The organism is Fictibacillus sp. KU28468 (genome assembly GCF_026153615.1).
GTDB classification, from domain to species: domain Bacteria; phylum Bacillota; class Bacilli; order Bacillales; family Fictibacillaceae; genus Fictibacillus_C; species Fictibacillus_C marinisediminis.
This window is the reverse complement of sequence record NZ_CP110666.1, coordinates 3997656-4228341: the sequence shown is the minus strand read 5'-3', so window position 1 is coordinate 4228341 and position 230686 is coordinate 3997656. Positions and strand designations below refer to the sequence as shown.

Here is a 230686-nt window from a genome sequence, read left to right as displayed (position 1 = left end):
TAACTTTAGAGATGTTCCAGGCGGGCCTCAGCTGGAGGACGATCCTGCACAAACGTGAGAATTTCAGAGAAGCATTCTGTCAGTTTGATATCAAAGAGGTAATGAATTTCACCGAGGATGATATTGTACGGCTGTTAAGTAATGAAGGTATTGTCAGGCACCGAAGAAAGATTGAAGCAGCCATTGAGAATGCGAGAAGATGTGATGTGCTGATTAAAGAGCACGGGGGCCTTATTACTTTTTTTGAGCAGCTGCCAGCGGATCATCTGGAGAAGCAAAAGGCCATCAAGCAGACATTCAGACATATCGGACTGACAACTGCGGAAAGCTTTTTAATGGCAACGGGAATGATGCAGCCGCAGCATGAGGAAGGCTGCCATCTCCATTCACAGGCGATAAAGGAAAAGGCCAGATAACAGAACCACCTCCATTTACATACTGTAAGAGTGGAGGTGGCTCAATTGGCGTATGAAATTTCAATATCGGTTGGCCGCAAGAGACTTGCTTTATTGCAAAACGGAAGGACAATCAAGCGATATCCTATAGCAGTGGGTAAAATGCTGAGCCCGACCCCAGTGGGTACGTATCGAATTATTAATAAACAGCCTAATCCAGGCGGCCCGTTTGGAGCCATGTGGATGGGCCTCTCAGCGCCCCACTATGGGATTCATGGAACCAACAACCCGTCATCCATCGGAAAAAATGTATCAAAAGGATGCATCAGAATGTTTAACAGAGATGTGCTCGAATTGTCCAGAATTGTTCCAGTTGGTACGAATGTATATATTGGGAGATGAAAAAAGAGCCTAAGCGGCTCAAAATATATACTCAGCAACTGCTAGCGCCCAAGTCAGGTAACTCATCAAAAGCTACAAGTTTAGGGCTTGTTTTAGGAAGTTCATCAAAGGCAGTAAGCTTCACGATTGTTTTAGGAAGCTCATCAAATGCGCTGTTTTTAAAAATAGGGAAAGCTAAAGCCAACATAAATGTTAGTATCAAAAAACCAGTAATAACTCTTTTCATGAAAAATTCCTCCATTAAAATATCTTTTTTCTACTATTATTTGATATTCTATAGAACAAACTTGCCTTTTTATATTGGCTTTGATCAAAATATGAATCAGCAAGCAGTTCAGAATAAAGCGAAACATATTCCCACATATTTCTTTTTTCAAAATGAGGTATAGCTTCTTTACTAACAAATGTTTCAAACTCTGACCAGGTATATTCCGAACCTTCAACTCTATAATTTAATATTTGCAAATGGTAATAAAAATCACTAGTCGTATTATTACCCAAGTTATCAAAGCTTTTTTTTATCCACTGTCGGGCCTGTTCAAAATCCTGAAGTTCAAAAAATTCTTGAGCCAGCATATAACTGGTTCCAGCTATACGTTCAGGGTCCCCATCTTTCTCTTTATAAAAAAGACTTTTTTTAAAAAATTCTACAGCTTTAAGATGTTCTTTTTTACAAGAAAAAACATAGCCGAGGTTATGATAAATAACACCTGAGGTGAAATTATCATGAAACGATCTAGAATATTTTAAAGCTTGATTAAGGTGATATTCTGCTTGATCGTAATTTTGAACTCTTCTGTAGCTAATAGCTAGCAATATTTGACAATCCGCACTTCTACTATAATTATATTCTTTATCAAAAATTCCTATCGCTTTAAAGGCATAAGAATTGACTGCGCTTATACGCATCAAGTAACCATAGGCAAGGGCGGTTAAATAGTACAATACTGCAACATCACTCTCGTTAATATTACTGTTTGTTGTATTGTAAATGTCTTCAGCTTTTTTGAAAAATTGTATTGAAAGTTTATGATTATTTTGATTAATATTAAGGCTGCCCGAAACAATATTAAAATAGAATAAAAGTTCAGGCGTAAGTTGCTCTTTTAGATTATTAACTTTTAATAAAAGATTGCTGGCTGCATTTATGTTTGGGTTTGCCGTAACAATATAATACCTCGCCAAAAACAACTCATACCTCAAAATAAGCTCAGGCTCATTTACGATTTGCATTTTTTCCTGAACTTTCTCAAAAAAATCATCCGCTTCCTCAAACCGACGATTCACCATCATCATATTCCACTCATTGAGCAGTTCGAGGATCTCGTTGCTGTCGACTTCCTCGGGCGAAATACCTAAACGTTCACATAGGAGATTAATGACTTCCTCGCTGGACTTCGCATCCCCTTTCTCAATCTTACTCAAGTAGGAAACAGAACAGATTCCCTGAGCCAGTTCTTCCTGGGTTAGGCCTTTGGTTTTTCTATAATATCTTATTCTCTGACCGACCATAAAATCCCCCTTTCCGAACTTGGGAAAATTGTCATGCTAACCCCCTACTCATCACGTACCAATACTACTACTTTTCCCAATACATACCTACAGAATAGTCTGTTAAGATAAATATAACAGAAAATAATCAGTTTTTGCTAGAATTACACAATTAAAATAATTTCAAAGACTTGTCCGGATGGTAAGAAAGTTATAACCGGCCATAAAGAAATGGAGGAGAACATAATGGCGAAAATGTATACATTATCAGCGCAAGAATCGGACATCCAGGAGCTGCTATATGTCTCAAATGATCCAGGTTCAGCCGGAAAGCCTTCAGCCAGCGAACTTGATGACTCTACTCCATATACTGATGTGTTCATGGATAATAAAAAAAATTACTGGTTTGCCAAAGCCCAGGATACAAAAAACAAACGGCACACCATCTATATCTTTGACCATGAAAATGGCAGGCTCATCTCACATAAAGTCAACGGCCGACCGAATTTTTATGAGTTTGATGACAGTGTTGTCATCGCTTGTGAAGGTGATGGGTCTAAAGGCTCGCTTCTTATTTTCTCAAAGGAACAGCCGAAGCTTATAAAAGAATGGAAAGTGAACGGTTACCTGTGGGAAGTCGAGAAGAACCAAGGAGCCATTTATGTTTCCTGTTATATTGTAGAGGAAGATCAAGCTGTCCTCTACGTCATTAAAGACAATAAGAAAAAAAGGGTGAACCTGGGAAAGAATATGGCACCTACCGATATCCTTTGCATTAAGGATGAGGTTTACATTTCAGCGGCTCCCATTCTAAACGGCGATCCAAAGAAAATCATTGTCTTGAACAGTAATGAGAAAGTGGTAAGAGAATATCCGCTGAGTATATCGCCGAGAACACTCTATCATGTAGAGGATGAGATCATGGTGTATGAATTGGATCTTGCCACAGGGAAAACGGAAAAGATTGTGTATGTTAATCTGCATACCGGTGAACAGTTCACACATGCAATTCCAAACTCGCAAGTGGTGGAATGTACGAGCCGCTCGCTTTCTCTCTTGCAGCAAGACAGCAAAACCTTGTTTACTTGGGACCATACGAATCGTAAAATCGTTGAAAGCCGAAAGATTTCTTAAATCAAATACACATAATGTTCAATCCTGCGGTGGTGATACTGCAGGATTTTTTCTTATTCGGAAGAAGAGGTTATCTAATGAATGAACATGCTTTGGAAAGGAGGGAGATACGTGAAAGAAAGAGAATGGATCCCTGGAATCAACCATATTGAATTCTGGGTGAACTCGATGGAAGAATCTCTGAAATTTTATGAAACGCTGTTTGCTTTGATTGGGTGGAAAGAGATCGGGAAAGGCATGTTCAGCTCTGGACATATCGAGATCTATTTAAAGGAGGCCGACGTTCCGCGTACTGATTCTGCAGGGCCAAGGCACATTTGCTTTCAGGCAGTCTCACGCGATGTGGTTGATCGTGTCGGCAGCTATCTGCAGGAAGCCGGTGCAGAGATGATCAGGGGCCCTGTTGAAGTACCCCGCTATTCAAAGGGATATTATACGGTAGACTTCAGAGATCCTGACGGATATGTGCTGGAAGTTGCACATACTCCTCACATGAAGCTCTAATAAAGGAGAAATGATAAAGGATGGACGCAGTCTGGTATGGAGCGGCGGGAATTTGCAGAAACGAAGAAAACAAAATCGTCATGGTGCTGCAAAGGTCAGATTGGGGAAGAAAAGGGATGGAGCGTTCCATCGGGCAGGTTGAACCCGGGGAAACGTTTCAAGAATGCTGTGCCCGGGAATTTTGGGAGGAAACAGGTTATCGGGTAAAAGTGGGCAGCCGTCTTTTCATTAAAAAGTGTATAACATATGGCATTGAAGTTGAGGTACATTACTTTGAGGCAACTATTCTTTCGGGTGTTCCGGCTATACAGGACCCCGACCAGCTGATCCATGAAATCTCCTGGAAAACGGCAGAAGAAATTGGCCGGTTAATTCTCTCTTTTCCGGAAGACCGGCCTGTTTTAATTGAAATGGCTGAACCGGTCTCTTTTTAGAAAAAATGTTAGGGGAGGAGAAAAATGAGCAGATCTATTCGAAAGGGCACGGCTGCTGATTTTCAAAATATGAAGGAATTAGTAGGAAATCCGGATAATTTAATGGATGAATGGTCAAAAGAACAATGGGTCTCCGCGTTGGAACGTGAAGATGTCGGGGTGTTTGCTGCGGAAGAAGAGGGAGTTCTTCATGGTTATGCGGTTGTCCGGCTCAACAAGAAAGATCCCGTTTCCTTAACTGAAAAGCCGAGGGCTCTCATCACCCATTTATGTACCATGTCCGGGGAGGGCCAGTTGCGCCAAATGCTTGTGCAGCACTGTTTGGCCTGGGCGAGGAAAAAAGGAGCCGGAGATTTTGAGATGTAGCAGCGGTCAGGAAAGGAAGAGATCTTGTGAACCATCAATTTTTAGCGAAGTGGAAATGGTATGAAATAGAGTCAGCTGGACAAAAGGCGCAATACCTCAAGAACATGGTTCACGAGCTGCCGGATAGTTCTCACTGGATCAACAATATAAAAGAAGAAACAAGCAATTATTTAAGAATAGAGCACGACGGCAATCCTGTCCTGAACGGCTGCCTTATCTATGAAAAAGATGATCTGGGAGAAGATGAATATAACAATGATTTCTTTCATTTCTACGTAACAAAAAATTATTTTGTTACAGTAGGGCTGGATGTTACGAAGCTGATCCGGACAGAGAAAAAAGGCATGCTTGAACAGATGCATCGATGCGAAACAGCGGCAGAAGGCTTTTTTATCCTGCTTGGCGAAGTGCTGAACAACTATCTCGACGGAATCGATGAGTTCGAGCACAGGCTGAAAACCCTTCAGCATGATATGAAGAAAAATAATAATCAAAATCTGCTGGAACGCATTTATGATCTGCGCCAGGAATTATTAATTTGGACAGACCTGACCATACCAGTTGAGGAAATTAAGCTGGCAGCGGAAGAAGCATTTTTAGATGACATTACAGAAACGAGAGAATACAGGAGGACGTGCGTCAGGATCGAACGTACACTGAATCTGATCAGCCATTACAAACAAGATATAGATACAATGATCAACCTTGAAGAAGTTCTTTCTTCACATCGAGGAAACGAAATTATGAAGACACTCACGGTTATGACCGTTATCTTCACTCCGGGTATGATGCTCGGCTCAATCTGGGGTATGAATTTCAAGAACATGCCCGAGCTCGATTGGAAAACGGGTTATGCTTGGGCACTCGGTCTCATCGGTTTATCTATCATCAGTATCTACATATGGCTCAGGATGAAAGGGTGGACAGGAGACCTTTTAAAAAGCCGCAGAAAAAAACACCCGTTTAAATAAATACACACTCCCATAAAAAATAAATATAAACAATTGCCGCAAAAATCCGATAGAAAAAAAGATTTGACTACTTTTGTCGAATCCAAAACTATTGGAAAAAAATTTTTAATTAAAAACCAACCAACTTACCATTAATAGTAGGATATTTCGTTCGAAATGTTATAGGGAGTATGTAGACGGGAGTTGTCAGCGGCGAATGAAGAAAATTTTTCAAACCATCATGTCCTTATGTTTATTATCTGGAATTCTGGCACCAACGGTACCGGCGCACGCCAGCACAAGCGAAGCACCGAAAGTAAAAAGCCAGAGTGCCATCCTGATTGATCAGAAAACCGGGAACGTTCTTTATAATAAAAAGGACAGCAAGAAGATGTATCCTGCAAGTATCACTAAAATTGTAACGGCAATCCTTGCCATCGAGTCCGGTAAAATGGATGAAATGGTAACCATTAGTAAAAATGCGACCCTGACAGATGGAACAAGGGTCTATTTATCTGAGGGAGAACAGCTTCCTTTAAAAAAGCTTGTTGAGGGAATGATCGTGAACTCCGGAAATGACGCAGCTGTAGCAATTGCGGAATATCTTGCAGGAGATGTGCCTTCATTTGCCGATAAAATGAATGAATTTGCGAAAAAGGCAGGAGCCACGCATACCCATTTTGAGACGCCGAACGGATTATTTAATCCTGATCATTATACAACAGCAGAAGATATGGCCAAGATCACTCAAGTCGCCATGAAAAATAAGGAATTCCAAAGAATTGTGAGTATAAAAGATCTCCCTTGGCACGTAAAGGGCTGGAATACAACCCTTGTGAATCATCATCGTCTGCTATGGGACTACCCGGGCACGACAGGGGTCAAAAACGGCTATGTCAGTCAGGCGAAACACACGCTTGTCACCTCGGTGTCCAGAAATGGAATGGATTTTATTGCGGTGGTCTTAAAAGCTCCGACGGCTAAGGCGTCTTACAGAGATACCATTTCACTTTTCGAATACGGGTTTAACCATTTTCAGAGGCAGAAAATTTCCAAAGGAACCATGATTGAGGATTCTGCCGGAAAAGAACATGCCTTGAAAAGGGACCTTGAATTTACACTCCCTATGGGGGAGAATTATACAAAGAATGTTTCTTCAAACGGGGAATTAACGGTGCAGAACAGCAAAGGAAATGAGCTGGCCGCAGTTCAGCTGTTTCATCCAAGCCCCAAAAAAGCAGCCAGCAAAGTGGCTTCAAGCACGGTAGAAAAGGTAAAAGAAATAACGCCGCTGCAGTTAACCACAAGGACGGCAGTCTTCTTCTACAGCCTGTTTCTACTGCTTGTCTCCTGCATGGTGATCGTCCGCATGAAAAAGAAAAAGAGAAAAGAACAGCGGATGAAAAGGCTGGAGAAGAACTATACGTTTATTAAATAACACCTTCTTTGGAGGGTGTTTTCTTCTGAAATCATCATAAATTCGGCAGTTGAATCGAAAGAAATATAGTAGAAGTATAAATAAGGGTGCTGATAGGTGGGTTTTTATGGATATTAATACGAAAATCAGGATACTTGTAGTGACGGTGTTTATTTTAATGATGATGACCGCGATCATGTCGCTGACCAATTAAAAAAGTGTATGTATACGTAAAGAGAGGATCTCCTCTCTTTTTTTATGCCGCAGTACTCACATAGTTCCCCTTTAATATCCTTCTAATGGAAATCCCTAGATGAAGCTGCAGTGTTTTGTTATACTTCAGGAGCTTGCAGCAATCGTTCCTACTGTCAGACGAATACGCTGAAAAGCGCGTATAAGCATGACCTGGACACGATGCTGTTCGATTTTACCGGTGCAGGCTCTATTACACGTGAAGGGCTGCAGCAGATGGAAAGCTTGTTCACTGCCTTATCCTATATGGGCGGGATTGAAGCAGTCATTGTCGGAGTAAAGCCTGAACATGCGAAACAAATAAAAGAGCTGAATGCAGATGGCAGATGAGGAATTCTACTTTTTATCGATGCTGCAGGAGGCCATGAAAAAGCACCTATAAAAAGGGGCTGTCCAGAAAGTCGAAAATTGACCTTCAGGCAGCCCCTTTTTGGCTTGAAAAATCTTCAATGAAAAGTTAATTGAAGTGGAAGATGCGAGACTCCTCGAAAATGAACTTCACATTTTCTTTGTGTGATATAACGCTGCCGAAGCTTTCCTTGTCCTGCGGGACTAGCGTGACAGGTGAGACTCCCGCCGGTGCTTGCGCCAAAAAGTAGGCGTTCACGCCGGTAAGGCTCACCGCACGCCCCGCGAAAGTAGGAGCTCGCGCCGGTAAAAGCGAGCAGCCTGGAACGAAAATCAACAGCTTACAGACTTCTTGGACAGCCCCTTTTCGCTGTTTTACCGGAATTTTTGCCTTGGCACAAATGCCATTAAGACGGGTGCCAGGGCAGCGCCGGCAATGAGGCCGAATAAATGGCCGTAAATATTAATTCCTTCGCTGGTAAACGTGGTGATTAAGCTGAAGACCAGAACGACAAGCAATATCTGTTTGTTGGCTGCCCCTACTAAATATTCTTTCCGTGCATACATCAAATAAAGATAGATGCCGAACAGCCCAAAAATAGCACCTGATGCTCCGATATGGGCAAAGTTAAGGGGGAGAATAAAATAGGTTGCGATATCTGCAATAATGCCGGCGCCAAAATATCCGATCAGAAATTTGCCTTTGCCAAGAATTCTCTCAAGGGCAGGCCCGAAAATAACGAGTGAAAATGAATTGAAGAGCACGTGCGTAAGGCTGGAGTGTGTAATGATCGGTGTAGCGAGCCTCCAATATTCTCCCTGGGAGATGTAATAGTTAGAGCCGGCAAAATAATAATAAAGAAAGTCCGCCTGCGGTCCAATATTAAGCAGGAGAAAAACGATCAAATGAAGAGCTGTCAGGATTGAAATGACAGGATAAAGCCTGATAAAAGTCTTGAAATTTTCCTCCCTTACAAACAACCAGCATCACCACCTGTATGTAGTATATTTATCTTAGCACAACGGCAATACAAATAAGAAATACGAAAGCCGTAGAAAGGAAGCAATGATGATTATTGGCACAGGAATTGACATTGTGGAGATTGCAAGGATAGAAGAGGTCTGCCAGAAGCAAGTTCGTTTTCCCAATCGGATCCTCACTAAAAAAGAGCTTGAGGCGTATGGCGTTTTAAAGGGAAGAAGGCAGGCTGAATTTCTGGCGGGGCGTTTTGCTGCCAAGGAAGCCTATGCAAAGGCAATGGGAACGGGAATCGGGAAGCATCTGTCGTGGCAGGATATCGAGATTGCGAAAAATGATAACGGGAAGCCTGTCATATTCGGCGGAACGGATAGGATCGCCCATCTTTCCATTTCACATTCCAAAGAATTTGCTGTGGCACAAGTCGTGCTGGAAACTGCTCCGGAATAAGCTTCGATTTTCAGAGCTCGTCATGCTAGTCTGCATATTGTCCCATTTGCCCACATATATTGTAATGCGGTCAGGAAGGACATCCTGTTTGCGTGGTTGAGAGCGTAAATACAGGGTGCCCTTCCTTTGTAAAATAAAGGGCAAAGGGGATAAGAACATGAAGAAGACACTGTCAATAACCTTGATGGCGTTTCTATTCATATTCGGATTGGCGGGCTGCGGAGCGAAAAGCCAGGAAGATGTAGTAACGTCGCTGGATAAGAAGATGGAGGAAATGACGGGATACAAAGCAGATGCCGTCATGACACTGAATACGGGCGAGAAACCAATTCAGTATCAGCTGGAAGTGTGGCATAAGAAACCAAACTTCTATCGTGTGAATCTAAAAAACGCCAAGAAGGATCAAAGCCAGATGATCCTAAGGAATAAAGAAGGTGTTTTTGTTTTAACGCCTGCTCTGAATAAAAGCTTCAGATTCCAAAGCGACTGGCCGGAAAATAACAGTCAGGTCTATTTGTTCGAGTCTCTGGCAGCAGACATACTGAATGATACGGATCGAGGATTTAAAGCGATGGAGAATTCGTATGTTTTCCATACGAAAACCAACTATCAAAATAAAAACCTGTATCAGCAGGAGATAACGCTGAATAAAGATCTGGCTCCGAAAACAGTAAGAGTTATGGATAAGGATGCAAAGGAACTGGTGAAGCTGCAATTCTCCAATGTGAAGTTCGATGCTAAATTTGATAAGGGCGCTTTTGACATGGAGACTAACATGACAGGAGCACAGCTGGAACTGCCGGCGATGAGCCAGAAAAGTGACCAAAAGGCGATGGAAGTATTGTATCCGAAGTACAGCGGCCCTGGGAATATCGAATTGACCAATGAAAAGGAAGTTAGCGTGCATGACGGCAAACAAGTTGTTCTCAGTTTCTCGGATGAAAATAATAAAAAAACATTTACATTGATTGAAAGAAAAAATGAAGCCGTTCAGACAACTGCCGGAAAACCAGAAAGGCTGACCATGCCTGGCGGAGAACCCGTTGATCTGGGCTACACCGTTGGAGCGATGAATGATAAGTCGATATCATGGACGTATAAGGGAGTGGATTTTTTCCTTGCATCCAATTCGCTTGATCAGGAAGAACTGATGGCCATTGCGCGTTCGGTTTCCGCTCAAGGCTCAAAATAATAAAGTTAAAAGGATTTGGCTGATTTCGCATTTTGTGAATCAGCCTTTTTTATTCTGTATTTGCCCTTACGGAAATAGGATGAATGTTGTAGAATAACGAATAGACGAATTAATATAAGAAGAAGATATAGATAGATGGGACGGATAAGTTTGGATACTCGGGAGTTTTACAGAGACACTTGGGCAGAGGTTGATTTGTCCAGCATCAAAGAGAATATTCGCTCATTCCGCGGCCTGCTTCCAGACCGAACGGAAATTATGGCCGTAGTGAAAGCGGATGGATACGGACACGGAGCGCTGCCTGTCGCAAAAACGGCACTTGAAGCAGGGGCAACCTATCTTGCAGTTGCATTATTGGATGAAGCACTGTCTCTTCGAAAACAAGGCATACAGGCACCAATTCTTGTACTGGGCCGGACCAGGCCGGTAGATGCGGCACTTGCAGCGGAAAATGATATTTCACTTACCGTTTTTCAAGCGGACTGGGTCGATGAGGCTTCAGTTTATCTTCAAGGAGAGAAGAAGGTCAACCTCCACCTTAAAATTGACACGGGTATGGGACGGATTGGAACGAGAGAACCAGAGGAAACGAAGAATCTGGCCTTGAAAATAGAGGAAGTTCCCCAATTTTGCCTGGAGGGCGTGTTTACCCACTTTGCCACGGCGGATGAACTGGAATCTGATCTGGTGGACAAACAATTTGAAAGGTTTGCGCGAAGCTTGGAATGGATCGGTGAAACGGGTGCAGCACCGCTCTTTATCCATTGCGGAAACAGTGCGGCCTCTCTAAGGTTCCCTGACAGAGTCTTTAATATTGCAAGAATCGGAATCTCGATGTATGGACTCGCTCCTTCAGAGGAAGTGAAAAGCGTACTTCCTATTCCGTTAAAGGAAGCCTTTTCCCTGCATACCCGGCTTGTTCATGTAAAAAAAGTTCAACGGGGAGATACGGTAAGCTATGGCGCCACCTATACCGCCAAGGAGGAAGAGTGGATTGGCACGCTTCCGATCGGCTATGCCGACGGCTGGATGAGACGCTATGCTGAAAAAGGTCATGCACTGGCTGGGGGCAGGAAAGTTCCGTTCGCAGGAAGGATCTGCATGGACCAATGCATGATCCGCCTTCCCCATGAGATGAAGGTCGGTGATCTTGTTACGTTAATCGGCTGCCAGGGGGACGAAAAGATTTCTATTGATGATCTTGCCGCTCAAATCGGTACGATAAACTACGAAATTCCGTGTTTAATTACATCTCGTGTCCCCCGTGTTTACAAAAAGTAAGGTCGAATTTTAGAAAAAATGAATGTAATTTTAAATTTTTAGCAGAATATTAGCAGGACTATTAAAAATCTTGAAGAATATTTACTTTGAAATCGTTTTGCAAACCCTTATCTTAAGTGATAAGATTATATTTGGTTAAGAATGATCGTAGCAAATCGTAGATAAGCTTTGCTCTGGAGGTGTAGGTGTGTCCGAATTGGCTAACACAAAGAGGATCGTAATTAGTCTTCCTCAACAGATTATCAATGAGGTAGACCGGATGATTAAGAATGAGAATTTGGACCGCAGCGAATTTATACATCAGGCGACTAAGATGTATATCCGCGAGAAGAAGAAACGTCACATTCGTGAATCTATGAGACAGGGTTATATGGAAATGGCAAAAATCAATTTGAACATTGCATCAGAAGCCTTTCTTTTAGAGGAGGAAGCTGAAATTACCTTAGACCGCTTAGTTAGCGGGGTGTAGCCCTTTGATCGTAAAACGCGGAGACGTTTACTTTGCAGACCTTTCCCCTGTAGTTGGATCGGAACAAGGGGGAATCAGACCGGTTTTGATTATTCAAAATGATATCGGTAACCGATTTAGTCCTACTGTTATTGTCGCAGCCATAACCGCTCAAATCCAAAAGGCAAAACTGCCGACGCATGTTGAGATCAATGCGAAGAAATATGGATTCGAACGGGATTCTGTTATCTTGCTGGAGCAAATACGTACGATTGATAAACAAAGGCTGACCGACAAAATCACGCATCTTGATGATGAGATGATGCGTCGCGTTGATGAAGCGTTACAAATCAGTCTCGGTCTTATAGACTTTTAAACAAACTGCCGTTTCTCCCTGGGAATTGGCAGTTTTTTTAATTGGAAACCCTTTACTAATGTAAATAAGCACAGCTTTTGGGAATTGCCGGCGAACTATATAGCAAAAGATTGCAAGAATGAGTGAGAAATGGAATAATAAATATAGTGTACCGATCGTAAGGGGGTATAGAATGAACGCGGCCATCATCAATATTATCTTAAGTAAGCGCAACGAAATAGATGAGCTTTGGTCCAGGGAGCTTAATGCTTTCAAAAGTGAGACAAGCGTAATGACACCCCACATGTACAATCAGCTGAACAAGGAATTTTTATCATTGCTGATTCATCATATCAGCCAGGGCGATATTTCAACTGATGGAACATTGGGACGTTTTTTCGATAAAGTATTGCGGACGAACATGCCGCTTGAATATTTAACACAAGGTCTTCAGACGTTTCGAAGGATTGTTCTGGAGATTATTATTGAGGAAGATATTCAAAAGGATACAGCAATAGATATATACAGGGAAGTAGACCGCTGGATGGATCCTATTTTAAATTCAGTAGTTCAAAATTCTTCTCAGATATGGGAACGTACCGTTTCTATTCAAAAGTCAGCGTTGCTTGAATTATCAGCACCGCTTATTCCGGTATTTCAGCATATTAGTGTTATGCCGCTGATTGGAACCATCGATACAGAACGCGCAAAGCTGATTATGGAGAACCTGCTCGAGGGAGTGATTCAATACCGTTCTCAAGTCGTTCTTATTGATATTACAGGTGTTCCCGTTGTCGATACAATGGTTGCTCACCATATTATCCAGGCCGCTGATGCAGTCAGGCTGCTGGGCTCCACTTGTATTCTGGTCGGAATCAGACCGGAAATCGCCCAGACCATTGTTAGTCTTGGCATTGATTTAAGCCTTTTTCCTACGAAAAGCACACTGCAAAAAGGGATGGAAAGAGCTCTGGAAATTACAAACCAACAAATCGTTAAGGATAAATAGGGAGTGGGGAAAATGAGGATTCCTATTTTGAAACTGCATGAGTATCTTCTTATTACGATTCAAGTAGAGCTCGACGATCAGACAGCTCTGCAGTTTCAAGAAGATCTGCTTAATAAGATTCATGACACCGGAGCCAAAGGTGTAGTAATTGACCTGACATCCGTAGATATGATCGACTCCTTTATTGCCAAAGTATTAGGAGATGTCGTCCGTATGTCAAAACTGATGGGAGCACAAGTGGTTTTGACTGGTATTCAGCCTGCAGTTGCAATTACACTGATTGATTTAGGGATTTCAATGAGAGAGGTTCCGACGGCGCTTGATCTTGAACAAGGGCTTGATAAATTGCGACTGGAACTGGAGGGATGAGTATGGACATCCAATCCTGTGTAGAAGTTTGCAATGAATGGGATATCGTCAGTGCCCGGCAGTTAGGCAGAAACATGGCAAAAGAACTGGGATTCGGCAATGTGGATCAGGCGCGGATTACAACCGCCATTTCTGAGTTGGCACGTAACATCTACTTGTATGCCGGCAACGGAAAAATTTGTCTGGAGCCGGTTGAACAAATGGGCAGGAAAGGACTCCGGATCATCGCCGTTGATAACGGTCCTGGGATTCGGGATATCCGAAAGGTTATGCAAGATGGATACACGACTTCTGGGGGACTAGGGGCAGGGTTGCCTGGGGTCAAGCGTTTAATGGACGAGTTTTCCATTGATTCAACGCTGGACAGCGGGACAGAGATCCTTGCTACGAAGTGGCTTCGTTAGGAGGCGTTCAATGAACGAAAGAGAAATGATTATAGATCGATATAAAGACTTGCTGACTACCTATCTTAAAGGCAAAAGCGAGACCGCCCTATATAAAGGGCAGCAATTCAGCAGGAAGCTGATCGAGCAGCAGATCTCTCCCGAAGATGTGATCAGCCATCACGTTAACGTGATGAATGAGCTTTTTCCCGACATGACGGATGGAATGAAGGACTCTTTTGATTTTCTTCTGGAAGTCATGATCGGGTATGGGTTTGCTTACCGTGAGCATCAGAGCTTAAGGACACGGCAGCGCCAGCTTGAATCTGAAATTGAAGTCGCTGCGAGCATGCAGCAGACACTTCTGATCAGTGATGTGCCAGAGGTGGATTCTCTGGATATTGGAGTGATCAGTGTTCCGGCCAAGAAGATGAACGGAGATTACTTTAATTTTGTAAAAGACGATAAATCAATCAGCGTAGCAGTAGCTGATATCATCGGCAAGGGAATACCGGCAGCGCTATGTATGTCCATGATTAAATATGCCATGGACAGCTTGCCTGAACAGCGTATGCAGCCTAATCTCCTGCTTGAAAATTTAAATAGAGTCGTTGAACAGAATGTGCACCCGAACATGTTTATTACTATGCTTTATGGGCTGTATGACACAGATGTCCATAAGTTTCATTTTGCCGGTGCAGGACATGAGCCCGGTTTTTTTTATAAAGCGGAAGGCGACGAGTTTGAAGACATGTTTGCCAAGGGTCTCGTTTTGGGTGTTTCCCGAACGACCAAATATATGGAATATGAAAAACAGCTCGATCCGGGTGATATGATTATTCTTCTTTCCGATGGCGTGACAGAGTGCCGGACTAGCAAAGGGTTCATCGAAAGAGATGAGATTGTTTCTCTGATCCGTGAGAATATGCATAAACCGGCTCAGGAAATTGTCGATTGTGTGTTTACAGAGCTGGAGAGACTTCAGGAATTTGAACTAAGAGATGACTTTACACTTATTATTCTAAAAAGAATGGTTTAACCGTTTTTGAAAAAGGGTAAATCATTTTATGGGTTTATGATAACATCCTGGGGGGAAAAAAATGAATCTGCAAATTAAACATGAAGAAACTAATGGAGTTCACTATTTAATATTAGCTGGAGAAGTAGACGCATACACTGCACCAAAACTTAAGGAAGTGCTGGTTCCTCTTACAGAGGAGAAAAATGTACAAATCATGATTGATCTTCAGCACATTGATTATATGGACAGTACAGGCCTTGGAATTTTTGTCGGAGCATTGAAATCAACCAAGAAGAATGACAGTTCGCTGAAGCTTCGAGGAATGACCGAAAGAGTTAAACGATTGTTTGAAATTACCGGCCTGACTGAGGTAATGGATATAGACAATGAGGTAAAGGGGGAGGCCAGATGAATAAAGCCTCTGATTTTATCGAAATGACAGTACCCGCCAAACCCGACTATGTCGGTGTGGTGCGTCTGACGATATCTGGTATCGCCAACCGGATGGGTTTTGTTTTTGACGAAATTGAAGATATCAAAATTGCCGTTTCGGAAGCCTGTACGAATGCAGTTAATCATGCGTACACAGAAACGGAAAAAGGACAAATCCGGATTGGCTGTGGCGTATATGAAGACCGGCTCGAAATTATGGTTGTAGACCATGGCAAGAGCTTTGATTATGATGATATGAACGAATCACTCGGACCTGTAGAAGGGAAATCCGTGGAACAATTGAATGAAGGAGGCCTGGGCCTCTTCCTAATTGAATCATTGATGGATAAAGTGGAAATCAGCGGTGAAGCGGGTGTGATCGTAATGATGACGAAGTATCTTCACAGAGATGAGGTGGAGGAAAATGTCGACAGGACCTCACCAGCACCTACGCAATAAGGAAGAAGTATATAAGTGGATCGATGAGCTTCAGAACGATCCGCAAAATGAAATTCTTCAAACCAAGCTTGTACATCAATACCAAGACCTTGTCCATTCACTCGCCCGAAAGTTTTCAAAGGGCAAAAGCATTCATGATGATTTAGTACAGGTAGGGATGATTGGACTGCTGGCTGCACTCCGCAGGTATGATCCTGAATTTGGCCGTTCATTCGAATCGTTTGCGGTTCCTACCATCATTGGTGAAATTAAACGCTTTATCCGGGATAAGACCTGGAGTGTCCACGTACCGAGACGGATTAAGGAACTTGGACCGCGTATTAAAAAAGCCGTAGAAGAACTGACGAACCAGCTTCAGCGTTCTCCGAAAATCCAGGAAATTGCCGACTTCTTGGAGGTCACGGAGGAAGAAGTACTGGAGACGATGGAGATGGGCAAAAGTTATCAAGCTCTTTCTGTCGACAGTTCAATTGAAGCAGATCAAGAAGGTAGCACAGTAACATTGCTGGATCTTGTCGGATCTCAGGATGCCGGCTTTGACCAGATCGATAAAAGAATGCTGCTGCAGAAGGCGTTCGCTGTTCTTTCTGAAAGAGAACAAGAAATTTTGAAATGTACGTATTTTGAAAATCTAAGCCAGAAAGAAACAGGAGAACGGCTTGAAATTTCTCAAATGCATGTTTCTCGCCTTCAAAGGAGAGCACTTGAAAAACTTCGGGAAGCAATTCGCGTTGAACCATCGGAGGCTTTAAAATGATCCAGGACTATTCCTATGACAAAATAACTGTCTCTTCCTTTCAAAAGCCTAAGAATGGTAATGATCTATGCGGAGATAGTTTTTATGTCACGGAAACCCGTGATTATTTTATTTGTGCAGTAGCAGATGGGCTAGGGAGCGGGAGTTTGGCAAGAACTGCTTCTCAGGCAGCTGTTAATGCAGTTGAGCAGAATCATCAATTAGATGTTGAGGAACTCATGAGGGTGTGTAATGAGGAGCTGAAAGGGACTCGCGGAGCGGTTCTTTCCATCTTTAAGATTGATTTCCGGCAGGAGGCAGTGATTTATGCTGGTGTTGGAAACATCCGCTTTATGATGGCCGGAAAAGACCGTAAGTTAATTTATCCCCTTCCGACTGTGGGATTTCTCTCTGGAAACCCCCGAAAATTTCAGATTCAGCAATTTCCTTTTGATAATCAGACTGCTTTTATAATTTATTCTGACGGAATGGAAATTCATACGCAAAGCCGCAGCATCTTGACAAATATGGTTTCGCCAAAGGAGTCTGCGGCTTACCTTGGAAACCTTTCTCAAAAATTAATTGATGATGCTACCTGTCTCGTAGGAAAAGTGTCGCATGCCTAATATAAGCCGGGCCGATGGAGCCCCGGCTTTTTTTTGTGGTAATTATGAATGATCTCCATATACTAATTGAAAAGGGGTGATGCGTTTTGAATCCTGGTTTTTGGATTTGGATTACCCTGGGTTTTATCGCTTTTTACTATATTGTGCGTTACGTCAGCCTTGCCAAAAGGACAGAAATTTTTTTGGAAAGCCCGTCTGTTACTAAACATTATGCTTCCATTCACGGTTCCTGCATCCAGGAGGAGGAGGAGTGGCGGTATTGAGCATCCGAACGTGGATGCTTTTTTTATTGCGCCCGGCTCATGTTTTCTTAAAAGGTGTGGAAAGTGTTAAACTAGAAGAGTATATGATGTCATTTTTACAGTAATGAAAGGGGTACTTCTATTGGAAGGAACAATCGAAAAAACGGATAATGGCTATTTGGACATTGCCAAAGAATTGGGTGTTAAACAAAAACAAGTAGTAAACGTTATCGATTTATTAAAAAACGGCAACACGGTCCCCTTTATTGCCAGGTACCGGAAAGAGCTGACAGGTGGTCTGGATGAAGTTCAAATTAAAGAAATCATGGATAGATGGCATTATTCCGAAAACCTTAAAGAGCGTAAAGAGGAAGTTCTCAGGCTGATCGGGGAACAGGGGAAACTGACGGATGAGCTGGCTGTTGCCATTTCAAAGGCTAAAAAATTGCAAGTGATAGAAGATTTATACCGTCCCTACAAGCAAAAGCGAAGAACCAGGGCGACTGCAGCCAAGGAAAAAGGGCTTGAACCGTTCGCGGACTGGATGATGAGCCAGCCTGCACAAGGAGATGTCCTGCAAAAAGCTTCGGAATTTCTTTCTGAGGAAAAAGAAGTACATACAGTGGAAGATGCTGTTGCGGGCGCTCAAGACATCATTGCCGAACAGCTGTCAGATGATGCTTCCATCAGAACGTGGATCAGAGACCTGACGTATAAAGAAGGAAAGCTGCAAACGTCATTGAAGAAAAATGGAGAGGACGAGAAAAAGGTATATGAAATGTACTATGAGTACACTGAGCCTGTTCAGAAAATCGTTCCTCACCGTATTCTTGCTGTAAACCGGGGTGAAAAGGAAGACGTTCTAAAAGTGGATATTGAGGCTCCTTCAGAGAAAATCATTGAAAGACTCAATCGCACTGTAATTAAAAATCCCTCTTCACCGGTGGTATCATTCCTAAAAGAGACCATTGAAGACAGCTATAGAAGGCTGATTGCTTCTTCTATTGAACGCGATATCCGGAATGAACTAACGGATAAGGGTGAAGAGCAGGCAATCCACATTTTCTCTGAGAACTTGAGGAACCTTCTTCTTCAGTCTCCATTAAAGGGAAGAATGGTACTCGGTGTGGATCCTGCTTACCGGACAGGCTGCAAACTTGGTGTGGTGGACGAGACCGGAAAGATGCTCCATATCCAGACGATTTATCCTACACCGCCGAGGTCGGAAGTGCAAAAATCCGAAGCAGTGGTCAAAGAACTGATCGCAAAGTATGGCATACATGTCATTGCAATCGGAAACGGAACAGCCTCAAGAGAAACGGAACAGTTCATTGTCAATACGATTAAAAGCATTGAGGAATCTGTTTCTTATATCATCGTAAACGAGGCGGGCGCCAGTGTTTATTCAGCTTCTGCTATCGCAAGGGAAGAGTTTCCCGAACTGCAGGTCGAGGAACGCAGTGCGATATCCATCGCTCGGAGACTGCAGGATCCGCTCGCTGAACTGGTGAAAATTGATCCAAAGTCTGTCGGTGTGGGGCAGTATCAGCATGATGTCTCACAAAAACGTCTGAACGAATCTTTAACCTTTGTCGTGGAAACAGCCGTGAACCAGGTGGGTGTTAATGTGAATACCGCTTCCTCGTCCCTTCTTCAATATGTAGCAGGCTTGTCAAAGACCGTGGCACAGAACATTGTAAAGGTAAGAGAGGAAAAGGGGAAATTCGTGAAGCGGGAAGAATTGAAAAAAATTCCGAGGCTCGGTGCGAAAACCTATGAGCAATGTATCGGCTTCTTAAGGATTCCTGACGGGAAAAACCCGCTTGACCAAACAGCCATTCACCCGGAGAGCTATAAAGAAACACTCCAGCTTTTAAAGGAAATAGGCAGTGAACTGCAGGAGATTGGCTCAGACGATTTAAAATCCAAGCTGAAAACCATTGATATAAAATCAATGGCAGCCAAATTAACGATTGGGGAACCGACTCTTCAGGATATCATTGACGGCTTATTGCGGCCCAACCGGGATGTCCGGGAAGAATTATCAAAGCCGCTGCTGAAAACGGATGTGCTAAAGCTTGAAGATCTGGAAAAAGGGATGGAACTTGAAGGAACCGTCCGGAACGTCGTTGATTTTGGGGCCTTTGTAGATATTGGCGTGAAACAGGATGGCCTTGTTCATATTTCTAAACTGGCCAAACGCTTTGTGAAGCATCCGATGGATGTCGTGAGTGTCGGCCAGGTTGTCACCGTATGGGTAGACAGTGTCGATCTGTCGAAAGGGAGAGTGGCGTTAACTATGCTGCCGCCAGATGCCCAGTAATCCTCGCTGAATTTATGGCAGAGTGTTGCTTTCAGTCGTGCAGTTCTTTTGATTATAAAAAAACCAGCATTGATTTAAAAGACGGATCTGATAACGGTCTTTTTGATAGTAGGCTTTTCTAAGTTGCTTCTTAAACCATGTAGGCATAGACAAAACCTCCACTTATTCAAGCGTGATTTAGTCTATGTCTCATGGCTTGTTGATGTGACCAACTTTTTGTTTTTAGAAGGAGAAAGGAAAAGAAATGGAACAAAAGGATCTACAACATCTTGTTGAACATCTTTCACAGGATTTTTTCCAAAAGCGCTTTCGGCATACCGCCCGCTTTAATGCCCGGCTGAGAACTACTGGAGGGCGATATTTGCTGAGGTCCCATGATATAGAGATCAATCCGAGGCAGCTGACTGAGTTCGGCTATGAAGCGCTCGTAGGCATCATTAAACATGAATTGTGCCATTACCATCTCCACATGGAAGGCAGGGGCTATAAACATCGGGACCCGGAATTTAAGCAGCTTCTGAAGAAGGTTGGCGGGCTGCGCTATTGCGAAGCATTGCCTGGAGCCAGGAAAACACAGCCGTATAAATATCTTTATATATGTTCAAACTGCAAGCAGCAATATAAGCGTAAGCGCAGGGTCAATACGGCTAAATATGTATGCGGAAAATGCAGAGGGAAATTGATTTTAACTTAAAGCTAAAAAAGTGTTGACTAGAAAGTCTGATCTGTGTTAGATTAATAAAGTCGCTGAAAGACATCTTGTCCATACATAGACAAAATAAATTCCAAAAAAACATATTGACATTTGAGGCTGAACAAAGTATGATATTAAATGTCTCAAAAACACATTCCACAGTAGCTCAGTGGTAGAGCTATCGGCTGTTAACCGATCGGTCGTAGGTTCGAGTCCTACCTGTGGAGCCAATTACAGAGAAGTACCCAAGTGGCTCAAGGGGCGCCCCTGCTAAGGGTGTAGGTCGCTAACGCGGCGCGAGGGTTCGAATCCCTTCTTCTCTGCCAGTTGTGGCCCGTTGGTCAAGCGGTTAAGACACCGCCCTTTCACGGCGGTAACACGGGTTCGAATCCCGTACGGGTCACCAAGTTGTTTTCGTTAGAAAAAAACCAAACAAACGATTTTCTTACAAACATAAATATGGACTCGTGGTGTAGTGGTTAACATGCCTGCCTGTCACGCAGGAGATCGCCGGTTCGACCCCGGTCGGGTCCGCCATTTTTTCTCAAACAGTATACATCAACACATGAAATTATTGGGCTATAGCCAAGTGGTAAGGCAACGGACTTTGACTCCGTCACTCGTAGGTTCGAATCCTGCTAGCCCAGCCATCTTTCATGAGCCATTAGCTCAGTTGGTAGAGCATCTGACTTTTAATCAGAGGGTCGAAGGTTCGAGTCCTTCATGGCTCACCATCTTAATAATAGCAACACAAACACACATGCGGGTGTGGCGGAATTGGCAGACGCGCTAGACTTAGGATCTAGTGTCTTATGACGTGGGGGTTCGAGTCCCTTCACCCGCACCATTTTTTAAAACTTTAATTGCTTTGCGGTCGTGGCGGAATGGCAGACGCGCTAGCTTGAGGGGCTAGTGGGGGCAACCCCGTGGAGGTTCGAGTCCTCTCGACCGCACCAAAGCTTCTCATATAATATTTAAATAAAGAAATAAAATAATATGCGCCCTTAGCTCAGCTGGATAGAGTGTTTGACTACGAATCAAAAGGTCGGGAGTTCGAATCTCTCAGGGCGCGCCATAACGGGAAGTGGCTCAGCTTGGTAGAGCACCTGGTTTGGGACCAGGGGGTCGCAGGTTCAAATCCTGTCTTCCCGACCATCTTTTTCGCGGGTGTAGTTTAGTGGTAAAACAAGAGCCTTCCAAGCTCTGGTCGTGAGTTCGATTCTCATCACCCGCTCCATTTAATTTTTGGGCCTATAGCTCAGCTGGTTAGAGCGCACGCCTGATAAGCGTGAGGTCGATGGTTCGAGTCCATTTAGGCCCACCATTTTTTAAGGGCAATGTACTTGACATCCGCTCTTCTAATGGGTATAATAGCTAAGCTACACTAACTAGTAGCAAATGTTCTTTGAAAACCAAACAAAAGCCAGGTAAGTCAGGGATTTTACAATCCCATCAATTTTTAAACTTTAAGAGCTATATCAAACACTTTATTGGAGAGTTTGATCCTGGCTCAGGATGAACGCTGGCGGCGTGCCTAATACATGCAAGTCGAGCGGACCAAAGAGAGCTTGCTCTCTGAGGTTAGCGGCGGACGGGTGAGTAACACGTGGGTAACCTGCCTGTAAGACGGGGATAACTTCGGGAAACCGAAGCTAATACCGGATGATAAAGAGAAACGCCTGTTTCTTTTTTGAAAGTCGGCCTTGTGCTGACGCTTACAGATGGGCCCGCGGCGCATTAGCTAGTTGGTGAGGTAACGGCTCACCAAGGCGACGATGCGTAGCCGACCTGAGAGGGTGATCGGCCACACTGGGACTGAGACACGGCCCAGACTCCTACGGGAGGCAGCAGTAGGGAATCTTCGGCAATGGACGAAAGTCTGACCGAGCAACGCCGCGTGAGCGATGAAGGCCTTCGGGTCGTAAAGCTCTGTTGTCAGAGAAGAACAAGTACCGGAGTAACTGCCGGTACCTTGACGGTACCTGACCAGAAAGCCACGGCTAACTACGTGCCAGCAGCCGCGGTAATACGTAGGTGGCAAGCGTTATCCGGAATTATTGGGCGTAAAGCGCGCGCAGGCGGTTCTTTAAGTCTGATGTGAAAGCCCACGGCTCAACCGTGGAGGGTCATTGGAAACTGGGGAACTTGAGTGCAGGAGAGAAAAGTGGAATTCCACGTGTAGCGGTGAAATGCGTAGAGATGTGGAGGAACACCAGTGGCGAAGGCGGCTTTTTGGCCTGTAACTGACGCTGAGGCGCGAAAGCGTGGGGAGCAAACAGGATTAGATACCCTGGTAGTCCACGCCGTAAACGATGAGTGCTAGGTGTTGGGGGGTTCCACCCTCAGTGCTGACGTTAACACATTAAGCACTCCGCCTGGGGAGTACGACCGCAAGGTTGAAACTCAAAGGAATTGACGGGGGCCCGCACAAGCAGTGGAGCATGTGGTTTAATTCGAAGCAACGCGAAGAACCTTACCAGGTCTTGACATCCTCTGACCATCCTAGAGATAGGACTTTCCCCTTCGGGGGACAGAGTGACAGGTGGTGCATGGTTGTCGTCAGCTCGTGTCGTGAGATGTTGGGTTAAGTCCCGCAACGAGCGCAACCCTTGACCTTAGTTGCCAGCATTCAGTTGGGCACTCTAAGGTGACTGCCGGTGACAAACCGGAGGAAGGTGGGGATGACGTCAAATCATCATGCCCCTTATGACCTGGGCTACACACGTGCTACAATGGGTGGTACAAAGGGTTGCAAAGCCGCGAGGCCGAGCCAATCCCAAAAAGCCACTCTCAGTTCGGATTGTAGGCTGCAACTCGCCTACATGAAGCCGGAATTGCTAGTAATCGCGGATCAGCATGCCGCGGTGAATACGTTCCCGGGCCTTGTACACACCGCCCGTCACACCACGAGAGTTTGTAACACCCGAAGTCGGTGGGGTAACCTTTTAGGAGCCAGCCGCCGAAGGTGGGACAGATGATTGGGGTGAAGTCGTAACAAGGTAGCCGTATCGGAAGGTGCGGCTGGATCACCTCCTTTCTATGGAGACATGAGTGCACTTAGTAGCCTCATGAACTTACCTGAGCTTTTGTTTGGTTTTGAAAGAACATCGTTTCTTTCAAACAATAGAGGTTATGTGACGCATTTTTTTGTGCGCACGGACCATGTTCCTTGAAAACTAGATAACGAAACATCCAAACAAAGCCAACTAATTCATTAGTTGTGCGCTGATTATGCAAGACCCATGATCTAACGATCATGTGAAACGATTCAGCTGAAAAGCTGATTCGGTTAAAGGTTAAGCTAGAAAGGGCGCACGGTGGATGCCTTGGCACTAGGAGCCGAAGAAGGACGGGACGAACACCGATATGCCTCGGGGAGCTGTAAGTAAGCATTGATCCGGGGATTTCCGAATGGGGGAACCCACCATCCGTAATGGGATGGTATCCATATCTGAATACATAGGATATGAGAAGGCAGACCCGGGGAACTGAAACATCTAAGTACCCGGAGGAAGAGAAAGCAAATGCGATTTCCTGAGTAGCGGCGAGCGAAACGGAATCAGCCCAAACCAGAGGGCTTGCCCTCTGGGGTTGTAGGACACTCAACATGGAGTTACAAAGGAACGGGGTAGATGAAGCGGTCTGGAAAGGCCAGCCAAAGAAGGTAACAGCCCTGTAGTTGAAACTTCGTTCCCTCCTGAGTGGATCCTGAGTACGGCGGGACACGTGAAACCCCGTCGGAATCCGGGAGGACCATCTCCCAAGGCTAAATACTCCCTAGTGACCGATAGTGAACCAGTACCGTGAGGGAAAGGTGAAAAGCACCCCGGAAGGGGAGTGAAAGAGATCCTGAAACCGTGTGCCTACAAGTAGTTGGAGCCCATTAACGGGTGACAGCGTGCCTTTTGTAGAATGAACCGGCGAGTTACGATAACGTGCAAGGTTAAGCTGATAAGGCGGAGCCGCAGCGAAAGCGAGTCTGAACAGGGCGCCATAGTACGTTGTCGTAGACCCGAAACCGTGTGATCTACCCATGTCCAGGGTGAAGTTCAGGTAACACTGAATGGAGGCCCGAACCCACGCACGTTGAAAAGTGCGGGGATGAGGTGTGGGTAGGGGTGAAATGCCAATCGAACACGGAGATAGCTGGTTCTCCCCGAAATAGCTTTAGGGCTAGCCTCGCGGCTAGAGTCCTGGAGGTAGAGCACTGATTGGACTAGGGGCCCCCACAGGGTTACCGAATTCAGTCAAACTCCGAATGCCAGAGACTTATCCGCGGGAGTCAGACTGCGAGTGATAAGATCCGTAGTCAAGAGGGAAACAGCCCAGACCATCAGCTAAGGTCCCAAAGTATACGTTAAGTGGGAAAGGATGTGGAGTTGCCCAGACAACCAGGATGTTGGCTTAGAAGCAGCCACCATTTAAAGAGTGCGTAATAGCTCACTGGTCGAGTGACTCTGCGCCGAAAATGTACCGGGGCTAAACGTATCACCGAAGCTATGGATTGTACCTTAGGGTACAGTGGTAGGGGAGCGTTCGAAGTGCGGTGAAGTCAGACCGGAAGGACTGGTGGAGCGCTTTGAAGTGAGAATGCCGGTATGAGTAGCGAAAGACAAGTGAGAATCTTGTCCATCGAAAGCCTAAGGTTTCCTGAGGAAGGCTCGTCCGCTCAGGGTTAGTCGGGACCTAAGCCGAGGCCGAAAGGCGTAGGCGATGGCCAACAGGTTGAAATTCCTGTACCACCTCCTTTCCGTTTGAACGACGGGGGGACGCAGGAAGGTAGGGAGAGCGCGCGATTGGAAATGCGCGTCTAAGCAGTTAGGCTGATTGTGAGGCAAATCCCGCAATCGTGAAGGCTGAGCTGTGACGGCGAGGGAAATTACAGTACCGAAGTCCCTGATCCTACACTGCCAAGAAAAGCCTCTAGTGAGGAAAGAGGTGCCCGTACCGCAAACCGACACAGGTAGGCGAGGAGAGAATCCTAAGATGATCGGGAGAACTCTCGTTAAGGAACTCGGCAAAATGACCCCGTAACTTCGGGAGAAGGGGTGCTCTGATAGGGTTAACGCCCGAGAGAGCCGCAGTGAATAGATCCAAGCGACTGTTTAGCAAAAACACAGGTCTCTGCGAAGCCGCAAGGCGAAGTATAGGGGCTGACACCTGCCCGGTGCTGGAAGGTTAAGAGGAGGGGTTATCCCTTACGGGAGAAGCTCTGAATTGAAGCCCCAGTAAACGGCGGCCGTAACTATAACGGTCCTAAGGTAGCGAAATTCCTTGTCGGGTAAGTTCCGACCCGCACGAAAGGTGTAACGACTTGGATACTGTCTCAACGAGAGACCCGGTGAAATTATAGTACCTGTGAAGATGCAGGTTACCCGCGACAGGACGGAAAGACCCCATGGAGCTTTACTGCAGCTTGATATTGGATTTTGGTACAGTTTGTACAGGATAGGTAGGAGCCTGGGAAGTCGGAGCGCCAGCTTCGATGGAGGCGTCGGTGGGATACTACCCTGACTGTATTGAAATTCTAACCTGGAACCGTGATCCGGTTCGGAGACAGTGTCAGGTGGGCAGTTTGACTGGGGCGGTCGCCTCCTAAATTGTAACGGAGGCGCCCAAAGGTTCCCTCAGAATGGTTGGAAATCATTCGCAGAGTGTAAAGGCACAAGGGAGCTTGACTGCGAGACCTACAAGTCGAGCAGGGACGAAAGTCGGGCTTAGTGATCCGGTGGTTCCGCATGGAAGGGCCATCGCTCAACGGATAAAAGCTACCCTGGGGATAACAGGCTTATCTCCCCCAAGAGTCCACATCGACGGGGAGGTTTGGCACCTCGATGTCGGCTCATCGCATCCTGGGGCTGAAGTAGGTCCCAAGGGTTGGGCTGTTCGCCCATTAAAGCGGTACGCGAGCTGGGTTCAGAACGTCGTGAGACAGTTCGGTCCCTATCCGTCGCGGGCGCAGGAAATTTGAGAGGAGCTGTCCTTAGTACGAGAGGACCGGGATGGACACACCGCTGGTGTACCAGTTGTTCCGCCAGGGGCATAGCTGGGTAGCTACGTGTGGACGGGATAAGTGCTGAAAGCATCTAAGCATGAAGCCCCCCTCAAGATGAGATTTCCCATCACGTCAAGTGAGTAAGACCCCTTAGAGATGATGAGGTTGATAGGTCTGGTGTGGAAGCGTGGTGACACGTGGAGCTGACAGATACTAATCGGTCGAGGGCTTATCCTTAAAATAATCAGAAGTTTGGATGAAAAGTTATCTAGTTTTGAGGGAATATACCTCAAACTAGGTTGAAAAACCTACATATGTCTGGTGGCGATAGCGAAGAGGTCACACCCGTTCCCATACCGAACACGGAAGTTAAGCTCTTCAGCGCCGATGGTAGTTGGGGGCTTCCCCCTGTAAGAGTAGGACGTTGCCGGGCATGCACGAAGCACTGTTGGATTGATTCCAGCGGTGCTTTTTTGTATGTTCTATTATGAAAATGATGGGTTTGGCATGTAAAGGGTGAAAAGTCGCACGTAAAGTCTCCATTCCCGCATGTAAATCCTTCAAAGTCGCACGTAAAAGGGCCGAAGCCGCATGTAAACCGTACAAACCCGCAAGTAACGATCCCGAATCAACAAAGTAGAACCTTCAAATTCTTATCCCTTAGCCACAAAAAAAGGATTTTTAAAGAGAACACGAAAGGGTAAAGTCAATACAAACTAAAACCATCGAGGGATCAACCAAATAAGTATGAAAATGACGTGATAGGCAAGTAAACCTTGTCGAACCGCAAGTAACGGGTGTAAAATCGCAAGTAAACGCTGTCGAACCGCAAGTAAACGAGCCAAAGCCGCAAGTAAACCCACCAAATCCGCAAGTAACGCTCCAAATCGCCCAGGGAAAGATCGCCTAAATTACCCTCATCTGACCTCGAACCCTCCTCGAACCCTCATATATACATTAAAAAGAAGCCACCCCATAGGAGGAACTCCAGAAAATCTATAAAAACAAACCCTAATTAGTTCTTTTTCTTCAATAAACCCCTTTCCGCACACCAGCCAAGAGCATCTCTGCAATTTATTATAAACACACATAACTCTTCTACAGCTGATATGGTATGATAGGTGAAATTATGGCTGAAGAGGTGTTAGCATGAAGGATAAAAAGTTTGATACAAAAGCTGTTCATTTTAGTACAATCCGGGAGTCGGAAGTGGCAAGCAAGGTACAGCCTATTTACCAAACCACTGCCTATTCATTTAAAGACCTGGATGACATTGAAGATTATTTCAGAGGAAACAAGCCGTACTTGTATTCACGGGTGGATAATCCAAACAATGATGATTTAGCTACGGGAGTGGCACGGCTGGAGGGAGCACCATCAGGAGCAGCGACGTCTTCTGGACTCTCAGCGACTTTATGTGCGGTGCTTGCAGTTGCGCAAAGCGGAGATCATATTGTTGCCTGTGATGATCTATATGGCGGTACATACCATCTGTTTGCTTCAGAATTGAAGACGTTTGGCATGAAGTCACGTTTGTCCCGTTTGCGGATCAGCAATCCATTCAAGAAGCCATACAGCCCAATACAAAAATCTTATACTCTGAATCCATAACTAATCCATTGCTTAGAGTAGAGGACATTCACGGGATAGCAGAGCTGGCCAAGAAAAATAAAGTCATCTCGATGATTGATAATACATTTGCTACTCCATACCTTCTTCAGCCGTATGTGCAGGGTGTGAACGTAGTCATACATAGTGCGACAAAATATATTTCAGGACATAGTGATGTAACAGCGGGAATCATTACAGGGGATCAGGACATTGTTCAAAAAGCCAAAGAAAAGATGGCGAACCTTGGATGTAATCTCGGCCCTTTTGATGCGTGGCTGGCGGCCAGAGGATTAAAGACTTTGAGCGTAAGAATGGAACGGCAAGTGAAGAACGCAGCTTGGTTAGCAGAGGTTTTGAAGGAACATCCAGCCATTAAAAAGGTATATTATCCTGAGTCGGCCAGCATGCAAGGCAACGGAGCAATTGTTACTGCTGAGCTGAGTGATGATGCCGATATTGAAGGGTTTTTCCGCCACTTATCATGGGTTAAAATCGTTGCAACGCTGGCAGGTGTGGAGACGAGTGTATCCTATCCGCTAGGGACTTCTCATCGAGCCATGCCGGACGAGCTTATAAAAAGACTGGGGATTACGAAACATGTAGTAAGGATTTCGGTTGGCATTGAAGATAAGGGGGACATTACCGAAGTCTTCCAAAACGCCCTTAATCATGCGTTGTAAGGGAATTTATGGTAAATTATCAGATTTGTCGAATTTGTGAGAATGTGCTAGAATAGCTATGAAAGCGCTTTACAAAGACAACAAGGAGGACAACAAGATATATGAAGCAACAAGAAGAATTACACCGTGGATTGGAATCAAGACATATCACATTAATGTCACTTGGTGCCGCAATTGGTGTTGGGTTATTTTTGGGTTCTGCTAATGCTATAAAGCTTGCTGGTCCTGCTATACTCGTTGCCTATACGATTGCGGGCGCCGTCATGTTTTTGATTATGAGAGCCCTTGGAGAAATGGCGATTCATAATCCGGTAGCCGGCTCATTCAGCCGGTATGCAAAAGACAACCTTGGTCCGATTTCCGGTTATATCACAGGCTGGAACTACTGGTTTTTATGGGTGGTTACCTGTATGGCCGAAATTACAGCTGTCGGAATCTATATGGAAAAATGGTTTCCAGATGTACCGACATGGATATGGGCACTAGCTGCATTGGTTATTATGGCTTCTGTCAACTTAATCACCGCAAAAGCCTATGGAGAATTTGAATTTTGGTTTGCTTTAATTAAGATTGTCGCTATTATCGTTTTGATTGTTACAGGTCTAGGCATTATTATATTCGGTTTTGGGAATCACGGAATTGCTACAGGGATCAGCAACCTCTGGAATCATGGAGGATTTGCTCCTCATGGAGTTAAAGGTATTTTAATGTCCATGCAAATGGTCATGTTCGCCTTCTTGGGCATTGAGATGATTGGTGTCACGGCTGGAGAAGTTAAAAACCCGAAAAAGGTACTTGCCCGTGCAATTGACACTGTGTTTTGGAGAATTTTACTATTCTACGTGGGTGCACTTTTTGTTATCATGTCCATCTACCCGTGGAATGAAATTGGTACTACTGGAAGCCCATTTGTTTTGACCTTTGATAAAATCGGTATTGCCCAAGCCGCTGGAATCATCAACTTTGTTGTTTTGACAGCAGCCCTTTCCAGCTGTAACAGCGGTATTTTCAGCACAGGACGCATGCTGTTCAATCTGGCTGAGCAGGAGCAGGCGCCGGCCGGCATGAAAAAAATCAGCCGCACCGGTGTTCCGTCAAAGGCAATCCTTGTATCTTCAGGAGTCCTATTGATCGGGGTTATTCTGAATTATCTCTTCCCGGGATCTAAAGTATTTGTATGGATTACAAGTATCTCTACATTCGGAGCAATATGGACTTGGGGAACCATTCTCTTGTCCCAGATAAAGTTCAGAAAGTCGTTATCACCGCAAGAACTTAAAGAATTGAAGTACAAAACACCACTGTGGCCTTATGGATCTTATATTGCTTTAGCCTTTTTGCTGATGGTGGTAGGAATCATGGGGTACTTTAAAGAAACACGAATCGCTCTTATCGTTGGACCGATCTGGATTTTAGGACTTGTTGCTTTTTATTATGGAAAAGGTCTTAATAAAAAGGATAATAAAGACGAGAAAGTGGCATAATAATTTTAAGTTGCACGTCAGTAAAAATTTACTGGCGTGCAATTATACAAAAAGAGTTGCGTGATTTCAAAATTCATGATATATTAATTATTGTCGACTCAGACATAAATAAGTTCGGATGAAAAAGTCAGCCGAATACATCATATGACAGTCGATACTCGGACACATCGTCCGTGCACATTCATATCATCGCGGGGTGGAGCAGTCTGGTAGCTCGTTGGGCTCATAACCCAAAGGTCGCAGGTTCAAATCCTGTCCCCGCAACCAATTTAATTTATCTACTCCATGAGTAAATGATAAATGGACCCGTGGTGTAGTGGTTAACATGCCTGCCTGTCACGCAGGAGATCGCCGGTTCGACCCCGGTCGGGTCCGCCATTACTTTTAAAACGTAAACGAAACAATTTGTTTCGTGTTTTTTTATGTAAAAATAGGTTTTTTCCATAAAATAAGATAAACTAATAAAAGACACATAACCCTTAGGATCATTCGATGCCTAGGGATTTTTTATAGAATGAAAAATCAAAAGGCTTTTTTGTAAAAAAAGCACAGGGATTTTAAATAGGATAGGGTATAAAATCAAAAGGCTTTTTTGTTAAAAACGACCGTGAAAGTGGAAGGGTACATACGATGAAAGATGAATTTGAGTGGATTAAAACGATTAGTCCGGCCGGCCATAAACAGTCTTCGCTTATACAAGGAATTGGGGATGACGCGGCTCTCATAAAAGGTTCAGAGCTTGATCAGATTGTATGCCTTGATACGATGGTGGAGGACGTTCATTTCACGCAAAGCACATTGACTCCGTTTCATGTCGGCCATAAAGCGCTTGCCGCCAACATTAGCGATATTGCTGCAATGGGTGGTATACCTCTTTTTTACTTGGTTTCTATTTCTATTCCGCCTTCATGGGAGGAAGGGAAGCTGTCCCAGATCTACAAGGGAATGGCTGCACTTGCTGAAGAATATGATATGGATCTGATCGGCGGCGATACCGTTTCTACGAAAGGTCCTCTTGTTTTATCTGTGACCGTATTGGGCCAGGTAGAGCAAGGAAGGAAGCTTTTGAGAAGCAACGCTGAACCTGATGATGTTGTTTTTGTATCAGGCCCGGTCGGAGATTCTGCGGGTGGATTGTCCCTGCTTTTAGAACGATCCCACCAAGGTGAATTCAGCACAGAGGAAGCTCTCCTTGTCAAAGAGCATCAGCTTCCTTTGCCACATGTGGGGGCAGGGAGGATCTTGGCGAAGTCCAATAGACGAGTGGCGCTGAACGATATCAGTGATGGCGTGGCCAGCGAAGCAAATGAGATCGCAGAAGCGAGCGGTGTTTCGATCACACTTTTTCATGATAAACTTCCAAAAAGTGCAGCCATCCAGTACTATCCCAGCAAGATGCAGGACGAATGGATGCTGTTTGGCGGAGAAGATTACAAACTGATCGGGACGATGTCTCCGGATGCCTTTCCTGAAGTGCAGGCGGCTTGCGAAAAAGCCGGGATTTGTTTAATGGTGATCGGACGGGTAACAAAAGGGTCGCCCGGTGTGCTGCTGAACAGAGGAACTTCGGTTGAAAAACTGTCGAAAGCGGGATATAACCATTTTTCTGATTGAGGTGCAAGTATGGAACAACTTTTAATAACAACAGCTTCTCCTGAAGAAACGAGTGAGCTTGCTGAGAAGCTTGGAACCTTGCTTGGGCCGGGGGATGTGCTTACTCTTGAAGGAGATCTTGGTGCAGGTAAAACGACATTCACAAAAGGTCTTGCCAAGGGTCTGGGTGTAAAGCGGGTGGTCAATTCACCGACATTTACCATCATTAAAGAATATAAGGGGCGTCTGCCTTTTTATCATATGGATGTATATCGTTTGGAAGACAGCGATGAGGATTTGGGATTTGAGGAATATTTTGAAGGTGAAGGAGTAACGGTGGTGGAATGGGCACAGTTCATTGCTGACCGGCTTCCGGAAGACCGGCTGAATATTGAGATCCGCCGCACGGGAGACGAAAAAAGGGAATTGAAATTTCACCCTGCAGGCGAACGATTTATTACGATATGTAAGGAGTTAGGAAAATGAAGGCCTTAGCCATAGATACATCGAACCTCGTCATGGGTATTGCTGTGGTTGATGGAGAGAAAGTCATTGGGGATTATACGACGAACTTGAAAAAGAATCACTCCATCCGGGTTATGCCGGCGATTCATGATTTATTGAAAGAAATGAATATGAAGCCAGCCGATCTGGACCGGATCATTACGGCGAAAGGGCCGGGATCGTATACAGGAGTAAGAATCGGGGTAACAATCGCGAAAACGCTGGCCTGGGCGCTGAAAAAGGAGCTCGCAGGTGTTTCCAGTCTTGAGGTCTTGGCTCAGAACGGAAAATACTTCAATGGCTATGTCTGCCCGTTGTTTGACGCCAGGAGGACCCAGCTATATACAGGCTTGTATGGCTGTGATGAAGGCAGCTTTCAAGCGGTAAAAGAGGACCGGCTTGCATTGAGGACCAATTGGCTTGAAGAATTGAAACGCCTGGAGAAACCGGTTCTGTTTTTGGGAAACGATTTAGAGCTGCATAAAGAAAGTATTCTAGAAGAGCTCGGTGATCAAGCGGTGTTCGGTACGTCAGCTGATCATAACCCGCGCCCGTCTGAACTGGCACGAATCGGCATGGGGAAGGAACCAGAATCTGTCCATCATTTTGTTCCCAGCTATCTTCAGCTTGCAGAAGCAGAAGTGAATTGGCTGGCGGCACAGAAGGAGTAGGTGCAGACCATGGAGGAGACATACACATACAGGTTGGCGACGGTCAATGACCTGCAGGATATCATTGAAATCGAACACGCTTCCTTTACCCTGCCTTGGACACAGGAAGCTTTTTATAATGAGATTGTCCATAATCAGTTTGCCTACTACCTTTTACTAGAGACGGATGGGAAAATTGTTGGGTACTGCGGTGTTTGGGTCATTATAGATGATGCCCATATTACAAATGTGGCGATCCGCCCTGAATACAGAGGCAAGAAGCTTGGGGAAGCAATTATGAAGCAGGCGATGATACTGGCGAAGCGTTATGGTTCAGCAAGGCTCAGCCTTGAAGTCAGGGTCAGCAACTATGTAGCACAAAATTTATACCGCAAGCTTGGTTTTCAGAATGGCGGTATCAGAAAAAATTATTACAGCGATAATGGTGAAGACGCTTTAGTGATGTGGGTGATGCTTTGATGAAACAGGATGAAATTATACTGGCGATTGAAACGAGCTGTGATGAAACAGCGGTCGCGCTCGTAAAAAATGGAACAGAAATTATGGCAAATGTAGTCGCTTCGCAAATTGAAAGCCATAAGCGCTTTGGCGGAGTCGTGCCTGAAGTGGCATCACGCCATCATGTTGAACAGATTACGGTTGTGATGGAAGAAGCGCTTCAGAATGCGGGAATTACGATGGAAGATGTGACGGCGGTTGCCGTTACAGAAGGACCAGGACTCGTAGGGGCGCTTTTGATCGGTGTGAATGCGGCGAAAGCCTTGGCATTTGCCCATGGTCTTCCGCTCGTACCGGTTCATCATATCGCCGGGCATATCTATGCCAACCGGCTGATCACTGAGATGGAGTTCCCGCTGCTTGCTCTTGTTGTTTCCGGGGGCCATACTGAGCTTGTTCTGATGAAGGAGCATGGCTCGTTTGAAGTGATCGGTGAGACGAGAGATGACGCAGCTGGAGAGGCCTATGACAAAGTAGCGCGTACCTTGAACCTTCCCTATCCGGGAGGACCGCACATTGATCGGCTTGCGCAGGATGGAGAACCCGTCCTTAACCTTCCCCGTGCCTGGCTGGAAGCAGACTCTTATGATTTTAGCTTCAGCGGCTTAAAGTCAGCTGTTATCAATACCGTCCACAATGCGGCGCAGCGCGGAGAGATTATTAAGCCTGAAGATCTGGCGGCGAGCTTTCAGGCATCGGTCATTGATGTGCTTGTAGAAAAAACCGCACGTGCTGCGCGTGAGCATCATGTGAAACAGGTGCTCTTAGCAGGCGGTGTAGCAGCGAATAAAGGATTAAGAGCGGCGCTGGAAGCTAAGTTCAGCGATCTTCCCTATGAGCTCATTATTCCTCCGCTCAACTTATGCACAGATAATGCTGCTATGATCGGAGCAGCCGGCAGTATTGCCTATCAAAAAGGAAAAAGAGCAGACTGGGCACTCAATGGTGTACCAGGTCTCGATTTAGAGGCACAATAACGTAAGAATCCCTTCTACATGTGAGAAGGGATTTTTTTGTTGAGGCATTTTAGTGCTTTAGTGAGATGTGGACAAAGTTATCCACAGGGCAGGGGATAATGTGAATAAATTAAAAAAAAGCAATAAAACTGCTTTCTATGTCTGTGCATAAAATAATGTGGATAACATTTTATGCAACTGTGGATAATGTGCATAACTATGTTGATGAAAGAGTTATTATCTATAAAAGCTGTGCATAACCTTGTGGATACTGTGAATTATCGCAAAATAAAAACAACGGTGCCTGGCACCGCTGTTGTGTGTATCATTATTCTTCTTCGAGCTGGAGCAGTTCCCATTCTTCCATAAGATGCTCAGTTTCTGCTTTGATCTGTTCGATCTTTTCATTATGTTCCTGCGTTTTCTCATAATCCTGGTAAACGGCGGGATCACATAACGCTTCTTCATGAACAGCCTGCTCGGTTTCAAGCTTCTCCAAGAGGGTCTCTATTTCTTCAATTCTCCTCTGCCGCTTTCGGTCCTCGCGTTTAGCCGCCTTGTCCTGTTTATACGCTCCGGCTGAGGCGGGTTCATCCGCTTGCGGGGAGGAAGGGAGACTTTTGTTTTTTAATTCTTCACGTTCTCGCGTCTCGGTTTTTTTCGCAATATAATAATCATAGTCACCGAGATAATTTGTAATTTTCGTCCGTGAAAGCTCAGCGACCTTGGTGGCAATCCGATTGATGAAATAACGGTCATGAGAAACGAAAACTATAGTACCGGGAAAATTGATGAGTGCCTGTTCAAGAACCTCTTTGCTGTCGATATCCAGATGGTTTGTCGGTTCGTCCAATAACAGCAGGTTGGCTTTTTGCATCATCAGTTTAGCCAGAGCAAGCCGGGCTTTCTGGCCGCCGCTCAGTTCATTGACATACTTGAGTACGTCATCCCCGCTGAACAGAAAGTTGCCTAGAACGGTTCGGATTTCTTTTTCCGTTTTGTCAGGATACTCGTCCCAGAGTTCGTTCAGCAAAGTTTTATTGGAACTGAGGTTCGCCTGCTCCTGTTCATAATGGCCGATCTTCACATTGGCGCCGTAAGCGATGTTTCCTTCCAATAAAGGCAGCTGTTTTAAGATGGCCTTTAAAAGAGTGGACTTTCCGATGCCGTTTGGCCCGACAAGCGCGACGCTGTCCTGGCGGGAAACATGATAGTCAATGTTAGTGATGAGCGGCACACCGTCCTCATAACCGGTAGCGACCTGTTCAAGCTTTAATACGTCATTGCCGCTTTGGCGTTCTATATCGAACAAGAAGGAAGCGGACTTTTCATCACCAAGCGGCTTGTCCCTGACTTCCATTTTCTCAAGCTGCTTTCTGCGGCTCTGTGCACGTTTAGTGGTAGAGGCCCGGACGAGGTTTTTTTGAACAAAATCCTGAAGCTTGGCGATCTCATCCTGTTGCTTCTCATAGGCTTTCATATCCAGTGCAAGGCGTTCTGCTTTTTGTTCCAGATACTGCGTGTAGTTGCCTTTAAACTTGGAAGAGCGATGGCGGGAGATCTCATAGACCGTCGTCACGATTTTATCCAGGAAGTAGCGGTCATGCGAGACGAGCAGGATCGCGCCGGGATAGGACTGCAAATATTGCTCAAGCCATGAGAGTGTTTCAATGTCCAGGTGGTTGGTCGGCTCGTCCAATATTAAAAGGTCTGGCTTTGTAAGGAGCAGTTTAGCCAGCGCAAGGCGTGTTTTCTGCCCTCCGCTTAATGTCTGCACGGGAGTTGACGGGTCAAACCCGCTGAATTGAAAGCCGTGAAGTACCGTGCGGATGTCCGATTCGTATTGATAGCCGCCCGCTTCCTTGAACTGAATCTGCAGTTCATCATACTCTTTTAGCAGTTTATTGTAGGCTGCTTCATCTGCGGTCAGCGCAGGTTCACCCATTCGGCTCTCCATGCTGCGCAGCTGCTTTTCCATCTTCCGAAGCGGCTCGAACACGCTGATCATCTCATCCCAGATGGACAGTTCGGATTCAAGGCCAGTGTCCTGGGCTAGATAACCGGCTCGGACGCCTTTTGGCATGATCAGCTGTCCTGAATCGTAGGACATGTCACCGGTAATGATTTTTAAAAGCGTGGATTTGCCTGCTCCATTTCTTCCGACAAGCGCGATTCTGTCGCGGGTTTGGACTTCCAGCTTAATATTCGATAAAATAGGGTCAACCCCAAATGATTTTGTTAAGTCATTCACTTGCAAAATAATCAATGTATAGTCACCTCAAATTCCTATCGACGAATAACAAGGTTCACAGACTGAATGCGAAATGAGATTGAGATGCTGCTCGATTAGCCTGTATTGCTGAATTCTGTCTACTCTTAGTGTAGCTTACATAAGCAAAGCGGAGCAACTAATCAATGTTCAACATTTCGTTAGAATTAACGTGCAAATCATCCGCCGTAGATTTCAAAGATAGTGTATATTCTAGGAAGAAGGAGAAGGTTATGGAATCTTTTACGCATTTTAACGAACAAGGAAGAGCGAAAATGGTAGACATCTCCGAAAAGGATGCGACGGTCCGTACAGCTGCAGCCAGAAGCTCAATCGCTGTTAACAAGGAAATCTACACAAAAATATCAGAAGGCTCGTTTCGTAAAGGCGATGTCCTTGCCGTTGCGCAGGTCGCAGGCATTATGGCAGCGAAAAAAACATCCGACTGGATTCCAATGTGCCATCCTCTGTCCCTGACGGGTGTAGATATTACGTTTCAATGGGAAGAAGAAAATAAAGAACAGTACAGGCTGCATATTGAAGCAGCCGTGAAAACAAAAGGCAATACCGGTGTTGAAATGGAAGCTTTGACTGCAGCGAGTGCCGCAGCGTTAACCGTTTATGACATGTGCAAGGCCGTGGATAAGGGAATGATCATTGGACCAACCTTTTTGCAGAGCAAAACCGGCGGAAAAAACGGGGATTTTCAACGTACCACTTAAAAAATATGGTAAACTGTAGATAAGCTTTCTGATAGTGGAGGGCTCTAATATGAATCAGGAACAGATAAAAATACCGCAGGCAACTGCCAAGAGGCTTCCGCTTTATTACCGTTTTCTAAAAAACCTTTCCATTTCAGGAAAGCAGCGGGTATCTTCTGCAGAGCTTAGCGAAGCAGTAAAAGTAGACTCAGCAACGATCAGAAGGGATTTTTCCTACTTCGGTGCTCTCGGGAAAAAGGGTTACGGCTACAACGTAAACTATCTTTTATCTTTTTTCCGGAAAACGCTTAACCAGGATGAAGTAACAAAGGTTGCTTTGATTGGCGTTGGAAATTTAGGGACCGCTTTCCTGCACTATAACTTTATAAAAAACAATAATACAGTCATCCAGGTCGCTTTTGACGTGGATCCGGCCAAGGTAGGAAAAGAAGTAGCTGGAGTTCCGATCCATTCTATCGACAACATAGTAGCGGAGCTTCAGGAAAGTGATGTAGAAGTCGCCATCCTGACGGTTCCAGTGGGCTCTGCCCAGTTTATTGCCGACCAGCTCGTTCGGGCTGGGATCAAAGGCATCTTGAACTTTACACCTGCGCGCCTGACACTGCCAGCCGAGATCAGGGTGCATCATATTGATTTAGCAGTGGAATTGCAGTCTTTGATTTATTTTATGAAACATTACCCATCAGTTGATTTATAGATTTTCCATTTTGCAGTAAAGGAGGTGTCTGGAATGATTGGAGCAGGTAGTGCAGTGTTTATCGCCGCGGCCGCATTAGTCGTATTTGGACCGAAAAAGCTTCCGGAACTTGGACGGGCAGCAGGAAAAACGTTAAGAGAATTTAAAAATGCGACACAGGGACTCATGGATGATCATGATAACGACAAAAAAGAAAAAGAGTCTCTCCAAAACGAACAGAAGTAGCAGTTAGGATGAACAAAATGACAGATAAAAACATGCCGGTCTACGACCATTTGGGTGAATTGAGAAACCGTATCGTCATTACGGCCGTTTTCTTTTTTCTCTTTATGGTTGTGGGTCTCTTTTTTGCCAAGCCCGTCATTGTTTATTTGCAAAGTGACAATGTAGCAAAAGACATCCAGATGAACGCGTTTAATCTTACCGATCCTCTGAAGGTATATATAGATTTTGCTTTTATTATTGCGCTTTTGCTTTCCCTGCCGGTAGCGCTCTATCAAATATGGGCTTTTATCAGCCCCGGTCTTTTTGAAAATGAAAGAAAAGTAACGCTCTCTTACATTCCGGTTTCCTTTCTGCTGTTTGCAGCCGGACTGAGCTTCGGCTACTTCATTCTGTTTCCGCTCGTCGTTCATTTCATGTCGAACATTGCGAATTCGCTGAATGTCGAAGGGGAATATGGGATTAACGAGTATTTTTCATTTTTGTTCAGTTTAATACTGCCGTTTGGTTTGTTGTTTCAGTTTCCGGTCCTTGTCATGTTCTTAACAAGGCTTGGGCTTGTTACTCCTCATTTTTTACGAAAGATCAGGAGATTCGCTTATTTTGGAATTATCGTTGTGGCGGGTCTGATCAGTCCTCCAGAGCTGATTTCACACTTGACCATCACCGTTCCGCTCATCATTCTGTATGAGATCAGTATTTTAATTTCGGCCAATGCCTATAAAAAGCGGCTGAAAGCAGAAGAAGAAGCTATGCTTGATCTAGAATTGGAAAAGACACATCTCGATTAGCGGGGTGTGTTTTTTTACTTGAAAGCTTTGCATAGATGTAATGTCTAGCTCCAGCGCTTGTCGGACTTTAGCAGGGCGCTTGCGCTTTTCTATATGGAGGTAATAAATCATGCACTATGATGTTATTGTCATTGGAGCCGGTTCTATGGGAATGGCGGCAGGATCATTTTTATCGAAGAGCGGAAAAAGGACCTTATTGTTAGATTCATATGATCCACCGCATAATAAAGGCAGCCACCACGGGGATACAAGAATGATAAGGTATGCGTACGCTGAGGGAGAAGAGTATGTTCCGTTCGTTCTGAAAGCACGGGAGTTGTGGAGAGACCTGGAGAAAGAGACAGGCAGAGAGCTGTTTCTTCAAACAGGCGTCTTGAATGCCGGGGATCATCAATCCAAATTCGTTCAGAACATTATCTCCAGTTCAAAGACCTATTCTCTGCCCCTTGAAGTGTTGTTATCGCATGAAGTGAACAAGCGGTGGCCGGGAATGACATTGCCTGAAAACTACATAGGATGCTATGAGCCAACGTCCGGAGTGCTAAAATGCGAGGAATGTATCGAAGCTTATCGAGAGCTTGCAGAAAAGTACGGAGCAGAGGTTCTGACCAATCATAAGGTTAAAGAACTGTATATCCAAGGCAAGAAAGTAACCGTTAGGACGGAGGAACAGACATTTTCTTCAGATGCCCTGGTAGTTTCGGCAGGAGCGTGGTCTGGGCCTCTCCTTGCCAAGCTAAAGCTGAATCTTCCTCTTAAACCGGTGAGAAAAACATTTGCCTGGTTCGATGCCCATGAAGAACTTTATAAATCTCAATCCTTTCCAGCATTTGCTGTAGATACACTTCAAGGTCTTTATTACGGCTTCCCAAGCATCAACGGTTCGGGGCTAAAGACGGGGCGGCATGATGGAGGCGATCGAATCAATCCGGATGAGCCATTAGCTCTTTTTGGTGAACAAGAGGAAGATGAATCCGATCTTGCTGGTTTTTTGAACCGCTATATGCCAAAAGGCGGGCCGTTGAAATTCGGTAAAACCTGTATGTACACTATGACGCCAGATGAAAAATTCATCATCGATTTGCATCCGAACCATTCTAACGTGGCCATTGCCTCAGGCTTTTCAGGACATGGTTTTAAATTCAGCTCTGCAGTAGGCCAGGTTTTAAGCGAATTAATCATAGCGGGAAAGAGTGAACAAGATATTTCTTCATTCTCCATCCGCCGATTTGAAAAGAAGTAAAAAAACCGGTTCCTTTAAAAGAGGACCGGCTTTTGTGTTACTTCTTATATTTTTTTATGTGGCGGTGCAGCCTGTAGTACTTGATCGCATTGGCAAAATCAAAGGTCGCCACAAGCATGGTGATCAGGGTCCAGATCCCGGTGACGCCGTATTCATTGGAATAATGAATGGCGAGCCAGGTGAAAAGGATGCCCATGACAGTATATAAACCGCTCATAAAAAATGGTGATGTTCTCATTAGAAAAGTCCCCCAATAATCATTTGCATTTTCTCCGCTTTATCCTGCAAGTCATTGATCTTATCAGCAAAAACCACCTGTACGAGCATGACGAGGGTATTCATGGAGACATGGGCGACAATGGGAACGAGCAAGCGTTTTGTCCGTACATACAGGAATGCAAATACAAATCCCATGGCTGTATAAACGAGCAGATGGGTGAAATCAAAGTGTACCGCTGCGAAAATCAGTGAGCTGATAAGCGCTGCGATCACAAAGTTAAACCGTTTATACAGGCTCCCGAAAATAATTTTTCGGAAAATGATCTCTTCCAGGATCGGACCGGCAATGGAGGTCACGACCATAAAGTAAGGAGTGAGTTTCGCAATCTTAACGAGCATTTGAGTATTTTCAGAGCCTGGCTTAATGCCAAGCAGTTTTATTTCAATAAGTCCGGCAATTATCTGCGCCCCATAAGCCATGAAGATTCCGAGAATGGCCCAGCCGACAGCGGATGAACGGGATACGCGCCCTCCTCGTAAAGACGGGTCTTTCATATCGGGAATGAGGAGAAGAAGAACGATCACAAGAGCAGCGAGAAAGCTGATGGTTCCCCAAAGTCCGGCCCAGTGATCCCTTGGAATGCCAAGAGAATTCAAGAGGGGGTAACCGACATAGCCTGACAGCTGCATCAGTACATAAGTGAGTACAATCCATAAGTAACGCTTCGTCAATGTATATTACTCCTTTAGTTAGGTTCGGTATGGTCATGTCTTCAGCATTCCCATGTATCTCCCTATTCTAACATAGATTGCTTGAAAACATGGCATGGGACCCCCTTCATAAATTTTTCTTAAAACCATCAGGTCTATACTTGCAAAGTGGAAAAAAATTATTTATTATAGGAAATGGAGTTAGCACTCGTTTAATCAGAGTGCTAATAAATTTAAACTTTCTATTATTTTGAGGAGGGTGTTTCACTTGTTAAAGCCACTAGGTGATCGTATTGTGATTGAGCTTGTAGAAGGTGAAGAAAAGACTGCAAGCGGAATCGTTTTACCAGACTCTGCAAAGGAAAAGCCGCAAGAAGGCAAAGTTGTTGCAGTAGGTACAGGCCGCGTAACTGAGCAAGGAGAACGCGTAGCGCTAGAAGTCTCTGAGGGAGATTCTATCATCTTTTCAAAATACGCAGGAACAGAAGTGAAGTATCAAGGTAAAGAGTACCTTATTCTTCGTGAAACAGACGTATTGGCTGTCATCGGCTAATCGCAAACCTACAAATTGAATAGCTACTACATAACAGCTTTTTTTAAAAAGCTGATCAACCGCTTTAAAAAAAGCTGAATCAGTAGCTTTAACGTAATTAACCAAAAAATTTAATCTTTATAGGAGGGTTTTACACATGGCTAAAGACATTAAGTTCAGTGAAGACGCTCGTCGCGCAATGCTTCGCGGTGTAGATGCACTTGCAAATGCAGTAAAAGTAACGCTTGGACCAAAAGGACGCAACGTCGTTCTTGAAAAGAAATTTGGTTCACCTCTTATCACGAATGATGGTGTAACAATCGCGAAAGAAATCGAGCTTGAAGATGCTTTCGAAAACATGGGTGCAAAATTGGTTGCTGAAGTAGCAAGCAAAACAAACGATGTTGCCGGTGACGGAACTACAACAGCGACTGTTCTTGCTCAAGCCATGATCCGTGAAGGATTGAAAAACGTAACTTCCGGCGCTAACCCAATGGTTCTTCGCAAAGGAATTGAAAAAGCTACAGCAGTAGCCGTTCAAGAACTTCAAAAGATCTCCAAGCCGATCGAAGGCAAAGAGTCTATCGCTCAAGTTGCTGCCATCTCAGCAGCTGACGATGAAGTAGGCCAATTGATCGCTGAAGCTATGGAGCGCGTTGGAAACGACGGCGTTATCACAATTGAAGAATCTAAAGGATTCACTACTGAGCTTGAAGTGGTTGAAGGTATGCAGTTCGACCGTGGATACGCATCTCCATACATGGTAACCAACTCTGACAAAATGGAAGCGGTTCTTGAGAATCCTTACATCTTGATCACAGACAAAAAGATCACAAACATTCAGGAAATTCTTCCTGTATTAGAGCAAGTGGTTCAACAAGGCAAGCCATTGTTGCTTGTTGCTGAGGATGTTGAAGGTGAAGCTCTTGCTACATTAGTAGTAAACAAACTTCGCGGAACATTCAACGCAGTTGCTGTTAAAGCTCCTGGGTTCGGAGACCGCCGTAAAGCTATGCTTGAAGACATCGCAATCCTGACTGGCGGTGAAGTGATCACTGAAGAGCTAGGACTTGACCTTAAGTCTGCGAACATCAGCCAACTAGGAACAGCTTCTAAAGTTGTTGTAACGAAAGAAAACACAACAATCGTTGAAGGTGCTGGCGAGTCTGACAAAATTGCAGGCCGCGTAACACAAATCCGTTCTCAATTAGAAGAAACTACTTCTGAGTTCGATAAAGAAAAACTTCAAGAGCGTTTGGCTAAATTAGCTGGCGGAGTAGCCGTTATCAAAGTTGGTGCAGCTACAGAAACTGAGTTGAAAGAGCGCAAGCTTCGCATTGAAGATGCCCTAAACTCTACTCGTGCAGCAGTAGAAGAAGGAATCGTATCCGGTGGTGGTACAGCACTAGTGAACGTTGTTCGTGCACTTGCAGCTTTTGAAACTTCCGGTGACGAAGCAACTGGTGTGAAAATCGTTCTTCGCGCATTGGAAGAGCCAGTTCGCCAAATCGCACACAACGCTGGTCTTGAAGGATCTGTAGTTGTTGAGCGCTTGAAAAACGAAGAAATCGGAATCGGATTCAACGCTGCTACTGGCGAATGGGTAAACATGTTCGAATCCGGCATCGTTGACCCAACGAAAGTTACTCGTTCTGCACTTCAAAACGCTGCATCTGTATCAGCTATGTTCCTAACAACAGAAGCTGTTATCGCAGATAAGCCTGAAGAAAATGCTGGCGGCGGCGGAATGCCTGACATGGGCGGAATGGGCATGGGCGGAATGGGCGGCATGATGTAAGGCTTTTAAGCCAAGCATTGGAGGGATAGCTAAGGCTATTTCTCCGCCCTTTTCTACTCATTTTCACGTTCTTCTTATGAAGTAGTCATGGAAATAACTTATATCAATAGCAATAACCACTTCCTATAAAAATAAGGGAGTGGTTTTTTGTGTTGTTAAAATTTGCGTATCAGGACTTTTTGGATGACAGGCGATTTAAAAATACGACAAAGACGAATATTAAAAACTATCAAATGCTTTTAGGCAAGTTTGTGGATTATTGTATCGAACAACAGATTGTAAATGCCGAAGAAATTACCTATAGCCACGTTCGTCAGTATCTTTTAAAATGCCAAGAAAAAGGGGACAAGGCGGGAACCATTAACACCAAGCTATTGAGGATTAGGGCATTTTTAAATTACCTAGTTGAATGTGAGGTCATTAAGACAAATCCCGCTAAGAAAATTAAGCAACAAAAAGATGATGTAAAGATTGAGGTCTTTAGTGATGAGCAGATACGTCAAATATTGAACTTTTACAGGCGTATTAAGCAAAGGGACAAGAGTTACGTTGCATATCGTGACTACGTCATCATTATTACCATATTAGGAACAGGAATAAGACGAGGAGAAATCGTAAACCTTCAATGGTCTGACGTAGATTTAATCAATAAGACGGTTTCTGTATTCGGAAAAAATAGGAGAAAAGAAACTATACCAATCACAGATAAATTAGCGAAGGAATTAGCTGCTTACTTTGTTTTTTGTAAACAATATTGGGATGATGTAAGCGAATATGTATTTGTTAAAAGAAGTAATACCCAAATGACCGATAATTCCTTGATGTTAGTGTTTAGATACCTTGGGCAAAAAATGAATTTTAAAGGAATAAGGGTTTCTGCCCATACGTTTCGTCATACATTTTGCCATCGACTTGCAATGTCAGGTATGAGTGCATTTGCCATCCAGAGACTTATGAGACATCAAAATATAGCTGTAACGATGAAGTATGTAGCCATGTGGGGAAATGAATTAAGGGAGCAAAACGATAGATATAATCCTTTAAACAATTTGAATATTTGACTATCAGCTTTCACAACAGATTATCGTACAGCTTGCAATGCTAAGAAAAATAGGACATCAGTAACTTTGATAAAATCAGGATTTTATCAAAAGGTAACTAAATGAATATTTCAGTCTAAATACCCTCTTTCTTAAGATTGAGGGTATTTCTTCTTATGCTAAAAACGCGGTATTCAAATATGACTGCACTCTTTTATTTAAAGTTTAGCACCTATCGATTGTAAGTAATTTGTGTAAAAAATTGACACTAATTAGAATATTTTGTATTATTAGTATATAAAATATAGTAAAAAAGTAGGTGAAGAAAATGGCGAGAATTATAGAAGCTATTTATAAAGATGAAAATCGAGACCAACTCATAAGTATTAGCGATATAACCTCAGGTGATTACAGCGAAAAATTTAAAGGGAAGCTATTTTGTACTACACCCAATTGTTCAGCACAACTATCTTTTGTAGCTCTCCCTGGAAATAGAAGCCATTTTCGTACATGGAGAGAAAGCCCACATACTGAACAATGCCTTTACTACTTTGTAAAAACAAGAGAACGGGCAACAAATGGTCGAAATGGTTACGAAGATGGTACTGTTTCACAAGAGCAAATTACAAGGTCTTTAAGAGAAGCGTTTGAACTTGAAAATATGAGTGATATCGAAAGAAATAAAAAGCAAGAAAAGGAAAGAAACGCAAGGAAACCCAAAAATCGTGCTAAAACAACAAAAGGAGGCAATGATAGTCCAGCGCAAAGAATCGTATCAGACCCAAATAAAATTAACGAAAATATGAAAAATACAGGTACAAGGCTATATAAACGAGATGTGGATGCTTTAAAAGATACTGATATAGGGCAAACCAGAACAGTTACTGGAAAAGCGAAGGATATTGAATTTAAAGATTCTTATGCTGCAGTAATAGTCGAAAAAAATGGAGTTACTGTTCCAGTAAAATTTGAAGAAGCATTTTTCTCATTAAATCCACAATATCAAGGATTGTTCCATAATATAGAACGCTTCATGAAGGAAAATGATGAAGTGATTTTAAATGCAACAGGAGAAGTTCGCAAAAATAAAAAAAGTGAAGAATTTGAGGTAATCGTTTTTAATGGATTAGGATTTTTAATTCATAATCGAACCTTACAGACTTTAGCTGCAGAATTTGCTATTAGAGATAGTCGGAACAATAGATAAACGCCGATACAGTGGACAATATAACACAAAAATAATGAAAGCACTCCTAAAAAGGGGTGCTTTATCTTGTTGTTAAGAAGGACCTTAGACCTGCATTGTCGAATTATGTAAAAAATCAAAGGGTAGGTGTCTGTGTGAATCTTGATTATTATAAGGAAAATATTAATGAAATGACAGATATGGAAATCAAAACTGTTCTAATGAGGTTTTTACAGAACCATAATAAAGTGAATTGCATGGAATGCACCCTTGAGGATTACTATAACGAAAACTAAAACATATATTTTTCTGTGGTACATACAAAGAAACGGAAGTCTTTAAGGCTGCTCTTTGGTGGATTATAAACACAAAAGGCTAATGCATTCTCACATCAACCAAATCATCAAGTACAAGCCTATGTAGTTCATTGTGGTAGTCGAATATTCTTAGCTCCCGCTTTTAAGCATCTATAAAGTGGACTTTCCCAATAAGTACATGAAAATCATCATGCTTAAAGTATGTAAAGCTCAAATAAGAATCTCCAGCCATTGCTTCGCAAATTGTTTTTTCAAATAACTCAAGTTGTTGTTCATCGAGTTCGGGTTTTACTTTCTTGCTTTGGTCCAAGTCATACTCTCTTAGTAGCTTAACATGCTCTGGCAACATCATGGCAGTCATTTTATTGACCCGCGGTCTCGAATCATAATGTACACCTCCTTTTAGCATATAGCATAATAGAACATACGTATCTTATAACCACTTTGTTGTCTTTTATTGGCTAGAGAACTGTTAAATAGGCTTAAGGTCTGATTACTTGTCATTCATAAGAGTAAAATTTAAGATTTGGTTTTTTTGCAGGATAGATAAATATAATCTCATAAATCCTTAAAAAAACCTTCCTGGTCGAAAAGTGGAATCTAAGAAAATTCCCAATAAAAAAACACTATCTCCAAAACAGGGATAGTGTTTTTAAGCGTGTATGTAAGACAACTTATTGACAAATAAACACAAATAGAAGCCAATACAAAGCTTTAAAACAGTGTTTACGGGAAGGGGATTTACTTTATATTAAATCAATTGACAGATTCGGCAGAAATGCAAAAGAGGTAAAGAAGGAATGGGAAGAAATTACACAAAATATTAAAGCTAGTACAAAGACCAATTAGGAACTTTTGTATCTGATCTGGTATTACAAGTGTTAGCCTTTGTAAGTGAGCGCGAGCGAGATAATATTCTTCAAAGACAAGCTGAAGGGATAAAAATCGCAAAGGCACAAGGAAAACATTTAGGTAGACCACAATTGAATCTTAATACATTAAAGAAGGACCAAAGAAAAACATTGGAGAGTAACTATTCTAAATGGAAGGGGAGAGAGATAACAGGGGTAGAATTTATGGACTTATTAGATTTGAAAAAAAACTCATTTTATAAAGTCATACGAGAATATGAGCATTCAATAAGTAATTGAAATATAAGCTGATATGTTTTAAGCAGCCGCTTGGACATTTATATAGAAGCAACCATAAAGGCTATTGCATTTATGGTTCCTTTTAATACCAATAAAAGGGGAAGCATCCTTATAGCTATGAGTCAAAGCTACTGTACTCTTCCTATTTCACACAGGAATTTAAAGTTCTTTGTCGAAAATAACAAACTATCGTAATAGAACGGGATAGTTTTATTACTGCCTTATTTGAGACAATTATAAACAACAGGAGCTGAGTCGAATGGCAAGAAGTCAAATATTAAAGGACTTAGTTAGTGGAAGCGGCACTCTTGAAAGTGTGCTAATAAGATTAAAAGTCATACTTTCAGATTTGGAAAATTACGAAATAAATAAGTGGATTGAAAGTGAAATTCAGGGATATGACAATTCAATAGAATTACCTAATTATAGGATTCTTCAAGGACAAGCAATTGGTATGTATACATTAGGCAATCCTTTTTATCGAATAGAACATACTAATTCACCTGTCCCACTGGCTCACCTAAGTAAGCTTGATATAAAAACTATACTAACTTTATATTTAAAAGATGGTGTATCAGCTGTCTTAAGCTTAATCAAAAAAGAGGGACCAAAACAAATAAAAGTACCCAGTGAAACTTGTCAGGTAGTTTCTCAAGAAAATTTACAAGTATATAGGATGACCTTGAATTTTAGCGATAATCAATTTCAAGGTGTAATTTCAAGCGTGAAGACTAGACTTACTAGTATTATCTTAAAACTTGAAAAGGAATTTGGAAACTTAGATTCTTTGGATGTTTTTTCCAATGAAGATGATAAACAGAAATTGGAGCGAATTGAGCAATACATAATTAATGTTATATATGATAAGTCAATAACGATTGGAGATAACAATAAAATCAAATCAAGTATTATTGGACATGGTGGAGAACGGCATGAGTAATATTAAAATTGGCGACGGAAATAAAATTAAAAGCTCAATTATTGGTCATAACCACAATAACAATAGTAACTCATCGCCAAGCAAACCAAATTTTTTAACCAATCATCCTGTATTAACAGGTATTTTTGCTTCTGTTATTGCGAGCATAATAATGCTTTTCTCGTTTTGGAAAGACCTTGTTTACTGGATTGAGAATTTATTCAAATAAAATAAATCCGACCGTTCCAATTAAGAAGGGTCTCTTTCTTTATATTCATCAGTCTGACTAATACTTTTCCTTTTTGGTTTATCCTCTTTTTCATTTATAGGTCCTTCTTCTCCAGCTAATAATTCTAGCTCTATTCTCGCTTGATTCATTTCTTGGGGTAGGATATACACATATTCTAATATCTTATTTGTGAATCTAAACATACCATCGATTAATGATTTATCAAAAATAACATCGTCCCCATGAGCTGCCATATTTCCAAAATCCTTTATTACTTTAAATAAGTCCCCCATTAATGGAGGTAATATTCCTTTTTGTTGTAATTGATTGAGCTTTTGATGAAGTTTACCATTGACAACACCATTATCTTTACAAACTCTTTCGAGTGTTCTTCGGAGTGCAATTGCGCAAATGGCATTATCAATATTCCTTACTTTTAATGCTGATTCATAAGCGTCTTTTATAATTTTTGGTAACTTGTAAAGATTCACCACTTCAAAGGAAGGAAAAAGAATCTCACCGTTTTCATAAAGATTTGTATCCTCATAAAAACCTTCTTCGGAGTTCCAGTGTGTATAAACTAGTTGGTACCCATCACAAACTGGACATCCAAATACCTGGAATATATCAACAAATTGAGCCTCTTCATCGAATGTAATAGGTACATATGTGTCTTTTTGATAGTTATTCAGCAATTTCATAGGAGCCGTGTTTCCACAATAAGGACATAACAAAATAACCTTTTCTTCCTTCAACTCATACACCTCATTACTTTTTTTCATATTATACCCTGTGTATAATTTTATAAGTAATTTAGTAGTTTTATTGAGATAATGTAATATTTTATCGCACGGTAAAAACAGCTTTAATAGCATTATTTATATATGAATAAATTAAATATTACGTATGAAAATAAGTCAGTGTGTGGGGACAGAAGAGCATATAAGTAAACCCGCATAGTGTAATAATGTTTTGGTGAAAAGTACCCCCTGTGTATTGTCAGATAGATAGTACACTTACTGGACCGTTATGTTAAATTTAATGGAGGTAATATAAGGGAGAGAAAGTTGTGAGATTAAAAGACTTTTCTAAAGAAGACTATTGGCGAACAATAATCCTTTATGGTTTGAACCAGGCAACATATAAAATTGCTCTAGGTCAACCAATAATACACGATGATAAGGTATATGTTTCTTGTACGGATGGGTATGTTTATGCATTAAAATTTTTTTAATATTTAAGTCATGTTTATTATATTAAAACAGGGTAGGGATATAGCTTACGATATAGGGAAGCGTGCTGCTGTTTTTTTGGAACATAGGAAGATGCTGCATGAACATTAAATTATTCATGTGACATATTCCTACACAATTCTTAGAAAAGATAAAATTATAAACATAGGGATTCAGACTTTATTGAAATTGTATAGGCTTTAACATAGGAACAACAAAAATCTTTCGTTTCACGTGTACTATCTTCATCTTCTATTAATTTGGCTGTCTCTTCACAAATTAGAATCCCTCCACCAGATTTACTTACTTCCTCACAAAGGTGTGCTGCTGAGTTGACAGCTGAGCCAACAAGCTTTCTCCTTTTTTCATCGGGATGTCCAACTAATCCAACGTGTATTAATCCAGTAGCTATTCCGACTGCGGACAATTGAATGAATTAAAAGAATGTTACCGGTGTGACACTGAAAATGAGTTGGTTTAAATACGGTTATGTGCTTTTTAGTTTATCTATAGTATTGGATTAATAAGCTATTACTCTTGAGAATACTTTTACCGTAAATTAGCTGAATGTTCTCAGTAATCTCAAGTTATTTAAAAATGTTTTATAAAATTAAGGAATATCATTTGCTTACTTCATCATTTATAAAAATTCTACCCCGTTCAGGTAAACAATCTATAGTTTAATACAAGTTTATTTTTAGAAAGTGGTGGTATAGTGCATTTGTTTTGTGGACAAGTTAAATCACTTTATGGTCTAAGCCCAGAAGAAATTAATTGCCTAATGATTGAAGGTGTAAATCAAAATAAACTTAATCTTGAGGAGTTTAATAAACAAGAGAAAAAATCTTGGGGAATTTCGATTCATAAGTTAGTCCAACAAATTAAGGAGGCTAATTTAGATGAAATTTCAATAATATTGGAGTATTTTGTTCCAGGAAATATGCTTAGACTGGATGTGGTTCTAGTCGGATATACACATAAAAGTCAAATGAGAATTATGATTGTGGAGTTAAAAGAGTGGGGAAGTATTAAGGATTCACCCGATGCTCATCATGTTGATATAGGTGTTAAAGACCAACCAATTCGTCAACATCCAGCAGCTCAAGTACATCAATATTTAAAATCATTAAAATGTTATCATAGTGTACTTCAAAATAACCCTGCACTTATTAAATTAAATTCAATGAGTTATCTTCCGAACTTTGTACTTAAAAATAAATTGTTTGAAGCTCCACACGAAATATACAAGAGGAATTATATGAAGTCTTGTTTTACTAAAGAAGATACACAAGCACTCCAATTGTTTTTAAGTCAATCATTTGTAAACCAAGCTGTTACTAGTGATAATCTCCAATTATTTACTCAAGGAACTTACTCGTTGAGTAAAGCAAGTCTTGCAGGAATAACAAAAGCAATGAAAGGTGAACAGTTTGTTGCATTATTAAAAGAGCAGCGAGACGTGAAACTTGATGCGACTAGATTAATCGATCAAGCCTTTTCACATAACAAGAAGTTGGTACTTGTAATTCATGGAGACGCAGGCACAGGTAAAACAATTTTAGGATTGGATATAATTCGTCACTATATAGAAGAATACCCCAAATCGTTTTTTGGGACAATCCCACAAACTCTTAGAGCCATTATTGATGGTGTTAATAAGGATTATGCAGCAGAACACGGATTAGCTGAACCAGCCCAATTACCGACTGTAAATGCAATTTTAAAATTTAAGGAAACTGGACAAATTGTTGTTATTGATGAAGCTCATAGATTAACAGATCCAAAACATGCTTTAGCAAATCTATATACTAGATTTCAAATAATAATATTGTTACAAGATGATAACCAGCGAATCAAAATAACAGAACAAGGCACACTAGATAATATTACCAAATGTTTAGGCTGCAATCCACCAACGTTGACACTTCAAACACAACAGCGGGCAAAAAATAGTGGGACATTTATGAAAAACCTTGATTTATTTTTAAAAGGTACAAATCCTGGCAAAGTAGATTTAAAGAATTATGAATTACGTATATTGGACTCTTTAGATGATATTCACCATTTGCTAAAGAAAAAAATATCTTCTGATTTTAAGGCTAAATGGCTTGCCCCGTTCTGTTGGAAGTGGAATGGAAAAGTAAATGATATTAGTATTACTGATAAAGATGGTCAGGTATTTGAAAAAGCATGGAATCCAAATGTTAATAAGCAATATGAATGGTATATGCAAAAATATGCTGGTCATTTAGAACAAGTAGGATGTATCTATACAGCTCAAGGACTAGAATTTGATTATGTTGGCTTAATATTCTGGGATGATTTATATTATGACACTCAGAATAAACAGTGGAAAGTTACTATGAAAGATAATTACGATAATACTTTTGTTGGTAAAGTTGTGGAGACATTTGGAGGTTCATTTATTAGCAAGAATAAAAAGGTATTCTACAATGGGCAACCGTACAGCATCGATGAATTTTTAACTGAGATAAATGCTACAGAATTAGTTTTAGAATTAATAAGAAATATTTATAGAGTATTACTTTCCAGAGCTAAAAAAGGGATGTATATTTGGTTTAAACATGAGGAAACCGAAAAGTATTTTCGGAAGCATTTTGGATTATAAAATACATGAAAAAAGTGTACCAATGGATTGGATAAATCAATTGACCAGTAAAGTGTTAGCTTTTATAAATAAACAGAATTGGAGTTAATTTCATAAACCAAAGGATTTAGCAATTTCATTATTATAGTATATGAATGAAAAGATAGTGATGAAGCTATTTCTAAAAATATAGAAAAGTAGAAGAAGAACTTGCTGCTTATTGGAAAAGCTTGCGTTGTCTAAACAAAATATAAAGATTTATTGGATGGAGTGTGAGGAATGAGTAGAGTAATACTTCAGCCTACGGGAAATAAAGATGCCAGAGAACACTATGTTGATACATTGGTAAGACCTGTAGATATATTAAGGATAAAACCTTTTGTTTCTTCTGAAGAGTACAATTATTTGAAGGATATGTACCCAGACGGATTAGTTCCGACGTGGGGAGTCACTCCGGGTGTAAATAACGTCAATGCTAATAAATGGAGTAAAATACAACCAGCTGATGTAACGTTCTTTTCCGCCAATAAAATCTTGTACTCATATGGATTTGTAACTTTTAAAATACAAAATAAGCAATTGGCGCAAAATCTTTGGGGTTTTAACATCAAAGGAGAAACATGGGAATACATATATTTTTTAGATGAAATAAGAGAACATGATATACAAATCTCCCTATTTAACAAAGTTGTAGATTATGCAGAAAATTATAAGGTACAAGGGTTTGCAGTTCTTGATGAAGATAAGAGTGAATCCGTACTAAGCTATTTTGGTCTTCATAGTGAAACTGTAATACAGCCAGTTAGTGAAGTTGAATATCAGAATATTATTGAAAACTTCGATTGGAAGGACTTAGATACTGAAGGGAAATCAAAGAGTAGAGCTGAACAAGGTTTTTTAAGAACTACATTATTTCGCAATAAAACAACATCGAATTGTGGAATTTGCGGAAAAGAGTATCCGATTTCATTTTTAGTGGCAGCACATATTAAAAAAAGATCCCTTTGTTCCAAAGAAGAAAAGCTGGATTTTAAAAATATAATTATGCCGATGTGTAAATTTGGTTGTGATGATTTATTTGAGAAAGGATACATTACAATTTTGAATGGAACTGTAAAATCAAATGGTAAAACAAGTACCGAAGCTTTAGAGAATTATCTAAACAGTATAGTAGGAAAGAAATGTGACTATTGGAACGAAAGTACTGTTAATTACTTTGAATGGCATCGTCACCATCATTCTTTATCAAAAGTTAGATAAGAAATCTAAGATCAATAGTGTATCCCGCAAGTTAATAACCATTTATTTGAGCCGTTAATATGGAAAAATTTAGATGGTCAAAAGGAAATAACTCCCTTCGGGTCGAAAGTAGTAGGTAGAAGGGAGGAGAACTGTATGGAAAAGGAATTAGAACAACGCCTTGATTTTATTGAATTTAGACAAAGATTATTGTTTACTAATTCAGAAGTCGATAGAGTCCTTTTTGATCATGATGTAACCAGAGAACAATACAGTAGGATTTTAGATTTGTTTGATACTTTAAGATCATCATGTGATATAGGTGAAAAAATAAGCAGTGTTCATTATGAATCTGAAATTTATAAAATTGTCCCACATCGAAATCATAATTACCACTTTGCAGAAGAAGTTGCTCAATCCTTACATGAAGAAGGACGATACGAAGAAGTTTTTGAAGCATTGTATGGTCATGCTCCAAAATTTCAGTCTTATTTAGACAAACATAATGCGTAAGAAAAAAGCACTCCAAAGAGGGTGCTTTTTTGTTTCTTAAGGAGGTCTTTTCACACCAAAAAGCGTAAATCCTTAAGAATGCTTCTGTATATATATTAAAGGTTAATGAAATTTCACATCCACCAAATCATCAAGATTAATTTTATGTAGTTCATTGTGGTAGTCCACAATCCTCCACTCACGTTTAGAGTCATCAAGATAGTGTACTTTTCCAATAAGTAAGTGAAAATCATGGTACTTAAAGTATGTAATACATAAGAATAAGTCTTCAGCCATTGCTTCACATATTGTTTCTTCAATTAACTCCAATTGTTGTTCATCAAGTTCAGGTTTCACTTTTTCATTTTGTTCTAAATCAAACTCCCTTAGTTGCTTTACATGTTCGGGCAGCATCATAGCAGTCCATTTAATTGCGCCACGATCTCTAATCATAATACCCACCTCCTTTAGAATATAATACAACCGAACAAGTGTTCTTGTAAACGGGTGGGTTTTAACCTTTATTGTAAAATCTTGTTTTCTAAAAGAAGGTCAGTGGAACACCTCTGTTAAAGGAGGTATTAAAGTGTATGTCTAAAAACAGTAAAAAGAGAAGAATAAAAAGAAAAAACAGCCAGACAAAAACAAATGATATAGGCTTTTTGAAAGATTATATACCATTTGCAAATGAGAAAATTGATTCAACACTCTCCATCGTAATCTTTACAGCTTTCTGCTATATTTGAGCATCCATATATGAAGCAATAAAAAGGCATGTTCTTGAGATTCCCCCAGAATAAGCAGACGGAATAGACCTAAAATACTATATCCCATTAGTTTCTTATTAAATTAATTAGCATGTTTTTTAGCGCACGAAAGAAATACCTCAATAGACAGTATTTGGACAACAAAAATTAACTTTTATACGCAATAAAATAAACCGACTTGTGGGAGTGAAGCAGCATATTGTAATGTCAACAAACACTATTATTATTTTAGTGGAAAGCACCCCCTTTCAGATAGGTATTAGTACAATAACTAGACCATTATGTTAAATCTATAGGAGGTAATATAAGGGATAGGGAAATATGAGATAAAAGATTCTAAAGAAGACTATTGGAGAACAATAATCCCAGACAACATATAAAATTGTTCTAGGTCAGTCATTAATCCGCTAAGCAAATTTTTATATTCTATTTGTGATTTATTGGTTTTGTATGGGATAATATTACTAGATTTATTTCATGTTGACATTATATACCCTGTATTAATATATTTAAATGCTGTAGTAGTTAGGAAAGTGTGATTAATTTGGATTATATGTACATAAACAGATTTTTTAGCAAAAAATTTTTAATGGATAAATTGTTTACAGACGTATTTGATTCAAAGGTTTTTAATGAGGAACTTAAGAAAAATTATAATTTTTTAAAGAATGGTTATAGAAATGAATTTTTCTTTAAAAACACTTTATTTAATAAGTTAGTATTGGGTAAGTACAGTTTAACAACAACCGCTGCATTTGCTGAAGTTATTGTTAAAAAATCAAAAGCAGATTTTGTTTTAATTAATCGTAATAAAGGGATGGTTTATGAAATAAAAACTGATTTAGATAACCTTGATAGATTAGTGTACCAATTAGACGATTATTCAAGTGCGTTTAACTTAGTGTACGTAGTTACATCTGAAAAGAATTATTATCCAGTTTACAAAGTAGTTAAAGAATTAAACCCCTCAGTAGGTATTATTGTACTGACTGAGAATGTTAATTTGAGTCTTAGAAGAAAGGCTATTGAAAATGATAGCAATTTAAATCACGAGGTATTATTTAAGTTATTACGTAAAAAAGAATATGAACAAATTCTGTTAATGAAATACGGCACTTTACCCAAAGTAACACCAGTATTATATTTTAAAACTTCTTTACATTGGTTTAAAGAGATTAATATTAAAGAAGCGCAAAGTTTAGTATTCTATATGTTAAGACAAAGAAATGACATAGAGGGTAAGAGCTTATTAAAAGCCTTACCTATGGAAATAAGATGGTTAGTATATACTAGTAAGTTTAAATATTCAGATTTACTTCAAATATATGACAAACTAAATTTAAGCTAGGGGGAGAGGAAATGTACTTTCCAATTATAAGAGGAAGACAATATGATTTACTAGCTCTTAGAGAATTACAGTCTAAGGAACTTTTAAGTGAGAAAATAATACCAATTATTGAGCCAATTAAATTGAGTTCTACATTAGTTTCTACGGTAAAAGCATTTGAAGAGAATCATCGGAAATTAATATTAGTATCAAATCCAAGGGTGGGTTCATTCACAGGTGAATTAAAATTACCTACTGTATCTAACCACTTTAAAGTATTAATGCAGAGTAATTCTATTATAATAGGACATCATTTGAATAAAAATTCTGGTAATGAAATACATAGATTGCAAGATGAATATAACGCCAACCTAGAGGGATTAGCAATTATTCACTCTGAGAGAAGCCTTGTACCTTTATATAAGGGAATTTTTGCAGATAAGAATCCTTGGCTTAGTGTTATTCCGTCTGATAATTCTTTTAGAAGACAATTAATTGGTCAAAGATTAGCGGGAGTAGATGATAAATTCAATAAACTTCCTAGAAACGTAGACTACTTGGAACAAGAGAGAGAATTTTTTTCAGAGGAACATCTTTTTTTCAGTAATGAAGGATATTTTGGGTTTTCAGACTATTCTGTTGTAGGAAAAGAATATAATGACGGTGGTTTTGCCCCGTATGCAGTAGCGATACATATTATTTATCCAAACGATGAGAGCGCTTTAGAGATAATGCATTTTGTATCAGACTCTAATAGTGATATTAGTGACCCGGCAGGTAAATTTTCTGAGTCTCTAGATAAACTAGTAAGATGGTATCAGGAATATAGCTCAGATAAAAGAATGAAAACTTTTGCTATGGAGTGTTTTTTAAGACATTATAAGGAAGGAACATACCCTGGTTTAGCAACTTTGAAGAAATTATCTATTATGCACCATTTAGAACTAATGGGCAGTCTGTTAGACTAGGAGGTAAATAAATGAATTGTTGTGTCAAATGTTTTACTTCGTCTGAGATTAAAAGCATGATAAAAAGTCTAGATAACCTAGGAGACTGCGATTACTGTGGATGCCGAAATGTTTATGTATATAATCTTCAACACGATAATAAGGGCTTAGATGAACAGTTTAATAACCTTTTAAATATATTTCATTTGGGTGAGGAATTAAGAATCGACGGTTTTTCTGAATATAAACTAATAAGTATTAAGGATGAGTTCGAAAAAAATTGGAAAATATTTAATAATTTCAATGGTGGCAAAATCCATAGGTTTTTAAATACGCTTTTGGAACAAAGATACCCAGAAAAGATTGAATTTTTAAATAATCAAGTAGGAATTATAGAATGGATGAATAAGGATTATCTAGAAGAAAATTCCGTTTTGAAAGGACATTCTTGGGAAGAGTTTGTTACATACATTAAGCATAATAATAGATTTCATTCAAAACATGTGAATTATAAGGTATTGAATGATTATATAGATACAATCACAATTACAGTAGATGAAGATGATTTTTACAGGGCAAGGATTTCAAACAATGCGGAGTTAGGACTAGAAGACATGGGCGCACCGCCTCCATCACTTGCAACTGCTGGTAGAGCTAATTCGGAAGGAATTAGCCATTTATATTTAGCTAGTGAAAAAGAAACTGTAATAAGTGAAATTCGTCCTAGTATAGGTGATACAGTGTATATAGGAAAATTTCCAATAAGACAAAAACTAAAAGTAGTTGATTTTAGATTGTTAAAATCATTGGATGTTTTTAGTTCTGATGACCCCACCAGATATGCAATAAATTTGGAGATTTTTCATGAAATGACTAAAGCTATATCTAAACCTGTTCGTAGCGGCGATAGTAAATTGGAATATTTACCCACTCAATTTTTTGTGGATTATATAAAAGGTCTTAATGAAACTGAATCAGCCGGGTATAATGGCATAATCTTTGAAAGCACATTGAGTACAAATGGATATAACTTAATGATATTTGACCCTGACCTTTTAAGTTGTACAAGAGTAGAAAGGAGAATAATCAAAACTTTAAACTACACTCACATTGAATATGCCATAGATTAAAACCAGTTACCGAAAACAGGTAATAAAAATTTAACCACTTTACAGTTTACTGACACCATTTTATAATTGTTTCTAAAGCTTTATCATTAGAAGTGGTTATTGCTAAGCAAATATAAGTAAAACATGATTATATCAGTGTTTCGCTGCATCTGTATCAGCTATGTTCCTAACAACAGAGGCTGTTATCGCAGATAAGCCAGAAGAAAACGGCGGCGGTGCTGGAATGCCTGACATGGGCGGCATGGGCAGCATGATGTAACAAACATCATAAAGCTTTGATATATAGGGGTTTTTAAGTGGAATAAAGATAAATGCTCATACTTTTGCTCATAGTAAGCAAAAAATGCTCACTTTTTTCACAAAAACCATCTTAATTAGAGAAGGTCTTTCATCAGTTTACTGAACTGGTGGGAGGCCTTTTCTTCCATATTAGCGGTCATATGAGCATAAATATTCATGGTTGTATTAATGTCTGTATGTCCTATACGCTGCTGAATCTCCTTTACTCCTACACCCGCTTCAATCAATAGAGAAGTATGTGTATGTCTGAATTAATGAGGGGTACTATTTTTATCAATATCTGCCTTTTTTAATAAACGATTTAGCCTAGTTTCAACCACTTTTCTTAATTGTGGATGGCCATCATCTCGTGCAAAAATAAACTGGTTATCTATATAGAAGGATCCTTTTTGTAATTTTATCTCTTTTTGTTTGATTTCATGTCGCTTTAACATTTTAACAAGTCTTTCATCAATTCAAATGGTTCGTATGGAGCCTGCTGTTTTAGGTGAAAGTAACTTATATTCCTTAAAATTATTGTTGGGATTGTATAAGGTTTTAGTAACACGCAATGATCCCTTTTCTTCATCAAAATCAGACCATTTAAGAGCAAGTAACTCCCCAATACGTAAACCTGTATAGGATAATGTAGTAAAAATTAAGGAATCCATTTCTAAACCATCTGAATCAGTAGTACGTAAAAATAATGCAAGCTCTTCTTTTTCTAAAAACTTTATTTCCTCCTGTTGGCTTTCAATCTCCTCAACCCTTACTTGATATTTTGGTAATTGGGTATTTTCCGTGGGATTAATTTTAATAAGTCCTAGCTCAACTGCATGATTAAAAATCATTCGGCCACAAGCATGAATACCACTTACATAATTACGGCTATATTTTTCAGATAGTTCTACTATTCGTCTTTGGTAAATTTGTTTGCTAATCTTTTTTAGTGGATAGGGACCCCATACTTTTATAAAGTGTTTCATTTCTTTACTACGTGCTCTAACGCTGCTTATTTTTGCATTTTGGGCATATACCTTTATCCAGTCTTGTGCAAACGAGTCAAACGTCATTTTAGTTTCTTTAATAAATCCAATAATAAACTTCTCCTTTATATGTTTTTTCCAAAAATCAGGACTTTGACTAGGAAATGAAATAGCCAAATTAGAGGTCTTTGATTTCGAATCACTATTAAGATTTTCATTTATTTATTGTTGTGTTTTTTTACTTAAACAAATTACTCAAATATATTAAAAATGTATAATACAAAATGTAATTATAGTAATTTAATTAAATTTTACAATTGATTATATATTTGATTGTTGTTAGGATAATAAGAGTGTGATAACTAACTATATTTATAGTATGTTAACTAGGAGTGTCTATAATATGACGGAAAATAAAAAGCGGGAGAAGTTTGAAGAGCTTGCTGAAAAGAGGGTTACCGAAATAATAAAGAAAATACGATTAATTGGTAACCTAGCGAATCGTAACAATTATGACTTTACCGATGAACATGTAAAGCAAATATTATCTAAGTTAGATGAAGAGTTACGTTTATTAAAAACTAAATTTAATGATGGAGAAAAAGAAAAAGCTACGGTATTTAAGTTTCATAAATAATTAAAGAGGTGTATGAAATGGTAGAAAATAAAATTGGATGGAGTTCTGCTGAAAATACAGATAATTCACGTAGTGGGTTGAATCATGCAGGAATTGAAAATTTTAAAGACAACCCTTTATATCATGTTCCGCGAGAATTGACGCAGGATGCGCTTGATGCTAAAGATCCTAAAAAAGATGGACCGGTTCTATTAGAATTTAAAACATTTACAGTGAAAAAAGACGAATCTTTGTTTAAATTAGATGAATTAACTGGAATTATTGAATCAATTCGAGGCTCATGGGAAAATGACCCGAAAACTTATAAACACTTCGATAAAATGTATAATACGATGAAAGTTGAAGAGGAAATAGTAATTTTAGCCGTTCGGGATTCTAATACAATTGGCTTAAGTGATGTTACTAGTGACGACGAAGGTACATGGAATTCCTTAGTGAAAAGTAGCGGACATTCTGATAAACCAGCCGGTTCTAATGGATCACGTGGGTTAGGTAAACACGCCCCCTTCTTAGCCTCTAGATACAGCGCGGTTTTGTATGGAACACTTAACAAACAAGGCGAAATGGGCTTTCAAGGAGTAGCAAAACTTGCCACTTATAAAAAGGATGGAATAAAATATCGCGAAAATATTTACTATGGGATAAAAAATGGATATAAACCAATTACTGATTTATCTTTTTTACCGGATGATTTTAAACGGAAAGAAGTCGGTACAGATAAGTTTATTTTTGGATTCAAATTTGATGAAAACTGGAAAGATCATTTTGTTAAAGTTATTTCTGAAAACTTTCTTTTAGCATTTTATGAAGAAAAACTAATAGTCAATGTAGATGGCAAAGAGATTTCTAAAGATACTCTGCCTGACATTATTGAAGAAATTTGTCAGTCTGAGCCTTCTGGACACCATATTATTAAAGAGTTTTACACCGCATTAACTGAGGGACAGCCGTTTAGTCTTGTTATAAATATTAAAGATGTAGTTGAGCAACAGCCAGTGCTTCTTTATTTAGCTAAAGGCGACGAGTTTAGTAACACTATTTCAATGAATCGATCTTCGGGTATGAAGATTTTCAACAAAGATAACTTTAGAAAACCACCTGTGCGCTTTGTGGGTTTCTTAACTATCAAAGGGCCTGACTTAAATAAAATATTATCTGAGACTGAAACAGCTACACATAAAGGTTGGCATGTGAATATAAATGAAAACTCAGAGGATGAAGAAGTACAAAAAAATAAGGAAATCAAAAGGGTTATTGAAAAAATTGACAAATGGATTTCCGGAAATGTTCATGGACTAGCTCCTAAAATTAAAAAGGAGTCAATTGATTTAATAGGCTTAGAACAAATCTTACCTAAAAAGAGTGACAAATCGGAACCTTTAGCTGAGATTAGCGAAGAAGCTTTAAAAGAGAAAATTAAGTCTATTAAAATCGTACCTCTTTCATTTTCTCAACGTGAACTAATAAAAACTAAGAAAAAGAAACGCAAGAATAACCCAAATCCAACCCCAAAACCACCAAATCCAAATCCAAAACCGCCTAGAGAGAAAAAAGGTAATGTTTCAAAGGTACGCTCAATTTATGATGAGATTAATGAATTTTATAAAGTAGTAATTACACCAAAGGTCACTGGCAATGTAAAGTTACAAATTCAAGCGATGGGTGAAAATGGGAGATTTGTAGATATTTCATTGAATGATGTAAAGCTGAGAAAAGGTAATCAACTAACGACAGTTTCATTGACAGATAATGTAGTTGGTCCATTAGGGCTTGTAAAAGATGAACGTTGTGAATTACAAATAACATTGAATGAATTAACACCTTATTCCTTGGAGGTTCATACAGTATGAAAATAAAGAAGACAGCTTATCCTCATCCTGTATTAGCAGAATTTAATGACGATTATACAAATAGCTCTTTTGAAGCCACGCTTATTGAAGTAACTCCACAAAATGAAGGAATTGTTGAGTTCAAAGTAAAATTTGAACTCAATAATACTCGCTTACAGGAGCTAATTAATAATCATGAAGCGATATTTGTTACACATATAGAATGTGCAGCTAGTATGTATCGTGACGCATTCACAACAACAAATAGAGAAATAATTTTCTGCATTCCTCAAAAGAAACTAACTAAACAAGTAGATGTTAGTTTTATGGTAGTTGCTAATACAACTATCATTGATTATGAAAATGAGTTGTTACATGAAGATTATAACGGGGTAGCACTAACTTTCAAAAAAGGTACGTACTTGGCAGTAGACCCAGGTGTATCCTTACCAATAGAAAAAGATCCAATTGTACCTGCAAAATCAATTTTTAACTTACGTGCTTCAGAAGAAGAGAATCCAGAACCATATGAATTATCTTTTGGTAACGGAATCATTGATATCTATTTACCACCAAATGTGTATGACCAAATATCAGATATTCAGCGCTATGAGCAAGTTAATCCATTATTAATAACGATGTATTATTTACCGGCGTTAATAGATGCTTTAACTTATATATGCGAAGTTGAACAAGGGAATAGTGAAGATCCAGTGCAAGACAGTGAATGGTATAACTCGATCTTATATCAACTAGATCAACTTCAAATTGAGCCAAAAAAGATCAATGAAACTGGCGCATCTGTAATTGCTCATAAAATTTTGAAAGATGTTGTAAATGAGGCTCTTAATTCGTTAAGTGATTTACTTGTTAGCGAATAAAATATCTTGAATCGAATGGAGGATAGGAATGAAAAAATTATACTTAGAACATACCAAACTAATAGAGTTAAAAGGCTATATTCAAACAAATTTGGAACTGTATAAATCGGATGAATCTTGGTTAGGACAGGAATTAAGTGTCCCATCTTCTAATTCTGCTCAATTAAAAGTTACAGATTTAAAAAAACGTAGTGCGGATGACTTAGATAATGCTATTCGAATATACACATATTATAAAGATTTACCATATACTTTAGCCTCAGATCAAAACTATTGGACTTTGTTAACACATACAGAATATTGGCAGTTTATGCGAGAACGTTGGCCTATTGAAGAAGCTCAAGGAGATCCAGTAGAATTCATAAAAACACGATATTTCTTTGGACAAAAAGGAATGTATCGTAATGGTTTATCACGACTATGGTGGTATGTAGAGCTAACTTATGATGAAGCATTGGCTGACCCTTATGAATATACAAAACTATTGTTGGAAGATCAGGATTTAGCAGGACAAACAATAGAAAACAAATATTTATCTCGTAACAAAGTGGCAATGAGAGCTCTATTTGAAATGCTAGATTACGTTGGTAAACAGCAAGAAGCTGGGACAATTCAAATGTTAACTGGAAAAGAGCGGCGTAATCTTGTTCGAGATACCGCTCAATACTTTAATTTATCAGGAGCTGTTGAAATTTGGGATATATTATCACCAAAAGAGGCAAAAGAGAAATTGACTTTGTGGGTAAATGCTTACCTTAAAGATATTGGTGTCTATATTCCTCAAAAAGCTTTTTAAAGGACATCCCCCTACTATGCTGAGAATTGCCAATTGCTATGCATAGAAGATAATAGGAGAAAATCAGGAAAATAAAAAATGCCTATGGACATTCTTGTGCTTTAGCTAAACAGACGGTCAAGATATGTAGGATTAATTAAAAAATGACCACTCCTCTATAACAAGGAAGTGGTCATTATTTTTTTCAAACAAAAATATAGACTTTTTGCTCAAAAGGAACAATGTTCTTTAGTAATGTACGGTGAACCGTAATCATTTCATCGATTTCGTCTGGTGTCATTTCCCGAGGTACAACGGCATCGTCCCGTTCCGCTGCAATCGCACTCGGAGCAACTGGTTGACGATCGAGCAATTCTTCAGGCGGGCACATTCTGCCACCGTGAAAAATTTGTAAAATCGCCTTTGAACCTTTTTCCTGTATAGCTGTCGCCACACGTATTATACTAGGGATTAGGGAATCGGAATCTGCACCAAATTCACCCGGGAATCCTTTTCCATTCCTGGGGACGTATGTGCATGCAGTGATTACCGCTCCTACACCACCGGCACGTTCTTGATAATAAGCAACTTCTTCGTCTGATACTTCACCATTTTCATGTGCCGCCGTATTAGTCATGGGTGCCATTGTAATACGGTTCTTTATTTCAACTCCAGAACGGAAGGTAAATGGTTTAAAAGCAGCTTCCTATTTTGGGTTCATCTTTTTTTCTCCTTTTGTTTACATCAAGTTGGTTAAAGGGTTTTGCTATTTAGCAAATGGATAACATAGACTGAAAAAATTTATTGAGATACATTAATATCTTGCCATAAGGATCGGCCAGTTTTGAGCTATTTTAGCCGAGTAATTTCTGCCAATATTTCATAGGAATGGAGGCGTGCCTTATGATCGTAAACTTGGGCGATTGCCATGATTTCATCGGCTTGACTTTCATCCAGAAACTTTTCCAGCTTTTCTTTTACGGTTTGAGGACTGCCGACAATCGAAGTTCCTAATTGATTCTCAAGGGCAGCTATTTCATAGTCGCTCGCTATATCATTAATGTTATCCACTGGCGGCGGCAATGGGACTTCCTTTCCGCGCATCAAATTCAAGAACTGCTGCTGCAATGTTGTAGCGAGCCGCTCAGCTTCTTGATCTGTGTCGGCCGCAATGATGTTTAGGCCTACCATTGCATGCGGCTTGTCCAGAACTTTAGAAGGCTTAAACGAACGGCGGTACAGCTGGATAGCCGGGAGTGTGTTATGCGGCGAGAAATGGCTCGCAAATGCAAACGGCAGTCCAAGCTCTCCTGCCAGCTGGGCACTGTATCCGCTTGAACCTAATAGCCAAATAGGTATGTTTAATCCCTCACCCGGAATTGCTTTAACATGACTGTCTCTTTGTGCAAGGGAAGGGTCAAAATAATTCCGGAGCTCAGCCAGCTGCTCAGGGAAATCTTCTCCTGAACTTCTCAAGTCACGTCTTAATGCATGTGCGGTAAGCTGATCAGTGCCTGGTGCACGGCCCAAGCCAAGATCAATACGTCCTGGATATAATGATTCCAGAGTACCAAATTGCTCAGCAATAACAAGAGGTGCATGATTCGGCAGCATAATGCCGCCTGAACCTACCCGGATTTTTGATGTACCTGCTGCAACATGGGAAATCACTACCGATGTTGCAGAGCTGGCGATAAATGGCATATTATGATGCTCAGCGAGCCAATATCGGTTATACCCCAGCTTCTCAGCGAGCTGGGCCAGCTCCAAAGTATTGCGAAAAGAATCAGCCGGTGTACTTCCATCTGTAATTGGAGAGAGATCCAGGACCGAGAATGGAATATCCGTAATTTGTTTTATATCATTTTCAGGCATATGCTCATCTTCTTTCTTTAAAAATTTCGGTTCAAACCTATAAAAGAATTTACAGTTACTGTTTCAATCTAAATCACATTAATTTAACTGATTTAATATCTGCAGAAAATACATCCTTTATTAGACAAGACACTGTTTAATTTACTGCAGCTGAGCCAAAATTTCATAAGAGCGCAACCGTGCCTTATGATCAAAAATCTCTGTATGAGCCATGATTTCATCAGCATCAGTCTTTTCTATTAACTCATGGAGCTGCTGCTTCACATCTGCAGGGTCCCCGATGATGGAAGTGAAAAGCTGTTCTTCAACCGCCACGCGTTCATTATCGTTCCAAAGCTCGTCCATATTATCAACAGGAGGCAAAATGGGCGAAGGCTGTCCGCGGGTTAACAAAAGGAATTTTTGATACATCGAAGTGGCAAGCCTTTGTGCCTCCTGTTTCTCATCAGCAGCCACCACTTGAACGGCTAACAGTACATAAGGCTCCTCCAAAAATTGAGACGGACGAAAATGATCCCGGTACAGTTTTATGGCCTCCAGCATGTTACCTGGAGCAAAATGTCCCGCGAAAGAGAATGGTAACCCAAGTATTCCAGCCAATTGTGCACTGTATAACCCTGAGCCTAACAGCCAAATTGGAACATTTGTTTTTTCGCCGGGAATGGCGTGAAAGCGAAATGAACCATTATTAGTGGTTGTTCCTGTACCATAAAGGTATGCGATAAGCTCCTCAAGCCGGGCATCAAATTCAGGTTCACCGGCAACACGCTGCCGCAATACATTCGCTGTATATTGGTCGGTGCCAGGTGCCCGGCCCAATCCAAGGTCGATCCGGCCAGGGAAGAAGGTTTCTAATGTACCAAATTGCTCAGCCACGGAAAGAGGAGAGTAATGGGAAAGAAGCATTGCGCCTGATCCAATACGCATTTTTTCCGTGACAGAGGCTACTCTTCCAATTACGATCGGGGATGCTGAACTCGCCATTCCTGCCCAATTATGATGTTCAGCAAGCCAAAACCGTTTATATCCCCATTGCTCTGTTCTCTTTGCTAGATCAAGCGTGTTGTGAAGGGCTAGTTCGGCTGATCCTTCCTCGACAATTGGGGAGGGATCCAGTACTGAAAGTTCTATTTTCTTTGTCATCATTCTTCCTCCTTTATATACAATTTATTTTTTATAGCGTGGCTTCTTTGTGGGTTGGAAAGAAGGGTAAAACAAATTCTCCCAGTTCCTGGATTACTTCCTCGGGAGGGCGCTTGGAAAAATACAGAACAAACGCCAAATGGTTGACCCCAATCTCTTGAAATTGATGAAGTAAATCAACTAAATGGTTTCTTCCCACGGAATAGCCTAAGGGTATGGGGACAGGTGTTTCATCGGGATTTTCCGATAAATCGATGAATAAACTTTGAGAGAAGGGTTTAAAATCTCCTTCAGTTAAAGCACGGTAATCCTGGATAAGCTGCGCCTGTTGATCAATGTTCCTAGGGTATTGAAGCCACCCATCTCCATTTCTGGCTATCCAATTGATAGACTGATGGCTAAATCCAGTCACCAAGGTCGGAATCGAGGATACAGGCTTTGGGATTAACCTCATATCTGTACCATCGATCAGCCCTCTATTGCTGTGGATTGTCGGCTGATCCTCTTTTAACAGCCGATCGAGAATTTCGAAATTTTCTTTAAATAACGGACCGCTTCCTTGCTTCGAAATCCCTAGAGCTGTAAAGTCTTTTTCCCTGTCCCCTGATCCCACTCCCATAATCAATCGACCTGGAAACAATTGATCGATGGATGCCGCTTCCTTGGCTACCCTGACGGGGTGGCGCAAAGGGAGAACTACACTTCCTGTCACTAACGCAATGTGTTTCGTATAGGCAGCAAGATACGTCAAATAAATCCATAAATCGTACTTTTGGCCGTTATCATCAATATTCAAATTCTGCATCGTAATATCACGGAGCCATAATGAAGCAAAGCCATATTCCTCAATTTTACGGGCAAGCTCCAGCTGATTCTCCATAATCGGATTTTTAGACATTCTGGCAGTCGGGAGGACAAATCCAAGTGTCATTTTGTTTTTTTGGTACATGCTGTTATAAGCACGATGATTTTGAAAACTCATTCTTGGTCCTCCTTAAAAAGGTTATATTTTTAAGCCTATATATTTTTCAAACTGTTTTACGGTTTCCTCATTGCGTCGATAATAAGTCCATTGTCCGATTCGTTTCATTTCAACTAGACCGCTTTGCAATAGGATAGACAAATACTGGGAGGTAGTGGACTGTGATAGTCCTACTTTGCTGCGAATATCACTGACACAAACCCCGCCATCAAAGCCTTTTTCTTTGATGACATGGGCCTGCGGAGAAAAATTAGTATCAGGTTCTTTCAACATTTGCAGTATATTTACTCTTGTTTGATTTGACAGAGCCTTGAAAATTTCAACTGCCTGTTCGTCATTTAACATATTTGATTCCCGATTCACCAGTGCCCGCCCCTTTCTGATCTTATTAACATCTATTTTGCTTTGGATGTGTATAAACTAATCAAACAAAAGAATATTGATAATTTGCGATATCTCTATATTATTTTCCTTTCTATGCAAAATCAAATTTTATGCTTTAGACAGCGCTAGGAAACGGCTTTAATGGAATTACACAAATTAGCTTAGAGAACAGGTGGCGGAGAGATGAGGATTATTTTGCCCATAACTTGGCGGAAGTATTAAGCTGCGGTATTCTGCATCTTTCTGAATAAGGGAAGATGTTTTTTTAAGGATTTGTCCTCGTGTTTGTCCTCGGCTCGTTTGTATATAATTTAAAATTATTTAGAATGAATATCTAAGAATGTTGTTATATCCAAGTTTTTGTTATTGTGTTTATAGATATTTTGTACTCCGAATCATGGGCGGCTTGATGTAAGGCTTTTAAGCCAAACCTCGGAGGAATAGCTAAGGCTATTTCTCCCCAATTTTCTACTCATACTTCACTCATTTTGTGAAGTAGTCATGTAGATCATTTCTAACAATAGCAAAAACCACTTCCTATAAAAATTTGGGAGTGGTTTTTTATGTTGTTAAAATTTATGTACAAGTATGCTATTAATGATGTTATTTTAAAATGATTATTTCGGGCTAACTCTCCCTAAGTTAATTATAGCATATAAAAAATGGTAAAAATAGACTATTTATTGTTTTTTACTGCTGTTAAAATACAATAGAATTTTAATTTGTATTGTGAAGAGGGATAAGTATATCCAAGAAACCAAATTCAATGGTTAGGGGAGATCAAGTATGAGTCCTTTGGTTCTCGGTTTTCAGGAAATGGATAAAACGCAGCTTTCGCTCGTTGGCGGAAAAGGTTTGAATTTAGGGGAATTATCAAAAATTCAAGGAATACATGTACCCGAAGGATTTTGTGTGACAACAGAAGGGTACCAAAAAGCCATTGAACAAAATAAAACGTTTCAAGCTTTGCTGGATGAACTGACAAGGCTAAAAGCAGAGGATCGGGATCAAATTGGTGAAATCAGCAAACAGATTCGACAAATTATTATGGAAGCAGAAATTCCTTCCGATGTTGTGAAAGCTGTTGCTGATTATCTCTCTCGGTTTGGAGATGAACATGCTTATGCCGTGCGTTCCAGTGCGACCGCTGAAGATCTGCCATATGCTTCTTTCGCTGGCCAACAAGACACCTATTTAAATATCATCGGAAAAGAAGCAATCCTGCAACATATCAGCAAATGCTGGGCTTCTCTATTTACAGATCGGGCGGTAATCTACCGTATACAGAATGGATTTGACCACAGGCAAGTTTATCTATCCGTTATCGTTCAAAGGATGGTTTTCCCTAAAGCTTCAGGGGTTCTATTTACCGCTGATCCGATGACCTCTAACCGAAAGCTGCTTTCCATCGATGCCAGTTTTGGGCTTGGAGAAGCACTGGTCTCCGGCTTGGTCTCACCCGATTGTTATAAGGTACAGGATGGGGAGATCGTCGATAAAAGGATAGCGGCCAAAAAATTGGCCAGCTATGGACGAAAAGAAGGCGGAACTGAGACTCGGCCGATCGATCCTGATCAGCAAAAGACTCAAACACTTACTGAACTGCAAATCCTGCAGCTGGAACGCATGGGAAGACAGATTGAAGCTTATTTTGGCAGCCCGCAAGATATCGAATGGTGTTTGGCTGATGAAACATTCTACATCGTTCAAAGCCGGCCGATTACGACGCTATACCCTATCCCAGAAGCGGATGATCATGAAAATCACGTCTATATCTCTGTCGGCCACCAGCAAATGATGACCGATGCCATTAAACCATTAGGATTGTCGTTTTTCTTGTTAGTCACTCCTGCTCCAATGAAAAGAGCTGGAGGAAGATTGTTTGTTGATGCTACACAACATTTGGCTTCACCAAGCCGTCGGAATAGCCTGCTGCAAACGATGGGCGAGCACGATCCCCTCATGAAGGACGCATTAATGACCGTCATTAACCGAGAAGATTTTATTAAAACAGTACCAGATCAAGAAAGTGCTCAAGGACAAAGGAAACCTGGTCCATCAGCGGCAGTTTCATCACCAAACGAAAACGATCCCACTATTGTTCCAGAGTTAATCAAGAAAAGCGAAGCATCCATTGAAGCGTTAAAACAGAGCATTAAGAACAAGTCTGGGTTAGATTTAATGGATTTTATTCAGGAAGATATCCAGGAATTAAGGAAGATCTTATTTAATCCACAGAGTACGGCTGTATTTATGGCAGCTTTTGATGCTTCAGCTTGGATCAATAAGCATATGGATGAATGGTTAGGTGAAAAAAACGCAGCTGACACGCTTAATCAATCTGTTCCACACAATATAACCTCTGAGATGGGGTTGGCGTTATTGGATGTCGCCGATGTGATTCGGCCGTATCCAGAGGTCATTGAATATCTGCAGCAAGTAAAAGATGATCACTTTTTGGATGGGTTAAATCAATTTGCAGGAGGAAAACAAACCAGGGATGCTTTTCATGATTTTCTAAACAAGTATGGAATGAGATGTCCAGGAGAAATCGATATTACGAGAAGCCGTTGGAGCGAGAAGCCTACTGCACTTGTACCGTTGATCCTGAGCAATATTAAAAATGTTGAGCCGAATGAGAGCTCTCGGAAATTTGAGCAGGGGCAAGAGGTGGCACTGAAAAAAGAACAAGAGCTAATAGAGCGATTGATGCAATTGCCTGATGGCCAACAAAAGGCTGAAGAGACGAAACAAAAGATCAGGATCTTCCGGAATTTTATTGGTTATCGGGAATATCCGAAGTACGGCATGATTCATCGCTATTTTATTTATAAGCAGGCATTGCTGAAAGAAGCCGAACAACTCGTCCAAGCCAATGTGATTCATGAAAAAGAAGATATCTACTATCTCACGTTTGAAGAACTTGGCGAAGCCGTACGAACAAATAAACTGGATGAACAGATCATCAGCAAACGAAAAGACGAGTACAAATTATATGAAAAATTAACTCCCCCGCGTGTGATCACGTCTGATGGTGAAATCATTACAGGTAAGTACAAACGCGAAAATATCCCAGCCGAAGCGATTGCAGGCCTGCCTGTTTCTTCTGGAGTGATAGAAGGGCGGGCACGTGTCATCTTAAACATGGAAGATGCTGATCTGGAAGAGGGAGATATATTAGTCACTTCCTTTACTGATCCCAGCTGGACACCATTGTTTGTATCCATAAAAGGTCTGGTTACCGAGGTTGGCGGACTGATGACCCACGGAGCAGTTATCGCACGTGAATATGGCTTGCCAGCAGTTGTCGGGGTGGAAAATGCTACCGAACGGATAAGAGACGGGCAGCAAATTCGCGTGCATGGGACAGAAGGATACATTGAAATATTATAATGGAATGACCATTAGGATGAAGAGATAAGTCTGAAAAGCCGCCAAAATTTGATTTGGCGGCTTTTCATGATTACAGCAACATAAGGTTTTTTGCTTTTACTGTTATTTATTCAATTCAACCGTTTCATTCACATCTGCCGATTCAGCATCTTGTCCTGTTATTCGTTTAAACATAAACGCGATTCTCTTCGTAAAACTACCAGTTTCCCAATATTCGGCTGCTTCCGTTTTTATTTTTATCAAGACAATGTTGGGATCATCATAAGTTGTTTGCATAATTTTGTCATAGGCGAATCCCCACAATTCCTTTTTCTTTTCTAAATCCTCAACGATTTCCGCTCTTCCTCGTATGGAAACATAGGATTTACCTGCATAAGCCACATTAACTTCTTGATTGTGTGTAATTTCCTCGTATTTATTTGTTTCTTTTTTCGTGAAGAACCATAAGTCGCCATCAAACTCTACTTCTTGGGTTTTCATTGGACGAGAAACAAGCCCTTCTTCCGTTACCGTGGTCAGCATGGCTGTGTCTATGTCTTTGATTAACTCTCTTACTGTTTCCAGTTCTTTTTGATTCATCGTGTTAGACATTTCCCTCACCTCGTAAAAGTTTAATAGTGGTATATTACCCTTTACACCAACTTTTACTCTGGTATGGCCTAAACAAAAACTTGAATTTGAACACCTACAAGACGAAACAGCCAAATGGTTTGTGACAAAAATAAAAAAGGGGCTGTCCTGAAAGTCGAAAATTGACCTTCAGCAGCTCCTTTTTGGCTTGAAAATCTTCAATGAAAAGTTGATTGAAGTGGAAGGTGCGAGACTCCTCGAAAATGAACTTCACATTTTCTTCGTGCGATAAAACGCTGCCGGATCCTTCCTTGTCCTGCGGGACTAGCGTGACAGGTGAGACTTCCGCCGGTGCTTGCACCAAAAAGTAGGCGCACGCCTGTAAGGCTCACCGCACGCCCCGCGAAAGTAGGAGCTCGCGCCGGTAAAAGCGAGCAGCCTGGAACGGAAATCAACAGCTTACAGACTTCTTGGACAGCCCCATAGGGTTCTTTTATGCTTAAATCTATATCACTCTCTGCTTTATCCGAGCAACAATCGGTATAACAATAATACCAGCCACAACAACCTGCAAGAAGTTCCCGGGAATAGACCCAAAAGGCTGAACCCAGTTATGATAAAGGATTACTTCTGCAAAGTAGTAGCCGATAATTTTAATGATAAGGGCGGCGGCTACGGCCAGGGTGTTGACCAGCACTTTGTTGCCGGGTACTTTTTCGGAGATGAGTCCGGCTGCATATCCCATTGCTCCTGCGATAACGAAGGTAAACGGTGCCCACACCGTCCATGGGGAGAGGAGATCAAATAAACCCATTCCGACTGCGCCTGCAATGGCACCTGTTTTTCTGCCGAAAACAAATGCTGCTACAAATAGAGGAACGTTACCCAGATGAATTAATCCTCCGTTACCCATGATCGGGAGTTTGAAGTTAATGTACGTTGCGACAAAAGTCAATCCGATGAAAAGGGCATTGATGACTAATGCTCTTGTTTTCCTGGATGATATCGATGATGATGTTGTATTCACATAATTACCTCTTTCATTTATATTTCAGCCTAGCAGCTTTTTTATTCGTTATGGTGTGAAATCCCCCACTCATCTATTATAGCCACCTCTCACGCTTAAGAAAATAGTAAAATGCAATAACCGTTAAGCCTGATAACATGAACAAGTAGTAAAGATAGTATATTTAGGGTTTTCCAGAAGGAGGGAGTTAAGCTGTTACAGCTGCTGCCTTTAATGCTTGAGCGGGCGGGTGTTCTCTTGATGGATGGTGGCTTTTTTGCTTTCCAGATTGAGGTCATTCCGGCAAATCGTTAAGTTGCCGGGAGAATAGGCGTAGCGAATTCCACACTGCGTTACTGGAAACAGGAAGGGTATATTTCCTCGGCCAGGGGAGAAGAGAACAACTATCGGTATTAGAACCGCTAACCAATGCAGGTACCCCAACTCAAAGCGTAATAGAAACATTATACTATCCAGATGCGATCGATTTCCTGGATCCGGACGAACCCATTCCTGGCCGATCCGATCAGAGTGTTAAATTCTCGTCCGCGTGGGGACTTCACCTTTGGCCGGATCACCCTATTAAAATCATGAGAAGGTTTTTGGAAGAAGCCACCGGAACACCGTTGGTTAAGGTAGAGAGAAAAATAACGAAAGCCGCCACTATTTGTTTGGCGGTTTTTTCTTGCGGAATCCTGTGTTTTAAGTGCAAAGAGAAAAGGAATGGAAATAAACAGTGAAAAAAAGACTAATCGTTGGATAGGAGGCAATATCTATGAGCTTGATTAAAGGAAAATTGGGTCTCGGTACGGCGCCGCTTGGAAATATGTTCAGGGAGGTTCCGGAGGAAGAAGCGCGGAAAACGATTGAAACCGCCTGGGATCTCGGAATCCGTTATTTTGATACGGCCCCGTTTTACGGAGCGGGATTAGCGGAACTGCGTCTGGGAGAAGTTTTATCCAAATACAATCGCGATGACTATTTCTTATCAACGAAAGTGGGCAGGGTGATTGAAGATGAAACAGAGGAAAAGGAAGGGATGTTTGAGCATGGCCGCAAAAATAAAATAACCACGGATTACAGTGAAGATGCGACCCTGCGATCGGTCGAGCAAAGCTTGGAGCGGTTAAAAACGGATCGTCTGGACTTTGTATATGTGCACGATGTTTCGCCCGATTTTCTCGGTGACGAATGGGTAACACAGTTTGATATTGCACGAAAAGGGGCGTTCCGTGTGCTGTCCCGCCTTCGTGACGAAGGAGTGATTAAATCATGGGGTCTGGGAGTCAATCGGACAGAACCAATCGAACTTGCCATTGAACTGGAAGAAACACGCCCGGACATCAGCCTGCAAGCGACCCATTATACGCTATTGAACCATGAGCATGCGTTGCTTAAGTTAATGCCAAGAGCTGCGGAGAAAAATATAAATATTGTCGTCGGCGCTCCGTTCAATTCGGGAGTATTGGTTGGAGGAAATCATTTCGATTATGGAGATGTTCCCGATGAAATTGCTTCAAAAGCGAACCAGATCAAACAGATTGCTGAAAAGCATCAGGTGAGTATTAAAGCTGCCGCACTTCAATTCTCCATGGCCCATCCCGCAGTAGCTGCTGTCATTCCCGGCTCTACTCGGGTGGAACATGTGAAAGAGGATGTAGCTGCCTCCAAGGAAGAGATTCCTTCTGACTTCTGGAAGGAGCTAAAAGAACAGAATCTTGTGTCTCCAGATGCCCCAATGCCGATTGATTAAACGAGAAATGTACACATAATAAAAAGCTTCTCCCAGGTTAAAAAGGAGAAGCTTTTTTCTATTAATTCTCCACTTTCTCTCCAAAAGCCTCTGGTATCATCGTAAAGCCTTCGATGACGGTGTCTTCTTCCACTTCAATCATGAGGTAGCGTTTGCCGCTGAGATGGACTTGTTTGACGTATCGCAGGTCCTGAGGGCTGATGGAGATGTTGGCGACTTTGGTGTTAATTTTAATGGATTTTGAATTATACTTCGGAACGACGCTGGTTGCTTTAATCTCGTACTTGTCATCATCTATTACATTTTTGAAGGCTAATTCTACCTTTTCCGTGCTGATGTCTTCAAGGCCGCTCATCTTGAGCACCCGTTCCACGTCCTTGGTGTCCAATTTTGGTTGTTCTTCCTCTTCATTTTCTTCAATCATACGATGAATTTCTTCATACACATTGGAGAGAGTGGATGTATTTAATTGATCACTGGTTACGTTTTTAATAATTTCTTCAAAAACGGCTTTATCATCCCTTGCTGTCATCATTTCTTCAGCGTTTAACACTTGCTCTATGAATGAATAATCAGGCTCATGGACTTTCCCTGCCGAATACAGAATGTGGTTCACATCGGCCGCATTATCAGTGAAACAAGGAAACAGGAATCCTGCAATTGGTGCATTCAGGTTGATGATGGGATCAAGCACAAAGTTGTATTTGAACTCTTTTTCCACATAGTCAAACAGCAGTTCCTTTTTAGGGTCTTGCGTATTGTTAATACTGCAAAGAATAAAGGGATGAGAGTAAACGGTATCGTGTCCATTTTCCTCAGAATCAGCACCACGGCGTTTCGTCGGTTTGAAGTATTCTCCTTTAATGAAGGTAATCACGATATCCATCTCGTATAGCCGATCCTGCAGCATTTTGCCTACCATTTGGAGCATTCGCTCTTTCCAGTCCTCGGTATCACTGCTGAGCAAACCTTGATGGAGGATGAGCTGGCTGCTGTTCTCAGCATTACGTTGAAATTTTAATTCAAAGAGCTTCTCATCCAGGTTGCCGGCAAGTAATTTTTTAAAATTGTTCAGAAACAGCTCTTGTTGTTCAGAATCTAGCATTTCAAAGGGCTGGCTCTGGTGATGATAAATGTCACTCGATTCTTTCGTTATATACACATTAAAGATGGTGGAGATGTTAAGTGAAGCATTTTCTTTTTTAAATTGTTTTCGCAGCTGTGCGATATCTTTTTTGTTCATAGGTTAATACACTCCTAAGTTGCCCTGATTTGTAAATTTGAAGGTAGAAAGGGCTCTCCACCTTGAGTATGAAGCAGCATTTATTTTAACATAAATTGTTTATACTTAGGCGAGTTAAGGGTGATGGGGTTTTTCTGCAGAGGAGTGGACAAGTGGCTCTTTTATGTGTCTTGTATCGCTGGGTGATATGCAAGTTTGTCAAAAAATCTTCATATTTAACGAAATGATATACTTAGATAGGTATATCTCATCATAATAAAAATGCTTAAGTTTTTCGTATCGCTGGACGATATAACTTGCGAATGTAACCTGCATAATAAACTATTAAATAGAAAAGGAGGCCCGATATGCGACGTGATATACAACCGAATGAACAAGCTTTCTCCTCCAAGGAAGTCGCAGAAGCAGTGGGGATTGCAACCCCCACTGTTCGAAAGTATGGACAAATTTTAGAGCGAAATGGATATGAGTTTTTGAAAGATGGCGATCGGCGTATCTTTGTAAAATCTGATATCGAAGCGCTTATAGCGCTTCGCGATACGGCCAACTCCCTGGATGATACAGCTATAGATCTTGTAGATCTGCAACAAGAGAGATTAAAAGAATCCAATGAAACAGAGATTGCTGTATCCGATACATATGAAGAGTTACCCCACGAACCCAATCAACTAAAAGAAGCCTTAATGATTTTATTCAAGGAACTCGCAGACACACGAGAAATGAACGTCCAACTGACCAACGATATGTCCCAGCTTAAAACAACAGTTTCCCGACTCCAGCAAGATCATCATGTTATAAGTTCTAGTATTGGAAATTCAGCGCAAAAGACTAATGCTAAAATTGAAAAATTAACTGAACAACAAAAACACCATTACGAAACATTGCTGCTGCAAGAAAAACAAAAAAGTGAACTCTTACAAAAAGAAATACAAAACATGCGGGACGAACAGAAAAGAGAATGGAGTTCACAAAGTGATTTTAATAAACGTTTAGAAGAAGCGATACAAAAACGTAATGGGAAATGGGGTAAGCTTTTCTCCATATTCGGAAAATAAGGTGCAGAAAGGTTTCATATCGCAGGGCGATATAACATGATATTGCGATCGATTTTGCTAGAGACCTTGTGTATCAAAAAATACCATTCAGAATTCACGATTTTCACAAATTAGCTATTTCCCGAGAAATATCTACAAATTCTGAGTAGATATCGACAAAGTCAAAAGCCAAGACGACAAGGAATATTATAAAAATCTAAAAAAAAAGATGAACTCTGTTAAATCCAGAGATCATCTCTTTTAAACTGATTGTGTATTTTTACATGTCTTTACCTTTAAACACTCGAGTCGGGTACCGTCTTGGATTTGAGCTTCATGTTTACAAACAATATACTAATAACGATAAATAAAAGACCGACTACTAAATTCAGGGTAATATTTTCATGTAACAAGAAAGAACTGCAAAGGATGGCGATGAGCGGGATCAGGAAAGTGAATGATCCGACTTTGCTCGCTTCGCCTGAACCGACGAGTGTAAAGAATGCCAGCCAGCCAAAGGCAATGACAAAGGTAGAGATGAATAATAAGTTTGCTATAAATGGCATTTCCCACTGGATATTTGACCAGCTCTCAAATTTGGAGCCTACACTTAATAAGAAGAGCCCACCCATAATAAGCTGTACGGTAACCATCCAGATCGAATCAACACGATCACCTGTTTTTTTAACATAAACCGTGCCCAATCCCCAGCCTACTGCAGAGCCAAGAGCCAGGATAATACCAACAGCTGAAATACCACCTGTAATTCCGCTTGCACTTATAATTGCAACACCTGTGAAGCCAAGGAGTAATCCAATCATTTTTAATCTATACATCGATTCCCCAAGCCAAATCCAACAGAAAATCCCGAGCAGCACCGGCTCGATGAATACAATGGCAGAAAACAATCCTGCTGGTGCATAACCAAGACCTACCGTTTGAAGACCATAAAAAAGGATGATGTTAAAAAAAGCTGAAATAAAGTAAAAATGCCATGTTTCTTTAAAACGAAGCCTTTTATATCTTGGAAGGGCAAAAATAAGTAAAATAAGGCCGCCCAAAATCGTTCTAATTCCGGCAAATAATAATGGGGGAGTATAGCTAAGTGCGATCTTGGATAATGGCCAATTGACACCCCACATAATCACAAGAAATGTAAGCAGTAAGACTGTATTTGTTCGCGAAAGTTGTTTCATCGTTGTGCCTCCTTGACATACGTACCTAAGCAATGATACGCCTTTAAAAATTAATATAACAAGTTAAATGCTCTGCCCTCGTTTAAATAGACATAAGTTTTCGTTTCGTCTTTTGTAGCGGGAGAACATGTGTATCCCTTTCATTAATAGCAGGCTTAATTTCTCCTAAAAGATTGTTTTGTTTTTGATAAGCAGTTGCTTGTCTTCAACGTTTAGCTGTAGTTTTACTAAAGTAGAAAATGCTGATTGTTATGTATTGCTCCAAAAAGAGCTGAAGTAAAAAAAGACTATCCTGGTCTTTTAGATATTACTTCTGTTAGGGCATTTACATCCAATGTATCGGACGATGTACCAAAGCCAACAAAAGACCCAAGTGAAATTCATTGAAGATCTGTTTTATTTAAACAAAATGCATGCTTGATAAAATGGAAGTTGAGGCGATTGAGAACCTCGATCAAAAACAAGCGTCCTCTTTAATAGAATTCCTCAAGAAAGGGGCGGAAAGGCTCTTTTTTGTGTGTTTTGTATCACTGGGCGATATACGAATCCATCAAAAAACCCCATAATTAGGAGAAAAGGAGGTCCGATATGCGAAATGATATACAACCAAATGAACGAGCTTTCTCTTCCAAGGAAGTGGCAGAAGAAGTGGCGATTGCAACACCCACTGTTCGAAAGTATGGCCAAATCTTAGAGCGAAATGGATATGAGTTTTTAAAAGATGGCGATCGGCGTATCTTTGTTCAATCCGACATCGAAGCGCTTATAGCGTTACGCGATACGGAAAAGCCCCTGGACGATACAGCTAAAGACCTTGTGTATCAACAAAAAGAAAGAGTAGAAGGATCCAATGAAACACATGAAACAGAAATTGCGATACCCGATACATATGACAATTTACCCCGCGATTCCAAACAATTGAAAGAGATCTTAATTTTTTTGGCTAATGAACTCGCAGCCACACGTGAAATGAATGTCCAATTGACAAACGATATGTCACAGCTTAAAACAACCGTTTCCCGGCTCCAGCAAGATCATCATATTATCAGTTCTACGATTGGAAATTCAGCACAAAAAACGAACGCTAAAATTCAAAAATTAACGGAACAGCAAAATCTCCATTACGAAACATTGCTGCAACAAGAAAAACAAAAAAGTGAATTCTTACAAAAAGAAATACAAAACATGCGGGATGAACAGAAACAAGAATGGCGTTCACAAAATGATTTTAATAAACGTTTAGAAGAAGCTGTACAAAAACCAAAAGGAAAATGGGAGAGGCTTTTCGCCATATTCCTAAAATAAGGTGGGACAAGAAAACGAGGGCTCAATTGAAATTTATTGGAGATTTGTTTAAGCGATATGCAACTGAGGCGGTTGAGAACCTCAGTTAAAATAAGAGTCATCCTTAATGAACTGCTTTAGAAAGAGGTTGATCGGCTCTTTTTTTGTTTCGTATCCCAGGGCGATATAAGTTACGAACAGACGAGCATTCTCTCCCAAGGAAATGGACAGAAGAAGTGGTGAACCAAAACCCACTATTCGGAAGTATGGCCAAATCTTAGAGCGGAATGGATATGGGTTTTTAAAAGATGGCGATTGATGTTCTTTGTTAATCTAACATCGGAGCGCTTATAGCGCTGCCCGATATGAACAAGCCCCTAGACGATACAGGTAAAAAACTTATGTATCAACAAACACCATTCAGATTCACCATTTTTCAAATTTCAACAATTTCCCGAGAAATATCTACAAATTCTAAGTAGATATCGACAAAATTAGAAGCCAACCTATATGGAACTTATATCATTATTTTTCTTTTTTCGATACTAAGCTACCGAAAGCTTTTGTAATGTGATTTTACTTCTTATCGCTCTCATTATTCTCGCGGTATTGGCAGCGGGGTAAATTAATATTGTATAGAGCCGGCTATTTTCAGCTGACCGGGGGCTTTTCTCATATGGAAAAACCCGGAGTCCCAATTAAGGAATTCCTGGTTTTTGTGGCTGTTATTTTGTGATATCAGACAAAATTTCATAGGAACGAAGGCTTTTTTGATGATCATAAACTTGAGCGATCGCCATGATTCATCGGCTTGGCTCATGTCTAAAAATTTCTGCAGCTTCTCCTTAACTGTGTCAGGATTTCCGATGATGGAAGGACCTAACTGATGCTGAAGCGGAACCTTATCCTTCATACAAAGGGGGAGTAGTCTTGTTCATCTGCGTTTCTCAGGCTTCCTTGACAGGCTGGCTTCGAAACGACATGCCGTATACGCCGCTCTCCTTGCCAAACAATTTTACCTGCTGCTGCCTGGTTACCGCGATAAAGAGTTGTAATGGGTTTGCGCTGAACAATTCTATGTCGGAAAAGGGACGAATCTGCACGTTCGCCACATGCTGATTGGAGAAAGAGATTTATAAGCAGAAAAGTAAATTGAACTTAACTGTTTCACTTCTGGCTGGTCCGCTATAAACAAGAAACAACAAATACATTCTGATATTTTCAAACAGTATGTTATACTGTTAATTAACCTGTGTAGCGATAAACCATTTTCCAAATACCTTGTACCACGACCCTGCTCGAATGTTGAGTGGGGTTTTTTATGGAATAATAAATATAAACAATAAAAAACAGGCTCTATATATAGAGCCTGTTTGTATATGCTAATTTAAGTTTATGCTTTTTGAACGTTAGCAGCTTGAGCTCCACGAGCACCTTGCTCAACGTCAAATGTTACTTTTTGACCTTCATCTAAAGACTTGAAGCCATCAGATTGAATGGCAGAGAAATGTACGAATACATCATCACCATTTTCACGTTCGATAAATCCAAAACCTTTTTCTGCATTAAACCATTTAACTGTACCATGTTCCATATTTGTTGCCTCCTAGTGCGTTACCACACAATATATTACTATCCCTGCCCAAAGTGATGATTAACAATCGTTTACACCGAACAAAAATAATTCTATATCTATCATAACAGGAATCGGAAGATGTTGCAAATCACCGGACCTTAAATAAAATATTGCTTAATCTTAAGGTTGGAAAAGAGCATGTTTTAGTTCTTTATTTAATAAGTCCAAGCAATGTCTTTATACAAGCATAAAATAGAATATATAATAAAAAAATTAACTTTAAGGAGTTTTATGTTTATGTTTTTTAAGAATTGTGAGGAGTCTTCAACATCTTCACATGAATGCAAAAAAAAATCCCGTTCCTTTGTCCACTTGAAGTGTAAAAAATTAATACTAAAAAAAGCTTCTTCATGCTGCGAAAAAGAGTCCTCAAGCTCTTTTCATCATGAGTTTATGAGTGAATCCTCAAGCTCCTCTCATCATGAGTGCAAGAAAGAGTCCTCAAGCTCCTCTCAGTGCATAAAAGAATCATCGAGCTCTTCTCATCATGAGTGCAAGAAAGAATCATCAAGCTCTTCTCATCATGAGAGTAAAGATCCCTCAAGTTCTTCACATCATAAGAGCAAAAAAGAATCTTCAAGTTCTTCACATCAAAAGAGTAAAAAAAGTTCTTCTCAACATAAGAGTAAAAAAGAATCCTCATCCTCTAAATGCTGCAAGAAGAGGGTAGAATGTGATCCTTGCTGGGGAAAAATGAATCATAATAAGTGGGTAAAAAAACTCGGTCCTGCACCAGGATTAGAATAGATGTAAGGTAAGACAGCTTATATTTAGGCTGTCTTTTTTTAATAGAATTCAAGCTCATTTGCAAAAAGTTAGACAAGTTGTCTCCCATAAGCTATTTGCAGGTTTAAAACAGCCATTCAAGATTAACGCACATTTTACGGTTAATCTTTCACGATTCTCCATATTTTTACATAGTATATTGAGAGATTAAGAGATTTACTCTTTCTCTCAGATCGTTTAATAGGAGGTGACTCACATGTCATCTTTTGGCAAGCACTGTAAACGTTCATCTCACCGATCAAGTAAACAAAAATGCAAACGTTCATCATCAAGTTCATCATCAAAGTTTGTATTTAAATGCAAAAAAGTAAAGAAGAAAAAGCGTCGTCACAGCTAATGCTCTAAAATCTGAATGGAAGTTAAGTCTATCTCTTCGGAGGTAGGCTTTTTAAATGGTATTCTTTCCTTACTGGATTTGAATTTTTTCGTTCTTCTCAAAAGAAAAATGCAATAAATTAATATAATAAAATCTTCTCAATCAAAGGAGGGTGAAGGATGGACTTGATCAATAACTTTGCGCCATATGTGGGGCTTGCTGTCGTTCTGTATGCAATCCGCCAAACGTCGAAGGTTTCGAACCGGTATATTCCAATTGTGGCCATTGTGCTTGGAGTGCTGTATTCGTTCTGGGAAGCAGGAGGAGCCACTCCGCATAGCACGTTAGTGGGACTGAAATACGCGCTGCTCGGCATCGGAACCGTAGCGGGGGTTAAGTATTTCATAGAATCATCCGGCAACAAGTAGTGAGTATAGAAGTAAGCGAGGCCGCCGTATCTAGGCGGCTTTTTAATTTTTTGTCGAAAACAAGGAGTTAAGGCCGCTGATTGCGAATGTAAATAAAATAGGAAATAGAACCTAGACTGCTTTTGGGGGATTAGGGTTATCAGGCATAATTCGGGGGAATATCTTTCTTAGATGTTGCCGCGTATCGCCTATTATAAAGGGGGATGACCGCATGAGTATAAACAAAGTTAAGTTTGACAGCTACCGATCGGAACTGGAAGCTGTTATTAAAAATATAGAACATGTCATGGTAGGAAAGAAGCAGGTTTCAGAGTTAAGCATTGTGGCTCTCCTTGCCGGAGGGCATGTTTTGCTTGAAGACGTTCCGGGAGTCGGGAAGACCATGATGGTGCGTGCCATCGCCAAGTCGCTGGGACTTCAGTTCAACCGGATTCAGTTTACTCCCGATCTTTTGCCTTCTGACATAACCGGGGTTTCCATTTTTAATCAGAAGGAAATGAACTTTGAATTTCGAGCTGGACCGCTTATGGGAAATGTTATACTCGCCGATGAAATCAACCGAACCTCCCCGAAAACACAATCAGCCCTCTTGGAATCCATGGAAGAGAAAAGTATCACCGTTGACGGCCACACCCACATCCTGCCGAATCCCTTCTTTGTCATGGCCACACAAAATCCGATTGAATACGAAGGAACCTATCCGCTGCCTGAAGCTCAGCTTGACCGTTTTCTCCTGAAATTAAATATGGGCTATCCGACGCCTGATGAAGAATTATCGATCTTAAGCTTGATCGTGCAAGACCATCCGATTGATAACCTGAAGCCTGTCGTTACCGCAGAGGAACTGAACGGAATGAAAGAGCAAGTGAAAGCCGTGTATGTCGATGAAACGGTAAAAAAATACATCATTGACCTTGTAAACCGCACACGCAATCACCGTTCCATCTATCTTGGAGCCAGTCCGAGGGGATCGCTGGCGCTTATGAAGGCCGCCCAGGCACACGCTTTTATGATGGACAGGAATTTTGTAGTGCCGGACGATGTAAAATATCTCGCGCCATACGTCCTTACCCACCGCATCCTTTTAAAACCTGAAGCCAGATTTGAAGGAGAGACGCCGGATACCGTCATCCGTGATCTTCTGAACCGTGTGCCTGTTCCAATCCAGAAAGGGCAGCATGCCAGATGAAACGGCTAAAGTGGAAGCTGAACAGCAAATATAAAACCCCGCTTGGCCTTGCGGGCATCGTACTCCTACTTGGCCTGACCTTTTCGTACGCCATGTTTCAGGGTGGGTTTGTGAGCTGGTTTTTGTTTTACAGCGTTTTTCCTTTTACCGTCTATACGGTGACGATGGTCTTTTATCCGCTTCATAGAATACAGATGACGAGGGAACTGAGCAAGGATCTACTCATGGCCGGTGAGGAACTGACCGTGACCATCCGCCTTAAACGAAAAACACCTTTTCCTCTCTTTTATCTTGTCATCCATGATGAGATTCCCGCTCCCTTATATAAAGAAGCGCTGCACGGCGGGGAAGAGGATCAGATTCATTCCCGGGTGTTGTTTTTTCCATTGTTTAAAAAGAATCTTGTCTACACGTACCGCATCAAGCCTGTGCCGCGCGGCGTTTATGAGCTGAACAGCATCGCGCTGAAAACAGGAGATGTGTTCGGTTTCGTGCAAAAAGAGATAAAAATAAACCTGTCTGATAAGGTCTTCATCTATCCAAGGTATCAGGAGATCGAGCGCTGGGAGATGGACAAGCATCTTCAGAGCGGGATTCAGCGGGCCGGAAGAAAATCGCTGACTGACTATACGTCGACGGTAAGTGTGAGGGATTATGCACCCGGCGATAAGCTATCCTGGCTGCATTGGAAGGCAAGTGCGCGTTCCAACAAACTGCTGACAAAAGTGTTTGAACATCAGCGGAATGACGATTATGTCATCGTACTGGATCAATCAGCAGAAAGCTACGGCAATCAAGACTGGCTTTTTGAAAAGGCCGTTTCCTTTGCGGCCTCCATCACGCATTACTCCGTGCAAAAAGGGGCCTCAATAGGTCTATACAGTTCCCGGAATAAAGGGCAGCTGTTGATGAACAGCGGAACCGGCCACGAATGGCGGATCTTTCATGAACTTGCGAGCGTTCAGCCGGATATAAAAAAGCCTTTTTATGAATGGCTGAAACAGGAATTTATCGATGGCAGGCTGGAGGGAAGAACTGTTGTCATCATCTCGCCGCTGCTGGATGATGTAATGATCAGGACACTGGAAATGGTTACAGCCCGGCAGGCTAACGCAGTGTATTTTTATATGTCGGCCAATGACAGGCTCCACCCTCAAGAACTCACGTCCATCCATCGTTTAAACAATAGTTTAATTCCTGCGGTTTCCATTTACGGGCCGAGGTTCAGTGACGCATTAAAGGCAGGTGCAAACCGTGCAAGCATTTAAATATAACCGGCCGTCCCCAATTTACTCTCTTGTTCTTTATGCTCTCGGGTTTATGCTCCTGTGGGAGTGGCTCAGGCCGCTGACCCAGATTACGTCCACTGAGGATACGCAGGTTTTTGTTGTGTTTACTGCGTTTTTGTTTATTATTACGTACTTCAAACTGCCGGCGTGGCTCTCATTCCCGATCAAGTTAATCGCCCTGCTGTATGCTGTGCATGCCCTGTATTATCCCGATGTTTTTCTATCATTCCAATGGGTTCCTCACCTGATCGGCGACCTGGAAAGTAATCTGATGTTCATCTGGAATCAGGAATGGACGGAAATGTCTTCGCTGAGCAGATCTCTTTTGTTCTTTGTCCTGCTCTGGCTCGTGAGCTATCTCATGCATTACTGGCTCATTCAGGCTAAACGAATTTTTTTGTTCTTATTTATAACCGTTCTATATATCACGGTCCTTGATACGTTTACGCCGTATGATGCGAAGATGGCGATCGTGCGCACTGTGTTTATCGGGCTGGTTCTTGTCGGCATCTTAAGAATAATGAAAATCGTGGAGACCGAAGGATTTTCGCTCATGAAAGGACGGTTTCCCATCATGTGGATGGTGCCGCTCACCGTGGTCATCGCCCTGTCTTCCACGCTCGGCTTGCTTGCGCCTAAAGCATCTCCGCAATGGCCTGACCCGGTACCTTTTATCACGTCCATGTCGGATAAAGGTGAAGATGGTTCCGGCATCAACAGCAAGTTTGCCCGAATCGGCTATGGCACGAATGACAGCCATCTTGGAGGGCCGTTCGAATTTGATTACAAAGAGGTTTTTACCGCGACCGTAAAAGAAAAGCATTACTGGCGGGTCGAAACGAAGGACGCCTATACGGGAAAAGGGTGGGAAAACTCTTTCTCCCCGGAATTTCATACGCTAAACCCGCAATCGGTGGAGTATACTGCTCCAATCTCCAGTCTCATTGAACCGGGGGGAGCTCAGATGATGAAAGAGAAAGCCACCATCAAAATGGCGAAAACCTATCCGTTCATCCTTTCACCAGGCGTCATTACTTCCATTCAAGCCAAAAAAAATGTTGATTTTATGCTTGATCCGCTGACCGGAAAGATTAATACGACGAGCGGGGGCGATCCAACGAGACTAAAGAAATACCAAATGGAATATGAGCTTCCGCAATACGATGAGAAAAAATTGCGGGAAAGCAGCCAGTCCTATCCGCAGTATGTGACCGAATACTATCTGCAGCTTCCAAAAGAGCTCCCTTTACGAGTCAAAAAACTGGCGGCATCTATCGTAAAGAATGCTGAAAATCCGTATGATAAAGCCAAGGCTGTAGAGAATTTCTTTTCGCTGAATAACTTTGGATACGATACCGTCGATGTGAGAGCACCAAAGAAAAACGAAGATTACGTGGATAAGTTTTTGTTTGATGCGAAGAAGGGGTACTGCGATAACTTTTCGACATCCATGATCGTGCTGCTTCGGTCAGTCGGCATTCCTGCCCGCTGGGTGAAGGGCTTTACATACGGAGAGTATCAGGAAACGAAAAACATGAATAAGACGTATAAAGTTACGAATGCCAATGCCCACTCCTGGCCGGAGGTTTATTTTTCAGGAGTCGGCTGGGTGCCTTTTGAACCAACAAGAGGGTTTTCCAACCCAAGCCAGATTGAAGAGGAAGTGAAGAGCGCGGCGGCGTCAGTTGTTTCTCCTGTAAAGAAGAAAAACAAACAGGAAGTGCAGCCTGACGAGAAGGGCCAATCGGCGAGCAAGGGACAAAATGGAGATGGAAGTTTAGCCATCCTGGGCAAATCCTTGCTGTACGCGATTCCGCTTATCTTTGCAGCAGCACTCCTTGCTCTTGTATTCCGGAAAAAATGGCTCCGTCAGTATTATATCTGGAGATTCCGCAGGCGAAAAGGGACAGGAACATTTGCAGATGCGTATGACCGGCTGCTATGGCTGGCCGAGCTTTACGGGTTGAAAAAGGATCCTTCCTATACACTCAGGGAATATGCGGTCTATGTTGACCGTTCGCTTGATACTCGGGATATGAGGATGCTGACTTCTGCTTATGAATCTCTGCAATACGGCAATAGGCAGACTGCTGATCAATGGACAGATACCAACAAGAAATTGTGGGAAAATTTAATTAAAAAGCTGCGGGGTTGACCGTCTGACAAGCCATTGTTAGAATGTGCTTAAGATACAATGCCGTCAATATTATTCTCCTTCGTATATCCTCGATAATAAGGATCGAGAGTCTCTACCGGGCCGCCGTAAATGGCCTGACTATGAAGGCAGGGTTCTTTATGCACAACCGGAATTCTGCCTTTGTTTTTTTTGCTGAAAAAACAGAGCTGGGATTCCGGTTTTTTGTTAATGAAAAGGATATGTTAGGGTAAATTTGGCAAATACTACGGAAAGATCAATAGATGGGGTGACAGAATGAATTTAGCCAGTGAAATGATCGTCGTTCTAGACTTTGGGGGCCAATACAACCAGCTGATCGCAAGGCGTATTCGTGATCTTGGGGTATACAGTGAACTGCTTCCGCACACAACGACTGCAGAAGAAATCAAGAAGTTGAATCCAAAAGGAATCATCTTCTCTGGAGGACCGAACAGTGTATACGCACCGGATTCGCCTTCAGCGGATGAAGCGATTTTTGACCTTGGCATCCCTGTACTGGGAATCTGCTACGGTATGCAGCTCATGACTCATCACTTCGGTGGAAAAGTAGAGCGCGCCAACCACCGTGAATACGGGAAAGCAGAAATTACGATTGCAAATGAAAGCAAGCTGTATCAAGATCTTCCAAAACATCAGGTGACATGGATGAGCCATAGTGACCTTGTTGTTGCTCCTCCACAAGGATTTGTAACCGACGTGACGAGCATTTCCTGTCCGGTAGCGGGAATGAGCGACATCTCCCGCCACTTGTACGGCGTTCAGTTCCATCCTGAGGTCCGCCACAGTGAATATGGAAATGAGATGCTAAAGAATTTTATTTTTGCCATCTGTGAATGTGAAGGCAGCTGGACGATGGAAAACTGGATCGAGGACGAACTGGAGAAAATCCGCCAGCAAGTCGGAGATAAAAGAGTGCTTTGTGCTCTATCCGGCGGCGTCGATTCTTCCGTTGTTGCGGTATTGATCCATAAAGCGATCGGCGACCAGCTGACTTGTATTTTTGTAGACCACGGGCTTCTTCGCAAAGGTGAAGCGGACAGTGTTATGAAAACCTTCAGTGAAGGGTTCCACATGAACGTGATTAAAGTGGACGCGAAAGACCGTTTCCTTGGCAAGCTTAAGGGAGTTTCTGACCCTGAAATGAAACGTAAAATTATCGGCAACGAATTCATCTACGTGTTTGACGAAGAGGCGAGCAAGCTTGAAGGCGTGGATTACCTTGCACAAGGTACGCTTTACACGGACATCGTAGAAAGCGGAACAGCTACAGCTCAAACGATCAAGTCCCATCATAATGTAGGCGGACTTCCTGAAGACATGAAGTTTACCTTGATTGAGCCTTTGAACACACTCTTTAAAGATGAGGTTCGTAAGGTTGGTACAGAGCTTGGTATTCCTGATGCGATTGTTTGGCGTCAGCCGTTCCCGGGTCCTGGACTAGGAATCCGTGTACTTGGCGAGATTACTGACGAGAAGCTTGAGATTGTCCGTGAATCTGACTTCATCCTGCGTGACGAAATCAGTAAAGCAGGACTTGAGCGGGATGTATGGCAATACTTCACGGTTCTTCCTGATATCCGCAGTGTAGGGGTAATGGGAGACATGAGAACGTACGATTACACAATCGGTATCCGTGCTGTTACATCCATCGACGGAATGACATCCGACTGGGCGCGCATTCCGTATGAAGTGCTGGAGAAAATATCTACGCGCATCGTAAACGAAGTCAACCATATCAATCGTGTAGTGTATGACATTACGTCCAAGCCGCCTGCAACGATTGAATGGGAGTAATAAACGAACGTTTTATAAATTTCCAATAAAAATATTCGGAAATAGATTGACGAAATCTGTAGTAATTTGTATAATTTCCATGTAAACAGTATAAAAGTCACAGATTTTAAAAGTAGTATTGCTTTTAGCGCTGAGACAATCGTCTTTTGTATAAATTCGGGGATATGGCCCGAAAGTTTCTACCAGGCTGCCGTAAATGGCCTGACTACGAAGGTACATGGAATATCATATGAATTCAGGTTAATACACTGATTCCGTCATGTGATTTCTATTCCCTTTGTATGTTAGCTCAAGGTAGAGAGACCTTGAGCTTTTTTTGTTTTTCCATACTAGATAATCAGGGGGATTATGATGAAGAACTACTTTAGCTTTGATGAACACGGTACAACCTACCGAAAAGAATTTATTGCCGGACTGACCACGTTCCTGGCCATGGCTTACATCCTTTTCGTTAACCCTTCAATCCTTGGCCAGACCGGGATGGATAAAGGAGCTGTCTTTACGGCAACAGCCCTCTCTGCGGCTTACGGTACACTGTTTATGGGCCTTGTAGCCAAATACCCGATCGCTCTTGCACCTGGGATGGGATTGAATGCGTTCTTTACATTCTCGGTCGTGCTTGGCATGGGAATTCCTTGGCAGACGGCGCTTTCTGGTGTTTTGTTATCTGGACTTATCTTTATTGCGATTACTGTTTTTAAAATTCGTGAAACCATCATTAACGCGATTCCGGTAGAACTGAAATACGCAACAGCCTGCGGAATCGGTTTGTTCATTGCCTTTATCGGATTAAAAAGTGCAGGAATCGTTGTTGCCAATGAAGCAACATTCGTAGGATTGGGCCACTTGGCGAAGCCTGATACATTGCTTGCCATCTTCGGATTTATTGTAACCATTCTTATGGTCGTCCGCGGAGTAAAAGGCGGAATCTTCTATGGTATGGTCATTACCGCTGTTGTCGGTATGATCTTTGGATTGATCGATGCCCCTCATCAAATCGTTGGTAAGGTGCCAAGCCTTGCTCCGACATTCGGCGAAGCTTTCACTAATTTCGATAAAATATTTACACCGCATTTAATTGTAGTTGTATTAACGTTCTTCTTCGTTGATTTCTTTGATACAGCCGGTACGATCATGGCGGTTGCAAGCCAGGCTGGAATTATGAAAGACAACAAGCTTCCACGTGCAGGACGCGCGCTGCTGGCTGATTCCTCTGCAATCGTTGTCGGTGCGACTCTGGGTACATCTTCAACAACCGCTTATATCGAGTCAGCATCCGGTGTTGCTGCTGGCGGACGTACAGGATTTACATCGGTTGTTACAGGTTTGTTCTTATTGCTGGCATTATTCTTCTCACCGTTATTGGTGGTTGTAACACCTGCAGTAACCGCTCCGGCATTGATCGTTGTCGGTGTCCTCATGGTTGGGGTTCTTGGCAAGATTGAATGGAGCAAGCTTGAAATCGCGGTTCCGGCATTCTTAACGATTATCGCAATGCCGCTTACGTACAGCATTGCCACAGGGATCGCGCTAGGATTCGTTATGTATCCTGTAACGATGCTTGTTAAAGGAAGAAGAAAAGAAATTCATCCGATCATGTATGTATTGTTCTTGATCTTTATCTGTTACTTTGCTTTCTTGGTGGAGTAGGATCTATTAATGAAGCGCTCAGACAGTGAACCTGTCTGGGCGTTTTTTTTTGTGAAAATGATGTGTTTTGCAAGTAAAGATCCTGTTTCTGCAAGTAAATCGTGTCGAATCGCAAGTAACTGATTCGTTTTCGCAAGTAAAGCGTGTCGAACCGCAAGTAAAAGCGGCAAATCTGCAAGTAAATGCTCGATTAAACAGAACTGAAGACCCTTGTTCAAAAATCATCTGGGATATATAGTATAAAAACGTAAAAAATAGGGAAATAGTCTCGTAGTATGACAGAATCACGAACTTATCTACACTTTTCCATAATTTTTCCTTACAATAAGGGTAATTAATTGAAACTATTAAACTATAGGGGTCGAATAAAACATGGATTATCGTCTTCAAGCAACACAGCAAACACCAGCGTACATCATGTACCTGCTCGATATCAGCGCGTCCATGAACCAGATGATGGACGCCGGGAACGGACAGGAAAAAAGAAGGATCGATGTGGTAACGAGCGCACTGAACTCCGCGATCCGGCAGATGGTGTTCCGTTCAACTAAAGGCAGCAGGCTTAGCCCGCGCTATAAGGTTTCAATTTTAGCCTACAGTGACAATGTTTTTGATGTATTGGGCGGAATAAAAGGCATTGATGAGCTTGCCAGAATGAAGCCGCTTGATAATATCCAAACCCAGCGGCTGACCAACACAGCCAAGGCTTTTGCTGCTGCAGAAAAAATTCTCCTGCAGGAATTGGAAAAGATGCAGTACTGTCCTGCTCCATTAATATGCCACATGACTGACGGAGCTTATACGGGGAAAGATCCTGAGCCGATCGTCCAAAGAATCATGAACCTATCCGTGCCAGACGGAAAAGTGCTCGTCGAGAATATTTTTATCTCCGACGAAATTTTATCCAAGCCCATTGAGAACTCCAAAAAGTGGCCGGGCATCATGTATGAAACGGTACTCGATGAAGACTATGGCAACAAGCTGAAACGCCTTTCCAGTCCATTGCCGGAGAGCTATCGGGAAATGATGATTGAAACTGGCTATAAAATTGAACCCGGAGCGCTGATGTTGCTGCCGGGCACGAATGCTGACCTCGTTTCTCTCGGATTTCAGATGTCTGCCGCCACACCGGTCCGTTAATATACATTTAAAATTTCCATAAACCCTGAGGTGAATCCATGTATACGTATTATAGTGATCAAAAGAAAGAAACTCCGGTATCGTCTGTTTACCGGGATCCTTTTTCTATCCGTTACGGTTATGCAAGGTCCAGTGAGACACAGGAAGCTGATGATTCGGGCCAGGATTTTTTAGCGTTTGAAGTGAAAGATCGAAGCCTCGTTTTTGCAGTCTGCGATGGGGTTAGTCTGTCCTTTTGCGGGGATCTTGCCGCTCGCTTTTTATCTGAAAAGCTTATTCAGTGGCTAGGGGAGTTTCCAGCTAATGAGTATAGGGATGAAGCCGGCGCTAAAGAGAAACTCGCCTCATATCTGACAGAGCTGACATTGGAAGGGACAGAGACGATCAGAAAACATCGCCTGCCGAATTCCATGCCGCCTATTTTAAGAGAAGTGCTCGAGGAAAAACGGACAAAAGGCAGCGAAACGATGTTCATCTGCGGCCGGATCGACATGGCAGATGAGATGACCAGCCAAGCCGGCATGTTTCTTGCGTCTTCAGGAGATATACGATTAAGAGTCTGGAACACCTCAGGGGAAGTAACGTCTGATGGCAAAATGCAACCCGAAACAAAAAAACGATGGTCAACAAAGGACGGGCTTATCGGCGGAGACATTCATACCGTAACGGGGCAATCGTTCGGCGAAGTACGCCGGATCGCGGTTTATTCTGATGGGTTTTCAGCGATTGACGGCTTGAAGCAGCTGCCATCAACGGATCAGCTGCAGATCCTTGTGAAAAAATCGCTCCAATCTCCGCTAAGCGATGACTTGTCTTTTTTAGACATCGCCTGGTAGAAAGGAAGAGAATCAATGGAAGAGATTATTGTTTCCTTTATACATAATGACAGTGAAAAAGATTTGCGCCTGCCCAACCATCTCGAAAGCAAAAAAATTGCCGAAGCGCTTCACGAATGGGCAGGGCATGCGATGGGATGGGGAGAAGAGCCCTATGACCTTGAATATTCCTTTAATCAAAAAAACTGGTTCCGTTTGGAGAAAAAGAAATCGCTGGCTGATGCTGGGGTTTGGGACGGTTCCTTTTTACGGTTCAGCAAAGAGCCGCAGTCATCCCTCCCAAAAGAAGATGACTTTATGGCCAGTGATGATTACACGGAAGACAATCAGCCCGAGGAACAGACCAGTATGGATTATGCATGGAAAATTATCGATTAAGGAGAGAACGAGATGAGGAAGTCGCCGTATTTTAAACGATCTCCGCGGTTAAAGCTCGCGATGCCTTCAGGAAGGATGGTCGTTCATCGTCCAAAAGGTGAACCGGCAGAGCCGAAATTTTCATTCGAGTCCATGATCATTCCAATCTTTCTGACGCTCGCAACCGTAGGAATCATGTACTATATTTCAAAAACGATGTACAACAGTGCGAGCTATGCCATTTTTATGATGGCGATGAGTATTCCGATGCTCGGCTCTTATATTGCGACGATCATTCTTTTTTTCAAAAAGAAGAAAGCATACAAGCTTGAAGTGGAGCAGCTGCACAATGAGTATTACCAACAGATTAAGAAGCATCATGGAGAAATTGAAGACCTGAAGAACAGGCAGTCCCGTTTTCTTCGGGAAAAAGATCCGAATCCTCAGGACTGTGTACGCCGGGTCGCAGACCGAAAGAGTTCGTTATGGGAGCGCGCCTATAATTCTGAAGACTTTATGGACTTGAGGCTCGGCCTCGGTTCTCGTCCATTTAAAATGGAGATTGAAGTACCGGCACAGGATGGTTATGATGTGAATCCGCTCATTGCGGAAGCGCAAAAATTGCAGACCGATTACCGTGAGCTGCAGAATGTCCCGGTTTCGATCCCGCTTCAGGAAAAGCGCGTGGTCGGACTGGTCGGGGAGCGTGCGGATATCCTGGAGATGGCCCGCGTACTGGCTCTTCAGCTTGTCACCCACCAATCTCCGGAAGAAGTGAAGCTTGTCAGTGCCTATCATGAAATCGAAAGCGAACAGTGGAGCTGGATGAAATGGCTGCCTCACGTTTGGGATGAGGACCGGGAAAGGCGGTATGTAGCTGAAGGAAAGCTGATGACACAGAAGCTGTTTGAAAGGCTGTACAGCAGCCTCAACATCAGAAAGCTTGAAAATGATGGAAAAAATGATGGCGTTGTTCATATTCCTGAATATGTCTTTTTCCTGCCAAGCCTTTCTCTGCTGGAGGATGATTCCCTCTTGCCGCTCATTTTAAAACAGGGAGATTCGATCGGCGCATCTGCCATTCTGCTTGCTCCGACGAAAGAAGCACTGCCGATGGAGTGCGAACTGATCGTTGAAGTGAGAGACGGTGTGGCTCAATTGTATGAAACGTTCTCCAATGACCAGGATGAAGTGGTTTACTTTACTGGCTCTGAAAAAATAGCGATCGACCACTTTACGCTGACCGAGGCAAAAACGATGTCACGTATGATTGCACCGCTAAGGGTGAAGCAGTCCTCTGCAGGAGTAATCCCCAAGGTTCTGCCGTTTTTGGATATGTACGGCGTGAAAAAAGTAGAAGAACTGGATGTTGTGTCCAAGTGGAGCCAAAACCGCTATCCGACTACGCTTCCTGTCGCGATTGGAGTCAGAGAAGGCCGCAAACCGGTCTATTTGAACATCCACGATAAGATTGAAAAGGAAGGCCATGGTCCGCATGGTCTGATGGCAGGCACGACCGGTTCAGGAAAAAGTGAAGTCATCCAGTCGATGATTCTTTCTCTTGCGGCCACTTACCACCCGCATGATATGGCGTTCATGCTCATCGATTATAAAGGCGGCGGAATGTCCAATACGTTCCAAGGACTGCCGCATGTCGTGGCGACCATTACAAACTTGGAGGATCCTAACCTGATCAACCGGGCGAAGGTATCGCTGCGAGCTGAGCTGGAGAGGCGTCAGAAGCTGTTTAACCGGGCGGGCAACATTCAGCATATTGATGAATACTTCCGATCCGAGTGGAAGACAAAAGAACCGCTGCCTCACTTGTTCATCATCATTGATGAGTTTGCCCAGCTGAAAAAAGATCAGCCAGAATTCATGGATGAGCTGATTTCGATCGCCGCGATCGGGCGTACGCTTGGCGTCCATCTTCTGCTCGCTACACAGAAACCAGCCGGAGTAGTGGATGAGAAGATCTGGAGTAACTCCCGTTTCCGCATCTGTCTGCGTGTACAGGATGATAACGACAGCCGCGAAATGATCAAGATTCCAAACGCTGCGAGCATCAACGTTCCTGGACGGGCCTATTTCCAGGTCGGCAACAACGAAGTACTGGAATACTTCCAATCCGCTTGGAGCGGGGCAGGGTATCATCCTGAGAACGAGGAAGAGGCCAATATTGCCACCATTTCCGAAGTGAAACTCGATGGAACTGATGATGTGCAAAAAAGAATCAAGACAGAAGGCAAGACCGCAGAAAAGCAGATTCAAGTGCTAATCCGGCATATGAAGGAAGAAGCGGAGAAGAACAATGTTCATCCGCTGCCGGGTCCTTGGCTGCAGCCGCTGCCTGAAAGTCTTCCGATCTCCGATTTGATAGAAACCGAGAATTGGACTTCCGGTGCTTGGGAATCGAGCGAAAAGTGGATGGAGCCGAAAGTCGGCATCATTGATGATGTGGGCAATCAAGCTCAGTATCCATTGGAGCTGGATCTGAAGGAAGGACACCTGATGGCATTCGGGATGCCTGGATCCGGGAAAACGACGTTCCTGCAGTCCACACTTCTTTCCTTGTTCTATCAGCATGGTCCACGCGATCTGCATACGTACATCGTGGACTTTAGCCGGCAGTTGAAAGACTTTGCCCGTTTTCCGCAGGTCGGCGGGGTCGTACATGAAGAAGATACGGAAAAAATGCAGAGACTGTTCCGTTATTTCCTGAAAGAACTGGCGAAGCGGAAAGAGCTATTCTCCAATGAAGGGGTGAGCTCGCTCGAAACGTACCGCAGCATTACGAAAAAATCACTGCCTGTCCTGCTGCTCGTGATTGACGGTTATCACCGGTTCCGGTCAACGTTTGAATTTGAGAATGAGAAGCTGGAAACGATCCTTCGTGAGGGGGCGACTTACGGCATCCTTACGTTCGCTACGGCAAACCAGACGAACGACATGTACGAGCGCTATAGAAGCAACTTCGCCTCCATGGTCTCTTTTGAACTGGCTGACCATACCGATTACTACTATGCTGTTGGACGGCCGAATTTTGCTGCGGCCAACTTGCCGGAAGGCCGCGGGTTTGTGAAGGGACACAATCCGCCCCATATCTTTCAGGGGATGCTTCCTTATAACGGAGGGGGTGAGCTTGAAAAGGTATCCTTTATCCGGGAGATTTCCGGAAAGATGGCGGACGAGGCGAAAGGAGAACGGGCAAAACCAATTCAGATGCTTCCTCGCGAAATTTCCTTAAACCAGCTGCTGGACGAGTTTCCGACGGCCGATTCGAAACTGCTCCCGTATGGTATTGATGTAGAGGACTTGGACATCCAGTCGCTCGATCTGGATGATGCAGACCATGTGTTTGTCACGGGCCGTGTGGAATCCGGGAAAACGTCGCTTCTCCAAACGCTGGCCTTATCGCTGATGTACCAAAACCCTGCCGATCAGCTTGATCTCTATTTAATCGAGATGGAGCCGCAGACGAAAGGCATCATGAGCATGGCGGCCTTTCCTCATGTGAAGGGCTATGCAGCAGATTTCATGCAGGCAAAAGAGCTGTTCAGCGAGATTTATGCCAAGATGGAGGAAAGAAAAAGCGACAGCCTCTCCTTCGGATGGGGGAACGGGCAAGAAGAAAATTCCTATCCTCCTGTTGTCATCATGATCGATGATGCGGAAAACTTTATGCAGCAGATGAATATGGATTTTGAGATCAAAGACCAGCTTGAGAAGCTGACAAGAGAGGCACGCCAGAAGAACATCCACTTTATGCTGGCAGGTTCGATTACAAGCATGAACAGCTATATGCATGATGGCTGGTTCATGAACATCAAGAAAAAGTTTGCCGGATTCCTGCTGGGTTCTACATTGAGCAATGATCTGTATTTCTTTAATATGCGCCTGCCTCATACGGAAACTGATAAAGAGCTTTCAGCAGGGGACGGCTACATCATCAAAGGAAAACATACGAAGATTAAAGCCGCTCTTCCTTTTATTACGCTTGAAGAACGAAATGAATGGGAGACTTTAGTCCGTGAAAAGAACCATGTTTTTGAAGCGTAGCTTACTATATATAGGTAAATTGTTACCAATTATGCTAGGAAAAAAGGATGAAAATGGATTTAAGATGTATCTAACTGGGTAAATGTATTGTATATTTGCCTCATAATGGAAAAAAGGGAGATGAAACGAATGTCAGTAAGAATTCTCGTAACACCAGAAGAACTAGAAGGAATTGCATCGAAATTTAGAACTGGATCTGAAAACAGCCGCACTCAAACACAACAGCTTTACCAAGCACTTCAATCACTTGAAGGTAAATGGGATGGAGCAACGAAAAAACGCTTCTTCGACCAATTCGAACAATCCCGCCGCCACATGGAGGCTTATGTGCAGTTACTTGACAACATCGACCAAGAGCTTCGTCAAATCGCAACTCGTTTCCGCACAGTCGACGCACAATAAGGAATCTATGATTTCAAGCAAACAAGAAAGACTAGTCAATTCCTTTGGCTGGTCTTTTGTTTTGGGTGATTCCAATTTAGCAGGCAGCAGGTGGACTTTTATTTTTTTTAGTGCTTATACTCGCTTCCAATTTGGTATATAACGTACTCTTTATCTTCAGTTTCTCAGGAATTAAACGATTGTTTGAAAGCTCTGCCGAGAATGTTTACGATCATTGTATTTCGGCTTTTGTGTATAAGTGGAACGGCTTGCTTACAAGGTTTGCTATGCTAATTACAGCTTTTGTTTTTTTCCTTTTGTTGGGATTTGCAATAGATGCATTGTGCAGAACCAGCTAGTAAGTTAAGAAAGTATTGTATATTTTTGTAAACGTTTTTTGTAAAATAATACATATAGTACTAGATTTATGGTTTAATATTGTCGAAAAAAGAGAATGTATTATATTGGCAATTATATAGCCTAATGGTTGCATGGATAGGGGTTTTCGCATTATGAGTTTTCAGCCGGAAGTCGGAGAAAGCATACGCCTGTTTAAAAGAAGATATATGTTTCCCAAGCACCCTGCCGTACAGGGGATCGATATACCTTACGGGCAGGAAGGACGGCAGGGAACAGTCTATCAGATTAAAGAGGACAACACGAGAAACAAAGCCGCTCTGAAGGTGTTCAGAGAAAGATTCAAGAACAAAAATCAGGTCCGTCTTTCCGAGCAGTTGAAGAACTATTCTTCGTTTTACGGACTGTCTGCCTGCCTGCGCTCTGTCATTGAGGAAGGGGAGCACGCGAGGCTCATCGGACAGTTTGATGAGCTGGAATATTCCCTGATCATGCCGTGGATCGATGGTCCTACATGGGCAGACATTTTGATGGAAGAGCAGACCCTTTCAAAAGAAACGTGTCTCCGCATCTCCTGTATGCTGGCTTTCCTTCTGAAAGAGCTGGAAGAAGCGGGCATCGCCCATTGCGATCTATCTTCGAGCAATGTCATTCTTCCGTTTCTTCAAGAGCATGCCTGGCCCATATTTGCAGACATCGAACTGATCGATATTGAAGAGCTTTACGCGCCGGAACTTAGCGAACCGAAAGCGCTGCCGGGCGGATCACCCGGCTATGCAGCAAACTATGTAAAAGATGGGGTCTGGTCCAAGAACGCGGATCGTTTTGCAGGAGCAGTGCTCATTGTGGAAATGGCATCATGGCATTTGGAAGAGGTCCGCAAGCTAAAGGCGGACGATTTCAGCTATTTTAATACCGATGAGATGCAGAGTGAAACCGAACGGTACAAAAAGCTGCTCCATGCGCTTCAGGAAACGCTTGGTGAACAAGCCGTACAGCTGTTTAAGCAGACATGGAAAAGCAAAAACCTTGAGGAATGCCCTTCTTTTTCTGAATGGTTTGGCCTTTTCCCTGAACATGTCAGAAATTTTGTCAGCAGCAGCTATGAGAAGTATATGGCCTCCAAGAAACCGTCTGTTCCGCTGGGGACGATGAGTCTTGATACACTGCTTAAGATTGCAGCAGCATTTGAAGGGCTTGGCAACCAAAAAGCAGCGCACAGTGAGTATCAATTCATCATGAATCAGTTTCCGGAGCAGAAGGCTGTTGTGGAAGAGCTGCAGATGCTGCTGGATGACGATGAGGAAAACAGCCGGCCTGAACTGGTTCCCGCAAATTATCTCGAAGCGGCCCAGCATTTTGAGAAGCTCCAGGATTGGAATACCGCACTTATCTTTTATACCCGCTGTACGCAGCTTCCTTCAGTGGATTTTACGACCAAAGAAGAGCTGTCCATCATCATCGAAGAGCTTCAAAATCAGATCAGGGCTGAAGCGGAACAGCAGTCAACGGCAGAAAAGCTGAAACAGATCGCAGAGGAACAGGAGAAGGCGACAGCTGCAGCGCTTGCCGAACCGCTCGAGGGGCGAAAAGCTGAGCGTCCTAAATTCAATGTTCAACAGTTCTTACTCAATAACTGGAAATGGATGGCCGGGACGGTAACAGCTGTTTGCCTCGGAATCGGACTTTATTATATGTACCAAGCTTCTCAAGAGAAAAAGTGGCACGATTACATACAGCAAGGCACTGAAGCTTTTTCACAGAGAAGGTACAGCGAGGCACAGCAGTATATCCAAAAAGCGATTGATAAGAAGCCGACAGAGGATCTTTACACGAAGATGGCGACGATTTATATCAGCCAGGGACAAAATCAGCAGGCCATTCAGTACCTCAGTGATTTGAAATTGAAAAAAGAGCTTTCACCCAAAAATACAGAAGCCAATTATCTTATGGGCCGGGCCTATTTTATAGAGACGAATTACAATGAGGCCATTCCTTATTATGAAGCGGCCTACAAAGACAAAAAGAATAAGTATCATCAGGACGCAATCAGGGATCTTGTCATCAGCTATGCTTCCATCAACCAGTTAAAAAAGGCCAATACACTGGTAGAGCAGCTGCAAGGCAAGGATAACAAATCGAAAGCCTTTGTCGCCTACTTAAAAGGGGACCTTTACAAGAGGCAAGGTAAGGGTACGGAAGCTGTTGATTCGTTTGAGGAGTCGGTTGATCTTGACCCAGCCAATAAAAAATATATAAAGAAACTGATTGAGGCGTATATCAACAACAATAAAACCAATCAGACCGATGACTCAACAAAGACCAAAACTTACGAGAACGCCATATCGTTAGCGAACAGTCTGCTGCGTGAAGATTACACGAATATCGATTATTTAAATCTGACCGGCCAGCTTTACTATGAATATGGATTGTTTGCTGAAGATAAAAGGCAAAAGGCGAAAAGTCAAAATTTATATAAAGAAGCATTAAATGCTTACAATCAAGTAACTGATTTAGGAATTCAAGAGAGAAACACGATACTGAATACAGGGATTTTATATGAAAAAGTTGGAGATAAGGCAAAAGCTGAAGCGACGTATAAAAAAGTGATTAAGCAGAACCCGGTCTACGGACATGCCTACTTCGTTTATGGAATGTTCCAGATTAAAGAAAAAAATTACAAGAAGGCTTTACCGCTGCTTAAAAAGGTCATCCAGATCAATGAAGACCCCACTGATGTGAATCTTGCAAAAGAACGTATTAAAGAAATGAAAGTGAAAAAGGTTTTGATTTAGGGAGGGACAACCATGGCAGAAAAGGAAAATGAAAGTTTTTTCAGCCCCAAAGCCAAAAAGGTAATGCTGACATCATCTGCGGCATTGCTTGTGGCACTTGCCGGTACAGGAACGTATTATTGGCAAGCGAACCAAACTTCTGAGACAGCAAGTTCAGAATTAGCTAAAAAACCAGGTAATACAAGCAAGGCAAGTAAAGATATCCGTCTAAACACAGACGATAACCAAGTCAAAGATGACCGGAACAACAAACCAGATAGTAAAGGCGAAGATCTGTCTCCTAACAGCAATAACAGTGATGGCTTTGTACTCAGTGACGACACCGAGAATCCAGTGTATCTCGTAGACGCATCTGATCCTAAAAATCCAATTGCTCAATTAATTGTAGACTCGGATAAAGTGGTCATTGAAACACCTATACCGCCTGCAATTCCAACCGATCCGGTAATCACCCCGCCGGTTGATGATGGAACTCTTCCACCGGTCATTGATCCTGGAACGGATGATCCAGGCACAGATCCAGGCACAGATCCAGGTACAGATCCAGGTACAGATCCAGGTACAGATCCAGGCACTGATCCAGGCACGGACCCGGGAACGGATAACCCTGGTGGAGGTACTGATCCAGGAAATCCAGGGGATCCAGACAACCCTGGTGATCCGGGCGGAGAAGACCCTGGCAGCCAGTTCCCGGATGTAGCGCTTGTCGTTCCGGAATCTTTATACGAGCGTTTAGACAGCTACAGCGGCAACGATGATTTTTACAATGTCATGTACTACGGGCAAAAAGAAATTAAACCCGACAGTGAAAAATATGATGACTTGATCAAGATGGTTGTGGAAGCTGCAGCAGATGCAAAAACAAAAGCATATCAAGAGCAAATGATGACGTCTGACAGCTTGTCCAACCTTCAGATGATCACATCACTTGGTTTTGAAAATAAAGATCTGAAAAAACTTCAGGACGAAATCAGAGCCGATCTTTATTCCAAGTTTGCAGAGCAGGAGATTGCTATTTACCTCAGCAAGCCGGCTGATCCTGAAAGCCCTGGTGATGGTAATGGAGATCAGCCTCAAACGCTTGATGCCGAAAAGGCACAGCAAGTTATCTATTACATTGGAAAATACAATGATCAGCATCCGAAAGAAGATTTGAATCCGAACGAATACAGCGAAGCAGACAAAGTATTAATGGAAGCTGCACATCAGGAGCAAGCGACCAACATCGCAGCGGCTCTAAATAAATACCAGATGCTCGCTCAGTACTCTCCGACATACAGCCAAAGCGCTAAAGACTTAAAAGCTGGAATTGTAGCAAGCAAAGTAGAGCAGGAAAGAGCAGAAGCTGGAACAAGAGAGCCAGGGCAGTATGAACCGCTGCCAGCAGGCCATGAACTTGAGGCTCTTAAACAACTATTGGATAAGAAAAAATACGCTCAAGTTGTTGAACAGGGCGGGGATTATGTCGGTACAGACCTCCCGCTCGGCGGCTTTAAGCTGGTTGTAGATAAAGCCAGCGAGGCGCTATTAAAAGAAACAGACGAACTTGCAAGTGCACAGGCTGCTTATACAGCAAACAAACAAGAGATCATCAACAACTATCAGATCCTGACCGAAGAAACAGGGGTTTCTGATGATGTCGATCAGAAGGCAGCAGCCCATTTAGACGCTTACTTCTTAATGCACCAGGCGATTAAAGCGGCTTCTAACGATTTAAATGAAGCAGTCATCCTTGCTTCTGAATCTGTTCAGAGCTGGGAAAACAGTGCTTCTACCGGAAAACTGAACGAGATTGCCGGCCAACTCCTTTCTTCTGCTGAAAAATATAAATTAGCAGATATGAAAAAAGAAGAAAGCGTTTATGAATTGCTGAGCACAACGCCTAGAGTGAATGAAGCCGACAAAGCAACGGCTTTCAACCGAAAGAAAGCCTTTGCGTATTCAAGAAAAGCGGCAGACCTGCTATCAGGCAAAAACTATAATGACGCGATCTTCTATGCGAGTGAATCCAACCAGATGTACAATAAAGGACAAAACGAGGATACACTCCGCGACGCCGCAAGAGCTCTATTTGCCCAACATACTTCTGGAGATTATTACGATCGCTATAATGATCTATTAAAAGTCTACCGAATGATTGCAAGTGCTTCCGGTATGCCGAAAAATGAAGCAGCTATGGCGATTGAAAGACAGGAAGCGATCGATAACTTCCAAAAAGGCATGCGTGAAAAAGCAGATGGCGACCGTGAGAAAACTGTATATTACCTTGATAAAGCTGCTGATAGTGAATGGATGTCTGACAAAGTTAATCCAGAACTTCAATACCAAGCCCAGCTCCTGCTAAACCATGCCAATGACTTGAAGGCTAAAGGTAATGAAGATGATCTTAAAATAGCAGTCAGATACTACCAAACGTTGCTTGTGACTAAGCATGTCAGCAAAGGCACGCGTGATGAAGCGAGAGACGCCATCAATGAACTGAAAAAGAATTCAGCTCCGGCAGTTAAACGAGACGACGCTCCACAAGAAAAGCAGCAGAAGCACACTGAGCCTCAAAAAGAAACGAAGCCACAAGCCGAGGATAATGAGGTTCAAAAAGAAGCACCGAAAGCTGAAACACCACAAACCGAAGCTCCTCAAACAGAAACAAGACAAGAAGAGCCAGAGACATCTGAACAAGTATAAAACCTAATCAGCAGGCAGCGCAGTTGCCTGCTGATTTTAGAATAAAAAGAAATGGAGGAGAAGTATATATGGATTCTGGAAAAATTCGTGCGATGGCTCAAGGCTATAGCCAGGCAGCAGGATTAGTAAGAGAATGTGAATCCAGATTGAAAGGGACCCTGGAATTCAATGGGGGAACGTGGACGGGAAACCGAAAAGAAAAATTTAACAGCAAGTATCAGGATGCAACCAAGGCTTTTAATTCGGTGGTCACAGAATTTATGGAAACTAGCAGCGAGTTGAACAAAGCGGCTCTGCGCTGTGAACAGATTCTGCATGATCTATTGGAAAAGGAACGCCTGCAGCAGCTTAAACTGCTGGAACTTCAGAAAGGGGGCCCAAGATGACGAAAATATCCATACAGCCGGACAAACTCTATAAGATGTCAGATGATATGGTTAAAGAGATTATGAATCTGGAAGAGATCATGAACGATTTGAATAAGAAAATGTCTGATGTGGTAAATTCCTTGTCTCAAGGACCTCATTATTCACCCGAGTACTACACTGCCATGCAGGGGGCATTCATGCATCATGCCCAGTCCAAGTATCTGGTGGGACAATTGAAAGATGAGATATCTGAAGCGGAAATCTATTCAAGAAATACGGCTGAGAAGTTTGAAGAGGAAGATAGTTTGTTTAGTAAGCTGTTTAACATTTATAACGATTATCAAGGCTTTGTAGCAGCCGGCACGATTGCCTCACATGGGCTGTTTTTTCAGCTTTCTGGACTATCGAAATATGTGAAGGTAAATGGGAAGTGGGAAGTAAGACATAATGGTTATTACCAGCAGCTCTTGAAGTCTGTCGATGACTCCAAGTTTAGAGCGTTTGCCCGAACATGGGCCAATAAACGAGGGATGTTTAAATACAAAAACGAACCTTTAGAAAGCCTGCTTTATAAAAAATACTCCAAATTCTTTCCGGATGATGTGACGAAATTTACGAATGGCATGATGGATTTTAAATCCAGCATCAAAAACACTGGCATGCTCAATACACTTAAGAACCATACGGGAGATTTGCTTAAAGCGGGATCCAAGTTTGGAAAGACGAATGCCGCCATTGGTTTGGTTATCTCAGCCGGGTCGGCTTCTGTGGGCCTTGGAATGGATGTTGTAGACAATTACCGTAAGTATGGCGGAAATGAAGCCGTCTTAAAAAGAGAAAATGCAAAAGCCGTCGGAAGAGCAGCCAACACATTGATTGTGGAAGGTGGATTCACGGCGGCCGGCGGCGTAGTCGGAGGGGCCATAGGAAGTATCGGCGGTCCTGTAGGTACAGTAATCGGAGCAAGTATTGGAGGAGCCATAGGCAGTATGGTCGGTGAAAAAGTAGCAGCCAAAACAGCAGGCTTTTTTGAAGATGCGGCACTGATTGCGAAAGAACCTATTCACGCTACGATAGAGACGGTTAAAGGTGGAGTGGAAGCAGTAGGTAAAGGAATAGATGCAGTGGAAAAGGGTGTAGACAAGGTGAAGGATACGGCATCCTCTCTCATTGACGGAGGGAAGAAGTTTTTCTCGAGTAAGCTTTCGTTTGGCTGGTAGTGAAAATGAATAAGAGGTGATGATGAATGAATAGAGTGTCGCTTAGTATAGATGAACTTATCTATGGTTTTTACAGTGAAGGATTATTTGAACAAGCAATAGGATTAAGACAAACCTATTTTGAAGAGTTAAATGATGAACAGTTTGAGCTGGTGCTTCAGACCTCTTGCCGTTCCTTACTGTCCAAAGAACTGCTGATGTATGATGAACACAATCACAGATTTCAATTAACTGAGGAAATTTCTTCCCTGATCAAATCGTTAAATTATTCTCCTTTATCTTTGAAATTATAGAGATTTGAAGCTGATGGAGGGCAGGGTTCAATTTCCATTCACTTATCAGGAAGGAAATGCATTTGCCATTCCGTTATACATGAAGGCCAAGTTCATGTGTTTGAAATTGTCACCCAAGGTGAAATTTTACTTAAATTAAAAGAATATTTCTCCTTGAAGGACACGGGCAATGGCTCTGATAAAATTTTGGAACTTAAACAAGAGGAATTTGAGGAAATGTTAACATTAGCAGAACAAGAACCTTCAAATCTTGAGGCATACTTATGTACTTTATCTAGCCATAATGAAGCTTCAATTTTTGCAAATGCCGTTTCTTATAATCATGGAAAAATGAACAGTATGCTGGTCTTAGGATTTGATGATAACAGAGAACCGGATATTGAAGATGTATTGTTTGTTATTTGTGATCCTGTTTCTTCATGGGTAATTAAAAAGAATGAGGAGACATATGAAGTATTAAGTGGCGGAGGAAATATTCTTTCTGATTTGGCAGAATCGAAAATTGCAGGTCTTAATTCTCTTTCTGTCTAAGTGAATAAAAAATAGCGGGTGGTAATTATGAATTTTGTTAATGAAACAGATAACGGGGTGCAGGTGACGTACAGCAGTCTTAATCTTAAATGGATGGTCGTAGGTTCATTGCTGTTGACTGCTGGTTCACTTTACTTAATGTCTTCTGTAATGGATGTGGGTATAATCCGCGGTTTTTTCAATTTTTTAATTGGAACAGTTGGCTTATTGTTTTTTGGCGGAATTCTGTTAAGAATATTGACCATTGCTTGGGGGAATAAGATACTCTTTCAAATTAAGCCCACTGGCTTTGTGACGAGAAAAGGAAAAGAAATTCCGTTTTCAGATATTCAGGGCATGTCTGTTGGCTGGCACAGTTCTCGTCCTGCGGGAATGGTCTTTAAGGATGTTATACTGCGTACGAATCAGAAGTCCATTCTAAAGAGCAAAGCTTATTTGTGTACTTACAACTTATTGGACGATGATGAAATTGAAGCGATTATCAATAAATATGTAATTCCGAAAGTCAGTGAATCCTGCAAACAAGCTTGGCTGCAAGAAACTTCATCTAATGTTCATGACACTAAAAATCCAAATATCCCAACTTAGCAAACAAAGCAGGCTGTAATAGCCTGCTTTGTTGATGTATTTTAGATTAACAGCAGTCAATCTGATTACAGACTTCATCACAAAATGTGGTTTCTTCCTTGTTCCTTTTCTTTTGTGAATGCTTTTTTTGATAGAGGTACATTGTTCCTGCACTCACCGCTGTCCCAGAACCGATCAGAGAGGCCCCAGCTAGGCCGTGGCCGGAAAATAGTAATTGGAAGCTTGCAATGATGGTAGTGAATATGGTCATAATTAATGCAATAAACATAAAAACACTCCCTTAATCAATTTCAGCTTAGTAGCTGCTTCAACAAATTTGCAGCAAACCAAATCATCATGCACTGGCCGAGGCCGCTCAATAAACCTGTAATAACTCTTAACGTATTGTTGCTCTCGCGCCATTTCCATTTTTGGGTGAAGCCGTCAATCAGCATCGGAAGCTGAAGAAGCAGAGCGAATAAAAGATTATGTACTTGCGGAACAAAGTAAAGAAAAGGAAGCAGCAGATAGGAACCATAGATTGCGGTGCACCTTGCGCAAAGTGCCATCGGTTTTCCTTTTATTTTTAAGCTGCGTTCATGTCTGCGGTGGCAGGGGATAAGTGATAAAAGCTCCCCCTTACTCATTTAAGGGTTCCTCATCCAGCAGGTGAAGACGCTCTAAAATCCTCCGCTTCCGATAAAGCATCATTCCAGTTTCCGCAACCTCTTCTATGGTGGACTTATTGATGAAGGCCCCGAAGATAATTCCCGCTACAGGCACCATTTGAAAAAGTTTCTTCCAGCCGAAATTGTCACGGTAAGCAGCAATCACTTCACGCCATCCTTGCAGCTGAGAGATCGCCTGGCGGTCACGCTCCGCATCAGTCATAGAGAGCTGTTCCAGGATTGCACGTTTTCCTACATAATCAGAAGAGGCAAACTGCAGGCATTTGATGATAAAGATCCGCTCCTCTTTTTCATTAGGATCGTATCCATACGAGATCGCAATCTCCTGCAAGGTTTTCAGCGATAACCCAAGGACAAGAGGGATATCGATTCCGAGGGTAAACAATCCGCCAATACCGGTCGTTGCCCCTTGAACCGTTGCCATCTTGGCCCGGGAGCTTTTAAAATAAGACGCGGTCTTGTCCATCGACGCAAGAGGAAGATTTGCGATTTCTTCAGCTGTAAAGTCTTCTGGCAGTTCCTCGAATTCCTTCATTTTTTTCAGGATGGATTTCTTACTGACCAAATATTTACCCCCGTTGTGAACATAGCTGCCGATCTCATCCACAATTTGAAGCATTTTATCTTGCAGAAATTTGGGTGTGATTTTATCCAGGAACATGAAGGGGATCCGTCCCAGCTTCTCCCAAAACCAGAGATCCTTTTGATCCTTTTCCCATTTCTCAACCCTTGTAAGTTCTAGTGTTAGATTATCCCGTGTTTCTATCGTCCTCACTCCCCTAAGTATAGGTGGTTAATATAACCATTATAGTATTTTACCAAGTATACGTCATAGGTTATTGAAGAGTTTCATTCAAGCCCGGTTACGTTTATCTCTATTTTGTCTGCGGGTATGTATTTTGGAAAAGGATGGATATCATGATAGTGTCATATTGAATGGACAACAGCGATAAAGTAGTAAGAAAGATTTTCTTTCTATATTTGTGAGGTTTGGCGAGGAAAAACGCTTTGGATAAGCTGGTGGTATGGCGTAAAATAAAAGTATCGCAAAATAAGAGCGTTATTATTAAGGAGTGAACACGATGAGGGAAATCCTCCTCATTTTCATTCTTCCATTTTTGCTGATTGTAGTGCCAGGCTGCAGCCTGTTGGATACGGCAGACCCGAAGATCGATGAAGGCCCGGCCGGAAGCAAGTATACGTCAGCAGCAGAGAAGAATAATGAGAAAACCGATTTGGAGCAAGTGCAGCTTAGCGGATACAGCAGAAAGGTTGGAGCCACTCTTACCAGCCCAAAGTATAGTAAATTCAGTGTGAACTCTGCTTTTACCGTCTCAGGCGACATCAAAAACACGAAACGCTTAAAATCGGATTGCGCGCTGATCACGGTTCACAGTGAAAAAGGCGGCAGTCCCGACTTTAAATATTTGTCACCGATCAAGGGAGGCAAGTACAAGCAAAAAGTTCAGCTCTTCGACGGGAAAGGGACTTACCAGGTGAAGGTCAGCCTGCCGAGTGAAGAAAGCAAGGATTATTATTATGATCTTACCGAAATGGAAGTTACGAATGTTAATCCAGAAGTGAAGAGAGATATTCTCTATACACAGAACGCTTATCAGCAGAATCTCAAATTGGATTCTTCAATTGAAGGTTATATGAAAAAAGACGGCAAGGTTAATTTGAGCGGATCGATCGGTAATAAAAAAGCAAAAGACCTCATGATACAAATCTCAAAAGGTCCACAGGTGACCAAAGTAATGGTTCCGGTGAGCAACGGGCGTTTCAAGACCAGTCTGCCGCTTTATTTTGGAAAAGGGGTTCATACCCTTAAGATCATGACGCCTGCACAGAACATGGCCAACTATTATAATCAGGCCGCTGAACTGCAGGTGAATAACACCTCAGGCGTAACCTCCCAGCCGATCGAATATTCAAAGGAATACAGCGAACGCGGCTATACACTGGAATCCCCGACAGCAAGCGGTGGAAAAACAGGTCTCAAGGAGGAGGTAAAAGGGAAAATTGATCCAAACGCTCCGTATGCCAAAGATACGGATACCGTTTTTGTTCAGACAAAAAAGGGAAGTTTGGAAGCTATGTACGCCATCCCGGTGGAAAATTACACGTTTGACGGAACGTTTTATCTTCGTTTTGGACCGGGCAATTATGAGGTAAATGTATTTGCGCCAGAAATTTCATCGGCCAACAGCAATGTTCAGCATTTTACCGGCGTGGCGCATTTTAACGTAGAAAACACGAACCCGAACGATGGGCGCTATCGACTGCCGTCAAGAGGCATCCAATCGGATGATCCTGAGATCGGAAGGCTTTCCAAAAAGCTGATGCAAGGCAAGGCGAACGACAAGGAGAAGGCGCTCGCCGTGTATAAGTATGTAGCAAAGAATGTACGCTATGATGTACAGAAGCTCAATCAGCGGTCATTTGCCTTTGATGATAGTGCGATTAAAACACTGCATGAGAAAAAAGGCGTCTGCCAGGATTTTTCCTATCTCGGAATCGCGCTTTTACGCGCAGGAGGGATGGAAGCACGAGTCGCTACAGGGTATGCAGGCCAGGATCATGCATGGATAGAGACGAGAGTGGATGGACGCTGGCTGACGATGGATCCGACGTGGGGTTCAGGGTATCTGCAGAACAATGAGTTCATCAGAAACTTCACGATGAAATACTTTGATCCCGCCCCATCCGAATTCAAGAAAACACATACCAAATCTGGTATAGAATATTAATCAAAAGCCCAGAGAAACCGTTTCTCCGGGCTTTCTTTATTTGGGCAGAAGAAGTAGAGTAGGAATTGTGAGTTAAGGGAAAATAAGGTGAGAAAGGTGTGAAGAATGATGATGCGGCATGAAGATCTAACATTACATACGGACAAGTACCAGATTAATATGATGTATGCTCATTGGAAAAACGGAACACAGAACAAAAAATGCGTGTGTGAAGCATTTTATCGCAAAAACCCGTTTGGCAATGGCTATGCTGTATTTGCCGGGCTTGAACGAATCGCATATTATCTGCAAAATCTGAAGTTTTCAGAAGAGGACATCAATTACCTCAGAGAGCAGGAAGAGCAATATGAAGAAGGTTTCCTGGAGGAACTCAGGAATTTCAGGTTCACAGGCAATCTTGCTTCTGTTAAAGAAGGAACGATTGTTTTTCCGAAAGAACCTTTAATCAGGGTGGAAGCCAGAATTTTCGAAGCCCATTTAATTGAAACAGCTCTTTTGAATTTCATGAACTACCAGACATTAATCGCAACAAAAGCCGCCCGCGTCAAGCAAGTGGCGCCTGAAGACTATCTCATGGAATTCGGAACGCGCAGAGCGCAGGAAGCAGACGCTGCAATCTGGGGAGCAAGAGCGGCTTATATCGCAGGATTTGATGCAACATCCAATCTTCTTGCCGGTAAATACTTCGGCATTCCTACAAAAGGGACACATGCCCATTCCTGGGTCCAAAGCTTTGCGAGTGAAGAGGATGCGTTCAGAAAATTTGCCGAGGCCCTTCCGGATCAGAGCACACTTCTCGTAGATACATACGATTCAATGAAAAGCGGTCTTCCGAACGCGATAAAAATCGGTCTTGAATTAAAAGATAAAGGAAAAACCTTAAAAGGAATAAGACTCGACAGCGGCGACTTGGCCTACCTCTCCATACAGGCGAGAAAGATGCTGGACGAAGCAGGCTTAAACGACACTATGATCGTTGCCTCAAATGATCTTGATGAAGATGTCATCTCCGAATTAAAAGGACAAGGAGCCATGATTACCTCATGGGGTGTCGGCACACAGCTCATTACAGCTGCCGATCAGCCGGCGTTGGGCGGGGTCTACAAATTGGTTGCCCGTGAAAACAATGGGGAATACGTTCCATCCATTAAAGTCTCCGGAAACGTCGAAAAAGTAACAACTCCGGGCTTTAAAACCGTCTACCGGATTGTGAACGAAGATACCGGAAAAGCGGAAGCAGACTACATTGCAATGGTAGGAGAGAAGCTTCCCGAAAAAGATATCTACCTGTTTGATCCTGTGGAGACCTATAAAGATAAGACCATCCATCGTTTTCAAGCGGAGGAGCTCTTGAAGCCGGTCTTCCAAGATGGAGAGCTGATTTACGAACTTCCAACCGTACAAGAGATTAAATCTTATTATAAAAGCCAGATCAAAATGTTCTGGCCACAGCACATGCGAAAGCTGAATCCGCAAACCTATTTCGTCGATCTGAGCAAAAAAGTGTGGTCCACCAAAATGGAACTATTGAAACAAGCAACGAAAAAATAGAGCGAAGAACCTGGGCGATAGAAGTCTGCCAGGTTCTTTTTTGTTTTAGAGGTGTTTGAGGGAGACCGGCCAAATGAGAGTCGAACATAAGAATAGAAGGAAGAAGGAAATTGGGAAGAAAGTTCAATCGATATTCATTTGTCGGCATCGCTTTAATTTCTACAGTTTAACTTTGTTGGAAACGGCCTGGGAGCCTAGGACCAATTGGAATTCAACCTTATTACGGGTTCTTGCAGGAGCGGTTGGTTTCTGCTGTTTAAATAAGTTGGTTTTTTTATTCTAAAAAAGGTTGACCACTCTATGAATCGCTGGTATAGTAATAAACGTTGCTGCTTTTGATACATAATTTTCTTCGAAAAAACGTTTGAAAAAAGTTGTTGACTTAGCAAGCAAAACTTGATAAGATATTCCTTGTCGCTGATCGGACGCGACGGAATAACAGTTCTTTGAAAACCAAACAAAAGCCAGGTAAGTCAGGGATTTTACAATCCCATCAATTTTTAAACTTTAAGAGCTATATCAAACACTTTATTGGAGAGTTTGATCCTGGCTCAGGATGAACGCTGGCGGCGTGCCTAATACATGCAAGTCGAGCGGACCAAAGAGAGCTTGCTCTCTGAGGTTAGCGGCGGACGGGTGAGTAACACGTGGGTAACCTGCCTGTAAGACGGGGATAACTTCGGGAAACCGAAGCTAATACCGGATGATAAAGAGAAACGCCTGTTTCTTTTTTGAAAGTCGGCCTTGTGCTGACGCTTACAGATGGGCCCGCGGCGCATTAGCTAGTTGGTGAGGTAACGGCTCACCAAGGCGACGATGCGTAGCCGACCTGAGAGGGTGATCGGCCACACTGGGACTGAGACACGGCCCAGACTCCTACGGGAGGCAGCAGTAGGGAATCTTCGGCAATGGACGAAAGTCTGACCGAGCAACGCCGCGTGAGCGATGAAGGCCTTCGGGTCGTAAAGCTCTGTTGTCAGAGAAGAACAAGTACCGGAGTAACTGCCGGTACCTTGACGGTACCTGACCAGAAAGCCACGGCTAACTACGTGCCAGCAGCCGCGGTAATACGTAGGTGGCAAGCGTTATCCGGAATTATTGGGCGTAAAGCGCGCGCAGGCGGTTCTTTAAGTCTGATGTGAAAGCCCACGGCTCAACCGTGGAGGGTCATTGGAAACTGGGGAACTTGAGTGCAGGAGAGAAAAGTGGAATTCCACGTGTAGCGGTGAAATGCGTAGAGATGTGGAGGAACACCAGTGGCGAAGGCGGCTTTTTGGCCTGTAACTGACGCTGAGGCGCGAAAGCGTGGGGAGCAAACAGGATTAGATACCCTGGTAGTCCACGCCGTAAACGATGAGTGCTAGGTGTTGGGGGGTTCCACCCTCAGTGCTGACGTTAACACATTAAGCACTCCGCCTGGGGAGTACGACCGCAAGGTTGAAACTCAAAGGAATTGACGGGGGCCCGCACAAGCAGTGGAGCATGTGGTTTAATTCGAAGCAACGCGAAGAACCTTACCAGGTCTTGACATCCTCTGACCATCCTAGAGATAGGACTTTCCCCTTCGGGGGACAGAGTGACAGGTGGTGCATGGTTGTCGTCAGCTCGTGTCGTGAGATGTTGGGTTAAGTCCCGCAACGAGCGCAACCCTTGACCTTAGTTGCCAGCATTCAGTTGGGCACTCTAAGGTGACTGCCGGTGACAAACCGGAGGAAGGTGGGGATGACGTCAAATCATCATGCCCCTTATGACCTGGGCTACACACGTGCTACAATGGGTGGTACAAAGGGTTGCAAAGCCGCGAGGCCGAGCCAATCCCAAAAAGCCACTCTCAGTTCGGATTGTAGGCTGCAACTCGCCTACATGAAGCCGGAATTGCTAGTAATCGCGGATCAGCATGCCGCGGTGAATACGTTCCCGGGCCTTGTACACACCGCCCGTCACACCACGAGAGTTTGTAACACCCGAAGTCGGTGGGGTAACCTTTTAGGAGCCAGCCGCCGAAGGTGGGACAGATGATTGGGGTGAAGTCGTAACAAGGTAGCCGTATCGGAAGGTGCGGCTGGATCACCTCCTTTCTATGGAGACATGAGTGCACTTAGTAGCCTCATGAACTTACCTGAGCTTTTGTTTGGTTTTGAGAGAACTTCTCTCATCTATAATATGGTGCATGGGCCTATAGCTCAGCTGGTTAGAGCGCACGCCTGATAAGCGTGAGGTCGATGGTTCGAGTCCATTTAGGCCCACCATAACATTTTCATACAGACAAGATGGGGCCTTAGCTCAGCTGGGAGAGCGCCTGCCTTGCACGCAGGAGGTCAGCGGTTCGATCCCGCTAGGCTCCACCACTAGAAAATATAGTTGATATTTTCTTTTTTAGTCGGTATAATATGAAAGTTGTCTCTTGAAGGCAACGCCGATATGCACCTGCGATTACTCGGTGCATGTAACACAGAGGGTTACACAGCGTTGTAGCCATGTTCCTTGAAAACTAGATAACGAAACATCCAAACAAAGCCAACTAATTCATTAGTTGTGCGCTGATTATGCAAGACCCATGGTCTAACGATCATGTGAAACGATTCAGCTGAAAAGCTGATTCGGTTAAAGGTTAAGCTAGAAAGGGCGCACGGTGGATGCCTTGGCACTAGGAGCCGAAGAAGGACGGGACGAACACCGATATGCCTCGGGGAGCTGTAAGTAAGCATTGATCCGGGGATTTCCGAATGGGGGAACCCACCATCCGTAATGGGATGGTATCCATATCTGAATACATAGGATATGAGAAGGCAGACCCGGGGAACTGAAACATCTAAGTACCCGGAGGAAGAGAAAGCAAATGCGATTTCCTGAGTAGCGGCGAGCGAAACGGAATCAGCCCAAACCAGAGGGCTTGCCCTCTGGGGTTGTAGGACACTCAACATGGAGTTACAAAGGAACGGGGTAGATGAAGCGGTCTGGAAAGGCCAGCCAAAGAAGGTAACAGCCCTGTAGTTGAAACTTCGTTCCCTCCTGAGTGGATCCTGAGTACGGCGGGACACGTGAAACCCCGTCGGAATCCGGGAGGACCATCTCCCAAGGCTAAATACTCCCTAGTGACCGATAGTGAACCAGTACCGTGAGGGAAAGGTGAAAAGCACCCCGGAAGGGGAGTGAAAGAGATCCTGAAACCGTGTGCCTACAAGTAGTTGGAGCCCATTAACGGGTGACAGCGTGCCTTTTGTAGAATGAACCGGCGAGTTACGATAACGTGCAAGGTTAAGCTGATAAGGCGGAGCCGCAGCGAAAGCGAGTCTGAACAGGGCGCCATAGTACGTTGTCGTAGACCCGAAACCGTGTGATCTACCCATGTCCAGGGTGAAGTTCAGGTAACACTGAATGGAGGCCCGAACCCACGCACGTTGAAAAGTGCGGGGATGAGGTGTGGGTAGGGGTGAAATGCCAATCGAACACGGAGATAGCTGGTTCTCCCCGAAATAGCTTTAGGGCTAGCCTCGCGGCTAGAGTCCTGGAGGTAGAGCACTGATTGGACTAGGGGCCCCCACAGGGTTACCGAATTCAGTCAAACTCCGAATGCCAGAGACTTATCCGCGGGAGTCAGACTGCGAGTGATAAGATCCGTAGTCAAGAGGGAAACAGCCCAGACCATCAGCTAAGGTCCCAAAGTATACGTTAAGTGGGAAAGGATGTGGAGTTGCCCAGACAACCAGGATGTTGGCTTAGAAGCAGCCACCATTTAAAGAGTGCGTAATAGCTCACTGGTCGAGTGACTCTGCGCCGAAAATGTACCGGGGCTAAACGTATCACCGAAGCTATGGATTGTACCTTAGGGTACAGTGGTAGGGGAGCGTTCGAAGTGCGGTGAAGTCAGACCGGAAGGACTGGTGGAGCGCTTTGAAGTGAGAATGCCGGTATGAGTAGCGAAAGACAAGTGAGAATCTTGTCCATCGAAAGCCTAAGGTTTCCTGAGGAAGGCTCGTCCGCTCAGGGTTAGTCGGGACCTAAGCCGAGGCCGAAAGGCGTAGGCGATGGCCAACAGGTTGAAATTCCTGTACCACCTCCTTTCCGTTTGAACGACGGGGGGACGCAGGAAGGTAGGGAGAGCGCGCGATTGGAAATGCGCGTCTAAGCAGTTAGGCTGATTGTGAGGCAAATCCCGCAATCGTGAAGGCTGAGCTGTGACGGCGAGGGAAATTACAGTACCGAAGTCCCTGATCCTACACTGCCAAGAAAAGCCTCTAGTGAGGAAAGAGGTGCCCGTACCGCAAACCGACACAGGTAGGCGAGGAGAGAATCCTAAGATGATCGGGAGAACTCTCGTTAAGGAACTCGGCAAAATGACCCCGTAACTTCGGGAGAAGGGGTGCTCTGATAGGGTTAACGCCCGAGAGAGCCGCAGTGAATAGATCCAAGCGACTGTTTAGCAAAAACACAGGTCTCTGCGAAGCCGCAAGGCGAAGTATAGGGGCTGACACCTGCCCGGTGCTGGAAGGTTAAGAGGAGGGGTTATCCCTTACGGGAGAAGCTCTGAATTGAAGCCCCAGTAAACGGCGGCCGTAACTATAACGGTCCTAAGGTAGCGAAATTCCTTGTCGGGTAAGTTCCGACCCGCACGAAAGGTGTAACGACTTGGATACTGTCTCAACGAGAGACCCGGTGAAATTATAGTACCTGTGAAGATGCAGGTTACCCGCGACAGGACGGAAAGACCCCATGGAGCTTTACTGCAGCTTGATATTGGATTTTGGTACAGTTTGTACAGGATAGGTAGGAGCCTGGGAAGTCGGAGCGCCAGCTTCGATGGAGGCGTCGGTGGGATACTACCCTGACTGTATTGAAATTCTAACCTGGAACCGTGATCCGGTTCGGAGACAGTGTCAGGTGGGCAGTTTGACTGGGGCGGTCGCCTCCTAAATTGTAACGGAGGCGCCCAAAGGTTCCCTCAGAATGGTTGGAAATCATTCGCAGAGTGTAAAGGCACAAGGGAGCTTGACTGCGAGACCTACAAGTCGAGCAGGGACGAAAGTCGGGCTTAGTGATCCGGTGGTTCCGCATGGAAGGGCCATCGCTCAACGGATAAAAGCTACCCTGGGGATAACAGGCTTATCTCCCCCAAGAGTCCACATCGACGGGGAGGTTTGGCACCTCGATGTCGGCTCATCGCATCCTGGGGCTGAAGTAGGTCCCAAGGGTTGGGCTGTTCGCCCATTAAAGCGGTACGCGAGCTGGGTTCAGAACGTCGTGAGACAGTTCGGTCCCTATCCGTCGCGGGCGCAGGAAATTTGAGAGGAGCTGTCCTTAGTACGAGAGGACCGGGATGGACACACCGCTGGTGTACCAGTTGTTCCGCCAGGGGCATAGCTGGGTAGCTACGTGTGGACGGGATAAGTGCTGAAAGCATCTAAGCATGAAGCCCCCCTCAAGATGAGATTTCCCATCACGTCAAGTGAGTAAGACCCCTTAGAGATGATGAGGTTGATAGGTCTGGTGTGGAAGCGTGGTGACACGTGGAGCTGACAGATACTAATCGGTCGAGGGCTTATCCTTATTAACAAAAGCGGTATGAACCGTTTATATCCGACAAACGTTGGAGATCCTGACGAGAACACGTTTTTGGTGTTCGCAGGAGGGATTGAAACGACCTCGAGGATATGGTTCATGGAGCTGGACGTTAGCATCAGTGAAAGTTTGGATGAAGTTATCTAGTTTTGAGGGAATATACCTCAAACTAGGTTGAAAAACCTACATATGTCTGGTGGCGATAGCGAAGAGGTCACACCCGTTCCCATACCGAACACGGAAGTTAAGCTCTTCAGCGCCGATGGTAGTTGGGGGCTTCCCCCTGTAAGAGTAGGACGTTGCCGGGCAAAAAGGGTGGAACGAATGCAAATTCGTTCCACTCTTTTTTTATATTTTGGCTCTGTTAAACTTTAATGTTGATAATAGGTCAAAATTAAGGGGCTGTCCAGAAAGTCGAAAATTGACCTTCATGCAGCCCCTTTTTGGCTTGAAAAATCTTCAATGAAAAGTTAATTGAAGTGGAAGATGCGAGACTCCTCGAAAATGAATTTCACATTTTCTTCGTGCGATATAACGCTGCCGAAGCCTTCCTTGTCCTGCGGGACTAGCGTGACAGGTGAGACTCCCGCCGGTGCTTGCACCAAAAAGTAGGCGTTCACGCCGGTAAGGCTCACCGCACGCCCCGCGAAAGTAGGAGCTCGCGCCGGTAAAAGCGAGCAGCCTGGAACGGAAATCAACAGCTTACAGACTTCTTGGACAGCCCCATTCCTATTACTAACGAACTTGTTCGTAATAATATTAAAGTGGTGGATTTTCCACACCTAAGTGAATCCAATCTTCTTTTGGTGGTCCATAAACCCCAAAAGGTTTGATTCCAGCTTGACGCATAAGAATTGTAACTTGTCCACGATGATGAACAATGTGCTTAATTAGTCCCATTAAAATTTGAGCATTTGTTTCTTCTCTGCCAAATGCAGCTTGTACTTCCTTCAAAGATTCGTCTGTCCATTGCTGTTCAATGACTTTGATTGCATAAGAACTTATATTTTTAAAGGTTTCAGCAATTTCTTTAGCTGAGGTAGGGACATTTTTTGCATTTTCTACTTCATCTATTTTTTGCCCGAAATGAGCTAAATACTCTGGAATATTTGTTGTGAAATGCCAAACAATTCTTCCCAAAGTACGCCCTTCTGGGTAAACTTTTTGATTCAATGAATCATCAGTTAAACCTTCCAAAACCTTTTGAGTTAGCGTTGCCTCCCGATTCCATTCTCTAATAAAGTCTGCAATCTTTACATACATATACAATACCTCCATAATCACATTTCAATGATTTTTTGTTTCTGAAAACACATTATAAAACATTTGTTCGCATTAATCCAACCTCCTTATTTACCATCTTTTGTTAGTTTAGTAATTGCTACACATTGAATTTTGACAGTCGCAAACTGTCATATGTGTCTGTCATTTCAAATTAATGAATAAGGGCCTGAAAACAGATAATGAGCCAAACTGAACATTAATTGAATCAAATTGATGATTAATTGATTCTAACTAACAATTCAGACTTCTTCGCCCGCAGAAAACCACTGAAACCACGCGCTAAATTCCCTTCAACAGAGATAAATCTGCAACTAACCTCATATAATGGTGTAATGGCGATATAATTTTACCTCGATCCAACAGATAAAGAGGGATATCTCATGAAAATATCGATAAAAAACGTCAATGTGGAATCCATCACGATGAGAGGTTCATTGAATATCGGAAAAACCTTAATCATCAAAAGATACGGCAAAGAAAAACCCTCCACAAACAAAACGACTGATCAAGAATCTTTCAGCAACACCACTGCCGACACCACCGAAACGACCAAAACCACCACAGCAGAAGGCGTCACAATCATGGAAAACAACGTCAACAAAACAAAGGAAGAAAAGGCCGAGGAAATGCTACTGGCCAACGCATCACTTCTTTACTATATTTTAATCACTCTGCTGGCAAACCCGCAGCCCTAGACTCGTAAAAAATGACCCAGAGGGCGACAACAGATGCCTCTGGGTCTTATTCAAAGTAATCATAGATTTTTACTTTTTGTTGTTCTTTTTCCTGCTTGAGGCGCTGGAGGCGGACATACAGCAAGCCCCGGTAATAGCCGGCATCCAGCGGACGGTCTTCGACGGGATGGGGAAGCGGAATCTCCCGTTCAATGGGACCCGACGCGATTTCTTCGGTGACACAGTTAAATTTTTTTATTGAGAAATCAATGGTGCTTGTCACCTTCAACGTACGGTAATGCACGTATAAATGGATGTCCTCGATATTTTTTACACCAGGGAGGTTAATTAAGCAGTAAATTTCTTCTGAATTCTCATATACATTAACTAGAGGCCCTTGGTTGGTTAAGCCAAACTCCTTAAAATCATTAAAGAAGTCTTTGCCGAGTACTTGATCGGCATATTTTTTCCATTCGTTTCCCTTGCCCCATGATGGATTCATGTCACTCACTCCCTTGCAGACCCAGTATATGCATCCACTGCCCAGCAGGTGAAACAGAGGACGGATGAAGGAGGTTCAATGAGATGGACCAAGACCTGTACCACATTTTACAGCAGCTTCAGCAGCAAATTATTGAACTGCAGCATGAAAATCAAACACTGAGAGAGGCTATGAATAATATAAAGCCGATCAATATAGAGAATATTAATTATAAGATTCAGGAGCTGCATGTCAAAGAGTTAAAAGGAACGCTGAATATCGGACTGACGGGTGAAGCGCATCTTGAGGATATGGAGACGATTATTGATGATATCGAGCAGGAGGCCGCCCATCAGCAGCATCAGCAATATTATCAGGACCAGCAGCCCCAACAACCCCAACAACCCCAACAACCACAGCATTATCAGCAGGATGGCCATGGCCATGATTAAGTATAAGAGCTTAAGGAGAACAAATCGCCTTAAGTTTTTTTATGTTCTCAGCAGCATAAAAAAGAGTGCTGATTCATTTCATCTCAACACTCATCGTTTTATTTCTATGGAATTTGCCCATCTTTATCTTGCGTTCAATAAGAAGCTGAAGCGTGTAGCGTGTTTGATCTCATCGGTATAAGGTCGGAAGAAGGTGTCTCTGATCGTTGGGTCCTGCGTGAAAAGATAAGCATTGCGGTATTTCTCATAATCGGATAGTTCGTCTTCATAGGCTTCAAACAGGCTCTGACGGAAGTTTGTAATCTTCACCGGACGAATCTTGTAGTTAGGCTGTTTGCCTGTTAAAGAAGTATAAAGTCGGGTAAATAACTGGAGATGCGTTTTTTCATCCTTGGCAGCGTTGAGCAGCACATTTTTGCTGTACTCGTTGGGAGCTTCATTCGCAAGCCGGGTGTAGAAGTCGATTGCGGTTGCTTCGCCAATGATGCTGGACATGAGAATATTCAGAAGCTGCTGATAGGTTTGCTGCTGCTGGCTTTGCTGTGTCTGTTGTGCTTGTTGTGCCTGCTGCTGTCTTTCAACATAAGGATCATAGGGATTATAGGGATCATAATAATAATGGGTTTCTTCAAATGGTGCCTGATATGGATACATAACATCAAATCCTTTCCCAAAAAGCTTTTATAGCGTATGAGAGTTCCTGAAAAATGTGCCTATCCAAAAGAGCAGACGGCTATAGAAATAACTGGATAAATATTCATTTTCCATCCAGTCAAAAAAGTGATATCTTACTTTTATGACATCATTTTGGACAAGCAGAGGGAGTGTATAGACGATGCTGGAAAACGGTTTGGCGATGATTGGAACCATTCTACTCATCAACGTGGTGTATGTTTCGTTCTTTACGATAAGAATGATATTAACGTTAAAAAATCAGCGGTACCTTGCCGCATTAATCAGCGTATTTGAGGTTATTATTTATGTGATCGGGCTTGGGCTCGTATTGGATAACCTGGATAAGATTCAAAATTTGATCGCGTATGCACTTGGTTACGGCCTCGGTGTTCTGGTGGGTATGAAGATTGAAGAAAAGCTGGCTCTTGGGTATATTACAGTTAATGTGATTACGACGGAAACGGAAGCAGGTCTGCCGAACGCGATTCGCTCGAAAGGGTTTGGCGTAACGGATTGGATGGCTTCTGGCCGGGAAGGGCAGCGGCTGATGATGGAGATCCTGACATCGCGCAAATCGGAATCCAATTTATATGAAGCAGTAAGATCACTTGATCCAAAGGCTTTCATCATCTCTCATGAACCGAAAGCCTTTCATGGCGGATTTTGGGTGAAAAGCATTCGGAGGTAGCAATGGATAAAAAGCCAAACAAGAAAAAATTTGAGGTTCAGCCCGGTGAGACGATCTCTGATTGTTTAGACCGAATGGCGGAGGAAGGCTATTCGCCTGTACGCCGGATGGAGGAGCCTGTTTTTAAAGAAGTAAAGAAAAATGGAAAAATCGTGCAGGAGTATCACGAACAACGCATCGTTTTCGAAGGGAAATTACAGTAAAAACCGAACATTAAATTGTCAGAATTTATTATTGTTCGATTTTTGGTTGACACACCTAATTGCCCTTCGTTACAATAAGGGTGACAAAAACATAGTACCTCATATAATCACGGGATTATGGCCCGTAAGTCTCTACCTGATGACCGTTATTCATCAGACTATGAGGGGAAGCACCACTGCTGTTTTCGGCATATCCGCAGGTGAAGTATGTCCAGCGTAGTCGCTTTCTCTCATACAACAGAGAAAGTGAGTACACTGGGCTTTTTTATTGCAGAAAAATCATTTCACATAGCGTTTAGCCACAATGCGGGGAGGAAACGATGCAAAAACAAGTTGGCGTTATTATGGGAAGTACTTCAGACTGGGAAACAATGAAACATGCATGCGAGGTGCTGGACGAACTGGACGTACCTTACGAGAAACGTGTAGTTTCCGCACACCGGACACCTGATTTAATGTTTCAATATGCAGAGAAAGCGCGCAATCGGGGTATAGGAGTAATAATTGCCGGTGCGGGCGGCGCTGCCCATCTGCCGGGAATGGTAGCCGCGAAAACCTTGCTTCCGGTCATCGGTGTGCCGGTACAATCCAAAGCGCTGAACGGTCTTGATTCTCTTCTTTCCATCGTTCAGATGCCGGGTGGAGTACCTGTTGCGACAGTGGCTATCGGCAAAGCGGGTGCGACCAATGCGGGGCTGCTGGCAGCTCAGATCTTGGCGGTGACAGACGAAGGTTTAAACGCTCGTTTAACAGCAAGGCGCGAACGGATTCAGGAAACCGTATTAGAAAGCAGTGATTCTCTTGGCTAAAACGATCTTACCTGGAAGTACAATCGGTATTTTAGGCGGAGGACAGCTTGGACGGATGATGGCGATCAGTGCCCGCGAGATGGGCTATGGTGTCGTCGTTCTCGATCCAGGAGCCAATTCTCCATGCGAACAAGTCAGTGACGAACAGATCACGGCTTCCTATGATGATGAAGCTGGAATCGCTGAGCTTGCGCAAAAGAGTGATGTCATTACGTACGAGTTTGAAAATGTCGACAGTGAGCGGGCACAGTGGCTCGAGAAGCATGCTTACATGCCACAGGGCAGCCAGCTTCTCTACTTGACGCAGCATCGGCTCAGAGAAAAGGAAGCGATCGAAAAAGCGGGAGTGGAGGTGGCCCCCTACCTTCCTGTCAGCAACGGTGATGATTTGCGAAAAGCTTGCGCCCAGCTCGGTCTTCCGGCAGTTTTGAAAACATGCCAAGGAGGCTATGATGGGAAGGGGCAGGCGGTGATCCGCAGTGAAGCTGACTTTGAACAAGCGGTGAAACTGACAACAGGGAACCGAGAATGCGTGCTCGAGAGCTGGGTTTCTTTTGAAAAGGAGTTATCCGTGATCGTAACGAGAGGCACGAACGGTGATATAACAACCTTTCCTGTTGCTGAAAACATTCACGTGGAAAACATTCTTCACCAATCGATCGTTCCGGCAAGAATTAGTGAAGGCACAGCAGAGAACGCCTACGAAATTGCAAAAAAGATCGCGATGGAGCTGAATCTGTATGGAACCCTTGCGGTAGAAATGTTCCTCGGAAGAGATGGTAAGATCTACGTGAACGAGCTTGCGCCAAGGCCGCACAACTCTGGGCACTATACGATTGAAGCGTGTGAGACGTCACAGTTTCAGCAGCATGTTCGTGCGGTTTGCGGACTGCCGCTTGGAAAGACGGACCTGGTCAGCCCGGTAGTGATGATCAACGTCCTCGGAGAGCATGTAGCGCCATTGCTTGCCAATCTTGAATTGTTGAAAGACGCCAAGCTTCACATGTATGGAAAAGACGAAGCAAAAGTAAAACGCAAAATGGGCCACATCACGGTTTTAGGAAACACCGTGAGTGAAGCCCTGAATAAAGCAGAGTTTATAATAGCAGCAGTACTTAAGATCGAGAAGCTGGAGGTAACGACATGATTGAACGTTATACACGCCCAGAAATGGGAGCGATTTGGACAGATGAGAACCGCTTTAATGCTTGGCTTGAAGTGGAGATTTTAGCTTGTGAAGCTTGGGCTGAGCTTGGTGAGATCCCGAAAGAGGACGTGAAGAAGCTCCGCGAAAATGCTTCTTTCGATATCAACCGCATCCTAGAGATCGAGCAGGAGACAAGACACGATGTAGTAGCATTCACACGTGCCGTTTCAGAAACATTGGGAGAAGAGCGAAAATGGGTGCATTACGGGCTAACATCTACAGACGTGGTCGATACGGCGCTATCGTACCTCTTGCTGCAAGCGAATGACATCTTAGTCAAAGACATCGAGAACTTCATCGAGATCATCGGCAACAAAGCGAAAGAACATAAGTACACCGTTATGATGGGACGTACGCACGGAGTACACGCAGAGCCTACAACGTTTGGCCTCAAGCTTGCTCTTTGGCACGAAGAAATGAAGCGCAACTTGGAGCGTTTCAAACAAGCAGCAGATTCTGTTCGCGTCGGTAAGCTAAGCGGAGCGGTTGGAACGTATGCCAACATCAATCCATTTGTTGAGAAGTTTGTTTGTGAGAACCTGGGGCTTGAAACTTCACCGATTTCTACACAAACCCTTCAGCGTGACCGCCATGCGCACTACTTATCAGCACTAGCATTGATCGCAACAAGCATTGAAAAATTCGCAGTTGAAATTCGCGGATTGCAAAAGAGTGAAACGCGTGAAGTGGAAGAGTTCTTTGCGAAAGGGCAAAAAGGATCTTCTGCGATGCCTCACAAACGCAACCCGATTGGATCTGAGAACATGACAGGATTGGCGCGCGTGGTACGCGGCTACATGATGACTGCGTATGAGAACGTTCCATTATGGCATGAACGCGATATCTCCCACTCATCTGCAGAGCGCATCATTCTTCCAGATGCAACGATCGCGTTGAACTACATGCTGAACCGCTTTGGCAATATCGTGAAGAACTTAACGGTATTCCCGGAAAACATGAAACGCAACATGACAAGAACGTACGGATTGATCTACTCTCAGCGTGTTCTTCTCAAATTGATCGATAAAGGCATGAGCCGTGAAGCTGCTTATGACATCGTTCAGCCAAAAGCCATGCAGGCGTGGGAAGAAGGCATTCAGTTCAAGCAGCTTGTTCAGGAAGAGCCGCGCATTACAGAAAAACTAACTCCTGAAGACATCGAGGATTGCTTCGACTATTCTTACCATCTTCAGCATGTAGATACGATTTTTGAAAGACTCGGTCTTTAAATAACACTGATGAGGATTTGAGACGGAAACATATCACTATTCCGTCTCACAAGCCTCACTACTTTCAAAATTGCCAGTATTTCGTGATTTTTGCAATATCATTCGGAAGCTTATGACAGGGGGACTTTGTAATGGAAAAGCAAACCTTGCTTTATGAAGGAAAGGCGAAGAAGATTTACAGCACAGAAGATCAGCACACCGTTTGGGTGGAGTACAAGGATTCAGCAACGGCGTTTAATGGTGAGAAAAAAGCGACCATCGACGGGAAAGGCCGTTTGAATAACGAAATTACAAGTTTGATGTTTTCGCTGCTTCAGGAAAACAATATTCCAACCCACTTTATCTCCAAGCAATCTCCAACAGAACAGCTCGTTCAGCACGTCACCATCATTCCTTTGGAAGTCGTGGTCCGCAACGTGGTGGCCGGTACACTGGCGAAACGCACAGGGCTGCCGGAAGGACATGTTCTTCATAAGCCGATCGTCGAATTCTATTACAAAAATGACGAACTTGGCGATCCTCTTTTTAACACAGATCATATCGAAGCTCTTGAACTGGCTGTTCCAAAGCAGCTGGAAGACATGAGAGAGCTTGCGCTCCAGGTCAATACAATACTCACAGCATTTTTTACAGAGAAAAAGGTTAGATTAATCGACTTTAAGCTGGAATTCGGGAACAACGCCAAAGGCGAATTGCTTGTGGCGGATGAGATCTCACCGGACACGTGCCGCCTTTGGGACAGCGAAACGAACGAAAAGCTGGATAAAGATGTCTTTCGCCGTGATCTTGGCAGTTTAACAGAAGCCTATGGAAAAATTTTAGAGCGCTTAGGGGGAAATTTGCATGTATAAAGTAAAAGTATTCGTCACGTTGAAGGAAAGCGTATTGGATCCTCAAGGAACAGCTGTAAAAGGCTCGCTTCACCGCATGGAGTACAACGAAGTTCAAGATGTACGCATCGGGAAGTACCTGGAGCTTACGATTGAAGAAGGCGTTGAGAACCTGGACAAGCGCGTTGCGGAAATGTGTCAAAAATTGCTCTCCAACCCGGTCATTGAAGATTATCGCTATGAGGTGGAGGAGGTCGTCGCACAGTGAGATTTGCGGTTATCGTTTTTCCAGGATCCAACTGTGACATTGACATGTTTCATGCAGTAAAAGACGAGCTTGGTGCTGAAGCAGAGTATGTCTGGCATGATGAAAGCAATCTGGATCGCTTTGACGGAATCCTGCTTCCAGGCGGATTCTCATACGGAGACTACTTGCGCACAGGTGCCATCGCCCAGTTTTCCAACGTGATGGATGAAGTGAAAAAAGCCGCTCAAGCCGGAAAGCCTGTTCTTGGCGTATGCAACGGGTTTCAGATTCTCCTTGAAACAGGCCTTCTGCCTGGAGCAATGCGGCGCAACGAATCATTAAAATTCATCTGTAAACCGGAAACACTTCAAGTTGTGAACGCAGAGACCATGTTCAGCTCTTCCTATGAGCAAGGGGAAGAAATTACGATTCCGATCGCACATGGCGAAGGAAACTACTATTGTGACGAAGAGACGCTAAAGCAGCTGGAAGAAGAGAACCGAATCGTCTTCCGCTATAAAAATAACCCGAACGGATCGATTTCTGATATTGCAGGGATCATGAATGAAAGAGGAAATGTATTGGGAATGATGCCTCATCCGGAGCGTGCGGTCAGCAGTCTATTGGGCAGTGCCGACGGTCTGAAATTGTTTCAATCAATCGTAAAAAGCTGGAGGGAAAACCATGTCTTATCTTCATGAACCTACTGCAGAACAAATTCAGGAGCAAAAATTATACCGTGATATGGGCTTGAACGATGATGAGTTTTCACTTGTGCAATCAATCATCGGCCGTCTTCCAAACTGGACGGAAACCGGATTGTTCTCGGTCATGTGGAGTGAGCATTGTTCGTATAAAAACTCCAAGCCTGTACTCCGCAAGTTCCCGGTAGAGGGAGAACGCGTTCTTCAAGGACCAGGAGAAGGAGCCGGGGTTGTAGACATCGGTGACGGCCAGGCGGTTGTTTTTAAAATCGAAAGCCACAACCATCCTTCTGCCATTGAACCGTACCAAGGTGCAGCAACCGGGGTTGGCGGCATCATTCGCGACATCTTTTCCATGGGCGCACGTCCTGTCGCACTATTAAACTCACTTCGTTTCGGGGAGTTAACCTCTTCCCGCGTAAAATATTTATTTGAAGAAGTTGTAGCGGGTATCGCAGGCTATGGCAACTGTATTGGTATCCCAACAGTTGGGGGAGAAGTACAGTTCGACGCTTCTTATGACGGCAATCCGCTCGTGAATGCGATGTGTGTCGGCTTGATCGACCACAAAGACATCCAAAAGGGACTGGCAAAAGGCGCCGGCAACTCTGTGATGTATGTTGGAGCAAGAACCGGACGCGACGGGATTCATGGCGCAACGTTCGCTTCAGAAGAATTGACGGAGGCATCCGAAGAGAAGCGCCCGGCGGTTCAGGTCGGCGATCCCTTCATGGAAAAACTTTTGCTTGAAGCGTGCCTTGAGCTCATCCAAAATTGCGATGCACTTGTGGGTATTCAGGATATGGGTGCAGCAGGTTTAACAAGTTCCTCTGCCGAAATGGCAAGCAAAGCGGGTATGGGTATAGAGATGAACCTGGATCTTGTCCCTCAGCGTGAGCTTCACATGACTCCATACGAAATGATGCTTTCTGAATCTCAGGAACGCATGCTCATCGTCATGGAAAAAGGAAGAGAGCAGGAAGCGGTTGAGATCTTTGAAAAATGGGGCCTAGAGGCAGTTGTCGTAGGAAAAGTAATTGAAGAAAAGCAGCTTCGCCTTGTTCATCACGGAGAAGTGGTTGCTGATGTTCCGGTCGATGCTCTGGCAGAAGAAGCACCGGTGTACAACAAGCCGTCAAAAGAACCAGCTTATTTTTCACAGTTCCAGAACGAAGAAGTTTTCGTTCCGAACGTAGAAAACAAGAAGGATACACTGCTGCAGCTTCTTTCTCAGCCGACGATTGCGAGCAAATCATGGGTGTTTGACCAGTACGATTACATGGTCCGCACAAACACGGTCGTTCCTCCGGGATCAGACGCGGCTGTCATCCGTATCCGTGAAACTGATAAAGCACTTGCGATGACAACAGACTGCAACTCGCGCTACATCTATCTTGATCCTGAAACGGGCGGAAAGATCGCAGTCGCCGAAGCGGCAAGAAACCTCGTTTGTTCTGGAGCAGAGCCGCTTGCGGTCACAGACTGCCTGAACTACGGAAACCCTGAAAAGCCGGAAATCTTCTGGCAGCTTGAAAAATCCGCGGACGGAATGAGCGAAGCGTGCCGAACGCTGAGCACACCGGTCATTGGTGGAAACGTATCACTCTATAACGAAACAAACGGTGTGGCGGTTTATCCGACGCCGGTTATCGGCATGATCGGTCTTGTCCATCACCTTGACCATATTACGACTCAATATTTTAAAACACCTGGTGATCTCATCTATGTGATCGGTGAGACCCATCAGGAATTCGGCGGAAGTGAACTGCAAAAAATGCAGCTTGGCAAGATCTCCGGTAAATCACCGGAGCTCCATCTTGAAACCGAAGCGAAGCGCCAAAAACAATTGCTTGAAACCATCCAAAACGGACTGGTTGCATCTGCACATGATGTGGCAGAAGGCGGTCTGTCAGTAGCATTAGCTGAGAGCATGATGAACGGCGGACTCGGTGCTTCCGTTGAACTGGGCGGAGATATCGTTTCCGCGCTATACAGTGAAACACAGTCACGTTTTCTCGTTTCGGTAAAACCGGAGAACGCAAAAGCGTTTGAAGCCATGGTACAAGACGCGAAACAAATCGGTTTTGTGACCGACACACCTGTTCTTCGCATCGACCATGAAACAGCAGGAGAAGTACTTGCAGCGACTCATGAAGAACTTCATTCTGCCTGGAAAGGAGCAATACCATGCTTGCTGACATCAAAGGCTTAAACGAAGAATGCGGGGTATTTGGAATCTGGGGCCACCAGGATGCGGCCCAGTTAACATATTATGGCCTTCACAGTCTTCAGCATAGAGGACAGGAAGGTGCAGGCATTGTGGTTACAGACGGTGCCAAGCTGAAAATGCACAAAGGACACGGTCTTGTGAACGAGGTATTCAGCCGTGGAGAATTGGAAGGATTAACAGGACATGCGGCCATCGGCCATGTCCGTTACTCCACAGCAGGCGGGAACGAATATGCAAATGTTCAGCCCCTGCTTTTCCGTTCACAGACGTCAAGTCTTGCCCTTGCGCATAACGGAAATCTCGTAAATGCCAACGCGCTTAAGCATCAGCTTGAAGCGCAGGGAAGTATTTTCCAAACGACTTCTGACACGGAAGTACTCGCTCATTTAATTAAACGAAGCGGCTATATCGGATTAAAAGATCAAGTAAAAAATGCGTTAACCATGCTTAAGGGAGCGTACGCTTTTGTCATCATGACCGAGGACAAACTGATGGTGGCGCTTGACCCGCACGGCCTTCGTCCACTATCTATCGGAATTCTTGGAGATGCGTATGTTGTCGCGTCCGAAACATGTGCATTTGATGTAGTCGGAGCCGAGTATTTACGCGATGTGAAACCTGGTGAACTATTAATTATTGATAATGACGGCATGACAGCGGACACGTTCTCTTCACCGATGAACCGCTCCATCTGTTCCATGGAATATATTTATTTTTCAAGACCTGACAGCAACATCGATCAGATTAACATCCACAGCGCACGAAAAAATCTTGGTAAAGAGCTTTATAAGGAGTTTCCGGTAGAGGCTGATGTCGTAACAGGGGTTCCTGATTCCAGTATTTCAGCAGCGATCGGATATGCGGAAGAGTCTGGCATACCGTATGAACTCGGTTTGATCAAAAATCGTTATGTCGGCCGTACATTCATCCAGCCTTCTCAGGAATTGCGTGAATTAGGGGTGAAAATGAAGCTTTCTCCGGTCCGGGGGATTGTAGAAGGCAAACGTGTTGTCATGGTGGATGACTCGATCGTTCGCGGAACAACAAGCCGGCGGATCGTTAAAATGCTGCGCGCGGCAGGAGCGACCGAAGTGCACGTAAGAATTACGGCACCGCCAATCGCCCACCCGTGCTACTACGGAATCGATACGTCCGAAAAAGCGGAATTGATCGCTTCCAATCATACGGTGGAGGAGATCAGAGACATTATCGGTGCGGATTCATTAGCCTTTTTATCACCAGAAGGGCTGTTAAAAGGAATCGGCCGTCCGGACAGCGATCCAAACAACGGACAGTGCCTCGCGTGCTTTACAGGAAAGTATCCGACGGAAATCTACCCGGATACGGTGCTGCCGTATGAAAAAGAAATGGTGTAATGGTTTAAAAAAGTTCTTTTCTAAAAGATTGTTGCTCTGATTGGAGTGCAAGGTGCGAGACTCCAGCGGGACGAGCGTGACAGATGAGACCCAAAGGCGCTTGCGCCGTGGGGCTCAGCGCACGCCCCGCGGAAAGCGAGCAGCCTGAAACGGAAATCAACCGCTCCCAAGAGCATCAATGGTTACGAAAACAGCTTTTAAAAAAGGGAGGAAATACAATGGCAGAGGCATACAGACAGGCCGGAGTAGATATTGAAGCGGGCTATGAAGCGGTAGACAGAATTAAGAAACACGCATTGCGTACACGCCGTCCGGAAGTCATGGCTGGCCTTGGCGGATTCGGGGCAATGTTCGATCTGTCGAATCTGTCTTATAAAGAGCCTGTTCTTATTTCAGGAACAGACGGAGTGGGAACGAAGCTTATGGTGGCGATCATGATGGACAAACATGATACCATTGGAGTTGACGCTGTCGCGATGTGTGTGAACGATATCGTGGCTCAAGGAGCCGAGCCGCTGTACTTCCTGGATTACATTGCATGCGGCAGACTGGAGCCTGCTAAAGTCGAAGACATCGTAAAAGGGATCGCTGACGGCTGCGAACAAGCCGGCTGTGCCCTTATCGGGGGAGAAACAGCAGAAATGCCAGGCATGTACAGCAACGGAGATTATGACCTCGCCGGTTTTTCAGTCGGCGGTGCTGAAAAGTCCAAGCTGATCCATCCCGATCTTGTAAAAGAAGGCGATGTACTAATCGGACTTTCTTCCAACGGCATTCACAGCAATGGCTATTCTTTGGTCCGCAAAGTGCTGCTTGAAACAGGCCAGCTTGATCTGAATGGAGAGTTTGGAAGTGAAGGCCGGACTCTTGGCGAAGAGCTGCTCGTGCCGACCCGAATCTATGTGAAACCACTGCTTAACGTTTATAAAAACTATAATGTTCACGGAGCGGCGCATATTACCGGCGGAGGTTTCAATGAAAACATTCCCCGTATGCTGCCTGAAGGACTTGCGGCAGAAGTTGATTATGGTTCATGGCCGATTCCAGAGATTTTTGATGTCATAGAAGAGACCGGAAACATCGGCAGAAAAGAGATGTTCACGACGTTCAACATGGGAATCGGAATGGTTCTTGCTGTGGATTATGACGAAGCGTTCGATATTATCCAATCCCTTGAACAGGATGGAGAGAAAGCATTTGTGATCGGCCGTGTGAAAAAAGGCGAGGGCGTTGTGTTCGGCGGCGGTGAACTAAAATGAAAAAGATCGCAGTATTTGCATCAGGGAGCGGCTCAAACTTTCAAGCGATTAACGATGCAATAAACGAAAAGAGCCTCGACGCCGAAATTTCACTGCTTGTCTGTGACAAGCCAGGGGCTTATGTCATCGAGCGGGCAGAAGAAGCGGGAGTGGAGTACTTTACGTTTTTTCCGAAGCAGTACGAAACAAAAGTGGAATTTGAAACGGAGATTTTAAAGCAGCTGAAGGCGAGAGACATTGAGTTCATCGTTCTGGCTGGATACATGCGGCTGATCGGCTGCACGCTGCTGGCGGAGTATGACGGCCGGATCGTTAATATCCACCCGTCCCTGCTTCCGGCTTTTCCCGGCAAGGATGCGATCGGCCAAGCGTTAGAAGCACAAGCGGGAGTATCAGGGGTTACTGTACATTACGTGGACAGCGGGATGGATACAGGGCCGATTATCGCCCAAAAAGCAGTAATGATCAAAAAAGAAGATACGAGGGAAACCTTGCAGCAGCGGATTCAGAAGGTTGAGCATGAGTTGTATCCTCGTGTTTTACAGGATCTATTCAATCAAGAAAAAGTGGGAGGAGTTCAATCTTGACCATTAAACGAGCATTAGTATCAGTATCGAATAAAGCAGGACTTGTTCCTTTTGTAAAAGCGCTGGCCGATAAAGGCGTGGAAATCATCTCAACTGGCGGAACGAGCAAAGCATTGCAGGAAGCCGGAGTGAACGTGACCGGCATTTCAGAAGTGACCGGTTTTCCTGAAATCATGGACGGACGCGTTAAAACCTTGCACCCGATGATTCACGGAGGCCTTCTGGCAGTAAGGGAGAACGAAAGCCATGTTCGCCAGATGGAGGAAAACGGCATTTCTCCTATCGATCTTGTTGTCGTTAACCTTTATCCGTTCAAAGAAACCATCTCAAAAGAGGATGTGGCTTTTGCAGATGCAATCGAAAACATCGATATCGGCGGGCCGAGCATGCTACGTTCCGCAGCGAAAAATCATGCGTATGTCACGGTTGTCGTCGACCCATCCGATTACAGCAAGGTGCTTGAAGAAGTAGAGAAAAACAATGAAGTCTCTGTAGAAACCCGCCGTAAGCTGGCGGCGAAAACATTCCGCCATACAGCGGCATATGATGCGCTGATCGCTGAATACTTAACAAACATGGTAGAAGAAGAAAACCCTGAATCTTATACAGTTACGTATGAAAAGAAACAGGATCTTCGCTATGGGGAAAATCCCCACCAAAAAGCGGCTTTCTATAAAGCACCGCTAGGAACAAAAACATCCATCGCTCAAGCTGAACAGCTTCACGGCAAAGAGCTTTCTTACAATAACATTAACGATGCGGATGCGGCTCTTCAGATCGTCCGCGAGTTCCAAGATCCGGCTGTTGTTGCGGTCAAGCACATGAATCCATGCGGTGTTGGAACAGGAAATAGTGTGGAAGATGCTTTCGCGAAAGCATTCGCAGCAGATCCGATCTCCATTTTCGGAGGCATTATCGCATCTAATGTGGAGATTAGCGAAGCGGCTGCACAAAAGATGAGCGAGATCTTCCTGGAGATCATTATTGCACCATCATTTAGTCCGGAAGCGAAAGAGATTTTAACGAAAAAGAAAAATATCCGATTGCTTACACTTGAGCTCGGTGAAGATAAAAAGCAAGAGAAAAGATCAACAACCGTTCGCGGCGGTCTTCTTATTCAGGACGAAGATGCGTACGGTTTGGAGCAAGCCAATATCTCGATTCCGACGAAACGCGAACCCAACGAAAAAGAGTGGGAGGATTTGAAGCTTGCGTGGAAAGTCGTCAAGCATGTGAAATCCAATGCGATCGTTTTAGCGAAAGATCAGATGACGATTGGGGTAGGAGCAGGGCAGATGAACCGTGTTGGTGCTGCTAAAATTGCGATCGAGCAAGCGGGAGAAAAAGCGGAAGGAAGCGCCCTTGGTTCTGATGCGTTTTTCCCGATGGACGATACCGTAGAAGCGGCAGCGAAAGCCGGTGTTACGGCGATCATCCAGCCAGGCGGATCGGTAAAAGACGAAGATTCCATCAAGAAAGCGGACGAATACGGCATCGCGATGGTCTTTACCGGCGTACGCCATTTTAAACATTAAACCTGTGAATAAGGAGGATTCAGCATGAATGTTCTGGTGATAGGAAAAGGCGGCCGCGAGCATGCCATCGTGTGGCGGTTTGCGAACAGCCCGAGTGTAACGAAAGTGTTTGCCGCGCCTGGTAATCCTGGCATGGCTGAAATGGCAGAGTGTGTCAACATCGAGGAAACCGACCACGAGGGGCTAATCGCGTTCGCAAAAGAAAATCAAATCGCTCTTACCTTTGTCGGAGCTGAAGTCCCCTTGTTAAACGGGATTGTGAATGATTTTAAAAATGAAGGCCTCACCATATTCGGACCGTCTAAGGAAGCAGCATTGATTGAGGGAAGCAAATCGTTTGCGAAAGACCTGATGGACAAGCATGGCATACCTACAGCGGCGTCTAAAACCTTTACTTCTTTCCGTGAAGCAAAGGACTATCTTCATGAGCAGGGAGCTCCGATCGTTTTGAAGGCAGATGGGCTGGCAGCAGGAAAAGGTGTCATCGTCGCCATGACGCTTGAAGAAGCGGAACAGGGCCTTGATGACATGCTGAACAACGCGCGGTTTGGAGAAGCAAGTGCTTCGGTTGTGATGGAAGAGTACCTGGAAGGCGAAGAGTTTTCATTCATGGCTTTTGTTAATGAAGAAAAGGTCTACCCGATGGTCATCGCACAGGATCATAAACGTGCCTACACCGGGGATAAAGGGCCGAATACAGGAGGAATGGGTGCATACTCACCTGTTCCGCAGATTCCGCAGCCTGTCGTGGATGAGGCACTGGAAACAGTCCTGAATCCAGCGGCGCAGTCGATGATGAAGGAAGGCAGACCGTTTACGGGAATTCTGTATGCCGGCCTCATGCTGACCGCTCAAGGCCCAAAGGTTATCGAGTTCAACGCACGTTTCGGTGACCCGGAAACACAGGTTGTCCTGCCAAGGCTTCAAGGTGATTTTGCGGAAATCCTGCTGGCTATTTTAGATAAGAAAGAGATTGAACTGTCTTGGTCAGACGAGGCTGTACTTGGTGTGGTTCTTGCTTCCGGCGGTTATCCAGAAGCATATAAAAAGGGAATCAAGATCACAGGACTGAACAAGCTGAATGAAGATACACTGCTTTTCCACGCTGGAACAAAGCAAGCAGAAGAGGGGCTTGTTACGGACGGCGGGCGAATTCTTCTGGCTGCGGTTAAAGGGGCAGACCTCTCTAAAGCGCAGGAAGCGGTGTATGAGGAGATGGCAAAGATACAGTGTGACGCGTCATTTTACCGTACGGACATTGGGTCAAAGGCTATTTCACGCGCCGCTTTTTAACGAAAGCGAACAAAATCGCAATAATGCCGCCGATGAGCATCGCATAGATAAAAATGGTATCCATTAAATATTCTTTCATTGCTATAAGCCTCCTTATAGAAAACTCCCCGTTGCAGGGGAGTTTTTTTCTTCTTGGCTGTTTTCATAACCTTTGTTGCTCTTGAGAGTGGCTGATTTCCGTTCCAGGATGCTCGCTTTCCGCGTGTCTCACCTGTCCCGTTAATCCTAGCCTCAGTCTCGCACCTTGCACTCCAATCAACTGATTAATGAAGGTTTTTCACAAAAATATTCCCAAAGCAACAATTTTTTAGAAAAGAGCCTTCTTCTTAATCAGCTCGGATTAATCGCTGAGCCTTCTTTGGAGATATCGTCTAAATCCATGTCTTTGAGCTCAGATCCTTGTTTTATCATATCCGTAACAGGGCAGTATCGCAGGATGCCTTCTGCCACTTTCATGGAGGCGAGGATCATCATGAAGACGTAAGATCCGCGGTAAGGCCTGCGTGTGTACTTGGCGGTCAGCATCGCCAGCATGGTCAATCCGCACACGATTCGAATCATGGAGTTTAAAATGCCAATGTTCTGTTTCATAAAGGGAATGCTCCTTTTTGTGATGATTTTTTGTGTTTTGCGTAAAGGCACCCACGAACCAAAATTGTATGGTATCCTTGAGAAAATGTAATTTACAGAGAAAAAGGTGAAACCTATGTCTAACCAGTTCTTGTTTTGGTCGAAGGCGGACCTTCGCCGCCATCAAGCAGTGATCCTGGGCGAATTAGCGCCGTCGATCGTACTGCAGAATGCAACCTACTTAAATGCTGCCCGGCACTGCTGGACAAAAGCTAACATATGGATTTACGATAACCGCATAGTTTATGTTGGGGATAAAATGCCCAGCCATACGAACGGGACAGAGATTTTGGATATTGACGGTAAATATGTCGTCCCTGGTTACATTGAGCCGCATGCCCATCCATTTCAACTATATAATCCCCAGACTCTGGGCCGTTATGCATCGGCAAGGGGCACAACGACATTTATGTGCGATAATCTTATGCTTTTTTTATCATTGCCAGTTACGAAAGCGCTTACTATTATGGAAGACCTGAACCGGCTGCCTTTTACGTACTATTGGTGGTGCCGTTATGATTCCCAGTCAGAGCTCTTGAATGAAGACTCTTTGTTCTCATTGAGCAACATTAAAAAAATGCTGGCATCTCCTTATGTCATACAGGGTGGAGAGCTGACAAGCTGGCCGAAAGTCCTTCAGGGAGATGATCATATTCTTCATCTCATGCGGGAAACACGCAAGGCCGGAAAGCGGATCGAAGGGCATCTGCCTGGTGCCTCTGAAAAAACCTTGACGCAGATGGCGCTGCTCGGTGTGGATTGCGATCATGAGGCGATGACCGGAGAGGAAGCGATGATGAGGCTGAACCTCGGACTTACCACCTCTCTCCGCTATTCATCCATTCGTCCCGATCTTTCACAGATTTTAAAAGAGATGAAAGAGATTGGAGCGGCTCATTTTGACCGTGTCATCTTTACAACGGACGGATCAACACCGGCATTTTATGAAGAAGGCGTCACGGATAAAATGATTTCTATCGCGCTTGAAGAAGGAATTGATCCGATCGATGCTTATAAAATGGCTTCTTATAACATAGCAAGATATTACGGCAAAGAGCATATACTCGGAATGGTCGCACCGGGAAGAGTAGCACATCTCAATATCCTGGATAGTGTGCAGCACCCGAATCCGGAGTCTGTGCTCGCCAAAGGGCAATGGATCAAGCGTGACGGTAAGGTTATGGAAGCTGGTGCACCGTTTCCTTGGAGCGATTATGGAATGGGGCCGCTCGAATTGAACTGGGAGCTGTCGCGGAAAGACTTTCAGTTCAGTTCACTGGCAGGCATTGAGATGGTGAACTCCGTCATTACGAAGCCGTATCAGATTCAGCTCAATCCTACTGAGGAAAAATTGAATATGGAACACGATGAATGCTTCTTCATGCTCGTCGACAAAAAAGGCAAGTGGCGGGTAAACACCCTGGTCAAAGGCTTTGCCAAAGGAGTTTCCGGGTTTGCGAGCTCCTATTCGAGCACGGGCGATCTGCTTTTAATCGGAAAAAGCAAGCGGGATATGCTCGCGGCGTTTAACCGTGTAAAAGAGATGAAAGGCGGCATCGTGCTGGTAGAGGACGGAGAAATCATCAGCGAGGTCAAGCTGCCGCTTGGAGGAGGAATGTCTTCTTCATCAGTCGAAGAACTCATACAGGAAGAAAAGGAATTAACGTCAGAACTGCGAAAAAGAGGATATCACTTCGAAGATCCGATTTACAGTCTGCTTTTCTTTTCTTCAACTCATTTGCCATATATCCGCATTACACAGCTAGGAATCTACGATGTGAAGAAGAAAGTCATACTCTTTCCTTCAATTATGCGTTAAACTAAAGAAGTAAAGCGTCTGGAAAGAATTCGGCCGGGGGGCCAGGGGGCAGGGGTGCCTGATGAAAAAATGGCTGCTTAGCTTTTGTGCGGCTCTATTGATCCTTGGCGGTGCAGGCTGCCAGAAGGAAGAAACGGCAAGTAACAAAAAGCCTGCGGAACATACGAAAGCTCCTGAAAAGAAAGAAAAGAAGACAGAGCTGAAAAACACGGATTCGCTGACAGGAATCAAAACGAACAAGGACACCGATGCAAGGGTGTTTGCCGTAATGATCAACAATCACTGGAAGGCTCGTCCGCAGTCCGGGCTTCATAAGGCGGATCTCGTTTACGAAGTTTTGGCGGAAGGGGATATTACACGCTTTCTTGCCGTATTTCAGAGCGAGAAGCCAGAGGTGGTCGGGCCTGTCCGCAGCGCACGCGATTACTTTATCGAGCTGAGCCAGGGTTTTCATGCTTTTTACGTTCATCATGGCTGGAGTCCGGAAGCGAAGAAAATCCTTTCAGGCAGCAACAGCAAGGTGGATTCGCTGAACGGCCTGTATTATGACGGCACGCTTTTTCACCGGGCATCGTTCCGGCAGGCGCCTCATAACTCGTATATTAAGTACAAAGACATCATGAAAGGTTTAAAGAAGAAAGGCTATGACAATAAAGATAAAATAAAGCCTCTTCCTTTCTTAAAACCATCGGAGGTCAAAGCGCTTACTGGTGACAAAGCCGATAAAGTTCTGATAACATACAATCACGGTGAGACTGTCGGCTATACCTACGACTCATCAACGAAACGGTATGCCCGCTTCAGCAACGAGAAGCCGACCACTGACCGCGAAACCAAAACACCGATCGAACTCGATAACGTGCTGATTGTGGAAGCAAGCCATAAAATCATTGATAGTTACGGACGAAGAGAAATTGACCTTACATCCGGAGGCAAAGCCATTTTGCTTCAGCGCGGAAAAGCCAGGGAAGTTAGCTGGGAAAACAAAGACGGCAGAATCATCCCGTCTGGCACAGGTTTCGTTCCGGGAAAAACCTGGATCAACATCATCCCGTCGCAGCCAGGAATCAGTAAGAGCGTTTCTATTGAATAGAGCAGAAGGAGTGCAAGTACATGCAAATTGATAAATTAAGAGGGAAGGCGCTTGATCAGCTGTTTGAAGCCGTCCTTTCACTAAAAGATCTGGAAGAATGCTATATGTTCTTCGATGATCTGTGCACGATGAACGAGATCCAGTCACTGGCACAGCGCCTTGAAGTAGCCCGCATGCTTCGTGAAGGAAAGACCTACCATAAAATTGAATCAGAAACCGGCGCCAGCACAGCGACGATTTCCCGTGTGAAGCGATGCCTGAACTTCGGAAACGATGCCTATCAAATGGCACTCGATCGGGTACACGGAAATAAAGAAGAAACGAAGTAAAACCTGTAACGCCTTTGGGCGGTGCAGGTTTTCTGTTTTGTGGAGTTATACGGCGTGACGATTTTATGAAAATGATGTGTTTTGCAAGTAAGTGGTCCATTATCGCAAGCAAGTAAACTCACTATTTCCGCAAGTAAAACATGCCGAACTGCAAGTAACGACCCCAGACAATCCCTTTGAGGCCGACAAAAAGGCCACCTGGAATCAGATCACTTGGCGGCCTCCACATTTAAAGCTTACGAGTAAACACTTCTTGCTTTTTCACACATTCGTAGCCGATGTTTTCGTAAAATCGGTGCGCTTCTTTTCGTTCAGCGCCCGAACGGAGCCGGATTTGATCATAGCCGTTTTCCAGCGCCCACGTTTCACATCTTTTCATTAATTCTTTTCCCACACCTAACCGGCGTTGTGACTCATCGACTACCAAACCGCCGATCTCGCAATATTCCATTTGCAGCAATGTTTTTCCATAGACATGAACCCAGCCGGCAATCGTACCGTTCACTTCTTGTACAAAAAGAGCAGCATTTTTCTGGATGATAATTTTTTCCAACCGTGTTATGATTTCAGTAGTATCACCTGTGTAACCGAGCTGTAACGACAGGGAAGCCAAGGCGGATATGTCCTCTAAGGTGGCTTGTCTAATCATAAAATCATCTCTTCAATAAGGAGTAAGGTCAAAAGAATCAGAGTCGGCCGAACACTATGGACAAGAGTATCGAGCATTTTGCACAATCCAGCAAGAGTAACGAAACATTCCATAACGGGAAGTGAAGAACTTGAAGAAAAGCATCGTAGTTTTTGATTTGCTGTTTTATTTAATACTGCCTTATCTGATCTGGAACCAGGGAAGAGACATTTTGGGCGATTATTACGCCATCCTGCTGTCTTCCGCTCCAGGTTTCATCTATACCATATACCGGTTTGTGAAAGAAAAGCAATTCAATGTTACAGGGATGTTTATTCTGTTCTCCCTGTTTGCCGGAACAACGATCGACCTCCTGTCAGGGGGGGCCGGCCGAATGCTTTGGAACCAGGTGTTCTTCGGTATTTTTATGGCGCTGCTGATATTCACGACCATTCTGATCAAACAGCCGCTTGGCATGCACTTTGCGGTGGATATTGCTTATCTCCAGGGTGAACCGAGGGACAAGACGCAGTCTCTGTACCGTCAGCCTGAATTTTATAAGTATTTTGTTTGGCTTACCGGACTGTTTGCATTCCGCAGTTTGTTCCAGGCCGGATTGAAATCGTATCTCCTGATGGAATACGGCGCGAAGAAGTATGATTTTATTTTATTCTCAATGAAGATTTCAGGCTGGATTTTTGGAGGCCTGATCACAGCAGGCTTTGTATTTATATCTTTAAAAATCTATAACTATCATGAGAAGAACAAAGGGCCTGAGGGTTCGGACAGCCCGATTCAAACGGAACCAAAAATCTGAGTTATTTTTGAAACCGATCCCTCGCCAGCATGCCATAGACCGCAACATCTACAAAGTGGTCGTAAAGCCATTCCGCCTGGCGGAGTTCTCCTTCTTGATGAAATCCAAGCCGTTCTGCAACAGAGCGGCTTCTTTTATTGTCCAGTGCGGCCTTCAGTTCCAGCCGGTTCAGGCCGAGCGTTCCAAACGCATAGTCCACCATCGCTTCGCACGACCGGGTCATGATGCCCTGGCCTTCAAAGTCCTTGCCCAGCCAATATCCAATGTTCGCCGAAAAGTTATTCCACTTGATGTCATACAGTGCCAGAGAGCCGGCCGGAATGCCCCGGTACCAGATGAGGGTGACGAGGTCCGTATAGTCGGCATACTTCTGCTGCGCCAGTTTAATGAATGTTTTTGTATCTTTTAAGGTACGAGAATAATCGACCCAGCCAAGCCAATTCCTCAGGTGGTCTCTTGAATAATCGGTCAGCTGGAAGAGGAGTTGGGCATCTCTTTTTTCGAGCATCTTCAAGGAAATTTCCTCATCAACTTGTAAAAAAAACATACACATTCTCCTGTTCATCGCTTTTTGTAAGGTTACCAAAAATTAATCGTAATGTAAGCGTTGTTTCACAGTGTCAAAGATGAGTAGCCCTATAATTTTTGATATAATGGCAAAAGGTATAAAGAGAATAACCGGCCGGGATGATCCCGGTTTAGAAAGTATAGATTGAATTATCCAGCTTCAACGCCCAAAGAGGATGAAAAAAGTTACAATTTTCATCCCAGCTCGGCCGTTTTTAAACAGGCGTTTCAGCATTTACTGGGAGGATCTTATGAATTTTGATTATCGGGTTTGGAAGCATATTTTTAAGCTGGATCCCAATAAGGAAATATCGGATGCCGATTTGGAGGCCGTCTGCGAGTCAGGCACGGATGCGGTCATCGTTGGCGGGAGTGACGGAGTAACACTTGATAATACTCTTGATTTGATGTCGCGGATCCGCAAGTTTGCGGTTCCCTGTGTCCTGGAGGTTTCCAACATTGAATCATTGACTCCCGGCTTTGATTTTTACTATATTCCGACTGTTCTTAACAGCAGGGACGCCAGCTTTATTGTCGGCTTGCAGCATGAGGCGGTGAAGGAATACGGCGATCTCATGAACTGGGAGGAGATTGTGACGGAAGGCTATTGCATCGTGAATCCGGATTGCAAAGCCGCAGAATACTCCAGCGCGAATGCCAGTCTTTCATTAGAAGATGTTGTAGCATATGCGCGCATGGCGGAAAAAATGTTCAGGCTTCCCGTGTTTTATCTTGAATACAGCGGAACGTATGGCGACATTGAGGTTGTGAAGGAAGTTAGGAAAGTGCTGGACCGTACGAAGTTTTATTATGGCGGCGGTATTTCAAATGCAGAACAGGCGAGAGAGATGGCAGTCTTCGCTGACACGGTCATCATCGGCAACATTATTTACGACGATTTGAAGAGTGCACTTGAGACAGTAAAAGCTGTAAAAGGATAATTGAAGTAAGACAGCAATTCATTTACAATAGAAATAAGAACAAACGTTTGGGCAGGTGACGGATAAATGAGTATGCACCAATTGATTGAAAAGCTGCTGACAGGACTCAATCCTGAACAGAGAGCAGCCGTTAAACATACACAGGGACCGCTTTTAATTATGGCGGGAGCGGGAAGCGGTAAGACGAGGGTGCTGACCCACCGCATCGCTTATTTATTGATGGAGAAAGAAGTCGCGCCATGGAACATTCTCGCGATCACGTTTACGAACAAAGCAGCACGCGAGATGAAGGAAAGGGTAGCCAGCATTACTGGACCTGTAGCGGAAGACATCTGGATTTCCACATTCCACTCCATGTGCGTAAGAATTTTGCGGCGTGATATCGACCGGATCGGCATCAGCCGCAACTTCTCGATCCTCGATTCTACGGATCAGCTCTCGGTAATCAAAAATATCTTAAAAGACAAGAACATGGATTCGAAAAAATTTGAACCGCGGAGCATCTTGGGCTCTATTTCGTCATTGAAAAATGAACTAAAAACGAGTGCTGATTTTGCGAAAACGATGAACGGGCCGTATGACAGTGTCGTCCATGAGGTATACCAAGAGTATGAAAAACGTTTGAAAAAGAACTCTGCGCTCGATTTTGATGATTTAATTATGACAACCATCCATCTCTTCAAGCGTGTGCCGGAAGTGCTGGAGTTCTATCAGCGCAAGTTCCAATACATTCACGTGGATGAGTATCAGGATACGAACCGTGCGCAGTATATGCTCGTACAAATGCTTGCTGACCGTTTCCGCAACCTTTGTGTTGTCGGTGATTCGGATCAGTCGATCTACGGCTGGCGCGGAGCGGACATCGCAAACATCCTTTCTTTTGAAAAAGATTACAATGACGCAAAGGTGATTTTGCTTGAGCAAAACTACCGTTCTACGAAAACCATTCTGGACGCAGCCAACAAGGTGATCGAGAACAACTTCAACCGCAAGGCGAAAAACCTGTGGACAGACAAAAACGAAGGACAGAATATTATTTATTACCAAGGCGACAGTGAGCACGATGAGGGCCATTATGTAGCAGGAAAGATCCGTGAGATGACCACCGGCGGAAGCCGCAAATGCTCAGAGATCGCCATCCTGTATCGTACGAATGCCCAGTCCCGTGTGATCGAGGAAGTTTTGATGAAGTCGAACATCCCGTATAACATCGTCGGCGGCACCAAGTTCTACGACCGCAAAGAGATCAAGGACATTCTTGCCTATCTTCGCCTCATTGCGAACCCGGATGATGACATCAGCATGATGCGGATCATTAATGTACCGAAGCGCGGAATCGGTGCTTCGACTGTCGATAAGATTCTCCAATATGGAGCGGATAATGATCTTTCCATGTACCAAGCGCTTCAGGAAGTGGAGCAGATCGGATTAACATCCCGTATTACAGGCGTATTGCGCGATTTTTCCGAGCTGATCACGAACTGGACCCGAATGCAGGAGTTCCTTTCGGTGACCGAGCTTGTGGAAGAAGTGATTGATAAGACGGGTTACCGCGACATGCTGAAGGCAGATAAGTCGCTTGAATCGGAAAGCCGTCTGGAGAACATTGACGAGTTCCTTTCTGTAACGCAAGACTTTGAAAAACAGCAGGAAGATAAGAGCCTTGTGGCATTCTTAACCGACTTGGCCCTTGTAGCAGACATTGACCGCCTGGATGAGGATGAAGGCGATAAGCCGAAAGAATCGGTTGTTCTGATGACCTTGCACTCCGCTAAAGGCCTGGAGTTCCCGGTTGTCTTCCTGATTGGTTTGGAGGAGGGTGTATTCCCGCACAGCCGTGCTCTCTTTGAAGAAAGCGAAATGGAAGAAGAACGACGACTGGCTTACGTTGGAATTACACGTGCAGAACAGGAGCTTTATTTAACGAACGCTCGGATGAGAACATTGTTCGGACGTACGAACATGAACCCGGTATCCCGGTTTATCGGCGAGATTCCAGAGGAGTTGCTTGAATCCGTTCAAAAGGAAAAAGAAACTCCGAGCTGGGGAAGATCGTCACGTTCCAATGCTGCTCCTTCCTTCATGAAGCAGCCGGCTGCTGCTAAGAAAACATCTCCTGTTTATACGACTAATGGAGGCGAAAAGCCGGATTGGAAAGTCGGGGACAAAGTAAAACACCGCAAATGGGAGACAGGCGTGGTCGTCAGCATGAAGGGTGAAGGCGACTCACTGGAATTGGACATTGCGTTCCCGCAGCCGGTAGGACTGAAACGGCTGCTTGCGAAGTTTGCTCCGATTGAAAAAATGTAGTTTTTAAACGTGCGTTTAAAGGGGCTGTCCAAGAAGTCTGTAAGCTGTTGATTCCGTTCCAGGATGCTCACTTTTACCGGCGTAAACGCCTACTTTCGCGGGGCGTGCGGTGAGCCTTACCGGCGTGAACGCCTACTTTTTGGCGCTAGCGCCTGCAGGAGTCTCACCTGTCACGCTAGTCCCGCAGGACAAGGAAGACTCCGGCAGCGTTTTATCGCACGAAGAAAATGTGAAGTTCATTTTCGAGGAGTCTCGCACCTTCCACTTCAATCAACTTTTCATTGAAGATTTTCAAGACAAAAAGGAGCTGCTGAAGGTCAATTTTCGACTTTCAGGACAGCCCCTTATTCCATTAAAAAGCTGTACAGTTAAGATCGATAAAGGAGTTGGAAAGTTTGAACGAAGAGCATGCGAGTAAAAGGGTACATGAATTGCGTGAACTCCTTGAAAAATACAGCTATGAATATTATGTTCTCGATAAGCCTACAGTTCCCGATTCAGAGTATGACAAACGGCTCCAGGAGCTGATCGAGCTTGAAAACAACCATCCGGAGCTGCGGGATGAGCATTCTCCGACAGTGAGGGTGGGAGGACAAGTCCTCGACTATTTCAGAAAAGTGCAGCACAAGGTTCCAATGCTCAGCCTTGGCAATGCGTTTAACGAGGAAGATCTGCGTGATTTTGACCGCCGGGTACGAAACGGAGTCGGTGACAATGTTTCGTACGTGGCAGAATTAAAAATTGATGGTCTTGCTGTGTCATTAACTTATGAAGAAGGCCGCTTTGTTCTTGGGGCTACCCGCGGTGACGGAACGACCGGTGAAGACATCACGAACAATTTAAAGACGATTCGTACGATTCCCCTTCGCATCAAGGATAAGAACGTTTCTCTTGAAGTGCGCGGTGAGGCATACATGCCGAAGCGTTCATTTCAAAAGCTGAATGAAGCTCGCCAGGAAGAAGGCCAGGAGCTTTTTGCGAATCCGCGGAATGCGGCGGCCGGTTCCCTGCGCCAGCTCGATCCGAACATCGCCGGCAAGCGAAACCTTTCCATATTCGTGTATGGAATTGGACAGCTTTCCGGGCATTCAGTCGATTCGCACAGCGAAAGCCTGAACTTCCTGAAGGACCTCGGTTTTAAAACGAACCCGGAATGGAAGCATTGCAATAATATCGATGAAGTCGTAGATTTTGTCAGAGGCTGGGGGGAACGCCGACCGGATCTAGACTACGAGATTGACGGCATCGTCATAAAAGTGGATTCCCTTTATCAGCAGGAAGAGCTTGGTTTTACAGCGAAGAGCCCGCGGTGGGCCATCGCGTATAAGTTCCCGGCAGAAGAGGTCGTCACACGCCTTGAAGGAATTGAACTCAATGTGGGCAGAACGGGTGTTGTAACGCCTACTGCCCTCTTGTCTCCGGTAGTAGTTGCCGGAACGACGGTTAAACGTGCTTCATTACATAATGAAGACTTGATCCGGGAAAAGGACATTAAGATCGGCGATTACGTGATCGTGAAAAAAGCGGGAGACATCATCCCCGAAGTGGTGAACGTGATCGTTGACCGGCGAACTGGCGAGGAAGAAGACTTCCATATGCCGACACACTGCCCGGAATGCGAAAGTGAACTGGACCGGCTGGATGGAGAAGTAGCTTTGCGCTGTCTGAATCCGCAATGCCCTGCCCAGATCCGTGAAGGGCTCATCCACTTTGTTTCCAGAAATGCCATGAACATTGACGGCCTTGGAGAAAAAGTCATCGCTCAGCTATTCCGGGAAAACCTCATACAGGATGTGGCAGACCTTTTTAAACTAAAGAAGGAAGAGCTGCTGAAACTGGAGAGAATGGGTGAAAAGTCGGTTGACAACCTGCTGGACGCTATAGAAAAATCGAAAGAGAATTCTCTGGAACGTCTATTGTTCGGCCTCGGGATCAGACATGTCGGTGCGAAGGCTGCAAAAACGATCGCCCAGGTATTTGAAACAATGGACCGGCTAAGTTCTGCTGCGAAAGAAGAACTGATCGCCATCGATGAAGTCGGTGAGAAAATGGCCGATTCGGTTGAGCTGTATTTCGATAAGCCGGAAGTGGCAGAGCTCATCACTGACCTGAAAGAATCCGGTGTGAACATGGAATACAAAGGGCCGCGTGTCGTCCGGGCAGAAGATGTGGATTCCTATTTTGCAGGAAAAACCATTGTGCTGACGGGTAAACTTTCGGTGCTGAACAGGAACGAAGCGAAAGAAAAACTGGAAACGCTTGGCGGTAAGGTGACCGGAAGCGTGAGCAAGAATACCGACCTGCTGATCGCAGGGGAGGATGCGGGATCCAAACTGGACAAAGCACAGTCCCTCGGAGTGGAAGTATGGTCTGAACAGCGATTTATCGAGGAGCTTGAAAAATAAAGAATAGCTCTGTTCCATCAAGTTTTATGAGGAGTGTTACCATGATAAAGCGGATCAGCCTGATCCTGTTAAGCTCCCTTTTGATCCTGAGCGGCTGTATGAACAGAGACAAGCTGCAGAAGGAAGAGGAAGTTGTAAAGAAACAAGGGAAAACCGAAGAAAAAGCCATCATTACCGGGGAGATCAAAACCGGGGAAAAATATTACCGAAGCATTGTACCGTTTGAGCCAGGCGGTGCCCGCGGCTTAATCAAGTACGGTGTAGATAACCGCTTGGATATCAACGAGTTTGAACTCGGCCTCATGCGGATTGCTCAGGATAATTTCAGCACGGACAAGTATTACTACCAGGAGGGCCAATACCTGTCCTCCACGACCGTCAATAACTGGCTGAAGCGTGCGGACGAGAAGACTGAGAAGGATAACAAAACAGACATGGCCCAAAAAGGTCTTAACCCTGCTTTGGGGGTAAAGAAGGATGCTCCTTACAAGCAAGTAATGGCAGCAGAAGATAAACATCCGAAATACTTATCGTATGTACTTGAGCAGAATTACCTTGTACAGAGCGGAAATGATAAAGTTAAACTCGGCGGTGTCGTTGTCGGTTTATCGTTTAACTCTACGTACTATTACAAGGCGACAGACAAGGCTGGCTTGATTTATAACGGCTCCAAGAAGCTTGACTCAAGTGATGTTTCCCGTGAAGCAAGAAAAATGGGGCAGCAGGTCATCCAGCGTCTTCGCCAAAACCATGCACTGAAAAATGTTCCGATCACCATCGCTCTCTATCAGGAAGCGGAAAAAGAATCGGTCACACCAGGGCACTTTTTTGCATCGGCATCAGCCGGAGCGGGCAGTTCGCAGCTCGGAAGCTGGGATAAGATTGACGACCGTTATTATTTATTCCCTTCAAAAGATGCGACCGCAGCAAAAAGGGATGATGCTGAGAAATTTAATAACTTCAAGACCAAAATTCAGGACTACTTCCCGAACTATGTAGGAGTAATCGGAAAAGCTCAATACCGGGACGGCAACCTGAACCGTCTGGACATCGATATCCCGATGCAGTTCCAAGGCAAAGCTGAAGTCATCTCGTTCACACAGTATGTTACCTCGTCGGTGATGAAGGAGCTTCCAAGCGTGCCGGTTACAATCAACATCCAATCTGCCGTCAATAAACCGGAAGCGCTCATCGTCCGGGATGACGGAAGCAGCGATCCGTTCGTGCATATTTATAGATAGTGCCAAAGACAGACCCATGAACATACAAGGGTCTGTCTTGTTTTATGTGCATAGTTATGAAATCCCTTGAAATAAAAGGGTTTATTGTTTATTTCTTATTATTCTGACTATTTGTCATTGTTTGAACTGTGGGACGAGTTTAGGGTAGAATAGACATGTTGAACAAATGAAAACGCTTAAGGGCATAGGAGGGGACAAAATGATTCGAGAGTATAAACACGAACCATTTACGGATTTTTCAGTTAAAGAAAACAAGAAAGCTTTTGAGGAAGCTTTAGACCTTGTTAATTCACAGCTAGGCAAAGAGTATCCTCTGGTCATTGGCGGAGAACGCATCACCACTGATGAAAAAATCGTTTCTATTAATCCGGCCAATAAAGAAGAAGTCATTGGAACGGTTTCTAAAGCAAATAAAGATCTAGCAGAAAAAGCAATGCAAGTTGCGGTTTCTACGTTCGAAACTTGGAAAAAATGGGCGCCTGAAGCTCGTGCAAATATCCTTTACAGAGCTTCTGCTATTCTACGCCGCCGCAAGCATGAATTCTCTGCTTACCTTGTAAAAGAAGGCGGTAAACCATGGAAAGAAGCAGATGCTGATACAGCTGAAGCAATCGACTTCCTAGAGTTCTATGCTCGTCAAATGGAACTTATGAAAAACGGAGTACCGGTAAAAAGCCGAGAAGGTGAAATCAACCAATTCAACTACATCCCTTTGGGAGTAGGTATCGTGATTTCTCCATTTAACTTCCCGCTTGCGATCATGGCAGGAACAACTGTAGCTGCAATCGTTTCCGGTAACACAGTTCTTCTTAAACCAGCAAACAACACACCGGTTGTTGCAGCTAAGTTTGCTGAAGTGATGGAACAGGCTGGTCTTCCCGCAGGCGTATTGAACTTCATCCCAGGAAGCGGAGCAGAAGTGGGCGACTACCTGGTAGACCACCCGAAAACACGTTTCGTATCCTTCACTGGTTCCCGTGAAGTCGGCTGCCGTATCTACGAACGCGCAGCAAAAGTGCACCCTGGCCAAATCTGGCTGAAGCGTGTTATCGCTGAAATGGGCGGAAAAGACACAATGGTTATCGACAACAACGTAGATACAGATATGGCTGCTTCTGCGATTGTTTACTCTGCATTCGGTTTCTCTGGACAAAAATGTTCTGCAGGATCCCGTGCGGTCATTCACCAGGATGTGTATGATGAAGTTCTTGAAAAAGCAGTGGAGTTAACAAAATCTCTTCGTGTAGGAAATCCTGAAGATCTAGGAAACTACATGGGTCCTGTTATCGACCAAGCGGCATACAACAAGATCATGAGCTACATCGAAATTGGAAGAACGGAAGGGAAAATCGCAGCTGGAGGAGAAGGCGACGACTCTAAAGGTTATTTCATCCAACCGACAATCGTAGCAGACGTGGAAGAAAAAGCACGTCTTATGCAAGAAGAAATCTTCGGACCGGTTGTGGCGTTCTGTAAAGCTCGCGACTTCGATCACATGATGGAAATTGCAAACAACACAGATTACGGTTTGACTGGAGCTCTAGTTTCCAATAACCGTGAGCACATCGAGCGCGCGAAAGAAGAATTCCACGTGGGTAACCTTTACTTCAACCGCGGATGTACAGGTGCGATCGTTGGATACCAGCCGTTTGGCGGATTCAACATGTCTGGTACGGACTCCAAAGCTGGTGGCCCAGACTACCTTCTTCTTCACATGCAAGCGAAAACAACTTCAGAGTTGCTTTAATAAACAAAAAACCCCTTTCGGCTTTGGCTTGAAGGGGTTTTTACTATATTTCTTTAGTCACTGCCATTACGAATCCTTTGCGTAAAACAGATTCAATGTGCATATAAGGAGAGAGTTTTTTGCGAACACGGTAGATCAGGGAGTTTAACTCATCAGAGCCAACATCGGGAACCCTGCCGTCCAGAAGATCTCTTTCACTCCAGGCATGCCGCTTAATTTCTTCTTTCGAAACAAACTGTCCGAGGGAAGAATACAGCAGTTTAAAACACTGGAACTCCTTATGTGAAAAGTGAATATCTTTTTGATGCACCCGTACTTTTTGCAAAAGCTCATGAATGTCAATGAAATCTTCAGTTGGCAGACGAAATGGTTTTAGGGGATCCCAGTCCATGGTCTCCTGATCGTTTACGGTTATGTATTTCATGGAGATCATGCCATTGACGAGGGTGATCTGGTCACCGCTGCTCAAACCATATTCCTTTTGTGGAAGAAGGCGCATGCCATTTAGCCAGGTGCCATGTTTGCTGCCAAGATCAATCAGCATGGGTGAAGGTTTTTCACAATCGATCACACAATGCTGCCTGGATACGAGCGGGATATGAAATGCGATGCCGGGGGCAGGTTCGGAGCCGAACCTTCCGATGGAAATCTTTCTTTTTAAATGCACAAATTCATTTTCATAAGGCTGTCCACGCTCAATCAATAAGTGGAATTTCTCCAAAACGTCCATAGGTTCACCTTCTAATTATTTGAATATTCTTGCTTTTGTTAGGGCTTTGTCATTCCTGCTCCATTGAATGGAGGAAAGATAAGGAATACCATCAATAACATAGCAGGAAAATTAAAATTTAGGAAGGTAGGATGGTCATGAAAAAAAGAATCGTATTAAATGCTGCTCTCACCGGAATTTTTGGATTAGGTGTAATCACTGCACCATTAATCGTGAACGCTCAAGCTCAGAAGCCATATACCCAAGCTGCTCATGTTCTAAAAACATATTCAAACGAATCAGGAACAATCACTCTTACCGAAATCCAGCCGCACGTTTGGGTACATACGACGATCGGCGAATTTAACGGTGTGCCGGTTCCTTCGAATGGACTGTTGATGGAAACTTCCAAAGGCCTTCTGCTTGTTGATTCTTCTTGGGACGATCCCCTTACCGGAGAACTGATGGATATAATTTCTCAGCATTTTAAAAAACCTGTGAAAAACGCGATCATCACTCATTCCCATCAAGACCGCATAGGAGGCATTAAAACGCTGAAGGAGCGGGGGATTCATGTGTATACGACTCCTCAAACAGCAAAGCTTGGTGTTGAAAATGGCTATGAAGCTCCAGATCGTTTGCTGAATCCGGTGCTGACTCATTTGAGGTTTGGGAACGTGAAGGTGGAAGCCTACTATCCAGGGAAGGGACATACCGAAGACAACATTACGGTTTATTTTCCGCAGTACAAGCTCCTGGTAGGTGGCTGCCTGATCAAGTCGCAGGAAGCAAAAGATCTTGGGAATTTAGAGGATGCGGATGTTCAAGCGTGGCCAGTGTCCGTGCAAAACGTGATTGACCGATATTCTCAGGCGAGGACTGTTGTTCCAGGCCATGGAAACATAGGTGGAACCGGGCTTCTGTATCACACGATTGAGCTCCTTGAAAACAACAAGTAACTTTAAACCATAAAAAAACTGGCGGAAGCAATTTCCGCCAGTTTTTTTTCATAAATTAGAACCAAAGTGCGTCTAAAGAGTAAGCGCCTGCTCCAGTAAGAGCTACACCTAAAGCTGCTGCGATGAGGATCAAGTTGTACTCATAGCCGCCTGATGTTGCCCAGAAGCCGTTTGGTCCGTGCACTTTTACGATGGCCATGAGCATAGTCACGATAATGGCAGCTGCACCGAGCCAAGTGACCAATCCTGCTGCGAACAATAGACCGCCGCCAAACTCAGCGAGCCCTGCAAACAGTGCCATCGTGTAGCCTGGCTTAATACCGATGGATTCTAGCCAGCCGCCTGTTCCTTTCAGACCGTGGCCTCCGAACCAGCCAAACAATTTTTGTGTACCATGTGCCGCGAACGATAACCCGATCACGAGACGAATGATTAATAATCCTAAACTTAACATATAAGAACAACTCCTTGTTGAGATTTAATAACTTACTTTATGTAAGTATAATATAATATATGCTTACTTTTGTAAAGTATTTATCAAAAAAATTTTCTGCACCCGATTTTGGTGCCTTACTACATAGAATAGTGGCTTAAGGAAAAATTATGACTATATCCTAAGTATGAAGGAGAAAAATAACGTGGCTGATCATAAAAACAATAAAGAAGAAAACAACCTGGAAAAGCCTTATATTGAAGAAACAATGCCTCACCAAGCGAGTTCGCCGTCATTCAAAGGAACAGGAATGAAAATGCAGCCTCCCTTTGTGAATGATTACGGTGTAGTCATCGGTGACAGCAAATACAATTCCGAAAACTCACCGCTCAATAACTGGAGCGAAGATACGGATCCGGAAATCATGGCAGGCGATCAGTGGGTTCATCCGACAAACGACATCGGCTGGAACACGGCAGAAAACCGTGATCTCATCGAGAAGAATGTTAAACCCAAAGGAGCCCCATTTACGCATCCCACAAAAGACACCAGCTTCCGGAAGGATTAAAATGGTGCCTAAAACGGTGCCTGGCACCTCCATTACACAAGTGTGTAATCGCGGTGCCAGGCACCATATAAAAAAAGGCCTCTTTATAGAAATTACTTCAGCATTTTGAAATCATAAGAATAAATAGATTTTCTTTTACCTTTTCCTACTCTTTAAATTTTATGTCTCAATGGAGTATTGATTTGAAGTTTTCTCATTAAATCTTACTGTGTATAAATAATTATTTTCTAAAGAACGTTTCTTCATTGTGTCGAACCCCATCTTTCAATATCCTGTGTTAACAGCAGCACTCCGTCCTGACCCGCTCCAGACGCTAGTATGTAATAATGCTTATGTTGGGAAGAGGCGTAATTTTAAGGTGCCAGGCACCCCTCTTACATATATGTCAAAACGTGGTGCCTGGCACCGATTGCGGCACCGGTTGCTTAGTAACCGCGATTTTTGTTATCATCTATATATTGTGAACGTACTGTTTTGGAGGTGGCAAGCTTGTCTCGAATTTCAAAAGACCAGGTAAAACACGTTGCCCATCTGGCCCGTCTTTCCGTCAGCGAAGAAGAAGTGGACATGTTTACGGAGCAGCTGGATGCAATTATCGGTTTTGCCGAAGAACTGAATGAACTGGATACAGAAAACATTGAACCAACAACCCACGTGCTTGAGCTGAAAAACGTGCTGCGCGAAGATACTGTGAAAGAATCGGTAACGCGAGAAGAAGCGTTGAAGAACGCCCCTGATCAAAGGGATGGACAGTTTAAAGTACCGAAGACGTTTTAGAGTAGGAGGCAGCACATGTCATTATTAGAGAAGAAAGTATCAGAACTGCACAACCTGTTACATAAAAGAGAAGTAAGCGTGACGGATCTTGTTGATGCTTCATATGCCCGAATCGGCCAAGTGGAGGACAAGGTAAAAGCGTTCCTTACGCTGAATGAAGAGCACGCCCGCATACAGGCGAAGGAGCTGGATGATGTTCTCGCTGGTTCTCCAGGAGAACGAATCCTTGCAGGCCTTCCAATTGCCTTGAAAGACAATATCTCTACAAAAGGACTCCGTACTACAAGCGGAAGCAAAATCCTTTCCAACTTTAATCCAATCTATGATGCAACCGTGGCCAGCCGTCTTTATGAGGCAGGCGCTATCACGATTGGCAAGCTGAACATGGATGAGTTTGCGATGGGATCTTCCAACGAAAACTCCGGCTACCATGTGACGAAGAACCCGTGGAACACAGACTACGTGCCAGGCGGTTCCAGTGGAGGATCAGCAGCAGCTGTTGCAGCGAGCGAAGTATTATTTTCCCTCGGTTCCGATACCGGCGGATCGATCCGCCAGCCAGCGGCATATTGCGGCGTTGTAGGATTGAAGCCGACATACGGACTTGTTTCCCGCTTCGGCCTAATTGCGTTTGCATCTTCCCTTGACCAAATCGGACCGATCACGCGTACGGTGGAAGATAACGCATACCTTTTACAGGCGATTGCCGGACACGATCACATGGACTCCACGTCAGCGAACGTCGATGTACCGGACTACCTGTCAGCCATCACTGGAGACGTTAAAGGACTTCGTATTGCCGTTCCAAAAGAATACCTGGCAGAAGGCGTTGATCCAGCAGTAAAAGAAAAAGTGCTTGATGCGCTAAAAGTATTAGAAGGACAAGGTGCTGCGTGGGAGGAAGTATCGCTTCCGCATTCCAAATACGCGCTTGCAACCTACTATCTTCTGTCTTCATCAGAAGCATCCGCCAACTTGTCCCGTTTTGACGGCGTACGATACGGGGTGCGTTCGGATAACACCGAGAACCTCTTGGAGCTTTATAAAAACTCCAGAAGCGAAGGCTTTGGGGACGAAGTGAAGCGCCGGATCATGCTCGGAACATTCGCCCTCAGCTCGGGATACTATGATGCTTACTATAAAAAAGCGCAAAAAGTCCGTACGCTGATCAAAAATGATTTTGAACAAGTGTTTAATAACTTTGATGTCATCATCGGGCCAACGACTCCGACGACTGCGTTTAAAATCGGAGAGAAAACGAACGATCCGTTAACGATGTATGCCAACGATATTTTAACCATTCCTGTAAACCTTGCGGGTGTGCCAGCCATTTCTGTGCCGTGCGGATTCTCAAACGGATTGCCGGTCGGATTGCAGATCATCGGAAAACACTTTGACGAAAGCACGATTTACCGCGTAGCTTCAGTCTTTGAACAGGCGACGGAACACCATAAAGCGAAACCGCAATTGTAGGAGGTGCAGGGATGAGCAAATTTGAAACAGTCATTGGATTAGAAGTCCACGTTGAACTTAAAACCAACTCTAAAATATTCTGCGGCTGCTCCACCGATTTCGGAGCACCGTCCAACAGCCATACATGCCCGGTCTGTCTTGGACATCCAGGCGTTCTGCCGGTCCTGAATAAACAGGCGGTCGATTTTTCAATGCGTGCGGCGATGGCATTGAACTGCCAAATTAACCGGGAGCAGCATTTTGACCGGAAAAACTATTTTTATCCGGACAATCCGAAAGCATATCAGATTTCCCAGCTTGATAAGCCGATCGGCGAGCACGGCTGGATTGAGATCGAAGTGAACGGCGAAAAGAAAAAAATTGGTATCACACGTCTTCACTTGGAAGAGGATGCAGGGAAACTAACGCATGCTGCTGACGGATCGTCTCTTGTGGACTTGAACCGCCAGGGCACGCCGCTGATGGAGATCGTATCCGAGCCGGATATCCGTACACCGGAAGAAGCATATGCGTATTTGGAAAAGCTGAAAGCGATCATCCAATACACGGGCGTTTCCGACTGTAAGATGGAAGAGGGATCATTGCGCTGTGACGCCAACATCTCGATCCGTCCTGTGGGGCAAAAGGAATTCGGTACGAAAACCGAGCTTAAGAACCTGAACTCCTTCGCCTTCGTGCAAAAAGGGCTCGAGTATGAAGAGAAGCGCCAGGAGGAAGAAATTCTGGGTGGCGGCGAAATCCTTCAGGAGACCCGCCGTTTTGATGAAAAATCCAATAAAACAATCCTCATGCGTGTAAAGGAAGGATCGGATGATTATCGTTACTTCCCAGATCCGGATCTTGTGAGTCTGAGTGTTTCTGAAGAATGGATCGAGCGTGTCCGCGCTGAGATTCCTGAGCTTCCGGATGCTCGTAAAGCGCGCTATGTATCAGAGTTCGGTCTTCCTGCTTATGACGCAGGCGTTCTGACAGCATCAATCAAAATGGCTGATTTCTTTGAAGAAGGAATGAGGGAGAAAGCGGATCCGAAATTGCTTTCCAACTGGCTCATGGGCGAAGTGAGTGCCTTCTTGAACACAGAGTCCAAAGAAATCGGCGAAACACCATTAACACCGGGCAACCTCGCTAAAATGATCAAGCTCATTGAAGACGGCACGATCTCATCTAAGATCGCGAAGAAAGTCTTTAAAGAGATGATCGAGAACGGCGGCGATCCCCAAACGATTGTTAAGGAAAAAGGCCTCGTGCAGATTTCCGATGAAGGCGCCATCCGTGAGTTTGTTGTGGCTGTCCTTGACCGCAATCCGCAGTCCATCGAGGACTTTAAGAACGGAAAAGACAAGGCCATCGGCTTCTTAGTCGGCCAGGTCATGAAAGAGACCAAAGGAAAGGCAAATCCGCCATTGGTTAACAAATTGATCGCAGAAGAATTGAAGAATCGTTAATTGAAAGGCTGTCGGACGTTGTGTCCGGCAGTTTTTTTGTGTACTGGGGTGTGGAATTGAATGCATTTGAAGATAATTGAGCGGAACGGAGATTAATTGAGCCTAATTAAATATAATTGAGCCAAACTCTTGATTAATTGATCCTTTCTCGTTATTCAGACTTTTCCACCTTGATAATTAACTTTTGTTGTATACAAAAAACGTCGAAACTTGCGTCCGAAGCTTGTCCGGCTGACTGTGAAATAATGGTATGATTTGAGTAACAGAATCGGGGGTGGAGTTCATGAGGAGAGCCGGTGTTCTTGCTGCTGGATTGCTTTTGACTGTTTTGACGTCTTGCCAGGGGTCCATGCTGGTTGATGGTGAGCTGAAGCTGGACATGCATTCGAAAGGGCATTACCCACGGTCGTACAAGCCGGTTTCTATTGAAAAAACGGAAGATGTTATTCCTTTTAAAGCACATCTGCCAGAGTTCATTCCGTATAAGTACGAGAAACCGAAAATCGTCATTACGGATTGGGGAAAGAAAAAGAAGCTGCAGCTTGAAACGGAGTACACAAGAAAAGATCAGAAAACCGAGAAGGGATTCATCGCCCTTAAAATTTTTAACCATAAAAATCTGGTGAGTGAACTCATTAAAAATAAAAAATACGAAGATACCCTCGAGCTTGAAGACGGGACAGAAGCCTATTTCGCTTACTTTGGAAATTACGCCGAACTATTTTGGCTGGCAGATGAGGAAGAATACGATCTCCGGCACATGTTTGCCAATGAATACAGTGAAAAGCAGGTCAAAAAAGAGCTGTTGAGGATCGCAAATTCGATGAATTAAAAGGAGTACAGCCTATGAAGGTGTTTAAAAGCGTTTCATTATTCATCGCCTGTCTGATGTCTTTCCAATTTATTTTGGCAAGTCCTGCTTCTGCCAAGTGGGCTCATGCGTTTGTCGTCTGGGATCATTATTCTTATGTCATCAGTGACGAATACGTGGATCAGGTGGACAAAGAGATCGGACAGGTAACAAAGTACTCAGATCAGGAAGGAACCTATTCCGGCAACTTTTCCAATGAGTATAAAAAGGGCACAAAATATTTCGCCATCCACGGCATCAGCACCGATAAGGCGATAGCCGTTCAAGAACCGGATGGAAAATACAGAAAAGCTGTTAGAGACCATAAATACAACACCAACAAAGCAGCAAATGTTATGGAACAAATAGCAGCAAATCAGTGGATCAATTTTGTGGTACTAGCGGCTGGTGCAGCTGTCGTCCTCTATTCTTTCAAATCATTAAAAGGTAAATTTAATCGAGAAGAGTGAAATCACAATTATAATGAGACTGACTCAAATTGAGTCAGTCTTATGTTTTTATAAAGGTATTTTTAACTATGTAAATCCTCTATGAAGTTTAGGTAAAACTTAAAGGAAACACCTATAATTCCTTTTTTATTTACGTTATTGTTGGTCAAGAAAGATAGTTACATTAATTTTCTTAAAACAATGGCATCATCAAGCTTATGAGGAGGCTTATTATGAACAAAAAAATAATTACGGCAGCATCCGTATTGCTTATTTCGGCAGGTTTAATGGCTTTTCATCCTTTCAATTCTAAAGATACTGAGGCTTTTGCGGTCTCTAGCAGTGCCAAAGCAGCCACCACTTCTTCTGCAAATGATAATGGAAAGCAAAATATATCTGACCAGTTTGAGAAAATCAGCAGAGATACAAAATGGCAACAAAAAGAAAAGATTGATCTGCAATTTAATAACTATCATTCACAAGGTATGGTTAAGGTTGGGGACCTTTTTTATATGTCTGCCGTTCAAATTATCGAAAAGCCTGTTAAATATGGCAAGATCGTGGACGGTTATGACCGTTCTCCAGGTAAAGGGATAGGCCACCTTTTTGTGTTTACGAAAGAAGGAAAGCTTGTAAAAGACATCAAACTGGGTGAAGGGAACATGTATCATCCTGGCGGTATCGATTTTGATGGGAAGAATATCTGGGTATCTGTTGCTGAATACCGCCCCAATAGCCATTCCATCGTCTACAAAGTGGATCCTAAAACAAAGGATGCCAAAGAAGCCTTCCGTGTTCAGGATCATATCGGAGGAATGGTACGAGACGGTCAAAGTGGAAAAATTATAGGAAACAGCTGGGGTTCCCGTAAGTTCTATGAGTGGAATGAACAAGGAAAGCAGTTGGCTAAAAAGGAAAATACCAGTCATTTTATTGATTACCAGGACGGTCATTATGCAGGAAACGGAAAAATGATCTTAAGTGGAATAGCTGAGCTGCCTGATCCAGCAAATAGTAATTCCAAGCCTTATGAATTAGGCGGAGTCGCTTTGGTGGACATGAAAACTCTAAATACCATTCACGAAGCACCAATCACTGAATTTTCTCCACAAGGACATGTGATTACTCGGAATCCTGTATTCATGGAAAATGCCGGTCAAGAGCTTCGCCTATATGCTGTTCCTGATGATGACAACGGCTCCTTGCTGGTTTATGAAACAAACAATCTTAATGAGTAACAGTTTCGTTGTTTTAAAAAAGAGAGACACTATCCTTTTTGAGTGATGGTGACTCTCTTTTTTTCTCCTTATTTGCAGGAAAACAATCTTGAAACATTGAAAGATGGAACGACTAACATATTTGAAGGAGTAATAAAAATGGACAGTGAAGTAGTAAGGATATTTGATGAGAATATGAAATGTATCGGAAAGAAAACAAGAGGAGAAGTACATATATCTGGAGATTGGCATGAAACCTTTCATTGCTGGTTTGCGATAGTAGAAAAGAATGAGTGTTATGTACTCTTCCAAAAAAGAGCTGAAGTAAAGAAAGATTACCCTGGTCTTCTGGATATCACTTCGGCTGGACATTTATTGGCAGAAGAGGATGTAAGGGAAGGAACAAGGGAAGTAGAGGAAGAATTAGGGGTATCTATTAAATTTGAGGACCTGATTTCGCTTGGAATCATCAAAGGTGAGATAAAACTTGAACAAATATGGGATCGGGAAATATGTCATGTGTTTTTGTATGAATGCAGGCTATTACCTGAATTTAAACTTCAAGAAGATGAAGTAGATAGCCTTTATAAAATTGGACTAGATGATGTAATGAATCTGTTTGAAGGCACAGTAACTGAAATAACTGCAACGGAAATAAGCAAACAAAATAGCAAAATAGTAAATAAAGCAAGCTTTGTTGGTTTGGATTCATACTATGTAAACGTTTTTGAACGGATAAAAAGCAAGATAAATAGAGGAGAGTAAAAGGCAGCGTACAGCAGGCAAAGGACGGAATAGATCATCTATCCAGTCCTTTTTACGGCTTTCTGCCCTTGATGGAATAGCTCGGCACGTTCTGTTTCTTTTGGTGGACTTTTTCTTTTTTCTGCCCCATCTTCATCATGGCGTTCTCCGTCATTTTGGCCTGGTCGGCTTCCTCCTGCAAGGTCATGCCGCGGCCATAGTTGGCGCCGATGTTCAGCTTGCCTTTGAGATCCTTGATGCCCAGGTTGGCGAAGTTGTTGCTCAGTTCGTATTTATCAATTCTTAGAGTTTCGATGTTGATATGTTCAATGACAACAGGGGGTCCGTTGTTGTCTTTTTTCATTTCGGCGAGCTCATTCTGCAGCTGTTTTAAATGCAGGTGGATTTCTTCCATATTCTTATCATGATTTGTAAGGGCGTTGAGTATGGTTTTAAAAAAAGGCATAAGCTACCCCACGCTTCCATTCAGCATTAATCGTACCGGCTTGTACTTTATTTTATGAATAAAAAAAGGAGAACATGTCTGTTTTCTCCCACTCCATGCACAGAAAGGAAGGAAGTTTGATGAAATTTTCATCATCTGAACTGAATCTTGGATTTCTTGACGTTAACAAGATGGGCAACCAATGCAAGCTTTCGTTCGGCCAGACGGTACGAAGCAGGGTGTTCAATACGACGAAAAAAACGCAGTCCTTTGGCGAAAGCAACGGTGATTTTGGACAGCATAACTGCGAAAGATGCCGGGTGAATGACAATGATTTCGTGGATGGGCCAACGGAAAACAAGAGGTGCTAATCGATCCGGATGTTTCGTTCGGGTGTGAGATTTCGCATGATCCGAACCTCCAGCACACCGTTAAAAAAACGGGCGGCAGTTCGAGTTTCATTAATTAGTTCAGGAAGCTGGATGGTCCGCTCAAAATGGCCGTTCGCCCGTTCTGCCCGTATGACGGTGGCATCCTTATACGGAGAGTGAAGAACACCCTTGATCGTCAGGTTATTGGCTGCCATCGAAAGGCTGACATCTTCTTTACGGATAGCTGGAAGATCAATGACCACTATCCATTCCCGGTTGTTTGTGTAGATATCAACCTTGGGGAAATCCTCTTGAGGCGATGGTGTCTTCTGGTTAGGCTGAAAATGATTGTAACGCGTACGTGATTCCCGCTGTTCATTCACCTGGCCTTCCATCTGCTGTCCTGGTGAACCATCGAAAATGCTGTTCCAAAAATCATTTCCCTGTACCTTTTGCGCAAGCTCCAGCCACTGTTTCAATTTATCGACGTCCATACATTGCCACCTCCGGGATTCAAGCAAACATAATTACAGGGAACAAACATATATTTAGGGGAAAAGGAGGGAGAAATTAGTGGGTTCACCTTCTATAGTTATAAATATTTTTCTTTTTAAAATTAATTCCTTTGAAAATGCGTCGGCGGTGAATATCGGAGAGAATTACTTGTCTGACTGGCATAACTCCGACAAAAAAAATCAGGGGTTCGGCCAAAGTTTTGGGGATGATGCGCGGTTTTTTGGAAATGAAAATTCGGTGGATGACAGAGATGCGGTCGATTCGCCGGTCACACAGTCTTCCTATGGCCGGGAGATTCCTTCGCTAATTGAGAAGATATAAAACGGCAGCAGGAGGTTCACCATGCTTTTTTCACCTATGGTCGTCAACATGCTTGGATTTAAAGTGAACACGATGGATCGGTCAGCTACACTGAGCTTTGGGCCGATCCAGCAGCTCGACCTGTTCAGCTCCAATAAAATCAACCAGGGATTCGGGGAGGACAACGGTGATCTTACAGTCGTCAACCTGCCGATCATCTGGGTAGCTGACCAGGATGTCATCGATGCACCATCCGTTAAGAACAGTGTGCTTTGATTTTTGAGGGCGTGCGGGCCTGGAGAGCTTGCATGCTTTTTTTATTTGGTTATTTGGTGCAAGGCACCAGCATTACACAGATGTCAAAAGTCGGTGCCAGGCACCAAAAAAGAACATCAATTCCCCTCCTCGCTTAGCATAATTTGTCTTTTTCTGCCTGAAGTTAAAGGAATCTCCATAGAAGAGGAGAATGTAAGAAGGGGGAATAACGTGGTGTCAGGCACCGCAATAACGACGGCGCCTGACACCACCAAGAAAAGGGGGGATGTTCAATGAACATTACACTCGAAAGAATTACGTTAGAGAAGAAGCCTGTGCTCAGGCAGATGCTTGAGCTGTATCGCTATGACTTCAGTGAATTTGATGGATCAGACCTCAGTAAGGAAGGCCGATACGGATACACTTATCTGGATGCATACTGGGAGGAAGAGGGCCGTTATCCGTTCTTTATTATAGCGGATGAACTTTATGCAGGTTTTATCCTGGTCCGTAAAAACCAGGGCATCTACCACATGGCCGAATTCTTCATTCTAAAGAAGTACCGCAAGCAAGGACTCGGGAAAGCGGCGGCATTTGCCGTATTTAATCAGTTCCCGGGAGACTGGGACATCGCCCAGATTCCCCAGAACAAACCGGCGCAGGCCTTTTGGACGAGCATCATCCATGATTACACCAACGGCAATTTTACTGATCAGTTTTCAGATAAAGACAATGTGCGTTTTCAAACATTTACGTCAGTCCCGCAACAAACACGAATGAAGGAGGCAACACAATGAATGCGAAAGAACTTTTGCTGAATCAGTTTGAAGCTTTTCAAAACAATCACTGGTTTGTTTCACTGGAAAACTCACTCGTCGGATTGACCGATGAACAGGCTGCCTGGAAAGAAACGCATGAAAGCAACTCCATCCGTGAGATCGTCAACCATCTGATCTATTGGAATCAGCGCTACCTGGACCGGTTCACCGGAGAAAGTCCATCTACGGCCAAAGCGGAAAACGATCAAACGTTTGAAGACATGAACGGAGAATGGGACTGGAAGAAGACGGTCGACCGTTTAAAAGAGGTCATGGCCCAGTGGCGTACAGCGATTGAAGAAAGTGAAGAAGAACGCTTTGATGAAGGTGCTTATGAAGACAGGCATGAAGAGTGGGGAAGCGTCATCGCCAACCTTACGATCCATACCGCCTATCATACGGGCCAGATCCTTTACGCACGGAAAAAGCAGGGCAACTGGAATGTGGAGAACGGAGTCCACTAAAAACGAAACTTTTTACGAAGTGTTATCGTATATAGAGTAAACGAAAACATAAGGAGAGTAAGAGGATATGTTAAAACGCTTAGCTTCAGATGCACTCGGATTAAGTGATGTAGGGAGCGTCATCAAGCCTGCAGACTATGACAAGGTGGATGCCGACGATTACGTGTTCCATGAAGATAACGAGAAAATCTACTTTCTTATTAAATCGAAAACCGATGAGTACTGCTTTACGAACCGTGCGCTGATCCATTTGGATGGAACGAGCGCGATCAGCAAAAAACGCTTGCTCCACCGATACAGCTATAGCGAGAACACCATTTCCAACGTTTCATTGGAAACCGCAGGGACCGTGGATCTCGATGTGGAAATCAAGTTTGTCATCGGCTCTGTCCCTTTTTCCATCGATGTTCACAAAAAGCATATCGAGGAGCTGAAGGATCTCTACAAGTCTCTTAGCAAAATCGCTGAGATTGCTCACGAGAACGAATTCGCCCTGCAGTATGCCCAGCAGAGCATCAACCTTGCTTCGACCACACTCAGCCGTATCACAAGCAAGGAAGACCAGCTCGTGGATAACTTCAACCAGTTGAACGATGCTGCCTTCACATGGCTCATGGAAAGCAGAAAAGAGTATCATGTAAAAGATTATGGCAATGTTTTTGAGAAGTATATTAATAATTAATAGATCACTAAAGGGGCTGTCCAGAAAGTCGAAAATTGACCTTCAGGCAGCCCCTTTTTGGCTTGAAAAATCTTCAATGAAAAGTTAATTGAAGTGGAAGATGCGAGACTCCTCGAAAATGAACTTCACATTTTCTTCGTGCGATTAAACGCTGCCGGAGTCTTCCTTGTCCTGCGGCTAGCGTGACAGGTGAGACTCGCGCCGGTGCTTGCACCAAAAAGTAGGCGTTCACGCCGGTAAGGCTCACCGCACGCCCCGCGAAAGTAGGAGCTCGCGCCGGTAAAAGCGAGCACCCTGGAACGGAAATCAACAGCTTACAGACTTCTTGGACAGCCCCTTTTCTATGAAAAAAGACATAAAATATTTAAAAATATGCTTTTTTATTGTCAGAAGTGTGAATCTGATCTCGATGGTTTCGAAAAAACCTATTGACACTCCCTCAATAATTCAATAAAATGAAAACGATATTGATAATCATTTTCAATTAAGTCACATAACAGCTTTATATAAATTGATTAAATGTTTAAAAGGAGGGTGAATGATGTCCAGGCTGTATGCTGAGAATTTGAAGATTGCTTATGGTGAGCGAGACATCGTCAAAAATCTGAACATCTCCATTCCGGATGGGAAAATTACGACGATTATCGGTCCAAACGGCTGCGGAAAGTCAACGGTCTTGAAAACGTTGTCGCGTATATTGAATCCGAAATCCGGCGTTGTTTATCTTGATGGTAAAGGCATCAGTAAAGAGTCAACGAAGAAAATCGCTCAAAAGATGGCAATTTTGCCGCAGTCTCCAGATTCACCAGAAGGACTTACGGTTGGTGAGCTCGTTTCTTACGGAAGATTTCCTTACCAAAAAGGTCTTGGAAAACTTACGAAAAGAGATTTTGAGGTGATCGACTGGGCTCTTGAGGTTACAGGAATTTATAAGTTTAAGGATCGCCCGGTAGATGCACTCTCAGGCGGCCAGCGCCAGCGTGTATGGATTGCAATGGCATTAGCCCAAGAAACAGATATTATTTTGCTGGATGAGCCGACTACATATTTGGATCTGTCACATCAGTTAGAGGTACTCGAGCTGTTAGAGCAGCTGAATCGTGATGAAAAGAGAACCATTGTGATGGTCATTCATGATTTGAATCATGCTGCACGGTTTGCTCACCATATGGTTGCGATGAAAGACGGTGCTATCCTAAAAGAGGGAACTTCTGAAGATGTAATGACACGTCAGGTCCTTCGAAATGTTTTCAATATAGATGCGGAGATTGGTGTGGATCCGAGAACAAGGAAGCCCGTATGTCTAACGTATGATCTCATCAAAAGTGTTCAATTAGTAGAGAGCTTGGCGTAATCAATCGCCTTTCTTTTTTACAGTTAATTGAGAATGATTTTTATTTTCAAATATAGGGGGATACAAAATTGAATAAACGTACAAAGAAACTTTTAGTGAGCTTTATGACAATGCTTTTAGCAATTGCACTTGCCGCATGTGGTAATAAATCAGAAGAAGCCGCGAGCTCTGGTGAAAATGATTCGAAAAAAGAAACAAGGATTTATAAAGGTGAAAAAGGTGACGTTGAAGTTCCGGCTGAGCCAAAACGCGTCGCAATGATGGCAGCTACATATGCAGGCAACTTGCTGGAGTTGGGGATTACACCAATAGCAGTAAATGAATATCCGAAACAAAATAAATTTTACGGCAACAAACTGGACAAAGCAGAAGTTGTTACGGCTGATTCTTATGAAAAGCTTCTAGAACTAAATCCTGACCTGATCATTACGTATTCTGATGATAAGAACATTAAGAAATATAAAGAAATTGCTCCAACTGTTACCATGACGTACGACAAGTACGACTACTTGGAACAGCATGTTGAAATCGGAAAAATGGTTGGGAAAGAAAAAGAAGCAAAAGCATGGGTAGAAGAGTGGAAGAAAAAAGCTGCAGATGCACGTGAAAAAGTTAAATCCGCTATCGGAGAAGACAAAACGTTTATGGTTATGGAAGCTTACGGTAAAGATATGTATGTCTATGGAAAAAACTGGGGTCGTGGAACAGAAGTCATCTACCAGGCTCTTCAACTAAAAGCGCCTGCGAAATTAGAAAAGGATGTTTTCGGACCTGGCTGGAAAGCGATCTCTACTGAAGTGATCCCAACATACGCTGGAGACTATATTTTTGTCGGAACCGGTACAGGCAACCCGGACAACTCATTCATGAAGTCAAATGTATGGAAAGAGCTTCCAGCGGTTAAAAACGGTCATGCAATTAAGTTCGATTCTGAATCATTCTACTTCAATGACCCGATTTCTCTTGAAAAAGAACTGGACTTTATTGTTAACGAGTTAACGAAAAAGAAATAAGAAAGCTTTTATAAAAAAGGAAATCCGCCATGTTCAAAACAAAAATCAAGCAGATAAAAGATAATAAAGTGTATTCAAGGCCGGCAGTGGGTGCAGCCATTTTACTGATGGGATTCTCTCTTCTGATGTTGAGTATTGGTCTTGCGATTTCAGTTGGTGCCGCTAAGATTGATTTTCTTACCGTATGGAATTCTATTTTAAATTATGATCCTGGCAGGGAAGCTGACCGCATTATTGTCAGTCTCCGATTACCAAGAGAGCTGGGTGCGGCTGTTGTCGGTGCGGCATTTGCTGTCAGCGGGGCAATCATGCAGGGGATGACACGAAATCCCCTTGCAGATCCTGGGTTGCTTGGTTTGAACGCTGGTGCAAGCTTAGCTCTTGCTTGTGTGTTTGCTTTCGGTACAGGTGCAAACTATGTAACAGTGATGATTATTTCCTTTATCGGTGCGGGAATTGGTGCAGGACTTGTGTTCGGATTAGGCTCCATGAGCAGAGGGGGGCTATCCCCAATCCGAATTACGCTGGCAGGGGCCGCTGTTTCTGCACTGCTTTCTTCGTTAGGAGAAGGCATAGCTCTATACTTTAAGCTTTCTCAAGATCTTGCTTTTTGGACAGCAGGCGGGGTTTCAGGAACAAATTGGACTCAGCTGAAAATCATCGTACCGGTCGTTATAATTGGTATTGTGGTTGCTGTTATGTTTTCAAGGCAGTTAACCATTCTGAGCTTTGGTGAAGAAGTGGCGAGGGGTCTTGGACAGCGTACGCTGGTAACGAAGGCTGTACTGATGACTGTTGTGCTGATCCTTGCTGGTGCAGCAGTATCGCTTGTAGGAGCAATAGCATTTGTCGGTTTGATGGTTCCACACATTGTACGCTTCCTGGTTGGAACGGATTATCGCTGGATCATACCATGCTCGGCAATATTTGGAAGTGTGCTGATGGTTTTGGCAGATACATTGGGCCGAACGGTAAATGCTCCGTATGAAACGCCAGTTGGGGCGATCGTTGCTATGGTCGGCGTACCATTCTTCCTTTACCTTGCGAGAAGGGGAGGAAGAAAACTTTCATGATGAACGCGAGACAGATCAAGAAGATTAGAATGACGACGATTGCAGCGATTGTTTTATTAATAGCCATGTTTATCATCAGTGTCGCTGCAGGATTTGCTTCATTAACTCCTGCAGAGCTCTTTCGGACGATCATCGGACAAGGTACACCGAGGGAGAACCTTATTTTGTTTGAGTTCAGGCTGCCGCGAATAGTTGTTGCTATCCTTGCGGGGATGGGACTCGCGGTGTCTGGTGCTATTCTGCAAAGTATTACAAAAAACCCGCTTTCAGATCCTGGTATCTTGGGTATTAATGCTGGTGCCGGTCTGATGGTCGTTGTCTATATCATGTTCTTTACGGTGGAAACATCGAGTTCCCTGTACATACTGCCTCTTTTTGCATTGGCGGGTGGAATGGCAACGGCAACTGTCATCTATAGTATGTCTTACATAAAAGGTGAGGGCGTTGAACCAACAAGGCTAGTATTAGTGGGGGTTGGTTTGGCTGCGGCCCTTTATGGTGCGACGTTGACACTGTCGACGCGATTGGATATGGAAGACTACTCGTTCATGGCCAATTGGATGGCCGGCAGAATATGGGGTGATGACTGGACGTTTGTACTGTCATTACTGCCGTGGATTCTGATTCTCATTCCTCTCACGATGTATAAATCCAATGTGCTGAACATGCTGAACTTTCATGAGAATGTTTCAATTGGCGTTGGAGTGAACACGGGCAGAGAACGAATTGTCCTAATCTTGATTGCTGTTTCGCTTGCTTCGGCATCCGTGGCTGTCAGCGGGGGAATTGCCTTTGTTGGGCTTTTGGCTCCTCATATTGCAAGATCACTCGTCGGGCCTCGCCATCAAGCCTTTCTTCCGGTTGCGGCATTGATCGGATCAATCTTGCTTCTTACGGCAGACACCATTGGCCGAGTAATACTGGATCCAAGTGGTATTCCAGCTGGAATTATCGTAACCATTATCGGTGCCCCATATTTCATGTATTTATTGGCGAAAAAATAGTAATAAGAGTATTGAAATAAAAAAGGAGCCTTGCTGGGCTCCTTTTTTTAATGGATTATCTGTTTGACTAGATCACGGTTGCGTTTTTTGAATACTTCATTATGAGAAGAAACCATTGCCACTTTTTGAGCTTCAGGTTCGATGAATTGTTTTGCTTTGTTCACAGCGTTAGCTGCGTCTTGAAAGGCTCCGGAAATCAGGTTCAATTTACCGTCATGTTTGAGTATATCTCCAGCAGCATACAACCCCGGGACTGAGGATTCGCTGTTTGAATTGCCTGCGATATAAAAATTTTCTTCAAGTTCAATTTTCGGGCTGCTATTTCCAAGAAGTGATGTATCCTGTTCATAGCCATGATTGATGACCACTTCATCTATGGGCAGATAGGTAACTTCACCAGTTTCATGGTTCGTTAACTCGATCTGTTCAATTACTTCATGGTTCGGGCATGCGAATAGTTTAGAGATTGATGTGTTAAAGATGCAGTCTGCACAACTGTTCATAAGCTGTGTCACTTGAGCTTCATGGCCGGCAAGTGTTCCTTTTCTATACGTTAAGTATACTTTTTTAGCGATATTCACTAATTCATTCGCCCAATCGATCGCTGTATTTCCTCCGCCAGAAATAATCACCGTTTTATCCTTAAAATGCTGAAGTGACTTCACCGTGTAGTTTAAGTTAGACACTTCAAATCTCTCGGCACCCTCAATCTCCAGCTTCTGCGGGTTTAAGATACCGCTCCCAACAGCAACGATTACCGTTTTGGAATAATGCACTGCACCATTAGCGCCTTTCAGGATAAAGATACCATCTTCATTCCGCGTAATCGATTCTACTTTTTCATTCAAAACGACTTCAGGGTCAAACGTCAGACCTTGCTCAACAAGTTTTTCGATAAGCTTTGCTCCTGGAAGTGGTGTGTGGCCGCCTACATCCCAGATCATCTTCTCAGGATACACATGAATTTTTCCGCCTAACTGGGGCTGGAATTCAATGATCTTTGTCTTCATTTCCCGAAGTCCGCTATAAAAGGCAGAGTAAAGCCCTGCTGGCCCACCGCCAATAATCGTTACATCATAAATTTCTTTTTCCACATGCGTTCTCTCCTCAGAAAGAAATTAATATTGATTATCATTCTCAATTAAAATATATATCGAATCGCCCATTTTTACAATAAGTATTTTTCCTGAAGAAAGTAAAAAATTTTAAAATGCATGTTCTCAAGTTATAGGGTATTATGATTTCAGACCCATATACGAATCCTTGGAGGAGAATATGATGAAGAACGATATACAGATGCTAGGGGAATTATTGATTAAACGAAGACATAAGATTGCCGAATCGGTTCACGCTGATCGAATGGAAGGCGTGGCCATGACTCAAGCGGAGAAAAATGAATTCCAGAAAATTGAGCCGCGAATCATGGAAATACGAGCTGAATTTATCACCCTGTTTGGAGAAGCATTAACTGAGCACGATAATCGAAATAAAACCATTGAAAAGATGAAGCAATGGGGAAAAGAAACGGGTGACTATTTCTTTAAACTGGGAGCCCCCCTTGATGAGGCATTAAAAGATACAAGCTATTATCGTAATTACATTTGGAAATCCATTAAAGAAGAGGCGACCATTCAGGGAATGTCCGCTGAAACGATTTTTGATGTTATTGAGATCATCGACCCTCTGCTGGATCATGCAGTATATTATTTCAGTCTGACCTATGTTCAATCTCATCAAAATATGCTTGAACAGGCAAAATCAGCCTTTTTGGAGTTATCGGTTCCCATCGTTCCCTTGATTAAAGGGACAGGGGTGCTGCCGTTAATCGGGAACATTGATACAGAAAGAGCTCGTTTACTAATGGAAGAAACATTGAGTCAGGCCGTAAAATTAAAATTGGAGCACCTAATCATGGATGTTTCAGGTGTAATGATAGTCGATACGATGGTGGCCGACCAGTTATTTAAAGTGATCGATGCTTTAACCTTGTTAGGAGTGACGACGATCCTTACAGGCATTCGCCCTGAGGTGGCACAAACGATGGTTGACCTGGGATTAAACCTGGATAAAATAAAAGTTAAAGGTAATTTGCATCAAGCCTTTATGGATATACAAGCGTTGTAGATGAAAAGGGGCTGTCCAAGAAGTCTGTAAGCTGTTGATTTCCGTTCCAGGCTGCTCGCTTTCCGCGGGGCGTGCGGTGAGCCTCTTGATGCAAGCACCGGCGGGAGTCTCACCTGTCACGCTAGTCCCGCAGGAGTCTCGCATCTTCCACTTCAATTAACTTTTCATTGAAGATTTTTCAAGCCAAGGGGCTGCCTGAAGGTCAATTTTCGACTTTCTGGACAGCCCCTTTTCTTGCTTATGAATCACATAGTGATGACAACTTTTCCTTGGGAGTGTCCTTCTGCAAAATACCTGAATGCTTCGGGAACTTCACTCAGCTTATAACTTCTATCAATAACTGGTTTTACTTTGCCGGACTCAAGCAGTTCTTTCATAAAAACCAGATCCTTTTGGTTTTGCCTTTGTAAGATGGTACCCATTTTCTTACTTCCGGCCATTGAAATCCAAGGCCCAAATGCCATGGCTTGGAACATTTGAGCACCGGAACCTCCAACCATAACATAATTTCCATTAGGACTTAATAAACGCTTATAAGCTGAAATCGGCTGATATCCGTTAGCGGCAAGAATCAGGTCATAACTTTCAGCTCTCCGGGTAAAATCCTCCTTTGTATAATCAATGGCATGGTCTGCGCCAATCGACCGGACAATCGTTAGATTTCTTGTACTGCACACAGCCGTTACCTCAGCCCCGAACGATTTGGCGATCTGTACTGCGAAAGTCCCCACACCACCAGAGGTACCATTAATCAAAACCTTTTGCCCCGGCTGAATCTTGCCTTTATCCCGCAGAGCCTGCAGGGCCGTTACTGCCGCCATAGGCACCGCAGCCGCTTCCTCGAAAGATAGATTGGCTGGTTTTAGTGCCAATGCATTTTCGGGAACAGAAACATATTCGGCAAAACCACCCCAGCCACAACGGGATAAATCACCGAACACCTCATCGCCAGGTTGAAACTGCTTAACATCTTTGCCAACCGCTTCAACCCGGCCTGCTATGTCACCACCGGGTATGGAGTATTTAGGTTTTAGAAGACCGAAAGCAAAGCGGGCCAAGAACGGCTCCCCTTTCAAAAGAACCAGGTTCCCATAATTCACAGACGCAGCATGAATTTTCACCAGTACTTGGTTGTCCTCAGGAATAGGCTTTTCCACCTCTGTTAATTCAAGAACATCCGGCGGACCATATTTGTGATAAACAATAGCTTTCATAACATTCCTCCCTACTAAACTTTGATTTGTTCATTTTTTCTCATGAATAAATAAAAATATCGCTTAAAAAACCTACAAAAGACCCATTAATCTAAAGATATTCGAACTAAGAAGAAGGTAGTCATGCGTGCCAAATTCTTTTGAGGTAAAATAAAAACGATTGTATGAAAAAAATTCAACGTTGTATTAAGTATAATCCTGAAAAATCGGTATTGAAGTACAATGCCGGAGATGCCATTCATTTAAATGAAAAAGATTTCGAATTATTATCAAAGACTTTTTTTGCTGAAATGGAAAGTGCCTTTATTAATTAATGGACCAAAAATCAAGGAGTGTTCTGTTCATGGAGATTAAAGCAGATGATCTAACAGGAATTGAAATAGCCAGATTAATAGGGGAGCATCTTCAGGGCATGGAACTTCACTCTCCGCCAGAAAGCAGGCATGCTCTTAACCTTGAAGGACTAAGGAAACCGGATATTACGTTCTGGAGTGCTTGGGAGGATGGACAATTATTGGGCTGCGGGGCACTGAAAGAACTGGATCGCCAGCATGGGGAGATCAAATCCATGCGAACGTCGGCTGCCCATTTAAGAAAGGGAGTTGCGAAGCGGATGCTGCAGCACATCATGGAGGAAGCGAAGCGGCGCGGCTATCGGAGGCTCAGTTTGGAAACGGGCTCCATGGAAGCCTTTGAACCGGCCAGGAGTCTTTATGCCAGCTTCGGGTTTCAATATTGTGAGCCGTTTGCAGAATACATAGAGGATCCCAATAGTGTATTTATGACAAAGGATCTATAAAACCATATCGTTTTTTAACGTTTGCTTCAATAAGGATTTATAAAGTCTCTTTATACTTTAAACGTAAACCAATTTAAAGTTTTGAGGAGATGAGCAAATGAAAAGGAAAAAGAAGAAGGCATTACTTGCTGCGATTGCAGCTGTCATAGTAAGCTCACTGAGTTTAGGGAATGGACCATCCGCTTCTGCAGCAGAACAAAATGCAAACCACTTTGGTCCTGAAGGATTTGATCTCCAGGCTCACCGCGGCGGGATGGGACTTACTGTTGAATCGACGATCGCATCGTTTTCCCATGCACTTGAGCTGGGAGTCAGCACACTTGAACTGGATGTCCAAATTACGCAGGATCATAAAGCGGTTGTTACGCATGACCGTAAAATTTCAAGCGGGAACTGTAAGGATACCAAGCCTGCGTATCCAGGAGATCCGGAGTATCCTTATGTCGGCAAATACATAAAAGATCTGACGCTCAAACAGATTCGTACCCTTGATTGCGGCTCAACCACCAAGCCGCAATTTCCAGGGCAGGTGACAAGTCCGGGAGCGAAGATGCCATTGCTGACAGATATTTTCGGCCTGGTCAAACGCTATAAAGCAGATAACGTTTGGATGAACATCGAAACAAAGGTGGAGGCCGGTGCTCCCGAGGAGACCGCACCCCGCGAAGAATTTGTCCAAACGGTAGCCCGCCAAGTTCGTGAGGCAGGCATGCTGAATCGGGTATCGATCCAAAGCTTTGACTGGGGTTCACTCATGCGCATGCGTGAAATAGAGCCGAGATTGCCTTTAGTGGCACTTACCAATGGACCGCAGTTTCTTCAGCCTGGACAGCCGGGTGCCTCTCCGTGGTTAGGAGGAATCGACATTGACGACTTTAACGGAGATTTGGTTGCAGCTGCCCACTCTTTCGGTGCAAACGCAATATCTCCAGTGCATGGCTTCCCGCAGGATGGCAAAGTAACCGATGACAACTATGAGCCTTACGTAACAAAACAAATGGTTGAAAAGGCACATAAAGCAGGGATGAAAGTTATTCCTTGGACGGTTGATGACAAGCCAACCATGAACAAACTCATGGACGATGGCGTTGACGGAATGATCACCGACTATCCGGACCGGCTGCGTGAAGTGATGGCAGAGCATGGCTTGGAGCTGCCTATGAAATATCCTGCACCAACCAAATAGTTTGCAAGAAAGAAAGAGCGGCACTGCTGAAAAAGTATGCCGCTTTTTTGTTGTGCAAAGGTTCAAGCAGTCCATAGGGAGCTTGTATCGTTCTTACTTTAAGTTGAAAATACCCTTCCCGGTTTCCATATTTATTGGCAATGATGAATGTTCATGTGTGATGGTCCAGGATTCGTTTACTTTTCTTAAACCGAATGTGAATCGATTTGTCAGCTGACGAAGTTTCTCTCCAGATTCGTTGTGAGCAGCGAACGTAACAGCACAATGAACGAAAGCGAGATTCGTATTTTCTTCAACTACTAAATCATTAAAATCTATTTTGAGTACAACCCCTTCCTCACGTAAACCATTAAACCAGCCATTCACAATTTCCTTCCATTGGGAAATGCCGATACTCTCCCAGTTTTCCCAACAATCATACACATGGATGTCAGAATCGTATGCAGATAAAAATCTCTCAACATCTTTCTCATATACTGCAGACCGGTAATTTTCCAGAACGTCCTGAACTTTATTAAAACCAACCCTCATGAATTCATCTCCTTTACTTATAAATTTAAGTTTATTTATAACCATTACTATATTCGATATCCCCAACATTCTTCCTTCCTCAACGATCGAAGGACGCCATTCCCCCACATACTTTTTTACGTACATTTCTTTCAGTTTCTTTAATCCTCTGTAACTTGATTTTTACAATCAAAGAGTAACGTTGAATTGGTGCGGATTATGCATTAACGAGACTTAACAACAAAGGAAGGTATGTTTTTAAATGAATAGATTCATTGAAGGAACGATGAAACGGTCTATCCTTATTTTAACTTGTGTAGTCCTTATATTAGTATGGGGCGGATTCTCCGCCTTTCAAATGCAGCGCGATTACCTTCCGCCGATAAACAATACAGCACTGATGATCACCATCCAGGCAGATCACTATCAGGCCGATCAGGTCAAGCCTATTACGGGAAAAGTGGAAAAAGCCGTCCATTCCGTGGATAATCTGGATTACATGGAGATGAACTCGTTTGACGGAGGATTGATGGGAAGCTTTTATTTTCCCGGCCACACCGATATGGAAAAGGCAGAAAAGGAAGTAAAGGCGGCTGTTGATAAAATCAGCCTGCCAGCAGGTGTAAAAACTCCTTTGGTGACACGGGTCAGCACGAACTCCTTTCCTGTGATGCGATTAAGTTTGACCAGCGCTTCAAAAAACATTGATGAAAATGAGCTCCGCTCTTCGATTCAGAAAAAAGTAGCAACTGAAATTGAACAGATTCCAGGTGTTCGTGAAGTGCGTGTAACAGGTGGCGGAAACGATGGCTACATGCTGACGCTGAAACAAGGTGCCCTCGAAAAATACGGTGTAACTGCAAAAGATATCAAACAAGCTCTTTCTTCCATCCATCCCGTATGGCCACAAGGAACGATCGAACAAAACAATGGGTCAAACCGGCAAGTAACGATGGCCATCAGAGTAACAGATTGGACGATTGATAAGAGGGACCTCAGCAGCATAAAAATTCCTGCAAAAGGGGGCGAGACGGTTGCCTTGCAGGAAGTGGCCAAGATCGATAAAGGCATTGTCGATCAGCAGTCCCTTTCCCGGACGAAAGGGGACCCCAGTGTCCTTCTGGACGTTTTGAAAACCCCTTCGTCCAACATTACCGATGTAACACAACGAATAAACAGTCGGATGGGAACCATTCCGGAAATACAGTCCAAAAAGGCTCATCTCACCGTTTTATCCGATCAGGGGAAAGAGATTGACTCCGCCTTGCAAGGATTGATCAAAGAAGGACTGTTAGGCATTCTATTTACGGTTTTATGTGTCTACTTATTTTTCAGAAATGTCCGGTCCACATTGATCATCGCATTGTCATTGCCAATCTGTCTTCTTACCGCTACAGCTATATTGAAAGCCATGGGCATCAGTTTGAATCTTTTAACGATATCCGGTTTGATTGTTGCGATGGGCCGTGTGGTCGATGATTCGATCGTTGTCATCGATAATATGTACCGAAAACAGATGAAAAAGAACGGCCAACCGCTACGGACCACACAACTGGCGAGCGGGGTGGTGGAAATGATTCCAGCCATCGTGTCGTCCACGGCGACAACCGTTGCTGTGTTCATTCCCATCTCCATTATCGGGGGAATGATCAGTTCTGCCTTTTCAGGATTCGCATGGTCTGTCGTTATTGCCCTTATCACATCACTTGCAGTGTCCATTCTGGTCGTTCCAGCCTTAGCTCATAAGCTATGGAGCAAACAGGACATGGGCAGGACACCTGAGATCGAAAGGCCGGCACTTAACATTCTGCAATGGGCCTTTCATAAGAAAAAATGGGTGGTGAGCGCAGCACTTGTTCTCTTAAGCATTACTATTGCCGTTGCTGCCTTCCTTCCCGTCAACTTTTTTCCTAGAGGAAATTCGAAGGACGTGGCGATCCAGATTGAACTTCCCGAGGACGCGCAGCTTACTGATGTTGACGCAGAGGTGAAAAATGTTGAATCGATCTTAAAGAACAACTCAAACGTAGAAACGTATTCTTCAACCCTTGGATCGAACTTTACACCCATGTTTGATGATGTATTTGATGAAGGCGGAGGGTGGATGCAAAAACATAACATCGCCAATGTTACTGTTGGAATTAAGCCGGAAACCGATACGGATGCTTTCATAAAGCAATTGCGGCAGCAGTTTACTTTGTTATCAACATCTGCCGTTTATACCGTTTCCAATCAGGCCATTTCGGGGGACGATTCGAGATTAAAGGTCATCTTAACTGGTGCAGATCACATAGATTTGAATAAAGCGGCGATTCTGGTGCGAAACAAACTCCAGATGATTCCAGGTCTGAGCGTGGAAGGAACGGCGAGTGATTCAGATGAATCGATGAAATATCAGCTGTCACTGAATCAGGCAAAAATCGAGCAGCTGGGCATCAACGTTGACGATGTCCTGAACCGGATCGATCACTATCTCCCGCAGGACGATAAGGTGACCTTGTCAGCAGGCGATAAGAAAATACCGATTGAGATTCATTCCAGTGCTGAAGAAATCCCGATACAAAAGAACGATCCGGATCCGCAAAAAACGATTCTTTCCAAAATTGGCCATGAAATGTTCACGGCAAAAGACGGTTCAAAGGTATCCCTTGCGGAAATCACCACCTTGAAAATGGACACCCAGTCGGTGATCAGCGAAAAGGATGGACGCCCATTCACTGCGGTTTCCGGAAATATCGTGACGAGAGACATCGGCAGTGTCACGAAGCAGGTAAAAGAAACCATGAACAGTCTCGATCTTCCTGCAGGAATGGAGTATTCGATCGGGGGAATCTCAAAACAGGTGAAGCAAATGATAGTGGAGATGGGAATGGCCTTATCTCTTTCTGTCCTCGTCGTCCTGCTGATCGTCAGTGCCGTTTTCCGCGGCTGGTACGCGCCGGCTGCTGTGATTCTATGTATCCCGCTGGCGCTGATCGGTTCGGTTTGGAGCATGGTCATATTTAAGCTTGAATGGAACCTTGCTGCATTGATCGGCATGCTCATGCTCGGAGGGATCGTCGTCACAAACGGAATTGTGCTCGTCGATAAAATTGAACGAAACCTTGCAGAAGGGTTGGAGACGAAACAAGCCATTCTGCAAGGAACGGCAACAAGAGTAAGGCCGGTGTTGATGACGGCCGGAGCGACCATATTCACTCTTCTCCCATTGGCACTTTCTGGCGGCGGCAATGTCATTATTTCAAAAACGCTGGGAGCCGTCGTCATCGGCGGGATGATCAGTTCAACGCTAATCAGCCTTCTGGTTATACCTATCATGTATCAATGGCTCTTTTCGAAAGCGAAAAAAACAAAAATGGACCAACGAAAGAAGCTGCCGGCATAATACTGAACAGAAAAAAGAGCTGTCCAACAAGCAAAGAGGGACAGCTCTTTTTTTACGTGCTTTTATTTATTTTCAGGCTTTACGGTTGGATAATATCCTTTAATCTTCTTCCAGTTTTCCCTGTTCAGGCGCTGCCTGTCCACGGTATCTGGCTTCGAGAAGTCCATATCTTTCGGATAAAGGGGGGCTCCTGAAGTTGAAGCAGTACTTGCAGTGCCCGTGTTTTTCAACTGGCCATCTGAAGTCCAATACTTTGTTTCCTGGAAGTTATATGGAGCGGAATTTGGGCGCGATGTAAAGGAATTGAACATCGGGATCGCGGCCGATTCGTTTTGTGTCATCGACTGTAAGCCAAGGATCAGCTCCATCGTTCGGAGTACGGCCGGTGTGTCATAGAATGTGCTGTCCACTTTTCCGAGCTGCGTATACGGGCTTATCGCAAGTGCAACACTTCGATGGGCATCCACATGGTCAACACCGCCCTGGGCATCATCTTCAACCACAAAAATCGCCGTGTCTTTCCAATACTTCGAATGGCTGATAGTGTCAACCAGCTTTCCTAGGGCATGGTCATTCTGGGCAACGATTTCCTGAGGGCCCCACTTCGATCCGCCCGTGTGGTCATTCGGCAAATAGACAGTTTCAAAATTAGGGAGATTACCGTTCTGTTCATATTGTTTGAATTCCTTATTCCATTCGTCGTAACGCGTAATATCCGAAATGTCCAGATCCCAGCTCGGATAGTTCGGATTGTAGTTCCCTCCGAAATCGGTCGTACCCGGATTGTTCGGCAAATAGGTTTTCGTCTCGGGATCGTACCGGTAGGCGAACTCGCCGTAGTTTCTAAACGACTTACCTGCTTTCATGGCCACATCCCAAATATAACCTTCTTTTGAACGGGTATAAGGAGCTTCATCCAATTGGCTGCCACCCCCGCCGCCATCAAAGTCGTAATCGCGGTTTTTGCCGGAGTAGTTGGCCAGCCAGTTTTTTTGTACATAATCATTGGCTTTTCCTTGCGTCGTCCAGTTGTGGCCGTCAGCACTTACCTCCGCATCCGCATAAAAATTGTCCAGCGTCACAAACTGTTTCGCAAGCTTATGGTGGTTTGGAGTCACATCCTTGCCATAGATCGCCAAGCTTGGATCGCCATTGGTATTCTCTGCGTCTCCAAATACCTGATCGTATGTTTGATTCTCTTTAATCACATATATGACATGCTTGATCGGAGACTTCCCTTGTCCCGGATAGCGGGGAATAGGGAATGCCTCACTATTATCCTTATTCATATCCCACCAGCTATTTTTGGAGGCTTGAGAAACATTGTTGTTTTTGTTCGTCTGATCAGAATACTTCTTCAGCTGCTCCTCATCAGGAACGTTCAGGATGGACAGCGATCCATTAATCATATTTCCGAGCCATTGTTTTGATTTGTCATTTGGTCCGGCTCCGAGTCCCTTCGCATTGATCGCGTAAATCTCCTTATCATCCTTGCCAAGGTAAACTCCTGTCGGATACCAGCCGGTTGGAATCAAGCCTTTCACCCGAGCCTGATCTTGCTGTGCAACATCAATTACCGCAACATCATTGTTGCCTGCGTTCGCAGCGAGCAGTGTTTTTCCGTCTTTGCTTACGGTTAAGGAATCCGGCTGGCTCCCGGTCGGTGCACCTTTATACGGAGCGAGGGAGACCTTATTCGTTGCCTTTAGCTGTTTTGCATCAATGATGGAAATGTCATCGCTGTCTGAATTTGCGGCATAAATGGTGCCATTCACGGGGTTCACGGTGATCGCATTTGGATGGAGTCCTACCGGAATGGTCTTTTTAACCGACATATCCTTCGTATTCAACGCTGTAACGCTGCTTTCTCCCCAATTGCTCACATAAAGCGTGCTTCCATCTTTGCTCAGCTCAGCCGCATATGGTCTCTTGCCAACAGGAGCAGTGGCAGTGATCTGGTTGTTTTCAAGATTGACTTTGGATACAGAGTGATGCACATTATTTGCCACATAAAGAGACTTGCCATCAGGTGCTACCGAAATTCCCGCAGGATAAAATTCTGAGTTTTTATCATCCTTCATGAGAATCGGATCTTTTTCCGTCAATTTGCCGCTGTTGAAATCAAACACGCGCACTTTGTTGTTGCCGCCGGCAGATGCGTACATTTTTTTGCCGTCAGGACTGAAGGCTACACCAAAATACAAGGCTTCAGGCCATTCATACGGGATCGTCTGTACTACCGTTTTCGTTGCGGTATCAATCACCTGGAGGGACTGTGTTCCCGCACCAGCATTCGATACGACGAGATGTTTTCCATCCGGGGAAAGGGCGCCCCCTATTGGGAAACTCCCCAAATTCACCTGTTTTCCAGCCGGAGTGAGGTGCCACCCGTTTGGTGTAACAGAAGTGCCGTCACCCTTAGGTCCTGCCAAAAGGGTATAGGCTGCAGATGCGCTCGACCCGATAAAAAGAGAAGCTAACGCCACACCGGCTATCGTTTTCTTGTATTTCCCTATCAACTTCATACTCATTTCGCTCCTATTTATTGAATTTGCAATCATATAGAAGCATAGCTTTTTCATATAAAGTTACCGTGTTAGAGAAGTGAAGAAAATGTAAAGGGTTCATGAAATTTCCGGTCGTGATTTTTGTTATAATTTGCCTGTTACTATTGAAACCGGAATGGGACGTTTTCAATGTTTAAGGATAAAAGATTACTATATTTAAGAGAATTACGAATTAGGAGGTTTTGAAATTGTATATCGTAAACGTACAAGGTGCCATTTTAAAAGGCATGCACCTGGCATTCTATCATTGGTCGGGAGATGGCATTGCCTATGACGTGTTGGAAAGAACGCTGAAAAGAGAAATAGAGGAAGAAATAGGAGTTCAAGTGAAAGATCAATTGAAATATGTACATAGTTCGTGCTTTGTTTCTAATCGAGGAAATCCTGTTCTTGATGTGGTTTTCCTTTGTAAATACGGAGAAGGGTTAGCATATGCAAAAAGCTGTGAAGAGGTTGATGATGTGTTATGGATGACTTCTGAGGAAGTAATGAACCACCCAAAATCGCCTTTATGGTTAAAAGAAAGCTTTAAACGGATAGAGGGTTTATTGACAGGTAATGCGGACTAATGAAATTTTATATCGCCTCAAGCTTTAACAATATACCCAGTGTGACTTATGTTAGTGAAAAGCTGAAAATCAAGGGCTTTATACAAACCTATGATTGGACGAAAGAAAGAGCCTCAACGATTGAAGATTTAAAGGATATCGGGCAAAAGGAAAGGGAGGCTGTGATCGAAGCTGATTTTTTAGTCGTGATGCTCCCCGCAGGAAAAGGAAGCCATATCGAACTTGGAATTGCACTGGGCACAGGCAAAAAAGTATATCTTTATTCACCAAATGAAGCAATCTATGACTTTGAAGCAACGAGTACGTTTTATCACTTGCCTGAAGTGGAGCATGTAATGGGGACGCTCGATGATTTAGTTTATATTCTTACAGGTTCTTCTTAAAAATCGGGGGGGCATTCGATGTTTTTTGTGCAAATGTCAGATTGACGCTAAGGATCTGCTGCATGCTTGTTTAGAGAGTATGTATTGTCTTCAAAGAGAACTCAAAATTCAAAGGTATTCATTGCCCATACAAGATAGACATATACTGAATGGATACTTGTGATCGGATGAGAAAGGAGCTATCACCTTTGACAAAATATCGGATCATGACCTTTGATGGAGGCGGTACCCTAGGTGCTTTAAGTTTACAGCTTTTGAATAGACTGGCTCAGCAAAATCCAAAATTAATTAGTCGGACCCATGTTTTCGCGGGAAATTCAATCGGCTCATTTACTGCCCTTGCGTTGGCAAGTGGAAGATCACCGAAGGAGACTTTCCAGTTCTTTAAGGAAAAAATCCTGCCGGCATTCAGCATTTCCCGACCAGGTGGACCTGTTTTTAACCAACAATTACCCTATTCTGGTTTCATTAAAGCGGTACGAACATTTTTTCCATCAGGTCTTCGTCTCAAAGATTTAAAAAGACGAATTGTTGTCCCTTCTTTTCAATTATTCTCACCGGAGCTGAATCGTTGGACTCCTGTGTTATTCCACAACTTTCCTGGCTCTCCCTATTTAAATGAAAAAGCGAGTGATGTGATACTGCGGAGCAGCGGTGCTCCCGCGACGCAACGAGCCTATCAAAACTACGTGGATGGGTATACAGTAGCAACCAACCCCAGTACAGCCAGTATCGCGTTTGCAGTGGGTAAAGCCAAAGTGCCGTTGGATCAAATTGCGGTATTATCTATTGGAACAGGTGAAGCCCCGACTCAGTTAAGAAGAGATACGAAGGGGTGGGGTATGGTGAGTGCAGATAACATACGCCCCGAAAATCTGAAGAACCTTCCTCCAAATTGGGGAGTCCTTTTGGACCGATCGCCCAATGAACCCTTACTGCCATTTCTTCAGATTGTCGCGGGTGGAAATGGTTACTATGAATCCATGGTCAGTTCTAATCTTCTGGGAAATCGTTTTTTTCGGTTAGATCCACGGATCCCTAACTTCTCCAAAACGGACCCTGCCGTGGTTCCGGCTGTCATTGAAATTGCGAACAAAACCAATTTACAGCCTGCCGTTCAATTTATAGAGAAAAACTGGAACTAATAATACTTACATCTCCTTAACTTTCAACTTTCCCCCACGAAAAACAGCTAAAAGCAGTGTGATTTCACCTCCGAAATCCACTGCTTTTAGCTGTTTTTATGCAATACCTACTGCGGAAGCCAGGCTTCTTCTGTTAAAACGAAATAACGCCGTATCCCATCATTACAATGACGACGAGCAGAATGATCAATACGATCCACATCGCAGGCATCGGGCTGCCTTTGCGTTTGCGGGCAACGAGCATTTCCATAACACCGATCAGGACAATCGCGAGTATGCCTTTTAGGACGTAAGTTAGCGGGAAGTGAAGGATGGAGAGCATCCATATCCCTGTAACGATCATGATGAGGTAGAACAGACGCTGCAGCATGAGCGTGATCTTTTGGCTCTTTGTAAAGTAGGTGATCAGGAACAAGATGACCATAATCGCCCATGAACCCGAGTGAGTATGTAATAGCGCATTAAACATTGGTTTTCCTCCTTTTAAACGTAATAACCGTATAAGTGCATATGAAACAATTCACATATTCATAGTATCGGTTCCCATCTGTTAAAACAAGGGGAAAGCCATCAACGTCCCAAAAATGTTCAAATGTGGTGCCAGGCACCTTTACAATAGCAGACTCCCCGCGATAAGCGCTCCAACTGCAAGCGGAATCTGCAGCACCATTCCGGCCGCTAAATATTTGGCTAACTTCACGCCATGAACTTTATTCATCGATCTCCATACCCAGATCGAATAAGGAAAAATGGTGAGAACAGCCGTGACCACCCCGGGGGTATAGCCTCTAAAGTACAGTGCTTGTAGCACATGCGTCACACCGTTCATAAAAAGCGTCGAAGCCAGCAGCAGAAAAAGCGGCTGGCCCGAGGTGCGATTTTTCGTAATATACGAACACAACCCCACAATAACAAGCAGGATGAGCAGGACGCTCATCGCAAACGTACTCGTGGTCAGTTGGCTGACCGGCAGTCTGTTAAACGGCGTCTCTTGATGGTGTGCGTCCAGAAACGCTTTAATGGTTAACGTCTCCTCGGCATCATGAACGATAAAAGCAACAGGAAAGAGCCAGACCAGCTTATTTGCAAGCGGAGTTCTGGTCTCCACTTGTTTCTGTTGATTCAGTTCTGCCCTAGTCATCCAGCATTTTATACATCATGATGTCATCCACATATTTGCCATCGATATAAAATTCATTCACCAGCAGACCTTGTTTGATAAAGCCGTACTTTTCATAAAAACGAATGGCTTTCGGGTTTGTCGCCATCACCCGGAGTGACAGTTTCTTTTTGCCGAGGCGCTTCATCCAGTCTTCGCCGGCCTTCATCAGTTCCTGAGCGACACCTTGACCCTGAAAATCAGGATGGATGGCCAATGCCAGCTCAGCGACATGCTTGTTGCTGTCGAGCGGGGTAGGGATACGGTAGGAAAAATAGCCGCAGATCCGGTCACCGGAAAGGGCCAAGAGCTGGCTGCCTTCCGGACAGTGCTGGGCATATTCTTCAGTCGAATGCCAATAGATTTCCGCCGGAGCGGTATTTGTATTCCAGACAAGGTTCTCCAGTTCAACCAGCTGCGGAAAGTCAAAGCGGCTGGACAGACGAAAGGTAAGATTGGTGATAGTCATCATATTCTCTCCTTCAAAGATTTCCACCCTTCTACTTCGTGCTTTTCATCATAAAACCCTTCTTCTTTGACAAGTGAAGAAGAGTGTGAGATGATTTACCTAACGAACATTAGTTAGGTGATGAAATATGACAGCAGATAAAATTAAAGCAGCAGCACTTGCCCATTTTGCGAACCACGGCTACAGCGGGGCATCTCTATCGGGAATTGCATCTGACGTTGGAATTAAAACACCGTCGATCTACGCCCATTTTAAAAACAAGGATGAATTGTTTTTAGCGGTGACAGAAGAGGCGATCGCACACGAATGGGAAAAGGCAACCGCCTATTTTAACGACAGCAGCCTTTCGTTTAAAGAGAAGCTGTACGGATTTTTACAGCTGCAAATGGAAAACTACGAGCAGGATGAGCGGGCAAAATTTTGGCTGCGGACGTCGTTTTTTCCCCCAGAACATTTGGAGGAACAGCTGATGGATCATGTGTACAGCTATCTGGATAAAATGGAGAGTCTGCTGCTTCAGGAATTTAAAGAAGCGAAAGAACTGGGGCTTCAGGACTTAAACATCAAGCAGGCGGCTAAAGCGTACATCGCGCTATTGGACGGTGTTTTTGTGGAGATGCTCTATGGCGGAGAGGGAAGCGCGGAAGAACGCCTTGAAGCATCATGGTATATGTACGAACGCGCGTTATTCAGCTAAGAGGTGAACAAAAATGAATCGATATTGGACATTGGTCATCATGGGAGGCATTCTGGAGGTGCTGTGGGTCAGCGGACTGAAGCATGCGGATTCTGCTCTGGGATGGATCGGAACCGGACTTGTGATCGTCGTCAGCTTTTTCCTGATGATCCCATGCCTGGGTAAACTGCCGGTCGGTACGGTGTATGCCGTCTTTACCGGAATCGGAACCGCAGGAACCGTGCTGGCGGAGATGCTGTTCTACGGGGAACCGGTCAGCTGGGCGAAAATTTCACTCATCGCGCTCTTGCTCGCCGGAGTTATGGGTCTAAAAGCCGTAACGGGAGAACCGAAAGAGAAAGGGAGTGAAGCGTAGTGGGCTGGCTGTATGTGGTGCTTGCCGGAGGCTTTGAAGTCTTGGGGGTCATTGGCCTGAACAAGGTGAGCCAGAAGAAAAGCTTTATGACGTTCCTTTTTCTCATACTCGGATTTGCCTGCAGCTTCTCGCTTCTGTCCCTCGCCATGGAAACCCTTTCCATGGGAACCGCATATGCGGTATGGACGGGAATCGGTACGGTCGGCGGTGTGCTTGTCGGCATGCTCGTGTACGGGGAATCGCGGGACTGGAAACGGATTTTATTTATGGCGATGGTGCTGAGCGCAGCCATTGGTCTGAAGATAATTTCATAAAAATTTCCTTTTTTGAGTTTTGCTTTTTTTATGGGGAATCACTATAATAAGAGTTGGTAATAAACAGTCCAAATTCGGGCTGTTTTTTCTGGTTAGAGCGTATCATGTTTATAAGAAACCAATAGAAAATAAATCAGGTGAAAAGTATGAAACGAGCACGATTAATATACAATCCAACATCAGGAAGAGAAGTGATCAAGAAGCAGCTTCCTTATATTTTAGAGCGGCTTGAAATTGCAGGCTACGAAACGTCCACCCATGCAACGACACCGGAGGAAGGCAGTGCGACCCGTGCAGCCATGCTCGCAGGTGAACGCGGCTTTGACCTTGTCATCGCAGCCGGCGGGGACGGAACCATCTATGAGGTAGTCAACGGTCTTGCCGATCTTGAACACCGTCCGAAGCTCGGACTCATTCCGGCGGGAACAACGAACGACTTTGCCCGTGCCCTTGGCGTGCCACGAACGATTGAAGGCGCGTGTGATGTTCTTTGTCAGGGAGCGGAAATGCCGGTCGACATCGGAAAAGTGAACGATAAGTTCTTCATCAACATTGCAGGCGGAGGCCGTATTACCGAGCTGACGTATGAAGTGCCGAGCAAGCTGAAGACGATGATCGGGCAGCTCGCCTATTTCCTCAAAGGCATCGAGATGCTTCCGTCCATCCGTCCGACGTACGTTGAGATCGAGTATGACGGCAAGCTGTTCCAGGGCGAGATCATGCTGTTCCTTGTGGCCAACACGAACTCCATCGGCGGTTTTGAAAAACTCGCGCCGACGTCCGAGTTCAACGACGGCATGTTTGACCTTATTATATTGAAGAAAACGAATCTGGCTGAATTTGTCCGTATCGCGTCCATGGCGCTAAAAGGCGATCATATCAATGATGATCATATCATCTACACGAAAGCGAACCGGATCAAAGTACGGCCAACCGATAAAATGCAGCTCAACCTGGACGGTGAATTCGGCGGACTCTTGCCGGGCGAATTTGTGAACCTTCGCCATCACTTCCAGATGCTCGTTCCAAAAGAGCGCGTGAGACTAACAGAGGATGAGGCTCTATAAATAGAGCCCCATCTTTTCTTTTTGCCCGTTAGTGATAGTGTGATGTGGGCATACTCTTGCTAGAGCGGAAGGGATTTGCGGGTATGGAATGGGTGACCAGCTTGGAGTTGTGATCCTTTAACTAAGCGAGCTTAGTTACGGTTCACAACTCGGCTGGTCATTTGCTTCACAAATCTCCTGGCTCATACTTCGCCAGGGTCCCATTCCAAACTATTTAGAAGTAAAAGATTTGAGGGTCTCTTTTAGGCATCAGTTTGCGATGTGTGATTGAAAGAGAAATCAAACTAATGTTAAATTAAACGACTGTTTAATTAAACGATCGTTTAACAAGAGAAGAGTTGTGCTACAATCAGGAAAGAACTGAAGATAAAGGAACGATGTCTAATGACGAAGGCAAATGTGCCGGTTTCAAAAAATGAAATCATAGATGTGGAATTCGTGGATCTGACCCATGATGGAGCCGGAGTGGCGAAGGTCGATGGATTTCCGCTGTTTGTACCGAACGGCCTGCCAGGCGAGAAAGCCAAGATAAAGGTCGTTAACGTGAAAAAAGGATACGGCTTTGGGCGTTTAATGGAACTAACCGAAGAAAGCGGGCAGCGGGTCGAACCGCCATGCCCGATCTATAAATGGTGTGGAGGCTGCCAGATGCAGCATCTGTCTTATGAAGGCCAGCTGGAGTTCAAACGCAAGCAGGTCGAGGACGTGGTGCAGCGGATTGGAAAACTGGAAAACGTTCCGGTGCTTCCAACGCTTGGCATGGGAGACGAGCCTTGGCGTTACCGCAACAAAGCCCAGGTGCCGGTCGGTGAACGAGACGGCCGGCTCATCACCGGTTTCTACCAAAAGCGAAGCCACGAGATTGTAGAGATGGACAGTTGCATCATTACAGGAGATACCGCCGATGAAGCAATCCAGGCGGTCAAGGACATCCTGAACAAGTACGGCATCTCTCCGTATGAAGAAAAGCGCAACAAAGGCATTATCCGCCACATCATCGCCCGTTATGGCAAAACGACGAACGAGCTGATGATCGTCCTCGTGACGAATGGAAAAGAACTGCCGAACCGCAAAAAGATTGTGGATGATATCGTATCGACCATTCCACAGATCAAATCGGTCGTGCAAAACGTGAACACACGGCGTACAAACGTGATCTTCGGAGACGAAACGAAAGTCCTCTGGGGCTCTGAATATATTTACGATTACATCGACGACATCAAATTCGCCATCTCCGCCCGCTCGTTCTATCAGATCAATCCGCAGCAAACGAAGGTCTTGTACGACCAGGCTCTGAAATATGCGGAGCTGACAGGAGATGAAACCGTCATCGATGCCTATTGCGGCATCGGAACAATTTCTCTGTTCCTGGCGCAAAAAGCAAAAAAGGTATACGGAGTAGAAATAGTACCGGAAGCGATTGAAGACGCGCGCCGAAATGCCGAACTAAACGGAATGGACAACGCCGAGTTTGCAGTCGGTGAATCCGAAGTTGTCATTCCAAAATGGAAAGAACAAGGCATCACCCCAGACGTCATCGTCGTCGACCCGCCTAGAAAAGGCTGCGACGAAGCCCTGCTTCAAACCATCATCGAAATGAAGCCGAAGCGAGTGGTGTATGTGAGCTGTAATCCATCGACGCTTGCGAGGGATTTAAGAATCCTGGAAGATGGTGGTTTTAAAACTACTGAAGTCCAGCCGGTCGATATGTTTCCGCAGACGACGCATGTGGAGTGTATCTCGCAACTCATTTTAAAAGAAGGCAACTAACCCTTATGGGAGTTGCCTTTTTATGTTCCTTGAAGAGGATTTACGAAGTTGTAGTTTATGCAAATACTGCCGTCCAGTTTACAGGTAACTAGCACGTTATCTGTAAAAACGGAGAAAAGGTAATGAAGAAAATTAAGGGGATTATTGACCGCTTTGAAGGCGAGTATGCTGTCATCGAGATCGGCAATGAAACCAAAGATATTCTTAAATCATCACTTCCCAAACAGGCAAAGGTCGGTGACGTCATCTATTTTAAGGATGATAAGATCGTAGTTGATAAAGAGGAAACAGAAAAATTGAGAAAAGAAATCGAAGACCTGATGGATGAGGTCTGGGATGATTAAAAAAACAGCAGCTATGGCAGCTGTTTTTTTATTTGCTTCTTCAACAAACGCACCCGTTAGTTTAAGTTCACCTTTTCACATTTTTGTTTTTTAGTGAGGAATTATTAACGATTTAACTGTTGTGGTTCACATTATTATCTCAATTTAAAGAAATGTTGTTTTCCTTTGATTTACCTTTTGTGACGAAATGTCTGAATTCATTTACTGGTACAGAATTTAAAATTTTTTAGTTTTTTAGTTTTTTTGTTGACTTAAACCACGGTTTAAGTTGTATCATAATCCTGTCGACAAAGAAAGATAAAATTTGGAGGTCTCCCGATGAAATATTGTTCAATTAGCGAAGCTGCAGCAAAATTCAATATTACAGAATCAACGTTACGTTATTATGAAAAAAAGGGACTGCTGCCACTAATTGAGCGGGATGAGGCAGGTAGGCGGTTATTTTCAGAAGATCAAATTTCACTCCTTGAAACCGTTATTTGTTTAAAAAATACGCACATGCCCATTAGTGGTATTAAGCAATATATTGATTGGGTTGTAGAAGGAGACAAAACCATTGAACTCCGACTTGAAATGATGAGGAACCACAAGCAGTCAGTGCTAGATGAAATTTCATTAATGACAGAATCTTTAAAGAGAATTGACTTAAAAATTACACGTTATACAAAACGACCTGTTACAGGAAAAGTATAAATTAGTTTTTATTAAGTGAAGAAAATAATTGGAAAAGAGGAACTAAAATGAAACTATCAGGAAATACAATACTTATTACAGGTGGAAGTGCTGGGATAGGATTAGCTTTTGCAGAACGCTTTATAAAGGCGGGAAATAAAGTTATCATTACTGGTCGACGTGAAAATGTACTTCAAAATGCAAAAGAAAAATTCCCAGACCTTATTACTCATGTAAGTGATTTGAGCACTGAATCTGAGCGTATATCATTGTTTGATTGGGTAACAGAGAACTATCCAGAAGTGAATGTGTTAGTGAACAATGCAGGGATTCAACAACGCTTTAATGTGTTAAAAACAGATGCGAAGAACAATTGGAATTACTTCAATAAAGAAATCACAACAAACATTGAAGCACCTTTCCATCTGTCTATACTATTTTCTCGATTTTTCTCTACAAAAGAAGAAGCGACTATCATTAACGTCACTTCTGGGTTAGCTTTTACTCCGTTTGCCATTGCTCCGATCTATTCAGCAACGAAATCGGCACTTCATTCATTTACAATGAGTTTACGACACCAACTTTCTGATTCATCTGTAGAAGTAATTGAAGTTGCTCCACCAGCAGTGAATACAGATTTAGGCGGAGCAGGGTTGCATACTCATGGTGAGCCGTTAGATGATTTCGCAGATGGGATTTTTAAAGGATTGGAAGAGGGTAAACAAGAAATTGGATATGGAACTTCGATAGAACGACTACGCATGTCACGAGATAAAGTCGATGAACACGTAGAAAATATGTACAATGCAATGAAAAATACAATTGAATAACTAGCCTTTCTTCATGTTGGACATGAAGGGCAAAAAACTCGCTAAAGTAGCGAGTTTTTTTATTCCATTGCTTATTCAACTAATCTGCCCCTTTAGTTCCATAAGAAAAAGCTGCCTTAAAGACAGCTTCGATTTTCAGCTAATGCACCCGTTAGCGTAAGTACATTCCTTCACAATCTTAAAAGAAGTTGCCAATATGACAGTTCCGTTCCGTTCTTTAATTCTTCCATAACTAAGAAAGTATAAAGAACAATAAAGAAAAAAGCCGCCAAACATGGCCGCAGTATCTTAAAAAATCTTTTGTGTGTAACAAGAAAGAGATTTCTAGTTTTAAAGGTATATTTTAATTCAGGCACAAAACAACCCTTTTTTTTGCAATGCTTATTCTGAATAATACTTACCGGAATTACGGAAATGTTCAGCAAGTAACGAATTAACTTCTTCCGGAGTTTCAAGTGCCAGAGAATGGCCCGCGTTGGCAATGACTTTACACATACCATTTCTTACCGTGACTGCAATTTTATTCGACTGTTCAACCGTATAGGCATGATCTTCAGCTCCTGCAATCGCCAACATCGGAACATCCACTTCATTTAGTTCACTCAGTATTCGTTTGCGATGAACCACCTGATACGCAGCATCGCCAATCGTACGATCTAAACCCTCTATGTGATCCTTCCAGAAATTGAGTTCATTCGCAAAAGACGGATCTTCAAGTGACGTGTCTCCAAACATAATGTATATCAAAGTTTGGGACATGGGCTTGCCTCCATAATACTGTAGATGCTCAACAATTGGCTGAAATTCATCTATTTTATATTCTTCTTCAGCGGATGTCCCCAGCACTGTACATGAAATAAGGAGTTCTGGATGCCTTGCAGCCAGACGCAAAGCAATAAAGCCCCCCATAGAGTTACCTACAAAATGACAGGGGCCTAAAACAAGCTCTTTAATAAGTGCTGCCGCATCCTCTGTCAATGTATCCAAATCAAGCATGTCCAACGTATCTTTAGCACTTTTCCCTTGCCCCCGATGATCATAACAAATGACTCTGTATTCACCAGCAAACCGTTCCACTTGTTTATGAAACATTCGACTATTAAAGAATAATGAGTGACTGAAAACCAAGGCTGGTGCATCTTTTGGACCGGTATCCTGGTAGTAAAGCGTAGTTCCGTTTACATCAATGAACGGCATAAATGAACCTCCTTTAATAATATTAGTATTCACACTTTCCAGATCACTTCTTCATGGGATTTTTATATTAAGATAGTGGAATAGCCAAAATCCTGTTCAACAATTCGCATTGATCGATAGTTTTTCGTTATAAAATTGTTGTAAATAATGCAAGCGTGAACTCTATCGTGTACTTATGGATGGTTAACTAAATCAATGCCTTGATGTAAGGCTTATGACCGGAAACCGGAAATCACAATCGTCGCATTTGATCTTTTGCGTTCGAGTTTCACAATATATCTCTTTCTTTGTTATTTCATTTTCAATTGCTCCCCTACATCTAGATCTATCTCTATTTACCCTTGTGGTCTTTAAGCCAAACTAGCTGGCTAGAGCACTAACCTGCCCTTTAGTTGAATAGGTACCTGTAAATATAATACTAAAAAGCACATATCACTTGTCTATGGAAAGAAACAATCCTAATGAAATGTGCTTTTTAAAATCACCAACATCTCATGTGTTGCCACATACAATCCACACACGTTGAGGTAGTATCCCAGATAATTTTAAAAGAAAAAGCAGGTTCCCGTTAAGGGGAAAACCTACTTTTTTTAAAATGTAGGGGCGGCAAATCGGTAATGAATTACAGGTGTGCTGTTGTAATCTTTCGTTAGAGTGGTCCATTACTGGACTGATCTTTTTTTATGGAGCTGGTTATGTATGGAAGCTGTGGAAATTGGACGCTTTTGGTTCCGGTCAATCACTTGGATGCGTTCAAGTGGATGAAGCCGGATAACAATCGCTTTCCGGTCATTTTAAAAGAAATGCCCCGTGCCTCGGTTCATCCATTTTGTCTGGTGACGTCTAATCGAGAGGCAGACATGCACGGCCGTCATATTTCATTTCATTACTCCGGGACCATAATGATTCTGTGACTGGAAGAGAAATTTGAAGTCACTTTTTAGAAACAGCAGGGAATCATTGCTGAAATAAGAATAGTAAATGGGAAAGTTATTTTTCTGAAGGGATGTGACGCTTATGGTACGCATGCAACGTTTTTATGACCAGATTACTATTTATAAAAAACGAAAAAAAGGACGGGATGTTATTCATGATGACTGGACAAAAGGTCGAACTGCGGCCAGTGTCACTCGACGATTTTAAACGAACGTATAACTGGCGGAATGATGAGGAAACCGCGCGGTTCGAAGCTGGTACAGGTTTTTTTCGCCTCAGCAATGTACCAATGGAAAAAATTGAAGCAGACTACGAACAATCGATCATTAAATTGGATAAACGGGAGACAGGGGAGTTTTCCATTTATACTTTGGAAGAAGCTCCGGAACATATTGGATCCATCGGATACCGGGAACTGAACATGATTGCCAGGCGCTGTACGGTGGGAATCGGGGTCGGCCACAAAGAGTATTGGGGCAGAGGCTATGGCACAGATGCGATGAAAATTATGATCGGTTTTTTATTCAAAACGATGAATTTGGAACGTATTCAGTTGGACACCTGGAGTGGGAATATGAGAGCCATTCGTTCTTATGAGAAGTGCGGTTTTCAAGTGGAAGGTCGCTTGAGGAACCATTCCTATATTAACGGGAAATATTACGATACGATCGTAATGGGGTTATTGAGGGAAGACTTTCAGTGTGAATAAACCATAGGAAAAGGCAGCATTTCGCTGCCTTTTTGTGTTAAATCGGTCTTATTACCCTTGCAGGGTTTCCAGCCACAACCGTATCTGGAGGAACATCTTTCGTCACAACAGAACCTGCTGCCACAACGGAATGGTCACCAATTGTCACTCCGGCCAGGATGACGCAGCTGCCGCCAATCCATACGTCATTTCCGATGGTAATGGGGATGGCATATCCCGTCTTATTACGATCCTTCGGTGCAATGGAATGACCTGCCGTATATATCCCCACATTGGGGCCAATCATGCAGTTGTCACCAATTGTGACTTCTGCCATGTCCAAAATGGTACAGTTGTAACCGGCATAGAAGTTGTCGCCCACATGAATATTGTCGCCCAGGTCACATTGAAAATTAGCTTCAAGGCTTGGCTTTTCACCGACGCCTCCAAACAATTCCCTGATGATTTCATCTTTCTTTTCTTCATCTTCGACATCGCAATGATTCAATTCCCGTACCAGTTTTTGGGCAACCGTAGTTTTTAATTTCAGTTCCTCCGTTCCGCGTTCATAAAAAATCTTTTCTTTCTCACTCACAAAACATTTCCTCCTTTCATTGATCTCCTATTCCTCAACTGAACCTCGCCATCTACCCACCGGATATTCGTCCTTTCTAATATGTAAATAACTACTCATAACGTATAGCATTTTCGCTGGATTTGCAAAAGGAGAAAATGGATTAGATCCCTTATAAAAAGGAAATTCCAAATTAAAAAGCCCAACTTCTCTGCAATCAAAATAGAGAAATTGAGCTTTTCAGTTACTTCATTAATTTATTGAATTCATTAACTCGAAGAAGTATTCAGGTTTATGAGTCTTATTCAGGTTATACCATGCATGTAATGTATCTGATGCAAATACATCTAATTTTTTCAGTACTTCCAGCGCGAATTCCAGAGGAGCTATTCCTGATGCAGTAACTAAATTCCCATCAGATACCGCAGATCCCATCTCATAGAACTTTTCTCCTTTATAGTTAGGGCATACCATTTTAGTGTATTCCATGTTATTACTTGTATGCTTTCTAGTATCTAAGTATCCCATATTCGCAAGGGCCTCAATTGCACCACAAATGGCAGCAACAATTGTTCCAAGCTTTAAAGCCTGGCCGATTCTTTCCAAGATAGGCTGATGAATTTCTTCACTCCAAGTAGTTCCTCCTGGTAAAATTAAAAGATCTTTACTCTCAAGAGTACATTCATCAAGGGAAATGTCCGGTTTTATGCCCAGTCCTCCCATCGTAGTAATCATTTCTTTATTAGCTCCTACTGTAATTACTTTTAAAGGTGCTAAATCTTTTTTGAAATATCTTCCTGAGTTTAATTCAGCAATCAAATATCCATATTCCCAGTCCGACATTGTATTAAATACATATAGAAAAACTTTTTTCGTTTGCATCCAATAACACTCCCAATCACCATTGATATTGCAATTATAATAAAACTTCCCTGACAGCTAACGTCAGGGAAGTTTTATACTTGATGAAATTCTATTAATTCCGACAGAACTTCAATAAGTCTTTTCTTAAGACTTATTGGCTCAATAACTTTAATCGATTTGTTGTACGGTAAAAGTAAGTAAGGTACGTATGTATGTACTATATCTTTTTCAAGAAAAAAAACGGCTTGATTTGAAGTCCGTTCTTGCAAATAATGTCCTAAAAACCAATGTTGGCAAACATCATTCAGCGTACTTTCATTTCCATTAATAACTAAAGAAGTAATCCCTTCCTTGTCTTCTGTAGTTGGAAGGAGGTTTTTCATAAAAAAGTCACGTGCTGAAAAATTTTCTGGCCGGTTAAACTTAATTTCGGAGAGCATCAGACTTTCAATTCGATCTGCTCTAAAACTACGGATATCATTCCTAAGATGACAATATCCAATCACATACCACTTATTATTCCAATAGATAATTCTGTACGGATCGACCAATCTATCATTCAATTGCTTTTCGCTACTTTTAGGGTAAAGAATTTGTACTGAGTACCGGTCAGCTACGGCCTGCTCCAACTCCTTCAAAAAAGGTTCCATAGAGAGTGGACTTATTCGGCTTATAACTTCAATACTAGTTAAATGTTGGTTTATCTTTGTATCCTGCTCTTGATTTGAATATTTACTTAGTTTTGAAATGGCCCTATTTAGTGCTTCACCTCCATAATAGCCGGCTTCTTCTGCAAAAACAGCAGCATGAACTAGTGAAGTTTGCTCCTCATAATCAAAGAAAAGAGGAGCCTCAATAAAATTGTTCAACAAAGTGTATCCACCATTATGCCCTGGTTCTGAAATTATAGGTACGCCACTTGTTGAAATGGTATCAATATAACGATACACAGTCCTTATATTCATCTCTAACTTTTCTGAGATTTGTTTTGCAGTAATTTTTTCACCTGAACGAAGCATCCATAGAATGGCTAACATATTATCGATTTTAGGCATATAATTCCACCTCTATATGAAACTTATTTTCTATTATACATTTCTGATTTTTGGTATATCTCATCAAATGTTCCTTTAGTGTCCTATCTAAATTTTTTGCATAGGCCAAAGTCATTTCTGGTGAACTATAAGCCAGCCATTTTTGAAGATGGATTATATTCATCCCATTGTTTATCATTTCAACAGCTTCCGTATGACAAAAAGTAAACACACCCCTGTAACTTTTATTATTTTTGTTACAAAATAATTATACTTTATTTTCCATAGGAGTTGAGGGCTTGAAAATAATTGTAAAAAATCCATAGAACATATCAATCACCGCCGTTGCTCCTTTAGGTAGTGGATCTTTGCTGGCCGATATGTAACCCGCATCTTCTTTATTATTCTTCGTTTGGTGGGTGAGGAATAACATTATGTACAGGAGCTTTTCGAGAATTTAAACTATCATTTATAGTATTGTTGTTATAAAAAGCGGGAGGGTTTATGCTTCAATCACATATAAATATTAAAGATTGTATGAAGCACCATAATGTTATTGGTCTAAGCGTTTCTTTAATCAATAGTGGTCAAATTAGCCGAATTGAAAATTACGGTTTGCTAGAAGTGGGAACCAACAAAAAAGTGAACAATAATTCTATTTTTAATGCTTGTTCAATCAGTAAGTTTTTAACAGCGTTACTCGTTTTGAAGTTAACAGAAGAAGGTATTCTCGATTTGGATGAGGATGTTAACAAAAGATTAAAATCGTGGAAAGGCCCCTATAATAATTTGGCCGACAAAAAAGGAATAACATTACGGCACTTGCTGAGCCATCAATCTGGAGTTATGGATTCTGAAGAAAGTTTTATGGAACTAACCTCTAATACAGGGATCTCTTCAATAGCAGAAATATTAGAAGGAACTACACCATATTGTAAAGCACCTATTGAAATTAAGTATAAACCAGGGAGCGACTTTCAATATTCAGATGCAGGATTTTGTATTATACAGCAGCTCATTGAAGATGTGACTGGGAAACCTTTTAAAAAAGTTGTTAAAGAACTAATATTTCAACCACTAAAAATGACAAATAGCACATTTATACAAAATAAGTCTGAAGAGATAGACGCGGATTTTTCTTCTGGTCATAACAAAGAAAGTGAATTAGCAGATGGGAAATATCCAATATATCCTTATCCCGCAGCCTCAGGACTCTGGACAACTACTTCAGACTTATCTCAATTACTTCTTGAATTAATGAATGCACTCCATAATAAAAGCAGGATTGGAATTTCTGCAAATAAAGTAAAAGACATGATCAGCTCACAGGGGTGTAAAAGCTGGACTGGACTTGGGGTGTTTTTGGACGGTTCAGAAGAAGAAATTGAAATTTCATCACTGGGATGGGGATTAGGATTTCAATGTATGATGGCAGCCTATCCTCATTTAGGAAACGGTTTAATCATAATGACTAATACAGATTTGGGAGTCCATCAATTAAAAGGTATAATTGGTGAAATTTATTATGCCCTAAAACCTTTGTTAAATCTTGTTAGTGTTTAGTCACGTTGGAGCAGAGTTGAAAGAAAAAATCTTTATAAAAAGAGCCTTATAATTAAAGGAGCCAAAATTAAAAACCCTGACAACAGGGTTTGGTTTTAGCCCAGCACACAAAGCAGCACTTTCAAGAGCTCCAAAGGTACTTCTTGAACAGCTCCCTGCTTCTGATCCAAGCGTTGAGGATAATTCTGGACTGATATAGCTTATTTAGAAGCTGCGTTTTCCTCCCCAAGCGCCTTGCAATTTACTGAGGAGCACAACTTGACCGATATGATATGCGCCGTGCATGGCTAAACTCTTCATTTCAAGCACTAATGGAAAATCTTCTCCCGGGACCTGCCTATACATATCTGCATGTTCTGATTTTGCCAGTGTTTTTTCAAGTTCGCGATGAACATAAAAGTATTCTTCTTTGGTTTTCTCCCAATTTTCCATCGTCTCAGCCGGTAGTCGGAATGTAGCTTTATTATTTTCTGCCTGCGGTTCATTCTCTGTTTCCCCGAGAAATCGCAACAGATATCTTTTTTCATAGAAAAGTAAGTGGCAAACCAGTTCCCAAATGGAGTTCATATCCTCATCCGCTGGTTTCCAAAGTGCCTGTTCAAAAGTGATATCCTCCAGCACTTTTTCAAGCGGCGGAAACCATTCTTCTTGATCTAAACAGCTTGCCCATTGCTCTAATAAAAGCGTCTTTGCTTCCATTTGCTATTCCCTCCAATTTAATCTCTTTGGTCAAAACAAAATACATTTGCGGCATGTGTTCTGGCTAACTTACATTTCAACATGAACCTTTCAATACCTGCTTAATTTTCTCTTGACTCAGGCTGCACCCTCATATAAACATTAAGATAACAACAACCATTTCGGGCCGGTTTGATTCTTGTATCAGGCAAAGCTGCCCGTGTTAGAGTCCGCATACACATTTTAAAAAGTCAGAAGAAGCAAACGTCAGTTACTCAAAAAGACGAGGAGTTGAAGGCAATGAAACTTCTGCTTACATCTGGTGGCATCAGTAACAAAAGCATTCGTGATGCGCTGGTTGACATGATGGACAAGCCGATTGAAGAGTCCAGCGCTCTCTGTATACCAACGGCGGTGTACGCCATACCCGGTGGTGCATGGAACGCATGGAAGTTCTTGAATGGACAATCCGGAGCACCGATGTGTGAGGTGGGCTGGAAGTCTATGGGAGTGCTAGAACTCTCGACGCTGCCGAGCCTCGGTAAAGAGCATTGGGTTCCAATGGTGAAGGAGACTGACGTTCTGTTAGTGGATGGAGGTGATCCATTGTATCTGAGTTACTGGATGAAACAGTCCGGACTGGCAGAACTCTTGCCATCGCTGGATTCAGTCTATGTCGGATTGAGTGCCGGGAGCATGGTGATGGCACCGAACATCGGGGAATTCTTCGTTAACTGGACTCCACCCAGCGGAGGCGATGAAGGGCTGAATCTGGTTGATTTTGCCATGTTTCCGCACCTGGAACACGAGATGCTGCCATATAACACGATGGCTAACGCAGAGAATTGGGCAGCCGGGATTCAAGGGCCGGCGTATGCCATGGATGATCAGACTGCCATCAAAGTGATCGATGGAGCGGTCGAAGTGGTATCTGAAGGGCAGTGGAAACTGTTTACGCCATAATCATACTCTATTTGATATATCACTTAGTGTGGTCCATAAACTTCTCTTATAACTATCTATAATTTTTTCAATATTTAAACATATTTGATAAAACCATATAATGAAGGAAATAGGTTAGAAGAAGGAGAAGGTTATGGAACCAATCATAAAGGCATTTATGAATATTCCTACCACCTGTATTTCAGATTGTATGAATGGTCTCAACAATATGGATCCAGCGATCAAAACTCTTGAAGAAGGCTATAAGATGGCGGGAAGGGCACTAACCGTGAAGATTCCTGTGGGGGATAACCTGGTACTTCTCAAAGCAATCCGTGAAGCTAAATCTGGGGATGTGCTTGTCATTGATACAAAAGGAGATCAATATCGTGCCATTGCGGGCGATTTTATTATTGGGATGGCGCAAACTCTCGGCGCACATGCTTTCGTGGTCGACGGTGTGATTCGGGACATTGTTGACATCAAGAAGCTGAATTTCCCTGTGTTCGCAAGAGGCGCAGCCGTTGCATCGAGCGCAAACGTTGGGGCTGGGGAAATCAATATTTCGATTTCCTGTGGCGGAACAGCTGTGAATCCTGGTGATATCATCGTTGGGGATGCAAATGGAGTTGTCGTCATCCCCCAAGCTTTAGAACAAGAAGTCCTCGATAAAGCACTGGCAAAATTGAAAAAAGATGAGAAGAGAGAAAAAGAAGTGTCGGGGAACGCAGAGGCGATTAAGAAGTATATTGATCAAATGATATCAAAATAAGCAGGTAAGAAGGCCACTCCATAAACCGGGAGTGGCCTTCTTTGTATTTAGGAGTCCAATTCTGATTTCGCTAAAAAGTTCTTTTCCTGGTAAATTTATTTTTTTACCATTTTCTTTTCAGTATTTTTTTGGTGAAACTTTATTTTAACTCGAAAAGTGGAATAATGGTTGATAGAGGCAGACAAATCTGTTTGATAATAAGTGTTTAAGCATGGTATAAATGTAAAGGAAGCAGGGACATCATGCTTTTTAATTTTGGGATAAGGGGTTCATTAAGTATCCCATCATGAGAGGATATGGATTACAACATGAAAGACAATTTTTGGCGTGATTTACCACGGCCATTTTTTATATTGGCACCAATGGAAGAAGTGACGGATGTTGTTTTCCGTCATGTCGTAAGTGAAGCAGCGAGGCCCGATGTGTTTTTTACAGAGTTCACAAACAGTGATAGTTATTGTCATCCTGAAGGAATTCGAAGTGTTAAAGGGCGTTTGACGTTTACTGAAGACGAACAGCCACTGGTCGCTCATATATGGGGAGATAATCCTGAAAACTTCCGTAAAATGAGTATCGGTATGGCGGAAATGGGCTTTCAGGGGATCGATATCAATATGGGCTGTCCTGTACCGAATGTGACACAGAATGGGAAGGGAAGCGGCCTTATCCTTCGTCCGGAAGTTGCGGCAGAGTTAATTCAAGCAGCCAAAGCAGGAGGATTGCCCGTAAGTGTAAAGACAAGGCTTGGTTTCACGGAAGTAGACGAATGGAAAGAGTGGCTGAAACACATCTTGAAACAAGATATTGTCAATCTATCTATTCATTTGCGAACAAGAAAAGAAATGAGTAAGGTAGATGCTCATTGGGAGCTGATACCGGAGATTAAGAAGCTTCGTGACGAAGTGGCACCCGACACCCTCTTAACGATCAATGGGGATATTCCTGACCGTCAAACGGGCTTGAAGCTCGCAGAACAATATGGTATCGATGGAGTAATGATCGGACGCGGCATCTTCCATAATCCATTTGCCTTTGAAAAGGAGCCGAAAGCTCACAGCAGTAAGGAATTGCTCGGTCTCTTACGATTGCATCTGGGTCTCTATGATAAATACTCACACTTGGAGCTGCGCCCGTTTACGGCTCTCCACCGCTTTTTCAAGATCTACGTCAAAGGATTTCGAGGCGCAGGTGAATTAAGAAATCAATTGATGAGCACTAAGTCAACAGATCAAGTGCGTGCGCTGCTCGATACCTTTGAGTCAGAGAATCTTGAGGGTATGGGGGAACTGTAGAAGTAGTCCTATTCAATATAATTGCTAGCGGAATCAGGTGATACTGGTTCCGCTATTTTTTTTGAAAAAACTCACACGAATTACCAACTAATGGTAGAATGGGAATGTTCGTTTTTTTAGATAAGCTTGCAGGAGGACAAATCATGAAACATAAGATTGCATTGTTGGCAGATGTCCACGGGAACGCCAGTGCTTTAAAAGCAGTGATCGAAGACTGCATCAAAGATGGTGTTACTGACTATTGGTTTTTAGGTGATTTAATCATGCCCGGCCCTGGAGGAAATAACTTATTTGAACTATTAGACAGTGTGAATATTACTACATTCGTAAAAGGAAACTGGGAAGACTGCTTCCTTGATGTATTGGATAAGGACATTGATTTAGAAAACGCAACGGATATTTATGTTTCCAGGCTGGTTCAATACCTGTGTGAAAATTTGGATGATCATCATATACAATTGATTAAGAAGCTGCCTTTACACCTTACAAAACAAGTGAATGGCCTTTCCATCAGCATTAGCCATAATTTACATAGTAAAAATTATGGTGGAGATTTATGGCCTACGAATAGCCAGGAAAACTTTGATCAGTTATTTGTAAATGAAGATGATGATATTGCGATTTATGCTCATACCCATCAGCAAATTTTACGCTATAGCAGCAATGGCCAATTAATTATTAATCCAGGATCTGTCGGACAGCCTTTTAATAAGTGGAACAAGTTTCGTCCTGACCTGCGTGCTCAGTATGCGGTTCTTGAAATGGATAAAACGGGAGTTGCGGAAGTCAAATTTAAAAAAGTTGCCTATGATGTTGAAAATGAAATAAAGAACGCAATTGAAAATAACCTTCCCTATTTAGATTTATATCAGGAAATGCGTGAGACAGGAAAAACGTATACACATGACATTGACCTATTACAAAAAATCAATGACAGACTTAATTACAAACGGGAAATCATTAATTATTTTGGGCTTTAAAGTGTTACTGATATCGTTTCCCAAGAAAGAAAATAAAGTTTAAATATGTTCCTTAGAGAAGAGGAGGAGAAGACATGAAAACACACTAAAGTATTATATTTTGCTTATCATTGGGACAGTCATATTTATATATAATGCCTTTGCTGCAGGAATAGTAGGAGGGAAGATGGTATTAGATGATAAATACAAAGACTACTTAGTATTCTCGAATCCTCCATATACTGCACGTAATATCAGTGAAATCGATAAAATCTTATATTCTGCACAAACTTCAGGTTACCCTTACATTTCTATCATCGCATTTTTATCGTAGTAGTTATAGTTATGATGAGAAAGAACAAATCAAAAAAGAAAAATGTAAGTCGAACTTAACAGAAGAGAATTGAGAATAGATCTTTTGAACAGATTCTGTGTCCTTGGTTAATTGACCAATCGTTATTTCCATTCCCGCCTGAAATACAAGTGTGTTCCTTTAATTACTTTTAGGGACACTTTTTTCTATATATGGAGAGACTTAGCTAAATGGTTTAGCATGCTTGCTTATTTTTAAATTAATTTAATGGTAAAGGCAAATCATGTGAATTAGACATTAAGTTATAGATTCTAAAAAATAATCAATCTTAGAAGGAAAATGTGAGAAATTTATCGAAATATGTAATTAGTAAAATTCACAAAAAGATTATCCTGAATATAAGGATGAAATCTTTGCGAAAGGAAGTCAAAGTTTTGAGCAACACAGAGAAAAGTAATTCATTAGAGTTAATTATAACAAACGCATTAAAAGTACCAGGAGTTAAGGTGAATCGGACGGAGTTTTTATCCAAAATCTTGGCAGACCAAATAGAATACAATGATCTTGTAATAGTATTGGAAAAAGGTCCTATTGAAGCAGGAGTAAATATTAATACGTTAGATAAATTGGCTAAATCCTTAATAGAGAAAAGAACTCTTCAAAGTACGGGGGCATCATTTGCAGCTGGATTACCTGGAGGTTTGGCAATGGCAGCTACCATTCCAGCAGATACTCTTCAATTTTATGGGGTTTCCTTGAGATTAGCTCAAGAATTAGCCTATATATATGGGTATAAAGATTTGTGGGAAGATGACCAAGTAGATGCAGAAAGAGTAAGAGGAGAGCTTACTTTATTTTTAGGAGTTATGTTTGGTGTGGGCGGTACTGCTTCAGCATTAAAGGTATTATCTTCAAAAGTAGCACAACAGGTGTTAAAAAAGCTCCCTCAAAAGGCATTAATGAAGACAATCTATTACCCGATTTTTAAAAAAGTAGCGTCCACCATAGGAGTAAAGGTGACAAAAAAAACCTTCGCCCAGGGAGTATCAAAAGCCATCCCATTATTGGGTGGTGTTATTTCAGGTGGATTAACCTATGCTTCTATGAAACCAATGGGCACCCGATTAAGAACTACATTATATGAGTCGGTAAATAATTACTCCAAGGATGATTTGGACAGAGACTTACAAAATATGAAAAGAGAAATGCCGGATTTTATTGATGCAGAGTTTACGGATGTAGAAGAAGACCTCTCAAATGATAAGGTGATGTTTAAGGAACAAAAGGTGTTTTTTAGTGCTGCTGATGAGATATTAAAGTATAAGCAATTGTTAGATATGGGAGTTATAACTCAGGAAGAATTTGATAGAAAGAAAGAAGAATTATTAAATAATACTCCTCTATAAGGTAGTTGGAGCTTCCGTTCGTTCATGGGGAAGTTATCAAATTATTATCTACCTATTATACAGGTAGAGTTAAAGAAGGAGCAGGTTCCTGATAAGGAGCCTGCTTTTTATTTATTATGCGAGGGACAATAAGTCGATAAGAAATTAAAGGTGGACAAATTTTTTTGAATTAAAGAAAAGAAGGGAGTTAACTATAGCTGTAGCAGGAAGGTACACTAAAGTCTATTACAGTTCCAAAAATAATTCAGCTATCTGAAACTTTTACCGAAAGTAAATCCCACTAATAAGTAAAGGGGGGCAAAAACAGATGGAAATGGAAAGCCGCCGGCTGGTGAAAAAAGCGATCAAGGGGAATAAGAGCGCTTTTGAAAAGCTGGTTCAGCAGCATTATGAAAGGATATACCGCACGGCCTATCTTTATGTGCGCAATGAGGAAGATGCGCTGGATGTGATCCAGGAGGCAGCCTATCAGGCTTTTACTTCGATCCATTCGCTGAAACAGCCGGAGTATTTTACAACCTGGCTCACGAGAATTGTCATTCGATGTTCAGGACAGATTTTAAAAAGAAAAAGCAATGTAGTTCCGCTGAGTGATGAAATCTTGTCCAACCTGCCCGGTCAGGCCAATTCTGACATAGAAGGATCGCTGCAGCTACTCAATGCCGTCCAGGAGCTGAAAGAGAATTACCGTACGGCCATTATTCTATTCTACTATTACGATTACTCGATCAAAACGATCAGCAGTGTCATGGACGTTCCGGAGAGCACCGTGAAAACGTATTTAAGCAGGGGGAAAGCGGAATTAAAAAAGTCCTATAAAGATGAGGAGGGCCAGTGCCATGGATAACAAGAAAATGAAAATGGCCATTGAGCAAATACCTGTACCAAAAGAGAAAGTATTTGATGCGATAAATAAAGGGCTGAATCAAACGGATCGTCGGAAAAAGGGAAGGAAGAGGGTTTGGGCGTCAGCGGTGACGGCCGCCGCCATCCTGGGACTCACTGCTGCTTCAGGATTTATTAACCCGACAATGAACAAAGTATTGGCCCAAACCCCTTTAATAGGCGGGATTTTTGAGGAGTTCAATGATACAGCAGGTTTGGAGCTGGCCAGACAGAATGCAGTCACTGAATTGAACCAAACCATGACAAAAAAAGGAGTGAAGGTCAAACTGACGAGCGCCTACTTTGATGGAAACGTGGTGTCCGTTACGGGATATGTAGATGAAGGTGTTGAAAAAGGGCATAACGAAAAAGGGGAAGTAAGTTTTGACGTGAATTTTGAACACAACAAAGGGGATCATGACCCTTGGCTGAATGGGAAATCAACGGACATCAAGAAAGTCGAAAACGGCTATAACTTTCAATGGAAAATGAATTATCCGTATAAAACATTCAGGGAGAACTCAACCCTTCCGGTAACGATTCACAATATCAACGGAATCAAAGGGGAGTGGAAGTTTAATATCCCGATTCAGCAAGAGAAAAACAGCACACTCGCTATAAACCAGATGATGGAGTACCCGGGGGATGATGTGAAAATTCGGTTGAAAGAGGTTCTTACCGCAAAGGCGTCGTCTTCGCTTATCTACGAGACCTTGCAAAAGTACAAGAACGATGAGATCAGGATAACAAAGGCAATCGATGAGAAAGGAAAGGTCTATCGGTTTGGAAACGGAACAGTCACGGAGGAATCCAAACAGAAAGACGGTTACCACCGCACGATCCGCATAGAAATGAACAAGCTGAATCCAAATATTCATTCGCTAACATTCCATGTGCAGACCAATATCGCAGATCCAACGGCAGAACAATTATTGAACAAAAAATCATTCGTCTTAAAAAGCAAGCGGCTTGATTTAGGGCTGCATGTGAATAATATTGTGCAAAAAGGCGAAAAGCTAGTCATTGATTATCAAATGACAGGCCTCCCTGAGAAGTTGAGCCAAGATAAACTTGGAATGATTGAAAATAACCTGCAGTATAATTTCCTCCTGGTAGATAAGGCGTATATCGGAAAAATGGATCCTGAAAATCCATTCCCGCCTAAAAATCATGGGATTCACCTGAACAAGGTGGAAACGATCAATAAAAAGACAGCGCACTTCCAATCCACATTCGATTTAAATGGAGATGAACAAATAAAGAAATTCAAGCTGGAAAACACCATCCTCCAATTTGATTTTTCTCACTTCGTCCCGGCGAAGGAGCTTAAACCGATGACGGTTGAACTGCCGTAACAACGATAAAGCACTGCAACCGCAGTGCTTTTTCGTATTAATTGATTTTCTCCGCCAGCTCTATGATAATTCCCTCTGGTCCGCGGATGTAGCATAATTTATAAATGTTCTCATAGTTTTGTATCTCGCCAAAGAGTTCTGCGCCTTTCTTTTTCAATTTGGCGACAATGGCTTCAATATCTTCAACCGCAAATGCAATATGCTGGATCCCCAGGGTGTTTGCATAAGAGGACTGAATTCCTTTTTCATCTATGGGAGTATGGAATTTGACCAGCTCCAGCGTTGCCTCGCCATCCGATGTTCCCAGCATGGCAACCGTCTCCCTGACATCTGTGAGCCCAATGATCTGTTCCACCCACTTGCCTTCCACTTCTGCTTCACCCAGCACCTTTAATCCAAGTTCAAGAAAAAACCCTTTTGCAGCAGCAAGGTCCTCTACAATGATACCCACATGATCAATTCTGCGAATCTTCATGTCTACCTCCCATGTTCCGAAGTTTAATCCGGTATGTTTCTAAAGGAACTTCTCGATGGCTGAATTGTTTTCCTCTTTATTTCTCCTATTCTTTCCTTCATCGGCGGAGGAAGAGTTTTGCCCTGGAAAGGAATATGGATGACCATGCCCTCTGTCATCTACAACGTAATTAAGGTAACTTTTTATCTGTTCCTCCAAAACCTATACAATAGTTATCAATGTCTTTAATTGCGAATTCTTTCCAAGGGCCAGCGCTATGATCAATCCAGGGTTCAATTGTAATCATTGCCCCCTTTTCCCTGAATTCTTCATATAGTTCATCGAGTGATGACCAATCTTCAACATAACAATATACATCGAAGGCGGTATTAGTGTCTTTTGCAGGTTTGTTGGGCTGGACATCCCCTGGAGAATTTGCTTGCAGCAGCTTTATTCCTAAACCAGAAAACCCATCCCTTATTACCCACCATTCTGTAACTTCACAACCTAAGACATTTTGATAATACTCTTTTGATCTTTCTAAATTTGATACAAGCAAAACCTTTAATGAACTATGTATTTGTTTTTTAGGATTCATGGAAATTATCACCCTTTTCGTTTTATCTGGGAATTCAACATGAGGTGGAAAAAGCCTTTATTTTGGCTGCTGAAAGGCTAATACCCCAAAACGCCTGTCTGCTGATGTTAATCATTAGTTAACCCCCATAACCTCCCTTGTAGTCCTTTCAAAACCTCTTCCGGCATTTCCCTGACCGTAATATCTTCTCCCAAGAATAGCACCCAGTTAGTAATTTCACTAAGTTCTTCCGGCTGATCCACATGGATAAAGGTCTTGAGGAGAGCCGTGGTTTGATAGGGGTTCGTATAGGAAATCGAAACTTTTAAAGGGTGGTATTTTTTGAACTGGGCGATGGCTTTTGGACCGAGCTCCAGGACAAGGTTGATGGATTCTTCCTGCTTGCTCAATTTTTCCAAGATCTTTTTCTTGCTGATTCTTTTTTTCGCCGGGTAAGGTTTAACATCGGTGAGATGGTCGACAGGGATAATTTTCTTTTTTTCTTCTTTTAAATCAAAGCCTTCGATCAGCCAGGCGCTTTTTTCGCGATACAGGTGCAGAAGATAAATCGGATACGACTCTTCCTTGACCGTAATTAGCAGATAGCTGTCCACAAGAAGGGTATGGATGAGCGTTTCCAGCATGGGATGGGGGAGGTCTGATAGATCAAGCAGGTCAGGGTTATGGGGGTTGGTCCCTTCAAAAAGGAGGATCTGATTCAAAAGGACAAGTTCATCTTGCTGGTTTTCGGAGATGAGGCCGAGTAACTTTTCAGCCAGTGACTGACGGCTCTTCAGGTACGGAAGCTGTTGGTTTCGAGTGGCCATAAAGGCAATAAACAGGGCCTTCACCTCATTGTTGGTAAATCGGACTTCTGGCAGGACGGAGTTGTGCATGACAAAATAACCGCCGTCTCTTCCAACCTCAGCGACAAGCGGCATCCCCATGGCTTCAATTTCCCTGATATCCCGAATGGCTGTTGAACGGGAGATATTAAACTCCCGCATGATTTCAGAAATGGTAAATTGGGCGCGGTTGTTGATATACCGCATGATGATATTGATCCGCTCAACTTTTTTCATTGGGGCTCCTAAACAGTATCATTTTTTGACATGATTTAAGGATATGATATACCTATCAAGTGAAGAATACAAACACTTCAAAAAATGTAGAAAAGAGGTTTTAAAAATGGCGAACTATACGCTGGAAGAAAAAGAAGGCTTTACCGTGATCGGTCTTGGAACAGAGCTTAAGAGCGATTACACAGACTATGCAGGCATTCACAAGGAAAAGGCAGACTTTTGGGAGGCTGTCAGCCAGGATGGAAGACTCGATACGTTAAAAGGAATGGCATCCAATGACTATGTTTTTGCCGTGAACGAAGCGGTGAACAACAAGATGATGCATTATGCGGGCGTCATGACAGATGAGCCGGCACCAGAAGAAGCAAGAGTGATCCAATTTCCTAAAGGGGAATACGTAGTGGTTAAAGGAGAAGGGAAGAGTGCTGATGAATTAAATAATAAGCTTGCCGGAATTGCCTTTGGCCAGGTCTTGCCAGAAGCAACGAATGTTGCCTATGTTGGCGGACCGAATGCCTCGGTTGAGTTGGGGCAGCGCGATGGCCTGATCTATGGTGAAATGTGGATTCCTGTTGTCAGGAAATAAGAAATAAAAAGGAGAGATGAAAATGTCCACTATCGTTGATTTTAAAAATGTGTCCGAAGCAGGATTGGAGTCTTCACCTGCAGCAGAAGCGCTTGCCGGGCTGCGTGCGAATGAAGCCCGTTACTTTATGAACAAATACAAGCACGAATTTACGGTTGTACCAGCGAGCGAAAGCCAGGAAACACTTGATTATGTGAACGAGATTTTAAAAGAACGTGATATTGAGTTTGCGGCCAAACCCCTGGAAACATCAAGGTTTCAAGTGGAAAATATCAAATTTGCCTACGTCTTCTATGAGGACGGTCTTGCGGTCAACGTCATGTATACGGTGGATGACCCTAAGAAACGGGCAGTTGGTTTCAAGCTTTCAGATGGGATGGAGATCCCAAAGGAGCTGGAAGGAAAATTTAAGTTTGCCAGGCAGAAGTCTAAACTGGCCGGAACCATTCGGGGCTCGTTCTTTGTCATTAAAGGAGAATATTAAAGTAAGCGCAGTACTCAAGCATGGCTTACCCCTTAAATTAGGCAGAAATCGATGAAGAATAAATGAAGGCAACAGACACTTTGTGCTCTGTTGCTTTTTTAATGCTTATGAATGTTCCAACACAAACTTCTTAAATTTCTGTGTGGCGGGTGAGACATATCTTCTATCTACCCAAGCAATCCCGATCGTCCGTTGGCAATGTGGATTTTTAATGGGGATTTTTTCGATTTTGCTTTGGTCTGTCCCTTTTAAATTCGGGAGTATGGAAATGCCGAGGCCTGCGGCAACAAGCGCTGCCACGGTATCTGCCTCTTCTCCTTCAAAGGTGATATTAGGTGTGAGACCCGCTTCCTGAAACAATTGTTCGACTGTGATGCGAAGAGAGAATCCTTCTTTTAAATGGATAAAAGATTCATCCGCGATTTCTTCCAGAGTAATGCTCATCTTATCTGCGTATTTATGGTCTTTCGGGACAATGACATAAAGCTCCTCGTTCCATAGCGGGCTCCAGACAATGGGGGATTTGCTCTCCATCGGCGCTATGAGGCAGAGGTCAAATTCCCCCGCCATCAGCTGGGAAATCAGCTGATGGGAAGGCCCCTGGCCCAGGCGGAAATTAATCTTGGGATAGGATTGGCGAAAAGAAGAGAGCAGATCGGGAATACGGCCAGTACTCAGGGTGTGTAAAAATCCGATCGACACTTCCCCCTGCTCCGGATCCAGCAGGTCCTGAATTTCCTGTTTCCCTTCTTCAAATTCTTTCATGATGTTGTCCACGCGCTGTAAAAAGAGCTGTCCATATTTATTCAGTCGGATCGATCGCCCCTTACGTTCAAACAACGGTACCCCGATTTCCTTCTCAAACCTGGTAATCGAACGGCTGAGGGCGGGCTGGGTAATGGACAGGGCTTCTGCCGCACGTGTGACATGCTGCATGCGTGCCAGCGTCCTGAAATATTCAAACTGCTGCCATTCCAATCGATAACACCACGTTTCTTTTAGATTATATATTACATAAATACATTAAAAATATGATTATAATGAATTATACATCATAAGAGGATGATGCTACTATAGAAATATGGAAAATAAAAATTTAAAGGGATGATAGAGATGCAACAAGATGAATGCCACACCAATGAGATGATAGCAGTATGAGCTACATTCAACAGGGAACACCGCTTTTTCGAAAAACCAGCATGGCGTTTTTTGCCGCTGGTTTTAATACATTTGCGATTCTTTACTGCGTACAGCCGTTAATGCCCGAGTTCACAAAGGAGTTCAGCATTACACCCACAACCGCAAGTCTGTCTCTTTCTGTAACCACGATCGTACTTGCTGTCAGCATGCTGATTTTTGGCTCGTTGTCCGAAGTTTGGGGGCGAAAACCAATCATGGTCATTTCGATGCTTGCAGCTTCCGTGATTTGTATTTTTACAGCGTTCAGCCCTAATTTTCACTTTTTTTTGATTTTACGGACGCTGGAAGGGATATCGCTTGCCGGATTGCCTTCCATTGCCATGGCGTTTCTTGGAGAGGAAATCGAACCCAAAAGTCTCGGAACAGCGATGGGGCTATATATATGCGGAAATTCAATCGGAGCGGTGTTTGGAAGAGTATTCTCAGGGCTGTTGAGTGATCTCGTGAGCTGGCATGCGGCGATAGGCGGAATTGGGGTCATAAGCTTAGTGGCTACCCTCATTTTTTGGAAGAGCCTGCCGTCTTCACAGCATTTCAAAGCACGTCCATTACAGATTGGGAAATTAGGAAAATCACTTGTTGACCATCTGAAAGATCCCGGTCTCGTTTGCCTATTTTTTATGGGGTTTTTACTTTTGGGGAGCAACGTTGCTTTATTTAACTACATCGCTTATGTGCTGCTCGGAAAGCCTTATTCGCTAAGCCAAACCATTGTCGGCTGGATTTTTTTAATCATGGTTATTGGAATGTTCAGCTCGGTCTGGACCGGGAAATGGGTAGACCGCCACGGGAAGAAAAGAATACTATTCATTAACTTATTGCTTGCTTTAATCGGTGTTGGTTTGACGTTGGACACCTATTTATTCATTAAAATGCTGGGGCTCGGAATGTTTACCTATGGCTTCTTTGGCAGCCATTCCATTGCAAGCAGCTGGGTTGGCCAGCGTGCGACACATGACAAAGCGCAAGCCTCTTCACTCTACTTATTTCTTTACTATACCGGCTCAAGTGTAGGGGGAACACTCGCAGGATTCTTCTGGTCCGATTTCGGATGGGGAGGCGTCATCAGTATGACGGCGGGCTTTCTCATCATGGGTGTTATGCTTTGGGCGCTTATTTCAAAAATTGCACAGAATGGAAAGAATGTTACTGAAGTAGCTTGAATCAAGAGGAATGTACTGGCTATGTAAAAAAAGTACACCCTACTCGGGTGTTATTTCAATATCAACGAGCTTCCCTTCATGAAATAGTATAAAGGATTGCGCTTGCAAATACATATTTGCAGCTAGACTTTAAGGTTTAATAGTTATGAAATGGAGATGAAAAGGAGCTAATTAGTGAACTCGGGCAGTGAGTAGCCGAACAAAGGCAGATTCATCATCAGCTTCTATCAAAAACGAAGCCACGAAATTGTAGAAATGGACAGCTGCATCATCACGGGTGATACGACCGATGAAGCCATCCAGGCGGTCAAGGACATCCTGAACAAGTACGGGACCCAGCCATATGAAGAAAAGCGCCATAAAGGCATCATCCGCCACATTATCGCGCGCTACGGGAAAACGACAAACGAGCTGATGATCTTCCTGGTGACGAACCGAAAAGAGCTGCCGAACTGCAAAAAGATAGTGGATGATATCGTAAACACCATTCCACAGATCAAGTCGGTCGTGCAAAACGTGAACACCAAACGAACGAACGTCATTTCCGGTGACGAAACCAAAGTTCTCTGGGGCTTAGAATACATTTACGACTACATCGGCGACATCAAATTCGCCATCTCCGCCCGCTCGTTCTACCAAATCAACCCACAGCAAACCAAGGTCTTGTACGACTAGGCCCTGAAGTTTGCGGAGTTAACAGGAGATGAAACAGTCATTGATGCGTATTGTGGCATCGGAACAATCTCTCTTTTCTTAGCACAGAAGGCGAAGAAGGTATACGGAGTAGAGATTGTGCCTGAAACGATAGAAGATGCAAGACGAAATGCTGAACTGAACGGAATGGATAATGCGGAGTTTGCGGTAGGGGAATCTGAAGTTGTGATTCCTAGATGGAAAGAAAAAGGGATCACACCAGATGTCATCATCGTCGATCCACCAAGAAAGGGCTGTGACGAAGCTCGGCTTCAAACGATAATTGAGATGAAGCCAAAGCGAGTGGTGTATGTAAGCTGTAATCCATCGACCCTGGCGAGGGATTTAAGAATTTTAGAAGATGGTGGTTTTAAAACGGTTGAAGTGCAGCTGGTGGATATGTTTCCGCAGACGACGCATTGTGAGGCTGTGGCGAAAGTTTTGAATTAATGAATGTCAGGAGCCTAATCATTGTCAGATTAGGCTCTTTTATATATATCTTTCGGAAAAATTTACCGTGAAACAAGAAATTCACGTTGTCACAGGGACAATAAATACCTTCAAAGAACGAGCTTTGGACAATGTTTATTTTCACTTGACTGAAGAAATTATTTTAATGAATGTTCTTTCCTAAATTCCTATCGCAAAGGTGTTTACTATTAGATAATCATTTCCTGCCATACTGTTTGGCGACGTTTTCATATTATCTATTGTATATTTTCCCAATGTGAACACCCATATTTTGTTAATTGTTGTAGAAAACCTTGTTTTAATATGCATGACCACGTCTGCATTGAGGACACCAACTTCCCTGACGAACGGTGGAATAGCTGGCTGTCCATATATGACCGTCCTTACACTCCCACTGTAGATTTGATTTACTATTTACATATTCATACGTTAAGCATTTCCCTTGCTTTTGTTCAGCGAGTAATTGTGCATCTTCAATGGTTTTTTTACGATTTCCTTTACATGTGGGACACCATTTTCCTGTTTGAATGTTTGTTGGTAAAGCATCCCATTGATGACCGTTCTGACACTCAAATGTTAATTTTGCTTTTTGATTGTTATATATCGTAGATAAACATCTGCCCCCTCTTTTTTTCGCTAATTCAGTAAAATAATAAATCGTCAATCGTGGTTTTTTATTACAAGCGGGACACCATTTCCCCCTTAAGATATTTGCCGGGGTTGCCTTCCATTGATGCCCTTTATGGCATTCCCATAAAAGATGGGTATTATTATTGATATATTCTTTTGATAAACATTTTCCACCTTTGGCTGCAGCAAATTTCTTCATCTCTTCGATTGTATGTTTGGCATTGCCTGCGCACCGTGGACACCAACCGCCCCTGCTCAGTACCTCAAATGTCGTAGTCCACCGATGCCCCGTATGGCATTCGAATTCATAGTGATGCTTGCTATTGCCATAAACCGTGGATAAACATTTTCCACCCTTACTCTGTGCTAATTCCTTCATAATATTGATTTTGGAATGAAGTCCATTGATAAATTGTAAGGAAACATCTTTTTTTTGAAAAGGAATACCGTTTTTAGTCAACCAATCTTTAACAAAGCGGATCAGGCTTTCATCTGACTTTGCCTCAACCCAATAAGGGATAATAAGTAATTTAACTGCTTTTTTTTCACACTGATCTTCCTTATCATGATTTCGATTCATAAGTTCTTGATATCTTTTTTTCGTTCTATGAAAATAAGGAACATATTGATAATGTTGAATTCCCCGGAACTCAAAACCAAAATTTAGGTCCTTATTATAACCATCGAGTTCTAATCCCCGTTCCAGCACATTCCTTGTTTTTTTAAACTCATGGCCCAACAATTGTTTCAAAAGATGCCTTGTCTTTTCTTCCCCTCTGCTTTGAGTACACATTGGGCACCAGGCACCGCTTTGAATAGTGCCGTAAGTTGTTTCCCATCGATGCCCATCTTTACACTCGAAATGAAGGGCTGTTCTACTGTTGATGTAACAAATGGACAGGCATTTTCCACCTCTTTCAGCTGCCAATGAGTCTACATCGGAAATAGTTAATTTACTTTTTTTCGAACAAGCGGGACACCAGCTTCCGCTTCTAATGGTTGCCGGAGTACTTTCCCACACATGCCCTTCCTTACACTTCCACTTTAATTTGACGTGCTTCCCTTTGTAGTTGTTAGATAAGCATGATCCCCCTCTTGATTTTGAAAGTTCTTCCATATCTTCAATAACCACTTTTCTTTTTGCGCATCTTGGACACCATTTTCCACTTCTAATATTGGAAGCCGTTGCTTCCCACTCATGCCCTTTTTCACATCTCCATCGTAATTTTTCACGGTTATTGACATAATCTTTGGAAAGGCAGAGACCGTTGTTTTTTTTGGCCATCTCCTCCATATCCTCAATTGTCAGCTTTTTAACTCCTTTACATACTGCACACCAAGTCCCATTTAGATAGATGCTTTTAGGGATTGATTGCCAAACATGTCCTTTGGCACATCTCCACGTTAGTTTGGTATGGGCATTTTGATAATGATGAGACAGGCATTGACCCCCTCTTTCTTTGGCAATTCTTTTCATATCTTCAATAGTATATGGGACTGTGTGGTTGCAGGTAGGACACCAATGTCCGTTAAAAATGGATGTCGGCTTTGTAATCCAACGATGGTTTTCATTACATTCAAATTCAATTTTTTCATTTCTTCCGTTGTACTCTTTGGAGATAATACGCCCTTTCTTCATTTTTACAATGTTATGAAGTAATTCGAACTCATTCATCTAAATTTGCTCCTTTAGCGGATGATGTGTCACCCGTATGTCTTTGGAACAAGTAATAGACATAAGATTCACTATATATACATTGTTTCACTGGGCCATTGAAATTTGTTTGTAATTGGAGATATAATTACTGAAGAAAATTAATTGCTTAAGAATATTTTAGAAGAGGGATTGGAAATGAAATATGAATAAAAACAAATTTAAACTAGTCCTAATAGAAATAGTTAAAGATTTAAAAAATAATGCTATTAGTGAATTTTACACAAATGGCAGACATAAAATTATTCATGATTGTGCAATTCATACAACAGTATTGGAAATTAATAGCTTTGTTAAAGGGCTGGAATTATTTTTAAAAGAAAAATCTTTAAATGAAAACCTAGCAAAAAAAACAATAGTAATGCGATATATAAAAATTCTAAAACAACTTTTAGATACTGAAACCCCAAGTAAAATAGTTACTGCTTTATTAACAGAGCTTGAGGATGAAGTTTCTTTAAAGAAAGAATTTAAAGTTTATGTTCCTTTAAAAGGATTATTATTGTTTGATAAACAATCATTCTACATTAATTCTAACTGCAAAATTATTCATTTGGATAAATTAATAGCTTCAGAAATAATACCTGATAAAGAAATAAAAGAATTTTTTCCCACCAGTATAGAACATACTGTAAATGCTGCAGATTTTTTAAAGGCAATAGAGATTGGAGTTGAATTAAGTAAACTAATAGTACATTTTTTAAGGTTTATTGATTATCAAGGGTGGAATGAAGAATTACTAGGTTTGCGGTTACCTGGATATGGTGCACAAATGGAAGAGCTTCGCATAATTGCAGTGCCTTGTGTACCAGGGACATTTAGTAGTTATAATTGGCGATTAAAGGAAGCACAGGATGAAGATCTGGAAATTGATGATAGTTTTATAGAGGATGCAAAAGAAGTGGGGTTAGAAAGATTCGGAGAAATATTAAAAAAATTTATGATAAATGATCTAAACGATATGGAAGTACAAATTCTAAGATCCATAGTGTGGTTCGGTGAGTCAAAAATAGAACACGATAACGCAGCGCGTTTTCTTAAGCTGACATTAGTTCTCGAATGCCTACTAAATTTGAGTAAAGAGGAACCCGTTGCAGTATCACTCAGTGAAAGGATAGCCTTTATTTTTGAAACAACATTAGAGGAGCGCTTGAAACTTGTGAACAAAATCAAAGAACTTTATGATGTGAGGTCAAAAATTGTTCACAATGGATCAGCAGAAGTAGAAGAGCAATCCTTAGTCGAATTAGAGCATATTGTGAGTGAATTAATTATTTTGTTTTTAACCAATCCAGATTATTTAGCAATAAAAACAAAGAATGAACTAAAAAGTAAATTAAATATAATTAAGTTTTCTTGAATAATTTCCCATCATTATAATTTTTAACATGATAAAGTTAATTACTACAGAGGAACTGCTGAAAATGAATATATCATGTATAATGGGAATAGATTTAGCATAAACTATTGGTAGAAGGACGGCCATTGTACCAAAATCAAATACTTAAAAAAAAAGAAATCTCAATCTGTTGTAATAGCAGTCGGGATTTCTTTTTTGTATTGTTTCTTTAACGGTGGAATGCGGTAAACTTCCGCTGCCTCAGTAAGTATAATAGAAGGTGATTAAATATGGGAGAAGACGAACCATATTAATTAGCAAAGTTCTTTTTTTTATGTTCTCACGAGTTTTCTATTTCAAATTTTTTCTGAATGCTTTCAAATACCAATTAGTTTTATTTACAAGTTCAATGAATTGTCTAGTCTTTTCTAACGATAATTCAACTCCTTTGTAAGTATTTTTTTTATGTATCTTTCTTATTAACCTCATTGTTTCATAAGTATTTTCATCAAGACGATAAAGGAGATGATAGATATAAGTAAAATTACCATTGTAACTCACCGACATCCCATGTGTTGCCACATACAGTCCAGACATGTGGAATGCGTAGCGCAACTTATTAAAAAATTCTCTATTTTTGGATGAATACTATTCGAACATTTTCTTTAAAAGAATCAATCTCATTTTTACCGAAGGACAGAACCCAAAGAAAAGGGGTTGGTCCTTTTTATGTTCACTTTTTGTAAAGTTGGGGATAAAGCCGGATTATTTAAATCGGGAGCAGTTCCTTCGTTATTAATTAGTAAATGCAAATAATCTGTTACCTCAATCATTTCATTCTTTTTAAGTTGGAAAGACTGTATGTCCAAAGAATCCAACTTCACAAGCAAAACATTCGAAAAGCCCAAGGATTGCACTGCTTGTTGCCCCAGTTCCTCATTCCTGGCTTCTATAAAAACACGTACTAATCTCTTTCCGGCAACTGAGTAAAGATAAAATAATATATATTAAATTGATAATGTATTAAAACAAGTTAAGCTGTAATATGCAAATGGAAGCTTTCTAATGCGCTCTTTTAAGTGTTTCTTTTTATAAATGTCATTGCTTATAAAAGAACTAAGTTGACATCTACTTTAGGCTATGGGGGATTGATATTAAAAATACAGTAGGAAGGGAAGGATGCGAGCGTGCTTATTCATGAATTTAATAAGCTGTTGAAAAAATATAGGTTTTAAAAAGTCTGGCGTGTTCCTTGTGTTGTGTTTACAATAGACACGATATGCTCTTTAATACATATATTCACGGTGTTGAATTATAAGTAAAAAGCCGCTCCATTAGGAACGGCGGGGGCAACTGAAGTTGGCAAGGCTCAGGATCTTACTATTAGGTTAAGCTGCTTTCTGATCTAAAGATCACCCGGTATTAACGTTAGGATCCTTTTTCCTTACAAAGATAATATTCATCATTTACAACCTCCCTCAAAAGAGGATGTCTTCGGTCGCTTCCCAGCAACCGAGGACTGTTAGCTTGTAACTCTTGTAAGTATAATTATTATGCTACTGAGTATGAGACCAAAAACCATACTCTCAAAGAAGTATGCCTTGTAGCCTTCTGGGAAGTTAAACTTCACCTTCACCACCACAAGTTTTCTTTTTACCACGTACCATGATGCAAACAGCATAGTCGCTGTTAGTGTTATTATTTCTCCTAATGTAAATTGTACCATCGCACATTACCCCCTTCAGTATTGGGACATGCCCAACCGAAGAAGGGCTATCCTGCCCTTACAACTATTATACTTTTTTTTTATAAAAAGTAAAATATTGTTAATGGAAATATCATTAATTTCTAAAGGCTCTTTTCTAAAAGATTGTTGCTTTGGGAACATTCTGATAGGACTTCATTGATAAGTTGATTGAAGTGCAAGGTGCGAGACTCCTGCGGGACGAGTGTGCCAGTGGAGATAGGCGCTTGCGCCGGTAAGGCTAACCGCATGCCCCGCGGAAAGCGAGCGACCTGAAACGGAAATCAACCCCTTTCAAGAGCAACAAAGTTTACGAAAACAGCCTTTCTAAAAGAAAGAACATCAATCCGTCTTACAAAAAAATAGATTGCATATTTCGGATTAATAATATAAAAGATAAAAAATCTAATCACTCTTAAAGATGATCAGGTTTTTTATATTCACTTTTATACTATATTCAGGCCTCTTAATTTAGAAAGGATGATCACCATCGAAATTTTCTTACTGCAAAAATTATTACGCAAAGCTATGATTTACCAGCTCATGATCAAAATTAATAAATTAATTAAAGAGGCAAATCTTACACACAAAGAAATTAGTGAGCAGACAGGCAGATCAGGGAACTGGGTAAATCGTGTGTACAACAATAGCTCAGATATAACAATGTCTTCATTATCAAAAATAATATCAGTTATCAGTGAAAAAATTGAATTAGATAAGTATAATTTAAATGCTCTTTTTGACCAAAAAACCTTAAAAATAGCTAGTACTATGAGCAGTTTAGCGGATGAAAATTCAATCTCAGCTACTGCATTCATCCTATCGGAAAAGGAACTCTTCAGTGATCTTATGGGTGACTGGGGGGCCTTAAGTGAAAGAAAGAAGCTTTCAAAAAAAGAAAAAGCTGTATTTGAAAAGCTACAAAAACTATTGAAAGATCCCTTAGGAGGAATTTAATATGCCGGAAAGAAAAGTATGGTTTATAACACGTCCAGAACGAGATCCACGCTTTCATGTAGATGCACTTAAAGCACTCCAAATTGCCACAGAAAATTTTACTGTTACTTGGTCTAAAAATCGAATTGCCCATAAACGTTATGAAGAAGTTTTAGCAGCTAAAGAACTCAAACGTAATAATATTAGCACTGACGGTTCTGGAGGAAGAACCTGGGCAGCAATGCTTAGAACATTTGGATATGTATACACAACGCCTACTGGACAATTGTCTCTTACTAAAGTTGGCGCTTCCTTACTTGCTGATACTAAAAAACGTGAAAATATAAAAAAACAAATTTTAACACTCCAAATTCCTAATGCTTATTTTTTAGAAAGTGGTTTCCGCCCAAAATTCGAAGAAGGTTTCCAGATTAGACCTGCTCGATTCTTAATTCTTTTAGTTAATCAAGCAGAATTAAATTATTATATTACTAAAGAAGAAATCACATTTTTTGCTCTTACAGCTCAAAAAGATACTGAGTTAAATGAGGTTACTCAAAAAATTCTCGCTTACCGCGCGAAAACAACAGAAACTGAAAAGATTGAAATGAAAAAAGAGATAGCTTCACTCTATGATCATCGTGAACGATCAGATAAAGGAGCAAGAGACTTTTCAGCAGCTCATGGTGATGTCGCACATACCTTTATGATGCTGTGTGAATATACTGAATTAGCTGAATATGTTCGCGGGCAATTCCTTAGGGTTCCGTCCGAAAAACACCAGTTCACCACCAATGAGTTAAATGAATTTGATAGACGTTATCCTTTTAACAAGCGTTATTTAATCTCCTTAGAGCGATTTTCCGAGAATGCCGGTCTTGATGTAGACAGTTACAAGGCAAGCGCATTTGGAGCTATAGGTCCAGCTACCAATCAGAAAAAGTTAACCAAAAAAATCCATCGACTGCTGGCGTCTTTTCCTTCACTTCAAGAGCTCTCCTTAGCAGAAATTGAAACCGTGCTGAAGCAAGAATTATCTACTGCTGAGTCCAAAAAATTTGCTTCCGCACTTAAAGAATACCGCTACAGTTCACTGAATGATGATTTTGTTGAATCGTACTTATATGAAGAAAATAATTTAGTATTTGAAGAAAAAACTGCAAAGATTTTAGAAGCAGTGGGGTTTGAAGTCGAGCTAAGACCAAAGCCCGAGAATAGAGATCTCCGCACACAAATTGAAATTTTGTTGCATCTAGATGAAGAAACAATCTGTATTATAGATGCCAAGAACTACAAGAAAAAATTCAGCCTGCCAGCCCATCTTACTTCACATATGGGATCCGAATATATTCCTAATTACAATGGCTATAAGGGGAAGTTAGTAAAATATTATGGTTATATAACTGCAAGTGACTGGGGTGGCGAAAAGAATTTGGAGAAAATCACTGAGAAAGCAAATTCAGTAATTCCAGATCTTAATCCTCAAGGGGCTATTATTTCAGCAAATGCTTTATTAGGTTTTTTGGATTATTGTTTAGATAATGAATTAACAAAAGCGCAAAGAAGGCAGTCCTTCATAAGTTGTTTTACTAATAAAGGATACCGTAATGTATCGGAAATGTTTTAAATATTCTTTCAGGGGTTGTCTGCTTCAGATAACTCTTTTTTGATATTATTTATGAAATTAAACAGCTCTTGTGTAACATGATTAAAATCCTCTTTTAATTCATGCTCCCAAACTCTCTTAATGTGCCAATGTTTATTTAAATAGTATTGATTAACCTCAATATCCCTGCTCCGGTTTCTTTCTAATTTCTTATCCCAATAATCACGATTATTATTTGGTCTATTTCCATGCAGTTCACAGGCATGCCAAAAACAAGAATCAATGAAGATAACAATATTATATTTTTTTATGGAAATATCCGGTTTTCCAAATAGGGTCCGATCATTTTTCCTGAACCTTAGTCCTCTGTGCCACAGTCTTTTTGTGACACGGTTTTCTAGTTTAGATTGCGAACGAATGGCTTGCATATTCTTTCTCCGCTGTTCTTTAGTAATCCTTTCTCCCAAAACAACCCCTCCCTTGGTTCAACAATTCCCCTATATAAAAATACTTTAACTCCCTCTTGTCTTTAGATATACTATAAAGTTTCAATTAAATTTTGGGCAAAGGGGCTGTAATTTGCCCTATAAAAGTGTAGAATTAATCAGCATAGTAGTATGCAAGAACATACTTTCGATATAATTAAATTCTGCAAAGGAGTGGTGTTCTACATGATATTTACTAAAGGTGAACTCTTTAACGGACCCGGTGGTTTAAGCTTAGCGGCTAAGAACGCACGGGTTATACATCCTGAAACTGGCGAAGAGTGGGGCATCAAACATCTGTGGTCAAATGATTATGATCCTACAGCATGTGAAACATATAAACTTAACATTTGTGAAAATCCAGAAGATTCATCAGTTCATTGCGGACCGGTAGAGGATCTGCCAATCGGTGATAAATCTGTACTTGGAGATATAGACTGTTTTGCTTTTGGATTTCCTTGCAATGATTACAGCCAAGTAGGAGAGAAGCACGGTCTAGAAGGTACGTACGGGCCCTTATATTCTTATGGAGTTAAAGTGCTTAAAGAATACCAGCCGAAATTCTTTGTTGCAGAAAATGTGGGAGGGCTTCAGAGCGCAAATGAAGGACAGGCCTTTATTCAAATTCTGACCGAACTTGAAGAATGTGGTTATGTTTTAACTCCTCATCTATATAAATTCCAGGAATACGGAGTACCACAAGCACGCCATCGTATAATCATTGTAGGAATAAGACAAGATCTTGCTAAAAAGGGTATTGAATTTAAAGTACCTGCACCAACAACATTTTCTTCTACAGAATATAAAACATCACGCGAGGCCATTACGACTCCGCCAATTCCGGAAGATGCACCAAATAATGAGCTTCCTAGACATACTGAAAAAGTAAAAAAAATGCTCAGTTATATTCCGCCAGGTAGCAATGCTTGGTATCCTGGCATCCCAGAAAATCTTCAGCTCAAAGTCAAAGGGGCAAGATTAAGCTCTATCTATAAACGTTTGGATCCAACAAAACCTGCCTACACCGTAACTGGTAGTGGTGGAGGTGGAACGCATATGTACCATTGGGAAGAACTCAGAGCCTTAACAAATCGCGAACGAGCACGTCTTCAAACATTTCCAGATGACTTTGAATTCATAGGCAGCAAAGAGGCGGTCAGACGTCAAATTGGAATGGCTGTACCTCCTCATGGAGCACAAATTGTGTTTGAAGCTATTCTTAAGTCATTTGCGGGAATTAAATATGATTATGTAATGCCTGCACCTAAACTGCAACTGGAAAATTTAAGAGGAAAGCAAAAAATCACATTTGAAGAAATATCCTCTACTGAAAAACAAGCAGCATATAATTTATAAAGAAAAAGACTACTAGACTCCTTATTAAAGGAGTCTTAATTTGCATGGAATGCACCAGCTAATAGCAAAATCGAATTAATATGAGGGGACTAAACTTTTAGGTTGATGATTGCAGGCCTAATAGATTGGCTTTTGAAAAATAAAGAAAAGGGGCAGTTATGTGTATAATTTACTGGAAGAAGAGTCACATTTAGGCATTCTTGAAAAATTTGAGCACCTAAAATACAAAACTTTTATAGGTCAAAATGAAATAAAAGGGGTTAGAGGAAGCGGAGAATATTTACCGCCTGATGAATTTGTACCTTCTGCACATATGTTGCATGATTTAATTCGGGGTTTTTATAAACCTAAAGGAAAAAAATATATACTTTCTTATCAAGCAACTGAATCAGAAAAGAATTATGGGAAACAAATTCAATGGAAAGATGATTTTCAAAAAGACTTTTTGATGATCCGCATGTCTCCACCTAGCAGTGAAAAGGACAACCGAGCAAAGAGCGATATAAAAGCAGCTCGTTATAACATGGAAAATAAAATCCCAATTGGGATTTTGTACAAGATTAACAAGGGAATAAATAGATGTTTAGGATTAGGCTTAATTACCGAGGAAACAAATGAAGGAATATTTATAGTGGTGCCAATATCATTAGAAAAAAATACCGAAACGTTAAATAATATAGTATTGCAAATACAAGATTTATCTCACATTACACAGACAGAAAAAGAATCCATTATAAAATCACGTATTGGTCATAGCCTTTTTAAAGACAATCTACTTCGATTAGAACCTAAATGCAAAATCTGCGGAATGGATTTAAAAGAATTACTCATAGCAAGTCACATTAAACCTTGGAGTAAATCTTCTGCGAGAGATAGATTAGATATACATAACGGTTTTCTTCTCTGTCCAAATCACGATGCTCTTTTTGATAGAGGCTACATCTCTATAAATAAAGAGGGATTCATCATGATATCAAATTTATTAGATAAGAAAGCAGTTTCACTTTTCCAACTCAATCAGAATATAAAACTAAATATCTTAACCGAGCATGAAGAATATCTAGAGTATCATAGGTTAAATGTTTTTAAGAGAAATAGATAAGTAAAAACTGAATGATCTTTTTCAACCTATATAATCCATTTTTAAATACACTCCAAAAGAGAGTTCTGTTTATTTAAAACAATTTACTCTCTTTATTAAATTGGCGTATTCAAAGAACCGACTTGATTTTATTTGTTGCTCGCTCCGTGATGAAATAATGGCTTCTTTTTAGAAAATTCGTCCCGCTACTTGTTAATAAAGTCAATAGTCAATATTTCATTTTATTGTCAACTGGTATAATTCATTTGAACTGCGGGCAAGCAATATAGCAATCACCAATAAATTATTGTGCCGAAGATTCCTGAGGAAGACGGACGATATGCCTTTCTACAAATTTCCAAGATTTAGCATAAGCTTCCTTTTCAGAAAGAATGTCCCATATCGTAACACCGCCAACTAAATTTGTATATTTTATTAATTCACGAATAAATTTACGTCTATTTTTAATTCTTTCTATCTCTTGAAACTCTTCTAATTTTAGAAAATCAGTTATCACTTCTAATACAGCTTTTAAAGCGACCTTGTTTCTTGATAGGTTAGTAGTATCAATTAGTAAATTAGCAATTTCCTGGTTTAGTAACATCATTCTTGTGTAATGGTAAGGGTCTGTTTTTGTATCGTCATAAGTGAGATAAGCATACCACCATAATCTTGATAAGCCGTTTCTGTAAAAAGTTTTTCCTTTAGAACTAAAGAAAAAACGAGTTTTTATAAACTCAATCTCATCCCCTTCTGCTTCCTGAACGGGCCATCGCTGGCACATGTAATCCCAAAAAACTGTATGACTCAAATAACTCCAGAACCTTTCTTCAGAAGCTAAAGATAATGGAATGTCTTTAAACTTTTCGTAGAGTAATTTGCAGTTTTCGAAGTCATCCGCACTTTTATTATTCGTATCAGAAACAATTAAAAAATTTTCAAAAGGTAATGACTCTAAGTCCAAGTCCAATACTGATATTATCTCTGAATTATCGTTGGATTTATAATGGGACAGATCAATATTATTTTTTAAGTCATTCAAAATTTCAGCTTTCATTAGGACGATATTATTCATTATCATCGCTGTCCTCTCTATATATAATAGCTTCTAAAGCTGCCCAAGGTTTGTCTTTAGATTCATACAAAATAGCATACGCAAGAGAGGGTATGTTCTCAGGGTTCAGATTTGTTATATCTTGACCCAGTGTTCTAATCTTCTTTTCTAAAGTTCTGAACCAATCGAGACTCTCAAATGTATCAAGTTCACTGGAATTGGAATCATTAGAGCTTAAAAGATGAATGTTGTGAAGAACATCCAATAATGCGGGGTAATAAAGCATAGAAATAAGCACCATATTTATGTCATTTCCATACTCTTTTAGATTACCAATTTTTTCGTGAATGCTTTTAGGTATGATAATTTCTATTTGACTATTGTTCATTGCTATAGAAATAGGAGAAGCACTGGCAGATGGATCTTTTGCTACTCTAAAGATACTATTTGTAGTAACTAGTTCATCTTTTTCTAAATAAATTGTTTGTGTAATAGCTAATGCAAGAATATCCCCTTTTTCAATGTTAAATGCTGTGTCTTGAAAGTCTGGATGCATATTAGAATTTGTGTAATCAGGTAAAGTACAATTAGCTAAAATGAAATAGTTTACATCTACTTTTTTGTTTAAAAGTCCACTATCGATAGAAAGCTGCACATTACAAATGGTTTCATCATTATTTTGAAGGATTGAACAAGCTGAACGACTTATTTTGTAGGAGAGCCGTTGCATAGTTGATGAACATTCAAAGTGTACATTTATATGAACATAATCTTGTTCAAAAAGTGTATTTAAAGTGTCATTCTTAATTTTAAATTCAAGAGAGAAGTTTAACGAATGATTGACTTCTTCGTAACCGATAATGTTTCCTGTAAAATGACTTTGAACAATATCATCAGTTAAAGGATGTATTACTGGATGAGGAAAATTTCTAGTTTTTAATTTCATACTTGTTCAACCCCTAATGAATAACGAGTTAAATTATCCAATTTTAGTAACAGTTCACATTGAACCCCTTTTTCGACTGTAATAGGACCTAAGACATTTTTCTCGTCAATATCAACTGCATTGCCAAATTTCTTATTAGTAGCACTAATAATCGAAGCAGTGTCAACTACACTTTCTCCAACTAAATTAATTTTTAAAGATAAATCACCAGACTGAGCGGGCGTTAATAAAATTTTATACATTCCATCATTAGGATTGCAGCAGAATGCTCTAATTGATTTAATGTCTGCTTTATTTTCGTGATTTTTTGGTTTGGGTGTTTTTCTTTTATCTAATGGTTGAGTTCGCTTCTTACGTTCTTTCGCACGCTTTTTTTTAGCTGAAGGTGTCATAGAATTATTTACAATAACTAAAGATCTTATTTTTTCTTTTTCACCATCTACCGATATATTATCGATAGGGCATTCATCTTGAGATAGGCTCGGTAAAATATTTTCAAGTCCAGGCAACTCAAAAGAATCATCTTCAAACTTTGGTGCAATATCACGAACAACCCTGTTCATCCAATCATTTAAGGTTTTTCGTAATTTTTCCGCATACTTGGGATTCGCTTGGTATAGGCCAGGAATCCAAGCATCATGAGTAGGTGGCTCCATAAGACGGAAAACTTTATTTAATTTTTCTCCTTCAACAATTAAAGTACCAGCAAATTTTAAAGGCGTTCGGAAGTTTCCTTTCTCATCAATTTTCATTCCAGTACCACGATTTAATGAAATTTTATTATGGAAATTTTCCCCTTCTAATAAATATAGCTTTACTGTTTCAATATGGCCGTCTTCCGTTAAGAATTCTCCTGTTCTCTCGATCCTGTAAGGAGAGGTTAATGTTAAATAAAACTCAGGAACTTTACTATCAGGATTAAATTCTTTAATAAGTTCAATAACAGAATTTAAAGTTGTTTTAGTAATATGAACATCTCCAATAATTATTTCGAGACGGCCGTCTAGTATCGCATACATATAACTATTGACTGACTCTTCAATTACTGAATTCTGAAAACCTTCATAATCATCAAAACCTACGATGAATTTATCAGTACCGTAATCCCCGGCACTACGTTTGAAAAAATCATCAAATTCTGTTATATCAGTAAGCGGTTTATGTCCATGCTTTATTCCGTAAAATCCAGTTCCTTGAGTAGGATATTCTTCTCCACGATTAAAACTAGCTATCTTGATAACGCCTTGAAAGCCTATATTGTAAGGTTTTTCTCGATTTAACGTTCCATAGAACATTGTTCGTAAAAAAGACGTAGCAAAGGGCGCGTGTTTCCCGATACCGTAAGAGCCATTAGAAGTTCCTGTTTTACCTGTGTCGCCAGTAGTTTTAGTTAAACGATGGAAATGACTGTCTTCTTTAGACATAATCTTTGTCAGTCCGCTAGTATTCCGATCTCTAATGGCACATATAGAAATAAAATCTGCATTTACAATTTCACAAGCTTTTTTAAAAAACTTATGTGTTTCGTTATTATTAGATGAAAAATGATTTTCAGCTTTTTCAAAAATGGTTCTCAATTCGTCTATCCCAGGAATTTTGTCTGCTTCAATCTTCTTCTCTTCAAATTTAACAATGACAGGTACACCTTTTTTATATTGAGCATCTAAAGCATCTTGGATAACTTCTCTGGTCATTGATTTAATAGGATTTGCTCGGAAAAATGAAATGCCTGAATCATTTAAACCATCTTCTCGGCCGCCACCTGTTGAAGGGAATTCCCACCCAATTAAGTTTGCTGCGTCTTTTGTCATGAATAACCCTCCCTATATTTTATTTAAATTTAAATTCAGTACTGCGTTCTTTACTCACTTCACTAAATTTATTTTTAAGTATTCTAACTTCGTTTTCTAATGCCTCAATAATTTGTTTAACATGCTTATCTGTATAGTCATAGTTATTTTTATTTGCTAGATTTCCTATAAGTTGTAATTTTTTTAATGTATCACTCACTCTTTTTTGAGCAAGTTCTTCAAATTTCTTCATCTTTTTATCTTCAGCCATACAATAAACCTCCGTAAATTGATCTTCAAATACAATATAACGGGAATATATAAAAATATCAAACTAAATATTTGATATATTTACTATATTACCAGTATGTATTAATAAAATGATATTATTTTAATAGGGAGGGTGAAAAAACTGAAGAGTTCTTTAACAATTGGTATCCCGATCAGAAACATTAAATATAAATAAGTCTGTGCCGGTAATTTATAATTATAAATACGCAACGCAACAAATAAAGAGGACTTAGGGTTTAATCTAATTACATATCTGAAAGGCAAAATATCAAATAATCTTTTTAGAGTTTAATCTTGTATTTTATAAATCACTAATCTTTTCGATATAATTAATAAGGAATTTGTGTGTAACTTCGCGTTTCTATTCCAAAAATTATAGTGGAGGATCCTTTTTTGCTGGAACAAATAAATCATATGAAAATTGCCTATGGGCAACTTTATGAGATTGAAAATACACTACGCCTAATAATTGTTTCCAAAATGGAAGCAAAATACGGTGCTAATTGGTATTATATTATTTCACTTAAAGTTCTAAGGAGAAGGCCTAGCAAGGAGTTTTTAAATCTAGACTTACATGAATTAATTTCTTTTTTCAGGATTTATCCTGAATTAACAATAATATTTCCATTAAAAATGATTAAGTCTTTTCCTACTATCTTTCCTATTCGAAATAAAATTGCGCATTGTAAATATTTGAATGAATATGAATTAAAAGAACTAAATAATTTTTATCATAGATTTATAAATGTTTTGTCCAGTAAGAAAAATAGTAGTCAGCTATCTTAAATTATTCATGGAAGGGGGGATTCAACGGATTTTTTCTTATCCAGCGTTTACAGAAAAGATCGTTCAAATTCTTCCCTATCATTTTGAAATGCCAAAGACTTTTGAGTTAAAAAATGACTTTGCCTTTCCTTATTTACTAAAGTGCATAGCAAATACAATACTTCTCAGGTATTAACAGCACTCAGATATTATAATGATAAGGCAAGCCCAGCTTTTCGAGAGGGTGTGAAACACTTTAAGGAAAAGGATTTGGATATCTTTTTCATCACGCTCAATAAATCAGAAAAAGACTTCTCATCATCTACACTCTATGACGACTATGCTATTAATGAGCAATTGTTCCACTGGCAAACCCAAAGTCGGGTAGCAGAAGGCAGTGAAACGGCTAACCGGTATATACAACATAGAAGCAGGGGTTACAAAATTGCATTGTTTGTTCGTGAATACAAAAAAGAAAACGGCTATACGTCGCCGTTTGTCTTCCTAGGAACTGCTGATCATGTGAGCAATTCAGGAAGTAAATCAATGAGTTTCGTTTGGAAGCTAAGAGAAGAGATGCCGCCTTACTTTGTGCCTAGGGCGAATAAGAATATCTTGTAAACTTTAGCCCTGTACATATGGTATAGGGCTTTTTTACACAACAAAAGAAAACGTTTACAAAAACCTCTTGCAATCTATCTTTAGTCATGCTAAATTATACCCAAGAACAAAAATCTAAACGTTTACATTATTGTTCAAACCGGACAATCAAGAATAATGCTTAGAAATTCTATTTTTTTCTGTAAAAATCTAAACGTTTACATTTTAGGAGTTATGTCCAATGGAAGGTAAAGCGAATATTCAGGATGTGGCTAGAAGAGCGAATGTGTCGATTGCGACGGTGTCCCGGGTGATCAATAACCAGGGCGGCGTGCGCAAGGTGACGGAGGAGAAAATCCTCAAAGCCATTCAGGAGCTCGGGTATATCCGCAATGCGGCGGCCCGGACGATGAAGAGCAAGGATACGAAGACGATTGGTGTCATTGTCCCTGACATCAGCAACCCGTTCTTTCCGCTCGTCATGGCCGGGATTGAACAGAAGGCCCGGGAAAAGGGATACTTTGCGATTTTGAGCAGTACGAATGAGTCGCCGGTCGTTGAGGAAGAGATTCTGAAGAACTTCATTGAGCGCGGCGTGGATGGTGTCATCATTACGACGGCCAACGAGAACGGCGACCATCTAAAACAGCTTCTCGAGCAGGGCATTCCGATGGTGGCGGTTGACAGAAGCATCCAAAGCTATGACGTCGATACGGTGCTGGTCGATAACGTGAAGGGCTCCTACCAGGCGGTTCAGCACATGATCCTTCAGGGGCATGAGAAGATCGCAATCATTTGCGGTCCGCAGAACACGACGCCGGGGCGTGAGCGTTTCATCGGCTACAAAAAGGCGCTCGAGGATTACAACCTGAAGCTGGACGAGCGTTATATTTTTCAAGGGGACTTCGGAGAGCGAAGCGGCTATCAGGCAGCTCACGAGTTTTACTCCCAGATCGATCGTCCGACTGCCATCTTCTCGTCCAACAACTTGATGACGACCGGGTGTGTGAAAGCCATCGGTGATCTGGACTGGAAGCTTGGCGAGGAAATCTCGTTTTTCGGCTTTGACGATGTGGATATTGCCACGTTCCTGAACCCGAAGCTCAGTGTTGTTTCACGTCCGATGAATGCGGTGGGGGAGATTGCATTTCAGCTCCTGCATGAACGGATTCATTTTAAGGGTGAGATGCCGAAGCGGGAGTACAATCTGTCACCGGAACTCATTATTCGTGATTCCTCCCGGCTGCGTTTTCCGAAAGGTGCACACACTGGACAATCTCTTAAAAAGTAAATGAGGCACTGGAGCAGGTCACTCTGTGCCTTCTTGTTAGCAGGTTTTTGTAAGCGCTTTTATAAAACTCTAGTAAAGAAGAGGGGATGTTACACATGAAGAACAACCAATTGATTCAACTGCCGGACGGTTACTTGAACCGCACACCGATTTTCCAGTTTATCCTTGTATCACTGCTGTTTCCGTTATGGGCGGTAGCAGCGAGCTTGAACGATATTCTCATCGCGCAATTTAAACATGTGTTTGAATTGAGTGATTTCGCAAGCGCTTTCGTTCAGAGTGCGTTTTACGGAGGATACTTCCTTGTAGCGATTCCGGCGTCGATGGTCATCAAGAAAATGAGTTACAAGTTTGCGATTATGACAGGCCTTCTGTTTTATATCGTCGGCTGCTCGTTGTTTTATCCGGCGTCACACATGGGGACGTACACGATGTTCCTGGTTGCGATCTTCGCGATTGCGATTGGGCTAAGCTTTTTGGAAACGGCGGCGAATACGTACAGCTCGATGATCGGGCCGCGACAATACAGCATTCTACGCTTGAACATTTCTCAAACGTTTTATCCACTTGGTTCTATCGCAGGGATTTTACTCGGAAAGTACCTGGTGTTCCAGGAGGGGGCAAGCCTTGAATCACAGATGGCGAAAATGTCTCCGGCTGAAGCGCATGCGTTTGGGCTGAAGATGCTGCAGCATACACTTGAACCATATAAATATATTATTTTCGTACTGATTGCTATGTTTGTCTTGTTTGCCTTGACGAAGTTCCCGATCTGCAAGCCGGTTGCGAATCGTGCAAAGAGCGCAGAAAAGGCACCAGGAATCGGTCAGACGCTCAAATATTTGGCAGGCAACAAACGCTTCAAAAAAGGGATTGTAGCACAGTTTTTATATGTAGGAATGCAGGTAGCCGTTTGGTCGTTCACGATCCGTCTGGCACTTGATCTGAACCCGGATTTCAATGAGAGAACGGCTTCCAACTTCATGGTCTATAGTTTTGCGGGCTTCTTTGCCGGCAAGTTCATCGCCAACTTCCTGATGGCACGCTTCTCATCTTCAAAGGTCTTGTTCGGTTATTCCATTCTCGGATCGGCGATGCTGGCATATGTCATTCTCGTGCCGAACATGACGGCAGTTTATGCGGCCATCGTAGTAAGCATGCTGTTTGGACCTTGCTGGGCAACCATTTATGCGGAAACGCTTGAAGTGGTAGATAAGAAGTACACGGAAACAGCAGGAGCGATCCTCGTAATGTCGATCGTCGGCGGCGCGGTGATCCCGGCACTTCAAGGGTACGCATCTGACGCATTTGGCTCCATGCAGACGGCGTTCCTCGTATCGATGGCGTGCTTCGTATATGTCGGCATTTACTTCTTTGGTGAAATGAAGAAGCAAAAATCTGGAGTGAAGAAGACTGACGAAACGATCGAAGTGGCTCAGTAAAAATAGAAAACCTGCGGGCAGCCGTTGCTGGCTGCCTGGACGGGTTAATTTAGCAGGAAAGGGATGCTAGAAATGAGAGGAACCATTGAACTTCAGCGCGAATTTTTTAAAGAAAGCAAAAAAGTAATCTATCGAGATCATGAATTTACAGCAAGCCTATTCCGCTATCCGTCAGGGGTGGAGGCGATTGAGCTGACCAACTCACGGGGGCGAATGGTTGTGCTGCCGTATATGGGACAGATCATCTGGGATCTTGAGTTTGACGGTACAGATCTGAAGATGAAGAACATGTTCTCACAGCCGAAAAAGGTTAATGCGATCGTTGATACATACGGTTGCTTTGCGTTTCACTCCGGCTTGATCGCTAATGGCTGTCCTGGACCTGGCGATGACCATGAACTGCACGGTGAAATGGCGTGTGCCGAGATGGACCGGGCATGGCTGGATATCAGTGAAGAAGGAATCAGTGTTTGCGGGGAAACGGAGTATGTGAAAGGTTTCGGACATCACTATTTAGCGTCTCCGAGTGTTAAAATGATGAAGGAAAACTCATTCA

At 42.7% G+C, this 230686-nt stretch carries 222 protein-coding genes, 16 tRNA genes, 6 rRNA genes, 6 pseudogenes and 3 riboswitches (2 of these 253 only partly in view); of the genes and pseudogenes, 188 read left to right on the top strand and 62 right to left on the bottom strand.

What is annotated here, in order from left to right; all coding sequences use genetic code 11:
* A protein-coding gene (locus OKX00_RS22390) for a DNA-3-methyladenine glycosylase I (RefSeq protein WP_265408910.1) crosses the window boundary here: on the top strand, positions 1–416 show its 3' portion. The gene continues 112 nt to the left of window position 1, outside the view; only the last 416 of its 528 coding nucleotides appear in the window; the start codon falls outside the window, past its left edge; its stop codon occupies positions 414–416.
* Between the two features lie 45 nt (positions 417–461).
* The gene (locus OKX00_RS22385; protein WP_265408909.1) at positions 462–797 is read left to right on the top strand and encodes a L,D-transpeptidase; all 336 of its coding nucleotides are present in this window, start codon (positions 462–464) and stop codon (positions 795–797) included.
* 31 nt (positions 798–828) lie between these two features.
* Here OKX00_RS22385 and OKX00_RS22380 read toward each other — a convergent pair whose 3' ends face one another.
* On the bottom strand, positions 829–1023 hold the full coding sequence (locus OKX00_RS22380; protein WP_265408908.1) for a hypothetical protein: 195 nt from the start codon (positions 1021–1023) through the stop codon (positions 829–831).
* A 14-nt stretch (positions 1024–1037) separates the two neighbouring features.
* The gene (locus tag OKX00_RS22375) at positions 1038–2309 is read right to left on the bottom strand and encodes a tetratricopeptide repeat protein (RefSeq protein ID WP_265408907.1); all 1272 of its coding nucleotides are present in this window, start codon (positions 2307–2309) and stop codon (positions 1038–1040) included.
* 225 nt (positions 2310–2534) lie between these two features.
* Between OKX00_RS22375 and OKX00_RS22370 the strand changes: the two genes are divergently transcribed.
* The 7 genes from OKX00_RS22370 (at position 2535) to OKX00_RS22340 (ending at position 7675) form a co-directional block, all read left to right on the top strand.
* Entirely contained in the window at positions 2535–3422 is an 888-nt protein-coding gene (locus OKX00_RS22370) for a hypothetical protein (RefSeq protein WP_062240130.1), read from the top strand.
* Positions 3423–3590: 168 nt separating this feature from the next.
* Positions 3591–3926 carry a VOC family protein gene (locus OKX00_RS22365; protein WP_053358399.1) on the top strand — a complete coding sequence of 112 codons (336 nt, stop codon included), beginning with the start codon at positions 3591–3593 and terminating at the stop codon, positions 3924–3926.
* A 20-nt stretch (positions 3927–3946) separates the two neighbouring features.
* Positions 3947–4360 (top strand): NUDIX domain-containing protein, encoded by a 414-nt coding sequence (locus tag OKX00_RS22360; protein ID WP_265408906.1) that lies wholly within the window; start codon positions 3947–3949, stop codon positions 4358–4360.
* 24 nt (positions 4361–4384) lie between these two features.
* A complete protein-coding gene (locus OKX00_RS22355; RefSeq protein ID WP_053356100.1) occupies positions 4385–4726 on the top strand; it encodes a GNAT family N-acetyltransferase in 342 nt (113 codons plus the stop codon).
* Between the two features lie 26 nt (positions 4727–4752).
* On the top strand, positions 4753–5697 hold the full coding sequence (locus tag OKX00_RS22350) for a magnesium transporter CorA family protein (protein WP_062240137.1): 945 nt from the start codon (positions 4753–4755) through the stop codon (positions 5695–5697).
* 196 nt (positions 5698–5893) lie between these two features.
* Positions 5894–7114, top strand: a complete 1221-nt coding sequence (locus OKX00_RS22345) for a D-alanyl-D-alanine carboxypeptidase family protein (protein WP_265408905.1) — start codon at positions 5894–5896, stop codon at positions 7112–7114.
* A 303-nt stretch (positions 7115–7417) separates the two neighbouring features.
* Complete coding sequence (locus tag OKX00_RS22340; RefSeq protein WP_265408904.1) at positions 7418–7675, top strand: STAS domain-containing protein; 258 nt, start codon at positions 7418–7420, stop codon at positions 7673–7675.
* A 127-nt stretch (positions 7676–7802) separates the two neighbouring features.
* On the opposite strand, the gene OKX00_RS22335 is transcribed toward OKX00_RS22340, so the two are convergent.
* Together OKX00_RS22335 and OKX00_RS22330 are read right to left on the bottom strand one after the other, a co-directional pair.
* The gene (locus OKX00_RS22335; protein WP_265408903.1) at positions 7803–8030 is read right to left on the bottom strand and encodes a hypothetical protein; all 228 of its coding nucleotides are present in this window, start codon (positions 8028–8030) and stop codon (positions 7803–7805) included.
* Positions 8031–8068: 38 nt separating this feature from the next.
* The gene (locus tag OKX00_RS22330) at positions 8069–8674 is read right to left on the bottom strand and encodes a rhomboid family intramembrane serine protease (RefSeq protein ID WP_265408902.1); all 606 of its coding nucleotides are present in this window, start codon (positions 8672–8674) and stop codon (positions 8069–8071) included.
* An 88-nt stretch (positions 8675–8762) separates the two neighbouring features.
* Here OKX00_RS22330 and acpS point away from each other — a divergent pair, with 88 nt between their 5' ends.
* The 14 genes from acpS to OKX00_RS22260 all read left to right on the top strand — a co-directional run bounded on the left by acpS (position 8763) and on the right by OKX00_RS22260 (position 19998).
* A complete protein-coding gene (acpS, locus tag OKX00_RS22325) occupies positions 8763–9122 on the top strand; it encodes a holo-ACP synthase (protein WP_265410614.1) in 360 nt (119 codons plus the stop codon).
* A gap of 157 nt (positions 9123–9279) precedes the next feature.
* The gene (locus OKX00_RS22320) at positions 9280–10314 is read left to right on the top strand and encodes a LolA family protein (protein ID WP_265408901.1); all 1035 of its coding nucleotides are present in this window, start codon (positions 9280–9282) and stop codon (positions 10312–10314) included.
* Between the two features lie 135 nt (positions 10315–10449).
* Complete coding sequence (gene alr / locus OKX00_RS22315) at positions 10450–11595, top strand: alanine racemase (RefSeq protein ID WP_265408900.1); 1146 nt, start codon at positions 10450–10452, stop codon at positions 11593–11595.
* A 187-nt stretch (positions 11596–11782) separates the two neighbouring features.
* A complete protein-coding gene (locus OKX00_RS22310) occupies positions 11783–12064 on the top strand; it encodes a CopG family ribbon-helix-helix protein (RefSeq protein ID WP_053356092.1) in 282 nt (93 codons plus the stop codon).
* 4 nt (positions 12065–12068) lie between these two features.
* On the top strand, positions 12069–12419 hold the full coding sequence (ndoA, locus tag OKX00_RS22305; RefSeq protein WP_007200228.1) for a type II toxin-antitoxin system endoribonuclease NdoA: 351 nt from the start codon (positions 12069–12071) through the stop codon (positions 12417–12419).
* Between the two features lie 172 nt (positions 12420–12591).
* Positions 12592–13407 carry an STAS domain-containing protein gene (locus OKX00_RS22300; protein ID WP_265408899.1) on the top strand — a complete coding sequence of 272 codons (816 nt, stop codon included), beginning with the start codon at positions 12592–12594 and terminating at the stop codon, positions 13405–13407.
* 12 nt (positions 13408–13419) lie between these two features.
* A complete protein-coding gene (locus OKX00_RS22295; protein ID WP_007200230.1) occupies positions 13420–13776 on the top strand; it encodes an STAS domain-containing protein in 357 nt (118 codons plus the stop codon).
* A 2-nt stretch (positions 13777–13778) separates the two neighbouring features.
* Positions 13779–14180: an anti-sigma regulatory factor gene (locus OKX00_RS22290; protein WP_265408898.1), complete on the top strand. Its 402-nt coding sequence runs from the start codon at positions 13779–13781 to the stop codon at positions 14178–14180.
* Between the two features lie 10 nt (positions 14181–14190).
* Positions 14191–15198 (top strand): PP2C family protein-serine/threonine phosphatase, encoded by a 1008-nt coding sequence (locus OKX00_RS22285; RefSeq protein ID WP_265408897.1) that lies wholly within the window; start codon positions 14191–14193, stop codon positions 15196–15198.
* Between the two features lie 61 nt (positions 15199–15259).
* Positions 15260–15592 carry an STAS domain-containing protein gene (locus tag OKX00_RS22280; protein WP_053356088.1) on the top strand — a complete coding sequence of 111 codons (333 nt, stop codon included), beginning with the start codon at positions 15260–15262 and terminating at the stop codon, positions 15590–15592.
* A complete protein-coding gene (rsbW, locus tag OKX00_RS22275) occupies positions 15589–16071 on the top strand; it encodes an anti-sigma B factor RsbW (RefSeq protein WP_248251152.1) in 483 nt (160 codons plus the stop codon). The genes OKX00_RS22280 and rsbW overlap by 4 nt, the downstream gene beginning before the upstream one ends.
* Positions 16037–16828 (top strand): RNA polymerase sigma factor SigB, encoded by a 792-nt coding sequence (sigB, locus tag OKX00_RS22270; protein WP_053356086.1) that lies wholly within the window; start codon positions 16037–16039, stop codon positions 16826–16828. Before rsbW ends, sigB begins: the two co-directional genes overlap by 35 nt.
* Positions 16825–17433, top strand: a complete 609-nt coding sequence (locus tag OKX00_RS22265; RefSeq protein WP_265408896.1) for a protein phosphatase 2C domain-containing protein — start codon at positions 16825–16827, stop codon at positions 17431–17433. Before sigB ends, OKX00_RS22265 begins: the two co-directional genes overlap by 4 nt.
* Before the next feature lie 366 nt (positions 17434–17799).
* Positions 17800–19998: a Tex family protein gene (locus OKX00_RS22260; RefSeq protein ID WP_265408895.1), complete on the top strand. Its 2199-nt coding sequence runs from the start codon at positions 17800–17802 to the stop codon at positions 19996–19998.
* A 12-nt stretch (positions 19999–20010) separates the two neighbouring features.
* Here the strand turns inward: OKX00_RS22260 and cmpA are convergent, their stop codons facing one another.
* On the bottom strand, positions 20011–20145 hold the full coding sequence (gene cmpA / locus OKX00_RS22255; RefSeq protein WP_091010572.1) for a cortex morphogenetic protein CmpA: 135 nt from the start codon (positions 20143–20145) through the stop codon (positions 20011–20013).
* Positions 20146–20242: 97 nt separating this feature from the next.
* On the opposite strand from cmpA, the gene OKX00_RS22250 reads away from it, so the two are divergent.
* The 25 genes and pseudogenes from OKX00_RS22250 (at position 20243) to tsaD (ending at position 34705) form a co-directional block, all read left to right on the top strand.
* Complete coding sequence (locus OKX00_RS22250; RefSeq protein WP_265408894.1) at positions 20243–20692, top strand: SprT family protein; 450 nt, start codon at positions 20243–20245, stop codon at positions 20690–20692.
* Positions 20693–20847: 155 nt separating this feature from the next.
* Positions 20848–20922 (top strand) — tRNA-Asn (locus OKX00_RS22245).
* A 5-nt stretch (positions 20923–20927) separates the two neighbouring features.
* Positions 20928–21018 (top strand) — tRNA-Ser (locus tag OKX00_RS22240).
* 5 nt (positions 21019–21023) lie between these two features.
* Positions 21024–21098, top strand: a tRNA-Glu gene (locus OKX00_RS22235).
* Positions 21099–21153: 55 nt separating this feature from the next.
* A tRNA-Asp gene (locus tag OKX00_RS22230) sits at positions 21154–21229 on the top strand.
* A 38-nt stretch (positions 21230–21267) separates the two neighbouring features.
* Positions 21268–21342, top strand: a tRNA-Gln gene (locus OKX00_RS22225).
* Positions 21343–21350: 8 nt separating this feature from the next.
* Positions 21351–21426: transfer RNA gene (locus OKX00_RS22220), tRNA-Lys, on the top strand.
* A 28-nt stretch (positions 21427–21454) separates the two neighbouring features.
* Positions 21455–21539, top strand: a tRNA-Leu gene (locus OKX00_RS22215).
* A 23-nt stretch (positions 21540–21562) separates the two neighbouring features.
* A tRNA-Leu gene (locus tag OKX00_RS22210) sits at positions 21563–21648 on the top strand.
* Positions 21649–21690: 42 nt separating this feature from the next.
* A tRNA-Arg gene (locus OKX00_RS22205) sits at positions 21691–21767 on the top strand.
* A 3-nt stretch (positions 21768–21770) separates the two neighbouring features.
* Positions 21771–21847, top strand: a tRNA-Pro gene (locus OKX00_RS22200).
* A gap of 8 nt (positions 21848–21855) precedes the next feature.
* Positions 21856–21929, top strand: a tRNA-Gly gene (locus tag OKX00_RS22195).
* A 10-nt stretch (positions 21930–21939) separates the two neighbouring features.
* A tRNA-Ile gene (locus OKX00_RS22190) sits at positions 21940–22016 on the top strand.
* 163 nt (positions 22017–22179) lie between these two features.
* Positions 22180–23729, top strand: a 16S ribosomal RNA gene (locus tag OKX00_RS22185).
* 257 nt (positions 23730–23986) lie between these two features.
* A 23S ribosomal RNA gene (locus tag OKX00_RS22180) occupies positions 23987–26924 on the top strand.
* Between the two features lie 80 nt (positions 26925–27004).
* Positions 27005–27120 (top strand): 5S ribosomal RNA (rrf, locus tag OKX00_RS22175).
* Together the 16S, 23S and 5S rRNA genes with 12 tRNA genes alongside form the textbook arrangement of a ribosomal RNA operon.
* A 716-nt stretch (positions 27121–27836) precedes the next feature.
* Positions 27837–28978: pseudogene (locus OKX00_RS22170) on the top strand (trans-sulfuration enzyme family protein).
* Positions 28979–29079: 101 nt separating this feature from the next.
* The gene (locus OKX00_RS22165) at positions 29080–30462 is read left to right on the top strand and encodes an amino acid permease (RefSeq protein WP_062240001.1); all 1383 of its coding nucleotides are present in this window, start codon (positions 29080–29082) and stop codon (positions 30460–30462) included.
* A 190-nt stretch (positions 30463–30652) separates the two neighbouring features.
* Positions 30653–30729 (top strand) — tRNA-Met (locus OKX00_RS22160).
* Positions 30730–30764: 35 nt separating this feature from the next.
* Positions 30765–30840, top strand: a tRNA-Asp gene (locus OKX00_RS22155).
* Between the two features lie 252 nt (positions 30841–31092).
* A complete protein-coding gene (gene thiL / locus OKX00_RS22150) occupies positions 31093–32076 on the top strand; it encodes a thiamine-phosphate kinase (protein WP_265408893.1) in 984 nt (327 codons plus the stop codon).
* Between the two features lie 9 nt (positions 32077–32085).
* On the top strand, positions 32086–32541 hold the full coding sequence (gene tsaE / locus OKX00_RS22145; protein WP_053356079.1) for a tRNA (adenosine(37)-N6)-threonylcarbamoyltransferase complex ATPase subunit type 1 TsaE: 456 nt from the start codon (positions 32086–32088) through the stop codon (positions 32539–32541).
* On the top strand, positions 32538–33230 hold the full coding sequence (tsaB, locus tag OKX00_RS22140) for a tRNA (adenosine(37)-N6)-threonylcarbamoyltransferase complex dimerization subunit type 1 TsaB (RefSeq protein ID WP_265408892.1): 693 nt from the start codon (positions 32538–32540) through the stop codon (positions 33228–33230). Before tsaE ends, tsaB begins: the two co-directional genes overlap by 4 nt.
* A 9-nt stretch (positions 33231–33239) precedes the next feature.
* The gene (gene rimI, locus OKX00_RS22135; RefSeq protein ID WP_091010497.1) at positions 33240–33689 is read left to right on the top strand and encodes a ribosomal protein S18-alanine N-acetyltransferase; all 450 of its coding nucleotides are present in this window, start codon (positions 33240–33242) and stop codon (positions 33687–33689) included.
* Complete coding sequence (gene tsaD, locus OKX00_RS22130) at positions 33689–34705, top strand: tRNA (adenosine(37)-N6)-threonylcarbamoyltransferase complex transferase subunit TsaD (protein ID WP_265408891.1); 1017 nt, start codon at positions 33689–33691, stop codon at positions 34703–34705. Before rimI ends, tsaD begins: the two co-directional genes overlap by 1 nt.
* Before the next feature lie 307 nt (positions 34706–35012).
* Here tsaD and OKX00_RS22125 read toward each other — a convergent pair whose 3' ends face one another.
* Complete coding sequence (locus tag OKX00_RS22125; protein WP_265408890.1) at positions 35013–36950, bottom strand: ABC-F family ATP-binding cassette domain-containing protein; 1938 nt, start codon at positions 36948–36950, stop codon at positions 35013–35015.
* Positions 36951–37186: 236 nt separating this feature from the next.
* Between OKX00_RS22125 and moaC the strand changes: the two genes are divergently transcribed.
* From moaC to solA, 5 genes are all read left to right on the top strand, one after another.
* Positions 37187–37675 (top strand): cyclic pyranopterin monophosphate synthase MoaC, encoded by a 489-nt coding sequence (gene moaC / locus OKX00_RS22120; protein ID WP_062239988.1) that lies wholly within the window; start codon positions 37187–37189, stop codon positions 37673–37675.
* A 49-nt stretch (positions 37676–37724) separates the two neighbouring features.
* On the top strand, positions 37725–38372 hold the full coding sequence (locus OKX00_RS22115; RefSeq protein WP_265408889.1) for a redox-sensing transcriptional repressor Rex: 648 nt from the start codon (positions 37725–37727) through the stop codon (positions 38370–38372).
* A gap of 33 nt (positions 38373–38405) precedes the next feature.
* Complete coding sequence (locus OKX00_RS22110) at positions 38406–38597, top strand: twin-arginine translocase TatA/TatE family subunit (RefSeq protein WP_053356072.1); 192 nt, start codon at positions 38406–38408, stop codon at positions 38595–38597.
* A gap of 17 nt (positions 38598–38614) precedes the next feature.
* Positions 38615–39385, top strand: coding sequence for a twin-arginine translocase subunit TatC (tatC, locus tag OKX00_RS22105; protein WP_265408888.1), 771 nt, complete (start codon positions 38615–38617; stop codon positions 39383–39385).
* Between the two features lie 109 nt (positions 39386–39494).
* Positions 39495–40628 (top strand): N-methyl-L-tryptophan oxidase, encoded by a 1134-nt coding sequence (gene solA, locus OKX00_RS22100; protein ID WP_265408887.1) that lies wholly within the window; start codon positions 39495–39497, stop codon positions 40626–40628.
* A gap of 37 nt (positions 40629–40665) precedes the next feature.
* Here solA and OKX00_RS22095 read toward each other — a convergent pair whose 3' ends face one another.
* Together OKX00_RS22095 and OKX00_RS22090 are read right to left on the bottom strand one after the other, a co-directional pair.
* Entirely contained in the window at positions 40666–40866 is a 201-nt protein-coding gene (locus tag OKX00_RS22095; protein ID WP_053356069.1) for a DUF4305 domain-containing protein, read from the bottom strand.
* Entirely contained in the window at positions 40866–41579 is a 714-nt protein-coding gene (locus tag OKX00_RS22090) for a CPBP family intramembrane glutamic endopeptidase (RefSeq protein ID WP_062239968.1), read from the bottom strand. Before OKX00_RS22090 ends, OKX00_RS22095 begins: the two co-directional genes overlap by 1 nt.
* A 247-nt stretch (positions 41580–41826) precedes the next feature.
* Here OKX00_RS22090 and groES point away from each other — a divergent pair, with 247 nt between their 5' ends.
* From groES to OKX00_RS22070, 4 genes are all read left to right on the top strand, one after another.
* Positions 41827–42111, top strand: a complete 285-nt coding sequence (gene groES, locus OKX00_RS22085) for a co-chaperone GroES (RefSeq protein WP_053356067.1) — start codon at positions 41827–41829, stop codon at positions 42109–42111.
* Positions 42112–42247: 136 nt separating this feature from the next.
* A complete protein-coding gene (gene groL, locus OKX00_RS22080) occupies positions 42248–43888 on the top strand; it encodes a chaperonin GroEL (protein WP_265408886.1) in 1641 nt (546 codons plus the stop codon).
* Between the two features lie 149 nt (positions 43889–44037).
* Entirely contained in the window at positions 44038–44949 is a 912-nt protein-coding gene (gene xerC / locus OKX00_RS22075; RefSeq protein ID WP_265408885.1) for a site-specific integrase, read from the top strand.
* A 307-nt stretch (positions 44950–45256) separates the two neighbouring features.
* A complete protein-coding gene (locus OKX00_RS22070) occupies positions 45257–46135 on the top strand; it encodes a hypothetical protein (protein ID WP_265408884.1) in 879 nt (292 codons plus the stop codon).
* 438 nt (positions 46136–46573) lie between these two features.
* Here the strand turns inward: OKX00_RS22070 and OKX00_RS22065 are convergent, their stop codons facing one another.
* On the bottom strand, positions 46574–46792 hold the full coding sequence (locus OKX00_RS22065; RefSeq protein ID WP_265408883.1) for a YolD-like family protein: 219 nt from the start codon (positions 46790–46792) through the stop codon (positions 46574–46576).
* A 1049-nt stretch (positions 46793–47841) separates the two neighbouring features.
* On the opposite strand from OKX00_RS22065, the gene OKX00_RS22060 reads away from it, so the two are divergent.
* Entirely contained in the window at positions 47842–48522 is a 681-nt protein-coding gene (locus OKX00_RS22060) for an AbiTii domain-containing protein (RefSeq protein ID WP_265408882.1), read from the top strand.
* A complete protein-coding gene (locus tag OKX00_RS22055; RefSeq protein ID WP_265408881.1) occupies positions 48515–48730 on the top strand; it encodes a hypothetical protein in 216 nt (71 codons plus the stop codon). Before OKX00_RS22060 ends, OKX00_RS22055 begins: the two co-directional genes overlap by 8 nt.
* Positions 48731–48750: 20 nt before the next feature.
* Here the strand turns inward: OKX00_RS22055 and OKX00_RS22050 are convergent, their stop codons facing one another.
* Positions 48751–49485 carry a DUF4145 domain-containing protein gene (locus OKX00_RS22050; protein ID WP_265408880.1) on the bottom strand — a complete coding sequence of 245 codons (735 nt, stop codon included), beginning with the start codon at positions 49483–49485 and terminating at the stop codon, positions 48751–48753.
* Between the two features lie 314 nt (positions 49486–49799).
* Between OKX00_RS22050 and OKX00_RS22045 the strand changes: the two genes are divergently transcribed.
* The 4 genes from OKX00_RS22045 (at position 49800) to OKX00_RS22030 (ending at position 54322) form a co-directional block, all read left to right on the top strand.
* Positions 49800–49964: a PQQ-binding-like beta-propeller repeat protein gene (locus OKX00_RS22045; protein WP_265408879.1), complete on the top strand. Its 165-nt coding sequence runs from the start codon at positions 49800–49802 to the stop codon at positions 49962–49964.
* A gap of 713 nt (positions 49965–50677) precedes the next feature.
* Entirely contained in the window at positions 50678–52591 is a 1914-nt protein-coding gene (locus tag OKX00_RS22040) for a DNA/RNA helicase domain-containing protein (protein ID WP_265408878.1), read from the top strand.
* A 258-nt stretch (positions 52592–52849) separates the two neighbouring features.
* The gene (locus tag OKX00_RS22035; protein WP_265408877.1) at positions 52850–53830 is read left to right on the top strand and encodes an HNH endonuclease; all 981 of its coding nucleotides are present in this window, start codon (positions 52850–52852) and stop codon (positions 53828–53830) included.
* 135 nt (positions 53831–53965) lie between these two features.
* Positions 53966–54322 (top strand): DUF1878 domain-containing protein, encoded by a 357-nt coding sequence (locus OKX00_RS22030; protein ID WP_265408876.1) that lies wholly within the window; start codon positions 53966–53968, stop codon positions 54320–54322.
* Between the two features lie 102 nt (positions 54323–54424).
* On the opposite strand, the gene OKX00_RS22025 is transcribed toward OKX00_RS22030, so the two are convergent.
* Positions 54425–54754, bottom strand: coding sequence for a YolD-like family protein (locus OKX00_RS22025; protein ID WP_265408875.1), 330 nt, complete (start codon positions 54752–54754; stop codon positions 54425–54427).
* Positions 54755–54891: 137 nt separating this feature from the next.
* On the opposite strand from OKX00_RS22025, the gene OKX00_RS22020 reads away from it, so the two are divergent.
* From OKX00_RS22020 to OKX00_RS23455, 5 genes and pseudogenes are all read left to right on the top strand, one after another.
* Entirely contained in the window at positions 54892–55047 is a 156-nt protein-coding gene (locus OKX00_RS22020; protein WP_265408874.1) for a hypothetical protein, read from the top strand.
* Positions 55048–55657: 610 nt separating this feature from the next.
* A complete protein-coding gene (locus OKX00_RS22015; protein WP_265408873.1) occupies positions 55658–56416 on the top strand; it encodes a sce7726 family protein in 759 nt (252 codons plus the stop codon).
* A gap of 11 nt (positions 56417–56427) precedes the next feature.
* Positions 56428–57363, top strand: a complete 936-nt coding sequence (locus OKX00_RS22010; protein WP_265408872.1) for a sce7725 family protein — start codon at positions 56428–56430, stop codon at positions 57361–57363.
* Between the two features lie 11 nt (positions 57364–57374).
* Complete coding sequence (locus OKX00_RS22005; protein WP_265408871.1) at positions 57375–58472, top strand: RES family NAD+ phosphorylase; 1098 nt, start codon at positions 57375–57377, stop codon at positions 58470–58472.
* A 142-nt stretch (positions 58473–58614) separates the two neighbouring features.
* A pseudogene (locus OKX00_RS23455) lies at positions 58615–58731 on the top strand (hypothetical protein); the annotation flags it as partial.
* Positions 58732–58846: 115 nt separating this feature from the next.
* Here the strand turns inward: OKX00_RS23455 and OKX00_RS23450 are convergent.
* Positions 58847–58999: a tyrosine-type recombinase/integrase gene (locus tag OKX00_RS23450; protein ID WP_416054275.1), complete on the bottom strand. Its 153-nt coding sequence runs from the start codon at positions 58997–58999 to the stop codon at positions 58847–58849.
* 228 nt (positions 59000–59227) lie between these two features.
* On the bottom strand, positions 59228–59914 hold the full coding sequence (locus tag OKX00_RS22000; protein WP_265408870.1) for a tyrosine-type recombinase/integrase: 687 nt from the start codon (positions 59912–59914) through the stop codon (positions 59228–59230).
* Positions 59915–60140: 226 nt separating this feature from the next.
* On the opposite strand from OKX00_RS22000, the gene OKX00_RS21995 reads away from it, so the two are divergent.
* From OKX00_RS21995 to OKX00_RS21980, 4 genes are read left to right on the top strand one after another with little or no spacing between them, the layout of a single operon-like run.
* Positions 60141–60374, top strand: coding sequence for a hypothetical protein (locus tag OKX00_RS21995; protein ID WP_265408869.1), 234 nt, complete (start codon positions 60141–60143; stop codon positions 60372–60374).
* Between the two features lie 17 nt (positions 60375–60391).
* Positions 60392–62224 (top strand): hypothetical protein, encoded by a 1833-nt coding sequence (locus OKX00_RS21990; RefSeq protein WP_265408868.1) that lies wholly within the window; start codon positions 60392–60394, stop codon positions 62222–62224.
* The gene (locus OKX00_RS21985) at positions 62221–63084 is read left to right on the top strand and encodes a hypothetical protein (RefSeq protein WP_265408867.1); all 864 of its coding nucleotides are present in this window, start codon (positions 62221–62223) and stop codon (positions 63082–63084) included. Before OKX00_RS21990 ends, OKX00_RS21985 begins: the two co-directional genes overlap by 4 nt.
* Before the next feature lie 28 nt (positions 63085–63112).
* Positions 63113–63880 carry a DUF6339 family protein gene (locus OKX00_RS21980; protein ID WP_265408866.1) on the top strand — a complete coding sequence of 256 codons (768 nt, stop codon included), beginning with the start codon at positions 63113–63115 and terminating at the stop codon, positions 63878–63880.
* 184 nt (positions 63881–64064) lie between these two features.
* Here the strand turns inward: OKX00_RS21980 and OKX00_RS21975 are convergent, their stop codons facing one another.
* The 5 genes from OKX00_RS21975 to OKX00_RS21955 form a co-directional block, all read right to left on the bottom strand.
* On the bottom strand, positions 64065–64505 hold the full coding sequence (locus OKX00_RS21975) for an oxidoreductase (protein ID WP_265408865.1): 441 nt from the start codon (positions 64503–64505) through the stop codon (positions 64065–64067).
* Between the two features lie 203 nt (positions 64506–64708).
* A complete protein-coding gene (locus tag OKX00_RS21970; RefSeq protein WP_265408864.1) occupies positions 64709–65734 on the bottom strand; it encodes an LLM class flavin-dependent oxidoreductase in 1026 nt (341 codons plus the stop codon).
* Between the two features lie 141 nt (positions 65735–65875).
* Positions 65876–66877 carry an LLM class flavin-dependent oxidoreductase gene (locus OKX00_RS21965; RefSeq protein ID WP_265408863.1) on the bottom strand — a complete coding sequence of 334 codons (1002 nt, stop codon included), beginning with the start codon at positions 66875–66877 and terminating at the stop codon, positions 65876–65878.
* Positions 66878–66908: 31 nt separating this feature from the next.
* Positions 66909–67859, bottom strand: coding sequence for a TIGR03571 family LLM class oxidoreductase (locus OKX00_RS21960; protein ID WP_265408862.1), 951 nt, complete (start codon positions 67857–67859; stop codon positions 66909–66911).
* A gap of 21 nt (positions 67860–67880) precedes the next feature.
* Entirely contained in the window at positions 67881–68204 is a 324-nt protein-coding gene (locus tag OKX00_RS21955) for an ArsR/SmtB family transcription factor (protein WP_265410613.1), read from the bottom strand.
* 825 nt (positions 68205–69029) lie between these two features.
* Here OKX00_RS21955 and ppsA point away from each other — a divergent pair.
* Positions 69030–71636, top strand: coding sequence for a phosphoenolpyruvate synthase (ppsA, locus tag OKX00_RS21950; RefSeq protein ID WP_265408861.1), 2607 nt, complete (start codon positions 69030–69032; stop codon positions 71634–71636).
* A gap of 102 nt (positions 71637–71738) precedes the next feature.
* Here the strand turns inward: ppsA and OKX00_RS21945 are convergent, their stop codons facing one another.
* The 3 genes from OKX00_RS21945 to OKX00_RS21935 all read right to left on the bottom strand — a co-directional run bounded on the left by OKX00_RS21945 (position 71739) and on the right by OKX00_RS21935 (position 73233).
* Entirely contained in the window at positions 71739–72227 is a 489-nt protein-coding gene (locus OKX00_RS21945; RefSeq protein WP_091010462.1) for a pyridoxamine 5'-phosphate oxidase family protein, read from the bottom strand.
* A 94-nt stretch (positions 72228–72321) separates the two neighbouring features.
* Complete coding sequence (locus OKX00_RS21940) at positions 72322–72570, bottom strand: hypothetical protein (RefSeq protein WP_265408860.1); 249 nt, start codon at positions 72568–72570, stop codon at positions 72322–72324.
* Positions 72571–72711: 141 nt separating this feature from the next.
* Positions 72712–73233 (bottom strand): ECF transporter S component, encoded by a 522-nt coding sequence (locus OKX00_RS21935; RefSeq protein ID WP_265408859.1) that lies wholly within the window; start codon positions 73231–73233, stop codon positions 72712–72714.
* 306 nt (positions 73234–73539) lie between these two features.
* On the opposite strand from OKX00_RS21935, the gene OKX00_RS23445 reads away from it, so the two are divergent.
* The 3 genes and pseudogenes from OKX00_RS23445 to OKX00_RS21925 all read left to right on the top strand — a co-directional run bounded on the left by OKX00_RS23445 (position 73540) and on the right by OKX00_RS21925 (position 74965).
* Entirely contained in the window at positions 73540–73629 is a 90-nt protein-coding gene (locus OKX00_RS23445; protein ID WP_082316274.1) for a MerR family DNA-binding transcriptional regulator, read from the top strand.
* Positions 73620–73835 (top strand): annotated as a pseudogene (locus OKX00_RS21930) (FAD-binding oxidoreductase); the annotation flags it as partial. The gene OKX00_RS23445 and the pseudogene OKX00_RS21930, both read left to right, overlap by 10 nt.
* 152 nt (positions 73836–73987) lie before the next feature.
* Positions 73988–74965 carry an aldo/keto reductase gene (locus OKX00_RS21925; protein WP_265408858.1) on the top strand — a complete coding sequence of 326 codons (978 nt, stop codon included), beginning with the start codon at positions 73988–73990 and terminating at the stop codon, positions 74963–74965.
* A 61-nt stretch (positions 74966–75026) separates the two neighbouring features.
* Here OKX00_RS21925 and OKX00_RS21920 read toward each other — a convergent pair whose 3' ends face one another.
* A complete protein-coding gene (locus tag OKX00_RS21920; RefSeq protein ID WP_265408857.1) occupies positions 75027–76208 on the bottom strand; it encodes a DUF4317 domain-containing protein in 1182 nt (393 codons plus the stop codon).
* A 347-nt stretch (positions 76209–76555) separates the two neighbouring features.
* Between OKX00_RS21920 and OKX00_RS21915 the strand changes: the two genes are divergently transcribed.
* A complete protein-coding gene (locus OKX00_RS21915; RefSeq protein WP_265408856.1) occupies positions 76556–77263 on the top strand; it encodes a hypothetical protein in 708 nt (235 codons plus the stop codon).
* A 275-nt stretch (positions 77264–77538) separates the two neighbouring features.
* On the opposite strand, the gene OKX00_RS21910 is transcribed toward OKX00_RS21915, so the two are convergent.
* Positions 77539–78438: a DMT family transporter gene (locus tag OKX00_RS21910; RefSeq protein WP_265408855.1), complete on the bottom strand. Its 900-nt coding sequence runs from the start codon at positions 78436–78438 to the stop codon at positions 77539–77541.
* A 588-nt stretch (positions 78439–79026) separates the two neighbouring features.
* On the opposite strand from OKX00_RS21910, the gene OKX00_RS21905 reads away from it, so the two are divergent.
* Complete coding sequence (locus tag OKX00_RS21905) at positions 79027–79743, top strand: SH3 domain-containing protein (RefSeq protein WP_265408854.1); 717 nt, start codon at positions 79027–79029, stop codon at positions 79741–79743.
* 1372 nt (positions 79744–81115) lie between these two features.
* Here OKX00_RS21905 and cspC read toward each other — a convergent pair.
* On the bottom strand, positions 81116–81316 hold the full coding sequence (gene cspC, locus OKX00_RS21900) for a cold-shock protein (RefSeq protein WP_248251177.1): 201 nt from the start codon (positions 81314–81316) through the stop codon (positions 81116–81118).
* A 1323-nt stretch (positions 81317–82639) separates the two neighbouring features.
* On the opposite strand from cspC, the gene OKX00_RS21895 reads away from it, so the two are divergent.
* The 18 genes from OKX00_RS21895 (at position 82640) to OKX00_RS21810 (ending at position 106596) form a co-directional block, all read left to right on the top strand.
* Positions 82640–82888: a phage holin family protein gene (locus OKX00_RS21895; protein ID WP_062239894.1), complete on the top strand. Its 249-nt coding sequence runs from the start codon at positions 82640–82642 to the stop codon at positions 82886–82888.
* Between the two features lie 211 nt (positions 82889–83099).
* Positions 83100–84077 (top strand): AAA family ATPase, encoded by a 978-nt coding sequence (locus OKX00_RS21890; RefSeq protein WP_265408853.1) that lies wholly within the window; start codon positions 83100–83102, stop codon positions 84075–84077.
* Positions 84074–85345, top strand: coding sequence for a DUF58 domain-containing protein (locus OKX00_RS21885; RefSeq protein ID WP_265408852.1), 1272 nt, complete (start codon positions 84074–84076; stop codon positions 85343–85345). Before OKX00_RS21890 ends, OKX00_RS21885 begins: the two co-directional genes overlap by 4 nt.
* The gene (locus tag OKX00_RS21880; RefSeq protein WP_265408851.1) at positions 85332–87521 is read left to right on the top strand and encodes a DUF4129 domain-containing transglutaminase family protein; all 2190 of its coding nucleotides are present in this window, start codon (positions 85332–85334) and stop codon (positions 87519–87521) included. Before OKX00_RS21885 ends, OKX00_RS21880 begins: the two co-directional genes overlap by 14 nt.
* A gap of 41 nt (positions 87522–87562) precedes the next feature.
* Positions 87563–87664: riboswitch (purine riboswitch) on the top strand.
* A 133-nt stretch (positions 87665–87797) separates the two neighbouring features.
* Complete coding sequence (guaA, locus tag OKX00_RS21875; RefSeq protein WP_265408850.1) at positions 87798–89336, top strand: glutamine-hydrolyzing GMP synthase; 1539 nt, start codon at positions 87798–87800, stop codon at positions 89334–89336.
* Positions 89337–89462: 126 nt separating this feature from the next.
* A riboswitch (purine riboswitch) is annotated at positions 89463–89564 on the top strand.
* A gap of 123 nt (positions 89565–89687) precedes the next feature.
* A complete protein-coding gene (locus tag OKX00_RS21870; protein ID WP_265408849.1) occupies positions 89688–90986 on the top strand; it encodes an NCS2 family permease in 1299 nt (432 codons plus the stop codon).
* A gap of 372 nt (positions 90987–91358) precedes the next feature.
* Positions 91359–92126, top strand: a complete 768-nt coding sequence (locus tag OKX00_RS21865; RefSeq protein WP_265408848.1) for a vWA domain-containing protein — start codon at positions 91359–91361, stop codon at positions 92124–92126.
* Between the two features lie 38 nt (positions 92127–92164).
* Positions 92165–92962: a PP2C family serine/threonine-protein phosphatase gene (locus OKX00_RS21860; RefSeq protein WP_265408847.1), complete on the top strand. Its 798-nt coding sequence runs from the start codon at positions 92165–92167 to the stop codon at positions 92960–92962.
* Between the two features lie 15 nt (positions 92963–92977).
* On the top strand, positions 92978–93340 hold the full coding sequence (locus tag OKX00_RS21855) for an EsaB/YukD family protein (RefSeq protein WP_265408846.1): 363 nt from the start codon (positions 92978–92980) through the stop codon (positions 93338–93340).
* Between the two features lie 12 nt (positions 93341–93352).
* Positions 93353–97378, top strand: coding sequence for a type VII secretion protein EssC (essC, locus tag OKX00_RS21850; RefSeq protein WP_265408845.1), 4026 nt, complete (start codon positions 93353–93355; stop codon positions 97376–97378).
* Between the two features lie 129 nt (positions 97379–97507).
* A complete protein-coding gene (locus tag OKX00_RS21845; protein ID WP_053356030.1) occupies positions 97508–97780 on the top strand; it encodes a WXG100 family type VII secretion target in 273 nt (90 codons plus the stop codon).
* 491 nt (positions 97781–98271) lie between these two features.
* The gene (locus OKX00_RS21840) at positions 98272–100911 is read left to right on the top strand and encodes a tetratricopeptide repeat protein (RefSeq protein ID WP_265408844.1); all 2640 of its coding nucleotides are present in this window, start codon (positions 98272–98274) and stop codon (positions 100909–100911) included.
* Between the two features lie 12 nt (positions 100912–100923).
* Positions 100924–103596, top strand: a complete 2673-nt coding sequence (locus OKX00_RS21835; protein ID WP_265408843.1) for a hypothetical protein — start codon at positions 100924–100926, stop codon at positions 103594–103596.
* Positions 103597–103664: 68 nt separating this feature from the next.
* Positions 103665–103982 (top strand): WXG100 family type VII secretion target, encoded by a 318-nt coding sequence (locus OKX00_RS21830; RefSeq protein WP_265408842.1) that lies wholly within the window; start codon positions 103665–103667, stop codon positions 103980–103982.
* Positions 103979–105184 (top strand): hypothetical protein, encoded by a 1206-nt coding sequence (locus OKX00_RS21825; protein ID WP_265408841.1) that lies wholly within the window; start codon positions 103979–103981, stop codon positions 105182–105184. The genes OKX00_RS21830 and OKX00_RS21825 overlap by 4 nt, the downstream gene beginning before the upstream one ends.
* 26 nt (positions 105185–105210) lie before the next feature.
* Complete coding sequence (locus tag OKX00_RS21820; protein WP_265408840.1) at positions 105211–105477, top strand: hypothetical protein; 267 nt, start codon at positions 105211–105213, stop codon at positions 105475–105477.
* A gap of 96 nt (positions 105478–105573) precedes the next feature.
* The gene (locus OKX00_RS21815; protein WP_265408839.1) at positions 105574–106008 is read left to right on the top strand and encodes a hypothetical protein; all 435 of its coding nucleotides are present in this window, start codon (positions 105574–105576) and stop codon (positions 106006–106008) included.
* Positions 106009–106035: 27 nt separating this feature from the next.
* Entirely contained in the window at positions 106036–106596 is a 561-nt protein-coding gene (locus OKX00_RS21810; RefSeq protein WP_265408838.1) for a DUF5381 family protein, read from the top strand.
* 46 nt (positions 106597–106642) lie between these two features.
* Here the strand turns inward: OKX00_RS21810 and OKX00_RS21805 are convergent, their stop codons facing one another.
* The 3 genes from OKX00_RS21805 to OKX00_RS21795 are packed head-to-tail and all read right to left on the bottom strand — an operon-like array spanning position 106643 to position 108039.
* Positions 106643–106864: a hypothetical protein gene (locus tag OKX00_RS21805; RefSeq protein ID WP_265408837.1), complete on the bottom strand. Its 222-nt coding sequence runs from the start codon at positions 106862–106864 to the stop codon at positions 106643–106645.
* A gap of 22 nt (positions 106865–106886) precedes the next feature.
* A complete protein-coding gene (locus OKX00_RS21800; RefSeq protein ID WP_265408836.1) occupies positions 106887–107222 on the bottom strand; it encodes a DUF2085 domain-containing protein in 336 nt (111 codons plus the stop codon).
* A complete protein-coding gene (locus OKX00_RS21795) occupies positions 107215–108039 on the bottom strand; it encodes an EcsC family protein (protein WP_265408835.1) in 825 nt (274 codons plus the stop codon). Before OKX00_RS21795 ends, OKX00_RS21800 begins: the two co-directional genes overlap by 8 nt.
* 307 nt (positions 108040–108346) lie before the next feature.
* Here OKX00_RS21795 and OKX00_RS21790 point away from each other — a divergent pair, with 307 nt between their 5' ends.
* From OKX00_RS21790 to rrf (OKX00_RS21760), 7 genes are all read left to right on the top strand, one after another.
* The gene (locus OKX00_RS21790; RefSeq protein WP_265408834.1) at positions 108347–110014 is read left to right on the top strand and encodes a transglutaminase-like domain-containing protein; all 1668 of its coding nucleotides are present in this window, start codon (positions 108347–108349) and stop codon (positions 110012–110014) included.
* Positions 110015–110125: 111 nt separating this feature from the next.
* A complete protein-coding gene (locus tag OKX00_RS21785) occupies positions 110126–111565 on the top strand; it encodes a nicotinate phosphoribosyltransferase (protein WP_265410612.1) in 1440 nt (479 codons plus the stop codon).
* Between the two features lie 528 nt (positions 111566–112093).
* Positions 112094–113643 (top strand): 16S ribosomal RNA (locus OKX00_RS21780).
* Positions 113644–113737: 94 nt separating this feature from the next.
* Positions 113738–113814, top strand: a tRNA-Ile gene (locus tag OKX00_RS21775).
* A gap of 23 nt (positions 113815–113837) precedes the next feature.
* Positions 113838–113913: transfer RNA gene (locus tag OKX00_RS21770), tRNA-Ala, on the top strand.
* Between the two features lie 261 nt (positions 113914–114174).
* Positions 114175–117112, top strand: a 23S ribosomal RNA gene (locus tag OKX00_RS21765).
* Positions 117113–117316: 204 nt separating this feature from the next.
* A 5S ribosomal RNA gene (gene rrf / locus OKX00_RS21760) occupies positions 117317–117432 on the top strand.
* A gap of 162 nt (positions 117433–117594) precedes the next feature.
* Here rrf (OKX00_RS21760) and OKX00_RS21755 read toward each other — a convergent pair.
* Positions 117595–117822: a hypothetical protein gene (locus tag OKX00_RS21755; protein ID WP_265408833.1), complete on the bottom strand. Its 228-nt coding sequence runs from the start codon at positions 117820–117822 to the stop codon at positions 117595–117597.
* A 61-nt stretch (positions 117823–117883) separates the two neighbouring features.
* A complete protein-coding gene (locus OKX00_RS21750; protein ID WP_265408832.1) occupies positions 117884–118387 on the bottom strand; it encodes a DinB family protein in 504 nt (167 codons plus the stop codon).
* Between the two features lie 401 nt (positions 118388–118788).
* Here OKX00_RS21750 and OKX00_RS21745 point away from each other — a divergent pair, with 401 nt between their 5' ends.
* Entirely contained in the window at positions 118789–119103 is a 315-nt protein-coding gene (locus OKX00_RS21745; RefSeq protein ID WP_265408831.1) for a hypothetical protein, read from the top strand.
* A gap of 46 nt (positions 119104–119149) precedes the next feature.
* Here OKX00_RS21745 and OKX00_RS21740 read toward each other — a convergent pair whose 3' ends face one another.
* On the bottom strand, positions 119150–119584 hold the full coding sequence (locus OKX00_RS21740) for an Hsp20/alpha crystallin family protein (protein ID WP_265408830.1): 435 nt from the start codon (positions 119582–119584) through the stop codon (positions 119150–119152).
* Between the two features lie 83 nt (positions 119585–119667).
* Between OKX00_RS21740 and gerPC the strand changes: the two genes are divergently transcribed.
* Entirely contained in the window at positions 119668–120015 is a 348-nt protein-coding gene (gene gerPC, locus OKX00_RS21735; RefSeq protein WP_265408829.1) for a spore germination protein GerPC, read from the top strand.
* Positions 120016–120138: 123 nt separating this feature from the next.
* On the opposite strand, the gene OKX00_RS21730 is transcribed toward gerPC, so the two are convergent.
* Positions 120139–120669 (bottom strand): ferritin-like domain-containing protein, encoded by a 531-nt coding sequence (locus tag OKX00_RS21730; protein WP_265408828.1) that lies wholly within the window; start codon positions 120667–120669, stop codon positions 120139–120141.
* Between the two features lie 181 nt (positions 120670–120850).
* Between OKX00_RS21730 and OKX00_RS21725 the strand changes: the two genes are divergently transcribed.
* The 14 genes from OKX00_RS21725 to purD all read left to right on the top strand — a co-directional run bounded on the left by OKX00_RS21725 (position 120851) and on the right by purD (position 134887).
* Entirely contained in the window at positions 120851–121378 is a 528-nt protein-coding gene (locus tag OKX00_RS21725; protein WP_248251197.1) for a DUF2179 domain-containing protein, read from the top strand.
* Positions 121379–121380: 2 nt separating this feature from the next.
* Positions 121381–121581: an NETI motif-containing protein gene (locus tag OKX00_RS21720; protein ID WP_265408827.1), complete on the top strand. Its 201-nt coding sequence runs from the start codon at positions 121381–121383 to the stop codon at positions 121579–121581.
* 79 nt (positions 121582–121660) lie between these two features.
* Positions 121661–121762, top strand: a riboswitch (purine riboswitch).
* 139 nt (positions 121763–121901) lie between these two features.
* Positions 121902–122390, top strand: coding sequence for a 5-(carboxyamino)imidazole ribonucleotide mutase (gene purE / locus OKX00_RS21715; RefSeq protein ID WP_265408826.1), 489 nt, complete (start codon positions 121902–121904; stop codon positions 122388–122390).
* Complete coding sequence (gene purK / locus OKX00_RS21710; protein ID WP_265408825.1) at positions 122383–123537, top strand: 5-(carboxyamino)imidazole ribonucleotide synthase; 1155 nt, start codon at positions 122383–122385, stop codon at positions 123535–123537. The genes purE and purK overlap by 8 nt, the downstream gene beginning before the upstream one ends.
* Positions 123534–124826: an adenylosuccinate lyase gene (purB, locus tag OKX00_RS21705; RefSeq protein WP_062239220.1), complete on the top strand. Its 1293-nt coding sequence runs from the start codon at positions 123534–123536 to the stop codon at positions 124824–124826. The genes purK and purB overlap by 4 nt, the downstream gene beginning before the upstream one ends.
* A gap of 131 nt (positions 124827–124957) precedes the next feature.
* Entirely contained in the window at positions 124958–125677 is a 720-nt protein-coding gene (gene purC, locus OKX00_RS21700; protein ID WP_265408824.1) for a phosphoribosylaminoimidazolesuccinocarboxamide synthase, read from the top strand.
* On the top strand, positions 125670–125924 hold the full coding sequence (gene purS / locus OKX00_RS21695; RefSeq protein ID WP_265408823.1) for a phosphoribosylformylglycinamidine synthase subunit PurS: 255 nt from the start codon (positions 125670–125672) through the stop codon (positions 125922–125924). The genes purC and purS overlap by 8 nt, the downstream gene beginning before the upstream one ends.
* Complete coding sequence (purQ, locus tag OKX00_RS21690; RefSeq protein ID WP_091008095.1) at positions 125921–126604, top strand: phosphoribosylformylglycinamidine synthase subunit PurQ; 684 nt, start codon at positions 125921–125923, stop codon at positions 126602–126604. The genes purS and purQ overlap by 4 nt, the downstream gene beginning before the upstream one ends.
* Positions 126588–128819 (top strand): phosphoribosylformylglycinamidine synthase subunit PurL, encoded by a 2232-nt coding sequence (purL, locus tag OKX00_RS21685; RefSeq protein ID WP_265408821.1) that lies wholly within the window; start codon positions 126588–126590, stop codon positions 128817–128819. Before purQ ends, purL begins: the two co-directional genes overlap by 17 nt.
* Positions 128795–130213, top strand: a complete 1419-nt coding sequence (gene purF / locus OKX00_RS21680; protein ID WP_265408820.1) for an amidophosphoribosyltransferase — start codon at positions 128795–128797, stop codon at positions 130211–130213. Before purL ends, purF begins: the two co-directional genes overlap by 25 nt.
* A gap of 218 nt (positions 130214–130431) precedes the next feature.
* Positions 130432–131472, top strand: coding sequence for a phosphoribosylformylglycinamidine cyclo-ligase (gene purM, locus OKX00_RS21675; protein ID WP_265408819.1), 1041 nt, complete (start codon positions 130432–130434; stop codon positions 131470–131472).
* On the top strand, positions 131469–132059 hold the full coding sequence (purN, locus tag OKX00_RS21670) for a phosphoribosylglycinamide formyltransferase (RefSeq protein WP_265408818.1): 591 nt from the start codon (positions 131469–131471) through the stop codon (positions 132057–132059). Before purM ends, purN begins: the two co-directional genes overlap by 4 nt.
* On the top strand, positions 132056–133594 hold the full coding sequence (gene purH, locus OKX00_RS21665) for a bifunctional phosphoribosylaminoimidazolecarboxamide formyltransferase/IMP cyclohydrolase (RefSeq protein ID WP_265408817.1): 1539 nt from the start codon (positions 132056–132058) through the stop codon (positions 133592–133594). The genes purN and purH overlap by 4 nt, the downstream gene beginning before the upstream one ends.
* Before the next feature lie 24 nt (positions 133595–133618).
* Positions 133619–134887 carry a phosphoribosylamine--glycine ligase gene (purD, locus tag OKX00_RS21660; RefSeq protein ID WP_265408816.1) on the top strand — a complete coding sequence of 423 codons (1269 nt, stop codon included), beginning with the start codon at positions 133619–133621 and terminating at the stop codon, positions 134885–134887.
* Here the strand turns inward: purD and OKX00_RS23440 are convergent.
* Entirely contained in the window at positions 134865–134966 is a 102-nt protein-coding gene (locus OKX00_RS23440; RefSeq protein ID WP_416054274.1) for an EYxxD motif small membrane protein, read from the bottom strand. The genes purD and OKX00_RS23440 overlap by 23 nt on opposite strands.
* A 251-nt stretch (positions 134967–135217) precedes the next feature.
* A complete protein-coding gene (locus OKX00_RS21655) occupies positions 135218–135478 on the bottom strand; it encodes a YgaP family membrane protein (protein ID WP_091008113.1) in 261 nt (86 codons plus the stop codon).
* Between the two features lie 115 nt (positions 135479–135593).
* Between OKX00_RS21655 and OKX00_RS21650 the strand changes: the two genes are divergently transcribed.
* The 3 genes from OKX00_RS21650 to OKX00_RS21640 are packed head-to-tail and all read left to right on the top strand — an operon-like array spanning position 135594 to position 138758.
* Complete coding sequence (locus OKX00_RS21650; protein WP_265408815.1) at positions 135594–137336, top strand: adenine deaminase C-terminal domain-containing protein; 1743 nt, start codon at positions 135594–135596, stop codon at positions 137334–137336.
* Positions 137337–137394: 58 nt separating this feature from the next.
* The gene (locus tag OKX00_RS21645; protein WP_416054358.1) at positions 137395–138429 is read left to right on the top strand and encodes a DUF3048 domain-containing protein; all 1035 of its coding nucleotides are present in this window, start codon (positions 137395–137397) and stop codon (positions 138427–138429) included.
* A gap of 20 nt (positions 138430–138449) precedes the next feature.
* Positions 138450–138758: a YerC/YecD family TrpR-related protein gene (locus OKX00_RS21640; RefSeq protein WP_053355996.1), complete on the top strand. Its 309-nt coding sequence runs from the start codon at positions 138450–138452 to the stop codon at positions 138756–138758.
* Between the two features lie 229 nt (positions 138759–138987).
* Here OKX00_RS21640 and OKX00_RS21635 read toward each other — a convergent pair whose 3' ends face one another.
* Positions 138988–139407 (bottom strand): GNAT family N-acetyltransferase, encoded by a 420-nt coding sequence (locus tag OKX00_RS21635; protein WP_265408813.1) that lies wholly within the window; start codon positions 139405–139407, stop codon positions 138988–138990.
* 121 nt (positions 139408–139528) lie between these two features.
* Between OKX00_RS21635 and OKX00_RS21630 the strand changes: the two genes are divergently transcribed.
* The gene (locus OKX00_RS21630) at positions 139529–140203 is read left to right on the top strand and encodes a VC0807 family protein (protein WP_082316060.1); all 675 of its coding nucleotides are present in this window, start codon (positions 139529–139531) and stop codon (positions 140201–140203) included.
* Between the two features lies 1 nt (position 140204).
* Here the strand turns inward: OKX00_RS21630 and OKX00_RS21625 are convergent, their stop codons facing one another.
* Positions 140205–140750, bottom strand: coding sequence for a GNAT family N-acetyltransferase (locus OKX00_RS21625; RefSeq protein WP_265408812.1), 546 nt, complete (start codon positions 140748–140750; stop codon positions 140205–140207).
* Positions 140751–141021: 271 nt separating this feature from the next.
* Here OKX00_RS21625 and OKX00_RS21620 point away from each other — a divergent pair, with 271 nt between their 5' ends.
* From OKX00_RS21620 to pruA, 6 genes are all read left to right on the top strand, one after another.
* Positions 141022–141711, top strand: a complete 690-nt coding sequence (locus OKX00_RS21620; protein WP_053358396.1) for a heptaprenylglyceryl phosphate synthase — start codon at positions 141022–141024, stop codon at positions 141709–141711.
* Between the two features lie 72 nt (positions 141712–141783).
* The gene (gene pcrA / locus OKX00_RS21615) at positions 141784–144021 is read left to right on the top strand and encodes a DNA helicase PcrA (RefSeq protein ID WP_265410611.1); all 2238 of its coding nucleotides are present in this window, start codon (positions 141784–141786) and stop codon (positions 144019–144021) included.
* A 109-nt stretch (positions 144022–144130) separates the two neighbouring features.
* Complete coding sequence (locus OKX00_RS21610; RefSeq protein WP_265408811.1) at positions 144131–144439, top strand: hypothetical protein; 309 nt, start codon at positions 144131–144133, stop codon at positions 144437–144439.
* Positions 144417–146426: an NAD-dependent DNA ligase LigA gene (gene ligA / locus OKX00_RS21605; protein WP_265408810.1), complete on the top strand. Its 2010-nt coding sequence runs from the start codon at positions 144417–144419 to the stop codon at positions 146424–146426. Before OKX00_RS21610 ends, ligA begins: the two co-directional genes overlap by 23 nt.
* 41 nt (positions 146427–146467) lie before the next feature.
* Positions 146468–147667 (top strand): CamS family sex pheromone protein, encoded by a 1200-nt coding sequence (locus OKX00_RS21600; RefSeq protein ID WP_265408809.1) that lies wholly within the window; start codon positions 146468–146470, stop codon positions 147665–147667.
* A gap of 199 nt (positions 147668–147866) precedes the next feature.
* The gene (pruA, locus tag OKX00_RS21595; RefSeq protein ID WP_053355989.1) at positions 147867–149414 is read left to right on the top strand and encodes an L-glutamate gamma-semialdehyde dehydrogenase; all 1548 of its coding nucleotides are present in this window, start codon (positions 147867–147869) and stop codon (positions 149412–149414) included.
* A gap of 43 nt (positions 149415–149457) precedes the next feature.
* On the opposite strand, the gene OKX00_RS21590 is transcribed toward pruA, so the two are convergent.
* On the bottom strand, positions 149458–150144 hold the full coding sequence (locus tag OKX00_RS21590) for an FHA domain-containing protein (protein ID WP_265408808.1): 687 nt from the start codon (positions 150142–150144) through the stop codon (positions 149458–149460).
* Between the two features lie 137 nt (positions 150145–150281).
* On the opposite strand from OKX00_RS21590, the gene bla reads away from it, so the two are divergent.
* Positions 150282–151082 (top strand): subclass B1 metallo-beta-lactamase, encoded by an 801-nt coding sequence (gene bla, locus OKX00_RS21585; protein WP_265408807.1) that lies wholly within the window; start codon positions 150282–150284, stop codon positions 151080–151082.
* Between the two features lie 55 nt (positions 151083–151137).
* Here bla and OKX00_RS21580 read toward each other — a convergent pair whose 3' ends face one another.
* A complete protein-coding gene (locus tag OKX00_RS21580; protein ID WP_248251221.1) occupies positions 151138–151536 on the bottom strand; it encodes a DoxX family protein in 399 nt (132 codons plus the stop codon).
* Positions 151537–151783: 247 nt separating this feature from the next.
* Here OKX00_RS21580 and OKX00_RS21575 point away from each other — a divergent pair, with 247 nt between their 5' ends.
* The 8 genes from OKX00_RS21575 to OKX00_RS21540 all read left to right on the top strand — a co-directional run bounded on the left by OKX00_RS21575 (position 151784) and on the right by OKX00_RS21540 (position 159059).
* Positions 151784–152083 carry a DUF3905 domain-containing protein gene (locus tag OKX00_RS21575; RefSeq protein ID WP_091008618.1) on the top strand — a complete coding sequence of 100 codons (300 nt, stop codon included), beginning with the start codon at positions 151784–151786 and terminating at the stop codon, positions 152081–152083.
* A 489-nt stretch (positions 152084–152572) separates the two neighbouring features.
* Entirely contained in the window at positions 152573–152860 is a 288-nt protein-coding gene (gatC, locus tag OKX00_RS21570) for an Asp-tRNA(Asn)/Glu-tRNA(Gln) amidotransferase subunit GatC (RefSeq protein WP_062239158.1), read from the top strand.
* A gap of 15 nt (positions 152861–152875) precedes the next feature.
* Positions 152876–154333, top strand: coding sequence for an Asp-tRNA(Asn)/Glu-tRNA(Gln) amidotransferase subunit GatA (gatA, locus tag OKX00_RS21565; protein ID WP_265408805.1), 1458 nt, complete (start codon positions 152876–152878; stop codon positions 154331–154333).
* Between the two features lie 11 nt (positions 154334–154344).
* A complete protein-coding gene (gene gatB, locus OKX00_RS21560) occupies positions 154345–155778 on the top strand; it encodes an Asp-tRNA(Asn)/Glu-tRNA(Gln) amidotransferase subunit GatB (RefSeq protein ID WP_265408804.1) in 1434 nt (477 codons plus the stop codon).
* 283 nt (positions 155779–156061) lie between these two features.
* Positions 156062–156610 (top strand): hypothetical protein, encoded by a 549-nt coding sequence (locus OKX00_RS21555; protein WP_265408803.1) that lies wholly within the window; start codon positions 156062–156064, stop codon positions 156608–156610.
* Between the two features lie 14 nt (positions 156611–156624).
* The gene (locus OKX00_RS21550; protein WP_265408802.1) at positions 156625–157098 is read left to right on the top strand and encodes a hypothetical protein; all 474 of its coding nucleotides are present in this window, start codon (positions 156625–156627) and stop codon (positions 157096–157098) included.
* A gap of 212 nt (positions 157099–157310) precedes the next feature.
* Positions 157311–158315 (top strand): DUF6454 family protein, encoded by a 1005-nt coding sequence (locus tag OKX00_RS21545; RefSeq protein ID WP_265408801.1) that lies wholly within the window; start codon positions 157311–157313, stop codon positions 158313–158315.
* 138 nt (positions 158316–158453) lie between these two features.
* On the top strand, positions 158454–159059 hold the full coding sequence (locus OKX00_RS21540; RefSeq protein WP_265408800.1) for an NUDIX hydrolase: 606 nt from the start codon (positions 158454–158456) through the stop codon (positions 159057–159059).
* Between the two features lie 52 nt (positions 159060–159111).
* Here OKX00_RS21540 and OKX00_RS21535 read toward each other — a convergent pair whose 3' ends face one another.
* Positions 159112–159504, bottom strand: coding sequence for a hypothetical protein (locus OKX00_RS21535; RefSeq protein WP_053355980.1), 393 nt, complete (start codon positions 159502–159504; stop codon positions 159112–159114).
* A gap of 119 nt (positions 159505–159623) precedes the next feature.
* On the opposite strand from OKX00_RS21535, the gene OKX00_RS21530 reads away from it, so the two are divergent.
* The gene (locus OKX00_RS21530) at positions 159624–159854 is read left to right on the top strand and encodes a hypothetical protein (protein ID WP_053355979.1); all 231 of its coding nucleotides are present in this window, start codon (positions 159624–159626) and stop codon (positions 159852–159854) included.
* Here OKX00_RS21530 and OKX00_RS21525 read toward each other — a convergent pair.
* Entirely contained in the window at positions 159851–160348 is a 498-nt protein-coding gene (locus OKX00_RS21525) for an Hsp20/alpha crystallin family protein (protein WP_265408799.1), read from the bottom strand. The two genes, OKX00_RS21530 and OKX00_RS21525, sit on opposite strands and share 4 nt — an antisense overlap.
* A 79-nt stretch (positions 160349–160427) precedes the next feature.
* On the opposite strand from OKX00_RS21525, the gene OKX00_RS21520 reads away from it, so the two are divergent.
* The 5 genes from OKX00_RS21520 to OKX00_RS21500 all read left to right on the top strand — a co-directional run bounded on the left by OKX00_RS21520 (position 160428) and on the right by OKX00_RS21500 (position 162889).
* On the top strand, positions 160428–160691 hold the full coding sequence (locus tag OKX00_RS21520; protein WP_053355977.1) for a hypothetical protein: 264 nt from the start codon (positions 160428–160430) through the stop codon (positions 160689–160691).
* A gap of 21 nt (positions 160692–160712) precedes the next feature.
* Positions 160713–160946 carry a hypothetical protein gene (locus tag OKX00_RS21515; RefSeq protein WP_062239134.1) on the top strand — a complete coding sequence of 78 codons (234 nt, stop codon included), beginning with the start codon at positions 160713–160715 and terminating at the stop codon, positions 160944–160946.
* Positions 160947–161218: 272 nt separating this feature from the next.
* Positions 161219–161722, top strand: a complete 504-nt coding sequence (locus tag OKX00_RS21510) for a GNAT family N-acetyltransferase (RefSeq protein ID WP_265408798.1) — start codon at positions 161219–161221, stop codon at positions 161720–161722.
* Complete coding sequence (locus tag OKX00_RS21505) at positions 161719–162207, top strand: DinB family protein (RefSeq protein WP_265408797.1); 489 nt, start codon at positions 161719–161721, stop codon at positions 162205–162207. The genes OKX00_RS21510 and OKX00_RS21505 overlap by 4 nt, the downstream gene beginning before the upstream one ends.
* Positions 162208–162274: 67 nt before the next feature.
* Positions 162275–162889: a PH domain-containing protein gene (locus OKX00_RS21500; RefSeq protein WP_053355973.1), complete on the top strand. Its 615-nt coding sequence runs from the start codon at positions 162275–162277 to the stop codon at positions 162887–162889.
* Between the two features lie 73 nt (positions 162890–162962).
* Here OKX00_RS21500 and OKX00_RS21495 read toward each other — a convergent pair whose 3' ends face one another.
* A complete protein-coding gene (locus OKX00_RS21495; protein WP_265408796.1) occupies positions 162963–163199 on the bottom strand; it encodes a hypothetical protein in 237 nt (78 codons plus the stop codon).
* Positions 163200–163430: 231 nt separating this feature from the next.
* On the opposite strand from OKX00_RS21495, the gene OKX00_RS21490 reads away from it, so the two are divergent.
* The 4 genes from OKX00_RS21490 (at position 163431) to OKX00_RS21475 (ending at position 167333) form a co-directional block, all read left to right on the top strand.
* On the top strand, positions 163431–164243 hold the full coding sequence (locus OKX00_RS21490; RefSeq protein ID WP_265410610.1) for an ABC transporter ATP-binding protein: 813 nt from the start codon (positions 163431–163433) through the stop codon (positions 164241–164243).
* Positions 164244–164311: 68 nt separating this feature from the next.
* A complete protein-coding gene (locus OKX00_RS21485) occupies positions 164312–165256 on the top strand; it encodes an iron-hydroxamate ABC transporter substrate-binding protein (protein ID WP_265408795.1) in 945 nt (314 codons plus the stop codon).
* A 29-nt stretch (positions 165257–165285) separates the two neighbouring features.
* On the top strand, positions 165286–166329 hold the full coding sequence (locus OKX00_RS21480; protein WP_265408794.1) for a FecCD family ABC transporter permease: 1044 nt from the start codon (positions 165286–165288) through the stop codon (positions 166327–166329).
* Positions 166326–167333, top strand: coding sequence for a FecCD family ABC transporter permease (locus tag OKX00_RS21475; protein WP_265408793.1), 1008 nt, complete (start codon positions 166326–166328; stop codon positions 167331–167333). The genes OKX00_RS21480 and OKX00_RS21475 overlap by 4 nt, the downstream gene beginning before the upstream one ends.
* A gap of 47 nt (positions 167334–167380) precedes the next feature.
* Here the strand turns inward: OKX00_RS21475 and OKX00_RS21470 are convergent, their stop codons facing one another.
* Entirely contained in the window at positions 167381–168427 is a 1047-nt protein-coding gene (locus OKX00_RS21470; RefSeq protein WP_265408792.1) for an NAD(P)/FAD-dependent oxidoreductase, read from the bottom strand.
* A gap of 181 nt (positions 168428–168608) precedes the next feature.
* On the opposite strand from OKX00_RS21470, the gene OKX00_RS21465 reads away from it, so the two are divergent.
* Positions 168609–169457, top strand: a complete 849-nt coding sequence (locus tag OKX00_RS21465) for an STAS domain-containing protein (RefSeq protein WP_322114336.1) — start codon at positions 168609–168611, stop codon at positions 169455–169457.
* 34 nt (positions 169458–169491) lie between these two features.
* Positions 169492–169617 (top strand): hypothetical protein, encoded by a 126-nt coding sequence (locus tag OKX00_RS21460; RefSeq protein ID WP_265408791.1) that lies wholly within the window; start codon positions 169492–169494, stop codon positions 169615–169617.
* Between the two features lie 85 nt (positions 169618–169702).
* On the opposite strand, the gene OKX00_RS21455 is transcribed toward OKX00_RS21460, so the two are convergent.
* Complete coding sequence (locus OKX00_RS21455; RefSeq protein ID WP_265408790.1) at positions 169703–170671, bottom strand: NAD(P)-dependent alcohol dehydrogenase; 969 nt, start codon at positions 170669–170671, stop codon at positions 169703–169705.
* A 343-nt stretch (positions 170672–171014) separates the two neighbouring features.
* Here OKX00_RS21455 and OKX00_RS21450 point away from each other — a divergent pair, with 343 nt between their 5' ends.
* Together OKX00_RS21450 and OKX00_RS21445 are read left to right on the top strand one after the other, a co-directional pair.
* A complete protein-coding gene (locus OKX00_RS21450; RefSeq protein ID WP_265408789.1) occupies positions 171015–171470 on the top strand; it encodes a GNAT family N-acetyltransferase in 456 nt (151 codons plus the stop codon).
* A 97-nt stretch (positions 171471–171567) separates the two neighbouring features.
* Entirely contained in the window at positions 171568–172656 is a 1089-nt protein-coding gene (locus OKX00_RS21445; RefSeq protein WP_265408788.1) for a glycerophosphodiester phosphodiesterase, read from the top strand.
* Positions 172657–172749: 93 nt separating this feature from the next.
* Here the strand turns inward: OKX00_RS21445 and OKX00_RS21440 are convergent, their stop codons facing one another.
* On the bottom strand, positions 172750–173187 hold the full coding sequence (locus OKX00_RS21440) for a YybH family protein (protein ID WP_265408787.1): 438 nt from the start codon (positions 173185–173187) through the stop codon (positions 172750–172752).
* A gap of 241 nt (positions 173188–173428) precedes the next feature.
* On the opposite strand from OKX00_RS21440, the gene OKX00_RS21435 reads away from it, so the two are divergent.
* Positions 173429–176551, top strand: a complete 3123-nt coding sequence (locus tag OKX00_RS21435) for an efflux RND transporter permease subunit (RefSeq protein ID WP_265408786.1) — start codon at positions 173429–173431, stop codon at positions 176549–176551.
* A gap of 62 nt (positions 176552–176613) precedes the next feature.
* Here the strand turns inward: OKX00_RS21435 and OKX00_RS21430 are convergent, their stop codons facing one another.
* Positions 176614–179076 carry a bifunctional YncE family protein/alkaline phosphatase family protein gene (locus tag OKX00_RS21430; RefSeq protein WP_265408785.1) on the bottom strand — a complete coding sequence of 821 codons (2463 nt, stop codon included), beginning with the start codon at positions 179074–179076 and terminating at the stop codon, positions 176614–176616.
* A 230-nt stretch (positions 179077–179306) separates the two neighbouring features.
* Here OKX00_RS21430 and OKX00_RS21425 point away from each other — a divergent pair, with 230 nt between their 5' ends.
* The 3 genes from OKX00_RS21425 (at position 179307) to OKX00_RS21415 (ending at position 181215) form a co-directional block, all read left to right on the top strand.
* Positions 179307–179687: an NUDIX hydrolase gene (locus tag OKX00_RS21425; RefSeq protein ID WP_265408784.1), complete on the top strand. Its 381-nt coding sequence runs from the start codon at positions 179307–179309 to the stop codon at positions 179685–179687.
* The gene (locus tag OKX00_RS21420) at positions 179687–180070 is read left to right on the top strand and encodes a group-specific protein (protein WP_265408783.1); all 384 of its coding nucleotides are present in this window, start codon (positions 179687–179689) and stop codon (positions 180068–180070) included. Before OKX00_RS21425 ends, OKX00_RS21420 begins: the two co-directional genes overlap by 1 nt.
* Before the next feature lie 188 nt (positions 180071–180258).
* Complete coding sequence (locus OKX00_RS21415; RefSeq protein WP_265408782.1) at positions 180259–181215, top strand: patatin-like phospholipase family protein; 957 nt, start codon at positions 180259–180261, stop codon at positions 181213–181215.
* Positions 181216–181348: 133 nt separating this feature from the next.
* Here the strand turns inward: OKX00_RS21415 and OKX00_RS21410 are convergent, their stop codons facing one another.
* The 3 genes from OKX00_RS21410 to OKX00_RS21400 all read right to left on the bottom strand — a co-directional run bounded on the left by OKX00_RS21410 (position 181349) and on the right by OKX00_RS21400 (position 182846).
* Positions 181349–181684: a DUF1516 family protein gene (locus OKX00_RS21410; RefSeq protein ID WP_265408781.1), complete on the bottom strand. Its 336-nt coding sequence runs from the start codon at positions 181682–181684 to the stop codon at positions 181349–181351.
* 141 nt (positions 181685–181825) lie between these two features.
* Positions 181826–182356, bottom strand: coding sequence for an HXXEE domain-containing protein (locus OKX00_RS21405; protein ID WP_265408780.1), 531 nt, complete (start codon positions 182354–182356; stop codon positions 181826–181828).
* On the bottom strand, positions 182349–182846 hold the full coding sequence (locus tag OKX00_RS21400; protein ID WP_265408779.1) for a GNAT family N-acetyltransferase: 498 nt from the start codon (positions 182844–182846) through the stop codon (positions 182349–182351). The genes OKX00_RS21405 and OKX00_RS21400 overlap by 8 nt, the downstream gene beginning before the upstream one ends.
* A gap of 124 nt (positions 182847–182970) precedes the next feature.
* Between OKX00_RS21400 and OKX00_RS21395 the strand changes: the two genes are divergently transcribed.
* The 8 genes from OKX00_RS21395 to OKX00_RS21360 all read left to right on the top strand — a co-directional run bounded on the left by OKX00_RS21395 (position 182971) and on the right by OKX00_RS21360 (position 188892).
* Complete coding sequence (locus tag OKX00_RS21395) at positions 182971–183540, top strand: TetR/AcrR family transcriptional regulator (protein WP_265408778.1); 570 nt, start codon at positions 182971–182973, stop codon at positions 183538–183540.
* A 13-nt stretch (positions 183541–183553) separates the two neighbouring features.
* Entirely contained in the window at positions 183554–183895 is a 342-nt protein-coding gene (locus tag OKX00_RS21390; RefSeq protein ID WP_265408777.1) for a DMT family transporter, read from the top strand.
* Positions 183895–184209 (top strand): DMT family transporter, encoded by a 315-nt coding sequence (locus OKX00_RS21385; RefSeq protein ID WP_265408776.1) that lies wholly within the window; start codon positions 183895–183897, stop codon positions 184207–184209. The genes OKX00_RS21390 and OKX00_RS21385 overlap by 1 nt, the downstream gene beginning before the upstream one ends.
* 146 nt (positions 184210–184355) lie before the next feature.
* Entirely contained in the window at positions 184356–185276 is a 921-nt protein-coding gene (locus OKX00_RS21380; RefSeq protein WP_265408775.1) for a diacylglycerol kinase, read from the top strand.
* A 384-nt stretch (positions 185277–185660) separates the two neighbouring features.
* A complete protein-coding gene (rlmD, locus tag OKX00_RS21375; protein ID WP_265408774.1) occupies positions 185661–187046 on the top strand; it encodes a 23S rRNA (uracil(1939)-C(5))-methyltransferase RlmD in 1386 nt (461 codons plus the stop codon).
* Between the two features lie 122 nt (positions 187047–187168).
* Positions 187169–187390 carry a DUF3006 domain-containing protein gene (locus OKX00_RS21370; RefSeq protein ID WP_265408773.1) on the top strand — a complete coding sequence of 74 codons (222 nt, stop codon included), beginning with the start codon at positions 187169–187171 and terminating at the stop codon, positions 187388–187390.
* A 318-nt stretch (positions 187391–187708) separates the two neighbouring features.
* On the top strand, positions 187709–188083 hold the full coding sequence (locus tag OKX00_RS21365; protein ID WP_265408772.1) for a MerR family transcriptional regulator: 375 nt from the start codon (positions 187709–187711) through the stop codon (positions 188081–188083).
* Positions 188084–188130: 47 nt separating this feature from the next.
* Positions 188131–188892: an SDR family oxidoreductase gene (locus tag OKX00_RS21360; protein WP_265408771.1), complete on the top strand. Its 762-nt coding sequence runs from the start codon at positions 188131–188133 to the stop codon at positions 188890–188892.
* 381 nt (positions 188893–189273) lie between these two features.
* On the opposite strand, the gene OKX00_RS21355 is transcribed toward OKX00_RS21360, so the two are convergent.
* Positions 189274–190089 (bottom strand): alpha/beta fold hydrolase, encoded by an 816-nt coding sequence (locus OKX00_RS21355; RefSeq protein WP_265408770.1) that lies wholly within the window; start codon positions 190087–190089, stop codon positions 189274–189276.
* A 692-nt stretch (positions 190090–190781) separates the two neighbouring features.
* Here OKX00_RS21355 and OKX00_RS21350 point away from each other — a divergent pair.
* Both OKX00_RS21350 and OKX00_RS21345 read left to right on the top strand, forming a co-directional pair.
* Positions 190782–190991 (top strand): annotated as a pseudogene (locus OKX00_RS21350) (isomerase); the annotation flags it as partial.
* Positions 190992–191179: 188 nt separating this feature from the next.
* Entirely contained in the window at positions 191180–191734 is a 555-nt protein-coding gene (locus tag OKX00_RS21345; RefSeq protein WP_265408769.1) for a GNAT family N-acetyltransferase, read from the top strand.
* Positions 191735–191771: 37 nt separating this feature from the next.
* Here the strand turns inward: OKX00_RS21345 and OKX00_RS21340 are convergent, their stop codons facing one another.
* The 3 genes from OKX00_RS21340 to OKX00_RS21330 form a co-directional block, all read right to left on the bottom strand.
* Positions 191772–192308, bottom strand: coding sequence for a sugar O-acetyltransferase (locus tag OKX00_RS21340; protein WP_265408768.1), 537 nt, complete (start codon positions 192306–192308; stop codon positions 191772–191774).
* Positions 192309–192539: 231 nt separating this feature from the next.
* Positions 192540–193169, bottom strand: a complete 630-nt coding sequence (locus tag OKX00_RS21335) for a type 1 glutamine amidotransferase family protein (protein WP_265408767.1) — start codon at positions 193167–193169, stop codon at positions 192540–192542.
* 74 nt (positions 193170–193243) lie between these two features.
* Positions 193244–194206 carry a helix-turn-helix transcriptional regulator gene (locus OKX00_RS21330; RefSeq protein WP_265408766.1) on the bottom strand — a complete coding sequence of 321 codons (963 nt, stop codon included), beginning with the start codon at positions 194204–194206 and terminating at the stop codon, positions 193244–193246.
* A gap of 483 nt (positions 194207–194689) precedes the next feature.
* Between OKX00_RS21330 and OKX00_RS21325 the strand changes: the two genes are divergently transcribed.
* Complete coding sequence (locus tag OKX00_RS21325) at positions 194690–195748, top strand: serine hydrolase domain-containing protein (RefSeq protein ID WP_265408765.1); 1059 nt, start codon at positions 194690–194692, stop codon at positions 195746–195748.
* 204 nt (positions 195749–195952) lie between these two features.
* On the opposite strand, the gene OKX00_RS21320 is transcribed toward OKX00_RS21325, so the two are convergent.
* Complete coding sequence (locus OKX00_RS21320; RefSeq protein WP_265408764.1) at positions 195953–196447, bottom strand: DinB family protein; 495 nt, start codon at positions 196445–196447, stop codon at positions 195953–195955.
* Between the two features lie 279 nt (positions 196448–196726).
* On the opposite strand from OKX00_RS21320, the gene OKX00_RS21315 reads away from it, so the two are divergent.
* The 7 genes from OKX00_RS21315 to OKX00_RS21285 all read left to right on the top strand — a co-directional run bounded on the left by OKX00_RS21315 (position 196727) and on the right by OKX00_RS21285 (position 204350).
* A complete protein-coding gene (locus OKX00_RS21315) occupies positions 196727–197389 on the top strand; it encodes a Type 1 glutamine amidotransferase-like domain-containing protein (RefSeq protein WP_265408763.1) in 663 nt (220 codons plus the stop codon).
* A 133-nt stretch (positions 197390–197522) separates the two neighbouring features.
* Positions 197523–198140 carry an RraA family protein gene (locus OKX00_RS21310; RefSeq protein WP_265408762.1) on the top strand — a complete coding sequence of 206 codons (618 nt, stop codon included), beginning with the start codon at positions 197523–197525 and terminating at the stop codon, positions 198138–198140.
* 308 nt (positions 198141–198448) lie between these two features.
* On the top strand, positions 198449–199432 hold the full coding sequence (locus tag OKX00_RS21305) for a tRNA dihydrouridine synthase (protein WP_265408761.1): 984 nt from the start codon (positions 198449–198451) through the stop codon (positions 199430–199432).
* Positions 199433–199575: 143 nt separating this feature from the next.
* The gene (locus OKX00_RS21300) at positions 199576–200412 is read left to right on the top strand and encodes a metallophosphoesterase family protein (protein WP_265408760.1); all 837 of its coding nucleotides are present in this window, start codon (positions 199576–199578) and stop codon (positions 200410–200412) included.
* A gap of 633 nt (positions 200413–201045) precedes the next feature.
* Complete coding sequence (locus OKX00_RS21295; RefSeq protein WP_265408759.1) at positions 201046–202110, top strand: SHOCT domain-containing protein; 1065 nt, start codon at positions 201046–201048, stop codon at positions 202108–202110.
* A gap of 307 nt (positions 202111–202417) precedes the next feature.
* Entirely contained in the window at positions 202418–202957 is a 540-nt protein-coding gene (locus tag OKX00_RS21290; protein WP_322114335.1) for a sigma-70 family RNA polymerase sigma factor, read from the top strand.
* Entirely contained in the window at positions 202950–204350 is a 1401-nt protein-coding gene (locus OKX00_RS21285) for a DUF4179 domain-containing protein (protein WP_265408758.1), read from the top strand. The genes OKX00_RS21290 and OKX00_RS21285 overlap by 8 nt, the downstream gene beginning before the upstream one ends.
* A 37-nt stretch (positions 204351–204387) precedes the next feature.
* Here the strand turns inward: OKX00_RS21285 and OKX00_RS21280 are convergent, their stop codons facing one another.
* The 3 genes from OKX00_RS21280 to OKX00_RS21270 all read right to left on the bottom strand — a co-directional run bounded on the left by OKX00_RS21280 (position 204388) and on the right by OKX00_RS21270 (position 206463).
* Positions 204388–204825: a VOC family protein gene (locus tag OKX00_RS21280; protein WP_265408757.1), complete on the bottom strand. Its 438-nt coding sequence runs from the start codon at positions 204823–204825 to the stop codon at positions 204388–204390.
* Between the two features lie 169 nt (positions 204826–204994).
* Positions 204995–205402, bottom strand: coding sequence for a VOC family protein (locus tag OKX00_RS21275; RefSeq protein ID WP_265408756.1), 408 nt, complete (start codon positions 205400–205402; stop codon positions 204995–204997).
* Positions 205403–205509: 107 nt separating this feature from the next.
* Positions 205510–206463: a helix-turn-helix transcriptional regulator gene (locus OKX00_RS21270; RefSeq protein ID WP_265408755.1), complete on the bottom strand. Its 954-nt coding sequence runs from the start codon at positions 206461–206463 to the stop codon at positions 205510–205512.
* Positions 206464–206569: 106 nt separating this feature from the next.
* Here OKX00_RS21270 and OKX00_RS21265 point away from each other — a divergent pair, with 106 nt between their 5' ends.
* Both OKX00_RS21265 and OKX00_RS21260 read left to right on the top strand, forming a co-directional pair.
* Positions 206570–207049, top strand: a complete 480-nt coding sequence (locus tag OKX00_RS21265) for a GyrI-like domain-containing protein (RefSeq protein ID WP_265408754.1) — start codon at positions 206570–206572, stop codon at positions 207047–207049.
* Positions 207050–207071: 22 nt separating this feature from the next.
* Positions 207072–207533, top strand: a complete 462-nt coding sequence (locus OKX00_RS21260; RefSeq protein ID WP_265408753.1) for a phage tail protein — start codon at positions 207072–207074, stop codon at positions 207531–207533.
* Positions 207534–207638: 105 nt separating this feature from the next.
* Here OKX00_RS21260 and OKX00_RS21255 read toward each other — a convergent pair whose 3' ends face one another.
* A complete protein-coding gene (locus tag OKX00_RS21255; protein WP_265408752.1) occupies positions 207639–208511 on the bottom strand; it encodes a LysR family transcriptional regulator in 873 nt (290 codons plus the stop codon).
* A 176-nt stretch (positions 208512–208687) separates the two neighbouring features.
* On the opposite strand from OKX00_RS21255, the gene OKX00_RS21250 reads away from it, so the two are divergent.
* Positions 208688–209896: an MFS transporter gene (locus tag OKX00_RS21250; protein ID WP_265408751.1), complete on the top strand. Its 1209-nt coding sequence runs from the start codon at positions 208688–208690 to the stop codon at positions 209894–209896.
* Between the two features lie 201 nt (positions 209897–210097).
* A pseudogene (gene rlmD / locus OKX00_RS21245) lies at positions 210098–211039 on the top strand (23S rRNA (uracil(1939)-C(5))-methyltransferase RlmD); the annotation flags it as partial.
* Positions 211040–211358: 319 nt separating this feature from the next.
* On the opposite strand, the gene OKX00_RS21240 reads toward rlmD (OKX00_RS21245), so the two are convergent.
* Positions 211359–213365, bottom strand: a complete 2007-nt coding sequence (locus tag OKX00_RS21240) for a zinc-ribbon domain-containing protein (protein WP_265408750.1) — start codon at positions 213363–213365, stop codon at positions 211359–211361.
* Between the two features lie 184 nt (positions 213366–213549).
* On the opposite strand from OKX00_RS21240, the gene OKX00_RS21235 reads away from it, so the two are divergent.
* The 3 genes from OKX00_RS21235 to OKX00_RS21225 all read left to right on the top strand — a co-directional run bounded on the left by OKX00_RS21235 (position 213550) and on the right by OKX00_RS21225 (position 219050).
* Entirely contained in the window at positions 213550–214764 is a 1215-nt protein-coding gene (locus tag OKX00_RS21235) for a HEPN domain-containing protein (protein ID WP_265408749.1), read from the top strand.
* Positions 214765–216967: 2203 nt separating this feature from the next.
* The gene (locus tag OKX00_RS21230; protein ID WP_265408748.1) at positions 216968–217444 is read left to right on the top strand and encodes a hypothetical protein; all 477 of its coding nucleotides are present in this window, start codon (positions 216968–216970) and stop codon (positions 217442–217444) included.
* 1 nt (position 217445) lies between these two features.
* Positions 217446–219050 (top strand): AlwI family type II restriction endonuclease, encoded by a 1605-nt coding sequence (locus OKX00_RS21225; RefSeq protein ID WP_265408747.1) that lies wholly within the window; start codon positions 217446–217448, stop codon positions 219048–219050.
* 8 nt (positions 219051–219058) lie between these two features.
* On the opposite strand, the gene OKX00_RS21220 is transcribed toward OKX00_RS21225, so the two are convergent.
* The gene (locus OKX00_RS21220; protein ID WP_265408746.1) at positions 219059–219496 is read right to left on the bottom strand and encodes a very short patch repair endonuclease; all 438 of its coding nucleotides are present in this window, start codon (positions 219494–219496) and stop codon (positions 219059–219061) included.
* A 204-nt stretch (positions 219497–219700) separates the two neighbouring features.
* Between OKX00_RS21220 and OKX00_RS21215 the strand changes: the two genes are divergently transcribed.
* On the top strand, positions 219701–220870 hold the full coding sequence (locus tag OKX00_RS21215; RefSeq protein WP_265408745.1) for a DNA cytosine methyltransferase: 1170 nt from the start codon (positions 219701–219703) through the stop codon (positions 220868–220870).
* Between the two features lie 160 nt (positions 220871–221030).
* The gene (locus tag OKX00_RS21210) at positions 221031–221972 is read left to right on the top strand and encodes an HNH endonuclease (protein ID WP_265408744.1); all 942 of its coding nucleotides are present in this window, start codon (positions 221031–221033) and stop codon (positions 221970–221972) included.
* A gap of 283 nt (positions 221973–222255) precedes the next feature.
* Here the strand turns inward: OKX00_RS21210 and OKX00_RS21205 are convergent, their stop codons facing one another.
* Genes OKX00_RS21205 through OKX00_RS21190 form a run of 4 tightly spaced genes read right to left on the bottom strand, consistent with a single transcriptional unit; the run spans position 222256 to position 226012 of the window.
* Complete coding sequence (locus OKX00_RS21205; RefSeq protein ID WP_265408743.1) at positions 222256–223026, bottom strand: DUF6339 family protein; 771 nt, start codon at positions 223024–223026, stop codon at positions 222256–222258.
* Positions 223019–223951, bottom strand: a complete 933-nt coding sequence (locus OKX00_RS21200; RefSeq protein ID WP_265408742.1) for a hypothetical protein — start codon at positions 223949–223951, stop codon at positions 223019–223021. Before OKX00_RS21200 ends, OKX00_RS21205 begins: the two co-directional genes overlap by 8 nt.
* A complete protein-coding gene (locus OKX00_RS21195) occupies positions 223948–225762 on the bottom strand; it encodes a hypothetical protein (RefSeq protein ID WP_265408741.1) in 1815 nt (604 codons plus the stop codon). Before OKX00_RS21195 ends, OKX00_RS21200 begins: the two co-directional genes overlap by 4 nt.
* Before the next feature lie 19 nt (positions 225763–225781).
* Positions 225782–226012: a hypothetical protein gene (locus OKX00_RS21190; RefSeq protein ID WP_265408740.1), complete on the bottom strand. Its 231-nt coding sequence runs from the start codon at positions 226010–226012 to the stop codon at positions 225782–225784.
* A 413-nt stretch (positions 226013–226425) separates the two neighbouring features.
* On the opposite strand from OKX00_RS21190, the gene OKX00_RS21185 reads away from it, so the two are divergent.
* The 5 genes and pseudogenes from OKX00_RS21185 to OKX00_RS21165 form a co-directional block, all read left to right on the top strand.
* On the top strand, positions 226426–226818 hold the full coding sequence (locus OKX00_RS21185; protein WP_265408739.1) for a hypothetical protein: 393 nt from the start codon (positions 226426–226428) through the stop codon (positions 226816–226818).
* Positions 226819–226825: 7 nt separating this feature from the next.
* Positions 226826–227418: pseudogene (locus OKX00_RS21180) on the top strand (DUF3427 domain-containing protein); the annotation flags it as partial.
* A 220-nt stretch (positions 227419–227638) separates the two neighbouring features.
* Positions 227639–228688, top strand: a complete 1050-nt coding sequence (locus OKX00_RS21175; protein ID WP_265408738.1) for a LacI family DNA-binding transcriptional regulator — start codon at positions 227639–227641, stop codon at positions 228686–228688.
* 95 nt (positions 228689–228783) lie between these two features.
* Positions 228784–230130 carry an L-fucose:H+ symporter permease gene (fucP, locus tag OKX00_RS21170; RefSeq protein WP_265408737.1) on the top strand — a complete coding sequence of 449 codons (1347 nt, stop codon included), beginning with the start codon at positions 228784–228786 and terminating at the stop codon, positions 230128–230130.
* 63 nt (positions 230131–230193) lie between these two features.
* Positions 230194–230686, top strand: partial view of an aldose 1-epimerase family protein gene (locus OKX00_RS21165; protein WP_265408736.1) — the 5' end (the start) only. The gene runs 530 nt beyond the window's last position; only the first 493 of its 1023 coding nucleotides appear in the window; it begins with the start codon at positions 230194–230196; its stop codon lies off the right edge, out of view.

Excerpts from the sequence above, each read along its gene's own strand:
- OKX00_RS21360 (WP_265408771.1), top strand. The coding sequence starts at position 188,131 with ATGAAACTATCAGGAAATACAATACTTATTACAGGTGGAAGTGCTGGG.
- OKX00_RS22280 (WP_053356088.1), top strand. The coding sequence starts at position 15,260 with ATGAATCTGCAAATTAAACATGAAGAAACTAATGGAGTTCACTATTTA.
- OKX00_RS21965 (WP_265408863.1), bottom strand. The coding sequence starts at position 66,877 with ATGACAAAGAAAATAGAACTTTCAGTACTGGATCCCTCCCCAATTGTC.
- OKX00_RS21280 (WP_265408757.1), bottom strand. The coding sequence starts at position 204,825 with ATGAAGATTCGCAGAATTGATCATGTGGGTATCATTGTAGAGGACCTT.
- OKX00_RS21725 (WP_248251197.1), top strand. The coding sequence starts at position 120,851 with ATGCTGGAAAACGGTTTGGCGATGATTGGAACCATTCTACTCATCAAC.
- OKX00_RS21230 (WP_265408748.1), top strand. The coding sequence starts at position 216,968 with ATGATCACCATCGAAATTTTCTTACTGCAAAAATTATTACGCAAAGCT.
- tsaE (WP_053356079.1), top strand. The coding sequence starts at position 32,086 with ATGGAACAACTTTTAATAACAACAGCTTCTCCTGAAGAAACGAGTGAG.
- OKX00_RS22345 (WP_265408905.1), top strand. The coding sequence starts at position 5,894 with ATGAAGAAAATTTTTCAAACCATCATGTCCTTATGTTTATTATCTGGA.
- OKX00_RS22370 (WP_062240130.1), top strand. The coding sequence starts at position 2,535 with ATGGCGAAAATGTATACATTATCAGCGCAAGAATCGGACATCCAGGAG.
- OKX00_RS21270 (WP_265408755.1), bottom strand. The coding sequence starts at position 206,463 with ATGAAAAAAGTTGAGCGGATCAATATCATCATGCGGTATATCAACAAC.
- OKX00_RS21300 (WP_265408760.1), top strand. The coding sequence starts at position 199,576 with ATGAAACATAAGATTGCATTGTTGGCAGATGTCCACGGGAACGCCAGT.
- pcrA (WP_265410611.1), top strand. The coding sequence starts at position 141,784 with ATGCACCAATTGATTGAAAAGCTGCTGACAGGACTCAATCCTGAACAG.
- OKX00_RS21505 (WP_265408797.1), top strand. The coding sequence starts at position 161,719 with ATGAATGCGAAAGAACTTTTGCTGAATCAGTTTGAAGCTTTTCAAAAC.
- OKX00_RS21355 (WP_265408770.1), bottom strand. The coding sequence starts at position 190,089 with ATGCCGTTCATTGATGTAAACGGAACTACGCTTTACTACCAGGATACC.
- OKX00_RS21810 (WP_265408838.1), top strand. The coding sequence starts at position 106,036 with ATGAATTTTGTTAATGAAACAGATAACGGGGTGCAGGTGACGTACAGC.
- OKX00_RS21785 (WP_265410612.1), top strand. The coding sequence starts at position 110,126 with ATGCGGCATGAAGATCTAACATTACATACGGACAAGTACCAGATTAAT.
- OKX00_RS21465 (WP_322114336.1), top strand. The coding sequence starts at position 168,609 with ATGATGAAGAACGATATACAGATGCTAGGGGAATTATTGATTAAACGA.
- purE (WP_265408826.1), top strand. The coding sequence starts at position 121,902 with ATGCAAAAACAAGTTGGCGTTATTATGGGAAGTACTTCAGACTGGGAA.
- OKX00_RS21525 (WP_265408799.1), bottom strand. The coding sequence starts at position 160,348 with ATGGACGTCGATAAATTGAAACAGTGGCTGGAGCTTGCGCAAAAGGTA.
- tsaD (WP_265408891.1), top strand. The coding sequence starts at position 33,689 with ATGAAACAGGATGAAATTATACTGGCGATTGAAACGAGCTGTGATGAA.
- OKX00_RS21235 (WP_265408749.1), top strand. The coding sequence starts at position 213,550 with ATGAATAAAAACAAATTTAAACTAGTCCTAATAGAAATAGTTAAAGAT.
- OKX00_RS21820 (WP_265408840.1), top strand. The coding sequence starts at position 105,211 with ATGAATAGAGTGTCGCTTAGTATAGATGAACTTATCTATGGTTTTTAC.
- pruA (WP_053355989.1), top strand. The coding sequence starts at position 147,867 with ATGATTCGAGAGTATAAACACGAACCATTTACGGATTTTTCAGTTAAA.
- OKX00_RS21195 (WP_265408741.1), bottom strand. The coding sequence starts at position 225,762 with ATGACAAAAGACGCAGCAAACTTAATTGGGTGGGAATTCCCTTCAACA.
- OKX00_RS21205 (WP_265408743.1), bottom strand. The coding sequence starts at position 223,026 with ATGAATAATATCGTCCTAATGAAAGCTGAAATTTTGAATGACTTAAAA.
- groL (WP_265408886.1), top strand. The coding sequence starts at position 42,248 with ATGGCTAAAGACATTAAGTTCAGTGAAGACGCTCGTCGCGCAATGCTT.
- OKX00_RS22060 (WP_265408882.1), top strand. The coding sequence starts at position 47,842 with ATGGCAAGAAGTCAAATATTAAAGGACTTAGTTAGTGGAAGCGGCACT.
- OKX00_RS21190 (WP_265408740.1), bottom strand. The coding sequence starts at position 226,012 with ATGGCTGAAGATAAAAAGATGAAGAAATTTGAAGAACTTGCTCAAAAA.
- OKX00_RS22300 (WP_265408899.1), top strand. The coding sequence starts at position 12,592 with ATGAACGCGGCCATCATCAATATTATCTTAAGTAAGCGCAACGAAATA.
- OKX00_RS21575 (WP_091008618.1), top strand. The coding sequence starts at position 151,784 with ATGCCTCACCAAGCGAGTTCGCCGTCATTCAAAGGAACAGGAATGAAA.
- OKX00_RS21860 (WP_265408847.1), top strand. The coding sequence starts at position 92,165 with ATGTATACGTATTATAGTGATCAAAAGAAAGAAACTCCGGTATCGTCT.
- OKX00_RS22110 (WP_053356072.1), top strand. The coding sequence starts at position 38,406 with ATGATTGGAGCAGGTAGTGCAGTGTTTATCGCCGCGGCCGCATTAGTC.
- OKX00_RS21400 (WP_265408779.1), bottom strand. The coding sequence starts at position 182,846 with ATGATGACTATCACCAATCTTACCTTTCGTCTGTCCAGCCGCTTTGAC.
- rsbW (WP_248251152.1), top strand. The coding sequence starts at position 15,589 with ATGAATAAAGCCTCTGATTTTATCGAAATGACAGTACCCGCCAAACCC.
- alr (WP_265408900.1), top strand. The coding sequence starts at position 10,450 with ATGGGACGGATAAGTTTGGATACTCGGGAGTTTTACAGAGACACTTGG.
- OKX00_RS21555 (WP_265408803.1), top strand. The coding sequence starts at position 156,062 with ATGAGGAGAGCCGGTGTTCTTGCTGCTGGATTGCTTTTGACTGTTTTG.
- OKX00_RS22295 (WP_007200230.1), top strand. The coding sequence starts at position 13,420 with ATGAGGATTCCTATTTTGAAACTGCATGAGTATCTTCTTATTACGATT.
- OKX00_RS21440 (WP_265408787.1), bottom strand. The coding sequence starts at position 173,187 with ATGAGGGTTGGTTTTAATAAAGTTCAGGACGTTCTGGAAAATTACCGG.
- OKX00_RS21915 (WP_265408856.1), top strand. The coding sequence starts at position 76,556 with ATGCGACGTGATATACAACCGAATGAACAAGCTTTCTCCTCCAAGGAA.
- OKX00_RS21905 (WP_265408854.1), top strand. The coding sequence starts at position 79,027 with ATGCGAAATGATATACAACCAAATGAACGAGCTTTCTCTTCCAAGGAA.
- OKX00_RS21435 (WP_265408786.1), top strand. The coding sequence starts at position 173,429 with ATGAATAGATTCATTGAAGGAACGATGAAACGGTCTATCCTTATTTTA.
- OKX00_RS21250 (WP_265408751.1), top strand. The coding sequence starts at position 208,688 with ATGAGCTACATTCAACAGGGAACACCGCTTTTTCGAAAAACCAGCATG.
- OKX00_RS21445 (WP_265408788.1), top strand. The coding sequence starts at position 171,568 with ATGAAAAGGAAAAAGAAGAAGGCATTACTTGCTGCGATTGCAGCTGTC.
- OKX00_RS21845 (WP_053356030.1), top strand. The coding sequence starts at position 97,508 with ATGTCAGTAAGAATTCTCGTAACACCAGAAGAACTAGAAGGAATTGCA.
- OKX00_RS22250 (WP_265408894.1), top strand. The coding sequence starts at position 20,243 with ATGGAACAAAAGGATCTACAACATCTTGTTGAACATCTTTCACAGGAT.
- OKX00_RS21835 (WP_265408843.1), top strand. The coding sequence starts at position 100,924 with ATGGCAGAAAAGGAAAATGAAAGTTTTTTCAGCCCCAAAGCCAAAAAG.
- OKX00_RS21430 (WP_265408785.1), bottom strand. The coding sequence starts at position 179,076 with ATGAAGTTGATAGGGAAATACAAGAAAACGATAGCCGGTGTGGCGTTA.
- purL (WP_265408821.1), top strand. The coding sequence starts at position 126,588 with ATGTCTTATCTTCATGAACCTACTGCAGAACAAATTCAGGAGCAAAAA.
- OKX00_RS21335 (WP_265408767.1), bottom strand. The coding sequence starts at position 193,169 with ATGCAAACGAAAAAAGTTTTTCTATATGTATTTAATACAATGTCGGAC.
- bla (WP_265408807.1), top strand. The coding sequence starts at position 150,282 with ATGAAAAAAAGAATCGTATTAAATGCTGCTCTCACCGGAATTTTTGGA.
- OKX00_RS22095 (WP_053356069.1), bottom strand. The coding sequence starts at position 40,866 with ATGAGAACATCACCATTTTTTATGAGCGGTTTATATACTGTCATGGGC.
- OKX00_RS21910 (WP_265408855.1), bottom strand. The coding sequence starts at position 78,438 with ATGAAACAACTTTCGCGAACAAATACAGTCTTACTGCTTACATTTCTT.
- OKX00_RS21550 (WP_265408802.1), top strand. The coding sequence starts at position 156,625 with ATGAAGGTGTTTAAAAGCGTTTCATTATTCATCGCCTGTCTGATGTCT.
- OKX00_RS21945 (WP_091010462.1), bottom strand. The coding sequence starts at position 72,227 with ATGTCTAACACGATGAATCAAAAAGAACTGGAAACAGTAAGAGAGTTA.
- ppsA (WP_265408861.1), top strand. The coding sequence starts at position 69,030 with ATGAGTCCTTTGGTTCTCGGTTTTCAGGAAATGGATAAAACGCAGCTT.
- OKX00_RS21580 (WP_248251221.1), bottom strand. The coding sequence starts at position 151,536 with ATGTTAAGTTTAGGATTATTAATCATTCGTCTCGTGATCGGGTTATCG.
- OKX00_RS21395 (WP_265408778.1), top strand. The coding sequence starts at position 182,971 with ATGACAGCAGATAAAATTAAAGCAGCAGCACTTGCCCATTTTGCGAAC.
- OKX00_RS21590 (WP_265408808.1), bottom strand. The coding sequence starts at position 150,144 with ATGGACGTTTTGGAGAAATTCCACTTATTGATTGAGCGTGGACAGCCT.
- OKX00_RS21310 (WP_265408762.1), top strand. The coding sequence starts at position 197,523 with ATGGAACCAATCATAAAGGCATTTATGAATATTCCTACCACCTGTATT.
- OKX00_RS21740 (WP_265408830.1), bottom strand. The coding sequence starts at position 119,584 with ATGAATCCATCATGGGGCAAGGGAAACGAATGGAAAAAATATGCCGAT.
- OKX00_RS21370 (WP_265408773.1), top strand. The coding sequence starts at position 187,169 with ATGAAGAAAATTAAGGGGATTATTGACCGCTTTGAAGGCGAGTATGCT.
- OKX00_RS21315 (WP_265408763.1), top strand. The coding sequence starts at position 196,727 with ATGAAACTTCTGCTTACATCTGGTGGCATCAGTAACAAAAGCATTCGT.
- OKX00_RS21515 (WP_062239134.1), top strand. The coding sequence starts at position 160,713 with ATGCTTTTTTCACCTATGGTCGTCAACATGCTTGGATTTAAAGTGAAC.
- OKX00_RS21510 (WP_265408798.1), top strand. The coding sequence starts at position 161,219 with ATGAACATTACACTCGAAAGAATTACGTTAGAGAAGAAGCCTGTGCTC.
- OKX00_RS23440 (WP_416054274.1), bottom strand. The coding sequence starts at position 134,966 with ATGAAAGAATATTTAATGGATACCATTTTTATCTATGCGATGCTCATC.
- OKX00_RS21730 (WP_265408828.1), bottom strand. The coding sequence starts at position 120,669 with ATGTATCCATATCAGGCACCATTTGAAGAAACCCATTATTATTATGAT.
- OKX00_RS21650 (WP_265408815.1), top strand. The coding sequence starts at position 135,594 with ATGTCTAACCAGTTCTTGTTTTGGTCGAAGGCGGACCTTCGCCGCCAT.
- OKX00_RS21925 (WP_265408858.1), top strand. The coding sequence starts at position 73,988 with ATGAGCTTGATTAAAGGAAAATTGGGTCTCGGTACGGCGCCGCTTGGA.
- thiL (WP_265408893.1), top strand. The coding sequence starts at position 31,093 with ATGAAAGATGAATTTGAGTGGATTAAAACGATTAGTCCGGCCGGCCAT.
- OKX00_RS22165 (WP_062240001.1), top strand. The coding sequence starts at position 29,080 with ATGAAGCAACAAGAAGAATTACACCGTGGATTGGAATCAAGACATATC.
- OKX00_RS21275 (WP_265408756.1), bottom strand. The coding sequence starts at position 205,402 with ATGAATCCTAAAAAACAAATACATAGTTCATTAAAGGTTTTGCTTGTA.
- OKX00_RS21970 (WP_265408864.1), bottom strand. The coding sequence starts at position 65,734 with ATGCCTGAAAATGATATAAAACAAATTACGGATATTCCATTCTCGGTC.
- OKX00_RS21870 (WP_265408849.1), top strand. The coding sequence starts at position 89,688 with ATGAAGAACTACTTTAGCTTTGATGAACACGGTACAACCTACCGAAAA.
- OKX00_RS21840 (WP_265408844.1), top strand. The coding sequence starts at position 98,272 with ATGAGTTTTCAGCCGGAAGTCGGAGAAAGCATACGCCTGTTTAAAAGA.
- OKX00_RS21285 (WP_265408758.1), top strand. The coding sequence starts at position 202,950 with ATGGATAACAAGAAAATGAAAATGGCCATTGAGCAAATACCTGTACCA.
- OKX00_RS21960 (WP_265408862.1), bottom strand. The coding sequence starts at position 67,859 with ATGAGTTTTCAAAATCATCGTGCTTATAACAGCATGTACCAAAAAAAC.
- fucP (WP_265408737.1), top strand. The coding sequence starts at position 228,784 with ATGAAGAACAACCAATTGATTCAACTGCCGGACGGTTACTTGAACCGC.
- OKX00_RS21885 (WP_265408852.1), top strand. The coding sequence starts at position 84,074 with ATGAAACGGCTAAAGTGGAAGCTGAACAGCAAATATAAAACCCCGCTT.
- tatC (WP_265408888.1), top strand. The coding sequence starts at position 38,615 with ATGACAGATAAAAACATGCCGGTCTACGACCATTTGGGTGAATTGAGA.
- OKX00_RS21635 (WP_265408813.1), bottom strand. The coding sequence starts at position 139,407 with ATGATTAGACAAGCCACCTTAGAGGACATATCCGCCTTGGCTTCCCTG.
- gerPC (WP_265408829.1), top strand. The coding sequence starts at position 119,668 with ATGGACCAAGACCTGTACCACATTTTACAGCAGCTTCAGCAGCAAATT.
- solA (WP_265408887.1), top strand. The coding sequence starts at position 39,495 with ATGCACTATGATGTTATTGTCATTGGAGCCGGTTCTATGGGAATGGCG.
- purC (WP_265408824.1), top strand. The coding sequence starts at position 124,958 with ATGGAAAAGCAAACCTTGCTTTATGAAGGAAAGGCGAAGAAGATTTAC.
- OKX00_RS21390 (WP_265408777.1), top strand. The coding sequence starts at position 183,554 with ATGAATCGATATTGGACATTGGTCATCATGGGAGGCATTCTGGAGGTG.
- OKX00_RS22290 (WP_265408898.1), top strand. The coding sequence starts at position 13,779 with ATGGACATCCAATCCTGTGTAGAAGTTTGCAATGAATGGGATATCGTC.
- OKX00_RS21455 (WP_265408790.1), bottom strand. The coding sequence starts at position 170,671 with ATGAAAGCTATTGTTTATCACAAATATGGTCCGCCGGATGTTCTTGAA.
- OKX00_RS21620 (WP_053358396.1), top strand. The coding sequence starts at position 141,022 with ATGAATTTTGATTATCGGGTTTGGAAGCATATTTTTAAGCTGGATCCC.
- OKX00_RS21225 (WP_265408747.1), top strand. The coding sequence starts at position 217,446 with ATGCCGGAAAGAAAAGTATGGTTTATAACACGTCCAGAACGAGATCCA.
- OKX00_RS21995 (WP_265408869.1), top strand. The coding sequence starts at position 60,141 with ATGACGGAAAATAAAAAGCGGGAGAAGTTTGAAGAGCTTGCTGAAAAG.
- OKX00_RS22070 (WP_265408884.1), top strand. The coding sequence starts at position 45,257 with ATGGCGAGAATTATAGAAGCTATTTATAAAGATGAAAATCGAGACCAA.
- OKX00_RS21175 (WP_265408738.1), top strand. The coding sequence starts at position 227,639 with ATGGAAGGTAAAGCGAATATTCAGGATGTGGCTAGAAGAGCGAATGTG.
- OKX00_RS22285 (WP_265408897.1), top strand. The coding sequence starts at position 14,191 with ATGAACGAAAGAGAAATGATTATAGATCGATATAAAGACTTGCTGACT.
- purN (WP_265408818.1), top strand. The coding sequence starts at position 131,469 with ATGAAAAAGATCGCAGTATTTGCATCAGGGAGCGGCTCAAACTTTCAA.
- OKX00_RS21985 (WP_265408867.1), top strand. The coding sequence starts at position 62,221 with ATGAAAATAAAGAAGACAGCTTATCCTCATCCTGTATTAGCAGAATTT.
- OKX00_RS21600 (WP_265408809.1), top strand. The coding sequence starts at position 146,468 with ATGATAAAGCGGATCAGCCTGATCCTGTTAAGCTCCCTTTTGATCCTG.
- OKX00_RS21215 (WP_265408745.1), top strand. The coding sequence starts at position 219,701 with ATGATATTTACTAAAGGTGAACTCTTTAACGGACCCGGTGGTTTAAGC.
- OKX00_RS22360 (WP_265408906.1), top strand. The coding sequence starts at position 3,947 with ATGGACGCAGTCTGGTATGGAGCGGCGGGAATTTGCAGAAACGAAGAA.
- OKX00_RS22320 (WP_265408901.1), top strand. The coding sequence starts at position 9,280 with ATGAAGAAGACACTGTCAATAACCTTGATGGCGTTTCTATTCATATTC.
- OKX00_RS22035 (WP_265408877.1), top strand. The coding sequence starts at position 52,850 with ATGAGTAGAGTAATACTTCAGCCTACGGGAAATAAAGATGCCAGAGAA.
- gatB (WP_265408804.1), top strand. The coding sequence starts at position 154,345 with ATGAGCAAATTTGAAACAGTCATTGGATTAGAAGTCCACGTTGAACTT.
- OKX00_RS21380 (WP_265408775.1), top strand. The coding sequence starts at position 184,356 with ATGAAACGAGCACGATTAATATACAATCCAACATCAGGAAGAGAAGTG.
- tsaB (WP_265408892.1), top strand. The coding sequence starts at position 32,538 with ATGAAGGCCTTAGCCATAGATACATCGAACCTCGTCATGGGTATTGCT.
- OKX00_RS21980 (WP_265408866.1), top strand. The coding sequence starts at position 63,113 with ATGAAAAAATTATACTTAGAACATACCAAACTAATAGAGTTAAAAGGC.
- OKX00_RS21480 (WP_265408794.1), top strand. The coding sequence starts at position 165,286 with ATGTTCAAAACAAAAATCAAGCAGATAAAAGATAATAAAGTGTATTCA.
- OKX00_RS21855 (WP_265408846.1), top strand. The coding sequence starts at position 92,978 with ATGGAAGAGATTATTGTTTCCTTTATACATAATGACAGTGAAAAAGAT.
- OKX00_RS21655 (WP_091008113.1), bottom strand. The coding sequence starts at position 135,478 with ATGAAACAGAACATTGGCATTTTAAACTCCATGATTCGAATCGTGTGC.
- OKX00_RS21365 (WP_265408772.1), top strand. The coding sequence starts at position 187,709 with ATGAAATATTGTTCAATTAGCGAAGCTGCAGCAAAATTCAATATTACA.
- OKX00_RS21330 (WP_265408766.1), bottom strand. The coding sequence starts at position 194,206 with ATGCCTAAAATCGATAATATGTTAGCCATTCTATGGATGCTTCGTTCA.
- OKX00_RS22365 (WP_053358399.1), top strand. The coding sequence starts at position 3,591 with ATGGAAGAATCTCTGAAATTTTATGAAACGCTGTTTGCTTTGATTGGG.
- purF (WP_265408820.1), top strand. The coding sequence starts at position 128,795 with ATGCTTGCTGACATCAAAGGCTTAAACGAAGAATGCGGGGTATTTGGA.
- guaA (WP_265408850.1), top strand. The coding sequence starts at position 87,798 with ATGAATTTAGCCAGTGAAATGATCGTCGTTCTAGACTTTGGGGGCCAA.
- OKX00_RS21990 (WP_265408868.1), top strand. The coding sequence starts at position 60,392 with ATGGTAGAAAATAAAATTGGATGGAGTTCTGCTGAAAATACAGATAAT.
- essC (WP_265408845.1), top strand. The coding sequence starts at position 93,353 with ATGAGGAAGTCGCCGTATTTTAAACGATCTCCGCGGTTAAAGCTCGCG.
- OKX00_RS22010 (WP_265408872.1), top strand. The coding sequence starts at position 56,428 with ATGTACTTTCCAATTATAAGAGGAAGACAATATGATTTACTAGCTCTT.
- cmpA (WP_091010572.1), bottom strand. The coding sequence starts at position 20,145 with ATGCCTACATGGTTTAAGAAGCAACTTAGAAAAGCCTACTATCAAAAA.
- cspC (WP_248251177.1), bottom strand. The coding sequence starts at position 81,316 with ATGGAACATGGTACAGTTAAATGGTTTAATGCAGAAAAAGGTTTTGGA.
- OKX00_RS22025 (WP_265408875.1), bottom strand. The coding sequence starts at position 54,754 with ATGATTAGAGATCGTGGCGCAATTAAATGGACTGCTATGATGCTGCCC.
- purD (WP_265408816.1), top strand. The coding sequence starts at position 133,619 with ATGAATGTTCTGGTGATAGGAAAAGGCGGCCGCGAGCATGCCATCGTG.
- OKX00_RS21265 (WP_265408754.1), top strand. The coding sequence starts at position 206,570 with ATGGCGAACTATACGCTGGAAGAAAAAGAAGGCTTTACCGTGATCGGT.
- OKX00_RS21750 (WP_265408832.1), bottom strand. The coding sequence starts at position 118,387 with ATGTATGTAAAGATTGCAGACTTTATTAGAGAATGGAATCGGGAGGCA.
- OKX00_RS22065 (WP_265408883.1), bottom strand. The coding sequence starts at position 46,792 with ATGACTGCCATGATGTTGCCAGAGCATGTTAAGCTACTAAGAGAGTAT.
- OKX00_RS21895 (WP_062239894.1), top strand. The coding sequence starts at position 82,640 with ATGGACTTGATCAATAACTTTGCGCCATATGTGGGGCTTGCTGTCGTT.
- rlmD (WP_265408774.1), top strand. The coding sequence starts at position 185,661 with ATGACGAAGGCAAATGTGCCGGTTTCAAAAAATGAAATCATAGATGTG.
- OKX00_RS21305 (WP_265408761.1), top strand. The coding sequence starts at position 198,449 with ATGAAAGACAATTTTTGGCGTGATTTACCACGGCCATTTTTTATATTG.
- OKX00_RS22015 (WP_265408873.1), top strand. The coding sequence starts at position 55,658 with ATGGATAAATTGTTTACAGACGTATTTGATTCAAAGGTTTTTAATGAG.
- OKX00_RS21830 (WP_265408842.1), top strand. The coding sequence starts at position 103,665 with ATGGATTCTGGAAAAATTCGTGCGATGGCTCAAGGCTATAGCCAGGCA.
- purS (WP_265408823.1), top strand. The coding sequence starts at position 125,670 with ATGTATAAAGTAAAAGTATTCGTCACGTTGAAGGAAAGCGTATTGGAT.
- purM (WP_265408819.1), top strand. The coding sequence starts at position 130,432 with ATGGCAGAGGCATACAGACAGGCCGGAGTAGATATTGAAGCGGGCTAT.
- OKX00_RS21405 (WP_265408780.1), bottom strand. The coding sequence starts at position 182,356 with ATGACTAGGGCAGAACTGAATCAACAGAAACAAGTGGAGACCAGAACT.
- OKX00_RS22005 (WP_265408871.1), top strand. The coding sequence starts at position 57,375 with ATGAATTGTTGTGTCAAATGTTTTACTTCGTCTGAGATTAAAAGCATG.
- OKX00_RS22380 (WP_265408908.1), bottom strand. The coding sequence starts at position 1,023 with ATGAAAAGAGTTATTACTGGTTTTTTGATACTAACATTTATGTTGGCT.
- OKX00_RS21260 (WP_265408753.1), top strand. The coding sequence starts at position 207,072 with ATGTCCACTATCGTTGATTTTAAAAATGTGTCCGAAGCAGGATTGGAG.
- OKX00_RS21640 (WP_053355996.1), top strand. The coding sequence starts at position 138,450 with ATGCAAATTGATAAATTAAGAGGGAAGGCGCTTGATCAGCTGTTTGAA.
- OKX00_RS22260 (WP_265408895.1), top strand. The coding sequence starts at position 17,800 with ATGAAAGGGGTACTTCTATTGGAAGGAACAATCGAAAAAACGGATAAT.
- OKX00_RS21500 (WP_053355973.1), top strand. The coding sequence starts at position 162,275 with ATGTTAAAACGCTTAGCTTCAGATGCACTCGGATTAAGTGATGTAGGG.
- OKX00_RS21320 (WP_265408764.1), bottom strand. The coding sequence starts at position 196,447 with ATGGAAGCAAAGACGCTTTTATTAGAGCAATGGGCAAGCTGTTTAGAT.
- OKX00_RS21475 (WP_265408793.1), top strand. The coding sequence starts at position 166,326 with ATGATGAACGCGAGACAGATCAAGAAGATTAGAATGACGACGATTGCA.
- OKX00_RS21790 (WP_265408834.1), top strand. The coding sequence starts at position 108,347 with ATGAGGGAAATCCTCCTCATTTTCATTCTTCCATTTTTGCTGATTGTA.
- OKX00_RS21720 (WP_265408827.1), top strand. The coding sequence starts at position 121,381 with ATGGATAAAAAGCCAAACAAGAAAAAATTTGAGGTTCAGCCCGGTGAG.
- OKX00_RS22375 (WP_265408907.1), bottom strand. The coding sequence starts at position 2,309 with ATGGTCGGTCAGAGAATAAGATATTATAGAAAAACCAAAGGCCTAACC.
- OKX00_RS21545 (WP_265408801.1), top strand. The coding sequence starts at position 157,311 with ATGAACAAAAAAATAATTACGGCAGCATCCGTATTGCTTATTTCGGCA.
- OKX00_RS21865 (WP_265408848.1), top strand. The coding sequence starts at position 91,359 with ATGGATTATCGTCTTCAAGCAACACAGCAAACACCAGCGTACATCATG.
- OKX00_RS21920 (WP_265408857.1), bottom strand. The coding sequence starts at position 76,208 with ATGAACAAAAAAGATATCGCACAGCTGCGAAAACAATTTAAAAAAGAA.
- OKX00_RS21535 (WP_053355980.1), bottom strand. The coding sequence starts at position 159,504 with ATGCCTTTTTTTAAAACCATACTCAACGCCCTTACAAATCATGATAAG.
- OKX00_RS22115 (WP_265408889.1), top strand. The coding sequence starts at position 37,725 with ATGAATCAGGAACAGATAAAAATACCGCAGGCAACTGCCAAGAGGCTT.
- OKX00_RS21420 (WP_265408783.1), top strand. The coding sequence starts at position 179,687 with ATGAAATTTTATATCGCCTCAAGCTTTAACAATATACCCAGTGTGACT.
- OKX00_RS21825 (WP_265408841.1), top strand. The coding sequence starts at position 103,979 with ATGACGAAAATATCCATACAGCCGGACAAACTCTATAAGATGTCAGAT.
- OKX00_RS22055 (WP_265408881.1), top strand. The coding sequence starts at position 48,515 with ATGAGTAATATTAAAATTGGCGACGGAAATAAAATTAAAAGCTCAATT.
- OKX00_RS22020 (WP_265408874.1), top strand. The coding sequence starts at position 54,892 with ATGTCTAAAAACAGTAAAAAGAGAAGAATAAAAAGAAAAAACAGCCAG.
- OKX00_RS21800 (WP_265408836.1), bottom strand. The coding sequence starts at position 107,222 with ATGAGTAAGGGGGAGCTTTTATCACTTATCCCCTGCCACCGCAGACAT.
- OKX00_RS21890 (WP_265408853.1), top strand. The coding sequence starts at position 83,100 with ATGAGTATAAACAAAGTTAAGTTTGACAGCTACCGATCGGAACTGGAA.
- OKX00_RS21540 (WP_265408800.1), top strand. The coding sequence starts at position 158,454 with ATGGACAGTGAAGTAGTAAGGATATTTGATGAGAATATGAAATGTATC.
- gatA (WP_265408805.1), top strand. The coding sequence starts at position 152,876 with ATGTCATTATTAGAGAAGAAAGTATCAGAACTGCACAACCTGTTACAT.
- OKX00_RS21805 (WP_265408837.1), bottom strand. The coding sequence starts at position 106,864 with ATGTTTATTGCATTAATTATGACCATATTCACTACCATCATTGCAAGC.
- purB (WP_062239220.1), top strand. The coding sequence starts at position 123,534 with ATGATTGAACGTTATACACGCCCAGAAATGGGAGCGATTTGGACAGAT.
- OKX00_RS21325 (WP_265408765.1), top strand. The coding sequence starts at position 194,690 with ATGCTTCAATCACATATAAATATTAAAGATTGTATGAAGCACCATAAT.
- sigB (WP_053356086.1), top strand. The coding sequence starts at position 16,037 with ATGTCGACAGGACCTCACCAGCACCTACGCAATAAGGAAGAAGTATAT.
- OKX00_RS21975 (WP_265408865.1), bottom strand. The coding sequence starts at position 64,505 with ATGGCACCCATGACTAATACGGCGGCACATGAAAATGGTGAAGTATCA.
- OKX00_RS21490 (WP_265410610.1), top strand. The coding sequence starts at position 163,431 with ATGTCCAGGCTGTATGCTGAGAATTTGAAGATTGCTTATGGTGAGCGA.
- OKX00_RS22030 (WP_265408876.1), top strand. The coding sequence starts at position 53,966 with ATGGAAAAGGAATTAGAACAACGCCTTGATTTTATTGAATTTAGACAA.
- OKX00_RS21290 (WP_322114335.1), top strand. The coding sequence starts at position 202,418 with ATGGAAATGGAAAGCCGCCGGCTGGTGAAAAAAGCGATCAAGGGGAAT.
- OKX00_RS21410 (WP_265408781.1), bottom strand. The coding sequence starts at position 181,684 with ATGTTTAATGCGCTATTACATACTCACTCGGGTTCATGGGCGATTATG.
- OKX00_RS21530 (WP_053355979.1), top strand. The coding sequence starts at position 159,624 with ATGAAATTTTCATCATCTGAACTGAATCTTGGATTTCTTGACGTTAAC.
- OKX00_RS21345 (WP_265408769.1), top strand. The coding sequence starts at position 191,180 with ATGATGACTGGACAAAAGGTCGAACTGCGGCCAGTGTCACTCGACGAT.
- OKX00_RS21450 (WP_265408789.1), top strand. The coding sequence starts at position 171,015 with ATGGAGATTAAAGCAGATGATCTAACAGGAATTGAAATAGCCAGATTA.
- rimI (WP_091010497.1), top strand. The coding sequence starts at position 33,240 with ATGGAGGAGACATACACATACAGGTTGGCGACGGTCAATGACCTGCAG.
- OKX00_RS22355 (WP_053356100.1), top strand. The coding sequence starts at position 4,385 with ATGAGCAGATCTATTCGAAAGGGCACGGCTGCTGATTTTCAAAATATG.
- OKX00_RS21745 (WP_265408831.1), top strand. The coding sequence starts at position 118,789 with ATGAAAATATCGATAAAAAACGTCAATGTGGAATCCATCACGATGAGA.
- acpS (WP_265410614.1), top strand. The coding sequence starts at position 8,763 with ATGATTATTGGCACAGGAATTGACATTGTGGAGATTGCAAGGATAGAA.
- OKX00_RS21625 (WP_265408812.1), bottom strand. The coding sequence starts at position 140,750 with ATGTTTTTTTTACAAGTTGATGAGGAAATTTCCTTGAAGATGCTCGAA.
- OKX00_RS21200 (WP_265408742.1), bottom strand. The coding sequence starts at position 223,951 with ATGAAATTAAAAACTAGAAATTTTCCTCATCCAGTAATACATCCTTTA.
- OKX00_RS21240 (WP_265408750.1), bottom strand. The coding sequence starts at position 213,365 with ATGAATGAGTTCGAATTACTTCATAACATTGTAAAAATGAAGAAAGGG.
- OKX00_RS21955 (WP_265410613.1), bottom strand. The coding sequence starts at position 68,204 with ATGTTAAATGACGAACAGGCAGTTGAAATTTTCAAGGCTCTGTCAAAT.
- OKX00_RS22265 (WP_265408896.1), top strand. The coding sequence starts at position 16,825 with ATGATCCAGGACTATTCCTATGACAAAATAACTGTCTCTTCCTTTCAA.
- moaC (WP_062239988.1), top strand. The coding sequence starts at position 37,187 with ATGGAATCTTTTACGCATTTTAACGAACAAGGAAGAGCGAAAATGGTA.